Annotated in this window: 230 protein-coding genes, 4 tRNA genes and 1 other RNA gene (1 of these 235 cut by a window edge); 130 read left to right on the forward strand and 105 right to left on the reverse strand. The window is 57.4% G+C overall.

Going from position 1 to position 223,746, the window contains the following annotated elements:
• Positions 1-13 precede the first annotated feature (13 nt).
• The 12 genes from AC2TEL_RS01955 to AC2TEL_RS02010 form a co-directional block, all read right to left on the reverse strand.
• The gene (locus AC2TEL_RS01955; RefSeq protein WP_480839325.1) at positions 14-277 is read right to left on the reverse strand and encodes a hypothetical protein; all 264 of its coding nucleotides are present in this window, start codon (positions 275-277) and stop codon (positions 14-16) included.
• Positions 234-1,757 (reverse strand): cytochrome D1 domain-containing protein, encoded by a 1,524-nt coding sequence (locus AC2TEL_RS01960; protein WP_480901586.1) that lies wholly within the window; start codon positions 1,755-1,757, stop codon positions 234-236. The genes AC2TEL_RS01955 and AC2TEL_RS01960 overlap by 44 nt, the downstream gene beginning before the upstream one ends.
• A 76-nt stretch (positions 1,758-1,833) precedes the next feature.
• Entirely contained in the window at positions 1,834-3,048 is a 1,215-nt protein-coding gene (nirJ, locus tag AC2TEL_RS01965) for a heme d1 biosynthesis radical SAM protein NirJ (protein ID WP_480839329.1), read from the reverse strand.
• 4 nt (positions 3,049-3,052) lie between these two features.
• A complete protein-coding gene (gene ahbB / locus AC2TEL_RS01970; protein WP_480901588.1) occupies positions 3,053-3,535 on the reverse strand; it encodes a siroheme decarboxylase subunit beta in 483 nt (160 codons plus the stop codon).
• Positions 3,532-3,981 (reverse strand): Lrp/AsnC family transcriptional regulator, encoded by a 450-nt coding sequence (locus AC2TEL_RS01975; protein ID WP_480901589.1) that lies wholly within the window; start codon positions 3,979-3,981, stop codon positions 3,532-3,534. Before AC2TEL_RS01975 ends, ahbB (AC2TEL_RS01970) begins: the two co-directional genes overlap by 4 nt.
• Positions 3,978-4,967 (reverse strand): siroheme decarboxylase subunit beta, encoded by a 990-nt coding sequence (gene ahbB / locus AC2TEL_RS01980; protein WP_480901591.1) that lies wholly within the window; start codon positions 4,965-4,967, stop codon positions 3,978-3,980. Before ahbB (AC2TEL_RS01980) ends, AC2TEL_RS01975 begins: the two co-directional genes overlap by 4 nt.
• Before the next feature lie 4 nt (positions 4,968-4,971).
• Positions 4,972-6,117, reverse strand: coding sequence for a cytochrome D1 domain-containing protein (locus AC2TEL_RS01985; protein WP_480839337.1), 1,146 nt, complete (start codon positions 6,115-6,117; stop codon positions 4,972-4,974).
• Positions 6,114-6,446 carry a c-type cytochrome gene (locus AC2TEL_RS01990; protein WP_480839339.1) on the reverse strand — a complete coding sequence of 111 codons (333 nt, stop codon included), beginning with the start codon at positions 6,444-6,446 and terminating at the stop codon, positions 6,114-6,116. Before AC2TEL_RS01990 ends, AC2TEL_RS01985 begins: the two co-directional genes overlap by 4 nt.
• 10 nt (positions 6,447-6,456) lie before the next feature.
• Positions 6,457-7,218 carry a uroporphyrinogen-III C-methyltransferase gene (gene cobA, locus AC2TEL_RS01995; RefSeq protein WP_480901593.1) on the reverse strand — a complete coding sequence of 254 codons (762 nt, stop codon included), beginning with the start codon at positions 7,216-7,218 and terminating at the stop codon, positions 6,457-6,459.
• 200 nt (positions 7,219-7,418) lie between these two features.
• Positions 7,419-7,826, reverse strand: coding sequence for a cupredoxin domain-containing protein (locus AC2TEL_RS02000; RefSeq protein ID WP_480839343.1), 408 nt, complete (start codon positions 7,824-7,826; stop codon positions 7,419-7,421).
• A 57-nt stretch (positions 7,827-7,883) separates the two neighbouring features.
• The gene (locus tag AC2TEL_RS02005) at positions 7,884-9,671 is read right to left on the reverse strand and encodes a NapC/NirT family cytochrome c (protein WP_480839345.1); all 1,788 of its coding nucleotides are present in this window, start codon (positions 9,669-9,671) and stop codon (positions 7,884-7,886) included.
• Between the two features lie 124 nt (positions 9,672-9,795).
• A complete protein-coding gene (locus AC2TEL_RS02010) occupies positions 9,796-11,472 on the reverse strand; it encodes a cytochrome D1 domain-containing protein (RefSeq protein WP_480901594.1) in 1,677 nt (558 codons plus the stop codon).
• 245 nt (positions 11,473-11,717) lie between these two features.
• Here AC2TEL_RS02010 and AC2TEL_RS02015 point away from each other — a divergent pair, with 245 nt between their 5' ends.
• Positions 11,718-12,911, forward strand: a complete 1,194-nt coding sequence (locus tag AC2TEL_RS02015; protein ID WP_480901595.1) for an NnrS family protein — start codon at positions 11,718-11,720, stop codon at positions 12,909-12,911.
• Positions 12,912-12,923: 12 nt separating this feature from the next.
• Here AC2TEL_RS02015 and AC2TEL_RS02020 read toward each other — a convergent pair whose 3' ends face one another.
• Positions 12,924-13,973: a Hint domain-containing protein gene (locus tag AC2TEL_RS02020; protein ID WP_480839351.1), complete on the reverse strand. Its 1,050-nt coding sequence runs from the start codon at positions 13,971-13,973 to the stop codon at positions 12,924-12,926.
• Positions 13,974-14,304: 331 nt separating this feature from the next.
• On the opposite strand from AC2TEL_RS02020, the gene AC2TEL_RS02025 reads away from it, so the two are divergent.
• From AC2TEL_RS02025 to AC2TEL_RS02050, 6 genes are all read left to right on the forward strand, one after another.
• A complete protein-coding gene (locus tag AC2TEL_RS02025) occupies positions 14,305-14,754 on the forward strand; it encodes a c-type cytochrome (RefSeq protein WP_480839353.1) in 450 nt (149 codons plus the stop codon).
• A 16-nt stretch (positions 14,755-14,770) separates the two neighbouring features.
• Positions 14,771-16,138 (forward strand): cbb3-type cytochrome c oxidase subunit I, encoded by a 1,368-nt coding sequence (locus tag AC2TEL_RS02030; RefSeq protein ID WP_480861856.1) that lies wholly within the window; start codon positions 14,771-14,773, stop codon positions 16,136-16,138.
• 5 nt (positions 16,139-16,143) lie between these two features.
• Positions 16,144-16,953 (forward strand): AAA family ATPase, encoded by an 810-nt coding sequence (locus AC2TEL_RS02035; RefSeq protein ID WP_480839357.1) that lies wholly within the window; start codon positions 16,144-16,146, stop codon positions 16,951-16,953.
• 9 nt (positions 16,954-16,962) lie between these two features.
• A complete protein-coding gene (locus AC2TEL_RS02040) occupies positions 16,963-18,885 on the forward strand; it encodes a nitric oxide reductase activation protein NorD (protein WP_480901596.1) in 1,923 nt (640 codons plus the stop codon).
• A complete protein-coding gene (locus AC2TEL_RS02045; protein ID WP_480839361.1) occupies positions 18,882-19,430 on the forward strand; it encodes a cytochrome c oxidase subunit 3 in 549 nt (182 codons plus the stop codon). The genes AC2TEL_RS02040 and AC2TEL_RS02045 overlap by 4 nt, the downstream gene beginning before the upstream one ends.
• A gap of 95 nt (positions 19,431-19,525) precedes the next feature.
• A complete protein-coding gene (locus AC2TEL_RS02050) occupies positions 19,526-19,723 on the forward strand; it encodes a nitric oxide reductase F protein (RefSeq protein ID WP_480839363.1) in 198 nt (65 codons plus the stop codon).
• A 56-nt stretch (positions 19,724-19,779) separates the two neighbouring features.
• Here the strand turns inward: AC2TEL_RS02050 and hemA are convergent, their stop codons facing one another.
• Entirely contained in the window at positions 19,780-21,003 is a 1,224-nt protein-coding gene (hemA, locus tag AC2TEL_RS02055) for a 5-aminolevulinate synthase (protein WP_480839365.1), read from the reverse strand.
• Between the two features lie 181 nt (positions 21,004-21,184).
• Between hemA and AC2TEL_RS02060 the strand changes: the two genes are divergently transcribed.
• From AC2TEL_RS02060 to AC2TEL_RS02070, 3 genes are all read left to right on the forward strand, one after another.
• Entirely contained in the window at positions 21,185-21,877 is a 693-nt protein-coding gene (locus tag AC2TEL_RS02060) for a Crp/Fnr family transcriptional regulator (protein ID WP_480901597.1), read from the forward strand.
• Positions 21,878-22,100: 223 nt separating this feature from the next.
• Complete coding sequence (locus tag AC2TEL_RS02065; protein ID WP_480839369.1) at positions 22,101-22,469, forward strand: group I truncated hemoglobin; 369 nt, start codon at positions 22,101-22,103, stop codon at positions 22,467-22,469.
• Positions 22,466-23,524 carry an adenylate/guanylate cyclase domain-containing protein gene (locus AC2TEL_RS02070; RefSeq protein ID WP_480839371.1) on the forward strand — a complete coding sequence of 353 codons (1,059 nt, stop codon included), beginning with the start codon at positions 22,466-22,468 and terminating at the stop codon, positions 23,522-23,524. Before AC2TEL_RS02065 ends, AC2TEL_RS02070 begins: the two co-directional genes overlap by 4 nt.
• A gap of 6 nt (positions 23,525-23,530) precedes the next feature.
• On the opposite strand, the gene AC2TEL_RS02075 is transcribed toward AC2TEL_RS02070, so the two are convergent.
• From AC2TEL_RS02075 to guaA, 10 genes are all read right to left on the reverse strand, one after another.
• Positions 23,531-24,145, reverse strand: a complete 615-nt coding sequence (locus tag AC2TEL_RS02075) for a TetR/AcrR family transcriptional regulator (RefSeq protein WP_480839373.1) — start codon at positions 24,143-24,145, stop codon at positions 23,531-23,533.
• A 135-nt stretch (positions 24,146-24,280) separates the two neighbouring features.
• Entirely contained in the window at positions 24,281-25,312 is a 1,032-nt protein-coding gene (locus AC2TEL_RS02080) for a sterol desaturase family protein (RefSeq protein WP_480839375.1), read from the reverse strand.
• A gap of 125 nt (positions 25,313-25,437) precedes the next feature.
• Positions 25,438-26,307 carry a polyphosphate kinase 2 gene (ppk2, locus tag AC2TEL_RS02085; protein WP_480901598.1) on the reverse strand — a complete coding sequence of 290 codons (870 nt, stop codon included), beginning with the start codon at positions 26,305-26,307 and terminating at the stop codon, positions 25,438-25,440.
• Between the two features lie 48 nt (positions 26,308-26,355).
• Complete coding sequence (locus tag AC2TEL_RS02090) at positions 26,356-27,309, reverse strand: alpha/beta fold hydrolase (protein ID WP_480901600.1); 954 nt, start codon at positions 27,307-27,309, stop codon at positions 26,356-26,358.
• Positions 27,299-28,216: a homoserine O-acetyltransferase MetA gene (gene metA, locus AC2TEL_RS02095; RefSeq protein WP_480839381.1), complete on the reverse strand. Its 918-nt coding sequence runs from the start codon at positions 28,214-28,216 to the stop codon at positions 27,299-27,301. Before metA ends, AC2TEL_RS02090 begins: the two co-directional genes overlap by 11 nt.
• A gap of 38 nt (positions 28,217-28,254) precedes the next feature.
• Entirely contained in the window at positions 28,255-29,127 is an 873-nt protein-coding gene (locus AC2TEL_RS02100; protein ID WP_480839383.1) for an ATPase, read from the reverse strand.
• Positions 29,128-29,176: 49 nt separating this feature from the next.
• Positions 29,177-30,073, reverse strand: coding sequence for a DMT family transporter (locus AC2TEL_RS02105; RefSeq protein ID WP_480840214.1), 897 nt, complete (start codon positions 30,071-30,073; stop codon positions 29,177-29,179).
• Positions 30,074-30,173: 100 nt separating this feature from the next.
• Entirely contained in the window at positions 30,174-31,340 is a 1,167-nt protein-coding gene (locus AC2TEL_RS02110; RefSeq protein ID WP_480839385.1) for an OmpP1/FadL family transporter, read from the reverse strand.
• Between the two features lie 122 nt (positions 31,341-31,462).
• A complete protein-coding gene (locus AC2TEL_RS02115; protein WP_480901601.1) occupies positions 31,463-32,368 on the reverse strand; it encodes a DMT family transporter in 906 nt (301 codons plus the stop codon).
• Positions 32,369-32,465: 97 nt separating this feature from the next.
• Positions 32,466-34,025 carry a glutamine-hydrolyzing GMP synthase gene (gene guaA / locus AC2TEL_RS02120; RefSeq protein WP_480901602.1) on the reverse strand — a complete coding sequence of 520 codons (1,560 nt, stop codon included), beginning with the start codon at positions 34,023-34,025 and terminating at the stop codon, positions 32,466-32,468.
• A gap of 92 nt (positions 34,026-34,117) precedes the next feature.
• Here guaA and AC2TEL_RS02125 point away from each other — a divergent pair, with 92 nt between their 5' ends.
• Both AC2TEL_RS02125 and AC2TEL_RS02130 read left to right on the forward strand, forming a co-directional pair.
• Positions 34,118-34,558: a GNAT family N-acetyltransferase gene (locus AC2TEL_RS02125; protein WP_480839391.1), complete on the forward strand. Its 441-nt coding sequence runs from the start codon at positions 34,118-34,120 to the stop codon at positions 34,556-34,558.
• 126 nt (positions 34,559-34,684) lie between these two features.
• Positions 34,685-36,229, forward strand: a complete 1,545-nt coding sequence (locus AC2TEL_RS02130; protein WP_480839393.1) for a trimethylamine methyltransferase family protein — start codon at positions 34,685-34,687, stop codon at positions 36,227-36,229.
• On the opposite strand, the gene AC2TEL_RS02135 is transcribed toward AC2TEL_RS02130, so the two are convergent.
• A complete protein-coding gene (locus AC2TEL_RS02135; protein WP_480840216.1) occupies positions 36,230-36,517 on the reverse strand; it encodes a DUF6477 family protein in 288 nt (95 codons plus the stop codon).
• A gap of 252 nt (positions 36,518-36,769) precedes the next feature.
• Here AC2TEL_RS02135 and AC2TEL_RS02140 point away from each other — a divergent pair, with 252 nt between their 5' ends.
• The gene (locus AC2TEL_RS02140; protein WP_480901603.1) at positions 36,770-37,891 is read left to right on the forward strand and encodes a DUF6456 domain-containing protein; all 1,122 of its coding nucleotides are present in this window, start codon (positions 36,770-36,772) and stop codon (positions 37,889-37,891) included.
• Positions 37,892-37,950: 59 nt separating this feature from the next.
• Complete coding sequence (locus AC2TEL_RS02145) at positions 37,951-38,874, forward strand: LysR substrate-binding domain-containing protein (protein ID WP_480901605.1); 924 nt, start codon at positions 37,951-37,953, stop codon at positions 38,872-38,874.
• Positions 38,875-38,924: 50 nt separating this feature from the next.
• Here the strand turns inward: AC2TEL_RS02145 and AC2TEL_RS02150 are convergent, their stop codons facing one another.
• On the reverse strand, positions 38,925-39,473 hold the full coding sequence (locus AC2TEL_RS02150) for a redoxin family protein (RefSeq protein ID WP_480901606.1): 549 nt from the start codon (positions 39,471-39,473) through the stop codon (positions 38,925-38,927).
• Between the two features lie 251 nt (positions 39,474-39,724).
• Here AC2TEL_RS02150 and lipA point away from each other — a divergent pair, with 251 nt between their 5' ends.
• Positions 39,725-40,675: a lipoyl synthase gene (gene lipA, locus AC2TEL_RS02155; RefSeq protein WP_480839400.1), complete on the forward strand. Its 951-nt coding sequence runs from the start codon at positions 39,725-39,727 to the stop codon at positions 40,673-40,675.
• Positions 40,672-41,823, forward strand: coding sequence for an amidohydrolase (locus AC2TEL_RS02160; RefSeq protein ID WP_480901608.1), 1,152 nt, complete (start codon positions 40,672-40,674; stop codon positions 41,821-41,823). The genes lipA and AC2TEL_RS02160 overlap by 4 nt, the downstream gene beginning before the upstream one ends.
• On the opposite strand, the gene AC2TEL_RS02165 is transcribed toward AC2TEL_RS02160, so the two are convergent.
• Positions 41,813-41,986, reverse strand: a complete 174-nt coding sequence (locus AC2TEL_RS02165) for a hypothetical protein (RefSeq protein WP_480839404.1) — start codon at positions 41,984-41,986, stop codon at positions 41,813-41,815. The two genes, AC2TEL_RS02160 and AC2TEL_RS02165, sit on opposite strands and share 11 nt — an antisense overlap.
• A gap of 5 nt (positions 41,987-41,991) precedes the next feature.
• The gene (gene hpt / locus AC2TEL_RS02170; RefSeq protein WP_480839406.1) at positions 41,992-42,534 is read right to left on the reverse strand and encodes a hypoxanthine phosphoribosyltransferase; all 543 of its coding nucleotides are present in this window, start codon (positions 42,532-42,534) and stop codon (positions 41,992-41,994) included.
• 73 nt (positions 42,535-42,607) lie between these two features.
• On the opposite strand from hpt, the gene AC2TEL_RS02175 reads away from it, so the two are divergent.
• Both AC2TEL_RS02175 and AC2TEL_RS02180 read left to right on the forward strand, forming a co-directional pair.
• A complete protein-coding gene (locus tag AC2TEL_RS02175; RefSeq protein WP_480839408.1) occupies positions 42,608-43,051 on the forward strand; it encodes a type II toxin-antitoxin system RatA family toxin in 444 nt (147 codons plus the stop codon).
• Positions 43,052-43,089: 38 nt separating this feature from the next.
• Positions 43,090-44,385, forward strand: coding sequence for an MmgE/PrpD family protein (locus AC2TEL_RS02180; RefSeq protein WP_480901610.1), 1,296 nt, complete (start codon positions 43,090-43,092; stop codon positions 44,383-44,385).
• Here the strand turns inward: AC2TEL_RS02180 and pyrC are convergent.
• The gene (gene pyrC / locus AC2TEL_RS02185) at positions 44,382-45,419 is read right to left on the reverse strand and encodes a dihydroorotase (protein WP_480839412.1); all 1,038 of its coding nucleotides are present in this window, start codon (positions 45,417-45,419) and stop codon (positions 44,382-44,384) included. The genes AC2TEL_RS02180 and pyrC overlap by 4 nt on opposite strands.
• Positions 45,420-45,572: 153 nt before the next feature.
• Here pyrC and AC2TEL_RS02190 point away from each other — a divergent pair, with 153 nt between their 5' ends.
• Both AC2TEL_RS02190 and AC2TEL_RS02195 read left to right on the forward strand, forming a co-directional pair.
• Positions 45,573-46,481: an AAA family ATPase gene (locus AC2TEL_RS02190; protein WP_480901611.1), complete on the forward strand. Its 909-nt coding sequence runs from the start codon at positions 45,573-45,575 to the stop codon at positions 46,479-46,481.
• Between the two features lie 58 nt (positions 46,482-46,539).
• A complete protein-coding gene (locus AC2TEL_RS02195; RefSeq protein WP_480901613.1) occupies positions 46,540-47,796 on the forward strand; it encodes a vWA domain-containing protein in 1,257 nt (418 codons plus the stop codon).
• A gap of 3 nt (positions 47,797-47,799) precedes the next feature.
• Here the strand turns inward: AC2TEL_RS02195 and AC2TEL_RS02200 are convergent, their stop codons facing one another.
• Positions 47,800-48,300 carry a hypothetical protein gene (locus AC2TEL_RS02200; protein ID WP_480901614.1) on the reverse strand — a complete coding sequence of 167 codons (501 nt, stop codon included), beginning with the start codon at positions 48,298-48,300 and terminating at the stop codon, positions 47,800-47,802.
• Positions 48,301-48,506: 206 nt separating this feature from the next.
• Here AC2TEL_RS02200 and AC2TEL_RS02205 point away from each other — a divergent pair, with 206 nt between their 5' ends.
• The 5 genes from AC2TEL_RS02205 to AC2TEL_RS02225 all read left to right on the forward strand — a co-directional run bounded on the left by AC2TEL_RS02205 (position 48,507) and on the right by AC2TEL_RS02225 (position 54,440).
• Positions 48,507-49,475: an XdhC family protein gene (locus AC2TEL_RS02205; RefSeq protein WP_480839420.1), complete on the forward strand. Its 969-nt coding sequence runs from the start codon at positions 48,507-48,509 to the stop codon at positions 49,473-49,475.
• Positions 49,472-50,473, forward strand: coding sequence for a molybdopterin-binding protein (locus AC2TEL_RS02210; RefSeq protein ID WP_480901615.1), 1,002 nt, complete (start codon positions 49,472-49,474; stop codon positions 50,471-50,473). The genes AC2TEL_RS02205 and AC2TEL_RS02210 overlap by 4 nt, the downstream gene beginning before the upstream one ends.
• A gap of 153 nt (positions 50,474-50,626) precedes the next feature.
• On the forward strand, positions 50,627-51,112 hold the full coding sequence (locus AC2TEL_RS02215) for a (2Fe-2S)-binding protein (protein WP_480839424.1): 486 nt from the start codon (positions 50,627-50,629) through the stop codon (positions 51,110-51,112).
• Between the two features lie 80 nt (positions 51,113-51,192).
• Positions 51,193-53,553, forward strand: coding sequence for a xanthine dehydrogenase family protein molybdopterin-binding subunit (locus AC2TEL_RS02220; RefSeq protein ID WP_480901616.1), 2,361 nt, complete (start codon positions 51,193-51,195; stop codon positions 53,551-53,553).
• Between the two features lie 95 nt (positions 53,554-53,648).
• Positions 53,649-54,440 carry an FAD binding domain-containing protein gene (locus AC2TEL_RS02225; RefSeq protein WP_480901617.1) on the forward strand — a complete coding sequence of 264 codons (792 nt, stop codon included), beginning with the start codon at positions 53,649-53,651 and terminating at the stop codon, positions 54,438-54,440.
• Positions 54,441-54,486: 46 nt separating this feature from the next.
• Here AC2TEL_RS02225 and AC2TEL_RS02230 read toward each other — a convergent pair whose 3' ends face one another.
• Positions 54,487-55,386, reverse strand: a complete 900-nt coding sequence (locus AC2TEL_RS02230; protein WP_480901618.1) for a MurR/RpiR family transcriptional regulator — start codon at positions 55,384-55,386, stop codon at positions 54,487-54,489.
• A 64-nt stretch (positions 55,387-55,450) separates the two neighbouring features.
• Here AC2TEL_RS02230 and AC2TEL_RS02235 point away from each other — a divergent pair, with 64 nt between their 5' ends.
• Positions 55,451-56,248 carry a beta-keto acid cleavage family enzyme gene (locus tag AC2TEL_RS02235; protein ID WP_480901620.1) on the forward strand — a complete coding sequence of 266 codons (798 nt, stop codon included), beginning with the start codon at positions 55,451-55,453 and terminating at the stop codon, positions 56,246-56,248.
• Entirely contained in the window at positions 56,245-57,567 is a 1,323-nt protein-coding gene (locus AC2TEL_RS02240) for an aspartate aminotransferase family protein (protein ID WP_480901621.1), read from the forward strand. The genes AC2TEL_RS02235 and AC2TEL_RS02240 overlap by 4 nt, the downstream gene beginning before the upstream one ends.
• Before the next feature lie 15 nt (positions 57,568-57,582).
• Here the strand turns inward: AC2TEL_RS02240 and AC2TEL_RS02245 are convergent, their stop codons facing one another.
• From AC2TEL_RS02245 to AC2TEL_RS02275, 7 genes are all read right to left on the reverse strand, one after another.
• Positions 57,583-58,692, reverse strand: a complete 1,110-nt coding sequence (locus tag AC2TEL_RS02245) for an aromatic ring-hydroxylating oxygenase subunit alpha (RefSeq protein WP_480901622.1) — start codon at positions 58,690-58,692, stop codon at positions 57,583-57,585.
• A gap of 240 nt (positions 58,693-58,932) precedes the next feature.
• Positions 58,933-59,523: a translation initiation factor IF-3 gene (gene infC / locus AC2TEL_RS02250; RefSeq protein WP_480840218.1), complete on the reverse strand. Its 591-nt coding sequence runs from the start codon at positions 59,521-59,523 to the stop codon at positions 58,933-58,935.
• A gap of 115 nt (positions 59,524-59,638) precedes the next feature.
• On the reverse strand, positions 59,639-60,472 hold the full coding sequence (locus AC2TEL_RS02255; RefSeq protein ID WP_480901623.1) for a ferredoxin--NADP reductase: 834 nt from the start codon (positions 60,470-60,472) through the stop codon (positions 59,639-59,641).
• A 108-nt stretch (positions 60,473-60,580) separates the two neighbouring features.
• Positions 60,581-60,988 carry a DUF934 domain-containing protein gene (locus AC2TEL_RS02260; protein WP_480901624.1) on the reverse strand — a complete coding sequence of 136 codons (408 nt, stop codon included), beginning with the start codon at positions 60,986-60,988 and terminating at the stop codon, positions 60,581-60,583.
• A complete protein-coding gene (locus AC2TEL_RS02265) occupies positions 60,985-61,746 on the reverse strand; it encodes a phosphoadenylyl-sulfate reductase (RefSeq protein WP_480901625.1) in 762 nt (253 codons plus the stop codon). Before AC2TEL_RS02265 ends, AC2TEL_RS02260 begins: the two co-directional genes overlap by 4 nt.
• Positions 61,736-63,400, reverse strand: coding sequence for a nitrite/sulfite reductase (locus AC2TEL_RS02270; protein WP_480901626.1), 1,665 nt, complete (start codon positions 63,398-63,400; stop codon positions 61,736-61,738). The genes AC2TEL_RS02265 and AC2TEL_RS02270 overlap by 11 nt, the downstream gene beginning before the upstream one ends.
• A 65-nt stretch (positions 63,401-63,465) precedes the next feature.
• Positions 63,466-63,780 carry a DUF2849 domain-containing protein gene (locus AC2TEL_RS02275; protein ID WP_480839444.1) on the reverse strand — a complete coding sequence of 105 codons (315 nt, stop codon included), beginning with the start codon at positions 63,778-63,780 and terminating at the stop codon, positions 63,466-63,468.
• A 274-nt stretch (positions 63,781-64,054) separates the two neighbouring features.
• On the opposite strand from AC2TEL_RS02275, the gene AC2TEL_RS02280 reads away from it, so the two are divergent.
• Positions 64,055-64,534 carry an Lrp/AsnC family transcriptional regulator gene (locus AC2TEL_RS02280; RefSeq protein ID WP_480901627.1) on the forward strand — a complete coding sequence of 160 codons (480 nt, stop codon included), beginning with the start codon at positions 64,055-64,057 and terminating at the stop codon, positions 64,532-64,534.
• Between the two features lie 155 nt (positions 64,535-64,689).
• Here AC2TEL_RS02280 and AC2TEL_RS02285 read toward each other — a convergent pair whose 3' ends face one another.
• Positions 64,690-65,871, reverse strand: a complete 1,182-nt coding sequence (locus AC2TEL_RS02285) for a cytochrome P450 (protein WP_480839448.1) — start codon at positions 65,869-65,871, stop codon at positions 64,690-64,692.
• A 46-nt stretch (positions 65,872-65,917) separates the two neighbouring features.
• Here AC2TEL_RS02285 and AC2TEL_RS02290 point away from each other — a divergent pair, with 46 nt between their 5' ends.
• The 7 genes from AC2TEL_RS02290 (at position 65,918) to AC2TEL_RS02320 (ending at position 73,458) form a co-directional block, all read left to right on the forward strand.
• Positions 65,918-67,684 (forward strand): sensor histidine kinase, encoded by a 1,767-nt coding sequence (locus AC2TEL_RS02290; RefSeq protein WP_480901628.1) that lies wholly within the window; start codon positions 65,918-65,920, stop codon positions 67,682-67,684.
• Positions 67,681-68,910: a sigma-54-dependent transcriptional regulator gene (locus tag AC2TEL_RS02295; RefSeq protein ID WP_480839452.1), complete on the forward strand. Its 1,230-nt coding sequence runs from the start codon at positions 67,681-67,683 to the stop codon at positions 68,908-68,910. Before AC2TEL_RS02290 ends, AC2TEL_RS02295 begins: the two co-directional genes overlap by 4 nt.
• Before the next feature lie 365 nt (positions 68,911-69,275).
• Positions 69,276-70,277, forward strand: coding sequence for a DctP family TRAP transporter solute-binding subunit (locus AC2TEL_RS02300; protein WP_480839454.1), 1,002 nt, complete (start codon positions 69,276-69,278; stop codon positions 70,275-70,277).
• A 116-nt stretch (positions 70,278-70,393) separates the two neighbouring features.
• On the forward strand, positions 70,394-71,071 hold the full coding sequence (locus tag AC2TEL_RS02305; RefSeq protein WP_480901630.1) for a TRAP transporter small permease: 678 nt from the start codon (positions 70,394-70,396) through the stop codon (positions 71,069-71,071).
• The gene (locus AC2TEL_RS02310) at positions 71,071-72,447 is read left to right on the forward strand and encodes a TRAP transporter large permease (protein ID WP_480839458.1); all 1,377 of its coding nucleotides are present in this window, start codon (positions 71,071-71,073) and stop codon (positions 72,445-72,447) included. The genes AC2TEL_RS02305 and AC2TEL_RS02310 overlap by 1 nt, the downstream gene beginning before the upstream one ends.
• Positions 72,448-72,607: 160 nt before the next feature.
• Positions 72,608-72,919: a DMT family transporter gene (locus AC2TEL_RS02315; RefSeq protein ID WP_480839460.1), complete on the forward strand. Its 312-nt coding sequence runs from the start codon at positions 72,608-72,610 to the stop codon at positions 72,917-72,919.
• Positions 72,920-73,011: 92 nt separating this feature from the next.
• Positions 73,012-73,458, forward strand: coding sequence for a nucleoside deaminase (locus AC2TEL_RS02320; RefSeq protein WP_480901631.1), 447 nt, complete (start codon positions 73,012-73,014; stop codon positions 73,456-73,458).
• A 9-nt stretch (positions 73,459-73,467) separates the two neighbouring features.
• On the opposite strand, the gene tpiA is transcribed toward AC2TEL_RS02320, so the two are convergent.
• The gene (tpiA, locus tag AC2TEL_RS02325; protein WP_480901632.1) at positions 73,468-74,217 is read right to left on the reverse strand and encodes a triose-phosphate isomerase; all 750 of its coding nucleotides are present in this window, start codon (positions 74,215-74,217) and stop codon (positions 73,468-73,470) included.
• 127 nt (positions 74,218-74,344) lie between these two features.
• The gene (locus AC2TEL_RS02330) at positions 74,345-74,710 is read right to left on the reverse strand and encodes a HesB/IscA family protein (RefSeq protein WP_480839466.1); all 366 of its coding nucleotides are present in this window, start codon (positions 74,708-74,710) and stop codon (positions 74,345-74,347) included.
• A gap of 205 nt (positions 74,711-74,915) precedes the next feature.
• Here AC2TEL_RS02330 and AC2TEL_RS02335 point away from each other — a divergent pair, with 205 nt between their 5' ends.
• Positions 74,916-75,251: a hypothetical protein gene (locus AC2TEL_RS02335; RefSeq protein ID WP_480861853.1), complete on the forward strand. Its 336-nt coding sequence runs from the start codon at positions 74,916-74,918 to the stop codon at positions 75,249-75,251.
• A 236-nt stretch (positions 75,252-75,487) separates the two neighbouring features.
• Here AC2TEL_RS02335 and AC2TEL_RS02340 read toward each other — a convergent pair whose 3' ends face one another.
• The 3 genes from AC2TEL_RS02340 to AC2TEL_RS02350 all read right to left on the reverse strand — a co-directional run bounded on the left by AC2TEL_RS02340 (position 75,488) and on the right by AC2TEL_RS02350 (position 77,114).
• Positions 75,488-75,850 carry an SUF system Fe-S cluster assembly protein gene (locus tag AC2TEL_RS02340; protein ID WP_480839470.1) on the reverse strand — a complete coding sequence of 121 codons (363 nt, stop codon included), beginning with the start codon at positions 75,848-75,850 and terminating at the stop codon, positions 75,488-75,490.
• A gap of 95 nt (positions 75,851-75,945) precedes the next feature.
• Positions 75,946-76,224 carry an NfeD family protein gene (locus AC2TEL_RS02345; protein WP_480839473.1) on the reverse strand — a complete coding sequence of 93 codons (279 nt, stop codon included), beginning with the start codon at positions 76,222-76,224 and terminating at the stop codon, positions 75,946-75,948.
• On the reverse strand, positions 76,224-77,114 hold the full coding sequence (locus AC2TEL_RS02350) for an SPFH domain-containing protein (RefSeq protein ID WP_480839475.1): 891 nt from the start codon (positions 77,112-77,114) through the stop codon (positions 76,224-76,226). Before AC2TEL_RS02350 ends, AC2TEL_RS02345 begins: the two co-directional genes overlap by 1 nt.
• A 175-nt stretch (positions 77,115-77,289) precedes the next feature.
• Between AC2TEL_RS02350 and AC2TEL_RS02355 the strand changes: the two genes are divergently transcribed.
• The 3 genes from AC2TEL_RS02355 (at position 77,290) to lon (ending at position 82,006) form a co-directional block, all read left to right on the forward strand.
• The gene (locus tag AC2TEL_RS02355; RefSeq protein WP_480901634.1) at positions 77,290-78,201 is read left to right on the forward strand and encodes a nucleoside hydrolase; all 912 of its coding nucleotides are present in this window, start codon (positions 77,290-77,292) and stop codon (positions 78,199-78,201) included.
• A gap of 65 nt (positions 78,202-78,266) precedes the next feature.
• Positions 78,267-79,397: a tRNA guanosine(34) transglycosylase Tgt gene (gene tgt / locus AC2TEL_RS02360; protein WP_480839479.1), complete on the forward strand. Its 1,131-nt coding sequence runs from the start codon at positions 78,267-78,269 to the stop codon at positions 79,395-79,397.
• Positions 79,398-79,597: 200 nt separating this feature from the next.
• Positions 79,598-82,006, forward strand: a complete 2,409-nt coding sequence (lon, locus tag AC2TEL_RS02365) for an endopeptidase La (protein WP_480839481.1) — start codon at positions 79,598-79,600, stop codon at positions 82,004-82,006.
• A 46-nt stretch (positions 82,007-82,052) separates the two neighbouring features.
• Here lon and AC2TEL_RS02370 read toward each other — a convergent pair whose 3' ends face one another.
• Together AC2TEL_RS02370 and AC2TEL_RS02375 are read right to left on the reverse strand one after the other, a co-directional pair.
• Positions 82,053-83,639: an APC family permease gene (locus tag AC2TEL_RS02370; protein WP_480901635.1), complete on the reverse strand. Its 1,587-nt coding sequence runs from the start codon at positions 83,637-83,639 to the stop codon at positions 82,053-82,055.
• 127 nt (positions 83,640-83,766) lie between these two features.
• Positions 83,767-83,841 (reverse strand) — tRNA-Val (locus AC2TEL_RS02375).
• Positions 83,842-84,040: 199 nt separating this feature from the next.
• On the opposite strand from AC2TEL_RS02375, the gene AC2TEL_RS02380 reads away from it, so the two are divergent.
• The 3 genes from AC2TEL_RS02380 to AC2TEL_RS02390 all read left to right on the forward strand — a co-directional run bounded on the left by AC2TEL_RS02380 (position 84,041) and on the right by AC2TEL_RS02390 (position 84,507).
• Positions 84,041-84,117 (forward strand) — tRNA-Asp (locus tag AC2TEL_RS02380).
• A gap of 51 nt (positions 84,118-84,168) precedes the next feature.
• Positions 84,169-84,245 (forward strand) — tRNA-Asp (locus AC2TEL_RS02385).
• Between the two features lie 112 nt (positions 84,246-84,357).
• The gene (locus AC2TEL_RS02390; RefSeq protein ID WP_480901636.1) at positions 84,358-84,507 is read left to right on the forward strand and encodes a hypothetical protein; all 150 of its coding nucleotides are present in this window, start codon (positions 84,358-84,360) and stop codon (positions 84,505-84,507) included.
• On the opposite strand, the gene AC2TEL_RS02395 is transcribed toward AC2TEL_RS02390, so the two are convergent.
• Entirely contained in the window at positions 84,490-84,690 is a 201-nt protein-coding gene (locus AC2TEL_RS02395) for a hypothetical protein (RefSeq protein ID WP_480901637.1), read from the reverse strand. The genes AC2TEL_RS02390 and AC2TEL_RS02395 overlap by 18 nt on opposite strands.
• A 256-nt stretch (positions 84,691-84,946) precedes the next feature.
• On the opposite strand from AC2TEL_RS02395, the gene uvrA reads away from it, so the two are divergent.
• On the forward strand, positions 84,947-87,805 hold the full coding sequence (uvrA, locus tag AC2TEL_RS02400) for an excinuclease ABC subunit UvrA (RefSeq protein WP_480901639.1): 2,859 nt from the start codon (positions 84,947-84,949) through the stop codon (positions 87,803-87,805).
• Between the two features lie 6 nt (positions 87,806-87,811).
• Here uvrA and AC2TEL_RS02405 read toward each other — a convergent pair whose 3' ends face one another.
• The 5 genes from AC2TEL_RS02405 to AC2TEL_RS02425 all read right to left on the reverse strand — a co-directional run bounded on the left by AC2TEL_RS02405 (position 87,812) and on the right by AC2TEL_RS02425 (position 92,695).
• Complete coding sequence (locus AC2TEL_RS02405; RefSeq protein WP_480839491.1) at positions 87,812-88,195, reverse strand: hypothetical protein; 384 nt, start codon at positions 88,193-88,195, stop codon at positions 87,812-87,814.
• Between the two features lie 107 nt (positions 88,196-88,302).
• Positions 88,303-89,175: a 3-hydroxyisobutyrate dehydrogenase gene (mmsB, locus tag AC2TEL_RS02410; RefSeq protein ID WP_480861852.1), complete on the reverse strand. Its 873-nt coding sequence runs from the start codon at positions 89,173-89,175 to the stop codon at positions 88,303-88,305.
• A 3-nt stretch (positions 89,176-89,178) separates the two neighbouring features.
• Entirely contained in the window at positions 89,179-90,219 is a 1,041-nt protein-coding gene (locus AC2TEL_RS02415; protein WP_480901640.1) for an enoyl-CoA hydratase/isomerase family protein, read from the reverse strand.
• 7 nt (positions 90,220-90,226) lie between these two features.
• Positions 90,227-91,369: an acyl-CoA dehydrogenase family protein gene (locus tag AC2TEL_RS02420; RefSeq protein WP_480901642.1), complete on the reverse strand. Its 1,143-nt coding sequence runs from the start codon at positions 91,367-91,369 to the stop codon at positions 90,227-90,229.
• Between the two features lie 210 nt (positions 91,370-91,579).
• The gene (locus tag AC2TEL_RS02425; protein WP_480901643.1) at positions 91,580-92,695 is read right to left on the reverse strand and encodes a carboxylate-amine ligase; all 1,116 of its coding nucleotides are present in this window, start codon (positions 92,693-92,695) and stop codon (positions 91,580-91,582) included.
• A 132-nt stretch (positions 92,696-92,827) separates the two neighbouring features.
• Here AC2TEL_RS02425 and AC2TEL_RS02430 point away from each other — a divergent pair, with 132 nt between their 5' ends.
• Together AC2TEL_RS02430 and AC2TEL_RS02435 are read left to right on the forward strand one after the other, a co-directional pair.
• Positions 92,828-93,679, forward strand: a complete 852-nt coding sequence (locus tag AC2TEL_RS02430) for a class I SAM-dependent methyltransferase (protein WP_480901645.1) — start codon at positions 92,828-92,830, stop codon at positions 93,677-93,679.
• 71 nt (positions 93,680-93,750) lie between these two features.
• Positions 93,751-94,227, forward strand: a complete 477-nt coding sequence (locus AC2TEL_RS02435; protein WP_480839503.1) for a fasciclin domain-containing protein — start codon at positions 93,751-93,753, stop codon at positions 94,225-94,227.
• A gap of 64 nt (positions 94,228-94,291) precedes the next feature.
• Here AC2TEL_RS02435 and AC2TEL_RS02440 read toward each other — a convergent pair whose 3' ends face one another.
• The gene (locus AC2TEL_RS02440; protein ID WP_480840222.1) at positions 94,292-94,855 is read right to left on the reverse strand and encodes a L,D-transpeptidase; all 564 of its coding nucleotides are present in this window, start codon (positions 94,853-94,855) and stop codon (positions 94,292-94,294) included.
• Positions 94,856-95,060: 205 nt separating this feature from the next.
• Complete coding sequence (locus AC2TEL_RS02445) at positions 95,061-96,560, reverse strand: CoA-acylating methylmalonate-semialdehyde dehydrogenase (RefSeq protein ID WP_480839504.1); 1,500 nt, start codon at positions 96,558-96,560, stop codon at positions 95,061-95,063.
• A gap of 103 nt (positions 96,561-96,663) precedes the next feature.
• On the opposite strand from AC2TEL_RS02445, the gene AC2TEL_RS02450 reads away from it, so the two are divergent.
• The 3 genes from AC2TEL_RS02450 to coaD all read left to right on the forward strand — a co-directional run bounded on the left by AC2TEL_RS02450 (position 96,664) and on the right by coaD (position 98,641).
• Complete coding sequence (locus AC2TEL_RS02450) at positions 96,664-97,566, forward strand: LysR family transcriptional regulator (RefSeq protein ID WP_480901646.1); 903 nt, start codon at positions 96,664-96,666, stop codon at positions 97,564-97,566.
• A gap of 60 nt (positions 97,567-97,626) precedes the next feature.
• Positions 97,627-98,064 carry a CBS domain-containing protein gene (locus AC2TEL_RS02455; protein WP_480839508.1) on the forward strand — a complete coding sequence of 146 codons (438 nt, stop codon included), beginning with the start codon at positions 97,627-97,629 and terminating at the stop codon, positions 98,062-98,064.
• An 85-nt stretch (positions 98,065-98,149) separates the two neighbouring features.
• Positions 98,150-98,641, forward strand: a complete 492-nt coding sequence (coaD, locus tag AC2TEL_RS02460; protein ID WP_480839510.1) for a pantetheine-phosphate adenylyltransferase — start codon at positions 98,150-98,152, stop codon at positions 98,639-98,641.
• On the opposite strand, the gene gap (AC2TEL_RS02465) is transcribed toward coaD, so the two are convergent.
• From gap (AC2TEL_RS02465) to gap (AC2TEL_RS02475), 3 genes are all read right to left on the reverse strand, one after another.
• On the reverse strand, positions 98,633-99,637 hold the full coding sequence (gene gap / locus AC2TEL_RS02465; protein WP_480839512.1) for a type I glyceraldehyde-3-phosphate dehydrogenase: 1,005 nt from the start codon (positions 99,635-99,637) through the stop codon (positions 98,633-98,635). The genes coaD and gap (AC2TEL_RS02465) overlap by 9 nt on opposite strands.
• An 80-nt stretch (positions 99,638-99,717) precedes the next feature.
• Positions 99,718-99,861 carry a hypothetical protein gene (locus AC2TEL_RS02470; RefSeq protein ID WP_480839514.1) on the reverse strand — a complete coding sequence of 48 codons (144 nt, stop codon included), beginning with the start codon at positions 99,859-99,861 and terminating at the stop codon, positions 99,718-99,720.
• A gap of 71 nt (positions 99,862-99,932) precedes the next feature.
• A complete protein-coding gene (gap, locus tag AC2TEL_RS02475) occupies positions 99,933-100,934 on the reverse strand; it encodes a type I glyceraldehyde-3-phosphate dehydrogenase (protein WP_480839516.1) in 1,002 nt (333 codons plus the stop codon).
• Between the two features lie 179 nt (positions 100,935-101,113).
• On the opposite strand from gap (AC2TEL_RS02475), the gene AC2TEL_RS02480 reads away from it, so the two are divergent.
• Entirely contained in the window at positions 101,114-102,085 is a 972-nt protein-coding gene (locus AC2TEL_RS02480) for a DUF808 domain-containing protein (protein WP_480901647.1), read from the forward strand.
• 57 nt (positions 102,086-102,142) lie between these two features.
• Here AC2TEL_RS02480 and tkt read toward each other — a convergent pair whose 3' ends face one another.
• Entirely contained in the window at positions 102,143-104,164 is a 2,022-nt protein-coding gene (gene tkt, locus AC2TEL_RS02485; RefSeq protein WP_480901648.1) for a transketolase, read from the reverse strand.
• A 236-nt stretch (positions 104,165-104,400) separates the two neighbouring features.
• On the opposite strand from tkt, the gene AC2TEL_RS02490 reads away from it, so the two are divergent.
• From AC2TEL_RS02490 to AC2TEL_RS02500, 3 genes are read left to right on the forward strand one after another with little or no spacing between them, the layout of a single operon-like run.
• Positions 104,401-105,147 (forward strand): hypothetical protein, encoded by a 747-nt coding sequence (locus AC2TEL_RS02490; RefSeq protein WP_480861849.1) that lies wholly within the window; start codon positions 104,401-104,403, stop codon positions 105,145-105,147.
• Positions 105,147-105,542: a cell division protein ZapA gene (locus tag AC2TEL_RS02495; protein WP_480861848.1), complete on the forward strand. Its 396-nt coding sequence runs from the start codon at positions 105,147-105,149 to the stop codon at positions 105,540-105,542. The genes AC2TEL_RS02490 and AC2TEL_RS02495 overlap by 1 nt, the downstream gene beginning before the upstream one ends.
• Positions 105,539-105,889, forward strand: a complete 351-nt coding sequence (locus AC2TEL_RS02500) for an MliC family protein (RefSeq protein ID WP_480861847.1) — start codon at positions 105,539-105,541, stop codon at positions 105,887-105,889. The genes AC2TEL_RS02495 and AC2TEL_RS02500 overlap by 4 nt, the downstream gene beginning before the upstream one ends.
• Positions 105,890-105,897: 8 nt before the next feature.
• Here the strand turns inward: AC2TEL_RS02500 and grxD are convergent, their stop codons facing one another.
• The 7 genes from grxD to AC2TEL_RS02535 all read right to left on the reverse strand — a co-directional run bounded on the left by grxD (position 105,898) and on the right by AC2TEL_RS02535 (position 113,776).
• Entirely contained in the window at positions 105,898-106,260 is a 363-nt protein-coding gene (gene grxD, locus AC2TEL_RS02505; RefSeq protein WP_480839527.1) for a Grx4 family monothiol glutaredoxin, read from the reverse strand.
• A complete protein-coding gene (locus AC2TEL_RS02510; RefSeq protein WP_480861846.1) occupies positions 106,247-106,534 on the reverse strand; it encodes a hypothetical protein in 288 nt (95 codons plus the stop codon). Before AC2TEL_RS02510 ends, grxD begins: the two co-directional genes overlap by 14 nt.
• Positions 106,531-106,767 carry a BolA/IbaG family iron-sulfur metabolism protein gene (locus AC2TEL_RS02515; RefSeq protein WP_152457878.1) on the reverse strand — a complete coding sequence of 79 codons (237 nt, stop codon included), beginning with the start codon at positions 106,765-106,767 and terminating at the stop codon, positions 106,531-106,533. The genes AC2TEL_RS02510 and AC2TEL_RS02515 overlap by 4 nt, the downstream gene beginning before the upstream one ends.
• A 141-nt stretch (positions 106,768-106,908) precedes the next feature.
• Entirely contained in the window at positions 106,909-109,068 is a 2,160-nt protein-coding gene (gene purL, locus AC2TEL_RS02520; RefSeq protein ID WP_480901649.1) for a phosphoribosylformylglycinamidine synthase subunit PurL, read from the reverse strand.
• Between the two features lie 88 nt (positions 109,069-109,156).
• A complete protein-coding gene (locus AC2TEL_RS02525; RefSeq protein ID WP_480839533.1) occupies positions 109,157-110,191 on the reverse strand; it encodes a BamA/TamA family outer membrane protein in 1,035 nt (344 codons plus the stop codon).
• A gap of 150 nt (positions 110,192-110,341) precedes the next feature.
• Positions 110,342-112,588, reverse strand: a complete 2,247-nt coding sequence (locus tag AC2TEL_RS02530) for a mechanosensitive ion channel family protein (protein WP_480839535.1) — start codon at positions 112,586-112,588, stop codon at positions 110,342-110,344.
• A 279-nt stretch (positions 112,589-112,867) separates the two neighbouring features.
• Positions 112,868-113,776, reverse strand: a complete 909-nt coding sequence (locus AC2TEL_RS02535) for a LysR family transcriptional regulator (protein WP_480839537.1) — start codon at positions 113,774-113,776, stop codon at positions 112,868-112,870.
• Between the two features lie 169 nt (positions 113,777-113,945).
• Between AC2TEL_RS02535 and AC2TEL_RS02540 the strand changes: the two genes are divergently transcribed.
• The 10 genes from AC2TEL_RS02540 (at position 113,946) to AC2TEL_RS02585 (ending at position 125,386) form a co-directional block, all read left to right on the forward strand.
• A complete protein-coding gene (locus AC2TEL_RS02540; RefSeq protein WP_480901650.1) occupies positions 113,946-117,365 on the forward strand; it encodes an indolepyruvate ferredoxin oxidoreductase family protein in 3,420 nt (1,139 codons plus the stop codon).
• Positions 117,366-117,443: 78 nt separating this feature from the next.
• Complete coding sequence (locus AC2TEL_RS02545; protein WP_480901652.1) at positions 117,444-118,322, forward strand: lysophospholipid acyltransferase family protein; 879 nt, start codon at positions 117,444-117,446, stop codon at positions 118,320-118,322.
• 8 nt (positions 118,323-118,330) lie between these two features.
• Positions 118,331-119,140 (forward strand): glutamate racemase, encoded by an 810-nt coding sequence (gene murI / locus AC2TEL_RS02550; RefSeq protein WP_480839542.1) that lies wholly within the window; start codon positions 118,331-118,333, stop codon positions 119,138-119,140.
• 94 nt (positions 119,141-119,234) lie between these two features.
• Entirely contained in the window at positions 119,235-120,263 is a 1,029-nt protein-coding gene (gene argC / locus AC2TEL_RS02555) for an N-acetyl-gamma-glutamyl-phosphate reductase (RefSeq protein ID WP_480901653.1), read from the forward strand.
• A gap of 7 nt (positions 120,264-120,270) precedes the next feature.
• On the forward strand, positions 120,271-120,717 hold the full coding sequence (gene ccmE / locus AC2TEL_RS02560) for a cytochrome c maturation protein CcmE (protein WP_480839546.1): 447 nt from the start codon (positions 120,271-120,273) through the stop codon (positions 120,715-120,717).
• A 146-nt stretch (positions 120,718-120,863) separates the two neighbouring features.
• Complete coding sequence (locus AC2TEL_RS02565; RefSeq protein ID WP_480901654.1) at positions 120,864-121,475, forward strand: holin-associated N-acetylmuramidase; 612 nt, start codon at positions 120,864-120,866, stop codon at positions 121,473-121,475.
• Complete coding sequence (locus AC2TEL_RS02570) at positions 121,466-122,044, forward strand: holin family protein (protein WP_480901656.1); 579 nt, start codon at positions 121,466-121,468, stop codon at positions 122,042-122,044. Before AC2TEL_RS02565 ends, AC2TEL_RS02570 begins: the two co-directional genes overlap by 10 nt.
• Positions 122,045-122,119: 75 nt before the next feature.
• The gene (locus AC2TEL_RS02575; RefSeq protein WP_480901657.1) at positions 122,120-124,084 is read left to right on the forward strand and encodes a heme lyase CcmF/NrfE family subunit; all 1,965 of its coding nucleotides are present in this window, start codon (positions 122,120-122,122) and stop codon (positions 124,082-124,084) included.
• Entirely contained in the window at positions 124,081-124,536 is a 456-nt protein-coding gene (locus AC2TEL_RS02580; protein WP_480839553.1) for a cytochrome c-type biogenesis protein, read from the forward strand. The genes AC2TEL_RS02575 and AC2TEL_RS02580 overlap by 4 nt, the downstream gene beginning before the upstream one ends.
• A gap of 73 nt (positions 124,537-124,609) precedes the next feature.
• A complete protein-coding gene (locus AC2TEL_RS02585) occupies positions 124,610-125,386 on the forward strand; it encodes an enoyl-CoA hydratase-related protein (protein ID WP_480901658.1) in 777 nt (258 codons plus the stop codon).
• A 9-nt stretch (positions 125,387-125,395) separates the two neighbouring features.
• On the opposite strand, the gene bmt is transcribed toward AC2TEL_RS02585, so the two are convergent.
• The gene (gene bmt, locus AC2TEL_RS02590; RefSeq protein ID WP_480901659.1) at positions 125,396-126,412 is read right to left on the reverse strand and encodes a betaine--homocysteine S-methyltransferase; all 1,017 of its coding nucleotides are present in this window, start codon (positions 126,410-126,412) and stop codon (positions 125,396-125,398) included.
• 123 nt (positions 126,413-126,535) lie between these two features.
• Entirely contained in the window at positions 126,536-126,856 is a 321-nt protein-coding gene (locus AC2TEL_RS02595) for a DUF1476 domain-containing protein (RefSeq protein WP_480839559.1), read from the reverse strand.
• Positions 126,857-127,043: 187 nt separating this feature from the next.
• Here AC2TEL_RS02595 and purC point away from each other — a divergent pair, with 187 nt between their 5' ends.
• From purC to AC2TEL_RS02635, 8 genes are all read left to right on the forward strand, one after another.
• Positions 127,044-127,799 carry a phosphoribosylaminoimidazolesuccinocarboxamide synthase gene (gene purC / locus AC2TEL_RS02600; protein WP_480839561.1) on the forward strand — a complete coding sequence of 252 codons (756 nt, stop codon included), beginning with the start codon at positions 127,044-127,046 and terminating at the stop codon, positions 127,797-127,799.
• A gap of 151 nt (positions 127,800-127,950) precedes the next feature.
• Positions 127,951-128,619, forward strand: a complete 669-nt coding sequence (locus AC2TEL_RS02605; protein ID WP_480901661.1) for a MarC family protein — start codon at positions 127,951-127,953, stop codon at positions 128,617-128,619.
• Positions 128,620-128,740: 121 nt separating this feature from the next.
• Positions 128,741-128,971 carry a phosphoribosylformylglycinamidine synthase subunit PurS gene (gene purS / locus AC2TEL_RS02610; protein WP_480839565.1) on the forward strand — a complete coding sequence of 77 codons (231 nt, stop codon included), beginning with the start codon at positions 128,741-128,743 and terminating at the stop codon, positions 128,969-128,971.
• 4 nt (positions 128,972-128,975) lie between these two features.
• Complete coding sequence (locus AC2TEL_RS02615) at positions 128,976-130,019, forward strand: zinc-dependent alcohol dehydrogenase family protein (protein ID WP_480861844.1); 1,044 nt, start codon at positions 128,976-128,978, stop codon at positions 130,017-130,019.
• Positions 130,020-130,030: 11 nt separating this feature from the next.
• The gene (purQ, locus tag AC2TEL_RS02620; RefSeq protein WP_480839569.1) at positions 130,031-130,699 is read left to right on the forward strand and encodes a phosphoribosylformylglycinamidine synthase subunit PurQ; all 669 of its coding nucleotides are present in this window, start codon (positions 130,031-130,033) and stop codon (positions 130,697-130,699) included.
• A 36-nt stretch (positions 130,700-130,735) separates the two neighbouring features.
• Positions 130,736-132,514, forward strand: coding sequence for a sensor histidine kinase (locus AC2TEL_RS02625; protein WP_480901662.1), 1,779 nt, complete (start codon positions 130,736-130,738; stop codon positions 132,512-132,514).
• 12 nt (positions 132,515-132,526) lie between these two features.
• Positions 132,527-133,861: a sigma-54-dependent transcriptional regulator gene (locus tag AC2TEL_RS02630; protein ID WP_480839573.1), complete on the forward strand. Its 1,335-nt coding sequence runs from the start codon at positions 132,527-132,529 to the stop codon at positions 133,859-133,861.
• A gap of 510 nt (positions 133,862-134,371) precedes the next feature.
• Complete coding sequence (locus AC2TEL_RS02635; RefSeq protein WP_480901663.1) at positions 134,372-137,221, forward strand: ribonuclease E/G; 2,850 nt, start codon at positions 134,372-134,374, stop codon at positions 137,219-137,221.
• A 50-nt stretch (positions 137,222-137,271) separates the two neighbouring features.
• Here AC2TEL_RS02635 and AC2TEL_RS02640 read toward each other — a convergent pair whose 3' ends face one another.
• Positions 137,272-137,502, reverse strand: a complete 231-nt coding sequence (locus AC2TEL_RS02640; protein ID WP_480901665.1) for a sulfurtransferase TusA family protein — start codon at positions 137,500-137,502, stop codon at positions 137,272-137,274.
• A 106-nt stretch (positions 137,503-137,608) separates the two neighbouring features.
• On the opposite strand from AC2TEL_RS02640, the gene AC2TEL_RS02645 reads away from it, so the two are divergent.
• The 4 genes from AC2TEL_RS02645 (at position 137,609) to AC2TEL_RS02660 (ending at position 141,959) form a co-directional block, all read left to right on the forward strand.
• Positions 137,609-138,361: a cytochrome c biogenesis CcdA family protein gene (locus AC2TEL_RS02645; protein WP_480839577.1), complete on the forward strand. Its 753-nt coding sequence runs from the start codon at positions 137,609-137,611 to the stop codon at positions 138,359-138,361.
• Between the two features lie 88 nt (positions 138,362-138,449).
• Positions 138,450-139,658 (forward strand): hypothetical protein, encoded by a 1,209-nt coding sequence (locus tag AC2TEL_RS02650; RefSeq protein WP_480901666.1) that lies wholly within the window; start codon positions 138,450-138,452, stop codon positions 139,656-139,658.
• A complete protein-coding gene (locus AC2TEL_RS02655) occupies positions 139,655-141,004 on the forward strand; it encodes a cytochrome P450 (protein WP_480901668.1) in 1,350 nt (449 codons plus the stop codon). The genes AC2TEL_RS02650 and AC2TEL_RS02655 overlap by 4 nt, the downstream gene beginning before the upstream one ends.
• Positions 141,005-141,077: 73 nt before the next feature.
• Positions 141,078-141,959: a fructose bisphosphate aldolase gene (locus AC2TEL_RS02660; RefSeq protein WP_480901670.1), complete on the forward strand. Its 882-nt coding sequence runs from the start codon at positions 141,078-141,080 to the stop codon at positions 141,957-141,959.
• A 3-nt stretch (positions 141,960-141,962) separates the two neighbouring features.
• Here the strand turns inward: AC2TEL_RS02660 and AC2TEL_RS02665 are convergent, their stop codons facing one another.
• The 4 genes from AC2TEL_RS02665 to fumC are packed head-to-tail and all read right to left on the reverse strand — an operon-like array spanning position 141,963 to position 144,412.
• Positions 141,963-142,565 (reverse strand): DNA-3-methyladenine glycosylase I, encoded by a 603-nt coding sequence (locus tag AC2TEL_RS02665; protein WP_480901671.1) that lies wholly within the window; start codon positions 142,563-142,565, stop codon positions 141,963-141,965.
• A gap of 58 nt (positions 142,566-142,623) precedes the next feature.
• Positions 142,624-142,845: a ribbon-helix-helix domain-containing protein gene (locus tag AC2TEL_RS02670; protein ID WP_480839587.1), complete on the reverse strand. Its 222-nt coding sequence runs from the start codon at positions 142,843-142,845 to the stop codon at positions 142,624-142,626.
• Positions 142,842-143,018, reverse strand: a complete 177-nt coding sequence (locus AC2TEL_RS02675) for a DUF4169 family protein (protein ID WP_480901673.1) — start codon at positions 143,016-143,018, stop codon at positions 142,842-142,844. The genes AC2TEL_RS02670 and AC2TEL_RS02675 overlap by 4 nt, the downstream gene beginning before the upstream one ends.
• Positions 143,018-144,412, reverse strand: coding sequence for a class II fumarate hydratase (fumC, locus tag AC2TEL_RS02680; protein WP_480901675.1), 1,395 nt, complete (start codon positions 144,410-144,412; stop codon positions 143,018-143,020). The genes AC2TEL_RS02675 and fumC overlap by 1 nt, the downstream gene beginning before the upstream one ends.
• A gap of 204 nt (positions 144,413-144,616) precedes the next feature.
• On the opposite strand from fumC, the gene AC2TEL_RS02685 reads away from it, so the two are divergent.
• Entirely contained in the window at positions 144,617-145,180 is a 564-nt protein-coding gene (locus tag AC2TEL_RS02685; protein ID WP_480901677.1) for a hypothetical protein, read from the forward strand.
• A gap of 28 nt (positions 145,181-145,208) precedes the next feature.
• On the opposite strand, the gene AC2TEL_RS02690 is transcribed toward AC2TEL_RS02685, so the two are convergent.
• The 9 genes from AC2TEL_RS02690 to AC2TEL_RS02730 form a co-directional block, all read right to left on the reverse strand.
• The gene (locus AC2TEL_RS02690) at positions 145,209-145,676 is read right to left on the reverse strand and encodes an SspB family protein (protein ID WP_480839595.1); all 468 of its coding nucleotides are present in this window, start codon (positions 145,674-145,676) and stop codon (positions 145,209-145,211) included.
• 76 nt (positions 145,677-145,752) lie between these two features.
• On the reverse strand, positions 145,753-147,003 hold the full coding sequence (gene chrA / locus AC2TEL_RS02695; protein WP_480901680.1) for a chromate efflux transporter: 1,251 nt from the start codon (positions 147,001-147,003) through the stop codon (positions 145,753-145,755).
• Complete coding sequence (locus AC2TEL_RS02700) at positions 147,000-147,815, reverse strand: chromate resistance protein ChrB domain-containing protein (RefSeq protein WP_480901683.1); 816 nt, start codon at positions 147,813-147,815, stop codon at positions 147,000-147,002. The genes chrA and AC2TEL_RS02700 overlap by 4 nt, the downstream gene beginning before the upstream one ends.
• Before the next feature lie 132 nt (positions 147,816-147,947).
• Positions 147,948-148,379: an ester cyclase gene (locus AC2TEL_RS02705; RefSeq protein ID WP_480839601.1), complete on the reverse strand. Its 432-nt coding sequence runs from the start codon at positions 148,377-148,379 to the stop codon at positions 147,948-147,950.
• A gap of 98 nt (positions 148,380-148,477) precedes the next feature.
• Positions 148,478-148,825, reverse strand: a transfer-messenger RNA (tmRNA) gene (ssrA, locus tag AC2TEL_RS02710).
• 36 nt (positions 148,826-148,861) lie between these two features.
• Entirely contained in the window at positions 148,862-149,224 is a 363-nt protein-coding gene (locus tag AC2TEL_RS02715; protein ID WP_480901685.1) for a DUF4345 family protein, read from the reverse strand.
• A 61-nt stretch (positions 149,225-149,285) separates the two neighbouring features.
• Positions 149,286-149,936, reverse strand: coding sequence for a hypothetical protein (locus AC2TEL_RS02720; protein ID WP_480839605.1), 651 nt, complete (start codon positions 149,934-149,936; stop codon positions 149,286-149,288).
• A gap of 13 nt (positions 149,937-149,949) precedes the next feature.
• Positions 149,950-151,350, reverse strand: coding sequence for a selenium-binding protein SBP56-related protein (locus AC2TEL_RS02725; protein WP_480861840.1), 1,401 nt, complete (start codon positions 151,348-151,350; stop codon positions 149,950-149,952).
• A gap of 129 nt (positions 151,351-151,479) precedes the next feature.
• Complete coding sequence (locus AC2TEL_RS02730) at positions 151,480-152,211, reverse strand: FadR/GntR family transcriptional regulator (protein ID WP_480839609.1); 732 nt, start codon at positions 152,209-152,211, stop codon at positions 151,480-151,482.
• 70 nt (positions 152,212-152,281) lie between these two features.
• Here AC2TEL_RS02730 and AC2TEL_RS02735 point away from each other — a divergent pair, with 70 nt between their 5' ends.
• From AC2TEL_RS02735 to AC2TEL_RS02820, 18 genes are all read left to right on the forward strand, one after another.
• Positions 152,282-153,091: a DUF2182 domain-containing protein gene (locus AC2TEL_RS02735; RefSeq protein WP_480901687.1), complete on the forward strand. Its 810-nt coding sequence runs from the start codon at positions 152,282-152,284 to the stop codon at positions 153,089-153,091.
• Positions 153,092-153,095: 4 nt separating this feature from the next.
• The gene (locus AC2TEL_RS02740) at positions 153,096-153,800 is read left to right on the forward strand and encodes a DUF1326 domain-containing protein (RefSeq protein ID WP_480901689.1); all 705 of its coding nucleotides are present in this window, start codon (positions 153,096-153,098) and stop codon (positions 153,798-153,800) included.
• Positions 153,797-154,306 (forward strand): DinB family protein, encoded by a 510-nt coding sequence (locus AC2TEL_RS02745; protein WP_480901691.1) that lies wholly within the window; start codon positions 153,797-153,799, stop codon positions 154,304-154,306. Before AC2TEL_RS02740 ends, AC2TEL_RS02745 begins: the two co-directional genes overlap by 4 nt.
• 1 nt (position 154,307) lies before the next feature.
• Entirely contained in the window at positions 154,308-155,402 is a 1,095-nt protein-coding gene (locus tag AC2TEL_RS02750; RefSeq protein WP_480901694.1) for a dimethylsulfoniopropionate demethylase, read from the forward strand.
• 56 nt (positions 155,403-155,458) lie between these two features.
• Positions 155,459-156,454, forward strand: coding sequence for an acryloyl-CoA reductase (acuI, locus tag AC2TEL_RS02755; RefSeq protein ID WP_480839616.1), 996 nt, complete (start codon positions 155,459-155,461; stop codon positions 156,452-156,454).
• A 184-nt stretch (positions 156,455-156,638) separates the two neighbouring features.
• The gene (frr, locus tag AC2TEL_RS02760) at positions 156,639-157,202 is read left to right on the forward strand and encodes a ribosome recycling factor (protein WP_480839618.1); all 564 of its coding nucleotides are present in this window, start codon (positions 156,639-156,641) and stop codon (positions 157,200-157,202) included.
• 9 nt (positions 157,203-157,211) lie between these two features.
• Positions 157,212-157,943 carry an undecaprenyl pyrophosphate synthase gene (gene uppS / locus AC2TEL_RS02765; protein WP_480839620.1) on the forward strand — a complete coding sequence of 244 codons (732 nt, stop codon included), beginning with the start codon at positions 157,212-157,214 and terminating at the stop codon, positions 157,941-157,943.
• Entirely contained in the window at positions 157,940-158,722 is a 783-nt protein-coding gene (locus AC2TEL_RS02770) for a phosphatidate cytidylyltransferase (protein WP_480839622.1), read from the forward strand. Before uppS ends, AC2TEL_RS02770 begins: the two co-directional genes overlap by 4 nt.
• Positions 158,722-159,894: a 1-deoxy-D-xylulose-5-phosphate reductoisomerase gene (gene dxr / locus AC2TEL_RS02775; protein ID WP_480901697.1), complete on the forward strand. Its 1,173-nt coding sequence runs from the start codon at positions 158,722-158,724 to the stop codon at positions 159,892-159,894. Before AC2TEL_RS02770 ends, dxr begins: the two co-directional genes overlap by 1 nt.
• Positions 159,895-159,899: 5 nt before the next feature.
• Positions 159,900-161,252, forward strand: coding sequence for an RIP metalloprotease RseP (rseP, locus tag AC2TEL_RS02780; RefSeq protein ID WP_480839626.1), 1,353 nt, complete (start codon positions 159,900-159,902; stop codon positions 161,250-161,252).
• A gap of 76 nt (positions 161,253-161,328) precedes the next feature.
• The gene (locus tag AC2TEL_RS02785) at positions 161,329-161,472 is read left to right on the forward strand and encodes a hypothetical protein (protein ID WP_480839628.1); all 144 of its coding nucleotides are present in this window, start codon (positions 161,329-161,331) and stop codon (positions 161,470-161,472) included.
• A gap of 129 nt (positions 161,473-161,601) precedes the next feature.
• Positions 161,602-163,962 (forward strand): outer membrane protein assembly factor BamA, encoded by a 2,361-nt coding sequence (gene bamA, locus AC2TEL_RS02790; RefSeq protein ID WP_480901699.1) that lies wholly within the window; start codon positions 161,602-161,604, stop codon positions 163,960-163,962.
• A gap of 12 nt (positions 163,963-163,974) precedes the next feature.
• On the forward strand, positions 163,975-164,553 hold the full coding sequence (locus AC2TEL_RS02795) for an OmpH family outer membrane protein (RefSeq protein ID WP_480839632.1): 579 nt from the start codon (positions 163,975-163,977) through the stop codon (positions 164,551-164,553).
• Positions 164,554-164,625: 72 nt separating this feature from the next.
• The gene (fabZ, locus tag AC2TEL_RS02800) at positions 164,626-165,099 is read left to right on the forward strand and encodes a 3-hydroxyacyl-ACP dehydratase FabZ (RefSeq protein ID WP_480839634.1); all 474 of its coding nucleotides are present in this window, start codon (positions 164,626-164,628) and stop codon (positions 165,097-165,099) included.
• Positions 165,096-165,881 carry an acyl-ACP--UDP-N-acetylglucosamine O-acyltransferase gene (lpxA, locus tag AC2TEL_RS02805; RefSeq protein ID WP_480901700.1) on the forward strand — a complete coding sequence of 262 codons (786 nt, stop codon included), beginning with the start codon at positions 165,096-165,098 and terminating at the stop codon, positions 165,879-165,881. Before fabZ ends, lpxA begins: the two co-directional genes overlap by 4 nt.
• 4 nt (positions 165,882-165,885) lie before the next feature.
• Positions 165,886-166,680 carry an LpxI family protein gene (locus tag AC2TEL_RS02810; protein WP_480901703.1) on the forward strand — a complete coding sequence of 265 codons (795 nt, stop codon included), beginning with the start codon at positions 165,886-165,888 and terminating at the stop codon, positions 166,678-166,680.
• On the forward strand, positions 166,680-167,837 hold the full coding sequence (gene lpxB / locus AC2TEL_RS02815; RefSeq protein ID WP_480901705.1) for a lipid-A-disaccharide synthase: 1,158 nt from the start codon (positions 166,680-166,682) through the stop codon (positions 167,835-167,837). Before AC2TEL_RS02810 ends, lpxB begins: the two co-directional genes overlap by 1 nt.
• The gene (locus tag AC2TEL_RS02820) at positions 167,837-168,418 is read left to right on the forward strand and encodes a hypothetical protein (RefSeq protein ID WP_480839640.1); all 582 of its coding nucleotides are present in this window, start codon (positions 167,837-167,839) and stop codon (positions 168,416-168,418) included. The genes lpxB and AC2TEL_RS02820 overlap by 1 nt, the downstream gene beginning before the upstream one ends.
• Here the strand turns inward: AC2TEL_RS02820 and mnmA are convergent.
• Positions 168,415-169,560 (reverse strand): tRNA 2-thiouridine(34) synthase MnmA, encoded by a 1,146-nt coding sequence (gene mnmA, locus AC2TEL_RS02825; RefSeq protein WP_480901707.1) that lies wholly within the window; start codon positions 169,558-169,560, stop codon positions 168,415-168,417. The two genes, AC2TEL_RS02820 and mnmA, sit on opposite strands and share 4 nt — an antisense overlap.
• A 131-nt stretch (positions 169,561-169,691) precedes the next feature.
• On the opposite strand from mnmA, the gene sciP reads away from it, so the two are divergent.
• The 5 genes from sciP (at position 169,692) to AC2TEL_RS02850 (ending at position 175,486) form a co-directional block, all read left to right on the forward strand.
• The gene (gene sciP, locus AC2TEL_RS02830; RefSeq protein WP_480840228.1) at positions 169,692-169,985 is read left to right on the forward strand and encodes a CtrA inhibitor SciP; all 294 of its coding nucleotides are present in this window, start codon (positions 169,692-169,694) and stop codon (positions 169,983-169,985) included.
• Between the two features lie 84 nt (positions 169,986-170,069).
• Positions 170,070-170,786: a response regulator transcription factor CtrA gene (gene ctrA, locus AC2TEL_RS02835; protein WP_480901710.1), complete on the forward strand. Its 717-nt coding sequence runs from the start codon at positions 170,070-170,072 to the stop codon at positions 170,784-170,786.
• A gap of 125 nt (positions 170,787-170,911) precedes the next feature.
• On the forward strand, positions 170,912-173,164 hold the full coding sequence (gene ligA / locus AC2TEL_RS02840) for an NAD-dependent DNA ligase LigA (RefSeq protein WP_480901712.1): 2,253 nt from the start codon (positions 170,912-170,914) through the stop codon (positions 173,162-173,164).
• Positions 173,161-175,251 (forward strand): ATP-dependent DNA helicase RecG, encoded by a 2,091-nt coding sequence (gene recG, locus AC2TEL_RS02845; protein WP_480901714.1) that lies wholly within the window; start codon positions 173,161-173,163, stop codon positions 175,249-175,251. The genes ligA and recG overlap by 4 nt, the downstream gene beginning before the upstream one ends.
• Positions 175,252-175,363: 112 nt before the next feature.
• The gene (locus AC2TEL_RS02850; RefSeq protein WP_480901716.1) at positions 175,364-175,486 is read left to right on the forward strand and encodes a hypothetical protein; all 123 of its coding nucleotides are present in this window, start codon (positions 175,364-175,366) and stop codon (positions 175,484-175,486) included.
• Positions 175,487-175,670: 184 nt separating this feature from the next.
• On the opposite strand, the gene AC2TEL_RS02855 is transcribed toward AC2TEL_RS02850, so the two are convergent.
• Both AC2TEL_RS02855 and AC2TEL_RS02860 read right to left on the reverse strand, forming a co-directional pair.
• Positions 175,671-176,309 carry a MarC family protein gene (locus tag AC2TEL_RS02855; RefSeq protein WP_480839651.1) on the reverse strand — a complete coding sequence of 213 codons (639 nt, stop codon included), beginning with the start codon at positions 176,307-176,309 and terminating at the stop codon, positions 175,671-175,673.
• Between the two features lie 59 nt (positions 176,310-176,368).
• Positions 176,369-176,821 (reverse strand): iron-sulfur cluster assembly scaffold protein, encoded by a 453-nt coding sequence (locus tag AC2TEL_RS02860; RefSeq protein WP_480839653.1) that lies wholly within the window; start codon positions 176,819-176,821, stop codon positions 176,369-176,371.
• 48 nt (positions 176,822-176,869) lie between these two features.
• Between AC2TEL_RS02860 and hisI the strand changes: the two genes are divergently transcribed.
• Positions 176,870-177,259 carry a phosphoribosyl-AMP cyclohydrolase gene (gene hisI, locus AC2TEL_RS02865; RefSeq protein WP_480839655.1) on the forward strand — a complete coding sequence of 130 codons (390 nt, stop codon included), beginning with the start codon at positions 176,870-176,872 and terminating at the stop codon, positions 177,257-177,259.
• 46 nt (positions 177,260-177,305) lie between these two features.
• Here the strand turns inward: hisI and gluQRS are convergent, their stop codons facing one another.
• The 4 genes from gluQRS to AC2TEL_RS02885 form a co-directional block, all read right to left on the reverse strand.
• Positions 177,306-178,151, reverse strand: a complete 846-nt coding sequence (gene gluQRS, locus AC2TEL_RS02870; RefSeq protein ID WP_480901718.1) for a tRNA glutamyl-Q(34) synthetase GluQRS — start codon at positions 178,149-178,151, stop codon at positions 177,306-177,308.
• Positions 178,148-178,762, reverse strand: a complete 615-nt coding sequence (locus AC2TEL_RS02875) for a class I SAM-dependent DNA methyltransferase (protein WP_480901720.1) — start codon at positions 178,760-178,762, stop codon at positions 178,148-178,150. Before AC2TEL_RS02875 ends, gluQRS begins: the two co-directional genes overlap by 4 nt.
• A gap of 37 nt (positions 178,763-178,799) precedes the next feature.
• Positions 178,800-180,140 carry a methylenetetrahydrofolate--tRNA-(uracil(54)-C(5))-methyltransferase (FADH(2)-oxidizing) TrmFO gene (gene trmFO / locus AC2TEL_RS02880; RefSeq protein ID WP_480901722.1) on the reverse strand — a complete coding sequence of 447 codons (1,341 nt, stop codon included), beginning with the start codon at positions 180,138-180,140 and terminating at the stop codon, positions 178,800-178,802.
• A gap of 250 nt (positions 180,141-180,390) precedes the next feature.
• Positions 180,391-181,203 (reverse strand): enoyl-CoA hydratase, encoded by an 813-nt coding sequence (locus AC2TEL_RS02885; protein ID WP_480901724.1) that lies wholly within the window; start codon positions 181,201-181,203, stop codon positions 180,391-180,393.
• Positions 181,204-181,233: 30 nt separating this feature from the next.
• On the opposite strand from AC2TEL_RS02885, the gene AC2TEL_RS02890 reads away from it, so the two are divergent.
• A complete protein-coding gene (locus AC2TEL_RS02890; protein WP_480901727.1) occupies positions 181,234-181,677 on the forward strand; it encodes a PaaI family thioesterase in 444 nt (147 codons plus the stop codon).
• 62 nt (positions 181,678-181,739) lie between these two features.
• Here the strand turns inward: AC2TEL_RS02890 and AC2TEL_RS02895 are convergent, their stop codons facing one another.
• The gene (locus tag AC2TEL_RS02895) at positions 181,740-181,967 is read right to left on the reverse strand and encodes a DUF1127 domain-containing protein (RefSeq protein ID WP_480839668.1); all 228 of its coding nucleotides are present in this window, start codon (positions 181,965-181,967) and stop codon (positions 181,740-181,742) included.
• A 98-nt stretch (positions 181,968-182,065) separates the two neighbouring features.
• Here AC2TEL_RS02895 and AC2TEL_RS02900 point away from each other — a divergent pair, with 98 nt between their 5' ends.
• Positions 182,066-183,469: an aminotransferase-like domain-containing protein gene (locus tag AC2TEL_RS02900; protein WP_480861831.1), complete on the forward strand. Its 1,404-nt coding sequence runs from the start codon at positions 182,066-182,068 to the stop codon at positions 183,467-183,469.
• Here the strand turns inward: AC2TEL_RS02900 and AC2TEL_RS02905 are convergent.
• A complete protein-coding gene (locus tag AC2TEL_RS02905; RefSeq protein ID WP_480861830.1) occupies positions 183,459-183,839 on the reverse strand; it encodes a nuclear transport factor 2 family protein in 381 nt (126 codons plus the stop codon). The genes AC2TEL_RS02900 and AC2TEL_RS02905 overlap by 11 nt on opposite strands.
• 243 nt (positions 183,840-184,082) lie before the next feature.
• Between AC2TEL_RS02905 and rplM the strand changes: the two genes are divergently transcribed.
• On the forward strand, positions 184,083-184,541 hold the full coding sequence (gene rplM / locus AC2TEL_RS02910) for a 50S ribosomal protein L13 (RefSeq protein ID WP_039536983.1): 459 nt from the start codon (positions 184,083-184,085) through the stop codon (positions 184,539-184,541).
• A 6-nt stretch (positions 184,542-184,547) separates the two neighbouring features.
• Positions 184,548-185,033 carry a 30S ribosomal protein S9 gene (gene rpsI, locus AC2TEL_RS02915; RefSeq protein WP_424833688.1) on the forward strand — a complete coding sequence of 162 codons (486 nt, stop codon included), beginning with the start codon at positions 184,548-184,550 and terminating at the stop codon, positions 185,031-185,033.
• A gap of 70 nt (positions 185,034-185,103) precedes the next feature.
• Here the strand turns inward: rpsI and AC2TEL_RS02920 are convergent, their stop codons facing one another.
• From AC2TEL_RS02920 to AC2TEL_RS02955, 8 genes are all read right to left on the reverse strand, one after another.
• The gene (locus AC2TEL_RS02920) at positions 185,104-186,264 is read right to left on the reverse strand and encodes an ABC transporter substrate-binding protein (RefSeq protein ID WP_480901730.1); all 1,161 of its coding nucleotides are present in this window, start codon (positions 186,262-186,264) and stop codon (positions 185,104-185,106) included.
• A complete protein-coding gene (locus tag AC2TEL_RS02925; protein ID WP_480901732.1) occupies positions 186,261-188,180 on the reverse strand; it encodes an AMP-dependent synthetase/ligase in 1,920 nt (639 codons plus the stop codon). Before AC2TEL_RS02925 ends, AC2TEL_RS02920 begins: the two co-directional genes overlap by 4 nt.
• 5 nt (positions 188,181-188,185) lie before the next feature.
• Entirely contained in the window at positions 188,186-188,959 is a 774-nt protein-coding gene (locus AC2TEL_RS02930) for an ABC transporter ATP-binding protein (RefSeq protein WP_480901734.1), read from the reverse strand.
• A complete protein-coding gene (locus AC2TEL_RS02935) occupies positions 188,956-189,720 on the reverse strand; it encodes an ABC transporter ATP-binding protein (protein WP_480901736.1) in 765 nt (254 codons plus the stop codon). The genes AC2TEL_RS02930 and AC2TEL_RS02935 overlap by 4 nt, the downstream gene beginning before the upstream one ends.
• Positions 189,717-190,814: a branched-chain amino acid ABC transporter permease gene (locus AC2TEL_RS02940; RefSeq protein WP_480901738.1), complete on the reverse strand. Its 1,098-nt coding sequence runs from the start codon at positions 190,812-190,814 to the stop codon at positions 189,717-189,719. The genes AC2TEL_RS02935 and AC2TEL_RS02940 overlap by 4 nt, the downstream gene beginning before the upstream one ends.
• A 4-nt stretch (positions 190,815-190,818) precedes the next feature.
• Entirely contained in the window at positions 190,819-191,694 is an 876-nt protein-coding gene (locus tag AC2TEL_RS02945; RefSeq protein WP_480901740.1) for a branched-chain amino acid ABC transporter permease, read from the reverse strand.
• A 75-nt stretch (positions 191,695-191,769) separates the two neighbouring features.
• Entirely contained in the window at positions 191,770-192,798 is a 1,029-nt protein-coding gene (locus AC2TEL_RS02950; RefSeq protein WP_480901742.1) for an alcohol dehydrogenase catalytic domain-containing protein, read from the reverse strand.
• Between the two features lie 183 nt (positions 192,799-192,981).
• A complete protein-coding gene (locus tag AC2TEL_RS02955; protein WP_480901744.1) occupies positions 192,982-193,470 on the reverse strand; it encodes a hypothetical protein in 489 nt (162 codons plus the stop codon).
• Between the two features lie 341 nt (positions 193,471-193,811).
• Between AC2TEL_RS02955 and AC2TEL_RS02960 the strand changes: the two genes are divergently transcribed.
• The 9 genes from AC2TEL_RS02960 (at position 193,812) to AC2TEL_RS03000 (ending at position 200,895) form a co-directional block, all read left to right on the forward strand.
• The gene (locus AC2TEL_RS02960) at positions 193,812-194,423 is read left to right on the forward strand and encodes a TetR/AcrR family transcriptional regulator (protein ID WP_480901746.1); all 612 of its coding nucleotides are present in this window, start codon (positions 193,812-193,814) and stop codon (positions 194,421-194,423) included.
• On the forward strand, positions 194,420-194,683 hold the full coding sequence (locus AC2TEL_RS02965; protein WP_480839690.1) for a hypothetical protein: 264 nt from the start codon (positions 194,420-194,422) through the stop codon (positions 194,681-194,683). The genes AC2TEL_RS02960 and AC2TEL_RS02965 overlap by 4 nt, the downstream gene beginning before the upstream one ends.
• Positions 194,684-194,694: 11 nt before the next feature.
• Positions 194,695-195,852 carry an aromatic ring-hydroxylating oxygenase subunit alpha gene (locus AC2TEL_RS02970; RefSeq protein ID WP_480901749.1) on the forward strand — a complete coding sequence of 386 codons (1,158 nt, stop codon included), beginning with the start codon at positions 194,695-194,697 and terminating at the stop codon, positions 195,850-195,852.
• Positions 195,849-196,334, forward strand: coding sequence for a hypothetical protein (locus AC2TEL_RS02975; protein ID WP_480901751.1), 486 nt, complete (start codon positions 195,849-195,851; stop codon positions 196,332-196,334). Before AC2TEL_RS02970 ends, AC2TEL_RS02975 begins: the two co-directional genes overlap by 4 nt.
• A 7-nt stretch (positions 196,335-196,341) precedes the next feature.
• Positions 196,342-197,400 (forward strand): 2Fe-2S iron-sulfur cluster-binding protein, encoded by a 1,059-nt coding sequence (locus tag AC2TEL_RS02980; protein ID WP_480901754.1) that lies wholly within the window; start codon positions 196,342-196,344, stop codon positions 197,398-197,400.
• 134 nt (positions 197,401-197,534) lie between these two features.
• On the forward strand, positions 197,535-198,845 hold the full coding sequence (locus AC2TEL_RS02985) for a DUF3987 domain-containing protein (protein ID WP_480901757.1): 1,311 nt from the start codon (positions 197,535-197,537) through the stop codon (positions 198,843-198,845).
• Between the two features lie 199 nt (positions 198,846-199,044).
• Positions 199,045-199,437, forward strand: a complete 393-nt coding sequence (locus AC2TEL_RS02990) for a GFA family protein (protein WP_480901759.1) — start codon at positions 199,045-199,047, stop codon at positions 199,435-199,437.
• A gap of 167 nt (positions 199,438-199,604) precedes the next feature.
• Positions 199,605-200,147, forward strand: coding sequence for a hypothetical protein (locus tag AC2TEL_RS02995; protein ID WP_480901762.1), 543 nt, complete (start codon positions 199,605-199,607; stop codon positions 200,145-200,147).
• A gap of 529 nt (positions 200,148-200,676) precedes the next feature.
• On the forward strand, positions 200,677-200,895 hold the full coding sequence (locus AC2TEL_RS03000; protein WP_480901764.1) for a hypothetical protein: 219 nt from the start codon (positions 200,677-200,679) through the stop codon (positions 200,893-200,895).
• A 257-nt stretch (positions 200,896-201,152) separates the two neighbouring features.
• On the opposite strand, the gene AC2TEL_RS03005 is transcribed toward AC2TEL_RS03000, so the two are convergent.
• Positions 201,153-201,242 (reverse strand) — tRNA-Ser (locus AC2TEL_RS03005).
• A 123-nt stretch (positions 201,243-201,365) separates the two neighbouring features.
• Here AC2TEL_RS03005 and AC2TEL_RS03010 point away from each other — a divergent pair.
• The 9 genes from AC2TEL_RS03010 (at position 201,366) to AC2TEL_RS03050 (ending at position 208,376) form a co-directional block, all read left to right on the forward strand.
• A complete protein-coding gene (locus AC2TEL_RS03010; RefSeq protein WP_480901765.1) occupies positions 201,366-202,208 on the forward strand; it encodes a DUF2059 domain-containing protein in 843 nt (280 codons plus the stop codon).
• Positions 202,208-203,017, forward strand: coding sequence for a DUF2059 domain-containing protein (locus AC2TEL_RS03015; RefSeq protein ID WP_480901767.1), 810 nt, complete (start codon positions 202,208-202,210; stop codon positions 203,015-203,017). The genes AC2TEL_RS03010 and AC2TEL_RS03015 overlap by 1 nt, the downstream gene beginning before the upstream one ends.
• A 207-nt stretch (positions 203,018-203,224) precedes the next feature.
• Positions 203,225-203,833: a 50S ribosomal protein L21 gene (locus tag AC2TEL_RS03020; protein ID WP_480901770.1), complete on the forward strand. Its 609-nt coding sequence runs from the start codon at positions 203,225-203,227 to the stop codon at positions 203,831-203,833.
• Positions 203,834-203,844: 11 nt separating this feature from the next.
• Positions 203,845-204,114 (forward strand): 50S ribosomal protein L27, encoded by a 270-nt coding sequence (gene rpmA / locus AC2TEL_RS03025; RefSeq protein ID WP_010440093.1) that lies wholly within the window; start codon positions 203,845-203,847, stop codon positions 204,112-204,114.
• A 96-nt stretch (positions 204,115-204,210) separates the two neighbouring features.
• On the forward strand, positions 204,211-204,369 hold the full coding sequence (locus tag AC2TEL_RS03030) for a hypothetical protein (RefSeq protein WP_480901773.1): 159 nt from the start codon (positions 204,211-204,213) through the stop codon (positions 204,367-204,369).
• Entirely contained in the window at positions 204,366-204,902 is a 537-nt protein-coding gene (locus AC2TEL_RS03035; protein WP_480839706.1) for a GNAT family N-acetyltransferase, read from the forward strand. Before AC2TEL_RS03030 ends, AC2TEL_RS03035 begins: the two co-directional genes overlap by 4 nt.
• Positions 204,903-204,939: 37 nt before the next feature.
• Positions 204,940-205,974, forward strand: a complete 1,035-nt coding sequence (obgE, locus tag AC2TEL_RS03040; protein ID WP_480901776.1) for a GTPase ObgE — start codon at positions 204,940-204,942, stop codon at positions 205,972-205,974.
• The gene (gene proB / locus AC2TEL_RS03045; RefSeq protein WP_480901778.1) at positions 205,962-207,068 is read left to right on the forward strand and encodes a glutamate 5-kinase; all 1,107 of its coding nucleotides are present in this window, start codon (positions 205,962-205,964) and stop codon (positions 207,066-207,068) included. The genes obgE and proB overlap by 13 nt, the downstream gene beginning before the upstream one ends.
• 45 nt (positions 207,069-207,113) lie before the next feature.
• On the forward strand, positions 207,114-208,376 hold the full coding sequence (locus AC2TEL_RS03050) for a glutamate-5-semialdehyde dehydrogenase (protein ID WP_480901781.1): 1,263 nt from the start codon (positions 207,114-207,116) through the stop codon (positions 208,374-208,376).
• Here AC2TEL_RS03050 and AC2TEL_RS03055 read toward each other — a convergent pair.
• Positions 208,373-208,969 (reverse strand): histidine phosphotransferase family protein, encoded by a 597-nt coding sequence (locus AC2TEL_RS03055; RefSeq protein ID WP_480839714.1) that lies wholly within the window; start codon positions 208,967-208,969, stop codon positions 208,373-208,375. The two genes, AC2TEL_RS03050 and AC2TEL_RS03055, sit on opposite strands and share 4 nt — an antisense overlap.
• 42 nt (positions 208,970-209,011) lie before the next feature.
• Here AC2TEL_RS03055 and AC2TEL_RS03060 point away from each other — a divergent pair, with 42 nt between their 5' ends.
• The 5 genes from AC2TEL_RS03060 (at position 209,012) to tsf (ending at position 212,809) form a co-directional block, all read left to right on the forward strand.
• Positions 209,012-209,194, forward strand: coding sequence for a DUF3553 domain-containing protein (locus tag AC2TEL_RS03060; protein WP_480839716.1), 183 nt, complete (start codon positions 209,012-209,014; stop codon positions 209,192-209,194).
• A 106-nt stretch (positions 209,195-209,300) separates the two neighbouring features.
• On the forward strand, positions 209,301-210,056 hold the full coding sequence (olsB, locus tag AC2TEL_RS03065; protein ID WP_480901783.1) for an L-ornithine N(alpha)-acyltransferase: 756 nt from the start codon (positions 209,301-209,303) through the stop codon (positions 210,054-210,056).
• Positions 210,043-210,897: a lyso-ornithine lipid O-acyltransferase gene (gene olsA, locus AC2TEL_RS03070; RefSeq protein ID WP_480901785.1), complete on the forward strand. Its 855-nt coding sequence runs from the start codon at positions 210,043-210,045 to the stop codon at positions 210,895-210,897. Before olsB ends, olsA begins: the two co-directional genes overlap by 14 nt.
• Before the next feature lie 167 nt (positions 210,898-211,064).
• Complete coding sequence (rpsB, locus tag AC2TEL_RS03075) at positions 211,065-211,856, forward strand: 30S ribosomal protein S2 (RefSeq protein ID WP_480839721.1); 792 nt, start codon at positions 211,065-211,067, stop codon at positions 211,854-211,856.
• Positions 211,857-211,933: 77 nt separating this feature from the next.
• Positions 211,934-212,809 carry a translation elongation factor Ts gene (gene tsf, locus AC2TEL_RS03080; RefSeq protein WP_480839722.1) on the forward strand — a complete coding sequence of 292 codons (876 nt, stop codon included), beginning with the start codon at positions 211,934-211,936 and terminating at the stop codon, positions 212,807-212,809.
• 374 nt (positions 212,810-213,183) lie between these two features.
• On the opposite strand, the gene AC2TEL_RS03085 is transcribed toward tsf, so the two are convergent.
• A complete protein-coding gene (locus AC2TEL_RS03085) occupies positions 213,184-213,939 on the reverse strand; it encodes an autoinducer binding domain-containing protein (RefSeq protein WP_480839724.1) in 756 nt (251 codons plus the stop codon).
• Positions 213,936-214,385, reverse strand: a complete 450-nt coding sequence (gene aroQ, locus AC2TEL_RS03090) for a type II 3-dehydroquinate dehydratase (RefSeq protein WP_480839725.1) — start codon at positions 214,383-214,385, stop codon at positions 213,936-213,938. Before aroQ ends, AC2TEL_RS03085 begins: the two co-directional genes overlap by 4 nt.
• Positions 214,386-214,792: 407 nt before the next feature.
• On the opposite strand from aroQ, the gene AC2TEL_RS03095 reads away from it, so the two are divergent.
• Both AC2TEL_RS03095 and AC2TEL_RS03100 read left to right on the forward strand, forming a co-directional pair.
• Positions 214,793-215,611 (forward strand): SDR family NAD(P)-dependent oxidoreductase, encoded by an 819-nt coding sequence (locus AC2TEL_RS03095; protein ID WP_480839727.1) that lies wholly within the window; start codon positions 214,793-214,795, stop codon positions 215,609-215,611.
• 42 nt (positions 215,612-215,653) lie between these two features.
• Complete coding sequence (locus AC2TEL_RS03100) at positions 215,654-216,682, forward strand: phosphotransferase family protein (protein WP_480901786.1); 1,029 nt, start codon at positions 215,654-215,656, stop codon at positions 216,680-216,682.
• Here the strand turns inward: AC2TEL_RS03100 and AC2TEL_RS03105 are convergent.
• Positions 216,679-217,284 carry a DsbA family protein gene (locus tag AC2TEL_RS03105; protein WP_480901788.1) on the reverse strand — a complete coding sequence of 202 codons (606 nt, stop codon included), beginning with the start codon at positions 217,282-217,284 and terminating at the stop codon, positions 216,679-216,681. The genes AC2TEL_RS03100 and AC2TEL_RS03105 overlap by 4 nt on opposite strands.
• A 167-nt stretch (positions 217,285-217,451) precedes the next feature.
• Here AC2TEL_RS03105 and AC2TEL_RS03110 point away from each other — a divergent pair, with 167 nt between their 5' ends.
• Both AC2TEL_RS03110 and AC2TEL_RS03115 read left to right on the forward strand, forming a co-directional pair.
• Positions 217,452-218,669, forward strand: coding sequence for a serine hydrolase domain-containing protein (locus AC2TEL_RS03110; RefSeq protein WP_480901790.1), 1,218 nt, complete (start codon positions 217,452-217,454; stop codon positions 218,667-218,669).
• A 49-nt stretch (positions 218,670-218,718) separates the two neighbouring features.
• The gene (locus tag AC2TEL_RS03115; protein WP_480901793.1) at positions 218,719-219,582 is read left to right on the forward strand and encodes an acyl-CoA thioesterase; all 864 of its coding nucleotides are present in this window, start codon (positions 218,719-218,721) and stop codon (positions 219,580-219,582) included.
• Positions 219,583-219,775: 193 nt separating this feature from the next.
• On the opposite strand, the gene AC2TEL_RS03120 is transcribed toward AC2TEL_RS03115, so the two are convergent.
• Positions 219,776-222,235: a CoA transferase gene (locus AC2TEL_RS03120; RefSeq protein ID WP_480901796.1), complete on the reverse strand. Its 2,460-nt coding sequence runs from the start codon at positions 222,233-222,235 to the stop codon at positions 219,776-219,778.
• A gap of 320 nt (positions 222,236-222,555) precedes the next feature.
• Positions 222,556-223,746, reverse strand: the 3' portion of a protein-coding gene (locus tag AC2TEL_RS03125; protein WP_480839738.1) for an acyl-CoA dehydrogenase. 39 nt of this gene lie beyond the right edge of the window; 1,191 of the gene's 1,230 nt are visible here — the last part of the coding sequence; the start codon falls outside the window, past its right edge — the gene reads right to left on this strand; its stop codon occupies positions 222,556-222,558.

A 223,746-nucleotide genomic window follows, 5' to 3' on the forward strand; every position in this document is an offset into this window, starting at 1 on the left:
GAAAAATTGCCACCTATCCGTCGGCTTCATCCATCAGGCCGCGCACCCAGCGCCCGGCCAGCCAGGACGCGGGCACACCCAATGGAATCGACCAAAGAATTGCAGGGACAGGCCCAATTGCACCGAACCCCGCACTGTGCAGGATCAACCCTGCCAGAAACAGGTTGATGGCCACGGTCAAAGCCGTGGCCGGATAAAGCAAAATGGCCAGTTTCCAGACCGGCCATTTATCGTCAGTGACTGGTGCCTTCCGAGAAGGTGATCTTGTTCCAGACATTGTATTTCCCCGAAGGTTTGCGCATGGGCAGGCGTCGAACCTCTTCCAGCGTCTGCGCATCATAGACGATTACCGCGCCGTCATCTTCCCAGATCGACACAAGCGCGTGGCTGCCATCCTTGGTGAACTCCACATGGGCCACGGTCTTGCCGGGAGCGGGGCGCAGAGTCTTCACGATTTCAAGGCTTTGCTTGTCGATCACGTGCATGACATCCTTGTTCGGACCGAAGAATACATCGGCCCAGACGTAAGGTGAATTCTCATGACTGCGCATGAAGAATCCGGGGCCTTCGGTTTTGATCCGCTTGACGGTTTCCCAGGTTTCCATATCGATCACCGACACGGTGCCATCGGTCAGGTGCGGCGTGGCCATCACTGTGGTATCGCCGTGCTGCCACGTGATGCCCGAGCCCAGATGCGGCATGCCGGGCAGGTCCAGATCGGCTACTTTCTGACCGATCACAAGATCAATCACCTGACCGCCTTTTCCGTCGCGGGATGCGCCCATGACATACTCGTAGCTCTGATCGAAAAAGAAATCGTCCAGATAGTCGGGCGTTGTGATCTTGCGCACGGGGAAAGGGTCAGGGTTCTTGAACTGGCCTTCGATGCGGAAGTCGTGACCGATGCCGAATTGAGGCGGGTTGGCGCCATAGAACACTTCCCAGATTTCGGGGACGTCTTTCAGAGCCAGTACGAAGCTTTCGCGCGGCGGGGCCTGGTAAACGGCCGAAACGCGGCTGGGGTTTCCCTTTTTGCTCTTTACCTCGATGACTTTGGCAACCGAAAGGTCCTCGGTCGACAGCAAGGTCAGACTGTTAGGTAGATAATTTGCCACAGCCACCCATTTGCCGTCCCCCGACATCGCAATGTTGCGGCTGTTCAGGCCCGCGCGCACGCGGCCCACCTGTTTCAACGCCCAGATATCATACTTCTGCACCCAACCATCTCGGGACATGATGAAGACATAGCGGCCGTCGGGGCTGAACTTGGGTCCCCCGTGCACGGCAAAGGGCGTCTCGAACCGATCCAGGACTTCGAACGTGTCACCGTCCAACACGCTGACATGGTGATCACCGGTCTCGACCGCCAGCGTGATGTTCATCGGGTCACGGTCCCAAACCGGCGCATCCACGGGCACGTAGTCTTCGTCCAGAGTACGGCTGGCCGTGATATCCGCTTCACCCCATTCAGGATCGGTTTCCAGCGGCGATTTCAGCCATCCTGCCAGCTCCTCGATCTGCAGGGCGTCCAACTCGTGTGAAAAGGCAGGCATCTGGGTCGCCGCGCGCCCCTCGGCGATCACGGCGGCAACGCGCGGGCCGCGCATCCGTTTCAGCGTTTCGGGGATCAGCGCCGGCCCAACTCCACCAAGACGGTTCTCACCATGGCACGAGGCACAATGCTCAGCATAATCCGACGGCGCATCCGCCCAGGCCGCTCCCACGGTCAGAAGCGAACACAGGACCCCGATCTTCATCTTTTCAAAAATACTCCCGCCGGAGGCTCCCGCATTTGCCGTTGGGACACAGGCTGATGTACTCGATAACGCGGTCTCAAAAGAACTGATGGGCCGGATCATGACGTTTCCCCCGGAACGGTGTGACCTGCAGGCGTTCGCCCGCGTCGTCCACGCCGATTTCTTCGTTTGACAGGTAACAGGCCGGGTCTTCGGCCCAGGGATCGCCCGTCAGTTGCAACGCCCGGATTCGGGTATTGCCACCGCAGACATCCTTCAATTGACAGGCGCCGCAACGCCCCTTGAGCGGGCGGGGTCGTGTTCGCAGCATGGCCAGCATCGGGTCGTCGCTGGTCCAAAGCTCTGAGAATGCTTTGGTTTTTACGTTGCCAACGGTGTAATCGGACCAATAAGTGTCAGGGTGAACCCGACCCAGATTATCGATATTCGCCACACCCAAACCGCTGGAGTTTCCGCCCCAAGCGGCCAGATGTTCCCGGACATGCGCTTCTTTTTCGGCATCGAAATGAGCACGAACCCAGTTCAGGAAATAACCCGCATCGGCATCGTTGTTGCCGGTCACGATGTCCAGTGGCCGCCCGCCCGAAGCAGCCTCCCACGCGCGTTCCAGCAGCAGGTCCAGCCCCTTGCGGGTACGCAGGTGTTCGGCATCCTCGCCACGGTTCTTGTCACCTCGACCGGCGTAAACCAGATGGGACAGGTAGAACTTGTCGACCCCCTCATCGTCACACAGTTGCAGCAGATCGGGCAGATGATGTTGCGTGCCTTCGGTCAGACAGAACCGCAAGCCAACTTTGATCCCGCGCTTTTTGCATTCGCGCACTCCGCGCAGCGCGTCGGCAAAGGCGCCTTCGACGCCCCGGAACCAGTCATTGGTTGCTCCGATCCCATCGAGCGAAATGCCGACATAGCTGAACCCGACGTCGGCAATCATATCGGCGGATTCGTCGTAAATCCGCGTGCCGTTGGTCGACAGCGCCAGCATCGGCACCAGCTCACGAGCGCGTTTGGCGATGTCGAAGAAATCGAACCGGTCCAGCGGCTCCCCACCCGAGAGGATCAGGGCCGGGACGCGAAACTGGCCCAGATCCTCAAGGGTTACCATGGCTTGCTCGTGACTGAGCTCGCCCGGGAACGCGACATCCGCCGAAACGGTGTAGCAATGGCGGCATTTCAGATTGCAGCGCCGCGTCAGGTTCCAGATCACCACTGGTTTCACTGGTCCGGGGCGGCGTTTGCGCACCGGGGTCGGATTGACCAGTTGGTGCATGTATTCGGTCAGGCGGAACATGTTCTCAGCCTTTCGCTTTCAGGCGCAGCCCTGTCTTTTTCAGGATGCGCGTGGAATAGAGGATGTCCTTTGCGCGACACGCGCTGCCCAGGATATCGGCGATTTGCGCCCGCTTTATTTCAACCTCATCCCGGTCGGTGCCATGGACCATGGCAAACAGGTTGTAGGGCCAGTCGGGTAGGGCGCGGGGCCGTTCATAGCAATGTGTCACAAAGGGCAGGGCACCGATCTGCGCCCCCAGTTCGGTGATGCGGTCGTCATCGACATCCCAAACTGTCATCCCGTTCGACGTCATACCCAGCTTGTAATGGTTTGGCGCTGCGGCGATGCGACGGATCACTCCACGCGCCTTGAGTGCTGACAGGCGATCAAGAAGAATGTCTTCTTCCAGGCCCAGCGTTTCGGCCACCTTCGCATAGGGGGCAGGGGTCAGGGGCAGCCCGCTCTGCAGCGCTTCGATGATCTGTCTGTCTGTCGTGTCGATCATGCCGCCACCCGGAAGCCGATAAAAAACTCTTGCAGTTTGGGGAAACGAAGAACTTGAATTCCCGTCTCCAGTTCGATGGCATCGGCGGTGGCCTCGATCCCTTCGGGGGTTTCGGTGGCCAGAACGAACCACATGTTCAGCCGATGCGTGCGTTCATAATTATGTGCGACCTCGGGGTGCGCATTGACTTTGGTCAGGACGGCTTCGAATTTGTCCGCCGGAACGGCCATCGCGCATAGGCAGAACGCCCCACCCATGGCCGCGGCGTCAAAGAAGGGGCCGAAGCGGGTTATCACGCGGTCCTCTTTCATTCGTTCCAGACGCGCCAGCAGATCGCTTTCCGAAATCTTCAATTCCTGTGCCACATTGGCGTAGGGATGGGGCGTCAGAGGCAGGTCATCCTGCAATCGGTTCAGAATGGCGCGGTCGGTTGCATCCAGTGTCATGCCGCCACCTCCTTGGGTTTGATCAGCGCACCGGTTTGCTTGAAACAGCGGGTCGAGAACAACACTTTGTGTTGTGCCCCGGCCAGTTCCGGAAGGGCTATTGCGCCTGACAGGACATCGCCGGCCTCAGAGCGCGAGCGGGCATGGATCATTGAGTATAGCCGGTAGGGCCAGATGCCCTCTACCGGTCTGCGCTCATAGCACAGGGTTACGCCCGGATGCGCGGACAGGGCAGGGCCCGCCTGATCAATCTGATCCTGCGGCAAATCCCAGACAACCATTGCATTGGCCGACCAGCCCAGCGCGCGGTGGCGAACGATAACACCCAGACGAGAGATAATGCCCGCATCGTGCAGCACACGAATACGCTCCATTACGCCATTCGGATCGCGCCGCAGAGATCGGGCCAGCGCAGCATACGGATCGGCCACAAGCGGCAAACCGGAGCTCAAAGCCTGAAGCAGATCCCGATCACCGTCCTGCATGACGGAACGGTTGATCTTGCGCGCGGTTGGAACGCGGTGAGAGCCGCCGGACATGCGGAACCCCAGATCCACGTTGAACGGGCGCACCAGCCGCAGATCGAGAACGCGCAACCCGGTTCGCTCCGAAATACGGGCCAGTGTGTCGTCCACATGAGTGCGATCCGGCCCCGTCGCCACGAACCAGAGGTTCCAATCATCTTCACGCTGATAGTTGTGGTTCACCCCCGGCTCGGAGTCGATCAGGGCCGCTATCTCCTCAATGCGTTCTTCCGGCGCGGCGACAGCGGCGAGCGTGCTGGCAGAAACGGCACCAGGTGCGATTGTGGCCCCGACACGTGTAATCCGTCCCGCCGCACGCATCCGGGCGAGCCGGTCAACCACTTCGTGTTCACTGAGGCTCAGTTTGTCGGCCAAAACCTGAAACGGGAACTCAACGATGGGAAAATCGCGTTGGAATTCGTCCAGCAAGCTACGATCGATCGGATCGGTAATGTGACACATTGTTTCAAAGCCCTGTCCTGTGCGCGCGGGCGGTGAAGAAAATGCCCGAGGGGCTGTCCGCTTCGATTTCGCGCAGCTTTTCAAATGTTTGCGTGTCGTAGACCATAACTTTGTTGGCATCGCGCACGCTCAGCCAAACCTCGTGCCCGCGTGGCGTGAATTCCATGTGCAGCACGGCTGGACCGGGTTTGAATTCGTGAATGATTTCCTTGCTGACGCTGTCGATCACTTGAATCGTGTCGTTCAGGGGGTGGGCAAAATTTACCCAAACCTGCCGCCCGTCGGGGCGCGCCATGGCAAAAACCGGCTGGCCATGGGTCTTGGTACGCCCCGTTTCGGTCAGTGTTTCGGCATCGACCCAGAGAACTTCGTGATGGCCCACCGCAGGGAGGACAAATTCCCGCCCGGTCAAAGCCCAGCCCTCCAGATGAGGCATCTTATAGACCGGCATTTCTTCCTGCCCGCGTCCATAATCCGGCAATACGCGAATGGGTTCGGGTCTATCCGACCACAGATCGAGGGCGGTCAGACCATCCTCGCCAAACAAGCCGGTGATATAGGTGCGGCCATTTGCGGTGATCAGCGCGTCATAAGGGTTTTTGCCCATGTCGGGGATCTTGGTGATTTCGGGCGCGCCATTAGAGAAATCGGCAATCCAGGTCTCGCCCGTATCCCACATGGTGAAGACGAACCGGCGTCCGGGCGCGTCGACCAGACCGATTGTTTTGCTGTCGGTGGGGATATCGGCGACCATCTCCAGCGTGTCCGCGTCGAACACGCGTACGCCGCCCGGCTCATAGTTCGAAACAGCCACAAGCGTGCCGTCATCCGAGATTGCACCGCCGATGGCGTTGCCTGCCTGCACGACCCGGTTCACGATCTGCCGTGTGACGATATCCACCTTGGTCAGCCCGCCATCGCGCCCGAAGACATACGCAAAGCGTTGATCCGGAGAATAAACCAGCGAGGCGTGAGACAGATCACCCAAACCTTCGATCCGCGCCAGCGCAGCACGGTCGGATTGATCCACCAGCAGGACCGAACCCTTGGCGCGTTCGATCACCAGCCCGAGATCGCCGGTGGCCATCGGTTCGGCCTGTGCAGTTGTCATCATCAGAGTGGCCACGAGGCCAAGGACGAGATGTTTCATTGTGCCTCCGGTTCCAGAAGGTAACGGGCGATCCATTCGGCCTCTTCTTCGCTGATCAGGGGCCGCCAGGGGGGCATTGCGGTGTCAGGGATTCCGTCAAGGATGACGCCGGTCAGAACGTCAGCGTCATAGTGCTCCAGGGTTTTGGATCGCAGATCGGGGCCAAGGCCGCCTTTCAGAGAAAGCCCGTGGCACGAACCGCAATCCTGATGAACAAGCCGTTTCAGCGCGTTGGGGTCGATGACATCCGCCGCCAGCGCCGAAGTGGCCACAAGAACGGCGGTTGTAAGAACGGCGCGCGCAGTCCAGCCCGTGTGTCCGTTTGTCATTCGAGCAACGCTAGCCATGGGCCTGCTCCAGCAAATCGGCCACCGGCCGTTCGGCGTAAAGCGATACAACTTTACCGATGATGAACAGCGTGGGGGCTTTCAGTTCGGCGTCGCGCACGTCTGTTGCCAGCTGATCCAACCGGGACACAAGACGACGTTCATCCGGTGTTGTGGCTTTCCCAACGGCCAGAACGGGGGTCGAACCGGGCAGGTTCTCGGTCATTAGTCCCATGGCGATCTGGCCGATATTGGCGACGCCCATGTAAACAACAAGTGTCGAGTCCGGATCCGCCAGCCGTTTCCAGTCTAGATCCAGAACCCTGTCCGCCTGCCGGTGGCCGGTAACATATTGAACCGAAGTCGCCAGTCCACGATGGGTCAGGGGCACGCCGGTGGAACAGGACGCACCTTGAGCCGCGGTAATGCCGGGGGCGTATTCAACTGAGACGCCGTGGGCGGAAAGGTAGGCAGCCTCTTCCGAGCCGCGGCCAAAGATCATCGGGTCTCCGCCTTTCAGCCGCGCGACGGTGTGACCGTTCCTTGCCTCTTCCAGCAGGATTTCGTTGATCCGGTCCTGCGGAACTGTGTGGCACTTGGGGGCCTTTCCGACGGGGATCAATCGCGCGCCTTCGGCATGCATGGCAAGGATGTCGTCCGAGACCAGACGGTCATAGACCACCACATCAGCCTCTTGCAGCATTCGCATCGCACGAAGGGTCATCAGCTCTGGGTCACCCGGACCGGCTCCGATCAGAAAAACCTTACCGCTCATGTGCAAACTCGCTTGTTCTGAATGTCTTCGGAACCCGGGTTTCCCGCGCGAATCCACTGTGATTACGGGACGTTGCTGGGTGAGCCGGGCGTGTCATGAAGGCAGACTGACGCAATCGCAAAGAAACCTCCTTGACATAAGTTAAGGAGCGCGGGAATTGCTCCTGCGCTCCTTTCTTCTGCCTGTATGTCAGCCTCGGCTCAGGGTTCGACGGTGATCATTCCGATCATGTTCTGTGTCTCCCAGTGCGGCCCGCAGAGGTATTCCTGAGGGCCCGGAGAGAGGAAGGTGAAATCAACCGTTTCCTCGGGGAATAGCCGGTCGCTTTCGGGTTCACTGCCGTCTTTCAGCAGCACGCTGTGACTGGTGCGCTTGTCGACGTTGACCCAGCGCACTGTCGTGCCTGCCTTGACCGTCAGTTCGCGTGGGCAAAAATTGTATTTGTACATCAGCACCACTTCGGCGTCGTCAACAGCCTCGGAAGGCTGGCCGAACATCTCGACATAGCGTTCTTCGGCTTCGGCACAGAGTTCGGCGTTGTCTTCGTCGGCCGCCAGCGCCGGTGACGCCAAAAGCAGAAGTGCAGGAAGAAGGCGGTGGGTCTTCATGGTCCATGTCTCCTTTCTGAAAATGGGCAGGGGCCGGTTCACCCGGCCCCCAATCCGTTACTGTTTCACCACATTGATATTCGCGGTGTCGTCGTCCAGCGCAAGGCTGGTATTCAGCGTCACGTGGTGGAACCGCGCGGCGGAGAAGTCGTCGTGGATGGCAAAGCCGACCGTGTAGGTCTGACCGGGCTCCAGCGGGACATCCCCCGGCGCACCGGAATTCAGCGGACGGGTAAAGACCACGGTCCACATTCCACCGGACAGATCGGCCGAGGCGGCAATCTCACCATCGTTGACCACGCGTTGTTCCAGTAGATAGCCGTTGCTCGCACTGCCGTCCGCATAGACACGCATCAGGTCAAGGTAAGTGCCATCAGCCAGATATTGCTCGATCTGCTCGGCGGCCTGCAGCTTGTCCCATCCACCCATCGGCTTGCCGCGGCGACCTTTGGTGTCGATCTCGGTGCGGCTTTCACTGATGTACTTGGTCACCGTGTCCTGCGCGGTCATGCGGCCTGTGAAATCACCGTTGGCGGCAATCGCATCGGCGCCCGGATCAAATGGCATGTAGGTGTTATCCGCGTGGCACGAGGCCCAGCAGCCCACCTGATCACCCATCTCGATGCCGGTGCCCGTGATCATCATGGCGACCTTGATCTGGTTGTCGGGGTCCATTTTGCCGCCGTCGACAAACGGGGCGGGGTTGTGGCCCGCATCCGGCCATTGCAGTCGGATATACAGGTTTTCGTCGTCATGTGCCGCCTGAACCGTTGCGTCGATCACGCCGCGCTTGCCGGGGATCGGGGTCGGTTCCAGATCGCCACCTGCAACGATCTTGTTGCCGATGGTGTCCAGTTCCTTGGCGTGGCAGGTGGTGCATTGGTCACCGCCTTTGGTCAGCGGACGCGCCCCGCCGTGGAATTTGCCGTTCTGCACCCATTCAAACGAGGCCTGGCCAGGGTAGAACAGTTTCAGATCAGCGCTGGCCACTGCGTTCCAGTCGATATTGCCGCCGACATCGCCGCCTCCGCCACCAGCGGGGGCTGCGGCCTCATCACCTGCTGCGTTCGCACGCTCTTCGGCGAGGGCGGATTCAACAGCTGATGCAATTTGCGCCTGCACGGCTTCTTGCTGAGCCTTCTTGGCTGCTTTTTCAGCTTCGGCTTCGGCGGCTTCCTTGGCTTCGATCTTCTCGAGGCTGGCAAGGTATTCCGGCGGTATCTGACGGATGAAGGCCGGGTTCGGCGCCTCAAGCTCTTCCAGATATTCTTCGTCGGCCCGGTCGCGGGCATCCGAGTGCGCAATCCCTTTGTGACAGTCAATGCAGGTTTGACCAATCGTCATCGCGTTCAGGTGCTGCTGACGCGCGCGGGGTTTCTGGAACTCGGGCATCATCGACTCGAAATCGTGGCAGTTGCGGCATTCGCGCGAGTCGGTGGCCTTCATCCGCTCCCATTCATTCATCGCCAGATGCACACGCTTGGCTTCGAACTTCTCGCGGGTGTTGATGGAGCCGACCATCTTGCCATAGAGCTCTCTGGACGCCTTGATCTTGCGGATCATCTTGTGGGTCCAGTCCTTGGGCACGTGACAGTCGGAACAGACCGCGCCCACACCGGATCGGTTCACATCGTGGATCGTGCCGGTGTATTCCTCATAGACAAAATCACGCATCTCGTGGCACGAGACGCAGAATTCCTTGGTGTTGGTGGCTTCCATGGCGGTATTGAACCCGCCCCAGAAGATGATGCCGGCGGCAAATGCCACGGCGATGCCGGCCACGGGCATTCCCCACAGGAAATACCGGCGCCAGATTGGTGGTTTTTTATCCGGTTCGGAGGTCATATCCGGGCTCCGTTATGGCTGTCTTGACTGGCGCGGCGTGTCAGGCCGGCGCGTTTGGCTGAAAGGGCAAACGAGGAAAGGGCGGGCGAGGGGCCCGCCCTTTCCGGTGTTGGTTGCAAACCCGTCAGGTGACGTGGTTCGACCGGTTGTAGACGTTGAACTTGCCGGTCGGAGCAAACAGGCCCTTCACGCGGCCGATCTCTTCCAGCGTCTTGGCGTCGAAGATCACGATTTCACCGTTCGGCTCTTTCGAGGTCGAGCGGTTCCACTTGGAAACCCAAACCTCGGAACCGTCCTGGTTGAACTCGAAGTGGACGGCGACATTGCCTTCCTCTTCGGTGATCTGGATCGTTTTCACGATCTCACCGGTTGCCTTGTCGATGACCTGCACCGATTGCTGAATCTCAGGCTCAGGGTGCTTGGTCTGGTCGGCCCAGATGTAGTCGGATTCCGGGTGGGTCCGAATGAACAGGCCGGGACCATCGGTTTCGACCTCATAGCAGGTTTTCCATGCCTGATCCGGGTGACCTTCGGGGTCGTTGCCCCAGACGGTCACGGTGCCTTCACCCAGGTGGGTGGTTCCGGCAACCGGGCCGCAATTCGGGTCAACCCAGTTGGCGCCCGGGCCGGGGTGCGGCAGTGGCGCCGTGTCGATCATGGCTTCCAGCTTGTGGGTCTGGGTGTCCACGACGACCATCTTGTTCGACGCGTTTGCGGCGATCTGGAAGAAACGACCGGTTGGATCAAAGAACCCGTCATGCAGGAACTTGGCGCTGTCGATCTTGTCGATACGCAGGTTATCCAGGTCGGTATAGTCGACTTGCCACAGCTGACCCAATTCCTTCACAGCGACGATCCAGGTCGGTTCGTTCGGGGTGGTGTAGATGGCAGCCACGCGGCTTTCTTCCACGTAATCACCGTCCACGTTCACACCGCGGGTCGAGACGACCTTTTTCGGTTCCATGGTTTCAGCGTCAACAATGGCGAAGTGCGGAGGCCAGTAACCGCCACCGATCACGTATTTACCATCACCAGACACAGCCACGTCACGGGCGTCATAAGCAATCTTGACCTCGGCCACGAGCATGTTCTCGGGGTTCTGCCACAGGTCGATCTTGGTCATCTTGCCGTCGCGGCCCATGGTGTACCAGAAGCGACCCGGGTTTTCCGGCTCTTCCAGCTTGTGGTGTTCCGATGCTTTCAGAACGTGCACCGCGTAACCGGTTGGAATGTGCGCCAGCACCTCTTTGGTGTCGCCGTCGATCACGGCCACCTTGCCCACGTCACGTTCGATGACCACGAAGAAGTTTTCCCAGTTGCGGCCATGCAGCGGCTCGGTCGGGTAATCTTCGGGTTCGACATAAACCTTGCGGGTCGCCATCATCTGTTCAAGCGACATCTCCGGCGGCTTGGGCGGCTCCATCTGAATATAGGTCGCCATATCGCGGATTTCTTCTTCGGACATTACGTCCGAGAAGTTGTTCATCCCGCCTTCGGTCCCCCAGGCGATGATCTTTTCAAGCCGTTCCTGACCCAATTTCAGGGTTCCGGATTCGGTCACGGTACCATCGGCGTTCTTCGTTTCGACCATCGGCTCAAGGCTTTTACCGGTGGCACCTTTGCGCAAGACGCCGTGGCAGCCAGCGCAGCGTTCAAAGTATAGTTGTTTAGAAGACTCAAAGGCTTCCTTGCTGAGGGTTGGCTCTTCGGCGAATGTTGGCGCAGCGACGCTGCCCAGCAACATCGCCAAACCGACCCCAAAGGCGCGGCCAGTTTTATTGTAGCTGATTCCAAGTGACATGATCACTCTCCATATGCGTGGTGAGGCAGGTTGGAGAGTGGGACATCACAGAGTTGTCATCCTTGACCAAAGTCAACGGGAGGGTCGCAAACCGGTCGTCAGGTCGGGATTTTCGCGAAAAAAGGACGCTCTAAAACTTGTGTTTTCAGTTCATATTTTCCGCACGGCCTTGATTTTTGTTAAGGGGTGCGACGCCTTCCCCCACTAGACCTAGGAGAAACGCATTGAGGCCAAGGAGAGCAGGCATGTCGGCAACGATCGCACGTGTAATGGGCGAAGGCTTTCGGGTGTTTTTTCTGTCGGCGGGGCTTTATGGCCTGTTCGCGGGCGGGGCTTGGGGCGTGTGGTTGGTCACCCAGGCCGGAGCGCTTCCGGTTGAGGATCCGACCTATTCCATGTCTCCCCCCATGTGGCACGCGCATGAAATGATTTTCGGGTATGCCACCGCGGCGCTGGGTGGCTTCTTCCTGACCGCTGTCCCAAATTGGACCGGAGCACCCGACGCGCGAGCACGCTTTGTTACCATAGCGGCTGGGATTTGGTTGGCCGGGCGGGTCGCCATGTGGTTTTCGGGCTCTTTGTCGCCGACACTGGTTGCCGTGATCGATTTGGCGTTCGTGCCAATTCTTGCGGCAAAAATAGCGTCTCAGCTGATCCGCCGACCCAAACCGCAGAACATGATCTTTCTGCTGCTGCTTCTCTATATCTGGGTTGCGAATCTTTTAACCCACCTGGAGTGGATTGGTGCGACCGGAGATACGCTCCAGACCGGTCTTCGCGCAGGTTTGCTGACATTATGCTCGATGATTGCCATTCTTGGCGGACGGATCACTCCTGCCTTTACCCGCAACGCGATGAAACGTGCAGGAGAACCAGAAGCAGCCTGGCCGGTTTCTGTCGCGGCCTTGGATAAGGTCGGAATGATCGTCGCGCTGTTGACGCCGCTCGCTGTTCTTTTGTTGGGCGTTGGCCTTTTGTCCGGTGCGCTGGCGCTGGGTCTGGGCATTCTTCAGATAGTGCGCATGACCGGCTGGCGGTCTGGCTGGGCCGTTCGCCAGCCCATCCTGATCGCGCTGCACCTTGGCCTCGGGATGCTGGCTTTGGGATTGATCCTGTGGGGGTTTGCAGTGCTGGGTTACGGAAATGAGATCGCGGCCCTTCACGTTCTGGGCATAGGATGCGTAGGGGGCATGACACTTGCGGTCATGAGCCGTGCAGCCCTGGGACACTCGGGCCGCCCGCTGGTTGCGCCGCCGATGATGGCGCTGGCTTATGGGTTGATGGCGGTGGCGGCGATCATCAGATGGCTGGGGACAGGGCTGAGCGACGGATATCTGACCGCAATGCTGGTTGCGGATGGTTCATGGGTATGTGCCGTCGCTTTGTATCTGATCGCCATGTGGCCCGCGCTTACGGAACCACGCGTGGCGAATGCGTAGACATGTTTCCGGTCAAAGGTGTTCGATCAGGGAACGGCTGTTCTTGATATGACGGCGAACCAAGTTGCGGACCTGCCGACCCTTGGCTGGAATCGGGCGCGCCGACGCTGGTGCAAACCCCGGAGTTCCCAGAGTCGGAAACAATTCCAATATCTCAGCGCGCGCTGAGGCCTGCACTGATTTGAGAGCCTCGGTTCCGGTGTACAGGCTTTCTGACGGCGCGCCCTCAGCGAAGATGATTTCATGCTGTTCGAACAGCATATGGTAGTACTCGACCGCCTCGGAAGTGCCATCAATGGATATACCTGGAATACCGACCAAAGCATGCGCGGCTACAAGAATTTCGCTGGCGTCAAACATGCGAATGGCGATGGCCGACCGAACCAGCATCCGGTGTTGCGGTGAAACCAGCAGGTCGCGTTTGGGCAGGGCGCTGCCCAAGGCTCCTGCATTTATCCGGATCGGACGCAATTTGGGCTTCGCTGTCAACTCGTTGGCCCCCAACTGTCGGGCGCCAATCCAGCGAATGCGTTGCGGCCCGCGGTCCAGAGTCAGAACTTCGTCTCCGGCCGAAAGTGTCTCGATGGCGCGCGGGCCATTGGGTGTCTCGATCAGCGTTCCCCGCGTGAAACATGGCACCACGGTGTTAACAGGAATGTCCGGTCCATTGTCGGTCAGAGCACCAATCGTCAGCGTCGTATTGAGCGGTGGTACAGCCCCGATGAACCCAAGGAAAAAACCCTGTTCAGCGGAGGGAAAATCAAAATCACCATCGCCGTTTTGGTCCCAGTCCATCACGCCGATTTCGTAGTTGTTCACGCCATCGTTGACCTGAATGGTATAATCCCAGGCGAACGCATTCCCCAGGTAGGTCTGCGTTGGGTCATTGGGATCCTCGTTCGAGATATTGTCGCCGTCGATAATCGTTGCATCGGCACCATCCGTGATCGTGATCTGACTGTATGCCGTGATCTGGAACGTAGTGCCTGGCTGATAAAGCTGCGCCTGACTGTTTGTCATGGTTGAGTCAGAGCGGAACGCGCCGTATATCTTGATTGCCATCTTTAACCTAACTACTTGGACCGCCTGCGATTCTGCGTGTTCGCGCAAACGACGACAGCCTAATCACTCAAATGGTTTAGTGCCGGGTGAAAAACTGGTTTTCAAGGCTTAATCTGGGCAACTTTTGGGTAATGCGATGCGGTCACATGGCGCCGGTTTCTGGACCGTTGGCCTGCATGGTGCAGCAGACCTGCAAAAATCCGTTTCTGCCAACTGCGAAGCCGATCCCCTTAAAGTATATTCACCGGCTGGTCTTGACTTTCGTTAAGGCGACACCATGCGCGGATCGCCATTGTGCTTCTACTAGCTAATCGGCGCAAAGGAGAGCGCGATGCGAGAAGTCATGACAAAGAGCATGGCTCGCAACATCTTTTATGGCGGGTCACTGTTCTTCATTCTCATCTTTTTGGCCCTATCGGCCCATTCCCACTTGTATATCGTCAATTCCGAGAATGCGGCGAAACTTGATGAAAGCGTGGTGCGGGGTAAGCACGTTTGGGAAAAACACGCCTGCATTAACTGTCACTCGATTCTGGGCGAGGGCGCCTATTTCGCCCCCGAAGTCGGCAATGTGATGACCCGCTGGGGCGTCCTTGACGATCCGGAATCAGCCTTTGAGGCCCTCAAGGGCTGGATGGAGGCGCAACCCACCGGCATTCCCGGTCGTCGGCAGATGCCCAATTTCAACCTCAGCGACGAAGAGATCCGTGATCTGGCGAACTTCCTGATCTGGACGGACAACATCGACGCTCAGGGCTGGCCGCCCAACGAGGCAGGCTGAGAAGGGGAACGGAGCAATGAAATACGAATCCCAAAAAATCGCCTACGCCTACTTTGCAGTGGCCATGGCGCTGTTTGCGATCCAGGTGATCGGCGGCCTGCTGGCCGGTCTGATCTATGTATCGCCTAACTTCCTGAGCGAGCTTCTGCCGTTTAACATCGTGCGGATGCTGCACACCAACTCACTGATCGTCTGGCTGATCCTGGGCTTCTTCGGTGCGGCCTACTTCCTGATCCCGGAAGAGACCGAACGGGAAATCCACTCGACCAAGCTGGCCTATCTGCAGCTGATCATCCTTGTGGTCGGTACCCTCGGCGTTGTTGTGACCTATGTGTTCAACCTGTTCGAAGGCAACTGGCTGCTGGGCAAAGAGGGACGCGAGTTCCTTGAGCAGCCCAAATGGGTCAAGGCAGGCATCGTGGTTGCTGCACTGATCTTCCTCTACAACATCTCGATGACGGTGCTGAAAGGCAAGAAGACCGCGATTTCGAACATTTTGCTGTTGGGCCTCTGGGGTCTGGCGCTGCTGTTCCTGTTCGCCTTCTACAACCCGGGTAACCTGAGCCTCGACAAGCAATACTGGTGGTATGTTGTCCACCTGTGGGTCGAAGGCGTATGGGAACTGATCATGGCCTCGATCCTGGCCTACCTGATGCTGAAGCTTACTGGTGTTGACCGCGAGATCGTTGAGAAATGGCTCTATGTCATCGTCGCTGCCGCTCTGTTCTCGGGCATTCTGGGCACCGGTCACCACTACTACTGGATCGGTACGCCCGCGTATTGGCAGTGGATTGGTTCGATCTTCTCGAGCCTCGAGGTTATCCCGTTCTTCGCGATGATGGCCTTTGCCTTTGTCATGGTCTGGAAAGGCCGTCGTGATCACCCGAACAAGGCCGCTCTGCTGTGGTCTCTGGGCTGTGCGACACTTGCCTTCTTCGGTGCCGGTGTCTGGGGCTTCCTGCATACGCTGCACGGGGTGAACTACTATACGCACGGTACGCAGATTACGGCTGCCCACGGTCACTTGGCCTTCTACGGCGCCTATGTCTGCCTCAACCTGGCGATCTTCACCTACGCAATGCCTATCCTGAAGAACCGCGACCCCTATAATCAGGTTCTAAACATGGGTAGCTTCTGGCTGATGACCAGCGGCATGGTCTTCATGACCTTCGTGCTGACTTTCGCCGGAACCGTTCAAACGCACATGCAACGCGTTGTGGGCGACTACTTCATGGACGTGCAGGATCAAATCGCCATCTTCTACTGGATGCGCCTTGGTGCGGGTCTCGTAGTAGTCCTTGGTGCGCTGTTGTTCATTTACTCGATCTGGGTGCCCCGGAAAGAGATCATTGAACCCGGCGCGGCCGACACCCCTGCGGAGTGATGAAAATGGACGGCTCCATGGAACTGAAGACGGGGGCGGCTGACGCCCCCTTCTACCTGGCGCAAAGTGATGAATGCGATGTATTCACCGCCGCCTACAACAATAGCTTGCCGGTCCTGCTGAAAGGCCCGACAGGTTGTGGCAAAACCCGCTTTGTGGCGCATATGGCTGCGAAGCTGGGGCGCCCGCTATACACCGTGGCTTGCCACGATGACCTCGCCGCTGCCGACCTGATCGGGCGATATCTGCTGAAGGGTGGCGAAACCGTCTGGGTCGATGGCCCGCTGACCCGTGCGGTGCGCGAAGGTGCAATCTGTTATCTCGACGAGGTCGTCGAAGCCCGTAAGGACGTGACCGTCGTGCTGCACCCGCTAACTGACGACCGGCGCATCCTGCCGATCGATCGGACGGGAGAAGAGCTTGAGGCCGCGCCGGGCTTTATGCTGGTGGCGTCCTACAACCCCGGCTACCAGAATATTCTGAAAACCCTGAAACCCTCGACCAGGCAACGCTTTATCTCGCTGGAATTCGATTTCCCGTCGCCCGAGATGGAGGCAGAAGTCGTCGCACAGGAAAGCGGTCTGGCGCTGGAGCGCTGCAAGCCGTTGGTGCGCCTTGCAGGCAAGCTGCGTGGTCTTAAGGGTCAGGATCTAGAAGAAGGCGTTTCCACCCGCCTGGTCGTCTATGCCGCCACGCTGATCGCGCAGGGCATGTCCACCGACCGCGCCATTCTTGCCGCTATGATCGAACCTCTGACCGATGACGAGGACATCAAACGCGGGCTCCTCGATCTTGTCACGGCTGTCTTTGGGTGAGGCCGGCCGATGGTCAAGATCGACTTTGAGCCATGGGAACCCGAAGAAACGATCGGGAAACTGTGGCACACCCTTGCCAGCCGCCTCGATGCACCTGAGGTGCATGTTGGAGCCGCGGTCGACCTCTCTGAGGTCGCGGGGCGGCTGGCAGTCCTCTTCCGGGGACTTGGGGGTAGCCCGGGCGTCGAGTTACGCCCGGTCTCGCCCGAACTATCCCACCACCGTCTGAGCTGGCGCCGCCGCCTGGCAACCGAGGCCGAACTGATGCCGCGTGCCTCGTTCGACGGAGAGGTTCTGCGCCTGCCGGATCGGTTGGCTGTTTTCCCAGCGCGCGAAGCAAACGGTGCGCTTTATGTCTGGCTGGCCGCTGCTGCTGCCCATGCCGGAACCCGAATTGACGAAGGTGATCCGCTGCGTGCCGACCTGCGCGCTCTGATCGCCGCGCAGAACATGGTCGAGGCGACGTTGGACAGCGCTCCTGGACTGCGCCCGCTTTATACCGAGCTCTGCAAGGGAATTCTGCATTACCGCGACATCCCCGACCTGCCACCCGTTGAGGCAGCGGTCGAAGAGCTCGTCCGCCACATGCTGGGCGACACGGCCCCCTTGTCACCAAAAGCCGAGCGTTTCCTGGCGCTTGACGACGACCTCACAGCCCCGCGTGGCTATCAGCATTTCCGTCCCGTTCCACTGTGGCCGGAATTGCGCGCCGTTGGATTCTCCGAACATAACGAGGTCGAGAACCCAGATACCGAAGGCCCACCCGAAGAGTCGGGGGAGAAGACTCACCGCGCGCGCCGCCGCAAATCGGATCAGGCGTCCCGCAGCGACAGCTTCATCCTGCATAAGTTCGAAGCGATCCTCAGCTGGGCCGAGTTTCTGAACATCAACCGGCGCATCGACGATGATGATCCCGACAATGCAAAGAAAGCAGCCGACGATCAGGAAGAGATCGGCCTTGGCCAGATCTCCAAGGCGCCACCAACCAAGCTGAAGCTGCATCTGGATCTTGCGCCCGAGGACGTGAATCGCGAGCGTCTGTCGGGCCGAATCCTCTATCCCGAATGGGACGTACGCACGGGGCGGTACTTGCCCGACCACGTCAATGTCCTGCTGTCGGATGCCGATATTCGCAAAGATGCCGCCGAGTTCGGCAAGGATCCTGCCACCGCCCGCCGCATCCGCGCCGTCAAACGCCAGTTCGAAGCGCTGCGCCCAGGCCGGGTCATGACCCGTGGCCATCTGGACGGCGACCAGCTGGATATCGAGGCAGCTGTCCGGTCCCAGGTCGATCGCTGCGCCAATGGCGAAGGCACCGAGCGCATCTGGATGCAATCCAGACCCGAAGCCCGAGATCTGGCGGTTTCGATTCTGTTGGACGTCAGTCGCTCAACTGAGAGCGCCGTCACGGGCCGCGCCGTCATCGACATAGAACGCGAAGCGCTGGCTGCGCTCGCTTGGGGCCTGAACGCCTGTGGCGACGATTTTGCAATTCACGCTTTCAGTTCGCTGAAGCGTCAGCGTGTCTATGTTCAGCGTTGCAAACGCTTTGACGAGCCGATGGGTACCATCGTCGAACAACGCATCGCTTCACTGCGTCCCGGGCATTACACCCGCCTCGGCGCCGCAATCCGCCATTGCTCAGCCGATCTGGCGGCGCAGTCGCGAAAACGCCGCCTGCTGCTGGTGATCACCGACGGCAAGCCCAACGATCTTGACCATTATGAAGGTCGCCACGGGATCGAGGACACCTGCATGGCCGTGCGCGAAGCCCGCCGCGCCGGGCAATCGGTCTTTGGCGTCACGATCGACAAAACCGGCAAAAGCTGGTTCCCACGCATGTTCGGGCAGGGCGGATTTGCCGTCATCCCCGACCCGCACCGCCTGACCATGGCGCTGCCTCAGATTTACCGTCAACTGGTCGGGGCATGAGTGACACCACACTGATCGACGAATTGCCCGGCGAGTTGCTGATGTGGGTTCTGATCGTCAGCGAACTGCTGGTCTTCGGCGCGGGCCTGATTGCCTTCATGGGCGTGCGGCTGACCGACCCGGCAGGATTCGCAGAAGCGCAATCTCACCTGTATCGCACCGGTGCGGCGCTCAACACTGCTGTGCTGGTGACTTCCGGTTTTCTGGCCGCCAAGGCGCTTGCCTGGCGGCGTGCAGCGCACCGCCGCATTGCCCGTTCTGCTTTGATTGGCGCTGCACTATTGGGTGTGGTCTTTCTGGTCGTCAAAGGTGTGGAATACGCGGGCAAGGCGGGGCAGGGCATTACTTACGAAACTCACCCGTTCTTTCTGTTCTATTATTTGCTCACGGGATTTCATGCGGCCCACGTTCTGGCAGGTGTCTTTATTCTGCTGTTGGTCGCCTGGCGCGACGATCCCCGCAATATCGAGGCTGGAGCTCAGTTCTGGCATATGGTGGACCTGGTCTGGATCATGCTGTTTCCCGTGATCTACCTGTTGGGGTGAGAAAGATGCAGACAGCTTCATCTTTTTCCAAATACTCCCGCCGGAGGCGTCCGGACTCTCTTACACTCGCCTGGCTTGGGTTGCTCGCACTCAGCGTGGCGTCCGCATTGCTGACGTTGCTGCCGGTGCCGGACGCAATCGTCGGAGGCGGTATCCTGCTTCTTGCGACGATCAAGTCGCGCATGATCCTTGCACGCTATCTGGACCTTGCCCACAGCCCGGCATGGCTTCGAGGCTTTACTATGGTGCTAACCGGTTTCTCACTACTGATCTTTGGCCTTTACCTGATTTGAAAAGGAAAAAAGCCGCTCGGATGAGCGGCAGTTTTCCAAGCGAAGGGACGCTTTGGTTATTGGGCGGCCATCGGCATCCGTGCGATCTGACACCTTTGCCACAAGGCCGACAGAGCGCCGACAAGATGGTCGATATCCTCATCCGTATGCACGGGCGACGGCGTGATCCGCAGACGCTCGGTGCCTTTGGGAACTGTGGGATAGTTGATCGGCTGGATGTAGATGCCAAACTCTTCCAGCAGCGTGTCCGAGATGAATTTGCATTTCACCGGATCGCCCACCATCACCGGGATGATATGGCTGGGGTTCGGCAAGTGCGGAATGCCTTCGGCATCCAACCGGGCACGGACCTGAGCGACGCGGGCTTTTTGCAGATCGCGTTCTTCGGCCGACTGTTTCAAATGCCGGATGGATGCTGCCGCACCAGCGGCAATCGCCGGGGGCAGGGCAGTGGTAAAGATGAACCCACTGGCAAAGCTTCGCACAAAATCGCAAAGCGCGGCCGAGGCGGCAATATAGCCACCGACCACGCCAAACGCTTTGCCCAAGGTGCCTTCGATGACTGTCAGACGATCCATCAGGCCTTCGCGTTCGGCGATGCCGCCTCCGCGGGGACCATAGAGGCCAACAGCGTGGACCTCATCCAGATAGGTCATTGCGCCGTATTTGTCGGCCAGATCGCAGATCTCCTTGATCGGGGCGATGTCCCCATCCATCGAGTAGACCGATTCAAATGCAATCATCTTGGGCGCGTCGGGGTCCGCTGCGGCCAGCTTCGCCTCAAGGTCTTCCAGATCGTTGTGCTTCCAAATCACCTTATGCGCCCGTGAGTGGCGGATGCCTTCGATCATCGAGGCATGGTTCAGCGCATCAGAGAAGACGATCAGACCGGGAATTTTCGATGCCAGCGTCCCCAACGCGGCCCAGTTCGATACATATCCCGAGGTGAAAAGAAGCGCAGCCTCTTTTCCATGCAGATCGGCCAGTTCCGCTTCCAGCAACACATGGTCATGAGTCGTCCCCGAGATATTGCGCGTGCCGCCAGCGCCCGCACCGCAGCGATCCAGTGCGTCATGCATGGCATTGATCACCGATGGGTGCTGACCCATGCCCAGATAGTCATTGGAACACCATATCCGCACGTCGCGCTGTATTTCCCCATCGGTCTGGCGCGCATTCGGGAACGCACCGCAACGGCGTTGCAGGTCGATGAAAACGCGGTAATTTCCCTCGTCGCGCAGGTCATTCAGGCTCTGGGTGAAATAACGCTCGTAGTCCATCTTGCTTGCTCCCCGGAATACTGGCTTTGAAGGGGAGGTTAGGCCCGTGGCGACGCAAGCGACATGACAATTGTCAAGTTTGACGCAGGAAAAGACTGGTGCAGCGGTTTCGGGTTTGGCATAGCCAGACTACAATGATGTACCGTCCAGACTATCGGACAGGGAAAAAAGGGGATGCTTCGTGGCGCACGAAGTTCAAAAAGCGATTGCGCGGCAGTCACTACTTCTAAAGAGTTTACCTGAGCAACATGTCGATACGCTGCTCAGCCACGCGATCTGGCGGCAATACGATCGGGGCGAGACGATCTTTTTGCAGGAAGAAGAGGCCAAAGCCGTTCACGTGGTGTTGGCCGGTTGGGTCAAGCTGTTTCGCATGTCGCCGACAGGGGCCGAAGCTGTCGTCAGTGTATTCACCAAGGGAGAAAGTTTTGGTGAGGCCGTAGCGCTGCGAAACGTGCCTTACCCGGTGTCCGCCGAGGCGGTCTCGCCCTGCGAAGTGATGCACATACCCAGCCCGGTTCTGCTGTCGCTAATGCGGGAGGATCCGGAAATCGGTGTATCGATTCTGGCCTCAACCTTTACGCATCTGCATTCACTTGTCGCGCAGTTGGAACAACTCAAGGCGCAGACCGGTGCGCAACGGGTGGCTGAGTTTCTGCTCAGTCTTTGCGAGATCGACGCCGGCGGTTGTGACGTGGAATTGCCCTACGACAAGATGCTGATCGCAGGGCGACTGGGCATGAAGCCGGAAAGCCTGAGCCGTGCATTCTCTCGTCTGAAATCCGTGGGGGTAAAAATCAACCGAAACCACGCGGTCATCTCGGACGTTGAGGACTTGCGGGACTATGCTGAGAGTGACCCGTCAGAGAAGTAACTGCTGGCGCAGAGTAGTTTTGAGATCGCTTCGAAATCCTTAAATCAGTTCAATTGATGTCTGGTTCGAATCCAGTGCTGGAACATCTGGAATACTGCCGCGTCACGACTCCCGGACCGGGCGGCGTGCCAGTTTGCGGACATAACTGCGCATAAAAGTTAACAAAGCTTTCATTTTGATATATTGTTGCAGTGTTAACGCCAACTATCCTGGTTTTTTTGTTGTGAGTCAGACTATTTACGATAAATACGGCGGGTTCAAAACCATCAGCCGCATCGTGATGTCATTCTATGATTTGGCATTGGATTCCGAACAGATTGGCGACCATTTCGATGACATCGACATGCCGCGTCTGATCGATCACCAGACAAAATTCGTGTCTTCGCTTGTCGGTGGCCCGGCTTCGTTCAGCGATGACCGGATCGAGGCTGTTCATCGTCACCTGAACATCACGCATGAAGATTTCGACGAAATGGGCGCTTTGCTTACCGAGGCCCTGTCCCAGCATGGTATGGCAGACGCAGACATCGAAATCGTGATGGAGGCGATTGAATCGAAGCGCTCCATTATCGTTGCCCGGACCGCCGCATGAACATTCATGCCATCAACGAGCACCTGCTTCGTGCAATCGGTGTTGGCGTTGCTGTCCTGCGGGCATCGGACATGAGCTTTATTTTTCACAACGGTCCTTTTGCCGAATGGTTCGGGACACCGGAACCCGGCCAGACTTTGTTGGATATTCTTCCCGGGCTTGACCTCAAAGAGTTGGAGGATGTCAAGCAGTCCGGTCTTCGGTATTCGGCGGAATTGCAGATCAAGCCGAAACGCCGCACATTGATTTTTGCAACCACAGTGTCTCTGGCGAACGGGGTCGAAGAACAGCTTTTGGTCGTCGAATGCCAGAATATTACACGCATTCGCGAACTGGAGAGCATGATCGACAGTTATTCGACCATGGTGGAGCGAAACACGCGCGAGCTGGAACGCGAAAAGGAAAGGGTCGAGCGCCTGCTGCTGAACCTGATGCCGCGCGCCGTTTATGAAGAATTCAAAACATTCGGAGTGGTTACACCCCAGCTTTATGAAAATGTATCGGTGGTCATGTTGGATTTTGTCGGCTTCACTGATTTTACGGCCAAGACTGACCCAACCGTAACTCTGAGCGAGCTGAACGACATCTTCACCGCTTTTGATCGCATCGTGGAGCAATTCGGCTGCGAGCGGATCAAAACCATCGGGGATGCTTATCTGGCCGTTTCTGGCATGCCGGATGAAACGCCAGACCACGCCACGGCGGTAGCCCATTGCGCCGTACGATTCCTGCGGTATCTGGAGCGGCGCAACGAAAGCCACCCGCACAAGTGGCAGGCCCGGATCGGGCTTGGAACGGGTGCAGCAGTCGGCTCGGTCGTCGGGATCCAGAAATATGTTTATGACGTGTTTGGCCCGGCAGTGAACATCGCATCGCGCCTTCAGGTTTTCGCCAATCCGATGCACATTGTAGCGCCGGAAGAGATGAAATACGCCCTGATTGACGAATTCCAGATTACCGATCTGGGTCCGGTCGACATCAAGGGCATGGGGCAGATGGACTTGATCAATGTTACGTCCCGGCTGAGCACGCCGCAGAAAACCCGGATGTTCTAAATCCCTTTAGTCATCTTGGGGCAGCAGACCTAACCCTCTGAGGTATATTCCGATTCCGGATTCCAGCAGTTCCTCGGGCGGAAAGGGGGACGAAGCGCCTGTGTTGCGGGCAAATAGTTCGACAACACCGTGGCTCATGGCCCAGATATGCGCGCTGAACATCGAGGCCGGCGGGCGTTTCTCCGGAGGAATGTGCTGCGACAGGTCCGCGGCAGCTTTCTCCAGAACGCTTTTGGCGCGGTTCGCGGCGATGGCCAGTTCCGGTGTCCGATTGATCGAAATGCCGCTTTCGAACATTGCTATGTAGTGGCCGGGATGCTTGCGGGCAAAGGCCAGGTAGGCGCGCCCTGTGGCCTCGAAAGCGGCAAGTGCCGATGGCTGACCCTTGTCATAGGCAAACTGCATCAGGTCCGCGAACATTTCGAACCCTTGGCGGGCGGCCTCGGCAATGAGATCCTCGCGACCTTCAAAGTGGCGATAAACGGCAGCGGGTGTGACGCCTGCAGTCTTGGCGGCCTCGGAAAGGGTAAAGCCAGTCGGGCCCTTCGCTTCGATCAGCGACAGGGCGGCCTCGATCAAGGCTTGTCTAAGGTTTCCATGGTGATACCCGCGTTTCGTCATCCGAGGTTTTGGCGCCTTTGCAGTGGAGAACATCGAAACAGTAGAGATAGAGTATCATGGTAAGTTCGTCCAACGATTGTGTGATTGGACGCAGGTATTGAAGAACAATATCCCTTTCTGTCCAATGCAGTGATTTCACCCGGCTTCAGTGGTTTCCGCCTGCGGTTCTTCAATTCCGGAGGACGGTTCATCTGGCGAGCTGACGAACGCGCTAATCCGATCTTTCTTGAACAAGGCGTATGCGTTCTTGAAGGGGCGGAGGTACAGCGCAACAGGGTCGTTCCACGTTCCGTCTTCTCCATTTCCAAGTCCGTATTCGACGTTCTCATTGGACTTCGGCGAGTAGAGAGTACCAGCACTCCAATCCCAGAAAGCGAAGATGAAACCCATGTTCTTGTCCCAATGCCTTCGGGCCTTGGAATGGTGAATCTGATGTTGTGCAGGGCTGACCAAAATGTGTTGCAACCAATTGGGATACTGCAGCCAGACGTGACTGTGGCGCAAGTTAAATGCGGCCAGGAAGAATACGAAAAGGAAAATATTTAGATCAAAGATCTGGACAAATCGCGCTCCGGTACCGAAAAACTGATCCAAAAGAGCAATCGTTACGCCGACTCCAAAAGCGCCGATCATGGATCCAATTGCTTCTTCAAATGGGTGCATTCGCGCTGCTGTCAACGGGGTCATGACCTCGGCGGAATGATGGACCTTGTGAAACTCCCAAAGGAATGGAACCCTGTGGAATAGGTAGTGCGCAACCCACAAAGCACCATCAAAGGCCAGAACCATACTAACTGTGTAAACAGCCGTGACACCCCACGATGTCTCGTCAGGGCCTGCAGGTGCAGGGCCAATGATGCCGTCGACTGTGTGGTACCAGAAGGGTGCCTGAATCAGGATTGATGCGTAAATGGCTGCGATTAAAGATTTATTGACGAAAAACATGACATAGTCCGCCTTGGCGGATTTATGCGTTAATACATCCCAGGGCAGTAACCAGTCGAGCAGTCCTTTGATGCCCTTTTTGCGGGTGTGTTCCCGGCTGCGAAAAAACACGAAAACTGCTGCAATCAATGCAGTGCCCATATAGAAAACTGACAAGCGCTGATTGGGGTCAAAGAAGATCTCTATTGGGTGCCGGAGCACCGCCAAAACGTCCTCAGTCATTTAAAACCTGCTTCCGCTCTCTAGTATTTTTGCTGAAATTATCAGACGAGCTAGGCAGCAAAAGGGCGACAATATGGCAACGTCTCACGGCTAACTCGCTTCCAGGGCGTGAACTGTAAGTTCTTTCAAGTCTCCCAGATGTCTGGCCCGCCACAAATATTCGGGTCGGGTGCTCCTACGACCTCGGCGTCTTTTGCGTCGTAGTCCAGGGCGCTGAGAACCGTTCGTATTGCTGCCAATCGTGCCCGTTTCTTGTCGTCCGAGCGGACAATGGTCCACGGGCAACGTTCGGAATGCGATCGTGTCAGGGTTTCGGCAATCGATTGAGTGTACTCGTCCCACTTGTCCAGACCGGCCACGTCAATGGGGCTGAGTTTCCATTGTTTCAACGGGTCGGTTTCGCGCGCCAGAAAGCGGTTCAGTTGTTCCGCGCGCCCGACATTCAGCCAGAATTTGAAGAGGTGGATGCCGTCATTGACGAAGCCGGTTTCAAGCGGCAGGACCTGGCGAAAGAACCGCTCGCGCTCGTCAGGCTCACAGAAGCCAAAGACATTCTCGACCACGCCACGATTGTACCAGCTACGGTCAAAGAAGACGATTTCCCCGGCCGACGGGAAGTGCGAGATATAGCGCTGGAAGTACCACTGGCTGCGTTCCGCGTCCGAGGGTTTGCTGAGTGCAACGTTGCGGGCGCCGCGCGGGTTCAGGTTTTCGCGGAAACGTTTGATTGTCCCGCCCTTGCCGGCCGCGTCGCGACCTTCAAAGACGATGGCAACACGCTGGTCGGTCGCCTTGACCCAGGATTGCATCTTGACCAGCTCGACCTGAAGTGCCTCCATCTGGTTGCCGTAGTCTTTGCCCTTCATCCTTTCAGAGTAAGGGTAGGTCGGGTTCAGGATGTCGTCCTTTTTCGCGTCCTCAATGGCCTTGCGAATGTCATCCGGGGCACCTTTGCGAAAGTATTTTTCGATAGAGCCTTTTTCTGATCGGGTCATGAACGCCTCGCCACAAAATCCATAACTTACTATGGATTACGGATGGGGTTAACGCAAACCCGCGCGCTTTGCGGCGCGATCTATTGCGGCGGCGACTTCGGGGGCGGCAACGACCTGCGGCATATGACCGATACCGTCCAGTTCAATCAGTTCGGCGCCCGGAATCTGTTCGATCAGACGTTCGGAATGCCAGTCGAGCCCCACCGTCGTGTCCGCGGTTCCGTGAACGATTTCTGTTGGAACAGAAATCTCTCCGTATCGTGGCTGCAGTTCGGTGATTTCGTTCAGCAGATTGGCGCGCTGTTTCGCATTGGCATGCATGGATGCCCGGCGCATGGTCAGGCCGGGGCCAAAGTGCTCGGCGTAACCTTCGGGTGCTGTTTGCGGAGCAAAAACATCATCCAAAGCCTGCGTCACGAACCAGTCTGGAACGAAGGCCGCGACCAAGGGCAGGGCCAGCGCATTCCCTACTGAGGTCGCTCCAATTGTGTTGAAAGCGTCCAGCGGGGTTTCCCAAGGGATAGCGGCAGGGGCGATTAGAACAAGCGCAGAGATGTTTTCGGGCCGTGTCACTGCCCACGCGAGCGAGACCGAGCCACCATAGCTCTGCCCGGCAACGATGGGTTTTTCCGCGCCCAGTTTCGCGGCTGCCTTCTGCAAGATTTCCGCTTGTTCAATAATGGTTTCGCCGTCAGGGTTAAAGCTATCAGTGTAACCGAGGCCGGGTCGGTCGAACGCGATCACCCGATAGTTTTTGGCCAGAATAGGCGCCAGCGCAAATGTCATGTCGCGTGTGTTTCCGCTTGACCCGTGGATCAGAACCACATCCGGGCCTTCGCCCATCACCACGGCATGAACAGCAATCCCGCCTATGTCGACAAACTGACCTTCCGGAGGAAAAAATTGCTCGGCCACGGCTTCCCTCTGATTGACGCGCCAAGCCGTGGCTGCAGCCAGCGCCAACAGAATAAGGCAGAGGGATATCAGGATCTTAGCGGCCAATCTTGCTCATTTCAAATGGGGTTGTCTGGTAGATCTCATTGATCCAGTTGCCATAAAGCAGGTGGGCATGGCTGCGCCATCTGTTCTGCGGCGTCTGGCTTGGGTCGTCGTCCGGATAGTAGTTCAGCGGCACGTTTATGGGCGTCCCATTGGTCACGTCGCGATCGTATTCCTGTTTCAGAGTGTCGCTGTCATATTCGAAATGGTTGAAGATATAGAGCGCCCGATGGCCTGGATCTTCAACCAGACACGGCCCGACCTCATCGCTGCCCAGCAAGGTTTTCAGGCCTGGTGCCGCGTTGATTTCATCTTGTTTCATCTCGGTCCAACGGCTGACGGGAATGACGCAATCGTCTGAGAACCCGCGCAGAAACGGGGAGGCCTGATCAAGGTTTTTGTGACGGAAACAGCCGAAAGCCTTTGCATCCAGCATGTGTTTTCGGACGCCATGAAAATGGTTGATCATCGCCATGCCGCCCCAGCACACGCCAAAGGTGGAATGCACGTTGGTCTGTGTCCACTCGAACACTTCGGTGATTTCGTCCCAATACGTGACATCGGGAAATTCCAGATGCTCGATGGGCGCGCCGGTTATGATCAGACCGTCGAATTTCTGGTCCTTTACGTCCTGAAAAGGATGATAGAACTCGGCCATATGCTCGGCGGCGGTATTCTTGGTCTGATGTTCTGTCATGCGGATCAGTGACAATTCGATCTGCAGCGGCGTTGCGCCAATCAGACGCGCAAACTGATTTTCTGTCTGAATCTTCTTGGGCATCAGATTCAACAGTCCGATCCGAAGGGGGCGAATATCCTGACGCGCGGCCTGATCTTCGGCCATGACCATAACGCCCTCTTGGGTCAGGACGTCAAAGGCGGGCAGGTCGGATGGGATCTTGATCGGCATGGTGTCACGCTGTTGAAGCTGCGAATGAATTCTGGAACTTAGGTCGGGTTGGCCTGCGCCTCAAGGGCGCCTTCGATCAACTCATCGAAATCAGCGGCGTCGCGGACTTTGCCGATGTCGTCGGCGGTTACCGTGATGCCCCAGTTCGTTGCCATGGCCTCGTAGCGGGGCTGTCGATGCGCCAGAGCGCGCGAATAAGTCCAGCGGATGAAGGCATCGGGGTCGACCTTGTCAGCCGCGCAATCGTTGAGCGACAGGTATTCGTCCCAGACCTGTGTCAGGAATTCTGGCTGATAAGACATTGGTTTGGGGGCTTTGTCGAACCGGCGGATCAGTTCGGCAGTATGCGCATCGTCCCCCTTGATCCAGACCATCAGGGTATGCCGCGACAATTCCGAAAGAACCTGATCCTTTGGGTCGTTTGGGTCCACCCACTCGCAAATCGATCCACCGGTGTCGCAAATGAAATTGGGATACTGGTACAGTTTCCGCGCGCGATCGATGAAATACTTGGTATCCAGTAATGCATGGATTTCGGCCAGCCGGAACTGTTCCTGGCGCCGCCGATACTCGGAAATCTCCAACCCACCCAATTCCGGATTGCCGGGCTTACCCAGATAGGCAGCAACGGGTGTCAGGTTCTCAAATGAGATATTCGAGCCGATATATATTGAATCCGACAACAGCAGATCGCGCAGAAAGGGGACTTTCATAGCTTCGGCTTTGGCGTTGTCGGTGATGTACTCGCCCATGTACCGGGTGCCGATCCGGTAATCGATCGAGTAATGGAACCACCCGCCCGCGTCTCGCAGCTGGTTCGAGACATAGGATTTGCCTAACCCGGACATGCCGAAGAACAGCACTTTTTTGCGTGCAGCATTGCGCCAATCCTGAGCTGAGGCGTAGATCATGTTCCGCTGTCCCTTGTTTTGCCCTAGCTAAAACGGGCGGTCGGCGGCGTCAATCTCGTCTGCCGGATCGGCTGAGGATTATTAGCCCGCTGGCCAGGACCGCGAAGCCCAAATAGGCGTTCGGCGGCAGGGCTTCGTCTCGCACGAACGCCCCCAACAGGATGGCGACTGGCGGTATGATCAAGGTGACAAGCATCAGGTTGCCGCTGCCGGCTTGCGCCAGAACCCTGTAGTACAGCAGATATGCGCCGGCCGTGGCGATGATGGCGTAATACCCAATTGCTCCCCAAGTTTGCCACGGCAGGGATAGGCTTGGAATGCCGTCTAGGGCCAATGTTATTGGTAACATCAACAGGGTCGATGCAGTCAGCATTCCCGCAGCAGCAATCTGTGGTGGCAGATGGCTCAGGTTGAAGCGCGCCCAGACAGCGGCCATCGCGTAGGACAGCGTACCGCCCAGGATAGCCAGTTGGGCAAGGCTGCCGGGGCTGAACTGGGTGAAGTTAGTCAGGCCAATCGCGATTGATACGCCCAGAAAGCCAAGGATGACGCCGATAAATCGCATACCACTGAGCCGTTCATCGCGAAAGAAAACGGAAGCCAGCAGCACACCGAATATCGCTGTCGCCGCATTGAGGATCGAGGTCAGGCCGACCTCGACATAAAGCTGGCCCCAGGCCATCAGCGAAAATGGAATGACATTGTTCAGCAACCCCATGACCAGAAATGCACCCCAGACTCGCGGCTCACGGGGAATGGATTGTCTCTGCCAAGCAATGACAAACCAAAGCACAAGGCTGGCCCAAAACACGCGATGCAGGACAGATGTCATGACCGGAATGGTGTCCAGCGCGATGCGAATGGAAAGAAATGAGGCGCCCCAGATCACTCCGAGCAATACAAGCTCGGACCAGGCGCGGAGTGTGAGTGACTTCTGTGGTTCCATCCCTTGGTTTTTCATCCCCGTCCAGCAATAGCGACCCGTATCTTGCGAAAAAAAAGCCCCGCCGCAGAGGCGAGGCTTTGTCATGATGATTTCGCTTGGATCAGCCCAGATCGTAGGTGATCTGGAACCCGACGCTCCACGCGCTGTTGCCGGTGAAGGTTGCTCGGGCGTTGGGGCCAGCGCCATTGGCTGTTGCGTCTCCGATGTCGGTATAGCGGATGCCACCCGAAATCTTAGCGTTTTCAAGCGAGTAAGTTCCACCGACACCGATGCTCCAGAACCCGTCTGTCGGGCCCAGGTTGGACACCGGATTACCTTCGGACGATTCATAGCCCAATGTGACTGCGCCCGAAAACTCCTCTGAGAAGCTGTAGCCCAAACCCAGCGAATAGGTGAAGGTCGCATCCTGGTAGTCTACGAGGTTCGAAGTCGGCGGGTAGTTCGGCGGGTTGTATACAAGTTGCGGCCAGTCGACCCAGCGAACCGAACCAAACAAAAGGGTCCTGGGCGCAACACCGGTTTGAAAGTCCAGGTTGATGGACTGCGGTGTTTCAATTTCGCTTGTTGTGTTGAACGTCGCGACCGTCCCCGGTGGAATTGGCGGAACAGGTGGCGGGTTCAGTGACTCGGTCTGTGACAGGTCATGAGTGATTTTCGAATTGTACGTCAAGGCCACTCGAGCAGCGATCTCGGGCTTTTCCCATGCAATACCGACAACATATCCGAAATCAATTTCGGCGTCCGTATCGACTTCGTAACCGGCGGCAATTGGTACGGCCACATTGGCCTTCACCCGCTGTGCGCGCACCCCGCCAATGGCGCTGAATCCGCCGTCAAACTTGTAACGCAGCAATGCGGTGATTGCGTCCGTGTCGGCCTTTGCGCGCAGCACATCCGAACGACCGCCCGGAATCGGGTTGATCGACAGCGGATAGTTGGCCGCATAGTCGATGTCGGCGCCAAACGGTTGATCGTAGATCAATGCGAAATCCAGCGTTTCGTTCAGCGCTCTTTTGTAAGCCAGATGTGGCGTGAAAAAGTCGTTGGTGACGTTGCCGGATGAGACCGGCTGTCCGAAACTTGGGCCCGGTGTCAAATTCGGCATCGTGCCGCTGACGCTGGGATTGGTATAGCCAAGTCGAAACTGTACTACCGACCCTTCTTCGAACAGGATGTTTACACCCTGACCGCTTCGATCGAGACCGCCTGCCTGTACTGCTGTCGCCCCTACGCAAATTGCGCACGCTTGAAAAAGCGTTCTTTTCATTAGGTCCTCCCTACACTGTCCGTTCATTTGCCTATGCGCAAAGCTTCAGCGCACATCCCCGGCTCATGAGATTGGCTGATACAACATTAGACATAAAGAAATCGTCAACTGGTAACCGAACGTTACTCTGGGACGGAGGGACGAGAGGGTGTTGCGGAATTGTTACGGTTCTCGGACCAGACATTCAGGAATATCCCGGTGAAAATTACCGCCGCGCCAAGCAGTGTCCACTGGTCCAGCGGTTCGTGATAGAGCACCATTCCCACAATGGCGATGGTTGGCAGACGCGCGAAATCGAATGGAACAACAACTGTTGCCGGCGCAATCGCAAGCGCATTTGTAATACAAAAATGCGCCAGCAACCCTGCGAGCCCGACCAAAAGTAGAAACGGTGCGGTTTGCAGCGAAGGCAGCGTTAACCGCCCGTCGAAACCGGCTGCAACTAAACCGAAAAACGCCTGCATGAGCGTCAGCCAGAACATGATGCATCCGATGCTGGCAGTTCGGGTCAGAGATTTGGTCGAGATATTTGTAAGCGCAAAGAATATGGCTGAGGCTCCAGCGCTGATGACGCCGATACTCAATGGTTCTGCCCCGGGCCGGGCCACAATCAGAATGCCTGCGAACCCAATCAGCGCGGCTGTCACGCGGGTCGCGGTCAATCGCTCGCGCAGAAGCAATGGCGACAGAAGAATGACCCAGATCGGGTTTGTAAATTCCAGCGCGAAAACCTGCGCAAGCGGGGCGACACTAACGGCGTAAAACCAAAGGTTCTGTCCGGTGAAATGCAGACCGTTCCGGATTGCGTGCAGGCCCAGCCGATCGGTGGTAACGTGATGCCATTTCTTGGTGGCTGTCAGCACCAACGCCACGATCACCAGGCCGACAATACTGCGATAGAGCATGATCTCGAAGGTGTCATGCGTAACGCTCAGTTCACGCCCTGCCACGGCCATGGAAGAGAATGAGGCGATTGCACCTGTCATCCAAAGTGCGGCCTTGCCGATCTGGGCCTTGGGGCTGTCCAAGAGCTGCTCCTTGAAGTTCAGGGGTTAAGCTATCGGTTTGATACAGTTCTGGCCGGCAAGATAAAATGAAAAAGCCGGGTCAGTGCCCGGCTTTTGGTCATTCCCACTCGATTGTTCCCGGAGGTTTCGAGGTGATGTCATAGGTGCATCGGTTGATGCCCTTGACCTCGTTGATGATCCGCGTGGCGGTTTCGCCGAGGAATTCGTGGCTGAAGGGATAGTAATCCGCCGTCATCCCGTCGACCGAGGTCACGGCGCGCATCGCGCAAGCATAATCATATGTCCGGCCGTCGCCCATTACGCCCACTGTGCGCACCGGCAAAATCGCGACAAATGCCTGCCAGATTTCATCGTAAAGGCCGTGCTTGCGAATCTGATCGATATAGACAGCGTCCGCTTCGCGCAGGATATCCAGTTTCTCGCGGGTGATCTCACCAGGGCAGCGGATGGCCAGACCGGGCCCGGGGAAGGGGTGGCGGCCAATAAAGCTTTGCGGCAGGCCGAGTTCACGGCCAAGGGCGCGAACCTCGTCTTTGAACAATTCCCGCAGGGGTTCGACCAGTTTCAGGCCCATCTTTTCGGGCAGGCCGCCGACATTATGGTGCGATTTGATCGTAACCGACGGTCCGCCCGAGAACGACACGGATTCGATCACGTCGGGATACAGTGTTCCCTGAGCCAGAAACTCGGCGCCTTCAATGGTGTCTGCGTGTTTCTGGAACACGTCGATAAACAGCTTGCCGATGATCTTGCGCTTGGTCTCGGGGTCGGACTGGCCTTCCAGCTCGCCCAGAAACAGCTCGCTTTCATCCGCGTGGATCAGCTGGATGTTGTAGTTGTCGCGGAACATGCCAACGACTTCAGCAGCCTCGTTCTTGCGCAGCAGGCCATGGTCGACAAAAACGCAGGTCAGCTGATCGCCTATGGCCTCGTGGATCAGCATTGCCGCGACCGAGCTGTCGACACCACCCGAAAGGCCACAGATTACTTTTTTGTCGCCAACCTGCTCGCGGATCTTCCGGATCATCTCGTCGCGGTAGGCGCCCATGGTCCAGTCGCCCTTGAAACCGGCCAGTTTCACGAAGTTTTCGTAAAGTTTCGCGCCCTTCGGGGTGTGGTGCACTTCGGGATGGAACTGAACGGCGTAGAAATGACGCGCCGGGTCGGCGGTGATGGCATAGGGCGCGTTGGGAGATGTGCCATAAACCTGAAAGCCCGGAGCGATTTCGCTGACATGATCGCCGTGGCTCATCCAGACCTGTTCGTCGCCATCGGCAAACCAATCATCGAGGATATCCAGTGACCCGTTCGGTGTGACAAAGGCGCGGCCGAACTCGGCCGTGCCATGGCCGCTTTCGACTTTGCCGCCCAGTTGGTGCATCATCACCTGCTGGCCATAACAGATGCCGAGGATCGGCACGCCATAGTCGAAGATTTCCTGTGGTGCACGGGGCGAGCCCTCACGCGTGACGCTATCCGGCCCGCCCGAGAAGATCACCGCTTTGGGTGCCATTTCTCGCACGAAATCCATCGTGACATTCTGATAAGGGTGAATCTCGCAATAGACATTCAACTCGCGCAAGCGACGCGCGATAAGCTGCGTAACCTGGCTACCGAAGTCGATGATCAGAAGGCGGTCATGGGTGTCTTGGGTCATGCTTGGCTATTAGGTCGCATGTCTTGCTTGTGCAAGCGCAATGACGTCAATTAAACCCCTGAGTTCTGTACCGGTAAGCGAGAAGGGGCGAAATGACACAGATAATGCCGCGAAGTGCCACTTTGGCCGATGTCGATGCAGTCCGCGACTGTATTGCAAGTGCTTACGCCCGGTCGATGAGTGATATACCCGACCTGCCTGACGTCACCAGCGGGATTGACGAAGAAATCAGAACCCGCAGCGTATTTGTGATCGAAGAAGACGCGCAAGTCCTGGGCGTGATCGTATTTGGCGAAGTGCCCGGTGCTATGATGATAAACAACCTGGCCGTCAGCCCGGATGCACAGGGCCGGGGTATTGGCCGGCTTCTTTTGAACGTGGCCGAATCTGCCGCGCAGGAAGCTGGCCAGTCCCGTCTCAGGCTTAGCACCCACCGGCTGATGGATGGCACCCGTTCCATGTATCGCCACTTGGGCTGGCAAGAACTTGAAACTCGGGGAAACAAGGTTCTGATGGAAAAACCCGTGCACTGAATTAAGCGCTTTCAGCGCGCGGTGCGGATGTCGCTTTTCCCCCGATAGCGCCGTAAACTACCTTCGGCGGCGAAAGCTGTTCATGTAACAAAATATCCAAAGGAACCAGACAAACCGGATTTACTCATGGCAGAGGCAAACACCCGGCGCAGAGCTCGGGGCGGCGGTGGCGCCGCTCGTCGGGCAGAGCGCACAGCGGTTGTCATCGAAACCGCAAAATACATCGAACGCAATATTCCGAATTTCGAAGTCCTCAATGAAGAGGCCTTGGAAATCATCGAACACAACGCGGAAACGGTGTTGGAGGAAGTTGGCGTCAACTTCGTCGACAACCCCGCCGCGTTGGAACGCTGGCGCAATGCAGGCGCGGATGTCGATGGTGAGCGTGTTCGCATTCCGCGCGGGTTGGCTCGTGAGTTGATCAAAACGGCACCCAGCCAGTTTACTCAGCACGCCCGCAATCCGGAAAAATCCGTGGTTGTCGGTGGGCGCAACATGGTGCTGGCCCCGGTCTATGGTCCTCCGTTTGTGCGCGACGCCAATGGTGGTCGGCGTTATGCGACAATGGACGACTTCAACAAGTTCGTGAAGCTGGCTTACATGTCCAAATGGCTGCACCATTCGGGCGGCACCGTATGCGAGCCGACCGACGTGCCGGTGAACAAGCGTCACCTGGACATGCTGATGTCGCATATCACGCTGTCGGACAAGCCGTTCATGGGCTCGGTCACCGACCCCAGCCGCGCGCAGGATTCAGTTGAGATGTGCGAGATTCTGTTCGGCAAAGAGTTCGTGCAGGAAAACACGGTGATGACTTCGCTGACCAACATCAACTCGCCGATGACTTTCGACGACGTGATGATGGGCTCGCTGGAGGTCTATGCCCAGAACAACCAGGCTTGCATCATTTCGCCCTTCATCGTTGGTGGCGCAATGGCACCGGTATCGGTCGCAGGGACACTGACGCAGGTTCTGGCCGAGGTTCTGGCCGGTGTATCCTATAGCCAGATCGTCCGTCCAGGCGCGCCAGCGATTTTCGGTGCCTTCGTGTCGTCGATCGACATGAACTCTGGCGCACCGACATTCGGCACGCCGGAAGCTTCGTTGGTGACTTACGGGGCCGGTCAACTGGCCCGTCGCCTTGGCCTGCCGTATCGTTCTGCGGGGTCGTTCTGCGGATCGAAACTGCCTGACGCGCAGGCGGCCTATGAAACGGCGAATTCGCTGAACATGGGTCTGATGGCGGGTGTGAACTTCATGCTGCATTCCTGCGGCTGGCTCGAAGGTGGTCTGGTTGCCGATTTCGAGAAGTTCGTCATGGATGCCGACCAGTTGGGTGTGCTGCACGGTTTGGCCAAAGGCGTTGCGTATGACGAAAACGCGCAGGCCATGGACGCAATCCGCGAAGTTGGGCCGGGTGGTCACTATCTCGGATGTGCCCACACGCAGGCCAACTTCAAGGAAGCCTTCTGGAAAACGGAAGTGCTGGACTACAAGCCCTTCGAGACATGGGAAGAAGAGGGTGGCCGCGATACAAGGACGCTGGCCTCGGCTCGGGTCGAACACCTGCTGGCCAACTATCAGCAGCCACAGCTCGACCCGTCGATCAAAGAAGCACTGGATGCCTACGTGGCCGAGAAGAAAGCGTCCATGCCGGACGCCTTTTCCTGATCATCCGTAAAGCGAGGCGCGGCTGGCCTGAAACAGTTGCGCCTCGCCAATCAGAGCGATCATCAAATCCAGATGACGAACCAGAGAATAGGCTGCGTCATCCTCTTGCCGTTGTTGATTGACCTCCCGCTCCAGCTCCATCAGCCGCATCAGAGCGGCGCCTGAACCGGGCAGAGACCCATATCCCAAGATCCGCTGCAAGTGCCGTTCGCGGTCATAATCCTGTGCGCCGAACTTGGCGGCGCGCGTCAGCAGGCGGGGGCGACGGAGTGTGGTGATCATGCTCATCAGGTCCTGCACGTGAACGTTCCTTTCATGCCAGTCAGTCGCTGATGTTGTGGCACAACCTAAGCGGGTGTTGCTTTGTGAGCCTTCGTGCCGAACGATGGTTTCACGAGTGTTTATCTTTTTGAATCAATTCTGCTTCGTGTCGTCTGTGGTTAACGAACGAGTAACAAAAGCGACTCTAGTTAGAATTGGTTAACTAAGAATCCGACGACGAACATTGGCAGTTTGTTTTGTCGACGAGGGCATGAAACTATGGAAAACAGTTTGGCATCCACCGTTCCCGCATGGGTTCCCGAAGGGGCGCAACGATATCTCGCCCACACGGAATCGGGCCGGTCGATACGCGATATTGCACGGTCGGCGGGGTGCCATGCTTCGACCATATTGCGCCAGATCCGCAGAATTGAAATGCGCCGGGACGACCCATTGGTGGATGCAGCCCTGCAGGCATTGGCCGAGACGCATTTTCAGCCTCAGGACGTACAAACTCAGACGTTGTTCCCGATGCTCAACGCGGATGACGTCCAAAACCCGTTGGCTGCAAGGGATGAAGAATTCCACCGAGAAGCGCTGCGCGTGCTGCGGCGTCTTTGTGAAACCGGCGCGGTTCTGGCTGTGGCCGAAGATATGGACAAGGCGGTTGTTGTTCGCGACAACGGCGAGAACGGAGCCACAAAGACTGCGGTCGTTGAAGGCAAGATTGCCCAGGCCTTGGCTTTGAAGGACTGGATTTCCTGTGACAATCCCGGCCGAATTTCACGGTACAGAATTTCGACGTCAGGGCGCGCGGCGCTAGGCCATTTGATTGCAGAGTCCGAAAATCGGGCGCGGACGCAGAACGAGTTTGGCATGGCAGAGGCGCAGACACCCTTCCAGGCGCCTGGCATTCGACTGGATTCTCGTACGACGCAACTGAAACGACCGGCTCGCGCGCGATACAGCGCGGCTGAAAGCCCCTTGATTGCATTGTCCCGGCGGCGTGACCGGGACGGAAAGCCCTTTCTGGACGAAACCCTCGTCAGCGCCGGGGAGCGCCTGCGCGAAGACTTCGAACTGGCTCAGATTGGTCCACAGGTTGCCCAGAACTGGGATCGCTTCCTGACAGGGGGCGGCCGTGGAGATGTTCAGACGTCAACACCTTTGGCACAAGGGTCATCTGCCGCGCGAGACCGTGTTGCCAAGGCTTTGGCGGAACTGGGTCCGGGTTTGAGCGATGTCGCCCTGCGGTGTTGCTGCTATCTTGAGGGGCTGGAACTGGCTGAAAAACGGATGGGGTGGTCTGCGCGATCCGGAAAGATCGTGCTACGCATCGCGTTGCAGCGGCTCAAGCGTCATTATGAGGATCTGACCGAGCGGGATCGCATGATCGGTTAAAATTCAGCCGGGTCATTTGGGGAACTTGCGAAAAGGGCCGCAAGTGATAATCAGGGGTTATGAACTTCACCCTTCGGCAGCTACAATATTTCCGCGCCGTTGCCGAACAACGTAATTTCGGCCGCGCGGCACAGGCATGTCACGTATCTCAGCCCGCATTGTCTGTGCAGATCAAGACGCTGGAAGAGACGATCGGCGGCCCATTGTTCGAACGTCAGGCCCGCGACATCCTGCTGACACCGTTGGGCCGCGATGTATTGGATCGTGCAAACCAAGTGTTGGATTCGGCGGACCGGCTGGACAGGTTTGCGCGTGATCACTCGGGCGGACATCGGTCCCTGTCTCTCGGTATCATTCCAACTGTGGCGCCGTACCTGCTGCCCGGCGTTCTGGCGGGATTGCGTTCCAGCGATGTTTCCCTGCGCGTTCAGATCCTTGAATCCAGAACCGAACGCTTGTTGTCCCAACTCCGTTCGGGTGAGATCGATGCGGCGGTTCTGGCCTTGCCGGCCGGCGGAGAGGGGCTGGTCGAAGAACCGTTGTTTCAGGACAGATTCCTTCTGGCCGGCAGCCAGTCCCGCCTGAACCGTCTGACCGTCAGCCCCGAGGCGCTGCGCCCGGTGGACTTGCGAACCGCTCAGTTGATGTTGCTTGAAGATGGTCACTGCCTGACGGATCAGGCCCTTGAAGTCTGTGGTCAAGACCGGAACAGCAGTCAGATAAACATGGGTGCTTCCTCGTTGGCAACTTTGTCGAGGTTGGTCGCCGAAGGGTTTGGCCTGACGCTGATGCCTGAACTGGCGGCTCGGGCCGAGTCCGAGGCTGTGCCCGGTCTCAGGTTACTGCGCTTCGGTCAGCCTCAACCGGCCAGAACGATCGGATTGGTGCGCCGGTCATCCACGGAAAGGGAAGACTGGTTTGGGAAACTGGTGCAGGTGATGCGAGTGGTCGGCGAGGAGATTGTCAAAAAAACCCGCGCGTAAAGAAAAAGGCCCGCCGTGGGCGGGCCTCAACGCAGCGTCGGGAACGCGGATCAGGCCAAAGCCGGCTCGCGTGCTTCGTCCAGATGCTTCATCAGGTTTTCGGGCGAGGACACGCCATAGGGGTCTTCCGGGCAGTTGTCCATCAGGCCGGGCTCTTCGAACCACGCCTCGACCACGCCGTCATTGACGATGGCCGCATAACGCCACGAGCGCATGCCGAAGCCCAGATTGTCCTTGTCGACCAGCATGCCCATTTTGCGGGTGAACTCGCCCGAACCGTCCGGGATGACCTTGACGTTCTTAAGGCCCTGATCCTGCGCCCACTTGTTCATGACAAAGCTGTCATTGACCGACATGCAGTAAATGTCGTCGATGCCTTTTGCAGCGAAATCAGCAAAGCCATTTTCGAATCCGGGCAATTGGTAGGTCGAGCATGTGGGAGTGAAGGCACCCGGCAGAGAGAACAGGATCACGCGCTTGCCCGCGAAGTAGTCGGCGGTTGTCTTGTCTTCCCAACGGAACGGGTTGGGTCCTTCGATTGCGTCATCGCGAACGCGCGTGTGAAAGGTCACGTCAGGCAGTTTGGTACCGGATTTCATGTTCAACCTCTTGTGAATCGGTGCGTTTCGATGTCGATTTATAAGGATTCTAAATTCGCTTCAACGCCAGATGTGCTGCAAACGCGAATAATTCTATATTATGGAATTCCCACGGGAATACGAGAATTTTGACCCATGATGCTGCGATTGCAAAGCCGTTATGCATAGCAGCCATGCAGTGCTGGTCTGGCGATACAGGGCGGTCTATGTTAGGGACAAAGCAAATTGACCCGAAGTCAGGAAAACCGCCCGTGCGTGATCTGAAAATTCCCGAGCAACGTCATCCTGAAAAGGCGCACCGGCCTGACAATGATCAGCCGAAAAAACCGAAGTGGATTCGTGTCAAGGCACCCGGTGGCAAGGGTTACGCGGATACGCACAAGATCATGCGTGAAAACGGTCTGGTCACGGTCTGCGAAGAGGCCGGATGTCCGAATGTCGGCGAATGTTGGAGCCAGGGTCACGCCACCATGATGATCATGGGCGAGATTTGTACCCGCGGCTGTACCTTCTGCAACATCGCGACCGGCCGCCCCGACGCGCTGGACGCGTTCGAACCGGGCCGGGTTGCTCATGCCGTCGAAAAGCTGGGTCTGAACCATGTAGTGATTACCTCGGTAGACCGCGACGATCTTGAGGATGGCGGCGCCGAACACTTTGCCCAGACCATCCGGGCCGTGCGGCATCGCTCGCCCAAAACGACTATCGAGATTCTGACACCTGATTTCCTGAAATGCGATCCGTCTGTTCTCGAAACAGTGGTCGAAGCAAAACCGGACGTGTTCAACCACAACCTCGAAACCGTGCCGGGTCTATATCCGCAGGTGCGCCCCGGCGCGCGGTATTTCCATTCGCTACGACTGTTGCAGCGTGTGAAGGAGATGGATCCGTCGATGTTCACCAAATCCGGTATTATGGTCGGACTGGGCGAGGAAGAACAAGAGGTCCGGCAAGTGATGGATGACATGCGCGCCGCAGACATCGATTTTCTGACCATCGGTCAGTATTTGCAGCCGACACCAAAGCACCACCGAGTTGACCGCTTTGTCACGCCCGAGGAATTCGCGGCGTATGAAAAGGCGGCTTTCGGCAAAGGGTTCCTGATGGTTTCGGCGACGCCGCTGACCCGGTCATCGTATCATGCGGGCGATGACTTTGCCCGTTTGCGCGACGCGCGGCAGCAAAAGCTGAACCAGGCGTGAGCCCCGAGCTTCAGGACTGGCTGACCGAAATACGCCACGAACTACATGAAGTGCCCGAGGTGTCCGGCGATGAGCGGGGCACTGCTGCCAGTATCGCCAACCTGTTGCAGACCTGTTCCCCTGACAAGGTTCTGACCGGCATTGGTGGTCACGGCGTCGCGGCCGTTTATGACAGTGGCCAACCGGGCCCGACGGTCGGCATTCGATGTGAACTGGACGGCCTGCCAATTCAGGAAATCACTGACGCGCCCTACGCCTCGCGCTATCCGGGCAAGGCGCATCTGTGTGGCCATGACGGGCATATGGCCATGGTTTTGGGGGTGGCGTTTAAACTGGGGGAAACGCGGCCAGCAAGCGGTCGCGTCGTTTTGATCTATCAACCGGCAGAGGAAACCGGGCAGGGCGCTGCTGCTTTCCGCGCGGATTCCCAGTTCGCGCGGCTCGCACCGGACTACGTATTCTCGCTGCACAACCTGCCTGGCCTGGAACTGGGGAAGGTCGAGCTGTGCGAAGGTCCGGCAAACTGTGCCTCGCGCGGTATGAAAATCGTGCTGACTGGAAAAACCTCCCATGCAGCAGCTCCGCAGGATGGGGTGTCGCCGGCTGGGGCGTTGGCCACGCTTATTCCTGCGTTGTCTGATCTGGGGCAGGGTGGTGCGCTGGATCAATCCTTTGCCCTGACCACCGTGACACATGCTGATTTGGGCGCTGCGACATTCGGCGTTGCACCCGGACAGGCCGAATTGTGGGTTACGCTGCGAACCGTCTCGGATCGGCGCATGACCGATCTGGTCGATTCAGCCGAGGCCCTGGTAGAGCAGGTCGCCACAACCGAAGGGTTGACCGTTGCCGTCACGTACGAGGACGTTTTCGAAGCTTGTGCAAACGATGCAGAAGCAACTCAGATTCTGTCGGACGTATGCAAGGCGCAAAACGTGCCGATCCGGTCAACTTTCGAGCCACAACGCTTTTCCGAGGATTTTGGTCAGTTCGCCAAGGGCGCCAAGTGCGCGATGTTCTGGCTTGGGGCAGGTCGGGATCATCCGCAACTGCACAATCCTGATTATGACTTTCCAGATGCACTGATCCCGATAGGCAGTGAAATTTTCCTTGCAGCAATCGACAAGGTTCTGGGTTTCAAGGTCTGAGCTTGCCGGGCTGACTTCCTGCCCAATCCGGCCACCAGCCCATGTATTCGATCCCAAATACCAGCAGGCAGATCAGGATCACGGCAAGAACCATCTTCACCCGCCGATCCGAAGGCGGGTTGCGCGCCCATTTCGACATGCGAAGAAAGTGACGCAGGCTCATCGGCGTCAGTCCTCTACAAACCGTACCTTGCCAATGAACGGCAAGTTGCGGTTCCGTTGCGCATAGTCGATGCCATATCCGACGACAAATTCGTCCGGGATCTCGAATCCGATCCAGTCAGAGCGAAAATCGACCTCACGACGGCTGGGTTTGTCCAGCAGGGCGATCGACTTCAACCGCTTGGGTTTGCGGCTTTGCAGCAGCTTTGTCACGTGATTCAGCGTGTGACCGGTGTCGACGATATCCTCGACCACCAGCACATCCCGGCCTTCAATTGCGCCGCGTAAGTCTTTGAGAATACGCACTTCCCGACTGCTCTCCATCGAGTCGCCATAAGAGGATGCCTCGAGGAAATCCACCTCGATCGGCAGGTCCAGTTCCCGCACCAGATCAGCGATAAACACGAAACTGCCCCGCAATAGGCCAACGACCACAAGCTTGTCTGTACCGCCGAATTCTGCCGTGATCTCGCGACACAGTTCTTCAATTCGCGCCGCGATGGCCTTGGCCGAGATCATCTCATCTATCACATATGCGCGGTCGCTCATTTCTGCCCCCTTGATCTTTGGCGCGCAACATACGACATGACGCGCCATTGTCACCTGTAAATACCCGGTAGCCATGCCCACCCATTCCGAAACCCGTTCCCTGCCATACACCGCCAAGCAGATGTACGATCTGGTCGCCGATGTGGCCAAATACCCGGAATTCCTGCCTTGGTGCGCCGCTGCCCGTATCCGCCGTACCTATGCCGTTGGCGACGGGCAGGTTCTGGAGGCCGATTTGGTCATCTCTTTCAAGGTCTTCCGGGAACGATTTGGCAGCCGCGTGACATTGTTTGAAGCCCAAAAGAAGATCGATACAGAATACCTTGACGGGCCGTTCAAGTTTATGCGCTCCGATTGGCAATTCGAAGACACCGATCACGGGTGCAACGTGTCCTTCCATGTGGATTTCGAGTTCAAGAACGCGGTGTTACAGGGCATTATTGGTGTTGTGTTCAACGAAGCTATGCACCGCATTGTACGCGCATTCGAGCAGCGCGCGGCAGAGTTGTACGGCTAAGGCTTTACGGCCACGACGCGCGCGCTAGACTGCGCGCCATGACTGGCCTGACATCTAAACTCGCTGAATTCGCCGCCGGACCCGTTTCCACAACTTTGCAGACGCGTGTTGTCACGTCGTTATCTGCTTTGGACTGGCTGGCAGTTGGATGTGCGGGCGCCGGAGAACCCGTGTCACGGATCATACGAGACATGATTCTGGCCGAGGGAGGTTCGGCGCAGGCCAGGCTGTTTGGCGGCGGCGCTGCGCCGTTGCGGGCCGCTGCTCTGGTCAATGGAACCATTTCCCACGCGCTTGATTACGACGACACGCATTTCGCCCATATCGGCCATCCGTCTGTCGCCATTTTCCCAGCCGCGCTTGCCGTGGCTGCCTGGGAAGACAAGCCGATTGTTGAATTGCTCGAGGCCGCTTTGGTCGGGATGGAGTTATCGATTCGCATGGGTCTCTGGCTGGGACGCGGACACTATCAGGCCGGGTTTCACCAGACGGCCACGGCCGGAGCCTTTGGCGCGGCGGTTGCGGCTGGGCGCATCATGGGGTTTGATACCGCGCAGATGCGGCAAGTGATGGGTTTGACAGCCACTCGTGCGGCTGGGCAAAAGGCACAATTCGGTACTATGGGCAAACCCTACAATGCCGGGCTTGCGGCTTCGAGCGGGATCGAGGCTGCTTTGCTGATCAGTGGCGGGTTCGAACCGAATGCGGACGCCATCGAAGGCCCTTTTGGGTTTGGCGCGACGCATCTGGGTGCAGAGGATACCGGCAGTGCCCTCGACGGTCTGGGCGACGAGTGGTTGTTCGAATCCGTCAGCCACAAGTTTCACGCTTGCTGTCATGGCCTGCACGCCGCGCTGGAGGCCGCGCGGGATTTGGATATCGCCGAGCCGGAAGTGGCTGAAATAAAGGTCAAAACGCATCCTCGCTGGATGAGTGTGTGCAATCAGTTGGACCCGACGACGGGGCTGGGCGCGAAATTCTCGTACCGCACCGTAATCGCGATGCTGGCGTTGGGCTACGACACAGCTCTGCCCGACAGTTACTCGGATGATGTCTGCGCGAACCCGCGCTTGCAGTCGCTGCGAGACAGGATAACCGTCGAAGAAGATGGAAGCCTGTCCGAAACTCAGGCGCACGTGTCGCTGTTGCGTCGTGACGGTGCGCGGCGCGAAGTCACGCATGATTTGCTTGCGCCAATGTCCCTGGCCGACCGCGAGGATCGGGTTCGGGAAAAAGCCTTGAAGCTGATCGGAGCTGACGGGGCCGATGCCGTCTGGTCAATGCTGCGTACTGGGGGGCGCGCAGCGGAATTGGCCGACAGGATGGGCAGCTAGACCACGCGCCAGTGCAACGGAAAGCCAGGATCGAATACCGTGACAGGCCCGTCGCCAGTGTCGATCTTGGTCGGGTACTCGACCGGTTCGCCCTTGGTCAGTGTGATCGTCTCTTCGTTTACCGGCAGTCCATAGAATCCGGGACCGTTTAGTGAGGTAAATCCTTCCAGCTTGTCCATCGCGCCCTCACGCTCGAACATCTCGGCCACCAGCGACATGGTGTTGGTCGCGGTAAAGCAGCCAGCGCAGCCACAGGCCATTTCCTTGTTCGCATCCGTATGCGGCGCGCTGTCAGTTCCCAGGAAATAGCGCGCGTCGCCCGAGGTTGCGGCTGTCAGCAGCGCCAGCCTGTGTTCTTCGCGCTTGGCGACCGGCAGGCAGTAGTAATGCGGCTTGATCCCGCCAACGAGGATGTGGTTGCGGTTGATGATCAGATGGTGTGCGGTGATCGTCGCACCCAGATCGGCGTCGTTGGCTTTGACGTAATCGACGCCGTTTGACGTGGTGATATGCTCCATGACCACACGCAAGCCGGGTGTGGCCTTGCGGATCGGGTCCAGAACGCGGTCGATGAACACGGCCTCGCGGTCAAAGATGTCGATCTCGGCATCGGTGACCTCGCCATGCACGCAAAGGGGCAGGCCGATCTCCGCCATCTTTTCCAGAACCGGGCGCACCTTGTCGAAATCGCGCACACCCGAAGCCGAGTTGGTCGTCGCCCCGGCTGGGTAGAGCTTTACCGCCTTGACCAGACCGCTTGCGTGGGCCGCTGCGACATCTTCAGCGTCGGAATCTTCGGTCAGATACAGGGTCATCAAAGGCTCGAACGTCATGCCATCAGGCAGGGCGGCGATGATGCGGTCACGATACGCGGCGGCCTGATCGCCTCGGACAACAGGTGGAACGAGGTTCGGCATGATGATCGCGCGGGCAAAGTGGCGCGCGGTTTCAGGCAGGACGGCCTGCAACATCGCGCCATCGCGCAGATGCAGATGCCAGTCGTCGGGGCGGCGGATCGTGAGGGTATCGGTCATGCGATCCCGCTAGCACAACCGCCCTGACGGTGAAAGGCCCTCAATCGGGGAAAGACCCTTGCCAAGGCCGGGGATCGTCGTAAATCCGCCAAAGATCATGGTCTTGACGCGCGCCCGTTGCCATGACCTGTTGTGGCGAGGGAGAGATTGAACATGACGCAACCGAATTCCATTGATGCCGTTCAGCAAATGCTCGGGGCCCAGGGTTATGTCTGCGGCCGGGCGCTGGCCACGGTTGTGTTTCTGTCACTGAAATTGGGCCGCCCTCTATTTCTTGAAGGTGAGGCAGGTGTGGGCAAGACGGAAATTGCCAAAGCCCTCGCTGCAGGGTTGAGGCGGCGTCTTATCCGGTTGCAATGCTATGAAGGCCTGGATGCGTCTTCGGCGGTGTATGAATGGAACTTTCCGGCGCAAATGGTGGCCATCCGCACTGCCGAAGCCTCGGGCGGGGCTGACCGAGGTGCTTTGCAGACCGAGCTCTTTTCAGACAACTACCTGATCGAGCGTCCGCTGCTGCAAGCCATGCGTCCGGATGGAAACGGTGCCCCCGTGCTGTTGATCGACGAACTGGACCGGACCGACGAACCCTTCGAGGCCTTCCTTCTCGAGGCGCTCAGCGATTTTCAGGTCACTATCCCCGAACTCGGCACCGTAAAGGCACCTGAACCTCCCGTCGTGATCGTCACCTCGAACCGCACGCGCGAAGTGCACGATGCCTTGAAGCGGCGCTGCCTGTATCACTGGGTCGACTATCCCGATTTCGACCGGGAAATCGAAATTCTGCACGCCCGCGCGCCCGAGGCCGCCGAGGCACTTAGCCGGGAAGTCGTGGCCTTTGTTCAACGCCTGCGAACCGAAGACCTGTTCAAGAAACCGGGTGTCGCCGAGACGATCGACTGGGCTAAATGCCTGTTGGCGCTGGATGTCATCAATCTAAGCCCCGAGGTGATCGGCGACACGCTGGGCGCAATTCTGAAGTACCAGGACGATATCCAGAAATTGCAGGGATCCGAGGCGAAACGAATCCTCGATCAGGCCAAGGCCGATCTCGAACCTGCGTGATGCTTCATCTTTTCCCAAATACTCCGGGGGTATGGGGGCAGCGCCCCCATGAATTCTGATGTCCGAACAGCTTCCGATGGATATCCCCGACAACCCCCGGCTGGTGCAAAACATCACACATTTCGCGCGAGCGCTGCGAAAGGCGGGGCTGCCTATCGGTACGGGTCGCGTAGTCGACGCCATCCGCGCCGTTCAGGCTGCGGGTTTCACCGAAAAGCGCGATTTCTACTGGACACTTCACGCCTGCTTCGTGAGCCGACCGGAACATCGCACTGTCTTTGGGCAGGTCTTCCGTCTCTACTGGCGAGATCCGCGCTATCTGGAACACATGATGTCCATGATGTTGCCCGCCATTCGGGGCGTGCAGGAAGAGCGCAAAGCGGACGCAGCAGAAAAACGAGCGGCAGAAGCACTGCTGGACGGGGTCGAGCGCGATCTGCCGGAAGCGGTCGGGCAGGAAGCAGAAAGCGAAATCGAAATCGACGCGACACAGACCGCGTCCTCTGAGGAACGCCTGCGCAGCCTCGATTTCGAACAGATGAGCACGTCCGAGATTGCTCAGGCCAAACGGGTGCTCGCGCGTTTGACCCTTCCCGTGAAACCCATCGAGTCGCGCCGGGGACAGGCCAGCCATCTGGGTCATCGTATCGACCGGGCCCGAACCCTGCGTGCCGCCATGCGTCAAGGCGGAGAATTGCGGGACATCGCCCGTCTTCAACCCAAGCCACGCTGGCCCAATCTGGTGGCGCTCTGCGATATTTCAGGGTCGATGAGCCAGTACAGTCGGATCATTCTGCACTTTCTGCACACGGTCTCGAACGCAAAAGGGGCTGGCTGGGCCAGGGTGCATGCTTTTACCTTTGGCACCCGTCTGACCAATATCACGCGTCATCTGCATCAACGGGACGTTGATGCCGCCCTGGCTGCGGCAGGTTCAGAAGCGCAAGACTGGGAAGGCGGTACGCGGATCGGCGAGTGCCTGCACCAGTTCAATCGCGACTGGTCAAGGCGTGTCATGGGGCAGGGAGCGGTGGTGCTTCTGATCACCGATGGGCTGGAACGTGGCGATCCGAACTTGCTTGAAAAAGAGATCGAGCGCCTGCACCTGTCGTCGCGGCGCCTGATCTGGTTGAACCCGCTGCTGCGATGGGACGGGTTTGCGCCCAAGGCCCAAGGTGTGGCGACCATGTTGCCTCATGTCGACAGCTTCCGGGCCGGGCATTCAATTGCGTCGCTCGAGGATCTGGCCGCTGTAATCTCTCGAACCGACGATCAGGGGCAGAAAGCGCGGCTGATGGCCACGCTTTCCGATTAACTGTTATGACAACTGCTCTTCGTTGCACTTGCGGGCCATTTCCATGGCCTTGTACGTGCCGGTCAGATCAACGGTAAACGCGAACTCTTTTTCGGGGAACACGATCATGACTTTCTTCTTGGCGATGTCGTCAGCGAACTGGGGATCGTCCGACAGGACATAGCCGCCCGAGTAACCCTTGGTAATATTCCCCTTCATTCCAGTGGCTTCGCCGACATAGATGTTGTCACCCAATAGGATGGCGACGGCTTCCTTTTCACCGCGTTTGATATCGGTCTTGGCTTTGGTGAAAACGCCCACATAGCCGACGCCGCGATCTTCCGTCAGCCCCATCTGGACGACGTTTTCGGCATCATCTACCGCTTCGATCAGGCAGGATTTCTTGTCCTGATCAATAAAGACTTTCCAACCCTCAACCTCTCCATACTTCAGAAATGTGTCAGCCCAACCAGCTGTCGCAGCCAGCAAGCCGACGGCGGTTCCCAGTGTAAGAATGCGTTTCAACTCTTTGTCTCCTGTGTGAAATGTGCAGGGGCGCATCAGGGTCCGGCCCCGATGTGTCTGCACGCTAGAACCTGTCGGAAGGACAATCAACAATTTGCGAATATGATCGGAAAATCGGCTTGTTAGCGCCGGAAATTGAACGCTCATCATGCTTTTCATTATGCCAAAGCTCCCTATGTTGGAACGGGAACTGACCGGAGGTCGCCATGGAACGATTCGACAACAGCCCGGAAACCGCCCTGAACTGGTATCGCGCCGGCAAAGGTGCGGCCCTTGCAACGGTTGTCGAGACATGGGGCAGCGCTCCGCGTCGCGTTGGATCGCAGTTGGTGATCGGCGCAGACGGGCGGATCGAGGGGTCGGTCTCTGGCGGTTGCGTTGAAGGCGCCGTGATTGTCGAAGCGTTGGAAGCCATAGAAGAGGGCGAGGCGCGCCTGCTGGAATTCGGGGTCAGTGACGAAGATGCATTTGCCGTAGGACTGGCCTGTGGCGGTACGATCAGAGTTCTGGTCGAACCGATCGGTTCCGTGTTGCCCGAGGCGATGTTGGCCGATCTGGTATCGGCCCGGACCAATCGTGAACCGCTGGCATACGAAGTCAATGTCGAGACGGGTCATCGCGCATTGCGCCGCAACGCATATGCCGAGCGGTTGAGGATGGACCGATCCGGGTTCGAACCGGACGGCCAGACATTTGTCGCTGTGCACAATCCGCCCTTGCGGTTGATTGTGGTCGGCGCGGTTCACATCGCGCAAGCCCTTGTACCCATGGCGCGGATTGCTGGGTATGATCCGTCGATAGTCGACCCACGTGAAGCTTTTGCCTCAAGCGCCCGTTTTCCGGGGGAAAAGATACTGACCGACTGGCCGGACGAGGCGGTGGCAAAGCTGGGACTGGATGCCCGCACGGCGCTTGTTTTGCTGACCCATGATCCGAAACTGGACGATCCGGCACTGGAGGCCGCATTGCAGGCCGGAGTGTTTTACATCGGCGCTTTGGGTTCGACCCGTACTCACGCCAAACGGGTTGATCGCATGACGCAGGCCGGTTTCACAGCCGATCAGATCGCCAGGATACACGGTCCCATTGGTCTGGACATTGGTGCAGCCGACCCTGCCGAGATCGCCGTGGCCATTCTGGCGCAGATGACAGCCGTTCTTCGGGGCAAGGCGTGAAGTTCGGCCCTGTTCCGGTGTCTGATGCCGCTGGCGCCATTCTGGCGCATTCGGTCAAGGCAGGGGATCGCAAACTGCGCAAGGGGATTACGCTGACCCCTCAGCACGTCACGCTATTGCAGGAGGCGGGTCAAACAGACGTGACCGTTGCCCGGCTGGAGCCCGGAGATTGCCACGAGAATGATGCCGCGCGAATGCTGGCAGAGGCGCTTGTGCCGGACCCGAAACAAGCGAACCTGCGGGCGACCGAGGCCTTTACCGGGCGTGTAAATTTGCTGGCAGAGGGACCGGGTATTGCCGTGCTGGATACGCAAGCACTGGAACGGTTCAATCTGGTCAATCCGATGATCACGGTTGCCACCGTCCCTCAGTATCAGCAGATGAACAGCGGCGGCATGGTGGCCACGATCAAGGTCATCTCGTACGCTGTACCCGGTGCAGACGTTTTGCACGCTGCCCGGCTGGCACAAGGGGCCATTCGTATGGCTGTTCCGGTGCACAGAACGGCGGGCCTGATCGTGACGGATATTCCGGGCGGTCCATCCAACGAAAAAGGCATCGCATCGATCCGGGGGCGGGTCGAGGCGCTTGGTATGGAACTCACAGATTTGGAGATCGTTCCACATACCTTGAACGCACTTTCGACTGCCGTATCGCAAGTCGGCGGAGAGGTCGTGATGATCCTGACCGGCTCGGCAACGTCTGACGAGAACGACGTGGCGCCCGGTGCCGTCCGGGCAGCCGGGGGCATCGTCGACCGGTTCGGTATGCCCGTCGATCCCGGTAACCTGTTGTTTTTGGGGGCTTTGGATGATCGTCCTGTTATTGGGTTGCCGGGGTGTGCGCGCTCTCCAGCGCTGAACGGGGCTGACTGGGTGCTGTCCCGGGTGGCGTGTGGGATCGAAACAACGGGCGCGGACATTGCCGCAATGGGGGTTGGCGGATTGCTCAAGGAAATCCCGACCAGACCGCAACCACGCGGGGCCAGGCACAAGTGACGTAACGGCATTTTTGCCCTTTTACACCCATGCCTCATCATTATTGGATTGCAGTGCGAAGCTGCGGAAAATTCGGGAAAAATTTTAGTTCTCAAACGAAAACTCCCGTGTTTAACTCGGGCCCAAGGAAAAACACAAAATTGGGAGGATCTCATGACACAGGTCTCAATGACCGTGAACGGAAAATCCGTGAGCGGTGATGTCGAAGGCCGGACATTGCTGTCTAGCTTTCTGCGTGATCACCTGTCGCTGACCGGCACACATGTGGGCTGTGACACTGCGCAATGTGGCGCCTGCGTGGTGCATGTGAACGGTGAGGCCGTGAAATCGTGCAATATGCTTGCGCTTGAGGCAGAAGGTGCAGAGGTTGGCACGATTGAAGGTCAGGCGAATGCCGACGGCTCTCTGAACGTCATCCAGCAGGCATTTCAGGATCATCACGGCCTGCAATGCGGTTTCTGTACGCCGGGCATGGTGATGAGCGCGGCGGCGCTGCTCAAGGACAACCCGCGGCCGACCGAGGCCGAGATCCGCAAGTATCTTGAGGGCAACCTGTGCCGTTGCACCGGCTACCACAACATCGTCAAGGCGATCATGGCCGCATCCGGTCAGGACGTGAGCCGCATCGCTGCCGAATGATGCCACTGCGGGCGTGAGGAATACGCCCGTGGACAAGTGAGGGTGCGCAGTCGCACCCGTTTATGGGAGGAGAACAAGCAATGCCCAAAGACAGTGGCATCGGAGCCAGTTCCAAGCGGCGCGAGGACGTACGCTTTCTAACCGGAGCGGGCAATTACACCGACGACATTAACGTACGTGGTCAGGCTTACGTACATTTCCTGCGGTCCGACATAGCGCATGGTCGGATCAAATCCGTAGACACTTCGGCAGCCGAGGGTATGCCCGGCGTGGTCAAGGTATTCACCGGCAAGGATTTCGAAGGCGTGGGTGGGATGCCCTGCGGCTGGGAAGTGACCGACAAGCACGGCGCGCCGATGCAGGAGCCGCCGCACCCGATTCTGGCGCAAGGCAAGGTCCGCCATGTGGGTGACCCGATTGCTGCCGTTGTCGCCGACAGTCTGGAGCAAGCCCATGACGCGGCTGAAGCGATCGACGTGGATATCGAAGAACTGACACCGGTTCTTGATATGAAAGCGGCCGCGCAGGACGGCGCGACACTGGTTCATGACGATCTGAAGAACAACATCTGTTATGACTGGCAGCTGGGCGAGGCTGATGACGCAAAGGTCAATGAGGTCTTTGCCAATGCAGCCCATGTGACCACTTTGGATCTTGTTAACAACCGCCTGGTCGCCAACCCGATGGAGCCGCGGGTCGCCGTGGCCGAGCACAACCGCGGCACGGATGAGTATACGCTCTACACCACGTCACAGAATCCGCATGTGATACGCCTGCTGATGTGCGCCTTTGTTCTGGGCTTGCCCGAGCACAAGGTGCGTGTGGTGGCCCCGGATGTGGGCGGTGGCTTTGGCACCAAGATCTTCCACTATGCCGAAGAGGCATTCTGTACCTTCGCCGCCAAGGCCTGCAACCGTCCGGTCAAATGGACCGCCAGCCGGTCCGAGGCGTTCATGTCGGATGCGCAGGGTCGCGACCATGTCAGCAGAATTGAGCTGGCGTTGGATTCCGATAATAACTTCATAGGGTTGCGCACCGATACTTATGCAAACCTGGGCGCGTATCTTTCGACCTTCTCCAGCTCGGTTCCGACCTGGCTGCACGGAACTTTGATGGCGGGCAATTACAAGACGCCGGTCATTCAGGTGAATGTGAAAGCGATGTTCACCAATACGGTGCCGGTGGACGCCTATCGCGGCGCGGGCCGCCCCGAGGCGACGTTCCAGTTGGAGCGTGTGATTGACAAGGCCGCGCGCGAACTGGGTGTCGATCCGATTGCGCTGCGCCGTCAGAACTTCATCACCGAGTTCCCGTATGACACACCTGTGGCGCTGACCTACGACACCGGCAACTATCACGGTACGATGGACAAGCTCGAGGCCGCTGCCGACATTGCTGGCTTTGCCGCGCGGCGTGCGGCAAGCGAGGCCAACGGCAAGCTGCGCGGTCTTGGCATCAACTGCTATATCGAGGCTTGCGGTATCGCGCCCTCGAACATCGTGGGTATGCTGGGGGCTCGCGCGGGTCTTTATGATGCGGCAACGGTGCGGGTGAACGCCACGGGCTCGATCAGCGTGATGGTGGGTGCGCACAGCCATGGGCAAGGGCACGAGACCGCCTTCCCGCAGGTTGTGGCCGACATGATCGGCATCGATGAATCGATGGTCGAGATTGTGCATGGTGACACCTCGAAGATCCCGTTCGGTATGGGCACCTATGGCTCTCGCTCACTGGCCGTTTGTGGCTCGGCCATGGTCAAGGCGACCGAGAAGGTGATCGAGAAGGCCAAACGGATCGCGGCGCATCTGTTGGAAGCTTCCGAGGCGGACATAGAGCTGAAGGATGGCCAGTTCACTGTCGCGGGCACTGATAAATCGGTGGCTTGGGGCGATGTGACCCTGACGGCCTACGTGCCGCACAACTATCCGCTGGAAGTGGAACCCGGCCTGGAGGAGACCGCATTCTACGACCCGGCCAACTTCACCTTTCCGGCAGGTGCGTATGCCTGTGAGGTCGAGGTCGACCCTGAAACCGGACAGGTAAGCATCGAGGCTTTCACCGCTGCGGATGACTTTGGCAACATCGTCAACCCGATGATCGTGGACGGTCAGGTCCATGGCGGCATCGGTCAGGGGATTGGGCAGGCGCTGCTGGAAAACTGCGCCTATGACGAAAACGGTCAGCTGTTGAGCGCATCCTTCATGGATTACGCGATGCCGCGTGCGGACGATGTGCCGTTCTATGGTGTCGACCATTCCAGCCAGACACCCTGCACGCACAACCCGTTGGGCGTGAAGGGCTGTGGTGAGGCCGGTGCGATTGGCTCTCCGCCTGCCGTGGTCAATGCGGTGCTGGATGCGCTGAATTCGGCCGGCAAGGCAGTGGATCATATCGACATGCCGGTGAGCCCGTCGCGCGTCTGGGCAGCGATGCATGGTTGAGTGGAGAGGGCGGACCGGGGGCCAGCCCCCGGACCCCCGGGATATTTTTAGCCAGATGAAGGGCGGATCCGCGTCTTTCGGAAAGGATAAGCGAAATGTACAGTTTCGAGTTTGAGAAACCCTCGACCATCGCCGACGCGGTTGCCGCGTTGGGGGCAGAGGATGCGCAGGTATTGGGCGGCGGACAGACTCTGATCCCGACGCTGAAGCAGCGCCTGGCAGCGCCGCCAAAGCTGGTGTCGGTGAGTGGAATTGCCGAGATGCAGGGCGTTTGCATTGAGGATGATGGCTCGGTCGCCATTGGCGGGGCCACGACCCATGCCACTGTGGCAGCTGAGGCAGCCAGCAGTTATCCCGCGCTGGCGGCTCTGGCCGGGCAGATCGGCGACCCTGCGGTTCGCAATCGCGGCACAATTGGCGGTTCGGTTGCCAACAACGATCCCGCCGCCTGTTATCCGGCAGGCGTTTTGGGGTCTGGTGCAACGGTCATCACCAACGCGCGTCAAATCGCAGCGGACGACTTCTTTCAGGGCATGTTCACAACTGCTCTGGACGAGGGTGAGGTCATAACCTCGGTCCGCTTTCCGGTGCCCCAGGCGGCCAACTACCAGAAATTTCTGCAACCGGCTTCGCGATTTGCGCTGGTCGGTGTGTTTCTGGCCCGGTTCGCCGACGGGGTCCGTGTGGCCGTTACCGGCGCCAGTGAGGACGGTGTCTTTCGCTGGAGCGAGGCCGAGGAAGCGCTGAACAAGGAGTTCCGCACAGATGCATTGATGGATCTCAGGGTCAATCCGATGAACATGATTGCCGATCTCCATGGCAGCAAGGAATACCGGGCGCATCTTGTGGGTGTCATGACCAGGCGAGCGGTGGAAGCCTGCCTGTAAGCCGTAAAAATCAATGGAAGGACCGTGACATAAATCGCGGTCTTTTCTATTTTTTTCGCAGCTTGGGCAGGGTCGATGGCCGCCAGTAGGCACCGGTATCTTCCCGAACCTTCTGGTATTGATCGACCCGCTGGCGTGCTGCGTCACCCCCCTCAGAAAAGAGATGCCCAAGCAGGCATTCCAAAACGGCCATCGCGCCCGAGAAGCTTGAGAATTGGTGCAAGGTTCGCGTGCTGACGGGCAACGTGACATCTGGCGCAACACCCGGTGCGATTACGTCACTGTCCGACAAAAGGACAATGCGCAGTCCGCGCTCGCGGGCAAAGCGCATGGCCTGGATCGTATCGGCGGAGTATGGTTGTACGGTTATGGCAAACAGGCAGTCTTCTACGCTACTCTCGATCAGATCATCGATAGCCGACCCCATGTGGCGCGGCACCAATTGAAAACCGGGATGCGCCATGCGACCTGCGTAATGGAAATAGTAGGCCAAGGCATAGCTGGCACGTGTCGCCGTTACAAAGCACCGCTGGGCCGAGACCATGTGTTTGACTGCAAGTTCGGCCAAGCGAGGGTCCATCAAGCGCAGGGAACGCGAAACAACGTTCAGTTCATTCCGGGCAAACCCGGCTTGTGCAGCGCTGAAGGCATCGCCTTTGCTCATCCTTTCCAGCCAATCGTGACCCATCCTGTCTTCGCGATCGGTCACTAGGGTTTGGCGGAAGGGGCGCCGGAATTCCTCGAAGCTGTCATATCCCAAGCGTTGCGCAAGGCGGATCAGAACGTTTGAACTGACGCCGATCCGTTCGGCGGTTGTGCGGATCGGGTTCAGGCCGAAATCAGCCGAGTGGTCGATGACGTATTTGGCTGCTAGCTGCATCTGTTTTGGCAAAACCTCAATATCGCGGCGCAGTCGGTTGATCAGATGAGACGATGAGTGTTGCATGAGAGAATAAAAACAAATGTTTCCAAGAAATGGAATTGAAAACATCCAGCCGCAGGTTAGGTCGATGTCAAACGTCACAGGTGGAGCCAGGTCAGACGACATGAAAACCGGAACAGCGTTTCCTTACATACTGGTCGCGCCGAACGGAGCGCGGCGCGGGCATGCGGATCACGCAGCCCTTCCCGTCGCAACGGACGAAATTGTCAAAACCGCCAAGGCTTGCCATACCGCCGGAGCTGACGGGGTGCATTTGCACATTCGGGACAAGGACGGGCAGCATACGCTGGACGCCGGACAATACCGGGAGACGATTGCCGAATTGCAGCAGGTCGTGCCACAGATGGACGTTCAGATCACGACAGAATCAGCGGGCCAATTCGGCGTTCAGGCGCAATATGATTGCCTTTGCGGCGTTCAGCCCAACTGGGCCTCGATATCGGTACGAGAAATCGCGCGTGACCCCGACCTGTCCGCGCAGGTTTATGCAGTGTGCAGGGATCAGGGCATACGTGTGCAGCACATTCTGTACGATGCCGCTGACGCGGAATTGTTGACGCGCTGGCAAGTTGAAGGTGTTGTTCACCCAGACCAGTCTGATCGGCTGCTGGTTTTGGGGCGCTACACGACAGGCCAACAGTCCAAACCTGAAGATCTGGATGTGTTTCCCGACTATCAATCCCCGTGGATGGTTTGTGCTTTTGGCGCACAGGAACACGCGTGCCTCGCCAAAGCCGCGCTGCGCGGAGGAGACGTCCGCGTTGGCTTTGAGAACAGTCTGGCTGGCCGCGATGGTGCGCCGTGGGCAGATAATGCCGCCTCGGTTGCGGCGCTTGTGGAATTGCTGAAAGGGACGTTGAAATGAGTCATGTCTTTCCCCGCCATACCAAATCTGTCCTGCCTGTCGCGGCAGGAGGGGATGGTTGTTACCTGATTGATGCTCAGGGCAAACGATATCTGGACTGTGGCGACGCTGCTGTGTCCTGCCTGGGCCATTCCAACCCGGCAGTGATCAAGGCGGTTCAGGATCAGGTCGGACAAATTGCATTTGCGCATACGGGGTTCATGACTTCGGAACCGGCCGAGGCGCTGGCCGATCTGTTGATTGAACACGCGCCGGGCGACCTGGACCGGGTTTACTTCGTTTCCGGCGGGTCCGAGGCAACCGAGGCTGCGATCAAGCTGGCCCGGCAATACTTCCTTGAGATCGGTCAGCCGAAGCGGCGCCATGTAATTGCCCGCCGACAGAGTTATCACGGCAATACTTTGGGTGCCCTATCGGCTGGTGGCAACGCATGGCGGCGGGCGCAGTTTGCTCCGATGCTGATCGAGATGACCCACATTGCGCCCTGCTACGAATATGCGGAAAAGCCTGCGGGCGAGAGCAGCTATGACTATGGTCAGCGTGTCGCCAACGAGTTGGAGGTCGAAATCCTTCGACTTGGCTCCGACTCAGTTATGGCGTTCATGGCCGAACCGGTGGTGGGCGCCACGCTGGGTGCGGTTCCGGCTATGGAAGGGTATTTCAAACGCATCCGAGAAATCTGTGACAAATACGGGGTGCTTCTGATCCTGGACGAAGTTATGTGCGGAATGGGTCGGACAGGGCATTTGTTTGCCTGCGACTACGACGGTATAGCGCCAGATATTCTGTGCATCGCCAAAGGGCTGGGTGCCGGTTATCAACCGATTGGCGCGATGTTGTGCACCAGGCAGATTTACGATGCGATCCGGGATGGTTCCGGCTTTTTTCAGCACGGCCATACCTATATCGGGCACCCGGTGGCGACGGCTGCCGCACTCGCTGTTGTGCAGGAGCTGACAACGCGTGGCTTGCCTGCGCGCGCCGCTACTATGGGTGAAAAATTGCAGTCCGCTCTGGAAAGCGCTTTTGGCCAACACCCGAATATCGGTGACATTCGGGGCCGGGGTTTGTTCCGAGGGCTGGAATTGGTCGCTGACCGCGAAACCCGTACCCCGTTTGACCCCGCCTTGGGTATTGCAGGGAAGATAAAGAAAGCCGCTGTTGCCGAAGGTCTGATCTGTTATCCGATGTCCGGGACACGGGATGGCAGGTACGGGGATCACATCCTGCTTGCCCCTCCATTCATCATTGAAGAAGCGCAGATCGAAGAGCTGGTCTCAAAACTGACCAAGGCAATCGAGGTGTCACTGCCGGAGTGATCCTGGGGATAACGATCAGGGGGCGGTTATCTCCATCGCCCTCTGGTACAGCGCATTGAATGCCATGATCGGGTGTTCCGACTGAGACGAACAGGCGTCGTCAACCACCAGGGCGCCATACCCCAACGCACCGCTTTCCAACCCGCGTTGGACCGAGTCCACGATCGGGCCGTCTTCGGCGAAGGTCGTAGTGCGGTGCTGTAGAATAATTTCGTGTTCCACCGCATTTGGTTCGGCCTCGGGCAGCCACCAGTCGACCTCGATCTTGGTTTTGTTCACGCTGAGCGGCTTCCAGCGATAGGTGTTCACGATACCGCCGGGATAGACCTGCAACGCGAACAAAGGAAAAAACCACCAGGTCAGAAATTTGTCTGTACGCGCCTCGGGATCAGCAACATAGCTGTATGACTTCTGAGAGTCCGGTCGGGCAGGGCTGGCATGGCGGATACCATAGTCAAAGCCGCGCGTTTGGTATTGATCGGGGTCGACGACGCCGGTCGTCAAAGTCTTATGGACTACGGCACAGTGGTAGCATTCGTTGAAATTTTCGGCGACGACCTTCCAGTTCGCACGCGCCAGGCGTTCGGTACGGTCTGCCCGCTTGTATCTGGGCAGATTGGGCGCGTATTCGGAAATTTCATTCAACGCACATTTGGCCAGATCGGCCAGCGCGCGCGCGTTTGGATCGAGGTTTACCAGAACCAACCCGAAGAACACCTCGACCCGGACGGTGCGGAGTTTGTATTGGTTCTTGTCGAACCCCGGAAACGCCGATGCGTTCGGAGCCGCGCGCAGTTGGCCGGTCGTATCATAGGTCCAGGCATGGTAGGGGCAGGTCATTTTCTTGGCACAGCCTTTGCCGGTCAACAACTCGTGGCCGCGATGAACGCAGACATTGTAGAAGGCGCGTATGACGTCGTCCTGCCCGCGGATCACGATGACCGAGATGCCGCTGATATCTTCGACTACATAATCGCCGGTATTCGGAAGATCGGTTACATGGCCGACCAGCTGCCACGAAAGACGGAAGATCAGCTCGTGTTCTTGTGCGAAATTGGCCTCATCACAATAGGCCCGCGCCGGAAGCGATTGATACACGCCGCCAGAAAATGACATCTCACCCATTGCGGTCTCCTGTTTCAGGTTGCACGAGTTTGAAGCAAAAGCAGATCAGCGTCTTTCCGCTTTGCGCCAGCGCGTCGTCGAAATCAGAGCGTCTGAATTCGACATGCCGTCGCTTTCAGGCATCCTGCATCTGGTGACTGAACCAAGGGGATGCAAATCGCGGGTATTGAAATCTTGGTGAACAAAAAAACCCTGCCAGAGCATCTCTGACAGGGTTTGAATTTGGGGAATAGTTCGGCCTTACTTTTGCGGCAGCGGGCCGATCATCATGACCATCTGGCGGCCTTCCATCTTCGGCATATTCTCGACCTTGCCGATTTCCTGAACGTCTTCGGCCACCCGTTCCAGCAGTTCACGACCCAGATTTTGGTGGGCCATCTCGCGGCCACGAAACCGCAGGGTGACTTTCACTTTGTCGCCCTTTTCAAGAAACTTGACGACGTTCTTCATTTTGACGTCATAGTCATGCGTGTCGGTGTTGGGCCGGAACTTGACCTCTTTCACCTCGATGACTTTTTGTTTCTTGCGCGCTTCGCTTTCGCGTTTTTGTTGTTCGTACTTGTATTTGCCAAAGTCCATGATCTTGCAGACGGGCGGGTTCGCGTTCGGCGAAATCTCGACCAGATCGAGACCGGCATCTGCGGCAAGTTGCATGGCTTTGGCAGGATGAACCACCCCGACGTTTTCACCTTCGGCGCCGATCAGGCGAATTTCGGGGGCACGGATCTTTTCATTGACGCGCGGGCCGGTATCTCTCTGAGGCGGCGCGTTGTGAGGTCTGCGGGCTATGGGTTCATTCCTTTGATGGTTGAAGAATTTCGAGCCCGGAATTTAGACCGCCACGCACGGCGTTTCAAGCGGCATAAGCGAGAGCCTGCACGAAAATCTTGGGTTTTGTCAGGAGTTTTTGCCGACCGGGCCTTCGGAGGCCCGGCCAAAAACCGGATCAGCCGACAAAGGCTTTTTCGATCACGAACTCTTTGGGTTCGGAATTTGCACCTTCGCGCAGGCCGAATTCTTCGAGGATCGCCTTGATGTCGTGGTTGAAGGCAAGGCTGCCGCAGACCATTGCGCGATCTGTTTCCGGCTTGATGCCACCTTCGATTCCCAGATCGGCAAAGACGGTGCCGTCTTTCAGCAGATTGGTGATCCGGCCCATCTTGGAGCTCTCTTCCCGGGTTGTGGTCGGGTAATAGCGGATCTTGTCAGCGAACCCTTCTCCGATCAGTTCGGCCAGCAGTTCGTCCTGACGGATGTTTTCGATCAACTGGCGGCCATATTCCAGCTCGGCCACGTCGCGGCAGGTGTGCGTGATTATGACCTCGTCATAATCCTCATAGGTCTGCGGTTCACGCAACAGCGAGGCGAAGGGGGCAAATCCGGTGCCGGTGGCAAAGAACCAGATGCGCTTTCCGGGCAGCAGCGCGTCATGGACCAGCGTACCGACGGGTTTGGGGCGCAGGATGATCTGATCACCGGGCTGGATATGCTGCAGTTTCGAGGTCAGTGGACCGTCCTGCACCTTGATCGAATAAAACTCCAGCTCTTCATCCCAGGACGGCGAGGCGATGGAATAGGCACGCAGCAGCGGCTTGCCGTTGTCACCCAGCAGGCCGATCATCACGAACTCGCCCGAACGGAACCGCAGCGACGCCGGGCGCGACACCTTGAACGAGAACAGGCGGTTGGTCCAGTGCTTGACCTCGGTCACAGTCTGGGCGTCGGGCAGAACGGGGGCCTTCACGGCGGTGGCTTCGGTCACGGATTTCATCTCTGTCATCGTTTCACTATCGGTCTGCTTAACCGACATCTCCGTTTAATCTTTGATCCAAGTCAGGAAAAGGGGACAGATTGCCCCCTTGGTGTTGCAAACAGGCTTTGCGCGGTCCTAACCGCGCAGGCGGGCCTGATAGTTGTTATCCTGCCAATTGGCACGGGCCAGCCACTGATCCTCGGGCTGACGGTCGGCCAGGCTGTGGTCGATTTCGACCTCGTCAAATCCGCTGCGGCGCGCCATGGCATATTGGTCGGCCAGAACATGGCCCTTGGCACGCAGACGGCCGGAATAGCCTTTCAGGCGCAGCGTGCGCGCGATTGTAAAGCCGCGCCCATCTGCGAAAGATGGAAAATCGACCCTGACCATTCTTGCACCGCCTAAACGGTCAAACAGTTCGTCCGGGTCCGTGTCCGAGGTTACGTCCAATGCAACCACGTCATTCGCCGCGTCTTCCAAGGTGACAAAACCATCGGTCCAGTCATCGGGGGCGAAGCCTTCATCCGTTACGATTACGTTCATGTTCTCTCTCCGGCGCGCACCATCTTGCCGTCGACAAAATGAATACCGCATTCTTCCTTGTTCTGGTCACGCCAGCGCCCGGCGCGTGGGTCTTCGCCCTCTTTGACCGGTGATGTGCAGGGCGCACAACCGATCGAGGGGTATCCTTTAGCCACCAGCGGATGCCGGGGCAGGTTGTTTTCGTCCATATAGGCGCGCACGTCCTCGGGCGCCCAATGGGCCAGCGGGTTGACCTTGATTCTGCCGGTGCCATCCTCGACCTCGAAGAAATCGAGCGCTGCGCGCGTACCGGACTGGAACCGTTTGCGTCCGGTAATCCAGCCATCGAAGCCCATCAACGCTTTTTGCAGCGGGAAGGTCTTGCGCAGGTTGCAGCACGCATCCGCATCACGCAGGCGCAACGCGCCATATGGATCCTCGCGTTGAATGTCCTCATCCTCGGCCCGAATGATGCGAACATTGATCAGGCCCAAACGCTCGCTGACCTCCTGCTGGTACTCAAGCGTTTCGGTGAACAGCATCTGAGTGTCAACAAACAGCACCGGCGTCGCCTTGTTCACAACCGCAGCCATATGCAGCAGCACGACGGATTCCGCGCCAAAGCTGGAGACCAAGGCAAGCTCGTCGATCTCCTCGATGGCGCCATGCATCACGTCATGCGCGCTGTGATGCCGGAACCGGGCGTTCAGCTCCTGAACCCGTTCGGTCAGTTCGCGTCTTTCCCGGCCCAGTTCCGTCTGGATCAGGTCAAGCGGCATTGGCACGCGCCTCGGGGTAGAGAGCAGCCTTGAACGGCGCCATGCCAACCCGGCGGTATGTATCGAGGAAGGTCTCCTCGGCGCTTTCCCTTTGTTCCAAATACGTTTCCACGATGCGCTCGACCGCTGGCACGATCTCGTCATAGGCAAAGCCCGGACCGGTGCGGTCACCGATGGCGGCCGTTTCGGTGCCGTCGCCACCCAGAGTGATCTGGTAGTTTTCGACGCCCGCGCGATCCAGGCCCAGGATGCCGATATGACCAACATGGTGGTGACCACATGCGTTGATGCAGCCCGAGATCTTGATCTTCAGGTGACCGATATCGTGCTCCAGCTTCAGCTCGTCAAAACGGGTCGCGATCTGCTGGGCAACCGGGATCGAACGAGCCGTGGCCAGCGCGCAGTAATCCATGCCGGGGCAAGCGATGATGTCGCTGATCAGGCCGATATTGGCGGTCGCCAATTCATGTTCCTTCAGCTTCGCATGGATCGCGGGCAGGTCCGACTTGTGGACATGCGGCAGGATCACGTTCTGCTCATGGCTGATACGCAGCTCGTCATAGGCGAACTTTTCAGCCAGATCGGCCATCACGCGCATCTGTTCCGCAGTCGCATCACCCGGTGTCTGGCCGTGTTTCTTGATCGAGATCGTGACGATTGCGTGGTCCGCGTTCTTGTGCGGTGCGATGTTGGTATCGACCCACGAGCGGAAGACCGGATCGTTGGTGTAGGCGCTTTCGAATGATGCAACCGAACCCTCACGGAAGGACGGAGGCGCAAAGTGGCCCTTGATCTCTTCCAGCAGGTTCATGTCGGCACCTTTGAACTGCGGGCGAACCTGCAGGAAGCGCTCGTTCACCTTGGCACGGATGGTGTCGATACCATTCTCGTGCACGGTGATCTTGATGCGCGCTTTGTACTTGTTGTCGCGGCGGCCGATCTGGTTCCACACGGACACAGTGGCTTCCAGATACGCCAGCAGGTCGTCAAAGGCGACGAATTCGGACAGTTCCTTGCCGATCATCGGTGTACGGCCCAGGCCGCCACCCACAATAACGCGGGCGCCCAGAACGCCGTCACGCTCGACCAGTTGCAGGCCGATGTCATGCGCCTTGATCACGGCGCGGTCATTTTCCGAGCCGGTGATGGCGATCTTGAACTTGCGCGGCATGAACTGGAATTCGGGATGGTCGGTCGACCACTGGCGCAGCAGTTCGGCATAGGGGCGCGGGTCGGCGACCTCATCCGCGGCAGCACCGGCGAAATGGTCGGCTGTCACGTTTCGGATGGTGTTGCCCGAGGTCTGGATGGCGTGCATGCCAACCTCAGCCAGCGCGTCCAGCATGTCTGGCACGTCGTTCAATTTCGGCCAGTTGTACTGGATGTTCTGGCGCGTGGTGAAGTGGCCATAGCCCTTGTCCCACTTCTCGGCCAACAAGGCCAGTTGGCGCATCTGCGCGCTGGACAGCGTGCCATAGGGGATGGCGACCCGCAACATGTAGGCGTGCAACTGCAGGTATAGACCATTCATCAGGCGCAGGGGTTTGAATTCATCCTCGGTCAGCGAGCCGTCAATACGGCGCTCGACCTGCGCGCGGAACTGCGCGTTACGTTCTGCCAAAAATGCTGTGTCGAACTCGGAGTAGCGATACATGATTAGCTGTCCTTAGTTGCAGCCCCGAACCTAGGGGCCTTGAAGGGGAGAAAGAGGGCCAGAGGTCAGGCCCGGGGCTGCGGGGAAGTTTCCTGTTTGCCGTGGGCATAGTTGGACGGACCAGTCCGGCGGAAGTCTTCCCGGAAATGCGTGGGCTCGGGGCCATTGTCGCCGGCGACAGCGTCGGCCAGATAGGCACCGACGATCTTGTTCGCCTGACGCTCGGCATCCAGCAAGCGAACCTGTGCGTGGGCTTCGTCGGTGATCAGCTCGGCCTCGGACAGCTCGCGCGACCAGCGATCGTCTTCGGTCAGGTAGATAACGTCGCCTTCCAACAGGTCGTTGGCTGTAACCACTTTGGGCGTAAATGCGCGGGCCATCAGGCGTGCTCCTTCTTCAACTCAATGACAACCGACCCCGGCGTGGGCTTTCTGTTCGCGGCATCGCAAAACAGACCGGTAGAGCCGAAATAGGCGAGGCAGTTTCGCGAACGTTTCAGAATGGGCGGCATCTGTTTGCACCGGGGTTGTTTGACTTAACCGGCAATATAGGAAATATTCCCGGTTCAGCGCTATATTGCGAAGCAAATAAGAACGCATGTTCTGATTGGCGGTAATTCGGGAACATCAGTTCCAAATTGAGGGAAATATTGGGATGACAGTGCGAATAGACGAAACAGATCGGAAAATTCTGGCCGAGCTGCAACGCGACGCCAGTCAATCCCTGGACGAAATAGCGGCGAGGGTTGGGAGTTCCAAGACACCGGTCTGGAATCGCATCCGCAAGCTCAAGGGTGCCGGAGTCATAGGACAGCAGACTGTTCTACTGGATGCCGAAGCGCTGGGATTCGAGGCGACATTCTTTGTACTGATCCGAACTTCGGAACACGAAGCGGAGTGGCAGCGAAAGTTTCTCAAAGCGTTGCGTGACCAACCGGAAGTGCAGGAAGCGCATAGGTTAGCAGGGGATATCGACTATATCCTGAAAGTTCGTGTGAAGAACGCGCGCGCCTACGATTCCTTCTATCAGACGCTGATCTCGGAAGTACGCGTACACAACGTGACCGCCTTGTTGTCGATGGAGGAGATCAAATCGACAACGATGTTGCCGCTGAACGCGCTGAAGGAAGGGTGAGCGCGGTTGATGGGGGCTTTGCCCCCGCCGCCCGTGACGGGCGGCTCCCCCAGGATATTTTTGGCCAGATGAACGTGGGATCCGGAATTATTGCGGCGACAGCGCATGAGCTCCGAAGCTTTTGGCGATCATTCGCAAGATTTTTTGGGCAGGTGTCAGGTTTTGACCATTAGTTTCGTTAAGCCGTGAAAGTGGTAGCTGTCTGCGTAGACCGGGTCGCCCGCCAGCCGCAGGTTCGGGCATCGTTCAAAAAGGATCGATAGCCCAATTCGCATTTCCAGGCGGGCGAGGGGGGCGCCGACGCAGAAATGTACACCTCCGCCAAAGCTTGAGTTTGTCACGATGTCCCGCCCCGGATCGAACGCGTTTGGGTTGTCCCAGACCGCGGGATCACGGTTCGCGGCGCCAAGCAGCAGCGCGATCTTGTCGCCTCGGGCAAAATGATGACCGAACAGGGTCATATCTTCGTAGGCGAAACGTTGGAACAAATGCAGAGGCGGGTCGTAGCGCAGTATTTCTTCGATTGTACTGTCGATGGCATCCGGCTTCAGAACATCACGTGAAGAGTGGGTCTCCAGCAGGGTTTTCACGCCATTGCCCAAGGAATGGACAGTCGCTTCGTGACCGGCATTCAGCAGCAATACGCAGGTTGAGATCAGCTCTTCTTTAGAAAGTTTTTCTCCGTCTTCCTCTGCCGCGATCAATCGCGTAATCAGGTCGTCGCGTGGGTCAGATCGGCGCTGCCGGATGTATTCTGTCAGGAACACGGTAAACGCCTGGGAGGCTTGTGCGGCCTCATCTTCGATCTGGCGGTTTCGGCCAGCCTGATACATTGCCACCATGGCGTGGGACCACCGTAACAAATCAGGCGCTTTTTCCTCTGGAACACCCAGCAAGCGGCAGATGGTGACGACCGGGATCGGCGTGCAATACGTTTCCAGCAGGTCGAAGGGTTCGTCGGGGAAATCGTCTATCAAGGCGTGGCACAGGCTTTCGATCGTGGGAGCAAGTGCCGAGATTGCGCGTGATGTGAACGCGCGTAGCACCAATGCGCGCAAGCGGGTGTGCCGGGGCGGTTCGGCTTCGAGCAGTGAATGCGCTTCGATGGCGAGCCAGGGCGCAAGGTGCTTCGGTTCGTCGGAACCCATTTCAACTGGGCGCTCGGTTCCAAATCGACGATCCCGAAAAATGTCCTGAACCGCCTTGTGGGATACGGCGGCGGGCATGCCGTAATCCTCCCAGAACACGAGATCCCCGGCCTTACGAGCGGTGTCATAAAACGGGTAGGGGTTTTGCACGAAATCAGGTTCGGTGGGGGATTGGAATAACGTCTTCATAGGCGGCAGACTTGCCATGAGGCGCGCTGAATGCAAGACCCTAGGTATGCAAAGAATTTGGGTCATTGTCGGTTTTCTGTTCGCGGTCGGTCTGCTGTCGGCTGCAGTCTGGACCTATGGGTATCGGCAAGCGTTGTCGCAGCTGAGCGAAAAGGCTGAGGCGGATCTGGAGCTTGCTTCGGACCGGCTTAGCTCGCAATTGCAGGTTTATCAGGAGCTGGCCGTGTTGATGGCCGAGCATCCTGATCTGGCGGGTCTGGGTGATCGGACCAACATATCTCGCGCACAAGCCCTGCTGTTGGAGGTTGCTGACAAGACCGCCGCGGTTGATGTTCTGTTTGCCGACCGGGATGGTCGTGTCCTTGCTGCGGCTCAGGGTGTCTTGAATGGCAATGTCTCGGATCACCCCGCCTTCAAGCGGGCTTTGCAGGGGTCTTTGGGCAGTTCCCACGGAGTTTTACCTACGGCCACAGACCAGAACTACACTTGGGTTCCACCGGGGACGGCAAACCGGATTTATTCATACGCCGCGCCGGCCTTTGGTCCGGATGGGCAGGTTATCGGTGCCCTCATGGTAATCGCCGATGTCGAAGACGTCGAAAGAACTTGGCGCGGCAGTACCGAGGCGGTTTTCTTTGTGGATCATTCAGGCCTTGTATTCATTTCCAACCGGTCGGATCTTTTGTTCTGGCAACGAGAGCCGGGGCAGATCGGTGTGTCGCCGCCGGGGGTGGATCTGGTTTTCTCATCCGTGCGTGTCGGCACGCACGAGTTGTGGCGTTTGGGATGGGGCCCATACCTGCCACGCACTGCTTTGCATCTGGCACGCGAGTTGCCAGTCATCGGCATGACCGGGGAAGTTCTGATGGATGTTGCCCCGGCGCGCCGCCTGGCTGCTTTGCAAGCTGCCGCAGTCGCTGCGATCTGTTTGGCGTTCGGGGCATTTCTGTTTCTGGCAACCGAGCGCCGGAGGACGTTGGCGGAGGCCAATGCCGTGCTAGAAAGCCGAGTACAACAACGCACGCGGGCCCTGACCGCTGCCAACACTGCTTTGCGGCGCGAAGTGGCCGAACGGGAAGAGGCGGAAGCGGCGCTGAAACAGGCTCAGGCCGATCTAGTTCAGGCTGGCAAGCTGAGCGCCCTGGGCCAGATGTCGGCAGGGATCAGTCACGAGTTGAATCAGCCGCTCATGGCGATTCAGCAATTTGCCGAAAACGGTGCAGCGTTTCTGGAAAGGGGAAAGGACGACAAAGCCGGTGAGAACCTTGGGCGAATTTCGGACATGGCGGCGCGCATGGCGCGGATCATCAAAAACCTGCGGGCATTTGCACGCAATGAAAGCGAACCCATGGGCAAGGTCGATCTGGTGCAGGTCATCAATACGGCTGTCGAACTGACCGAGGCGCGCCTGCGGGCCGATGGCGTTTCCTTGGATTGGAGGCCGTCCGGTGAACCGGTTTTCGCCTGGGGCGGCGAGGTGCGTCTGGTGCAGGTTTTCGTCAACCTGATCAACAACGCCGCTGATGCAATGAGCAATCAGGATGAACGTCATATTCAAATCGTGATCGAGACCGCCGAACGGTTGGCAGTTACTGTGCGGGACATCGGACCGGGTATCGAAGATCCCGAGAAACTGTTTGAACCCTTCTATTCGACAAAGGCCGTGGGTTCATCCGAGGGGATGGGCCTGGGCTTGTCGATTTCTTACGGTCTTGTGCAAAGTTTTGGTGGCAATATCCGTGGCGTCAACGCAGACAAAGGTGCGATCTTCACGGTCGAACTTGAGTATTTCAAAGAGGGCAAGGCCGCATGATCCGTAAGGTTTTATTGGTCGATGACGATGCCGCCGTGCGAGAGGCGCTGGCCCAGACTTTGGAACTGGCCGATTACGAACCGGTGACGGCAGGGTCTTTTGTCGCGGCCAAGGACCATATCCGCAAGGACTTTGCCGGTGTTGTCGTTTCGGATATCCGAATGCCGGGGCGCGATGGATTTCATCTTTTGTCCTATGCCCGCGACACCGATCCCGAACTGCCGGTTGTCCTATTGACCGGTGAGGGCGACATCCCGATGGCGGTTCAGGCCATGGGGCAGGGCGCATTCGACTTTCTGGAAAAACCCTGCGCGGCTGGCGATCTGCTGGCGGTGCTCGAACGTGCCTTTGAAGCACGTTCGCAAGTGCTGGAGCACCGTGCTCTGAAGCATGAAATGGAGAGAGGAGATCCGGCAGCGCGCATGCTTTTTGGTCGTTCGCAACAGGCCGAAGCGCTACGGGAACGGGTTCGGGCGGTGGCTCCGACGCGGGCCGAAGTCCTGGTCACGGGACCTGCCGGCAGCGGCATTTCGAAAGTTGCCGAGGTGGTGCATCTGATGTCGCCTGGCGGGCAGGGTCCGTTTGTCAAACGTACCGCGTCCGGGCTGACACCTGACGATCTGATACAGGGGTGCGAGGATGCAACGGGTGGGTCCCTGTTCCTCGATGAGGTATCGGCATTGTCCGATGCCACCCAGTACGCTGCATTGGAAGTGATCGAGAAGGGAAGCGGTGCGCGTATTATTGCTGGCACGACAGCCGATCTTTCAGATCTTTCCGCTGGCGGAAAATTCAATGCCGATCTGTTTTACCGGCTGGATGTCATGCGTGTGCGGATACCGGCTCTGTCCGAGCGGCCTGAGGATATTCCCGTGATCTTCCGTCACTATGTTGCGCAGGCGGCAGAGCAGGCAGGAATCGTCGAGCCGGAAATCACATCAGACCATTTGGCCTCGCTCATGGCGCAGGACTGGCCGGGGAATGCGCGGTCATTGATGTCCGCGGCCATGCGATTTGTTTTGGGGATGCCCGAAGAGGTGGCGAAGGCGGCCGATCTGGGGCTGAACGAACAGATGGCACGCGTGGAGCGGTCACTGTTGATCGCTGCCTTGGGACGGCACAATGGCAAGGCCTCTGATGCGGCCAAGGCCCTGAAATTGCCGCGCAAAACATTCTATGACAAACTTTCGCGCTATCAGATACGTCCGGAGGACTATCGCAGATAGCGCGCTCCCGCCGGCATTGACTGCATTGCATGCAGCTCGTGCCGTTGGGCCGGGCAGCCCGCGAACGCGGGCTGCGGTCGGTGCCGGATGCGAGGCAGGTGTGATTCGATTAAGCGAATCATGACTGTGCGGTTTTCCGCACAACTGACGAAAGTGGTGTGCGGATTTTCGCACGCGCTAGGATCGGATTCGCGGTCGGTTCACAGTCTAAACCTGTAAGGTATTGATAACAATCTGTAAAAAACTGGCGATGCAATACTTAAACAAATCGTTGAGAGCCAATCCCTGATTCGCTTCACTTTGCACAATGATCGCTGACGAGGCGTTCAGCAGAGATTTCACAGAAGTCTGGGAGGAAAAGACATATGAAATTCCTGACAACAGCCGCCACTGCGCTTGCCCTGTCTGTCACCGCCACCGCTGGGTTCGCCGCCTGCGAAGAAGGTGAGATTGTGGTGAAGTTCGCACATGTGACCAACACCGATAAACATCCCAAGGGCATTGCTGCATCATTGCTTGAACAGCGCGTCAATGACGAGATGCAGGGCGTGATGTGCATGGAGGTCTATCCGAACTCCACGCTTTATAACGACGACAAGGTGCTCGAAGCGATGCTGCAGGGTGACGTGCAGCTGGCCGCACCTTCGCTTTCCAAATTCGAGAAATTCACCAAGCAGTTCCGCCTGTTCGACCTGCCGTTCATGTTCAAGAACATCGACGCAGTCGACGCCTTCCAGGCCTCGGCCGAAGGTCAGGCGATGAAGGACAGCATGCAGCGCCGTGGCCTGCAGGGGCTGGCCTTCTGGCACAACGGTATGAAGCAGATGTCGGCGAACAAGCCGCTGGTTGATCCGTCGGATGCCGATGGTCTGAAATTCCGCGTGCAGTCCTCGGACGTGCTGGTCGCGCAGATGGAAGCCATTGGCGGCAGCCCGCAGAAGATGGCCTTTTCGGAAGTTTACGGCGCGCTGCAACAAGGCGTTGTGGACGGACAGGAAAACACCTGGTCGAACATCTACGGCAAGAAGTTCTTTGAGGTGCAGGACGGCATCACCGAGACCAACCACGGTATCATCGACTATCTGGTTGTGACCTCGGTTGATTGGCTGGACAGCCTGGATCCGGAAGTGCGCGATCAATTCTTGACGATTCTCGCCGAAGTCACCGAGACGCGTAACAAGGAAGCCTTTGCCGTGAACGAAGCGGCCAAAGCCTCGATCACCGATGCCGGTGGCATCATCCGCGAGTTGAACCCCGAGCAGCGTCAGGCTTGGGTCGATGCCATGAAACCGGTCTGGGACAAGTTCGCCGGTGATGTGGGGCAGGACAAGATCGACGCCGCACAGGCCATTAACGCCGGATTCTGATCCGGGCACAGGCCGCGCGTCCGGGGACTGGGGAGTTTGGGACGCGCAGGCCAGGGCGGGCCACGATTTGGCCCGCCGGTTTTACTCTCATCAAATAACAATGCGGGGACAGAGAGATGTCTGGTGCGAAATCCGGCCAGGGCGGGCTGGTCGACCATATCGAAGAGACGATGATCGCGCTTCTGTTGGGGTTGATGACGGTTGTCACCTTCGCCAACGTGATCGCGCGGTTTGTGTTTAATTCCAACATCCTGTGGGCACTTGAACTGACGGTATTCACGTTTGGCTGGTTGGTTCTGTTGGGGGCATCCTATGCGGTCAAAAAACATGCTCATCTGGGGGTCGACGCGATCCTGAACATGCTGGCCCCGGCACCGCGCCGGATATTGGCGCTGATCTCGGTAGCCTGTTGTCTGGTGTTTTCGCTGCTGTTGCTGAAAGGGTCCTACGACTATTGGGCTGTCTTCGCCGACTTGCCGCCGACGTCGGGCCGTTGGTTCCCGACCGGGTTCGATGCCGGTGCACGCAGCCAAAGTTTCTATGAGGTCGACGATATCCCAATGGTCGCACCGCTGCGCTTTCTGGAAAACCTGATCAACTACGGCGAGGGCTACGAGAAATTGCCCAAAGTGGTGCCCTATCTGGTTCTGCCGGTGTCGATGCTGCTGCTGGTGATCCGTTTTGCTCAGGTCGGGGTGCAGATCTGGCGCGGTGAAACCGACCGGCTTGTCGCCAGCCACGAAGTCGAGGACGAGATCGAAGAGGTCCGGGCTCAGCAAGGAGAGCATGACTGATGGACGTAGTACTTCTTTTCTCGATGGTCATCGGCCTGCTTCTGATCGGAGTTCCGATTGCGGTTTCGCTGGGCCTAAGTTCGACCTTGTTCCTGCTGATCTATTCCGACAGTTCGCTGGCCTCGGTCGCGGGCACATTGTTCGAGGCGTTCGAGGGGCATTTTACTCTGTTGGCGATCCCGTTTTTCATTCTGGCGTCGTCCTTCATGACAACGGGCGGTGTCGCACGGCGGATCATCCGGTTCTCGATTGCTTGCGTTGGGCATTTGCCCGGCGGTCTGGCAATTGCGGGCGTGTTTGCCTGTATGCTGTTTGCAGCTCTGTCCGGATCGTCCCCGGCCACCGTGGTTGCCATCGGTTCCATCGTCATCGCCGGGATGCGTCAAGTCGGGTATTCCAAGGAATTCGCCGCCGGTGTGATCTGTAACGCCGGTACGCTCGGCATCCTGATCCCGCCGTCGATCGTGATGGTGGTCTACGCGGCGGCTGTCGAGGTATCCGTCGGGCGCATGTTCCTGGCAGGCGTCATTCCGGGCCTGTTGGCCGGTCTGATGCTGATGGTCACGATCTATGTGATGGCCAAGGTCAAGGACCTGCCCAAAGGCGACTGGAAGGGCTGGGCCGAAATATTCACATCGGCGCGCGAGGCCGGCTGGGGCCTTTTCCTGATCGTGATCATTCTGGGTGGCATTTATGGCGGTATCTTTACACCAACCGAAGCCGCCGCTGTGGCCGCTGTCTACGCGTTCCTCATTGCCAGCTTTGTCTACAAGGACATGGGGCCTCTCAGCACCGAAGAAGGCACGCCGAACCTGCCCCTGCTGAAAAAGCCATACGCGCTGGTGACGGCGTTCTTCCACCCGGATACCAAGCATACGCTGTTCGAGGCCGGCAAGCTGACAGTGACATTGTTGTTCGTCATCGCCAACGCGCTGATCCTGAAACACGTGCTGACGGACGAGCAGGTGCCTCAACACATCGCCAGCGCCATGCTGTCCGCAGGTCTTGGTCCGGTGACCTTCCTGATCGTGGTCAACGTGATCCTTCTGATCGGTGGACAGTTCATGGAGCCCTCGGGCTTGCTGGTCATTGTTGCACCGCTGGTGTTCCCGATTGCGATCGAACTGGGTATCGACCCGATCCATTTGGGGATCATCATGGTGGTGAACATGGAGATCGGTATGATCACGCCGCCGGTCGGGCTGAACCTGTTCGTGACCTCAGGTGTAGCCGGGATGCCGATGATGAGCGTGGTGAAGGCGGCATTGCCGTTTCTTGCAGTCCTGTTTGTCTTCCTGATCATGGTAACTTACATCCCATGGATTTCGACCTTCCTGCCCAATACTTTCATGGGGCCGGAGATCGTGACCAACTAGGCATTGTCAAAGTGTCGAAAGCCGGGCGGTGTTGTCCGCCCGGTTTTTTCTGCCTACCCCTCTTGAAACGGGATGCCGAGTTCCCAGATGAGGTGTGAGGACGACCTCTCCGTACTGGATCATCATTCGGGACGACCCGAACAGGATACGAGGTCACCTCATGGCATGGATCATGCTACTTGTTGCCGGAATACTTGAAGTTGTCTGGGCGGGTGCGATGAAGCAATCCGTCGGCTTCACGCGTTTTTGGCCCACTGCGATCATGGGAATATCGATGATCGGCTCGTTCGGATTGCTTGCCTTGGCGATGAAGGATCTGCCGCTGAGCACTGCCTACACAATCTGGGTTGGAATCGGTGCAGTCGGCGCCTTCGTGGTCGGCGTTACGATGATGGGCGAGGCACTGACTGCCACCCGCATATTGGCGGCGCTTCTGATAACGGCCGGGATCGTCACCATGAAATTGGCCTAAAGCGCCGCGCCGCACGCCAGCCTGACGTTGACGCCTTATCGGGCAATCGTCAGGCTGGCGGCAGAAAACTATCCAACAAAGGGCATCCCGAAATGTTGAGTGACACAGACGCGCGCCTGTTGCGCATTGCCTATGATGAGGCCAAGGCAGGCTTTGACGAGGGTGGTTGCCCTATCGGATCGGTGTTGGCCCGGAATGGCGAAGTGGTTGCGCAAGGCCGAAATCAACGCGTGCAGCAAGGCGATCCGATTGCGCATGGTGAAATGGATGCATTGCGCAGGGCAGGGCGGCAAAAGACATATCGGGATACGGTGCTTTATACTTCTCTGTCACCCTGCATGATGTGCGCGGGAACGATCGTTCAGTTCGGCATCCCACGCGTTGTCATCGGCGACACTCGGAATTTTGGCGGTAACGAAGAGTTTCTGCGCCAGCGCGGGGTTGAGGTCATACTGGCGGAAGACCCCGACTGCATTGCGCTGATGCAGCGGTTCATTGCGGAAAAGCCCGAATTGTGGGCCGAAGATATCGCGGAATGAAGGCGACTGTCATGCGCCTTCCAGCGCGTTGACGATGCCCGAGAAGTCCTTCGCCTTCAGACTTGCCCCACCTACCAGCGCGCCATCCACATTCGAAACGCCAAAGATTTCGGCTGCATTATCCGGCTTGACCGAGCCGCCATACAGAAGGCGAACCGAACGGCCCACGCCTTCACCAAAGCGGCGTTCCAGGCGCGTGCGGATGAAGTCGTGAACCTCGCCGATTTGTTCCAGTGTCGGAACCTTACCGGTTCCGATGGCCCAGATCGGCTCGTAGGCAACGACAAGGTTTTCTCCTGTCGATTGATCCGGGATCGAACCTGACAACTGCCCACCGATGATATCGAGCGTATTTGCCGCTTCGCGTTGTTCCAGACTTTCGCCAACGCAGATAATGGCTGTAAGACCAGCGTCCATCGCTGCACGGGCCTTGGCACGAACGTCCTCGTTCGTTTCGGCGTGATCTTCGCGCCGTTCCGAGTGGCCGAGAACAACCGCAGTCGCGCCCGCATCCATCAGCATTTCGGCGCTCAGATCACCGGTATGGGCCCCCGACACCGCCGAATGGCAGTTCTGCCCACCTACTGTGACGCCTGAACCGTTTGCCGCCTGAGCCGCGCGATGCAACAGTGTTGCCGGTGGGCAAATCAATACGTCGATTGATGGATCGGGATACATGTCGGCAAGGGCCGTGATTTCCGTTAGTGAGGCCCCGGTTCCGTTCATTTTCCAGTTTCCAGCCGCCATTTTGCGCCGCATCTGGTATCCCTCTCTGCCTGAAGTGTTTTCAACCCGATACCATCGTCAGTCACGCCTGACAATTCCGGTTGCCCGGGCGCAATGCCTCACCGGTTTCAGAAGGCAGATAAAGGATCGGAAATGGGGGTTATCGCTGCACCGACAGCGTCTCGTCAAACTTGATGGACTCACCGCATCCGCAGGCGTCGACCACGTTGGGGTTGCGGAATTTAAAGCCTGACTCAAGCAGGGACACTTCGTAGTCGATTTCGGTGCCGAACAGAAACATCTGCGCCATGGGTGCGATCATTACGCGCGCGCCATCCTGTTCAACGACCTCGTCGTTGGGATCAGCCTCGTCGACATAGTCCATGGTGTATTCCATACCGGCGCAACCGCCTTTCTTGACGCCGATGCGCAGGCCGGCATGGCCGCCCGAAGTCATCAGGCGCACAATCTGCTCTGCAGCCTTGGGCGTCATGGTTACGGCTTGTTTGCCGGGGATACCAAACATGGTGTGCTCCGTTCTCGCGTCTTGCCTCTAATTTAAGCCCGAGAGGCGTCAGGCTCAAGGGATTGCGGGTATTGCTTTTTCGATTGGCTCCAAGCCTCGCTTATTTGGGCGGCGGGTTCCGGGTTGCCACAAGACCATTGGTGCCCTTAGCGTGTCAGGCATGGCAGTCAGCCAAGGTAATGTATTTCAAGAAAGGCGGTATTACATGGCTATCCAATCACTCAGAAAGCCCTCGCGGCGCATGGTGTCAGGTCTGACCTGCATTTTTCTGGGCGCGTTCGCACATACCGCATTGGCCGAAACCGAGCGGCATCCGGTCAATTGTTCCACCGCCGAAGGCGATCTTCGCGCAATTGCTGCCGAAAAGAAACATGCCCAGACGCAGCAGGCAGAAAGTGTATTTGCCGTTACGCCCGCCGGAGCGCTGCTGGGCCTTGTGACGGGGACGGAAAACAAGCGCCTTGAGATGCTGTCAGGGGATTACATCAAGCAGCTGGATGACCGAGCGGCCGAGATCAAGTCAACCTGCGGTGTGAAATAACCGTTGAAAGGAAAAGGACCGCTCTCGGGCAAGAGCGGTCCAAGATTTGGGCCAGAGTTTGGGGACGGGAAACAGGAATTCGGCCCAGTTGCCCGACGCATAAGCTGTGGTGCGAAATGTGCTTGGCGTCTACGCGCCGAATGTTTCCCGCATCTTTGTGACGATTGCCCAACGAAACGGTAACAGGCAAATTACCGTTTCATGACAAAAGCTTGTTTTCTGTGGATAAACCCAGATTACATGAAGCCGAGTTCCAAGCGGGCCTCATCCGACATCATTTCCATGCCCCAAGGGGGCTCCCATGTCAGTTCGACGTCCACTTCTTTGACACCTGCGACCGGTTCGATCGCTTCGACGATCCAACCCGGCATGTCTCCGGCCACGGGGCAACCGGGGGCGGTCAGCGTCATGATGACTTTGACGGCGTTCTCATTGTTGATGTCAATCGTGTAAATCAGGCCAAGATCATAGATATTGACAGGGATTTCAGGGTCAAAAACCGTCCTGCAGGCTTCCACTACGGGTTCGTAGAGGGGATGCTCGATGGTTGAAGGCGCAATCAGCGGGCTGCCTTCAAACTGTTCGCTGGGGTGGGTCATTGATGCCTCGGGTCTGTTACCTGACGAATTATATAGGGAAAGTACGTGGCAGCGTCCAGAGGTGCAGTGGCGCCCGTATTGGGCGCCGACGCAGATTACTCATTTATGTCGTGATTAAAGGTCTTTACTTGTCCTTGGGGCAGGGCAAACATCCGGCGCAGTATCAACCACGCAACCAAAGACAGAACCGCGAAGATCAGCAACAGGACCGGAAGGCTGGGCGTGAGGCCAGGGATCAGAAGAAGGATCCCCGTGATCGCGGCCCCAATCGCAAAGCCCAAAAAGATGAAACCGGGCAGCGCGACCTCGACAATGGCAAGTACCAGAGCGCCGGCCAGCCAGATCCACCAGGTCAACCAGAAGGGATCAGCCATCACTTGCCTCCTTTCAGCATGTTGAAGGCGTTGCCAAAGGCCTCAAGCGCGTTGGCGGGGACAACAATAGTCTGCGAGCCAGTCCCGTTGCCAAGCGCATTCAGCGCTTCGACCTGTTTCAACGCGACCTGATATTGCGCCGCCTCGATACCGTTGTCCTGAATGGCCTTGGCGACGACACCTGTAGCATAGGCTTCGGCCTCGGCCTGAATGCGGCGTGCCTTCGCGGTCTGCTCGGCCGCGTAAAGTTCGGCATCAGCCTGCAGTTCGACTGCGCGTTTCTGACCCTCGGCCTCGGTGACCTGGGCCCGGCGGGCGCGCTCTGCGTTCAGCTGTTGCAGCATGGCGTCGCGGGTGGCCTGGTCCAGGTTCACGTCAAGAATCTCGGCACGGGTCACTTCGATCCCCCAATCGTCCACAGCGGTTTCGACGCTTTCCTGAATGCGCGTGATCAGCTGGGCGCGGTTGGACTGAACCTCATCCAGGTCCATCTTGCCGATCTCTGCCCGCACGATACCAGCTACCGTTGTAGCGATCGCACCGTCGACGTCACGGATACGATACACCGTCTTTTCCGGTTCCAGAATACGGTAAAACACCGAGGTGTCGATCTGTACCAGCACGTTGTCCTTGGTGATCGCGTCCTGCGTTGCATTCGGCAATTGGCGTTCAAGTATGGATATCTTGTGGCGCGCAACATCCAGAAATGGAACGATAAAGTTGATTCCCGGACCAAGCACCGAGTGCAGGCGCCCGAACCGCTCGACCACGTATTTTTCGGACTGTGGAACAATCTTGATGCCCTTCAGGATGACGAGCACGATAAAGGCCGCAGCCAACAGGTAAATAATGTTCGACGTGAGCAGTCCGATAATCTGGTCTTCGGTCATGTCTGTCCTCATTTATTGTGTACATTGGTATACATTTGGGGATTGAGTCGCCCGTTTTCAACTCTGGTATGGATTGAGCGGGCCCTGTTACAAAACGGTGAAAGTGATAATTAAAGCCAGAAATTCTATCCTGTGGCTGCTTTGCATCCCGAGATGATTGCGCTATCGGGGGCGGATGAAGCTGATAATTGACACTGACCCCGGCATCGACGACGCGATGGCGATTGCCTATGCCGCAGCCGCGCCCGAAATCGACCTGATTGGTCTGACGACCGTATTTGGCAATACTCACGTTCACCAGTCCAGCCGTAATGCGCGGTTTTTGCTGGATAAATTGGGGATTTCCATTCCAGTTGCACAAGGCGCGGCGTTCCCATTGGGTGCCGACCGCCACGCGCCTTCCGAGCATGTACATGGGCCCGAAGGCTTTGGCGATCTGACCGAGATTCCTCAAATCGGCGAGAACCACCCCCTGTCCGCCGCCGAGTTTCTGGTTGAAATGGCAAGAATGCACCGCGGGGAGCTGGTCGTTTGCGCAGTCGGGCCATTGACCAACATTGCGGATGCAATGCGTCTGGACGCTGAATTCGCTCAGAATCTGAAGAATCTGGTGATTATGGGTGGGGCCGTGTTCTGCCCTGGAAATATCACCGAACACGCTGAGGCGAATATCTATCACGATGCCGAGGCGGCTGATGAGGTCCTTGCAGCCCAGGCTCGGACCGTTCTGGTTGGCTTGGATGTTACATTAAAAACCCTCTATGAGCCGGCAGATTTTGAAGTCTTGGCGGAACGCTCGGCAGATATGGGTGGGTTCCTGCGAGACATTTCCCGATTCTACCTGAAGTTCTACAAGGATGTCGGCGGCCTCGAAGGGTGCGGGCTGCACGATTCAACGGCTGTGATTGCCTGCACTCACGCGACAATGTTCGAGATGGTGGAAACCGGATTGCGTGTGACGACAGATGGCCCCGCGCTTGGGGCGACCCGAACTGATCCGTCACGCCCACCGGTTTTGGTGTGTCGCGATGTCGATGGGGCAGGGGTTGTGAGCCTGTTTACCGAGCGGGTTTCCTCGCTGCCCTGACGGGTTGCAATGCCGAGGCAGATCGGGCAAATCCTGCCCGGTTCCGCGACCCCTGAGGCATCAAGATGACCGACCGTTTCTCCTTTGATCTGAAAGCCACCGACGGCAAGGCCCGCACTGGCGTTATTCACACGCCGCGCGGCGAGGTACGCACTCCTGCCTTCATGCCAGTCGGCACGGCGGCGACGGTCAAAGCCATGATGCCCGAAAGCGTGCGCGCGACCGGGGCGGACATCCTGTTGGGCAATACCTATCACCTGATGTTGCGCCCCACGGCAGAGCGGATCGATCGCCTCGGCGGGCTTCACAAGTTTATGAATTGGGAGCGCCCTATTCTGACCGACTCCGGCGGTTTTCAGGTCATGTCACTGGCGGGTCTGCGCAAACTGACGGAAAAAGGCGTAACGTTCAAATCTCACATCGACGGGTCCAAGCACGAGCTGACGCCGGAGCGGTCGATGGAGATCCAGCGCTTGTTAGGGTCGGACATTGTGATGTGCTTTGACGAATGCCCGGCGTTGCCGGCAGACCGTGACCGAATTGCCGAGTCGATGCGCCTGTCGATGCGTTGGGCCGACCGGTCCCGCGAAGCGTTCGGCGACCGGCCCGGCCACGCGCTGTTTGGCATCATGCAAGGCGGTCTGGAACAGGACCTGCGCGAGGAAAGCGCCGAAGCCCTGAAGAACATCGGCTTTGAAGGCTACGCTGTTGGCGGTCTTGCGGTGGGAGAAGGGCAGGAGGCGATGTTCTCCTGCCTCGACTATGCCCCGGACTTTTTGCCGGAGGACAAACCGCGCTATCTTATGGGGGTAGGCAAACCGGATGATATTGTTGGCGCTGTTGCACGCGGGATCGACATGATGGATTGCGTTTTGCCGTCGCGTTCGGGGCGCACAGGGCAGGTTTTCACTCGGTTTGGTGTGGTCAACATCAAGAACGCCCGCCACGCCGACGACCCGCGCCCACTGGATGAGGCGTGTAGCTGCCCGGCCTGCTCGCACTACTCCCGCGCCTATCTGCATCATGTGTTTCGTGCAAACGAAATGATCTCGGGCATGCTGCTGACCTGGCACAACCTGCACTATTTCCAGGAAATCATGCAGGGCATGCGCGATGCGATCGCCGCAGGTACTTTCGAGGCGTGGCAAGCCGGCTTTCATGCGCGGCGTGCGCAGGGAGACATTGAGCCTCTTTGACAAGCGGTAATACGAATTTCCGCAGATATGTACCTTAGCGCCTTGCAGTCGGCTGAACCTCGGGTCATTCTTGAAAGTGTAATCGGCGGCAAGGTTGAAAATCGGCAAAAACGCCCCACCTGTACCGTCCAAGACAGGAGATGGCCAAAGGTTGCCTGAATCAGGGACCAGCGCCATCTTGCCAACAATAAGGATAGAGCATGCAAGAGCCTCTGAATTCCTCATACCCCGTCCTGCCGCTGCGCGATATCGTGGTTTTTCCGCATATGATCGTGCCGCTGTTCGTGGGCCGTGACAAATCGGTCCGCGCGCTGGAAGAGGTGATGCAGGATGACAAGCAAATTCTGTTGTCCAGTCAGATCGACCCCAGCGTCGACGACCCGGAAATCGACGGTATCTATCGAACCGGCGTTCTGGCCAATGTGCTGCAGTTGCTGAAATTGCCCGATGGCACCGTCAAGGTGCTGGTCGAAGGGCAGGCACGGGTCAAGATCACGGAATTTCTTGAAAACGAAGAGTTTTTCGAAGCTCGGGCAGAATACCTGACCGAGATCCCCGGCGATGTCACAACGACCGAGGCGTTGCTGCGTACTGTCGCGGATGAATTCGAGCGTTACGCGAAAGTGCGCAAGAACATCCCGGAAGAGGCTCTGACCGCCGTTGGTGAGACTGCCGAGCCTGCCAAGCTTGCGGACCTTGTGTCTGGTCATCTGGGCATTGAGGTCGAGCAAAAGCAGGAACTGCTGGAAACCCTCAGTGTCAGCGAGCGGCTTGAAAAGGTCTATGGCCTGATGCAGGGCGAAATGTCGGTTCTGCAGGTCGAGAAAAAGATCAAGACACGCGTCAAATCCCAGATGGAGAAGACGCAGCGCGAATACTATCTGAATGAGCAGATGAAGGCCATTCAGAAGGAACTTGGCGACGGCGAGGACGGCAGCAACGAAGTGGCCGAACTGGAAGCCAAGATCGCCGAGACCAAGCTGTCGAAAGAGGCGCGCGAAAAGGCGGAAGGCGAGCTGAAGAAGCTCAAGAACATGTCGCCGATGTCGGCCGAAGCCACCGTGGTGCGCAACTATCTGGACTGGATCCTGTCGCTTCCGTGGGGCACGAAATCCCGCGTTAAGAAGGACCTGGGCCGTGCGCAGGAAATATTGGACGACGATCACTATGGACTTGAAAAGGTCAAGGAACGGATCGTCGAATATCTGGCGGTTCAGCAGCGTTCGAAAAAGCTGAAAGGCCCGATCCTGTGCCTTGTGGGCCCTCCGGGTGTGGGTAAAACCTCGCTGGGTAAGTCGGTTGCCAAAGCCACGGGGCGCGAGTTCATCCGCATCTCGCTGGGTGGCGTTCGTGACGAATCCGAGATTCGCGGCCACCGCCGGACCTATATCGGTTCGATGCCCGGTAAGATCATCCAGGCGTTGAAGAAGGCGAAAACCACGAACCCGCTCATCTTGCTCGACGAGATCGACAAGATGGGGCAGGACTTCCGTGGTGACCCGGCCTCGGCAATGCTCGAGGTGTTGGACCCGGAACAGAACAACACGTTCATGGATCACTATCTAGAAGTCGAATACGACCTGTCGAACGTGATGTTCCTGACCACGTCCAACAGCTATAACATGCCTGGGCCTCTGCTCGACCGGATGGAGATCATCCCTCTGGCCGGTTACACCGAAGATGAAAAGCGCGAGATAGCCAAGCAGCATCTTATCGGCAAACAGATCAAGAACCACGGGCTGAAAACCAAGGAGTTTGAGCTGACGGATGAGGCGCTGCAAAAGATCATCCGCACTTATACCCGCGAAGCAGGTGTGCGGAACCTCGAGCGTGAAATCGCCAAGGTTGCCCGGAAATCGCTGACCAAGATCATCAAGAAAGAGGCGGAAACCGTGACGGTGACGCCTGAAAACCTTGATGAGTTCCTGGGCGTGCCGAAATTCCGTTACGGATTGGCTGAACAGGATGATCAGGTCGGTGTTGTCACCGGTCTGGCCTGGACCTCGGTTGGGGGCGACTTGCTGCATATTGAGGCGCTGAAACTGCCCGGAAAGGGGCGGATGAAGACCACCGGCAAGCTGGGTGACGTGATGAAGGAATCCATCGATGCGGCTTCGTCTTACGTGCGGTCTATCTCACCGCAGATTGGTGTGAAGCCTCCGCAGTTCGACAAGCTGGATATCCACGTGCATGTCCCCGATGGCGCCACGCCGAAGGACGGTCCGTCGGCGGGTCTGGCCATGGTCACATCGATTGTGTCTGTGCTGACGGGTATTCCGGTTCGCAAGGATATCGCGATGACCGGCGAAGTCTCTCTGCGTGGCAACGCGATGCCGATTGGTGGCCTTAAGGAGAAACTTTTGGCCGCGCTGCGCGGCGGGATCAAAACAGTTCTGATCCCCGAAGAGAACGAAAAGGATCTGGCGGATATTCCTGACAACGTGAAAGACGGTTTGGACATCATTCCAGTCAAGCACGTTTCGGAAGTTCTTGAACAAGCCCTGATCCACAAGCCCGAACCGGTTGAATGGGATGAAGCTGCGGAAGAGGCTGCGGCAGCTGCCGCAAAGTCCAGCGACGGCGCAGGCCAGTCCGCGACAGCGCACTAAGGCATCTTATTGCGAATAGAAAGGCGAGGGTTTTACCTCGCCTTTTTTACAGTCCGATAATGGGTTTCGCCGGATCCAATACCTCTTCCTCTTCGATGTATTTTTGGAACTTTTTGTCGGCAAGTGCGGACCGAATGGCTAGTGCAAAAATCACCGCGGAAAAGAGGATGCAAAGTACGATATCCCATCCGAACGGAATCTGTTTTAACGCGCCTTCGCCAAACTGACCGAGATACGAGATCAGGCCAATTCCGCCGAAATACGGCATCAGCCACAGTGCTTCGGTCACGTCCATATCGTCAAGGCGGCCGTGAAACCGGATCAGCAGCAACGCCATCCCGACAAGTAACGCGATACCAAGCCGCCACACCGTGTCCCAGCCGCTCCAATACACGACGAGTGTTGCGATGGCGAACGCGGACACTCCGACCAATTTGACGGCAGGCACGCGGATTGAACGTGGGCGGTCGGGTAAAAGGTCGCGCAAGCAGACCACCGCAATTGGTCCAACCGCAAAGGAAAGGACGATTGCAGCGCCATTGAGGGCAATGACAGTGGTGAATGGAACGGTAAGCAGGAACAGGATTCCAATCAGAAAATTCAACGCCAATGCCCAGAGCGGTACGCCGAATGACGACAGCATCTGAAGACGACGCGGCAGAAATCCGTTCTGAGACAGCGCCAGTGCGATACGGGCATTTGAGCCGGTAGCAACCAATCCATTGCCGAAGGGGCCAATGACAGAACCCACATTTAGCAAACTGAGAAACCACAGGATTCCGACTGACATGATGATGCCGTCGAGTGGACCTTGCCCGCCAAAACTCAAATTGGCCCACCCGTTGCTGATCAATTTTGGATCAAGGGCGCCGATGAAGGCAACCTGAAGGCCCAGGTAAATGGCGGCGCACAGGATTATGGAAAGGACCAAGGCCGCAGGGATTGCGAACTTTGGATTCCGAACCTCGCCGGCCATGTCGACCACGTGGCGAAAGCCTATGAAGGAAAAGATGACCCCTCCGGTGGAAACGGCGGCCATGATGCCTTGCAGCCCGTAAGGCGCAAACCCGTCTGGTTGAACAAAGTTCTGCGCGTCAAAACGGCTTGCGATCAGTAGAACGGACAGGATGACAGGTATGGCGATTTTGGCCCAGGTCAGGACCGAATTTACCTGAGCAAAGAACTTTACGCCCAAGGCATTAACGGCGACGAAGACCAACATAAAAAACAACGCGACGGCAGTACCGGCCCCGGTCAGATCGCCAGTGTTAGCCGCATGCAGCCAGGGCGCGTAGGGTGCGAGGTATTTCAGCATGGCCTCGACCTCGATCGGGGCCGTTGTGTTGTATCCGATCCAAGCGGTCCAACCCATTGCCATGGCAACGATGTTCCCATGAGAAAACTGAGGTACGCGGGCAATCCCGCCCGGAATCGGCAACATGGCAGAGATTTCGGCGAAAGTGATCGCCAGAATGAACATTGCGACTGCGCCGATGATCCAGGAAACTGTCGCCGCAGGACCGGCATGCTGTACTGCCAACAGTGGCCCGAACAACCAGCCCGATCCAATTATGCCGCCGACGGAAATGAACGTAAGGCCGACCAGGCCAATATCCCGTTTCAATTTGGCCATGCGCAACCCCGTCCACCAGCGCCGGTTGATCACACGGCTGATGCCGGAACGATACGCGGCAGTATTGCTGGCTGGCAAGCCCTGTAAATTCAAGCCTTTAGCACGCGCCGGTCTACATTTGTGGGAATGGTGGGTGATAAGAGATTTGAACTCCTGACATCTTCGATGTGAACGAAGCGCTCTACCACTGAGCTAATCACCCGTAGCGACGGCTCTTACAGCGCTTTTCCACCGTCGACAAGTGGGGGGCCGCAATAATTGAAAGGCAGTTGGCGAGGGCGACGAAATTATTCAGCCGGAAACAAAAACCGGTACTGTTCGAAAAAACTTCAAAACGCCGCTTGACGCTGCCCGACCGTAGCCATAATACACCCCAACGTTCAGCAACGAACGGGCAGCGGGCGGTTGTAGCTCAGTTGGTTAGAGTACCGGCCTGTCACGCCGGGGGTCGCGGGTTCGAGCCCCGTCAACCGCGCCATCGCTGTCAGCCTTTGATCCGGGTCAATGGATCGCACATAGACCCTAATGCGCGGTTGTAGCTCAGTTGGTTAGAGTACCGGCCTGTCACGCCGGGGGTCGCGGGTTCGAGCCCCGTCAACCGCGCCATTTCCCTTCACGACGATTGCAAAGCATGGCACAGACAATCATCGCCTGGTCGATGTTTTTGGAATCGTTTGCCATCGTAAAGCCGAAAAACTTAGTAGTCCCGAGGTGACATGTGGCCAGTTTGAATCGCGTGGTAATCGCCCGTCACAGCCGCCGGTGGATTCGCGAGCTTCAGCCCGACACGCTGGATGTGGCCGAGATTTCAGGCAGTTGGGGCAAGCAGTTCGGTTTTCGCAGCTACAGCTCATTCTGGCACGCGTAGCATGACATATGCAGTGGGCCGGTTCTGGACGAGCAGGGACAGGTTCGACAGTTCGACCTGATCCTTGCCAATCAGGTCTGGGAACATCTTGACCGGCCATTCGAGGCCACGCTCAACTTTCTCGAAATGCTTTGGTCTGGTGGGTATTTCTGGCTGGCGGTCCCGTTTTTCGTCCCGTTTCATGCGGCGCCAAATGGTTTTTCACGCTGGTCGGCCAGAGGCCTCGTGAACCTGCTGACGGAATGCGGCTTTGACCCGATCGGAACAGTTTGGAAAACGACCCTGATTTTCCCATTTGCGCGTGGGTTATAGCCCGCAATTCACCGGACTGAGCCATAGGTGCGAGAAAAACCGCCCGTTCACACTTTGTTCTAATTTTTCTGTTGGAGACTCAGAGCGGCTCGCCTATTTCTAGGACACTGTCATTTTGGGGGCCGCGATGGCTGAACTGAAGAATATCGAGGTACGCGGTGCGCGCGAGCACAACCTCAAAAGCATCGACGTGGATATCCCGCGCGATCAGCTGGTGGTGATCACCGGATTGTCGGGATCGGGCAAGTCCTCGTTGGCCTTCGACACCATCTATGCCGAAGGGCAAAGGCGGTATGTCGAAAGCCTGTCAGCCTATGCGCGGCAGTTTCTGGACATGATGGAAAAGCCGGATGTCGACCACATCAGTGGCCTGTCTCCTGCGATTTCGATCGAACAGAAAACAACCTCCAAGAACCCCCGTTCAACCGTGGGGACGGTTACCGAGATCTACGACTATCTGCGCTTGCTGTTTGCCCGTGCCGGCACGCCATATAGCCCTGCAACCGGGCAGCCAATCGAGGCTCAGCAGGTGCAGGACATGGTCGACCGGATCATGACGATGGAGGAAGGAACGCGTGGCTATCTTCTGGCCCCCATCGTACGTGATCGGAAGGGGGAGTACAGAAAAGAGTTTCTGGAACTGCGCAAGCAGGGCTTTCAGCGTGTGAAAGTGGATGGCGAGTTCTACGAATTGGACGAACCGCCGACGCTCGACAAGAAGTTCCGCCACGATATTGATGTGGTTGTTGATCGGCTCGTGGTTCGTGAAGGCATGGAAACTCGTTTGGCGGACAGCCTGCGAACCGCTCTGGATTTGGCAGACGGGATTGCCGTTCTCGAAACTGCGCCACGTGAAGGCGACCCTGAACGGATCACCTTCAGCGAGAATTTTGCCTGTCCCGTCAGTGGCTTCACGATCCCCGAGATCGAACCGCGCCTGTTTTCGTTCAATGCGCCTTTCGGAGCGTGCCCGGCCTGTGACGGTCTGGGGGTTGAGCTGTTTTTCGACGAACGGCTGGTGGTGCCGGATCAGACGCTGAAACTCTATGACGGAGCTCTGGCGCCGTGGCGTAAGGGGAAATCGCCTTATTTCCTGCAAACGATCGAGGCAATTGCCCGGCACTACGAGTTCGACAAGAACACGCCCTGGAAAGACCTTCCTGCAAAGGTACAGCAGGTGTTTTTGCGCGGATCAGGCGATGAGGAAATTCAGTTCCGCTATGACGAAGGTGGGCGTGTTTATCAGGTCACGCGAAGCTTTGAAGGTGTCATCCCGAACATGGAACGCCGCTATCGCGAGACCGACAGCGCCTGGATTCGCGAAGAGTTTGAACGCTACCAAAACAACCGTCCCTGCGGCACGTGTCATGGTTACCGACTTCGGGCCGAAGCTCTGGCGGTCAAGATTGCAGGTCTGCATGTTGGGCAGGTGGTCGAAATGTCGATCCGCGAGGCATTGGCCTGGATCGAGGACGCACCGAACCATCTGAGCGCCCAGAAGAACGAGATAGCACGTGCCATTCTGAAGGAGATTCGTGAGCGGTTGGGTTTCCTGAATAATGTTGGTTTGGAATATCTTACACTGTCTCGTTCAAGTGGTACGCTCTCGGGCGGCGAAAGCCAGCGTATCCGACTCGCCAGTCAGATCGGGTCGGGCCTGACCGGTGTTCTGTATGTTCTGGACGAGCCGTCGATTGGTTTGCATCAACGGGACAATGACCGGCTGTTGGGTACGCTCAAGAACCTCCGGGATCAAGGCAACACAGTCATCGTGGTCGAGCATGACGAGGAAGCCATCCGAGCCGCGGATTATGTCTTCGACATCGGCCCCGGCGCAGGGGTACACGGTGGGCAGGTCGTCAGCCACGGCACACCGGATCACATTGCGGGTGATGCGGCCTCGATCACCGGGCAGTATCTTTCGGGGACGCGGGAAATCCCTGTGCCGACCGAGCGGCGTAACGGTAAGAAGCAGAAAGTCACGGTGGTTAAAGCCACGGGCAACAACCTGAAGAACGTGACGGCCGATTTTCCCCTGGGTAAGTTTGTCTGTGTGACCGGAGTGTCCGGGGGCGGCAAATCGACTTTGACGATCGAAACCCTGTTCAAGACAGCGTCGATGCGCCTGAACGGCGCGCGGCAGACGCCTGCACCATGTGAGACTATCAAGGGGTTGGAGCATCTGGACAAGGTCATCGACATCGACCAGCGCCCCATCGGGCGGACTCCGCGTTCGAATCCAGCGACTTACACCGGGGCCTTCACCCCGATCCGCGACTGGTTTGCCGGGCTGCCCGAGGCCAAGGCGCGCGGATACAAACCCGGTCGTTTCAGCTTTAATGTCAAAGGCGGACGGTGCGAGGCGTGTCAGGGCGATGGCGTGATCAAGATCGAGATGCACTTTCTGCCCGACGTTTACGTCACTTGCGAAACCTGCAAGGGCGCGCGGTACAATCGCGAGACGCTCGAGATCAAGTTCAAGGGTAAGTCCATCGCGGATGTCCTTGATATGACTGTGGAAGATGCGCAGGAGTTCTTTAAGGCGGTGCCGTCAATCCGCGACAAGATGGACGCACTGGCGCGCGTTGGACTGGGGTACATCAAGGTCGGGCAGCAGGCGACGACCCTGTCGGGTGGCGAAGCGCAGCGGGTAAAGCTGTCGAAGGAGCTCAGCAAACGTTCGACGGGCCGGACATTGTATATTCTGGATGAACCGACCACGGGTTTGCATTTCGAAGACGTTCGCAAGCTGTTGGAAGTGTTGCATGAGCTGGTCGATCAGGGAAATTCGGTTGTCGTGATCGAGCACAATCTGGACGTGGTAAAAACCGCCGACTGGATCATCGATATCGGTCCCGAAGGCGGGGACGGAGGCGGTCAGATTGTGGCGGAAGGCACGCCAGAGGATGTGTCGGGTTGCGACCGCAGCCACACGGGGCGGTATCTCAAGCCGATGTTGAACCCGGAACGCGTGGCTGCCGAATAGGTCGGGTCAATAAAGGATGTCGGCCACTGCGCCGATCAGATTCAGCACTTTTCGCGTTTCCGGGTCCACACGGTAAACATAGTCACCGGCGCGAATATAGTTGCCGCCGCGGTTCAGACCGTAGCGGTACGGATCGTTGATCCAGGCATAGTCACTGTCAATCCGGTCCCCGACCCGGTAGCGGTTCTTCACCTGACCGGGGGGAACACAAGGTACCGCTTTTTTCGCCAGTCCCGGCGGGCAATGACCGCTCTTCCCGGCGCTCGGCGTGATGCGATGGACTTCGAACGAATCCTTGGATTTGCCTTTTCCCTTGCCATTTCCCGCCATCGCAGGAACGGACCCGAGGGCCACGGCGGCCATCACGGCAATGCTCAGAACTGATTTCATCGACACACTCCAACTTCGCTGCGCACGGTCGGTTACCACAATTAAGTGGCCGAAAGGTGGTTTTACCAGTCTGTGCGCATGGCTTGTGCGGGTTCCCGCCGTCGACCTTAGGACCGGCCGCGTTTCTCAAACCGGGGAAGCATGGCGCTAAAGTCTCGGCCCGAACCGCCTTCCTGTTCGACAAATTGCTCGTAAAGCTGAGTGGCCACCTGACCCATCGGTGTGTCGGCATTGGCGCTGTCGGCAGCTTGCTGGCTCAGACGCAGGTCCTTCAGCATCAGTTCCGCGGCGAATCCCGGGATGTAGTCGTTGTCGGCCGGGCTTTCAGGCCCAACGCCAGGGGCAGGACAATAGGCGTTCATTGTCCAGCTGTAGCCAGACGATGTGCTTACAACATCGAACATCTTCTGCCGATCCAGTCCAAGCTTGTCTGCCAGAGCAAAGGCTTCGCAAGTGGCGATCATTGTGACGCCAAGGATCATGTTGTTGCAGATCTTTGCGGCCTGGCCAGCGCCAGCTTCCCCGCAATGAACCGCTTTCTGTCCCATAATCTCGAACAAGGGCGCGGCTTTGGCGAAGGCTGCATCAGAGCCGCCGGCCATGAAGGTCAGCGTTCCGGCCGCCGCTCCACCGATCCCGCCAGAGACCGGGGCATCGACGGCAAGCAAACCAGCGGCGGCGGCTTGCTTGGCAACGGCGCGTGCGCTGTCGACATCCACGGTTGAACAGTCGACCAACGCCGAACCAGCTTCCATTGCGGGGACAACTTCGTTGGCAACGGCACGCAGAATCTGGCCATTTGGCAGCATGGTGATGACGACTTCGGCGCCGGCTGCGGTTTCAGCGCCCGATGCGGCCATCGAAACGCCTTCCACAGCAACGTCGGCCATGTCAAAGCCTGTGACCTCATGTCCGGCGCGCGCAAGGTTGGCCGCCATCGGAGCACCCATGTTGCCCAGACCAATGAATCCGATTTTCATCCCTTACTCCTCTGCAAAACTCAGCGCATCCGCCCCAAGCGGTTGCAGCATCTTCGAAACCGCCACGGCCGGTACGTTCATGTCAGAATATTGCCATTTCGGGTTTCGATCCTTGTCGATGATCTGAGCACGGATGCCTTCCAGGAAATCCCCGTGCTCCATCGCGCGATAGGTAAAGCGATATTCCATTTCCAACGCTTTGCGCATAGTCAGGCTTGCGCCGCGCAGCCTGTGCAGCATTTCCACCGCACAGGCCATGGAAAGAGGTGAATTGCGCTGCATAACTGTCAGATTCTTAGCCGCAAATTCTGTTTCGCCGTTGCGCAGGGCGTTCAGGATATCTCCAAGAGTTTCGCCATCGAAACATGCGTTTATCAGCGTTTGCTGGTCAGCCAGTGGGCTTTCCGGAGGTGTCTGCGCATGTTCCTGTACCAACTCGGTGCGGCCCGATGCCTCGAGCAGTTCGATCAGTTCCGGCCAAATCTTCTGTGGGACGTAATGATCGGCAAAGCCGGTATAGATTGCATCTCCGGGTCCCATGCGATGGCCGGTAATGCCCAAATACTCGCCCGACCGACCCGGCGCCAGTGCCAGCATGAGCGTGCCGCCCACATCCGGAACCAGACCGATTGAACATTCCGGCATTGAGATTTTCGAGCTTTCTCCGACAACCCGATGGCTACCGTGGCACCCGATGCCCACACCACCTCCCATCGTGAACCCTTGCAAGAAACTGATCACGGGCTTTGGGTATTCGAAGATCAGGGCGTTCAGGCGATATTCGTCCCGCCAGAAATTACGGCCATAAGAAAAATCTCCCTTGGTGCCCGTGTCATAAAGCTCGGCAATATCGCCGCCTGCGCAAAACGCTTTGTCGCCCTCGGCGTCGAAAATGATCAGATCGACCGCATCATCTTCGCGCCAGTTGCGAAGGGCGGTGTCGATGGCCATGCACATGTCATAGCTGAGCGCATTCAAGGCCTGCGGTCGGGTCAAGGTGATACGCCCGGCGCGGCCAGTGGTGCGGATGTAGATATCGGGCATCGAAACCTCAGCGATTGGACAGCATCTGGCGCGCGACGATCACGCGCATGATCTCGTTCGTACCTTCCAATATCTGATGCACGCGCAAGTCACGCACAAGCTTTTCGATGCCATAGTCCGCCAGATACCCATATCCGCCGTGCAGTTGCAGGCATTGGTCGACAACTTTGGAACCGGTCTCGGTCACGAATTTCTTGGCCATCGCGCAGAACTTGGTCGCGTCGGGCGTTCCCTGATCCAGTTTCCACGCAGCCTGGCGCAGGAAAGTTCGGGCGGCCTGCATCTCGATCTCCATATCCGCCAGACGGAATTGCAGCGCCTGAAACTGGTCGATGGATTGCCCGAAGGCCTTTCGTTCGGACATATATTGAAGCGTCATGTCCAGCCCGGCCTGCGCGGCACCCAGCGAGCAGGAGGCGATGTTCAGACGCCCGCCGTCCAGACCCATCATTGCGTATTTGAACCCGTCCCCTTCGGTTCCGACGAGGTTGCCAGAGGGAATTTTGCAATCGTCAAACTGAACCTGCGCCGTTGGCTGGCTTTTCCAGCCCATTTTCTGTTCCAGCGCTCCAAAGCTAAGGCCGGGCGTGCCGTCCTCGACATAGACCGTGGAAATGCCTTTGGGTCCGTCTTCACCAGTCCGTACCATGCAGACATAGGCGTCCGAATATCCGCCGCCCGAGATAAAGGCTTTGGTTCCATTCAGGGTGTAGCCTTCGTTCGTGCGTTCTGCGCGCGTTTTAAGCGCCGCCGCATCCGAGCCGGAGCCAGGTTCGGTCAGGCAATAGCTGAGCACCGTCTTCAGGCTCAGAACATCCGGCATGATGCGGGACTTCAGCTCGTCGCTGGCAAAGCTGTCGAGCATCTTGGCGCACATGTTGTGGATCGACAGGAAGGCGGCGACCGACGGGCAAGCCATCGAAAGTGCTTCGAAAACCAACGTCGCATCCAGCCGGGTCAGATCCGATCCGCCGCTGTCTTCCGAGACGTAGAGCCCGCCGAACCCCAACTCTCCGATTTGCGGCCAGAGTGTTTTGGGGATGGTGCCGTCCGCTTCCCACTGGCGCGCGTGCGGGGCAATGTTTTCTTGCCCGAACGCGTAAGCCATGTCGAAAATAGCGGTCTGTTCCTCGGTCAGCGCGAAATCCATGGCGGGCCTTCTTTTGTTGTCTGCAGAATTGAACAAGCGTTTTATTCTTCAATCCTTACAGAAATTTTGCAGCTGTAGCAAACGTTGCAGGCAGCGATGGACCAAAGATTTTCAGGTGGATTGCGCCGCTGAAATGGGCCGAACGCGGAGCACTGAACGCAATGTGACAATCGGTAAACGTTTCGGGCAACAACGCGGAAAGAGTTATGTTTATAGGTCTTCGTGGAATTCTTCGATCAAATGGCGAACAACCGCTTTTCCAGGGTCTTCGCCGCGCGCCGTCGCCTCGGCGTAAACACGACGCTGACGTGTGGCCGACGTGCCATTCTCGGCAATCTGACGCAAGCGCGCCAATTCGGTCATTGTGCCCAGCGCCTCGGTATCCTCGGCAAGCATCCCCATCAGTTCGCCGATCAGTTCGGCCATCGGTTTGATCGAGCGATCTCCGAAGTCGATCAGACCTTCGCCAACGCCGTATCTTTGAGCGCGCCAGCGGTTTTCTCCGATCAGGAACCTGTCATATTGGCGCCAGCGTAAGTTGCGGTCTTTCAGACGGCACAACATCCGGGTCAACGCCTGAGTCATCGCGGCCAGCGACAAGGTATGTTCCAGTCGGGGCTGCACGTCCATGATGCGGGTTTCCAGCGTCGGGAACCGATGAGAGGGGCGCAGATCCCACCAGATTTTCGTTGTGTCCTCGATTACGCCCAGCTCGACCAGCACGCCGGTGGTGCGCTCATACTCAGTCCAACTGCTGAAAACAGGGGGCAAACCAGTACGAGGCAGGTTGTCGAAAACGGTCAGGCGATAGGATGACAATCCCGTGTCTTCCCCATTCCAGTAGGGGGAGGAGGTCGACAGTGCCAATAGGTGCGGCAGAAAATACGAAAGCTGAGGCATCAGATCGGCGCGCAAGGCAGGGTCACCGACCCCGACATGCACGTGCATGCCGCAGATCAGCATCCGACGCGCTACGCCCCCAAGGGCATGTTGCAACTCGTCATAACGTTCCTTGCGGGTGTGATGCTGGTCCTTCCAGTTGGCAAAGGGATGGCAGGACACGGCGATCGGAGAAAGATTGTAGTCCGCCGCGCGTTTGGCCACGCACGAACGCAGGCGTTTCAGATCTTCTCGGGCCGATTTGATGGTTGTATGAGGGCGCGTCCCCACTTCGATTTGGCACTGCAGAAACTCTGGGCTGACCTGTCCCTCGAAATCGGCCTGGCAGGCTTCCATCAGGGCCGCGGGGGCTTCGGCCAGTTGCAGGCTGTCGCGATCAACCAGCAAATACTCCTCTTCGATCCCCAGCGTGAATTCCTGCTGCATGGCGGTCCTCGTTGCTTCATTCGGATCAGTGAATACGGAATTTTCCATTTTGCCAAGGGTTTGACGCGCTGCAGCTTGCGAAGGCCGTGCAAGCAACGGTAAGGAACAGGCGCAACGAAAGTGGAGCCGCTCGTGAAACCAAGGAAATTTCCCAAGATCAACGCCGCCCTTAATGAGTTGGGGGTGAAGCTGGTCGACAAAGTCACCGAGCAGGAAGAACGCGCGCGGCTTGAAGCATTCGAACAGGCAGGGGGGCTGACTCGTCCGGCTTATGCTTTGTCTCCGGGGATGGAAGAGTTCGATATCACTCAGCTAGTGAAAGAGTTCAGCCGGCATTCGGCGGCCCTTGATGCGTTGAAAGATCCGTCCCGCAATCAAACAGGGTTTCGGCTTGGCAACGGTTACTATGACAGCCCGGATGCCGATGCGCTGTACCTGATGATCCGCAGGTTTCAGCCCAGGCGTGTGATCGAGGTGGGGTGTGGCAACTCGACCCGCGTTACCCGGCAAGCGATCATCGATGGCGGGCTGGATACGACCATAACTGCCATTGACCCTTATCCGCGCGCAGATATCGCTCATGTTGTCGATCAGTTCGAGCAGAAAAGGTTGGAAGAAGTCGATCCCGCGCTTTTTGATCAGCTAGAGGCCGGAGACATCCTGTTCATCGATTCCAGCCATGTCGTGCGTATGAGCAATGATGTGGCGCATCTGTTCTGCCGCATCATTCCGGCGCTGAAACCGGGCGTCGTGATACATGTGCACGATGTTTTTCTGCCTTACGAATACCCCAAGCGTTTTTTCTATGACTGCCCGGGATGGGGCGAACAGTATTTGTTACACGCGTTGCTGCAATCCGGCGCGTTTACAATGCTCTGGCCGGGGTACTACCTGCAACAGGCGCGACCTGACGCGGTAGAAGCCCTGCCGTTTCTGAAGGATGGTCGGGCGCAGAGCATCTGGATCCAGTTCAAAGAAAAATGATCTCAAAGTGATCCGGCCGGAGAAAAGGCCCGTAACCCTTTCCATAACAAGCTGGAGAGGAGATAACAGCCATGTTCCGCCGCACTTTCATGGGCGCTGCCGCCGCATTTGCACTTGCCCTGCCTGTCAAAGCACAGGCCGCGGATATCGTCGACACCGCCGTTTCTGCCGGATCGTTCAACACTCTGGTCGCTGCGGTACAGGCCGCCGGCCTGGTGGACACGCTCAAGGGCGACGGCCCGTTCACTGTTTTTGCGCCGACGGATGAGGCCTTTGCAGCTCTGCCCGAAGGCACGGTGGAATCGCTGCTGCTGCCAGAAAACAAGGACCAACTGGTTTCGATTTTGACCTATCATGTCGTGCCCGCCAAGGTGATGTCCGGAGACATTGCCGGGAAACGCGCCAAGGTGCTGACTGTGCAGGGCGACCGTCTGAGCGTGAATGCCCGAAACGGTGTCAAAGTAAACGGAGCCGAGGTTGTTCAGGCCGATATCGAGGCCAGCAACGGTGTCATCCACGTTATCGACGCGGTGATCATTCCGGAATAGCTCACCCGATAAACAGCAAAGCCCCGGTCTCGGCGACCGGGGCTTTTGTCTCTGGAGATTGGGCTTAGACCAGCCGGACCTGCGTACCGATCTGAACCAGCGGATACAATTCTTCGACATGCTGGTTATAAAGCCCGATGCAGCCAGACGAGCTCTGCCGTCCGATCTTGCGTGTATCGTGGGTCCCGTGCACCAGATAGGCCGGCCATGACAGATACATGGCCCGTGTGCCCAACGGGTTGCCCGGATCGCCACCTTCCATGCGAACCGGCAACGACGGATCTCGTTCCCGCATCGAAGCCGTCGGCGTCCAGCTTGGGTTTTCGGCCTTGCGGACGACTTCTGTATAGCCGCGCTTGGTTAGTTCTTCGCTCATCGGGACGGAACTGGGATACAGTTTGTATGCACCGTCCGGCCCCCAATAGTGAACGGCGCGGCTGGTGATGTCGGCCAACAGGCATCCGACACCCAATTCGTCAAAGTGATCCTGCCAGTTCTGTTGCGAGAACGAAGATACGTTGCGGCGCACCGGAAGCTGAGTGCTGATGGCTTCTTCGTCCTGCGGAAAAGCATCCACGCTTTGTGCCCGTACAAGGGCAGGGGTCACCAGCAGGGACGCGGCCCCCATCAGGGCAGAACGGCGGGTCAAACGGGATTGGGACAAGGCTGCCTCCGGGAAAATGATCTGCTCGGGTTTTGAATTGCCGGTAAAGTATTGTTGTCTTCTTGTGATTTCCAGTGGTCGCGCTCTGAATTTGTTGTGAGTTGCCCACTTGCAAAAGAAAAACGGCCCAAAGCGGGCCGTTTTCCTGAATTGGCATGGCTTCGGTGGCTCAGTCCATGGCTTTGAAGTTGAACTCGCCGCCTTCCTTGATACCCGACGGCCAGCGCGCGGTCACGGTTTTGGTACGGGTATAGAACTTGAAGCTGTCAGGGCCGTGCTGGTTCAGGTCACCGAACATGGATTTCTTCCAGCCGCCGAATGTGTGATAGGCCAGCGGCACCGGGATCGGAACGTTGATGCCGACCATGCCGATGTTCACACGGCTTGCAAAGTCGCGCGCGGTGTCGCCGTCACGTGTAAAGATCGCGGTGCCGTTGCCATATTCGTGATCCATCGCCAGCTTCAGCGCTTCTTCGTAGGAGCCTGCGCGAACGGTTGACAGAACCGGTCCAAAGATTTCCTGTTTGTAGATGTCCATGTCGGGCGTTACGTGGTCAAACAGGTGCGGGCCAACGAAAAAGCCGTCCTCATAGCCCTGCAGGCTGAAATCGCGGTTGTCGACAACCAGTTTCGCGCCCTGTTCCACGCCAGAGTTGATCAGGCCGAGGATGCGTTCCTTGGCGGCGCCGGTTACAACTGGCCCCATATCGACGTCATCGCCTGCGGTATAGGGACCGACTTTCAGCTTTTCGACCCGTGGGATCAATTTTTCGATCAGCGCGTCTGCGGTCTCTTCTCCGACGGGAACTGCGACCGAGATCGCCATGCAGCGTTCGCCCGCCGCACCAAAACCGGCACCGACCAGTGCATCAGCCGCCTGATCCAGATCCGCGTCGGGCATGACGATCATGTGGTTCTTGGCACCACCGAAGCACTGCGCGCGTTTGCCGTTGGCGGTTGCGCGGCTGTAGATGTACTGCGCGATCGGGGTCGAGCCCACAAAGCTGACGCCCTGGATGATCTCGCTGTCGAGAATGGTGTCCACGGCCTCTTTGTCGCCGTTCACAACTTGGAACACGCCCTTGGGCAGACCGGCCTCGACGAACAGTTCGGCCAGCATGAGCGGCACCGAGGGGTCGCGCTCGGACGGTTTCAGTACCACGGCGTTACCGCAGGCCAAAGCCGGACCGACGTGCCACAGTGGCATCATGGCAGGGAAGTTGAACGGCATGATCGAGCCGACAACACCCAGTGGCTGGCGCATCGAATACATATCGATACCGGGGCCTGCGCTGTCAGTGAATTCACCTTTCAGCATCTGCGGTGCACCGATGCAGTATTCGATCACTTCCAGACCACGCTGCAGGTCGCCCTTGGCGTCGGGGATGGTTTTGCCGTGCTCGCGGCTCAACGCCTCGGCCAGCTTATCCATGTCGCGGTTCATCAGGTGAACCATCGCCATCATCACACGCGCACGTTTCTGCGGGTTGGTTGCGCCCCATGCGACCTGAGCAGCAGCAGCGTGTTCGATGGCAGCAGTGGTTTCAGCGGCACTGGCCATCGGGCATTTGTACTGCACTTCGCCGGTGGCCGGGTTGAAAACATCGTCGAAACGGCCTGATGCGCCAGGCACGTTCTCGCCGTTGATGAAGTGGGTCAGATCTTGCATTGCAAACTCCTCCGGTAAATTTGCGCGCAGAATAGGCTTGCAGAAATCTCGCGAACAGAGGCAATGTCTCAAAAGAGCTTTGCAAAAATGCAAAAGGAAACGGATGAACCCGAACTGGGATGATATGAGGGTCTTTCTGGCCGTTGCACGCGAGGAAAGCCTGTCGGCGGCGGGTCGGGTTCTCAAGATCGATCCGGCCACGGTTGGGCGCAGGGTTGCCAGGTTGGAAGCGGCAGTGGATGCGATTCTGTTTACGAAATCGCAGCAGGGATACTTACTGACCGAGGCCGGTGAACGCCTCATGGATCATGGGCTACAGGCCGAAGAAGCCATGCGTGCCGCAGCCGGGGTTGTTTCAGTGCCGACGAAATCCCTCAGCGGTCAGATCAGAATTGGCGCACCCGATGGGTCTGCGAATTACTTGCTGCCGCAAGTCTGCGCCCGGATCAGCGATTCGAACCCTGATTTGGACATCCAAATTCTCGCCCTGCCGCGCATCATCAACCTGTCCCGGCGCGAAGCCGATATGGCCATCACGGTCAGCGCACCCACTGCCGGCAAACTGCTGGTGCAAAAGATAATAGATTATCGCCTGCATATGGTTGCAACCCAGGACTATCTGAATCGTCACGATGAAATCCGATCGATGGCCGATCTGCGAGGGCACCGGATGATTGGTTACATTCCGGACATGATCTTCGATCGCGAGCTGGATTATCTCAACGACATTGGGGTTGACCGTGTCGCGCTTGCATCAAACTCGGTTTCTGTTCAGCTGCGGCAGGTTTCGCTGGGCACCGGCGTTTGTGTTGCCCACGACTTTACGCTGCCGTTTCACCCCGGCTTGAAGAAAATCCTGACGGATCAGGTCAGTCTGACCCGCAGTTTTTATCTGGTGCGCCACCAGGGCGATCAGCGCAACGAACGGTTGAACCGATTTGCCGACGCATTGAAGCACGGTATCCGTGACGAAGTTGCGCGGCTGGAAGGTCAAGCAGGTGCTTGACAGGGTCTGACATTCCGGCAACGCTTTGGAAAACGTGAAGTTATTTCGGAGGTGTTGCAAATGCTGGTTCAGGGCATTCTCAAGTCAAAGGCCACTCATGAGGTTGTGACTGTAGAGCCTGCTGCGACGGTGTCCGAGGCGGCGAAAATCCTGGCTGAAAAGCGGATTGGTACGGTCATTGTGTCAGAAGACGGCGGCCAGACGGCGGCCGGTATTCTGTCAGAGCGAGACATCGTTCGCGAGCTGGCCGCCAGCGGCAGCGGATGCCTCGACAAGCCGGTCAGCGCTTATATGACGCGGGAACTGGTGACCGCCAGCCGTCAGGATACGGTTCAGGATATCATGACGCAGATGACCGAAGGCCGCTTTCGCCATATGCCGGTTCTGGAAGACGGAAAGCTTGTTGGCATCGTGACGCTGGGTGACGTTGTAAAGGCGCAACTGTCGGAATTGGCGATGGAAAAAGATGCGCTTGAAGGCATGATTATGGGTCACTGATGGCCCGCAGGCCAGTTCGGGCCTCTTGCACCTGCGGCAAAGTTATGTTTGCTTGCGCAGAAATAATGTTGCGCAGGAGAGCCTGATGCGGGTTGGATTGTATCCCGGAACCTTTGATCCAATCACCATGGGTCATATTGACATCATCCGGCGCGCTTCGGCGCTGGTCGATAAGCTGGTGATTGGAGTGGCGATCAACCGCGACAAAGGTCCTCTGTTCTCGCTGGAAGAACGCGTTGCCATGATTGAGGCGGAATGCGCGTATCTGACCGAACAGACAGGAACCGAGATCGTGGCGCATCCGTTCGAGAATCTGCTGATCGATTGCGCCCGCGATGTCGGCGCGCAGATCATCGTGCGAGGTTTGCGGGCTGTGGCGGATTTTGAGTACGAGTTCCAGATGGTCGGAATGAACCGGGCGCTGGATGACTCGATTGAAACCGTGTTCCTGATGGCCGAGGCGCGGCATCAGGCCATTGCTTCCAAGCTGGTCAAAGAGATTGCGCGACTGAACGGTGATGTTTCGAAATTCGTCACGCCCCGTGTCAACGAGGCTTTGAGGCAGCGTTTAGGATAGGTCACCCATCGCTGCGGCGGTATCCAGCATCCGGTTTGAGAAACCCCATTCATTATCATACCACGCCAACACTCGGACCAGAGTACCATCGGTGACCTTGGTTTCTGCCAGTGACACGGTTGAGCTGTGCGAGTCGTGGTTGAAATCAACCGAGATTAACGGCCGCGTTTCGGTGGCCAGAACGCCAGAGGTGTTGGCAGCTGCCTTGATGAACAGCGTGTTGACCTCTTCTTCGGTCGTGGGGCGCGAAACCTCGGCGACCAGATCGACCACTGACACATTTGGCGTTGGCACGCGAATGGCCTGACCTGTCAGTTTTCCCGCCAATTGCGGCAGCACCAGACCGACTGCCGATGCGGCCCCGGTGGTTGTTGGGATCATCGACAATGCTGCCGCGCGGGACAGGTAGGGGTCTTTGCCTGCAGCATCATGTACGGGCTGGCTTGCCGTATAAGCATGAACAGTTGTCATATTGCCGTGCCTGATACCCAGACCGGCATCCAAAACAGCGGCAACCGGAGCCAGGCAGTTTGTTGTGCAGGACGCGTTTGAAACCACCAGATCGGCTGACGTCAACTCGCGGTCGTTTACGCCAAACACAACGGTTTTGACGGGATCGCTGCCACGGGCCGGAGCAGAAATCAGGACCTTCTTCGCGCCATTGGCAAAGTGACGAGACGCGGCCTCAAGCGTTCGGAACACACCGGTGCATTCCAGAACCACATCCACATCTGACCAGTCCAGCGCCTCGGGATCGCGTTCGCTGCTCAGGCGGATCGGGCCTGAACCGACGTCCAGACCAGCTTGGGACAGGGTTACCGGGTTGGTATATCGCCCGTGAACGCTGTCGAATTCGAACAGATGGGCATTCATCTCGGGCTTGGCCAGATCGTTGATCGCGATGATTTCGACATCGGTGCGACCGGTTTCCATCGCGGCCCGCAGGACACCGCGCCCGATCCTTCCAAATCCGTTTATTGCCAGTTTGATTGTCATAATGCGCTCCGCCAAAATACGGTTCAAAATGGTTAGCGCTAACAACCTGATGCAGGTCAAAAAGTCAAGAAAAACCTATGTTACCGCCAGAAAGCGAGCCAATCCAAAAAGTCGTAGAGTTTCTTGCTGAGGAACAACAAATGTTCGGTGCCATAGAAGGCAGCATCCAGCATCAGCCCGCCAAGAATGAGAATCCCGAGCCAGATGGCGATTTGATTGGTCATGGCCGTCCCGAACATAAATGCCCGCCCAGATAACCTGAGCGGGCATTAGGGTACAAGCGAAGTCCGAAGGCTCAGTTAAGGCGGCCCATGGCGACGGCCACGTCTGCCATGCGGACCGAAAAACCCCATTCATTGTCATACCAGGCCAGAACACGCACCATGCGATCATCGACGACGCGGGTCTGGTCAGGTGCGAAGATCGAGCTTTCTTCGGTGTGGTTGAAATCGGTCGAAACCAGCGGTGCAGGCTCAAAACCCAGAACCCGCTGCATCGAACCTTTTGCGGCTTCTTCGACGATGGCGTTGACTTCTTCGACAGTCACATCGCGCGATGCCCGGAACGTCAGATCCACAGCCGAGACATTCGGGGTCGGCACACGGATGGCAGACCCGTCCAGTCGGCCTTTGAGGTTGGGCAGAACCTCTCCCAGAGCTTTTGCGGCACCTGTCGAAGTGGGTATCATCGACATCGCAGCAGCGCGGGCGCGATACAGATCACTGTGACGGCGGTCCAGCGTCGGCTGATCGCCGGTATAGGCGTGGATGGTTGTCATGATGCCGTGTTCGATGCCGATACCTTCGTCCAGCACCTTCGCCAGCGGCGCCAGGCAGTTGGTGGTGCACGAGCCGTTCGAAATCATATTATCGTTGGCGGTCAAAGTGTTGTGGTTCACGCCGAACACGATCGTCTTGTCGACATTTTTGCCGGGCGCCGACAGCAGCACCTTCTGCGCGCCACGCTCCAGGTGAGTTTTCGCCTTCAGGCCGTCGTTGAATTTGCCGGTGCATTCCAGAACGACATCGCAGCCTTCCCAGTCCAACTCGTTCATGTCGTAGGTCGAGAACATCTGCATCGGGCCGCGGCCCAGATCCATGGTGTTGCCGTTGATGGAAACGTCGCGTGGGAAACGGCCATGAATGCTGTCATATTTCAAGAGATGCGCCGAGGTCTCAAGCGGTCCGGTCGCATTGACCTTGATTACTTCGATGTCGTTACGGGCCGATGCCGCGATGTGCGACAGGGTACAGCGGCCGATCCGGCCAAAACCATTGATACCGACCTTGATGGTCATCTGACGTCTCCAAATGCGCTTGCTTCGCAGGCCATATAGCCGTGAATATGGAATCTCAAAAGGGCAAAAATGGCATATTTTTAAGGTGATAGCGCAAACTTCGACCGATTGCGCTAACGCTTGCGCTAAGGGTTGGATCAGGTAGTGTCGGCATCGGCAGTGAAACGAGAGGATGCGCGATGAGTGGTCTTTTGGCCCTGTTGGACGATGTGGCAGGCATAGCAAAGGTCGCGGCAGCGTCAGTAGATGATGTCGTTGCAGCGGCCGGGAAAGCCGGGGCCAAAACGGCAGGGGTGATCATTGACGATGCCGCGGTCACGCCGAAATACGTCCAAGGGTTTGCTCCGGCGCGCGAGTTGCCGATCATCTGGCGCATCGCGCGCGGGTCGATGTTCAACAAGGTCATTCTGCTGCTGCCTGTGGCGCTGTTGCTGGCGAACTTCGCGCCGTGGCTGATAACGCCCTTGCTGATGATCGGCGGGTCATACCTGTGTTTCGAGGGCGCCGAGAAGATTTTTCACGTGCTGTTCCCGCATGGCAGCCACGTGATCGAAGAAGATATGAACGTGCGTGATCCGGGTCATCTGGAGGAGCAGAAGATCAAAGGGGCGATTAAGACCGATTTCATACTGTCGGCCGAAATCATGACCATCGCTCTTTCTGCAATCGAGGCGCCGAATGTCTGGATGCAGGCGGCGACGCTGGCGGTTGTGGGGATCGGTGTCACGGTGGCCGTCTATGGCTCGGTCGCGTTGATCGTCAAAATGGATGATGTCGGGCTTTATCTGGCAAAGAACGCGCTGACGTCGGTCGGGCGCGGGTTGGGTCGCGGGCTGGTCAAGGCGATGCCAAAGGTCATGAAAACCCTGTCAGTCGTGGGCACGGCGGCGATGCTGTGGGTCGGCGGCTCGATCATGATCCATGGGCTCGAGGTGCTGGGCTTTGGCTGGCTGGGGCACCACATACACGATTGGGCTTATGCGGCCGGTCATGCCGTGTCCGATCAATGGGCCGGCGCGGTGGAGTGGATGAGCAAGGCTGCGATGGACGGAGTGTTCGGACTGGCTTGGGGGTTCGTTCTGATCCCCTTGGCGACCAAGGTCATCGCGCCGCTGTGGCCCAAAAAGGCAGAGCAGACAGCCGACCATTGAGGCCCAAAGGAAAAGGGCGGCACGATGGCCGCCCTTTGATTGCGTGGATCGGCTGGATCAGCCCAGCAATTCCTTGACCTTGGCAACCGTTGCCTCGGCGGTGATGCCGAAATGCTTGTACAGTTCGCCGGCGGGAGCGGATGCGCCAAAGCCCGTCATTCCGATAAAGCCGGCCTTGGCCTCGCGGCCACGCTCGCCCAGCAGCCAGCGGTCCCAGCCGCCGGCGCGGACGGCCGCCTCGATGCCGACGCGGACGGGGCCGGCGGGCAGGACCTTCTTGCGATAGGCTTCGTCCTGCTCGGCGAACAGCTCCATGCAGGGCATCGAAACGACGCGGGTGCCGATCCCTTCGGCCTCGAGCATCGCCTTGGCTTCCATGGCCAGCGACACCTCGGACCCGGTGGCGATCAAGATCGCCTGACGCTTGCCCTCGGCCTCGGCCAGAACATAGGCGCCTTGGGCGGTCAGATTCTTTGCCTTGTGCTGGGTGCGCACGGTCGGCACGCCCTGACGGGTCAGCGACAGAACCGAGGGGCTGTCCTTGAAAGTCAACGCCAGTTCCCAGGCTTCGGCGGTTTCAATCGTATCGGCAGGGCGGAACACGTAAGTGTTTGGTGTCGCGCGCGAGATGGCAAGGTGTTCGACCGGCTGGTGCGTCGGGCCGTCTTCGCCCAGACCAATCGAGTCGTGGGTCATCACAAAGACAGTGGGCACTTTCATCAGCGCTGCGAGGCGCATCGAGGGGCGAGCATAGTCGGTGAATGCCATGAACGTTCCGCCATAGGGGCGGATGCCGCCGTGCAATGCCATGCCGTTCATTGCAGCGGCCATGCCGTGTTCACGGATGCCATAATGGATATAGCGGCCCTTGCGGTTTTCCGGCAGGAACACACCCATATCTGCCGATTTGGTGTTGTTCGACCCAGTCAGGTCAGCCGAGCCGCCGACCGTTTCGGTCATGATCGGATTCACGACGTTCAGAACTTTTTCCGAAGAGGCACGGGTCGCCAGTTTCGGTTGGTCTTCCGACATCTGCTTTTTGAACGCGCGAATGGCTCCGGCCAGCTTCTTGGGGGCTTCGAACGAATAAGCCCGGTTGAATTCGGCCTGCTTGCGCTCGGAAAGCTGTGCGAAACGCTCTTCCCAAGCCGCGCGCTCGGCGGCGCCACGGGCGCCAATTGCCTCCCATGCGGATTTGATGTTGGCCGGGATCTCGAACGCGTCATGCGGCCAGCCATAGCCTTCCTTGGCCGCTTTCAACTGATCCAGATCGGTCAGTGCGCCATGGCCTTTCGAGGTGCCCTGTGCTGCGTGGCCCAGAGCGATATGGCTTTCACAGGCGATCATGGTCGGCTTGTTCGATTTTTTGGCCTGTGTGATGGCGGCATCAATTGCTTTGGGATCATGACCGTCAATTTCAATCACGTGCCAACCCGAAGCTGCAAAGCGGCGCACCTGATCGGTGCGGTCCGCCATATCAACGGTTCCGTCGATGGTGATGTTGTTGTTGTCCCAGAAGACGATAAGCTTGCTCAGCTCATGACGGCCCGCCAGCGTGATCGCCTCCTGGCTGACGCCTTCCATCAGACACCCGTCGCCGGCGATCACATAGGTATAGTGGTCAACGACTTTCTTGCCGTAATGCGCACGCTGGATTTCTTCGGCCATGGCGAAACCCACAGCGTTCGAAATGCCCTGACCGAGAGGGCCGGTCGTGGTCTCGATCCCCTCGACCAGGAAGTTCTCGGGGTGACCTGCGGTTTTGGCGCCAAGCTGGCGGAAGTTCTTGATTTCTTCCAGCGTTACATCCGCATGCCCGGTCAGATACAGCAGCGAGTAAACCAGCATCGAACCATGACCCGCCGACAGAATGAACCGGTCGCGGTCGGGCCAGTTCGGGGCCGAGGCATCGAATTTCAGGTGCTTTTCGAACAGCACGGTCGCCACATCGGCCATGCCCATCGGCATGCCGGAGTGGCCGGAATTGGCGGCGGCGACGGCGTCGAGGGTCAGGATGCGGATGGCCGCAGCTTTGTCCCAGTGTTCGGGGTTGGCATTGCGCAGCGCAGTCAGGTCCACGGGCGTTGTTCCTTTGGATTACAAGCAGATTGCGCGCTCAATACCATCCACCCCTCAAAGTGCAAGCGGAACTGGCCGACGCTGCGGCCACTCGCTTCAAGAGTGTGCTCCAAGTGGTTGAAAGCAAAGAGTGGGTATTTTCCGCAACATTCCGTTAGACTAAGCCCAGAGAGCTGCCGCCCATGATTCGGGCCGACGCGCAGCAATACGAACCTTGGTAAAGAGGTGACAGGGGCATGAGCCAGATCGAGGAATTACAGCGACGTATTATCACCGCGATGGAGCGGATCGGATCCGGGGTTGAAGCTTTGAAAGACGCTGCCCCGGCGGAAGCTTCTGCAGAACAGGATTTGCGCGCCGCCTTGGAAGAGGAACGCGTCGCCAATGCGCAATTGGAAGAGCGGATCAAGTCCCTGAAAACGCGCCACGATCAGGAAATAGATAATCTTCGCGCCGAGGTGGAAAAGGCGCAATCTGAACCGGAAGAAGATCCGGAAAATGGAAAGCTGCGCGAGCAACTGGCCGAGGTAACATCGAAACTGGCGTTGGTCGAAGCTGCGCGCGCTGAACTGGCAGATGCAAAAGCGGCGCTGGATAACAGCGAAGAGGTAGACGCACTGAAGGCTGAAAACGCTCAGTTGCGCGCGGAATTGGCGGACAGCGAGCGCGTGGCGGAACTGAGTGCTGAGCTGGAAATGCTACGAGCCGAGCGCAGCAGCCATGGGGCGGCAATGTCCCGCCTGGACGACGATCTGCAGCGCATGCGCAAGGCAAACGAACAACTGCGTGCGTCGGTTGACGAACTTAGGGCGGCGACACAGGACGGCGTACCGGATGCCGAGTTGTTGAATCGCGCAACGGTGGCCGAGCTTGAGGCGACACGTGCCGCGCAGGCCACGGATGCGGCCGAAGCGCACGCGGTTCTTGCCCGACTGGAACCGCTGTTGTCGCGCGCCAAACTGGCAGAAGGAGAGGTTGAATAATGCCCGAGGTCACTATTCATATCGGTGGGCGCGGCTTTGACGTCTCGTGCCAGGACGGGGAAGAGGTATTTCTGCTGGCAGCCGCCAAGATGCTGGATGAGGAGGCGCAGGTTCTGTCCGACCAGATCGGACGCATGCCTGAATCAAGGATGCTGCTGATGGCTGGGTTGATGCTGGCCGACAAGTCCGCAGCAACAGAGGACAAAATCAAATCGCTGGAAGCCAAGCTGGCGCAAACAGAGGCCGAGTTGCAAACTCTGCGCGATGCACCCAGACCCGAGCCCGAGCGGATCGAAGTCGCGGTTGTGCCTCCGTCGGTTACGGACACTTTGGCCGAAATGGCAGCCCGCGCCGAAGCGCTTGCGGCGGTTGTCGAGGAGAAAGCCAGCAAATGAAAGTGTTGAGTCTTTCGCTTTGCAGTGCTGTTCTTTCGGTCGTGGCCACAGCAGGGCTGGCCGAGATCGATATTCTGTCGGTGACGTTCACCTGTGAAAACAACACACTTGTGCCAGTGTCGTATTTCAACGCCTCCGATGGATCAGGCGCTGCGGCGATGCTGATAGACGAGACACTTGTGGCGATGCGGCAGGCCCCGAGCGGGTCTGGCATTCGTTACGAGTCTGTTGGGGCAGAAGGTACGTATACACTCCGTTCCAAGGGCTGGGAGGCGACGATATCCTACCAGGCTGTTGGTGCAACAGCCCCTGAACGGGTCTTGTTCAAGGACTGTTCGAGTCGTTAATCGACCACTTACGCGTTTGCTTCGCGGATTTTGTCGGCCGCTTCCTTGTTGTAGCCAACACCGTTTTCGTCAAAAAGCGTGTCCAGCTCGCCCGAGAGTGTCATTTCGGTGATGATATCGCAGCCGCCGACAAATTCGCCTTTGACATAAAGCTGAGGAACGGTGGGCCAGTCGGAATAGTCCTTGATACCCTGGCGAACTTCTTCATCGGCCAGTACGTTAACGTCGGTGAATTCCACGCCCATATAATTCAGAACGCCGGCCACGCGTGAAGAAAACCCGCATTGCGGCATTTCCTTGGTGCCTTTCATGTACAGCACCACATCGTTGGCTTTGACGGTTTCGTCGATCTGGGTCTTAACGTCGCTCATCTTGCTTGTCCTCTTCACCCGCATCCGGGGCAATCGTTTCAGTCTGTGACGGGTCGGGTGCCCATCCTTCTTCCTCTAGTCGCCGATGTTCGGCTTTGGCCAGCTCCAGCGGATCCAGCCCGTATCTTTCGATGCCGCCCACCTTGCTGAGTTTGTCCGGGTCGGGGCGCATGTCGGCAATGTTGCGTTTGCGGTTCCGCTTCACATAGGCTTCGATCACTGCTGCGGCCGCGATCAAAACCGCAACCGTAATTATTACGTTTATCAGTGTCACTCAGGCACTTTCGTGGTCAACGCCAGCGCGTGCAATTCGCCATCCGGGCCGTCCATCTTGCCTTTCAGGGCCGCGTAAACAGCGCGTTGCTGCTGCACCCGGTTCTTACCGCGAAAGCTCTCATCCACAACCATGGCCGACATGTGCACGCCGTCGTTGCCGCCGACCTGGATTTCCGCATCAGGGAAGGCTTCGCGCAGCAGGTGTTCGATTTCGTGGGCGCTCATCGGCATGTAGGTTTACTCCTGAAGGTCTTTCTCAAGATGTAGAGCGATGCAGGAGCCCGTGCAAGGGCTTGCTGCGCTCTCAGAAACGGCAAATCCTGCACCGCAGTATGGACGCAGGATTCTGTGTTTGGCTAACGGATCAGACGCTCAGGCGACGGCCTCGGCAAAGCTTGAGCGGAAGATTGCGGTCAACTCATCAAGCGACGCCTCGGATGCCCCGATCTTGACACTGTCGCCGGTGAAACGGCCCACTGAGACCAGCGGAACACCCGCCTGACCGGCGGTGATCATCAACGCCTCGGCCTGATCGAAGTTGCAGGCGACCAGATAGCGGGCCTGATCTTCACCGAACAGGAATTCGGTCGATGCGTCATCAAGATGAACGCCAATCCCGGCCGCTTCAGCCAGCTCAAACGCGGCGAGTACGAGACCGCCATCACCCAGATCGGTACAGGCCTTGATCATCTCGCGGTTGGCGCGGATGAAGTCGCCGTTGCGCTTTTCAGCGTCCAGATCAACATGCGGCGCGTCACCGTCTTCGCGGTTGAAGACCTCGGCCAGCAATGCCGACTGGCCCAGATGGCCATTGGTCTCGCCGATCACCAGCGCGACGTGTCCTTCGCGTACCTCGTTGCCAATGATCTTGTCCGCATGCTGAAGCAGGCCAACCGCGCCAATGGTTGGGGTCGGCAGGATCGCCTGGCCGTCGGTCTCGTTGTACAGGGAAACGTTGCCTGACACGATCGGCATGTCCAGTGCGCCAACGGCGGCGCCGATGCCCTGAATCGCGCCGACGAACTGGCCCATGATCTCGGGTTTTTCGGGGTTGCCGAAGTTCAGATTGTCGGTGGTGGCAAGGGGTTTTGCCCCGACGGCAGTCAGGTTTCGATAAGCCTCGGCCACGGCCTGCTTGCCGCCTTCGACCGGGTTGGCGCGCACATAGCGTGGAGTCACGTCAGAGGTGAAGGCCAGAACCTTGTCTGTGCCGTGCACACGAACCATGCCGGCACCCAGACCGGGCGTGCGGGCAGTGTCGGCCATGACCATTGTGTCATATTGCTCATAGACCCATTGCTTGCCTGCGTAGTTGGGCGATGAGAGCAGGGCGCGCAGCCCGTCGATCGGATCGATCTGAGGGACTTCGGCCAGTTCCTCGGCCTGCGGTGTTGGAACCCATGGGCGGTCGTATTCAGGTGCGGTGGAGGACAACTTGGACAGGACGAGGTCGGCTTTGACCTCGCCATTGTGCATGATCAAAAAACGGTCTTCGGCAATTGTTTCACCAACGATGGCAAAGTCCAGATCCCATTTTTCGAACACGGCACGGGCCTCGGCCTCAAGCTGGGGTTTGAGAACCATCAGCATGCGCTCCTGAGATTCCGACAGCATCATCTCATAGGCAGTCATATTCTCTTCGCGTTGCGGCACGTTCTCCAGATCAAGCCGGACGCCAAGACCGCCCTTGTCGCCCATTTCCACGGCGGAACAGGTCAGGCCAGCCGCGCCCATGTCCTGAATCGAGATCACGGCACCGGTTCGCATCAGTTCTAGCGTCGCCTCCATCAGGCGCTTTTCGGTGAAGGGGTCCCCGACCTGAACGGTGGGGCGCTTTTCTTCGATGGTGTCGTCGAACTCGGCCGATGCCATGGTCGCGCCACCCACGCCGTCACGACCGGTTTTGGCCCCAAGGTAGACGACCGGCATACCAACGCCCGAGGCAGCAGAGTAGAAAATCTTGTCGCTGTCAGCCAGACCAGCCGCGAACGCGTTCACCAGGCAGTTGCCGTTATAGGCGGGGTGGAAGCGAACTTCACCGCCCACGCACGGCACACCGAAGCAGTTGCCGTAACCGCCTATACCTTCGACCACGCCATTGACCAGTTGTCGGGTCTTGTGGTGGCTGGGCTCACCAAAGGACAGTGCGTTCATCGATGCAATAGGACGTGCACCCATGGTGAAAACGTCGCGCAGGATGCCGCCGACCCCGGTCGCCGCACCTTGATAGGGTTCGATATACGACGGGTGGTTGTGGCTTTCCATCTTGAACACCACAGCCTGACCGTCGCCGATATCTACAACGCCCGCGTTTTCACCCGGTCCGCAAATAACCTGAGGCCCAGAGGTGGGCAGGGTACGCAGCCATTTCTTGGAAGACTTGTACGAGCAGTGCTCGTTCCACATCGCCGAGAAAATGCCGAGTTCGGTGAATGTCGGCTCGCGCCCGATGATCTCGAGGATCATATCGTATTCGTCGGGCTTCAGCCCGTGTGCGGCAATAAGATCCGGGGTGATGGCGGGCTCTTGCATCGTCTGTCCTGTGTCCAAGGTGGCCGAGATTGCGCGCCTTTTAGGGCAAGGGCGCGCCGGTGGGAAGGGTCAAGACCGCGCAGGGGTGTCAGAAGCGCTGACCGACATAGATATACAACTGATCTTCGCCCAGATTGTTGTGTGCCCAATCGACCGAGAAATCGACCGGGAACTTCTTCGAGACACGGTAACGGGCACCCAGACCATATGCCGTATGCGTTCCGCCGGCGGACAGGTTCGAGAAACTGTCACCGGTCTGACCAACACCACCAAAGGCGACCGCGCCCAAACGGCTCGTGAATTGATGGCGGTACTCGGCCTGGAATGAGATCAGCCTGAAGTCAAGAAACTGCGTGACGGGAAAACCGCGAAATGCGTCCGTGCCGCCAAGCGAGCACTGGTCGAAGAAAGGCGTTTCCTGCGATGCCCCGCAAACGGAAACCCGCGCAGCGGCAACGCCTTTGGGGAAGGGGTTGAAGTAATGCGTGTAGTTCACAAAGGCTTTTGAATAGTCGCCTGTTACCCCCTCTAGCGTATGGCTGTATGCCAATTCGACCTCAAGGTTCGATCCGGTAGTCGGATAGATCGTGTCGTCGCGACGATCCCAGGACCCAACCAGTGTCGGTGTCACGATCTCCATATTCAGGAACTGATCAAATGGTGGCGGAATGGGCGGCAGACCAATCCCGTCTAGGCTTACGGATGTGTCCAGGTAGCGAACGGCAAGGCCTGCGGAAATCTGCGGTGTGAATCCATAGGACAGTTCTATGCGCCCCAGGGTGCCATCCTGAGTCACGGGCAACTGGCCGACCGATGTGAACAGGTCGTAGTTGATATTAGCCTTGGCGTATAGCGACTCGATCAGCCAGCGATTGCTATCGAACGCAAAGTTGGCCGCACCGCCGTAGGCCGTGCTTCCGTTGCTGGACCTAAGAGCGGCGACGCCGAAAAGGGACGGTTTGGAGTCTTCATCAAGTTGATAAAGGTACCCGGCGCCCAGCGTCAGGCCGGATCCGATTGTGGGGTCGGAAAAAGGTATTGGCACGGCAATGAAAGAGCCGTTTCGAAAGCCAATTGCCTCTTTCTTTTGGGCTTCGTCAAAGGGATCGACATTGGTTTCCACAGTGACGGAGCCGGCAAAGGCTAGTTTCGCGGAAATACCGACAACTGAGATAGCGGTTACGAATACAGAAAGTCTCACGACCAAACTCTCTCAGCTTTGCGAACTGGAACCGGGCAGAACCCGGCTCCAGCTGTTGGATAGGGCTTAAGCTTACCCTTGTTCCTTGTTAACCTCGGCGCTGGCTGCGGCGCCGATTGCGGCCTTTTGCTCATCGCTAATGTTTTCAGCCTCTTCCAGACCCGGGATCGCAACCCGCACTTCACGGCGGGCGAAGTCAATACCGTTCTCCTTGAAGGCGGCCTTGACGCGGTTGAAGATCTCCTTGCGCAAGGTGAATTGCTTGCCCGGTTTGGCCATGAACTTGCCCCGGATGATCATGCCAACATCGTCAAAGTCGAATACACCCTGAGATTTGAAGGGCTGCAGGAAGCCATCCTTGTGGGTTTCATCTTCCATCATCTCGGCGCCGATCTTCTTGAAGATCTTCTTGACCTTGTTGGGGTCGGTGTCGAAAGGCACGGTGAATTTCAGCTTCATGATGACCCAGTCGCGGCTGTAGTTTGTCAGCTTCTGAATCTCACCATATGGTATGGTGTGCACCGGTCCACGGTGGTGGCGCAGCTGCATCGAGCGGATGGAAATCTTTTCGACCGTCCCGGTGGTGCCGCCAACGTCGACATATTCACCGACGCGGAAGGCATCGTCGATCAGGAAGAACACCCCACCAACGACATCCGCCACCAGTTTCTGCGCCCCGAAACCAATCGCCAGACCAAGTACACCCGCACCGGCCAGCAGCGGCGTGATATTGATACCCAATGCGCTGAGCGCCAACAGACCGAAGATGACAGAGATCGTGATCTGTGCGGTAACCCGCATCAGTGGCAGTACGGTTGCCAGGCGCGAGCCGCCGGCTCCTCCGCCTTCGCCACCTGCCTCTTCGTCCAACTCTTCGGCCGCAGTCTGCTCCTTGGCAAGACGGCGGTTGATCCACAGGGAAACAACTTCGTTCAAGATGTAGCCAACGGCAACGATCAGAAGGAACTCGATCACCGCCCCGCCAACTTCGGCGCTGACACCGGCCGAGGCGACGTGACGAAGGTCCAGATGCCAGGCCCGCGCGATCATGAAGACAACGATCAAACCCGCTATGACGCGACCGATCCTGATGTAGCTGCGCTTGGTTGATTTATACGCGCGTTCGGCCAGCGGACCTTCACCGGACATCGGCGGCTGAAGATGGCGCACCAGACCGCGTATCAGAGTGTCCAGCGCCGGTGCGATCAGCAGCCAGAACATGGTGGTGAAATGCGGTCCGTTGACCAGCAATGCGATGATTGCCGGGTCACGCTGCGCAACCAGGAATTCGACCAGCAGCCATATCACTGCGGACACGCCGATGGCGAAATAGGGATAATATTGGGCGACCTCTTCGTCGAATTTCGTGTGATCGGGATCGGTGCCCAACATCATCTGAGACAGGCCTTCACGCGCAGTCCAGGCGATGACACCAATATAGATGTGAATCGCGGCGTTCAGCCAGAAACCGATACGCGTTTCCCCGCCGGTAATGCCATTCAGCCCATTGAACCTGAGGATGAACATCGTGAACCCGATCAGGATCAGTAGGCCGATCAGGTTTCGGTGCAGATACTTCGCCCAATGGTTGTCTACATTGACCAGCCGGAAATGCGGTTGATTGGGTGCCAGAATAAACCGGGAAACGGCGGCGCCCAGACGAGGGATCCAGATCAGGAAGAACACAAACGGCGCGGCATATACGATTTGTTCAGGTGTCAGCACGGCCCGTCCAAGCGCACGGATGACGACATAGAACACGACCAGGCCTGCGATTTCATTGCAGAAACGGCGGAACAGATATCGAACCGCGCCCCACAAATCGGCGTCTTCGCCTTCACCAGCTTTTGCATGCCACCTGCGAGTGAAGAGACCAAATAGCTTTTCAGCAACAAAACCGGCAATTAACACGCTCAAGGTAAGGCCCATGAGGACAAACACGCCCGCTGAGCCGAATGTGTCCGTGAAATTGCTGAACGCCGTTATCTGAGCGGTGACAATATTTGGCAACGTGGTCAGGACGTGAGTCCAGGACGAGACCATTTCAGCCCAGATCTCGTTGATCTCGGTCAGCGGATCCTCATGATCTTCCTTGGCTGCCGCCTGTTCCTTTGCGACAGCATCCAGACGCTCAAGCAGGATGGCGCGGACCTGATCGTCGGACATCCGGGCAACCAGATCATCAACCTGCTCAGGCGTCAGATCCTCGGGTATGGAAACAGTAGCGGGTGCTGAGGCGCCATTGTCCTGCGCGTGAAGTGGCCCTGAAATCAACAGCACTGAAAGCAGCGCTATCAGCAAGCGAAAGGGATGGAACATTGATTTTGCCCTCGATCACAAAAAATTTGATTGTTTTTCCGGATCATACGGGCAGGCATCAATTTTTCCCAGAAGTTTCAACGGGGCGATGATGCGAAAGAGCAAAAAACCAAAAAAAAGGCCGAGCACTAAGCTCGGCCGTAGTCCAACAGGGAGGTATGAAGATGATGAGCGTTTCAGCATCACCGCCTTCGAGAGGTCATTTAGGGATCACTTTGTGTGCGATCAAGGAATTTTACACGTTAATCAGGTCAATTCCGCTATGCCCGTAATGCATAGCTAGAGTTTTCCCATCTGCCTCAACTGCTTACGGTGGGCTATGATTTCGTCCTGAACGAAATCCCGAAACGCGGCAACGCGTTTGGAATGGCGCAATTCCTCGGGATAGGCGAGGTAAACCGGAACGTCCGCGCTCTCCGTATCGGACAAAACGGGCACCAGGTCGGGGAAATCTTCGGTCACGTAATCCGGAAGCACGCCGAGACCGAGATCGTGCAATACGCCCTGAAGAACACCGAAGTAATTGTTCACCGTCAGCAGTGAACTGGGCTCATACGTCATCAAACGTCGCACCAAGGCGGCGCTCGCGCCAACCTGGGGTGCAGCCGGGGTCTGACAGATCAGCCGGTGTTTCGAGATGTCTTCAAGCTTTTCCAGAGGTGCATTGTGGGAATCCAGGTAGCTGCGCGTGGCATAAAGCAACATCTGCACCGTCATCAGGCGTTTGCGGACGAGGTCGGCCTGGCTGGGTTCTTTCATGCGGATGGCCACGTCGGCCTCGCGCATGGGCAGGTCCAATACCCGCTCCTCGAGCATCAGATCGATGTTGAGGTCTGGATATTGCTCATAAAGCTTGGGCAGGCGCGGGGCCAGCCACAGGGTGCCAAAGCCGAAAGTCGTTGTGACGCGAAGAACTCCAAATACCTCATCCTCGCTGTCGCGTATGCGGGCGGCGGCAGTATCCAGGCGTTTGGACATGGCCGAGGTGGCATCAAATAGAAGTTCGCCCTGTTCTGTCAGAATCAGGCCGCGCGCGTGGCGGTGAAACAGGGTGGCATTCAGTGATTCTTCCAACGCGCGAATCTGACGGCTCACGGCGGATTGAGACAGATTAAGCTTGTCTCCGGCATGCGTGAGGCTGCCGGCGTCCGCTACCGCGTGAAATATTCTGAGCTTGTCCCAATCCATCTTCGCAACTTTCGTTATCCTGTCGCAGCCCTATATGAAACACGTAACAAATTCCACATTCAAACGGTGAAATCGTTACAGTTAAGGGGAAAATTGCTATACAGGTCAGAAATTATGACCTAAAATGCGTGGAAATGAAGCACACTAATCCGACGAGGGGAGACGTCAGATGAGTCAGCCAAAAATCTCGCTCAATGACCGGTTCGATCTGACCAAAAGTCCTGTTCTGCTGAACGGGACGCAGGCATTGGTGCGATTGATGCTGATGCAGAAAACCCGCGACACCAATGCCGGGTTGAACACCGCCGGTCTGGTCACCGGATATCGCGGGTCACCGCTGGGCGCAGTGGACCTGCAGATGACGCGGGCGCAGAAGCAACTGGCCGAGAACGACGTGACCTTTCAGTACGGGTTGAACGAAGACCTGGCGGCGACAGCGCTTTGGGGAAGCCAGCAGGCAGGGTTGCGGGGCGACGGCAAGTTCGATGGTGTATTTGGCCTGTGGTACGGCAAAGGTCCGGGTGTTGACCGGTCAGGTGACGTCATGCGCCACGCCAACATGGCAGGAACGGCGAAACACGGTGGCGTTCTGATGGCCATGGGGGATGACCATACCGGTGAAAGCTCAACCGTGCTGCATCAGTCGGAATGGTCGCTGGTGGACATGTATATGCCGGTCGTCAGCCCGGCGGGTGTGCAGGAAATCCTCGACTACGGTATCTATGGCTTCGCGCTCAGCCGGTTTGCCGGTGTCTGGGTCGGCCTGAAGACGATGAAGGACACGATCGAGGTAACATCCGTGGTCGATGGCAGCCCCGACCGGATGGAAATCGCAACTCCACAGTTCGACATGCCGGAAGGTGGGTTGAATATCCGTCTCGGAGATACCCCGCATCTGCAGGAAGCGCGCGTGATCGATTACAAGCGATTTGCGGCAGAGACGTTCTCTCACGCCAACAAGATGGACAAGCGCGTCTGGGGAAAACCCGGCGCCAAGATTGGTATTGCTGCGGCAGGCAAGAACTGGCTGGATCTCGTTCATGCCATGTCGCTGCTAAACATCGATGCGAACGAGGCCGAACGCCTGGGCCTCACCACCTACAAGATCGGCCAGACTTTTCCGTTGGATATGAAGGGGTTCCACGACTGGGCTGAAGGGCTGGACCTGATCATCATCGTCGAGGAAAAGCGAAAACTGATCGAGGTTCAGGTCAAGGAAACGATCTTTGACGACCGCCGCGGCCGCCGCGTTTATGGTTGGTACAAAGGTGGTGCGGGGACGTTGCACCGGGAAGAGCTGTTCCCGACACGCGGCGCTCTGGATCCCATCATGATCGCCGAAAAGCTGGGCGAAATTCTGATTGAAGAGGGGCGCGATACCGAAGGCCTGCGGGCTGGTCTGGCCAAGCTCTCGGACGCGCGCCGTGCGGATAATGCGCAGGAAATCGCGGCCCGCCTGCCGTATTTCTGTTCCGGTTGCCCGCATAACAGTTCGACAAAACTGCCTGACGGCAGCCGGGCTTATGCCGGGATCGGGTGCCACTACATGGTGCAGTGGATGGACCGTGAGACGACCGGGTTTACCCAGATGGGTGGCGAAGGGGCGAATTGGATCGGAGAGGCGCCATTCTCGACCACCAAACACGTGTTCCAGAACCTTGGCGACGGAACGTACAACCATTCGGGCGTGCAGGCGATCCGGGCTGCGCTGTCCTCTGGCACGAATATCACCTTCAAGATTTTGTTCAATGATGCCGTCGCCATGACGGGCGGGCAGGAAAACGAAGGTGACCTGACCGCAGAACGTATCGTTGCCGAAGTCACTGCGATGGGTGTCAAGCATGTGGCCGTTGTCTATGACGAAAAGGAAGATGTGAACTTCAAGGCGTTGCCGGCAGGAGTGGAAACTCACGAACGTGCCGAATTGATGCGCGTTCAGGAAAAATACCGTGATATCGAGGGTGTATCGGTCATTGTTTATGTCCAGACCTGCGCGGCCGAGAAACGCAGGCGGCGCAAGCGCGGGTCTTTCCCGGATCCGGACAAGCGCGTTTTCATCAACACGGATGTTTGCGAAGGGTGTGGTGATTGCGGCATTCAGTCGAACTGTGTTTCGATTGTTCCGAAAGAGACCGAACTTGGCCGCAAACGTGCGATCGACCAGTCGAGCTGCAACAAGGATTTTTCCTGCCTGAACGGCTTTTGCCCGTCGTTTGTCACACTTGAAGGGGCGAAAATCCGGAAAGAAGCCACAACCGAAATCGACCTGCCGGATCTGCCAGAACCGGATTTGCCGCAGATTAGCGGCACACACAACGTAGTGATCACGGGCGTCGGCGGCACGGGTGTCGTCACGATTGGTGCGGTTCTGGCTCAGGCGGCGCAGATCGATGGTAAGGGCGCGGGAATGATGGAGATGGCGGGCCTCGCGCAAAAAGGCGGCGCGGTTCATATCCATTGTCGTCTTGCTGATCGTCCTGAGGATATCAGCGCCATCCGGGTGGCGACCGGAGAGGCGCATGCCTTGATCGGAGGCGACCTGGTGGTGTCCGCCGGGGCAAAAACGTTGGGTCTTACGCAGACGGGACAGACGGGCGCGGTCGTCAACAGTCATGAGATCATAACGGGCGACTTCACGCGCGACACCGATTTCCGGATTCCGGCTGATCAGCTCGAACTGGCATTGCGCGCCCGCCTGAAGGAAGGCGTCGACCTGTTTGATGCCACGGATCTGGCTCGTGCTGTGATGGGAGATTCCATTTATTCGAACATGATGGTCTTCGGTGCCGCCTGGCAACGTGGATTGCTTCCGATCCGCCACGAAGCGATCCTGCAGGCCATTGAACTGAACGGTGCGGCTGTCGAGCGCAACAAACGCGCGTTTGCGATCGGTCGCTGGGCCGTTCTGTTCCCAGAGGAGGTGGCGAAGGTCCTCAAGCCCAATGTGACTGAAATGCCGAAAACGCTGGACCAGATGATTGATTTCCGCGCGGATCACCTGCGCAGCTATCAGGGTCCACGTCTGGCGAAACGGTATCGCAAGATGCTTGAGGGCATCGAAGACACAGAAATCAAAGAGGCCGTCGCGAAGGGCTACCATAAACTGCTGTCCTATAAGGATGAATACGAGGTCGCGCGACTGCTGCTGGACAGCCGCAGCAAGGCCGCAGCCGAGTTTGACGGCGATTTCAAGATGACCTTCCACCTTGCGCCGCCGGCGCTGGGTGGCAATGCAAGCGGCGAGCGTCCGCGCAAACGCGCATTCGGGGAATGGTTTCAGGGCCCACTGAAGATTTTGGCGCGGCTGAAATTCCTGCGCGGCACGCCATTCGACCCGTTCGGCTACAGCACAGAACGCAAGATGGAGCGGTCACTGATCCGGCAATACGAAAGGGATATGAAACAGGTATTGCCGAAAGTGACGATGGGAACGCGCGATGCAGTTGCAGCTTTGGCTCGTTTGCCACTGGATATCCGCGGGTTCGGTCCTGTTCTGAGGGAAAACGAAGCGAAAGCAGCCAAACGACGCGAGGAACTTCTGGCAGTAATCAGTGCCGACGGATCGCAGGTAAAGTCTGCGGCAGAGTGAAGCTTCACAAGGTTGTCACGTTACTTGGGCAAAATTGTTACCTAATTAATAATACAGGCCCTGTTAGCGGAGTATCCAATGCCTTCGTCCCGTCATGTCGCTCGTGACATTTCCTATGCTTATTCCGCTGAAACCAAAGGCGGGCGCATGATGATCAAGCTGATGGAAAACACCACCGGACGTTTGCGCCTGATCAAGCGGGCAGATGGGTACGAGCGGGAAGTTTCGAACGGCCGCGATTTCTGGTCGGTGATGGTCGAGCGGTACGGGTTGTCTTTGGATGTCGTCGGCGGGTCCTTGTCGAATGTTCCGGAAGCCGGACCGTTGATCCTGATCGCCAATCACCCCTATGGCATTCTGGATGGGTTGATGATGGGGCACATTTTGTCCCAAACCCGCGGCGATTTCCGAATTCTGGCGCATCGCGTGTTCCGCAAGGCAGAGGACCTGAACAGGATCATTCTGCCGATCTCATTCGATGAAACGAAAGAAGCGATGAGGCTGAACCTCGAAACTCGAAAAACCGCATTGAATTACTTGGGCGACGGCGGGGCGATCGGAATTTTCCCGGGCGGTACGGTTAGCACGGCAGTCAAGCCGTTTGCGCACCCCATGGACCCGGGCTGGCGCGGTTTCACCGCCCGCATGGTGGCCAAGTCGAATGCGACGGTTGTGCCTGTTTTCTTTGACGGTCACACCTCGCGTTTGTTCCAGATCGCCAGCCATTTACACTATACGCTGCGGATGGGTTTGCTGATCAAAGAGTTCAAGAAACGCGTTGATACCCCCGTCAAAGTTGTTGTTGGCGAACCGATTGGGCGCGATGTTTTGGACCCATTGGCAAAGGATACGCGCAAGATGATGGATTTCTTGCGCAAAGCCACGTATGAGCTGTCCCCGAAGCCGTTGAAGTCTTATGACTACGGCTATGAATTCGAGGAACGGCATCGCGCCTGAAGGGGCAAATGGCAGTAGGTATCTTTGATTCCGGGTTGGGTGGGCTGACCGTCCTGAACGCCGCGCAGCAACGTCTGTCGGACGTTGATTTCCTGTATTATGCGGACAACGCGCACGCGCCCTATGGCGTGCGGGATGCCGAGGATATCTATCAACTGACACGCCGTGCCGTGCATGATCTGTGGTCACGCGGGTGCAATCTGGTGATTCTGGCCTGCAACACAGCCAGCGCCGCCGCCCTGCGCCGAATGCAGGAGGAAGGCGTGCCCGAAGGCAAGCGGGTTCTGGGCGTGTTCGTACCGCTGATTGAGGCGCTGACCGAACGGCAATGGGGCGACAATTCGCCCCCGCGCGAGGTCGAAGTGCAGCATGTGGCGCTGTTTGCCACTCCAGCGACTGTATCCAGTCGCGCGTTTCAGCGTGAACTGGCCTTCCGCGCCATCGGTGTGGATGTCGAAGCACAGGCTTGCGGCGGTGTCGTCGATGCCATCGAAGATGGAGACATGATCCTGGCCGAAGCGTTGGTGCGCAGCCATGTCGACGCGCTGAAGCGCAAGATGCCCGACCCCCAGGCCGCGATTCTCGGCTGTACGCATTACCCGTTGATGGCGGAGACCTTTCAGCAGGCACTTGGCGCTGATGTAAAAGTCTACAGCCAGGGTGATCTGGTTGCCGAAAGCTTGGCCGATTACCTGCAACGCCATCCCAACATGACGGGCGAGGGCGAAGGCGGGTTTCTGACAACCGGGAAACCGGCCTTCGTCAGTGATCGTGCAACCCAGTTCCTCCGACGACAAATCACCTTTGCGGCTGCCTGACCTAAGTCAAGGACGGTCTCTTACCAAATCATTAGTTCGATGACCGTCGCATCGGCGGTCGTAAGATGTGGCATATAAGTGAAAGAGGTCTCGCATGACCCACAAAATCGCAATTCTGGGCGCATCCGGTTATACCGGCGCCGAACTGGTGCGGCTGATCGCCGAGCATCCGAATATGGAAATCACAGCGCTCGCCGCCGAGCGCAAGGCGGGCCAGCCCATGGCGCAGGTCTTTCCGCATCTGAGGCACATGGATTTGCCGGAACTGTGCAAAATCTCCGAGATCGACTTTTCGCAGGTTGATCTGTGCTTCTGCGCTTTGCCGCACAAAACCAGTCAGGAAGTCATCCGCGAATTGCCGAAGACGTTGAAGATTATCGATCTTTCAGCAGACTTCCGGCTGAGCGACCCAGAAGAATACGAAAAGTGGTACGGCAATCCGCATTCCGCCGTCGCCCATCAGGAAGAGGCCGTTTATGGCCTGACCGAGTTTTACCGGGATGAGATCCGGTCTGCGCGCCTTGTGGCCGGAACAGGTTGCAATGCGGCGACGGGGCAATATGTTCTGCGGCCGCTGATTTCGGCGGGCGTGATTGATCTGGAGGACATCATCCTTGATCTGAAATGCGCTGTATCCGGTGCCGGGCGGGCGCTGAAGGAAAATCTGCTGCATGCCGAACTGAGCGAAGGTTGCAATGCTTATGCCATTGGTGGAACGCATAGACATCTTGGCGAGTTCGATCAGGAATTTTCGAAACTCGCCGGGCGGACCGTGCACGTGCAGTTCACGCCACACCTGATTCCGGCCAATCGGGGCATTCTGGCGACCACCTATGTAAAGGGCGATCCGCATAGCGTCTTTGAGACGCTGTGTTCCGCCTATGAAACCGAACCGTTCATTCAGGTACTGCCGTTTGGCGAAACCCCTTCGACCCATCATGTGCGGGGCTCGAACTACTGTCATATCGGCGTGGCTGAAGACCGGATTGAACGCCGCGCGATTGTCGTAGCGGCCTTGGATAACCTGACAAAAGGTAGCAGCGGGCAAGCCTTGCAGAACGCAAACCTGATGTTAGGTGAAGCTGAAACGGCGGGCCTGATGATGGCCCCTCTGTTCCCGTGAGGAAACTATGAAAACGCTCAAGAAACGTCGTCGTGTACAAGTGATTTTGCTGGCCGTGGTGGCTTTGGTGCTTGCGACGGGGTTGATCGGGTATGCGATGCGGGATGGCATCAACTTCTTCCGTTCACCCAGCCAGGTGATTGCCGAGCCACCGAAACCGACTGAAGTGTTCCGCATTGGCGGTCTGGTCGAAGAAGGTTCGATCATTCGCGGGCAGGGTGAAACGGTACGTTTTGTCGTAACCGACGGGGGCGAAAGTGTGCCTGTGGCCTTTACCGGTGTATTGCCCGACCTGTTTTCTGAAAATCAGGGTATGGTCGGTACCGGAAGTTACGTGAATGGTGTCTTTGAAGCCACTGAAATTCTGGCAAAACATGACGAAACTTACATGCCAAAAGAAGTCGTGGACGCGCTGAAAGAGCAGGGCGTCTACAAAGAGGCGGGCGATAGCTGATCGGAGGCTGTTTTCTTCCTCAATCTGAGGCGAACTGGGTCTGAAGAACAGGGCGTTGCATTCACATGGTGCGCAACGCCCTTTCCTGTTTCTCAGGTTTAACGTTTTTCCCTGACCGTTTCCGCAACGTGTCAAAGGGGGAACGCATGCAGACAGTTCGGCAGATTGCCATGGGCATAGTAGCGCGAGAGGGCGGCTATGTGGATGACCCGGACGATCCCGGAGGCCCCACCAAGTTCGGTGTCACCATTCACACCATGCGCCGGCTCGGATTGGATGTGACGGGCGATGGACGGATCACTCGCGCCGATGTTCAGTCATTGAGCAAGGATCAGGCCATCGAAGTATTTCTGGAACACTACTTTGAAAAACCGCGCATTGCATTGTTGCCCGAGGAATTGTGGGCATCGCTGTTCGATATGTATGTCAACGCAGGAGCGCAGGCGGTGCGAATCCTGCAGCGCTTGCTGCGTGACATGGAATTTGAGGTCGTTGTTGATGGCGTGATCGGTCAGCAGACGGCTGCTGCCGCTCATGCTGCAGCAATGCCTGATCCAGTTGTTCTGCGGGACGCCTACGGGGTCGCGCGTCGGAACTATTATTTCAAGCTGGCCGATCATCATTCGTCGTTGCGCAAGTATGCGCGTACGCGCACAGGCAATAAAGGAGGATGGATTCGACGCGCAGAAGAGTTCTTGTCCGCCTCGTACCACCTGACCACCAAAGAATTTCAGCAAAGGGTCGCAGCATGGGTTTGATCGCGGGGATTTTGGGCATGCTGTTTGGAACAGGCCGGAACGTGGTGCGCGAGACGGCCGAAGTCTTTCGCGAAAACACCGATGCGGGGGCTCAACGCGCCGTTGCGTTGCGTGGGCAGGCGATGCAGCAGTTCGGGGCCGAATTTCAAGGCGGTGCGAAGGGACGATACGACAGGTTCATGGATGGGCTGAACCGTCTGCCACGACCGGCTCTGGCATTGGGAACGTTGGCCTTGTTCGTGGCAGCGATGATCGATCCGCTGTGGTTTGCGGCGCGAATGCAAGGGATCGCGCTGGTTCCTGAACCTTTGTGGTGGTTGCTGGGCGTGATTGTGTCCTTCTATTTCGGAGCTCGGCATCAGGCCAAGGTGCAGGATTTCCAGCGTGAAATCGGCGCGACAATGCTGCGCGCCCCGACCGTGATGGCCAACCTTGAGGCATTGCGGAAGATGCGCAGCGACAGCCCCGGCGTTGCAGACCCGGGGACGGATGCGGAGTTGGCTCAAGGGATTTCTCGACCGGACGAGAATCGCGCTTTGGAAGATTGGCGTCGTTTGCAAAAGGCATAAGGCGCGACACTATGTGCCCCGCGAAATGGCGAATGTGAATGGCACTTGTCGGGGCGCAGCAGTATAAACGGCCCCATGATTACCGAGCTTGGCCACTTCGCCCTTATTCTTGCCTTTCTGGTCGCAATTGTTCAGACCGTGGTGCCCCTGGTTGGGGCCGCCAATCGCTGGACCGGGTGGATGGCATTTGCCGAACCGGCAGCCATCGCCCAGTTTCTTCTGACGACGTTTTCGTTTGGCGCTTTGGTCTGGGCGTTCGCTGCCTCTGACTTTTCGCTGCGGATTGTCGTTGAAAACAGCCACTCGGCGAAACCGATGATATACAAGATCAGCGGCACCTGGGGGAACCACGAGGGTTCCATGCTGTTGTGGGTGCTGATCGTGACGATTTTCGGGGCCATGGCAGCCTTTTTTGGCGGCGGGCTGCCTCCGACGCTGAAAGCACGTGTTCTGGCGGTTCAGGCCGCTATCGGAGTCGCGTTCTTTGCCTTTATCCTGTTCACTTCGAACCCTTTTGACCGTCTTCCGGTGCCGCCATTCGATGGGCGAGATTTGAACCCGCTGTTGCAAGACCCCGGATTGGCTTTCCATCCACCGTTTCTGTATCTGGGCTACGTCGGTCTGAGCATGGCTTTCAGCTTTGCCATCGCGGCGCTGATCGAAGGTCGTGTTGATGCAGCCTGGGGTCGTTGGGTGCGGCCATGGACGCTTGCTGCATGGGTCTTCCTGACAATCGGAATCGCATTGGGGTCGTGGTGGGCCTATTATGAGCTTGGCTGGGGCGGTTTCTGGTTCTGGGATCCGGTCGAGAACGCATCCTTCATGCCTTGGCTGCTGGCGGCCGCGCTTCTGCATTCGGCCATTGTCGTAGAGAAGCGGGAAGCCTTGAAAAGCTGGACAATTCTGCTTGCAATCATTGCATTCGGGTTCTCGCTGATCGGGACGTTCATCGTGCGCTCTGGCTTGCTGACATCCGTACATGCCTTCGCCAACGACCCCGAGCGCGGTGTATTTATCCTGTTTATTCTGGTGATCTTCGTCGGCGGTGCGTTGACCCTGTTTGCGGCCCGCGCGCAGGCGATGGAGGCCAAGGGTGTCTTTGGTATGGTCAGCCGCGAAAGCGCGCTGGTACTGAACAACATCCTTTTGGCGGTCAGCTGCTTTGTCGTGTTCTTCGGCACCATGTGGCCCATGGTGGCCGAGATGGCATTTGACCGTAAACTCTCGGTCGGTGCGCCGTTTTTCAATGCCGCGTTCACACCGTTCATGATTGCCCTGGGGATCGCGTTGCCGCTTGGGTCCATGCTGCCTTGGAAGCGGGGCAAGCTGCGTCGGGTGGCGTGGTCGCTGCGCTATGCGTTCGTGTTGGCTGTGGCTTTGGCCATTCTTGTCTGGGTCATGCAAACAGGGCGAAGTGCGCTGGGTCCGGTGGGGCTTTTCCTGGGGGCCTGGATCACGTTTGGCGCCATCGTGGATCTCTGGAGCCGTACCGGCCGCAAAGGCAGCGTGGCCCGTCTGTTCCGGCTGCCGCGGGCCGATTGGGGCAAAGCGGCGGCCCATACCGGGCTGGGTGTCACCATGTTCGCCATTGCCGGTCTCACCGCCTGGGAAGTCGAGGACATTCGCGTCGCACAGCAGGGTCAGCCCTATGAAGTCGGACAGTTCACGTTGACTTTGCAGAACGTGCGCCGGGTTCAGGGGCCGAACTACTTCTCGACCATGGCGGATGTTGTGGTTGAAAAGAACGGACGTCAAATCACAACATTGCATCCGGAAAAACGCGATTACCCGGTCGCCCGGATGCCGACCACCGAAGCGGCAATCGATTATCGGTTCCTGCGAGACGTCTACGTGGTGATCGGGGATCAGCAAGCCGATGGTGGATGGGTCATGCGAACCTATATCAAGCCACTGGCCAACTGGATCTGGGGCGGTTGTATCCTGATGTCGCTGGGCGGTGTGCTCAGCCTTTCGGACCGTCGTTTCCGTGTTGCCGCCGGTGCCCGCAAGACCCCGCAATCAGGAGTACCTGCGGAATGAAGCGTCTCGTCCTGATCCTGATGCTGCTGGCCACACCTCTGATGGCGGTGCAGCCTGATGAAGTTCTGGACGACCCGGCGCTTGAGGCGCGGGCGCGGGATATCAGCACCGGGCTGCGCTGCCTTGTCTGCCGAAATGAAAGCATCGACGAAAGCAATGCAGAGCTGGCGCGTGACTTGCGCATTCTGTTGCGCGAACGACTTGTGGCCGGGGACACCGATCAGGAAGCGGTGGACTTCATCGTCGATCGTTACGGTGAGTATGTGCTGCTGAAACCCACCACAACCGGGGCCAACCTGATGTTGTGGCTTGCCGGGCCGATCATGCTGTTGATCGCGGCGGCCATGGGGTGGAGCTTTCTGCGCAAGCGCGCAAAGCACCAGACGGCTGAAAAGACCGATACGCTAAGCGAAGAGGAAAAGGAACGTCTGCGTCAAATTCTGGAAGACTGACGCGCGGTTCACCTTTCCCTTCTTTCACAATTGCGTCAGGGTTCCCCAAACGCTGCGCAGGTGAGGATTTTTCATGGAATACGAAGCTGTCCATCTCGACATCACGGATGGTTTGGCGGTTTTGACGCTGAATCGGGCAGACAAGATGAACGCGCTGACAACGCAGATGCGCGCCGAGATCACCCACGCGATGAAACATGCTGCCCGCCACGCGCGCGCCGTGGTTCTGACAGGTTCGGGAAAGGCGTTCTGCTCGGGTCAGGATCTTGGTGATGCATCGAGCACCGGCAAGATCGATCTTGAGCGAGCGTTGCGCGATGAATACGAACCGATGCTGGAATCTGTCTATGACTGTCCGGTTCCAACGATTGCCGCGGTCAATGGTCCTGCGGCAGGGGCAGGGGCCAACCTTGCCCTGTGCGCCGATGTTGTGATCGCAACTGAGAGTGCGTATTTCCTGCAGGCCTTTGCGAGGATCGGTCTTCTGCCGGATGCCGGAGGTACGTGGTTCATGCCGCGTCAGATGGGTTTTGCCAAAGCCATGGGTGCGGCCCTGTTCGCCGACAAGATCAGTGCCCGACAGGCCGACGACTGGGGTTTGATCTGGGAAGCGGTTTCGGACGACGCGTTTGATGCCCACTGGCGCAAGCGCGCCGCCTATCTTGCAAAGGGTCCCACGGCAGGCTTTGCCGCGATCAAGCAGGCGATCCGGGGCACTTATGAAAAAACCCTGCCGCAGCAGCTAGCGACCGAGGCTCATTTACAGGGTGAATGTGGTCGGACCCGGGACTTTGCCGAAGGTGTCGTGGCCTTTCTGGAAAAACGCCCCCCGGTCTTCGAGGGGCGCTGATCGCAGTGATTACGCTCGACGGCGGCGGCGCGACCGGCGTTCCGGCGCGGCGGTATCCCCTTCGGTGCCGTCCGAGGCGGATGAGAACGGGCCCAGCGCCGCGGTGATCTGATCCAGCGTCGGGCGCTCTGCGCGCGGTTGAGTATCCAGCGCCTCGCGCATTTTACGCAGGTGGTCGGGCATCGTTCCGCAGCACCCACCAATGATCGTTGCGCCAGCGTCGCGCGCCATGGCGGCATACTGACCCATCAGTTCCGGCGTGCCGTCATAGTGGATATGGCCGTCCACATATTTTGGGATACCGGCGTTGCCCTTGGAAATCAGCGGTCGTTCGGTCCCCTGAGCGGCGAAGCCCAGGACCGTGCGCAGGATGTCCGACGCACCAGTGCCGCAATTTGCGCCGAATGCAATCGGCGGGTTGGGCAATGTTTCGACCATCTGTGCCAGATCGGCCGACGTCACGCCCATCATGGTGCGTCCGGCTGTGTCAAAACTCATGGTGCCGCACCAGGGCATGTCGGCCAGGGCAAAGGCTTCGGCTGCGGCACGGAACTCTTCCGGTGCGCTGATGGTTTCAACCCACAAGACATCGACCCCACCGTCTTTCAGTGCCTCAGCCTGTTCGTGGAACATCTCGACGGCGTCGGCATGCGTCAGACTGCCGACGGGTTCCATAATTTCACCGGTCGGCCCGACCGACCCCGCAACGACAACGGGGCGCCCGGCCTTGTCCGCAACTTCGCGGCCCAGTTCTGCGCCGATGCGGTTCAGCTCACCCACGCGGTTATGCGCATCATGCAGTTTCAGCCGCGCGGCGGTGCCACCGAAAGTATTGGTCAGAAACAGATCACTGCCCGCGTCCACAGACCCCTGATACAAGGCCCGGATCTTGTCGGAAGCGTCCACGTTCCATAGTTCCGGCGCGTCGCCGGATTGCAGACCCATATTGAACAGATTTGTTCCGGTTGCCCCATCCGCCAGAAGGGCGTCATTGGTTTCCAGAAGCTTGCTGAGTGCATTTGTCATTGGGGTATTCCAATTTTTGGCCCAAAGGGCCGATAAAAAATTTAGACGCTCCGTGTCCCACGACCGGAGCGTCAAATCAAACTCATAATTCTCATGAAGATCATGAGACTTGCGGCACGCGCCTCAGATTTCGGCCTCTGACATGACCTGCTCTTTTGCTTCAACCAGCAATTCTGCCATTTTTTCACGAATTTTCGCTTCGTCAGCCAAGTCGCCAAGATAACCTTTCACCGCTTCCACAACGTCGTCTTCGCTGACATTCTGCAGGTCGGTGTGTACCAGTTCCTGACCATATGCCCGGGCTTGTTCCACAGTCTCGCCCTTCAGTGTCGAGGCCCACACGGCCATAAACCGGTTGCGGCGCATCCGGGCGATGAACTGCATCTTTTCGTCATGCGCGAACTTGTTTTCAAACGCGGCTTCACGTTCGTCAAATGTGGTCATTGGTTGGGGACCTCTTGGGTTTCATCTTCTTTCCTCATGATATGACTATACGGGCGCGCGGGCGCAAGGTATTTGCGCTGCGTCAAACCCTCTCGGGCCGCCAAACTTGCGGGTTGGCGGGCCTTGCACTATGAGGGCGCCAACGCGAAGGGACTCATTCCCTCGCCACGGACTGGAAAGGTCGCTCATGTCGCGTCGCAAGAAAATCTACGAAGGCAAGGCCAAGATTCTGTATGAAGGTCCCGAACCGGGTACAATCGTTCAGTATTTCAAGGATGACGCCACCGCGTTCAACGCCGAGAAAAAGGACGTCATCGACGGCAAGGGCGTGCTGAACAACCGTCTCAGCGAGTTCTTCATGACAGGTCTGACCCAGATCGGCGTTCCGAACCACTTTATCCGCCGTCTTAACATGCGCGAGCAACTGGTCCGCAATTGCGAGATCGTACCGCTGGAAATCATCGTTCGCAATTACGCGGCCGGTTCGATGTCGAAACGTCTGGGCATCGCCGAGGGCACGCAGCTGCCGCGCCCGATTGTGGAATACTGCTACAAGGATGACGCTCTCGGTGATCCGCTGGTCACTGAAGAACACATCGCGGCATTTGGCTGGGCCAGCCAGCAGGATATGGATGACATTCTCAGCCTGGCGCTTCGCGTGAACGATTTCATGAGTGGTGTGATGCTGGCTGTTGGCATTCGGCTAGTCGATTTCAAAATCGAGATTGGCCGCGTTTTCGAGGGCGACTATCAGCGCCTGATCGTCGCCGATGAGATCAGCCCCGACAGCTGCCGTCTTTGGGACATCGAGACCGGGCAGAAACTGGACAAAGACGTGTTCCGCCGGGATTTGGGTAACTTGACGGATGCCTATTCGGAAGTGGCCCGGCGCCTCGGCGTTTTGCCGAAAAGCAACGTGACCAAGCCGACGCTGATCAACTGATCAGAACGTGTTTGCTAAACTGTTCTGAAGTGCTGCGTCGATAGATGCAGCACTTTTTTGCATTCCGTTTAAGTATTTGACAGTTTTAACCGTCATGCAGCATGCTCGGCGCTGATATCTGACCCGGTTTGCCAACAAGGTGATATTCGGTATGGGCGAATTATTCGATCACGCAGTTTTCCTGAAATTTCTCGCTGCTGTGCTGGCCATATTCAATCCGCTCTACAACATTCCGATCTTTCTCAGTATGACCCACCACTGCTCGAAGCGGGAACGGCGTCGTGTTGCCCTAATCGTGATGGTTTCGGTGACCGTGATTGCCTTGATCGCAGTTTTGATTGGTGAAGAAGTGCTGGCGATTTTCGGTATCGATGTGCCCTCGTTCCGGATTGCAGGTGGTATCATTATTTTCGGAATCGGCATGGCAATGCTGAACGCCGAGGATCGCCCCCCGGGGGATCAGGCCGCCTTGGCGGACGGGCAGGAGCGCAAGCTGAACTTTGCGGTGGTTCCGTTGGCCATTCCGCTTACCATCGGTCCGGGGACCATCGCGATTACGATTGTCTTCTCGCATCAGTTGTCGGACGGCGCGGAGATCGTGACACTGGGCTCGGCTGTCTTGATTGCCTGCGCGATTGTCGGAATGGGGTTGTTGTTCGCGGATCAGATTTCGCGGTTGCTGGGCGATACAATGATCAATGTTCTGACCAGGATCATGGCCATTCTGCTGGTGGCGGTTGCTGTCGAGATGGTGCTGACCGGAACATTCAATGCCATCGACAAACACTATCCGGGGCTGTCCTCGACGATCGGAGGGTAGAGGGACCTCCTGCGGTCATCCGTCCTGCCGAAGAAGGGTTGTCCAATGATCGCAAGCAGGGTATCCCGCGCGCAACGTAAAAAGGCCCTGGTCGTCGGGTCTGCAGGTTGGAGTTGCGAATATGAAAGCACGGGTGCATGTGATGCTCAAGAACGGGGTTCTGGACCCGCAGGGTGAAGCCGTTCGTCACGCGTTGGGCGCCATGGGCTTCGATCAGGTGGAGGGCGTCCGTCAGGGCAAGGTCATCGATCTGGAACTGGCCGAAGGCTCGACCGAGGCCGACGTGACAGCAATGTGCGAGAAGCTGTTGGCCAACACGGTCATCGAACGTTACGAAATCGAACTGGTCTGAATTGATGCGCGCGGCACGTCTGGTCGGGTATCGTCAGCCGCTAGAGGTGACGACTGTTCCCGATCCCGAACCCACCGAGGACGGCGTTGTCGTCCGGGTTCTGGCGTGCGGTGTGTGCCGGTCGGACTGGCACGCGTGGTCGGGTTCGGACCCGGATGTCAATCTGCCCATAACCCCCGGACACGAATATTGTGGCGAGGTGGTCGCGGCCGGCAAACAGGTGAAACGCTGGCGGGTCGGGGACCGGGTGATCGCACCTTTCATCCTGGCCTGCGGGCGATGCCCGGATTGTGCGCAGGGCCATCAAACCACCTGTGCTGACCAGATCGTGCCGGGTTTCACCTGCGACGGTGCCTTTGCCGAGTTCATTTCCGTTGCCCACGCGGATGCAAACCTAACGGCGCTGCCGGACAATCTTGCCCCCGAGGTTGCTGCGGCACTGGGATGCCGGGTGACCACAGCCTGGCAAGCTCTGGTTGGCCGGGCGCAGTTGCAGGGCGGGGAATGGCTTGCCGTCTTTGGCGGTGGCGGCGTTGGCATCTCGACCCTTCTGCTGGGCAAGGCTCTGGGCGCGCGCGTAGTCGTGGTCGATATTGTTGATGACAAGCTGGCCTATGCCAAAAACCTTGGTGCCGATGCGGTGATCAACGCGGCCACCTGCGACGCGCCGCAAGCTGTCAGGGATTTGACTGGCGGTGGTGCGCATGTGGCAATCGAAGCCCTCGGCATCGAGGCCACCACGGTGTCCGCCATGCGGTCCTTGCGCAAAATGGGCCGTATGGTGCAGATCGGTATGCCTGCGGGCGACCATGCCGCAATGTCACTGCCGATGGATCTTCTGTATTCCGGGCAGCTTTCCGTCTATGGAACGCGCGGTATGCCCAGTTGGCGCTATCCGTCGCTGTTGTCACTGATTGCAGGCGGCGGTGTGGAGCTGAGCCCACTGGTGACCCGCAAAATAACACTGAACCAGGTAAGCGATGAGCTTGCCGCCTTTGACAATCCGGCGCCTCCGGGCGTCGCGGTCGTCACTGACTTTATCTCGTAGGAGGGTCCGCCATGCGCGCAGCCGTCATCGTTTTCCCCGGGTCCAACTGTGACCGAGACCTCGCAGTCGCCTTTGAACAGGCTGGATTTCAGGTCGATATGGTCTGGCACAAGGACGCCGCGCTGCCCGAGGGGATCGACATCGTGGGTGTGCCCGGTGGGTTTTCCTATGGCGATTATCTGCGCTGCGGGGCGATTGCGGCGCAGTCTCCTATTTGCAGGGCGGTGGCGAAACACACCGAGCGCGGGGGATATGCGGTTGGCATTTGCAACGGTTTTCAGGTTTTGACCGAGACCGGAATTCTGCCCGGCGCGTTGCTGCGAAATGCCGGTCTGAAGTACATCTGCCGCACCGTGGGGCTGCGGGTGGAAACCAGCGACAGCGCTTTCACGGAAGGTTACAATGCAGGCGATGTCATCGGCATCCCGATCGCGCATCATGACGGCAACTACTTTGCAGATGATGAAACGCTTGCCGAACTGAAGGGCGAAGACCGGATCGCGTTCACCTACGCCGAAAACCCGAACGGTTCGCGCGACGATATTGCTGGAATTCTATCTCACAACCGGCGCGTGTTGGGGATGATGCCTCACCCCGAACGTGCGGCGGATTCGGGCCACGGAGGCACCGACGGGACGGCGCTCTTCCGCGCATTGGCGGGCGTGCTGGCGCCAGTGTGACTTGAGGTCATCGGCTCGGGCGCGTAGCGTCTTGGCATGAATTCGGAAGTTCAACCAGACCGGCCCGGGTTTTTCGCCCGGTTCCGCGCCGCGCCGCTGGGGTGGCCGCTGCGTCTGACCATCATATTGTTGCTGGTTGCGACAGTGGCAACAGTGTGGATCACGAACAGCCTTCTGACCAGCCGCTTTACAGAGTCGACACGCAACCGGGCCGAGGTGCGGCTCGCCCTGTACTCCGGCAACTTGCTGAGCGAACTGCGCCGAAACGCGATTGTGCCGCAGCTGCTTGCGCGCGATCCGACGCTGATTTCAGCGTTGCAATCCAGTGACTTCTCGCTTTCGACGCAGCGGTTGATTTCCTTTGTGGAAGAAATCGGCGCCGCCTCACTGGTGTTGCTGGATCGGGACGGCCGCACTGTGGCTGCAACGGATCGCAATCGTCTGGGCGAGGGACACCGAAGCAGCCCGTACTTCATTGACGCGATCCGATCGAATGCGACCATCTTTTCCGTCATTCCGCGCGAGTCCGGTGGTTACAGTTTTGTCTATTCCAGACGCATCGAGGGTGGCTCGGACATTCTCGGTGTCATTGTTGTCGAAGTTGATCTTCAGAAGTTCGAACGTGCATGGGCTGGGATCTCGGATGCCGTGATGGTGACCGACAGCACCGGAGCCATCATTCTGGCGACCGAACCGCAATGGCGTGGTCTGGACGAGCAGGCCGCGATGCTGCGTCAGCCACCGGACGGTGCCATCCAGCGCGCCATTCGGGCCACGACCGACTGGACGGCGTTGCCGCCTGATGCCTACCTGCAAGGCGAGGCGGTGATGCGGATGGAAACACGCATACCGTTTCGTGGATGGCAAATGACGTCATTCACGACCTATTCCTCGATTCGGGAGAAAGTGAACAGCGTTCTGGCGCTCGAGATCATGGGCTTTGCGATTCTTCTGGCGCTGGCCTTCTATGCGCTAAGCCGTCGCGCCACGTTGCGGATGACATTGTTCCAACGAGAGTCGGCGGAGCTTCGCGCATTGAACGCGAGGTTGCAGCGGGAAATTGCTGAGCGGGAACGGGTTGAAAAGACGCTGGAAGTTGCCGAGCAAACGCTTGCGCAGAGCTCGAAGCTGGCGGCGTTGGGAGAGATGTCGGCAGCGGTAAGTCACGAGCTGAACCAACCGCTGGCGGCAATGAAAACCTATCTGGCCGGTGCCCGATTGCTGCTGCGTCGGGAACGTTCGGAAGAGGCTCTGGCCAGCTTTGGCCGTATTGACGGGCTGATCGAACGGATGGGCGCGATCACGCGGCAACTCAAGTCCTATGCGCGCAAGGGGGCGGATGCGTTTTCCCCTGTAAACCTTGGCGAAGCGTTGGCGTCGGCGGTATCTATGATGGAACCGCAATTGCGACAGCGCCATGTGAAGATCACGCAAATTCTGCCCGAGGAGCCCGTCGTGGTGATGGGGGATCGGATGCGGATCGAACAGGTTATGGTAAACCTCTTGCGAAACGCGTTGGATGCCACCAAATCAGTGGCAGAGCCGGATGTCGAGATCATCCTGGCAGCGGGCGACTCGGCCGTGTTGACCGTGCGCGACAACGGTCACGGAATCGAGGACATCGAGAACCTGTTCGAGCCGTTCTATACTACCAAGCAGCCAGGCGACGGTGTCGGTCTGGGGCTTGCCATCTCGTCCGGGATCGTGAACGACCACGGTGGACGGCTGACCGCGCGAAACGCCCAACACGGCGGCGCGGTGTTCGAGATGCAACTGCCGATACTGGGAAGCGACGGCCTTGAGGCCGCGGAATAACGAGGAATGAATATGGCACAGGCCATGAAAATTGCCATTGTGGATGACGAACAGGACATGCGCCAGTCGATCAGCCAGTGGCTGGCGCTGTCTGGATATGACACGGAAACCTTTGCCAGTGCCGAGGATGCACTGAAGGTTCTGGGGCCGGACTATCCGGGGATCGTGATCTCGGACATCAAGATGCCGGGGATGGACGGCATTCAGTTGCTGAAGAAACTGATGGGGGCGGACAGCACCCTGCCGGTCATCATGATCACAGGTCATGGCGACGTGCCGATGGCGGTCGAGGCAATGCGCGTCGGAGCCTTTGATTTTCTGGAAAAGCCCTTCAATCCGGACCGCATGTCGGAGCTGGCCAAACGGGCCAGCAACGTGCGCCGCCTGACACTGGACAATCGCGCCCTGCGTCGCGAGCTGTCTGGCGGCACCCAAATCATGAACAAACTGATCGGGGCCAGCCCGGTTATGGAGCGCCTGCGCGAGGACATACTGGATCTTGGGCAGGCGGACGGTCACGTGCTGATCGACGGGGAGACGGGCACCGGCAAGACCCTCGTTGCGCATGCGTTGCATGCCGTCGGCAGCCGGGCGGGCAAGAAATTCGTATTGGTTTCTTGTGCCGCACTGGAAGAGGACGCGCTGTCCAAACGGCTATTCGGTCCGATGATGCCCGAAGACACGCAGCTACCTGCCATCGAGGAAGCGCGCGGCGGAACGCTGGTACTGGAGGATGTCGAGGCACTCAGCGACACCTTGCAGGCCCGTCTGCTGAGCGTGATGAACGAGCAAGGTACGCCCGCTGAAACCCGTATCGTTGCAATTTCCAACCTGCAGGAAGCCGGCAAGACCAGCGAAGACGTGCTGCGACCGGATTTGTTCTACCGACTGGCAGCTCTGCGCATCACCATGCCGCCACTGCGCCAGCGCGGTGAGGACATTCTGACGCTGTTCACCCGCCTGAGCGAGCAGTTTGCCGAGGAATATGGCTGCGATTCCCCTCAGGTCAGCGCACAGGAAGCCGCACAGTTGCTGCAAGCCCCGTGGCCGGGGAATGTACGCCAACTGATCAACATTGCTGAACGCGCCGTGCTGCAGTCGCGTCGCGGGTCGGGCACAATCGCCTCGCTTCTGATGTCGGATCACGAAGAGATGCAGCCGGTGATGACAACTGAAGGTAAACCTCTGAAAGAATACGTAGAGGCGTTCGAGCGGATGTTGATCGACAACACTATGCGACGGCACAAGGGCTCGATTGCTTCGGTGATGGATGAGTTGTGCCTGCCACGCCGGACGCTGAACGAGAAAATGGCCAAATACGGGCTGCAGCGGTCGGATTATTTGTAACGTACGGAGGGGGCCAGCCCCCTCTTGGCCTTTCAGGCCAATTCACCCCCGGGATATTTATGGCCAGATGAAGTGATCCTGGGTGCCGTTGCACCGCGCAATGCAGTTTGCCCATTGTCTTTTCCACAGGACTGCTTTTATTGTGGCTCAACGGGCCGGGCAAAATTAAGCCTGCAAGTCCCGTCTTTTTGAGTTTCGCTGCTGTGCTGCTGCTGAGGATCAATCCCACGCTGCGCGGCAGACCGATTGTGCCCCACACGCGGGGCAGCAGAGCACCTGAGCCCGGAAGTTCCGGGCGAAAGGATATAATGGGCAGGCAGCGGCCAACCGCGCCTGTCGGAGAAGAACCGCGATGACGCGCGCGCAACGATTGAGAGACCGGGCAGGGGGCCACAGCGCCAGACCCTGCCGCGCGCCGTCCGATATCGCCCTGACAAGACACCACCCCAAATGCGCCTGTCCGCCAGGACGGGTAAGGACAACGCGTTTGGCGCGGTGCACCAAGGACACATGGCTAAGAAAATGCTTATCGATGCCACCCACGCGGAGGAAACCCGCGTCGTGGTGGTCGACGGAAACAAGGTTGAGGAATTTGACTTTGAATCCGAAAACAAACGCCAGCTTGCTGGCAACATCTATCTGGCAAAAGTAACTCGGGTCGAGCCGTCTCTGCAGGCGGCGTTTGTGGATTACGGCGGGAACCGGCATGGGTTCCTTGCGTTTTCGGAGATCCATCCGGACTATTATCAGATCCCCGTTGCCGACCGTGAAGCGTTGATGGAGGAAGAGCGCGCCTATGCCGAGGCCTTGAAGGCACGGGATGAGGCCGAGGACTCCAAGCCGAAAAAGCGCCGCTCGCGTTCGCGCAGTAAGGCCGAGGACGTCAAGACCGACGACCCGGTTGAAACGATGGACGTTTCGACCGAACCGAATGGTATGGAAACCATCGATCTGGATGAAGGTGACGAGGCTGATGTCCCCGTGCCGGAAGGCACGTCGCCCATGGAAATGGTGGCCGAGACACCGGTGGAAGAACCGGTTGATGAAGCGGTCGCACAACCTGCAGAGGTCGAGGCGGAAGCTGCGGAATCTGCGTCTGACGAACAGGCGGAGACAGATGCCGAAGCGGGCACAGAGCTGCCCGACAACGAAATCGCGGTTGCTTCTGACGAGGTGGATTCGGACGTTTCGGATGTTGAACCGGCTGACGAAAAACCAGAGGCTGAAACTGACTCGGATGCGGAACAGGACGATCCCGATGATAATGGCGACGTAAAAGAAGAAGCCAAGGCCACGGACGCTGCATCCAAGGATGACACAATCGAGTCCGTCGCTGATGAAGACGACAGCGAGGACATTCGTCCTCCGCGTAAGCCGCGCCCGCGTCGGTACAAAATTCAGGAAGTCATCAAGGTCCGTCAGGTTCTGCTGGTGCAGGTCGTCAAGGAAGAACGCGGCAACAAGGGTGCCGCCCTGACCACGTATCTGTCGCTGGCTGGTCGCTACTGCGTTCTGATGCCGAACACCGCCCGCGGTGGCGGGATCAGCCGCAAGATTACCAATGCGGCTGACCGCAAGAAACTGAAAGAGATCGCGTCTGAAATCGATGTCCCGACTGGCGCAGGGCTGATCGTGCGCACCGCAGGCGCCAAACGAACCAAATCCGAGATCAAGCGCGACTATGAGTATTTGCAGCGTTTGTGGGAGCAAATCCGGGAACTGACCCTGCAATCCATTGCGCCGGCAAAAATCTACGAAGAAGGCGACCTGATCAAACGGTCGATCCGCGATCTTTATAATCGCGATATCGATGAGGTTCTGGTCGAAGGCGAAGGCGGCTACCGCATTGCCAAGGACTTCATGAAAATGATCATGCCGTCCCACGCCAAGAACGTGAAACGGTACGAGGACGCGCTGCCTTTGTTCGCGCGCTATCAGGTCGAAAGCTATCTGGCCGGGATGTTCAACCCGACCGTTCAGCTTAAGTCCGGTGGCTACATCGTGATCGGGGTGACCGAAGCGCTTGTGGCAATCGACGTGAACTCGGGTCGGGCGACCAAGGAAGGCTCGATCGAGGAAACCGCGCTGAAGACCAACCTGGAGGCCGCCGAGGAAGTGGCGCGTCAGCTGCGTCTTCGGGACCTCGCCGGTTTGATCGTGATCGATTTCATCGATATGGACGAGCGCAAGAACAACTCGGCCGTTGAAAAGCGCCTGAAAGACAAGCTGAAGACCGACCGCGCACGCATTCAGGTTGGTCGGATTTCCGGTTTTGGCCTGCTCGAAATGAGCCGACAGCGTCTGCGCCCCGGCATGATCGAGGCCACGACGCAGCCGTGCCCGGCATGTCACGGTACCGGCTTGATTCGGTCGGACGACAATATGGCGTTGTCGATCCTGCGTCAGATCGAAGAGGAGGGCACCCGTCGCCGTTCGCGCGAGGTGCTGGTGCGTTGCCCTGTCGGCATCGCCAACTTCCTGATGAACCAGAAGCGTGAACATATTGCCCAGATCGAAGGCCGTTATGGTCTTTCGGTTCGGATCGAAGGAGATGTGCATCTGGTCAGTCCCGATTTCTCGATGGAGAAATTCAAGACGGCCAGCCGGATCGTGCCTGAGGCGTCTGCGCCTGTCGTGTCCGTGGACGCGTCGCTGATGGATCTGGTGGATTCTTCGGATGAGGAAGAGGAAGAAACCGTTCAACCCGAAGAGGAATCCAAACCCAAGCGCAAACGCCGTCGTCGCCGCCGCAAAAAGACCTCTGGCAATGCAGATGCGCCCGAATCCGCTGATGGGGAGGGCGTAGAAGCGTCGGAGGGCGGTGAGGCGGTAGTTGCCGAAGGTGATGTGACTGCGCCCGAAAGCGACGAAACCGCGGAGACGGCTGAAGACGCTGAGAAGGCGGCGAAGCCCAAGAAGCGCCGTGCGCCTCGTCGCCGCAAAAAGGCTGTTGAGGACGCAGTCGAGAGTGAGTCCTCTGTAGATGATACTCTGGCGGTAGACGCGGCTGACACGGATGCTGAGGCGGAAGCGCCGGTCGAGGTGGCTCAGTCACCCGAGGTTGACGCAGGTACATCGGAGGCCGAAGAACCGGCACCAGAAGCCGTTTCTGAAGTTGACCCTGAAGTGCAAGACCAGGAAACTGCGGTGGAGGTTGAAGCCGAAGTGGTCGAAGAAGCGGTTGATGCGCCATCGGAGCCGGAGGTGGCAGAGGCCGCCGAAGAAGACGAAATCGCTGAGCCAGCCCCTGAGGCGCCTGAAGCCGAGACAGTCGAACCGGTTCTGGAATCCGTCGCGGAGGAACCTGAGCCTGCGCCCTCTAAGCCGAAACGGCGCGGCTGGTGGTCGATCGGTCAATAAGACAGGGCGGGCCTTTGTGTCCGCCTTTTTCTTTTTGGCGGCTTTGCGCTCTATGATTTCCGGATGACGTAAACCTGGTGGTTGTCTTCAGATTCCTGCGCGATCAGGGTGTGACCCGTTTCGGCACAGAAATGCGGAACGTCTACTATGGCCGCCGGATCATCGGCCAGCACTCGAAGGACCGCCCCTGATGGCAAGGATTTCAGCCGCTTTCGGGCTTTCAGGACGGGCAGGGGGCACAAAAGGCCCAATGCATCCAGTGTTTCGGTTACTTCGGTCATGAGAACCGGGATATGTCCAACTTGCGATACTGTCCAGCAGGCAACCACGAGGATGTGACCGAATGGCCCCGTGACGCGGCGCGTGTGATAACATATGTGCTGAGACATGTTCGGAATTGATATCATCGACGCAGGGCTATTGCCCGCCATGTTCATCGCCATGCTGGGCGGTTTGATCAGCTTTCTGTCGCCCTGCGTATTGCCCATCGTACCGCCGTATCTGGCGTATATGAGTGGCGTCACGATCAATGAAATGCAGGATCAGGCGAGGGCACGACGCAAGGCGACGCTGTCCGCATTGTTCTTCGTATTGGGGCTGTCGACTGTGTTTCTTCTGCTGGGTTTCACGGCATCGGCATTTGGGGCATTTGTGCTGCAGAATCAGGTGCTGTTTGCCAAGATATCCGGCGCAGTCGTCATCGTGTTTGGCCTGCATTTTCTGAATGTCTTCCGCATTCCGTTGCTGGATCGCGAGGCGCGGGTCGAAACAGGAGATTCCGGAGGCTCAGTCTTTGGGGCCTATATTCTGGGCCTGGCCTTCGCCTTTGGTTGGACTCCCTGCATCGGCCCGCAACTGGGCGCAATCCTTTCGCTTGCAGCGTCTGAGGCATCGGTCGCGCGCGGCACGCTATTGCTGGGGGTCTATGCGGCAGGTCTCGGCATTCCGTTCCTGCTGGCGGCGATGTTCCTGAACCGCTCGATGGCGGTGATGAACCGGATTAAACCCCACATGGGCACGATCGAAAAGGTGATGGGCGGCTTGCTGTTATTTGTTGGCATCATGCTGATTACCGGATTGTTTACCGAGTTCAGCTGGTGGCTGCTTGAAACATTCCCGGCATTGGCAACTTTGGGTTAACCCTCTGAGCTTTTAGCCGAACGTATCGTCGACAAGGTCTTACCTTGGTCCACACGCTGCGCTAATCTGCGCGGCAAAGGGCAAGGGCATGAGCAGTCAATCTCCGCAACACGTGGTGCGCCGCCGCCGGGTATTCTACATCCCCGGTTATGACCCGATTCACCCCCGCCGTTATCGTGAATTGTATCGGAAGGAGGGGCAGGACCAGGCCGAGATTTCTGGATATGAGATTGCGGTCTGCGCCAAGTCCGGCGACGGCCCCTACGGTTGGCACGTCACATCGGTTCAGGACGGGGTGACGGTGCAAGCGGATATTGAGGTTCTGGTCTGGTCGGATATCGTCCGCGAAAGCATGGCCCGTTCGATCCCGGCGACCTACTGGCAACTGGCCCAGACAGCGTGGATCTATATTTCAACCGGCACGCTTTGGCGCCTGATGCAATTGCGCAAGGGGCCGGTCATCGCTGCGCTATACCCGGTTGGTATGCTGCTGTTGCAACTTGCTGTGGCGTTGTTGGCGGCCTGGGGGATAGCCGCAGTCCTTGTTCCGACTATCGGGGCAGTTGCATGGTTACCGGCAGTGGTTCTGGCCTATGCCTTGATGCGTTGGTTTCGGCGGATCGACAACCGGCTGTTCGCCTATTATCTGATGCATGACTACGCGCATTCGGCACGGCTTCGCGGTGAGGTTGCGCCGGACCTGCAGTCCCGGTTGGACCAGTTCACAACCCTGATCGAACAGGCTATGAAGACAGATGTGGATGAGGTTCTGATCGTAGGCCACAGTTCCGGCGCGCATCTGGGTGTTATGGTACTAGCCGACCTGATACGCCGTCGGAACGGGGCGGGGCCGGTTTTGTCTTTTCTGACTTTGGGGCAGGTGGTGCCTATGGTCTCGTTCCTACCCAATGCGAACCAACTGCGCACAGATTTGCGGTTTCTTTCCACGTGTTCGGACTTGTCCTGGGTGGATGTGTCAGCACCCGGTGATGGATGCGCTTTTGCATTGTGCGATCCCGTAGCGGTTAGCGGCGTGGCCGGGTCCGACAAGCGTTGGCCTCTGGTTCTTTCTGCCGCGTTTACGAAAACCCTGACAGCAGAACGCTGGCGCGTTTTGCGTTGGCGGTTTTTCAGATTGCATTTTCAGTACCTCTGCGCTTTCGACAATCCCGGAGATTATGATTACTTCCGCATCACCGCCGGGCCTGTGACGTTACGGCGGAGGTTTGCCAACCGTGCGCCTTCGGCGTCGCGGATCGAGCGTCCGGTTTCGAAATACACGTCGGTGCGCCCGTGAGACCGCCAAAACCTCAGGCCCGCCCGGATCAGGTATCGCTCTGGCGCTATCTGAGGTTGTTTCGTCAGGACATGCTGTCAGCGCAGCCTCAACGCCTGTATCGCGCGTGGATGGCCGAATTTCGGACCCCATTCTTTCGATCCTACATGATCAATCAACCTGAACTGATTGACACGGTTCTCAAGAAAAGGCCGGATGATTTTCCCAAATCCGGCCGGATCAGCGAAGGGTTGCGGCCATTGCTGGGAAATTCCGTGTTCCTGACCAATGGCGATACCTGGAAACGTCAACGCCGGATCATCGATCCGGCATTCGAAGGCGGTCGATTGAAGGACACGTTTCCCGCCATGCTGGCTGCCGCGCAGGCCTGCGTGAACCGGTTGCAGTCACGGGCCGGAACTGCCGTGGAATGCGAAGAGGTCACCAGCCATGTCGCTGCAGATGTGATCTTTCGGACCCTGTTCTCGGTTCCCATCGAACATGAGACCGCGGCAGAGGTTTTCGAGAAGTTCCGCGCCTATCAAAGGGCGCAGCCGCTGTTGAACCTTGCAGCTTTTGTTCCCTTGCCGCGTTGGATACCCCGGTTCCATTCTCGCCGGACCCGCAGAAATGCTGGCGAAATAAGAACACTCATTGCCCGTCTGACCGCAGAGCGCGCGGCACAGATCGCCGCCGGATGCGCACCTGATGACCTGGCAACCAAGATCATGACGACACCGGATCCGCAAACCGGACGCTGTTTCGAAACCAGCGAGATGGTGGATCAGGTCGCGATTTTCTTTCTGGCGGGCCATGAAACCAGCGCTTCGGCGCTGGCATGGGCTCTTTACCTGCTCGCAAGCTACCCGGACTGGCAGGAGAAAGTGGCCGAGGAGGCCAGGGCGCTGGACGATCCATCCTTCTCGGTGATGTCCAAACTCCGTCTCAGCCGGGACGTATTTCGCGAGGCGTTGCGGCTGTATCCACCGGTCCCCATGATGGTGCGCGAGGCAACCTGTCCGGAACACTTCCGCGGTCGCAATATCGCTAAAGGATCGCAAATCGTTCTCAGCCCGTGGCATTTGCACCGGCATGAGCGTCTCTGGGATATGCCGGATGAATTCGACCCGACCCGCTGGAACACCGAAAACGGGAAGGCATGTCAGCGAAATGCCTTTGTCCCGTTCTCGGCCGGACCGCGTGTGTGTACCGGCGCGGGGTTCGCGATGGTTGAGGGGCCGTTGATCCTGTCCATGCTGCTGCGACACTACCGTCTGGAAACAATCGAGGGGGAAACACCGGTTCCGGTTGCACATCTGACGGTCAGGTCCAAAGAAGGCATCCGCCTGCGTCTGGTTCAGCGCTAACAACCTACCATTGTCCACCCCCTTGCTGTATGCGGTTGAAAAAAGCGGAATCAATATTGAACGGGAAAGAGTTATGTCCAAGGCAGAACAGCGCGCGCAAATGACCGAAGGTGCGGGATTCATTGCAGCACTGGATCAAAGTGGCGGTTCAACGCCCAAGGCGCTGGCGCTGTATGGCGTCCAAGCGTCGGATTACAGCTCGGACGAAGAGATGTTCGGCGAAATCCAGAAAATGCGCGCGCGGATCATCCTGGCCGACGATTTCACCAAGGAAAAAGTGATCGGCGCCATCCTGTTCGAACGCACATTGGGCGAAGATATCGATGGTCGCAAAGTGGCGGATTACCTGTGGTCGGTCAAAGGCATCGTACCTTTTCTTAAGATCGACAAAGGTTTGGAGGACACTGCCAACGGTGTTCAGATGATGAAGCCGATCCCTGGCTTGGCCGATACTCTTGCGAAGGCCAACGGTGTCTTCGGTACCAAGGAACGATCTGTAATTCACGAGGCGAATGCCGAAGGTATCGCGGCCGTTGTTGCACAACAGTTTGACGTTGCCCGTGTCGTAACCGACGCCGGCATGGTCCCGATCGTCGAGCCCGAGGTGAACATTCACTCGGAGACCAAAGCCCAGGCCGAAGACATCCTGAAATCTGAGTTGCTAAAAAACCTCGACCAACTGGACGAGGGGCAGGAGGTTATGCTGAAGCTGACCCTTCCCAGTCAGGCGAACTTGTACGACGAGGTCGCCGATCATCCGCGCGTGGTGCGTGTCGTGGCTCTGTCTGGAGGCTATTCCACGGATGAGGCCTGCGATCTTTTGGGTCAGAACGGCAAGATGATCGCATCCTTTTCGCGTGCGTTGACAGAAGGGTTGTCGAAACAGCAATCCGATGCGGAGTTCAATTCCGCTCTGGGCAGCAATATCGATAAGATTTTTCGCGCCTCGGTCTGAGATTCAGCCGGGTTTCGTGAAAGAGCGGCGCAATTGCGCCGCTTTTTTTCGACCAATGCATCCCTCGGCGTGGTCGTTGATCAGCCCCATGGCCTGCATGAATGCAAATATCGTCGTTGGGCCAACAAATTTCCAACCACGTTTCTTGAGGTCCTTTGACATCGCCACCGACTCGGGTGAGGTCGACGCCGTTTGCGGAGCTGCCGATGTTTGGGGTTCATAATTCCAAACATAAGCTGCCAGCGATCCCTCTGCCGCGATCAGCTCCTGCACGCGGCGGGCGTTATTGATCACTGCCTCGATTTTCCCCCGATGACGAATGATGCCCTTGTCTTGCAAAAGACGGTCGACATCCGTTTCGGAAAAGTCGGCCATCGCGTTGAAATCAAATCCACAAAAGGCATGTCGGAAATTCTCGCGTTTATTGAGTATTGTGCGCCAGCTCAAACCGGACTGAAAGCTTTCCAGGCACAGTTTTTCAAACAATCGCTGATCGTCGGCAATCGGATAGCCCCATTCATTGTCGTGGTAGTCGAAGAATTCGGGCGCCGACTGACACCATGAGCAACGTGGTTGACCGTCAGGACCTGGTATTGTCTGGCTCATTGTGTACCCTTTTTGTTCTCTGCAACACTATCCAAACTTTTGTGGGGCTGGCAAGGAGTCAGTTTTGATCGCGATACCAGTTCAAAACAAACACGCGAATGGCAGAGGCAAGCCCGGTCTCGGGATCGCGCGAAACATCAATTTCAGACGCCAAAACGTTGATTGGAAGCATTTTTTCACGTGCTATGTCGCGGAATGCCTGCCAGAACTCATCCTCCAGTGATACCGAAGTTCGGTGTCCTTTGAGGGTCAGAGAGCGCTTGATGGGTCGGCCGCTCATTCCTCGACCTCGTGGTTGTCCAGGTCACGTTGTTGTTTTTCCTGACGAAGCCACAGGGCTTCTTTCTCGGAATTCGAACGTCCGAATTTCACGGCGTTCTGATCCGCACGGGCCTTTTTCTCGGCCCGTGCCTTCTCCTTGCGATACCGGTTCAGGTTAACCGGTTTGCCCATCAGCTTTTGGGGCCGATCATGTGCTCGGGGCGAACGACGGCGTCAAAGGTCTCTTCATCCACAAAACCCAAAGCAATTGCCTCCTCTTTGAGAGTTGTGCCGTTCTTATGCGCGGTTTTGGCGACCTTGGTGGCGTTGTCGTACCCAATGGTCGGTGCCAGAGCGGTCACTAGCATTAAGGATTCCTTCATCAGCTTGTCGATGCGCGGCTCGTTGGCTTTGATGCCCATCAGCATCCGCTCGGTAAAGCTGTCGGTGGCGTCGCCCAGCAGTTGGATCGATTGCAGCAGGTTATATGCCATCATCGGATTGTAGACGTTCAGTTGGAAATGGCCCTGCGATCCGGCGAATTTGATCGCGGCGTCATTTCCCATCACATGGGCTGCAACCTGCGTCAGAGCCTCGGCCTGCGTCGGGTTCACCTTACCGGGCATGATTGACGAACCGGGTTCGTTTTCCGGCAGGATCAACTCGCCCAGACCAGAACGAGGACCGGATCCCAATAGCCTGATATCGTTCGCTATTTTGTAGCAGGAACCTGCAATGGTCGCCAGTGCGCCGGACAGGAAGACCATTGCATCATGGGCCGCGAGGGCTTCGAATTTGTTGGGTGCGGTGACAAACGGCAGGCCGGTAATCTCAGCCATGTTCGCTGCAACGGCTTCATCCCAACCGTGATGGGTGTTCAGGCCGGTGCCTACCGCAGTACCGCCTTGCGCCAGCTCGTAAATTCCCGGCATCGAAGCCTCGACCCGCGCAATGCCCTGACGGATCTGATGCGCATAGCCGCCGAACTCCTGCTCCAGCGTCAGAGGGGTCGCATCTTGGGTATGCGTGCGGCCAATCTTTATGATGCCTTCAAATTCCTCGGCTTTCTGTTCCAGCGCCGAAGCAAATTTCTCCAATCCCGGCAACAGGACGTCCCGCACACTCATCGCGGTGGCGATATGCATGGCGGTCGGGAACGTGTCGTTCGACGACTGCCCCATGTTGCAGTGATCGTTCGGGTGCACCGGATCCTTCGAGCCGATCTCGCCACCCAGAATTTCGATGGCGCGGTTTGCAATCACCTCGTTCGAGTTCATGTTCGACTGAGTGCCGGACCCGGTTTGCCACACGACCAGAGGGAAGTTGTCGTCGAATTTGCCCTCGATGACCTCACCTGCGGCCTGAATGATCGCATCGGCGATCTTACCGTCCAGTTTACCGATGGCCTTGTTTTCCATGGCACAGGCTTTTTTGATCACGCCCAGCGCGCGAATGATCGCCACGGGCTGTTTTTCCCAGCCAATCGGAAAGTTCATGATCGAACGCTGAGTTTGTGCGCCCCAATACTTGTCGGCAGGGACCTCAAGAGGGCCAAAACTGTCGGATTCGGTGCGGGTCTGAGACATCTGTCACTCCGTCTGGTATGCAGTTGTATGCCGTTTAGCCTCAGCTGTGACGCGACGCAATCGGCCAGTTGCGCGCACCATAAACTTATGTGTCTCAGAGGTATAGACAGCGTGTTGGCGCAAATAATTGACGTTAGCGAAAACAGTGCCATTGTGCCTGATCGGGCTAAAGTTAATATACATGTAACCGCGACGGAGGTTGTAATGCGCGCATCACTTACCGGTAGACCGATGCACTTCATCTTTGGTGCGCTGGCAGCTTCTATCTGGCTTGCTGCGCTGACCTTGCAGGCTGCTGCTGCCGATATCGACGCCTTCGTTGGCGACTATGTCGGTTCGGCCAACGTTGTGGATGCAGACGGAACCGAAACTCCACGAGATATGAGTGTGTCGATTCACAAAACCAAGGGTGGTTTCAACGTCAGTTGGACAACGACGACGTACAAGCTGGACGGGCGCGTCAAGGAAGAGAAGTTCTCGGTGGATTTTCAGGCCTCCGCACGGCCAGATGTATTTTCGGCCGCGATGAAACGCAACGTATTTGGGCACGAGGTTCCCTTGGACCCGATGAAAGGCGAGCCATTTGTCTGGGGGCGGATCGAGGGCGAAACCCTGACTGTTTTTTCCCTGTTTATCGATGAAAACGGCGGGTACGAATTGCAGCAATACGACCGCACACTGGCCGAGGGCGGGTTGGATCTGTCTTTTTCCCGGTTCCGAAACGGTATGAAATCGCGCTCGGTCGAGACATTCTTGGAAAAAGAGTAAACCCCGCTCAGGGCGGGGTTTGATGGGACTACTTGCGGAAACTGTCCAGCGACACGACGTCGGCGTCGTGGTGGGGCTCGGCCTCTTCAACTTCGACGACTTCGACCGTTTCTTCGGGAATGTGCTCGATCTCGTCCTCGTCCTCGGGGCTTTCAAAGCGCAGGCCGAATTCGACGGACGGATCCACAAAAGTCTTGATTGCCAGATACGGAATATACAATGGCTCGGGCGCGTCGCCGAAGTTCAGTGTGATCGAGAAACCGTCGTCACCAACCTCGAGGTTTTCGAACCAATGTTGCATGACGATCGTCATTTCCTCGGGGTACCGCTGACGCAGCCAATCCGCCAGTTCGACGCCGTCCTGTCTGGTGTCGAAGGTGATAAAGAAATGGTGGGCGCCGGGCAGGCCATCTTTCGACACACCAGTCAGAACGGTCTTGATCAGACCGCGCATCGCTGTGTGCATCAAATTCCCGTAGTCGATGTCTTGCGACATTGTTAATCCTCGAAAGTGGTTAATCTCAGCATAAGGGATTCCAACGGAAACGAAAGGCCGGGATGAGGGGTATTGGTCACAAAACCTGCGTAAACATGCCGGCCAGCATCATCGTCGTCAGCGTCGCTGCTAAACCGGATTTCAGTCGGAAAATCAACAGCCCGGCGGCAATTGTCAAAGCTAGGGCAGGGAAGTCCAATGTAGATAGATCGGGCAGGGGCAGTGATACCGGCCCCCAGACCCAACTGGAGACCTGTTTGAAAAGCACGTTGAGCCCGAACCACACCGAAAGGTTGAGAATCACGCCCACGACCGCCGCCGTGATTCCCCGCAGGGCGGAACTCAGACGGGGGCGGGATGCGATTCTGTCCAAGTATGGCGCAGCGAGGAAAATCCACAGGAAACAGGGCACAAATGTTGCCCAAAGTGCGACCAGCCCAGCAGCCAGTGCGAGGGCAGGACCACCGGCGAGTTGTCCGCTGAGCATTGCCACGAACTGGGTTACCAGAATGAGGGGCCCGGGTGTGGTTTCCGCCAATCCCAAGGCGTCGATCATCTGATCGGTGCTGATCCAATGATAGGTTTCAACCACGGTTTGCGTCATGTAGGCAAGAACAGCGTAGGCACCGCCGAAGGTGACCACGGCGAGTTTGGCGAAGAACCACCCGAGATCGCTCAGCAGCTCTTGCCCGCCCAGATCCAGAGCAATCAATGGGGCCAGCCATAGGGTAAGCCAGAGGGCTGCAGTTCTGCCCGGTCGTGCCAAAGCGGGTGATGGAGTGTTGGCTGCAACCGCTTGTTCTTGAGATGTCGCAAATCCCCAAGCTGCGGCGATCAGAATGATCAGCGGAAAGGGCAGGTTCAGTGCAAATATGGCCAGAAACGCCAATCCGGCAATCACACGGGGCTCGGTCCCAACCAGTGCTTTACGGGACAGGTTGAGCAATGCCTGAACCACGATCACGATTACCGTGGCTTTAACGCCCAAGAAAGCCGCCTGAACCAGCGGAAGGTCTCCGTAAGCTGCGTAAAAACCCACCAGAATGGCGATTACCAAGGCTCCGGGCAGCACGAACAAACCGCCGGCAATCAACCCCCCGACAACGCCGCGCAAACGCCATCCGGCATAGGTTGCCAATTGCATCGCCTCGGGTCCCGGCAGCAACATGCAGAGTGACAGCGCCCGTAAATACGTCTGTTCATCCAGCCATGTCCTGCGTTCTACCAATTCCTGATGCATCAATGAGATCTGCGCCGCAGGTCCACCAAAAGACAGCAGGCCGATGCGGCCGAAGACTTTGAACAATTCCTGCGCAGACGGACTCATGATCCATGGCCCACTGGCCAGTCGTGGCTTTCCTCGAAACCATCACGCGCCCAACGAAAAAGCGCGTCATACAGATGCATTCCTGCCTCCAGTTGCGCATGATCGTCGCGATATAGGCGTGACAGCCCGACGGAAATGGCCAGCAACCCGGCGGCCTCGGGCGCAAGTTGGTGACGATTGGTGTCTGCGGCGCGAATAACAGTCGCCATCCGGCCCAATGCGGGAGATCGTAGCCCAAATTCTTCGAGCATTGTGTCAAAGGTGCAGGCCTCGCCACGATGACTCCAGAACGACCCTTCGGTATCGAAAGGGGTTGCTCCGAAGTGCTCAACAACGCCCGGTATTTCTGCTGGTGCGACAAAGAGGAATCGCGCGTGCCGGTCGACAAATCTGCGGATCAGCCAGGGACAGGCAACCCGGTCGATTTTCGGGCGGTGTCGTGTGACCCATAATGTGCCGCCATTCACCGCGGGGGGCACAGTAGTCATGAGTATGAGTGGCGCGTCCGGCTGATCGGACCAGGCGTGAATGCCGCCTTCCAGGTATTCCGCCTGGTGCCCCAGACTGCGAAGCCAGGAAACGACGCCCTGGCTGAGCTTTTTGCCTTTCTGGCAAACTATCACGCAGGGGTTCTCATCAATCAGTTCGCGGATACCGTCAATATCGTTGTGTGGCAGACGTATTGAACAGGGAATGACCCTTGGGTCTTCGTCAAAGTCGGGATCGGTGCGGATATCGACCAGCACAGGCGCGTGCGGTGTGCCTATCAACCGGGCCAGTTGTCGGGTGGTAATTGCATTTGGGGCAGCCATAGCATGTTTCCTCCGTCAATTCGGATACATGCGAAACTTGGGCTGCCGCCTCACGGGGTGTTCGCAAGCTGACCCCTTGCGTTCCTGCTAGCGTGGAAGAGTGCAGTGGGTCAAGATTGCACTGAGACCGCGTCAGGCCCAATCCAGCCGCTGCCCGGTCATGCAGACCGGCAGAGTATCCTGCGGGAATTGCCCCAACTGCTCGAAGAGAGATATGAAATCAAACTGATTATACGCCTCGACCATCTTGTCGCCCTTGAAACGCGCCATGACCTGACCCGTAACTTCAAGCGGGGCGCCATTGTCAGCCCGAAATGTGCGGACGTGCAGAATGCCCGACACCCAGTCGCCGTTTTCGATAACTTTAGGCAATTCCACAGAAATATCGCCCAGCACGTGCCGGAACGCCATCACAAGATCGCGAAAATCATCCGCGCCGACCTGCATTTCCGGAATCAGACCTTCTGCCATCGTGTCGGGGGCAAAAAACTGATCAATCGCATCCGTGTTTCCCTTTTCCCAGACCTCGGAATACCACGCGCGCAACCTATCGGATTTCGTCATCTCTGTTCTCCTGTCAGTCTGCAGGAAGATGGCGCAGAGAAATGAACAAACTCTGAATTTCAGGTGAGATGTCAGAAATATGCAGACATATTGGGGAAAATGCAGGTTTCTGTTGCCAGGTACCTGCGGACCCCGCCTTACGCGGCTAGGCGAAAGGGCTTAAGTTTCGGTCTTGTTACTGCTTACGCAGCAACTGCAACCGGAGCACGATTGTCGTTTGCAATTGTACTAGTTTCGCCGATAACGGTGGCAGACAGCCGAGACAAAGCTAACCCCTTTAGACGTTCGTCGATCCTGTTTCGGCCCCATGATCCCCAAACGAAGGATGGTTGGTGGAGCCGCCGGGTACCGCCCCCGGGTCCGATCCGCTTATTACGAGCGCGTTTATGTCCATAGTCCCGAAGGACATTCCCTATATAGGCGAGCGGGAGGTCAGATGCAAATCCAGAGTGTAGTGAAATGATCGTTTTCAAATCAGGGCTTTATGCTGACTTGTTCATGTTTGCGAGAATAAGCCAGGCCGCCAGAACCAATTCGATTCCACCAAAAATCAATGCTTTGGTCAGCGGCGGGTTATCCAAGGCGATGGACACAAATCTTCCCAGCGCGGCACCCGCATAGACAACGCCCAGCATCATGTAAGCCATTGGATTGTTCAGCCACAAGACTGCAAGGCCCGTGATGACAAACAACCCTCCAACCGATGCACGCATCTCGCTTAGCCCCATGGTGCTGTTGGTTGGGGTCAAGTCCAGCGAGGCAGCGGTCCACGCCGGGGCCAGGAACCCAAATAGGCCAAATCCAATCGTCAATATTGCGGCTATCACGTTAAGTGTTGCTATCATGAAAACCTGTCCTCGCGTTCCGTCCGGCTAAGCTAGCGCATTGTTGTCTGAGGAAAAGCGTCTAAAGAGCTGACCACAGTCCTAAAACTCCGACCAATATCAAACTCAGTGCCCAAACCAATTCGAGATTGAACCAAGTCCTGGACAGAAATTGCAATCCCAGCCAGCGGTAAACCGCAAAGGCCAGAAAACCGCCACCGACTATCATTGCCGCGGTATGAATGGCAGCGACAGCAAGCACCAAAAAACCGTTCGTCGTCATGATCTGCGACACTGCACGATGACCCGCATCCAGTTCATCCAGTCCGCACAGTCCCAGATAGATCGGAACCAGCATCAGCGCCGCCCCGTGTGCCAGTGCCACAAGGAAAGACCACAGGGCGAGCTTGCTGGGAGGAACCCGAGAGAGCATCCGGGGATGGCGTCGTGTCATGGCAATATAAATGCCCATCGCGATGACGATCAGCGCTGCGCCAATTCGGATTTCGCGCTGGTATTCCACAAGCGCAGCCATCATGGCAAAGGGCAGTAAAACCCCAAGCATGGCGATGAAATGACCGCTGGCCAAAGCTGCCAGCGCACGCCAGAGCGCGGACTGTTTCTGCTCCATTAACGCTGCAGACACGGCCAACGGCCATCCCATTCCGGGATTCAGGCCGTGATAGACGCCACTCAGAACAACGGCCAGCCAGAGGCCGGCCGTTGATGTCATCAAGATTTCCAACTCAGACGGAGGGGTAGCAGAAGCTGTCCGTCGAACAGTCGCCGCCCTCTAGCCGGATTTGGTGGCTGCGATACCCTTTTGGGAAATCGACCCAGAATTTCGGATCCAGCGTCAGCCCTCCGTCATCACCCACGTCGGCCTTGACCATGGCCGCGCCGCGATCACCGGGGTAGAACTGATCGTCCCACGTGGAATAGAGCGAATTGGTCCAGTACACGCGTTTGCCGTCCCGGCTGATTTCCACCATCTGCGGGCCGTAACCAAAGTCCTTGCCGTTTGGATGTTTGGTCTTTTTCACGATACCGCCGATTTCGACCACACCGGTCAGCTTGGGATTCATCGGGTCCGACACATCATACTGGTGCATCTCGCCGGTTCCCCAGCAGGAAACATAAAGATACTTGTCATCCAGGCTGAGATCGATATCGGTGACCAGAGGTGGAACGGCCGAGAAGCCTTTGAGCAGATCAGGCAAGTCGTCCGGATCAGCCGGTTGCGGGTCAATCGTGATCGTCTTTTTGGCTTCGAAAGTGCCATCATCATTGCGCCACCAAGTAAAGATCGCGCCCTGCAGGTTGGTCGTATCCACAACTACGCCGCAGAATCCGTGCTGTTTTACAGGGTCGTGCGCAGGACGGATCTCCAGTGCCATCTGATGGTTTTCCCCCAGATCGATGGTCTGAATATTGGAGCGGCTGCGCAGGTTCCAGAAGTGGATGCGATGACCGTACTTATTGGACAGCAAATCCTCGGCCACGATTCCGTTTTCGAATTGCGGCGGAAGCGCCCATTCCGAACTGACCATGTAATCGCGCGGCAGGTTCCACCAGAAATCATAATGCTTGTCCTGTACTCCACGCTCGATCTCGTACCGGCCTATGATTTCGAAGCTCTCGCAATCCATGATGAAAATTCCCGGTGGGCCATCGGTACCATCCTTGCCACCGCCGCCCAGAGTGCTCACATAGATTCCTTCGGGGCCGCAATGAATGGTGTGGGGGCGGGAATATCCTGTCTTTGCAAAGACTTCCTCGGGTTCGATAATCTTGTGCAGCTTGGCTTCCAGTGGGTTTTTGACGTCGACGACATAAATCCGGCTGGACCGTATACCCGGAATGATCAGGTAACGACGCTCCAGAAAGGCATGACCGCTGAGCGGCGACAGGGACGATGAACAGGCGTTCCAGCCGAAGTGGTGAAACTCGTCACCTTTCTCGGGCATGATCACCTGATGGACGATTTTGCCGTAATCGTCCGATGTCGGATCGACGTTAACAACTGCCAATCCGTCCGGTTGAGAAAAGTCTGGGCTTAGCATCAGCGTGAAGGCCAGTGTTTCGGTCGGGCCCTCCATTGCCAGTTTTGCTGATGGGTAAAAGGTTGGGTCCGGTCTTTGGTTCATAACGTCCTCCCGTAAGTAATTGATATTCAATTCGTATTGAGAGTTCCGATCTTGTTGCCGGATGCTATGCTGCCTGCCCGATTTTCCTTTTCGCCGTTGCTTTACGTCAAGACATATTCTGATGTTTGCCTAGGCGGGTTTTCTTCGTTTCTCGGCAACGTCTCGCGCCAACTGACGTGTGTAGGATTCCAGTTCGACCAGAGCCGCGTCCACCGTTGCTGCGTCCCGGGCATCCAGTGCGTCAGCGATTTTACTGTGCAACGCGATGATTTCCTCGCGCGAGCGTGCCGTGAATGTGATCATGTTCATCAGCGGCTGCATTGCCTCGACCGCCCCGGCCAGTTGATAGGACAACACTGGATTGCCCGCGCCGTCCACCAATGCCCGGTGAAACGCCACATCTGACGCGCAAAAAGCCTCATCCGTCAGTCCCGGTTGAGATTGTCGGAATATCTCGGCCCGCATCGAAGCAAGCTGGTCCGGCGTACGACGCTCGGCTGCCAGAGGGGCGCAGGCACGTTCCAGCGCATAGCGCGCCTCGCATGCGGTATCAAAGCTGACAGCGTTCATCGACAGCAACAGGGTCGACGTTGTGATTTGCTGCGAATATGCGTCCTGAAAGCTCAGCCGATTGACAAATGCGCCCCCGGTTGCGCCGCGCTGCGTGCGGATCAGAGACTGGGCGGCAAGCCTTTTTAAGGCTTCCCGGACCGTTGGTCGCGACACTTGAAACTGATCGGCCAACTCTGACTCGGAAGGCAGACGCTCATCGACAATCAATTGACCCGAGATGATCGCATCCCGGATCGCCTGTGCGATTTGGGCGGACAGGTCGGTGCGGTTCTGCGGGTCGAGTCTCATTTTGTCGGATACCAGAGTGCATTTTTATTTGTCTGACATTTAAAAGTCTGACATTTGAAAAGCAAGGGCGATGAGTCGGGAGGAACAGGTGAGTCGCACAATATTCCGCAATGGGCTTTGGCTGGGCTTCTACGTCGCGATCCTGTGGTCGTGGTGGATGATGGTCTCGATGAGCCGGAACATGGATCTGGACTGGATCGGTCGGCCGGGTCCGATGGGGCAGGCCATGGCGGCGATGGACCCGCGGATGGACATGTACATGCCCATGGCGGAATTCGGCCCTCTGTTCTGGATGTGGGCGATCATGATGGCGGCGATGATGCTGCCGACGCTGGTGCCGACGCTGCGCAGTTATGATGACCTGATCCGCAGCGCCAATGGTACGCGGGCAGGGTGGTTGGGTGTTCTGCTGGGATATTTCGCTGTCTGGGTGGGATTTGCGGCCCTTATCGCCGGCTTGCAGCTGGCGCTGCTTTTTGGTGGCGCTGTTGACATGCTTGGGATCGCCAAGTCGCCGACGCTTGCAGCAGCATTAATGATCGCAGTCGGAACGTTTCAGTTCAGCCGCACTAAGGAGGTGTGTCACGGCGTGTGCCATGCCCCGATGACCTATTTTCTGGGCCACTGGCAAACAGGGTTTTCGGGCGGTCTGCGTATGGGCCTCGGCCTGGGTGCATTCTGTGTCGGTTGCTGTTGGGGCTTTATGGCGCTTGGCTTTGTGGGCGGAGTCATGAGCCTTTTGTGGATGGGATTGGCGACCCTGTTCATGGTCTTGGAAAAACTTCCCCAGATCGGTCACATTGTGACGCGACCACTGGGGTTTGCTTTGATCGCGGGCGGTGTCGGCCTGTTTGTTTACCCCTTTATATACGGAGGATAACCTGATGGCAAAAAACAAAAAACAGGATGCGGACAGATTGCCCATCAGTCAACGGATCGACAGCCGCATGCCCAATCCCAAACGGCGCGAAATGAGTCCGACAGACTGGGCGATCAAAGGTGAACTGATCCTGAACTGTTCCTGCGATGTCTTTTGCCCCTGCGTTGTGTCCCTGGGCGCTCACCCGCCGACCGAGGGGCATTGCCACGCCTGGATGGGGGTCATCATCGACGAAGGCCATTACGAGGGCGAGGACTTGTCGGGCCTGAATGTTGGACTTCTGGTCGATATCCCCGGTCGCATGGGGGAAGGTCAGTGGAAGGTGGCGGCCTATGTCGATGAGCGCGCCAGCGGCAAAGCCTATAACGGACTGCTGCAAATCTTCAGCGGCCAGGCTGGGGGGACAACTGGTTTGTTTACTATGCTGGTCAGCGAGATCATCGGTGCCGAACGGGCTCCGGTTCAGATCGAGCGCGACGGTAACAAGCGCCGGATAGTGATCGGTCGGAAGATTCAGGGCGAAATCGAAATGCTGGCGGGCAAAGACCCCGAGCATCCGGTGATGGTTTCCAACTCGAAATACTGGATGGGGCCGGACATCATCGTCGCTCGGGGAATCAAATCAAAGGTCCGCGACTATGGCCGGGTGTGGGACTTTGGCGGTAAGTCGGCTGAAATCTGCCCCATCGACTGGCATGGGCCAAAATGATGATCACCGGCGCATATGCTCGGGAAATGGCGCGTTATGGTCGCTGGCAAAACAACCAGTTGGCGGGTTTTCTTCAAGCTCTCGCAGCGGCCGAGCTAACACGGGATCGCGGTGCCTTTTTCGGATCGATCATGGGCACGGCCAACCATTTGCTCTGGGGCGATTGGATCTGGATTTCCCGCTTTGACAAAGGCGAAGAACCCGGTGGTGGTATCCCGGAAAGTGTTTCGATCTGCGCGGACCTGGCGGAGTGGCTGCCTTTGCGCGTGAAGATCGACGCCCGTATTGCCGCATGGGCCGATACGCTGGGGGATGATCCGTTAACGGGACCTTTCACGTGGTATTCGGCTGCAAAAGAGGCTGATGTTACAAAACCTTACGCGCAATGCGTCATGCATATGTTCAATCATCAGACGCACCATCGCGGCCAATTGCATCAAATGTTGACCGAAACGGGTTCCAAAGCTCCGGTCAGCGATCTGGTTTTTCTGCCTGAGGGTTATTGAGATGGCAGTCATCACTCCCAATCGTCGCGTACGCAAGACACCGTTCACGCCCGGCGTGGAAGCGGCCGGTGTCGGTGGGTACACGGTCTACAACCATATGCTGCTGCCGACGTTCTTCGAAAGCGTCGAGGCGGATGCAGCACATCTGAAAGCACACGTGCAGGTCTGGGACGTCGCTTGTGAGCGACAGGTGCAGATCAAGGGTCCTGATGCGCTGCGCCTGATGCGCATGCTCAGCCCGCGAGATATGGATCGAATGCAGGCAGATCAGTGCTACTATGTGCCGATTGTCGATCACAATGGCGGCATGTTGAATGACCCGGTGGCGATCAAACTGGCGGATGACCACTATTGGTTGTCCGTTGCCGACGGAGACTTGTGGCAGTTTGCCCTTGGTCTTGCTATCGCGCTGAACCTGAATGTTGAAATCACCGAGCCCGATGTCTCGCCTTTGGCAGTTCAGGGGCCGAAGGCAGATGAACTGATGGCGCGCGTTTTCGGTGAACAGGTGAGGGACATAAAATTCTTCCGGTACAAGCGGCTGGCGTTTGAAGACACGCAGTTCGTTGTCGCCAGATCCGGTTGGTCGAAACAGGGCGGTTTCGAGATTTATGTCGAAGGTCATGACTACGGCATGCCGCTGTGGGATTGTCTCTTTGCCAACGGGCAGGACCTGAAAGTGCGGGCCGGATGTCCGAACAGTATCGAGCGCATTGAAAGCGGGTTGCTCAGTTTCGGTTCCGATATGACGCGGGGAAACACGCCGTATGAATGTGGATTGGCCCGGTTTTGCAATTCTCCACTGGATTTCATTGGAAAGGCCGCTTTGGCAGACCAGGCGGAAAACGGGCCGCCGCGGATGATCCGCCCGATTGTGATCGAAGGAGAGATCGGCCCATGCACCCAATCCTGGCCCCTATTGGCTGATGGTCAGCAGGTCGGTCAGATCGCTTCGGCCGTGTTCTCACCGGAGTTTGAGGTCAACGTTGCTATTGGCATGGTCGACCGGGCGCATTGGGCCGCCGGGTCGCGGGTCGAGGTGCTGACGGAACACGGGATGCGATGGGCCGTGGTTCAGGAAAAGTTCTGGCGCTGACGCAAACAGATTTGGGATAATGGCCCGATGCCGGGTCGACCGAAGGAGACGACATGATGTTTAATGCACTACTTGTTGAAAAAGATGAAGAAAGCGGCCTTGCAAGTGCGACGGTCAAGCAGGTTTCTCTGGATGATCTGCCGTCCGGTGAAGTGACGATTGCCGTTGAATATTCCACGGTCAACTACAAGGATGGCCTTTGCATGTCGCCCAAGGGCGGTGGGCTGGTGCGAAGCTACCCTCATATACCGGGCGTTGACTATGCCGGTACGGTCGAATCCTCGTCAGATGACCGTTACAAGGCAGGTGACAAGGTTGTTTTGACCGGATGGCGCGTGGGTGAGGCTCACTGGGGCGGGTATTCACAAAAAGCGAATGCACGCGCTGACTGGCTGGTGCCTTTGCCCGATGGGCTGGATACCCGACACGCGATGGCGGTCGGCACCGCCGGGTTCACGGCCATGCTTGCGGTCATGGCGCTGGAGGATCACGGGTTGGAGCCCGGCCATGGGCCGGTATTGGTTACCGGTGCGGCCGGGGGCGTTGGCTCGGTCGCGACGGCCATTTTGGCCAACCTGGGATACGAAGTTGCGGCGGTGACAGGCCGGCCTGAGACGGCAGATTACCTGAAATCTCTGGGTGCAACGACCATTGTGCCTCGGGATGAGTTGAACGAAACCACCAAGCGCCCTTTGGAAAGCGAAACATGGGCGGGATGCATCGATGCCGTCGGAGGCGCCATGCTGGCGCGCATTCTGGGGCAAATGAAATACGGTTGCTCGGTTGCTGCGGTAGGTCTGGCCGGCGGGGCCGCCCTGCCTGCTTCGGTGATCCCGTTCCTGCTGCGTGGCGTCAATCTTCTGGGAATCGACAGCGTGATGCAGCCCTATGACAACCGGGTTCGCGCCTGGAAACGCATTGCCACCGATCTGCCGATGGACAAGCTGGATGCCATGGTGCAACCGGCCACTCTGACCGACTTACCGAAGCTTGGCGCTGACATTTTGCAGGGTCAGGTGAAAGGGCGCGTCGTCGTGGACGTCAACAGTTGAGCAGCCTATTCCGTGAAAACCAGCCGTTCCCCGGAGTGGCCGGTTTTCGATTTCAGCGGTTTTTGCATCTGCAGTGGAAACAACTCTGGTCAATGACACAATTCCTGCTCATGATTGCTATACATCCCATTTGTGATGGCTTATGACCCATCCCAATAGCACCTGAAGACGGGGAGTGAGCAGAATGTCTGACGATTTCGTACTGGACACCGATGATCTGAAACGCCGCATGGACGGCGCGATGGCCAATCTCAGAACCGAATTTGCGTCACTTCGGACCGGGCGCGCGTCGGCATCGATGCTGGAACCGGTCATGGTTGACGCTTACGGCTCGATGACTCCGATCAATCAGGTCGGCACTGTCAACGTGCCCGAGCCCCGCATGGTTACTGTAAATGTCTGGGACAAATCCTTGGTCGGCAAGGTGGAAAAGGCGATCCGGGAAAGCGGGTTGGGCATCAACCCGCAGCTAAACGGCACGATTATTATGTTGCCGATCCCCGAGCTGAACGAGGAGCGCCGCCGCGAGCTGGGCAAAGTTGCCGGTCAGTACGCAGAAAGCGCACGTGTTTCGATCCGCAACGTACGGCGCGATGGCATGGATCAGATCAAGAAAGCCAAGGCGGACGGTATGTCCGAGGACGATCAGAAACTGTGGGAGGCGGAAGTACAGGATCTGACAGACGAAATGATCAAAGCGGTCGATGACGCGCTTGAGACCAAACAAGCCGAGATCATGCAGGTCTGACCCCCGGATATGCTCAAGGACCCTCATAATTCGTCGGCCGTCGGCCCCACACATGTGGCGATCATCATGGATGGGAACGGCCGATGGGCGCAGGCGCGGGGACGGCCCCGGTTGTTCGGCCACCACGCAGGCGCACGGCGCGTGCGTGAGGTGGTTGAAGCCTGCCCGGGCCTTGGGATCAAATATCTGACGGTTTTTGCCTTTTCGACCGAGAACTGGAAGCGGACCCAGGCCGAGGTGGCCGGGCTGATGAGCCTGTTTCGCCGCTACATCACCAAAGAGGCGCAGACGCTGAAGGAAAACGGTATTCGCGTCCGGTTCATTGGCGACCGTGTGCGATTGGATTCCAAGCTGACCGGGCTGATGGATGCGCTTGAGCGGGAAACGCAGGACAATGATCTTGTACACCTGACGGTTGCTCTGAACTATGGCGGGCGGGACGAAGTTGCGCGGGCCACAAAACGTCTTGCGCGCGATGTGGCCGAAGGTCGGTTGCGTCCAGAGGATGTTGATGAGGAAACCTTGCCGAAATATCTGGATACGCGCGTCCTGCCGGACCCGGATCTAGTGATCCGCACAAGCGGAGAGGCGCGCATTTCCAATTTTCTGCTCTGGCAGTCGGCATATTCGGAATACGAATTCATCGATACCCTGTGGCCGGATTTCACTGCAGCCGAACTGGAACGGCTGTGTCGCAATTTCGGGGCCCGCGAACGACGGTTCGGGGCTGTTCTCGCATGAGCGATGGCCGATGGTCTGATCTGACGACCAGGGTCTTGTCTGCAGCGGTTCTGGTGGTAATCGGCGCAGTTGAGGTTTGGCTGGGCGGTCTGTGGTTCGAGGCGTTCATAGCGGCCGCGTGTGGCCTGATGACCTGGGAACTTGTGCGGATGATCGAGCCGGATCGGTTCGGAGTTGCCATCCAGTTGGGGATACTGACTGGTGTCGCCGTGGTTCTGAGCTATCACCTTCCACCGCTTTACAAATTGCCGTTTCTTCTGGCTCCTGCGCTTGTTGGGGCGGGGCAGATCAAACGCGCGAAAGGCATATATGTACTGTTTGCGTTCTGGATCGCGGCGGCCGGTCTGGGCTTTATCTCGATCCGCGAGAACATGGGCTTTGGCTGGATGGTCTGGTTGATCCTCGTCGTGGTCGCGACAGATGTGGCGGGCTATTTCGTTGGCAAAGCGATCGGCGGGCCGAAATTCTGGCCTCGGGTCAGTCCCAAGAAAACGTGGTCGGGGACAGCAGGTGGCTGGGTGGCCGCTGCAATCGTTGGCGCCGTGTTTGCAAGTCAGACGGGTTTTGGCCTTCTGTTTGTCGGCATCTCGGTTCTTGCGTCGATGGCCAGCCAGGCTGGCGATATTGTCGAAAGCGCGACAAAGCGGAAATTTGGCGTGAAGGACAGCTCGAACCTGATCCCCGGTCACGGCGGTTTTCTGGACCGCTTTGATGGTATGATGGGGGCATCGCTGTTTGTACTACTCGCAGGGTTGTTTTATGCGCCCGGAGGAATGTGATGCGTAGAGTGTCGATTTTGGGTGCGACCGGATCAATTGGGCAAAACACGATCGATCTGATTTCACGTGATCCGGAATCCTATGATGTTGTGGCCCTGACCGGTGGCGGGAACATCGCGCAATTAGCCGAGGACGCGCAGCGGCTTGGCGCAGGTCTGGCGGTGACTGCTTTCGGAGATCGGCTGGACGATTTGCGCCGCGCGTTGGCCGGAACGGGGATTGAAGCGGCTGCCGGGCAGGCGGCCTTGACCGAGGCCGCATCGCGCCCGACAGATTGGGTCATGTCCGCTATTGTCGGCGCAGCGGGATTGGCGCCGGGCATTGCCGCGCTTGAACAGGGCGCGACTTTGGCTTTGGCCAACAAGGAAACTTTGGTTTGCGCTGGTCCACTGGTACTTGAGACCGCCCGCAAACACGGCGCGCGCCTGTTGCCAGTGGACAGCGAGCATTCCGCTGTCTTTCAGGCATTGGTGGGCGAGGACATAGGCACGGTTGAACGCATCATCATTACCGCCAGCGGTGGTGCTTTTCGTGATTGGCCGCTGCACGATCTTGCAAATGCAACGGTTGAGCAAGCCTCCAGTCATCCGAACTGGAACATGGGGCAGCGTATCACGATTGATAGCGCCTCTATGTTTAACAAGGCACTGGAAGTCATAGAAACCAGAGAATTTTTCAGGATTCAACCTGAGAGGATCGAGGTGCTGGTTCACCCCGAATCCATTGTTCACGCTCTGGTCGGTTTCCGTGATGGCGCCATCATGAGCCATCTTGGAACGCCCGACATGCGCCATGCTATTGGCTACGCGCTACATTGGCCCGAGCGTCAGGAATTGCCGGTTCCGCGACTGGATCTGGCCGAACTGGGGCAGTTGCGGTTTTTCGCCCCGGATGAAGCCCGCTATCCCGCCCTTCGCCTTGCGAAAGACGTGATGGACCGGGGCGGATTATCCGGAGCGGTGTTCAACGCGGCCAAGGAAAGGGCTCTGGATCATTTCATTGCCCGCCGTGTGGGATTTCTGGACATGGCTGACATGGTGTCGTCCGTTCTCGACCGGTTCGACGCCGCGGATGGCCTTATTGACGCCGCTTTGACCCTTGATAACGTGCAGCAAACGGACCATCTGGCACGTAAGTGGATCGATGAAGCCGTACTTGAACGAGCAGGATAAGACTTTTGGACATATTCTCTTTTATCCCTCAATTTGGTGGCTTGCTGTATACCGTGCTGGCCTTTGTGGTGGCGTTGTCTGTGATCGTCGCCGTGCACGAATACGGCCACTACATCGTGGGTCGCTGGTCAGGTATCCATGCCGAGGTGTTTTCGATCGGTTTCGGTCCCGTACTCTGGAGCCGCGTCGACAAACGCGGCACCCGATGGCAGGTGGCGTTGTTGCCGCTTGGTGGTTATGTCAAATTTCTGGGTGATGCCAACGCTGCATCCGGGAAAGACGATGCTGCAATGGACGAAATTTCCGAGCAAAACCCGGAAGAGCTTCGACATACCATGCACGGGGCGCCCCTGTGGGCCCGTACTGCAACCGTCGCGGCCGGACCTGTGTTCAATTTCGCAATGTCCGTCCTCGTCTTTGGCCTGATCTTCTGGTCACAGGGCGTGTCGCGAGAGCCATTGACCGTTGGTTCGCTGCATCCTCTTCCGGGGACGGTTCAGGGCCTTCAGGAAGGGGACGAGATCGTAGCCATTGCCGGCATCACGACCCCTGATTTCGATGATCAGAGCACGTGGTCCGAGTTCACTAGTGAATTGCCCGTCGAACCAGTCCTCGACTATACGGTTATCCGTAATGGGCAGACCCTGGATGTGGCCGCGCCATGGCTGTTTCCGCCTTTGATTCAACAGGTTGCGCCGCGCAGTGCGGCGATGGACATTCAATTGCAGGCGGGCGATGTCATCACCGCGATTGATGGCGACCCGATATTTGCATTTGGACAGCTCAAGGAACATGTCGAAAGCTCGGATGGGCGGCCGCTGCTGTTAAATGTCTGGCGGGACGGGGCCGAACTCGAGTTCGCTCTGGCTCCGAGAAGGACGGATGAACCGCAAGCGGAAGGTGGGTTCGTAACGCATTGGCGCATTGGCATTGTCGGTGGAATGATGCTGGAACCAGAGACGGTTCCCGCCGGGGTTTGGGACTCGTTGACCGGCGGAGTACGTCAGACGGTCCGCATTATCGAGGGATCGCTTTCCGGCATATGGCATATGATCACCGGCGCGATCAGCACCTGCAACATATCCGGTCCCATTGGTATCGCCGAAACGTCAGGCGCGATGGCCAGCCAGGGCGCGCAAAACTTCGTCTTTTTCATCGCTGTTCTGTCGACGGCCGTCGGATTGCTCAACCTGTTCCCGATCCCGGCGCTGGATGGCGGGCATCTGGTGTTTTATGCTTATGAAGCGGTGACGGGAAAGCCGCCCAGCGACAAAGCGCTTCGGGTGCTGATGGGGATTGGAATAACTCTCATACTTTCGCTGATGCTGTTTTCGGTCAGCAACGACCTGTTCTGCTAAATTATGGCGCTGCCTGCACGGTTGGGACGCAAAAATGCCTCATTTTGCGGTTACTGTTTCAACTGAAGTCAGACCAATGGATCGTGTCGAAATGACCAAGGCGTTGCAAAAATCATACCGGAGTTTCAGTTTCCTGTTCATGCTGAACTGGGACACGCTGCTGAGCTTTGGTGTAACCGCGTTGGCGCTGGCTGCTGGTGCGTATCTCGCAGGTCTTTGATTCTTCCCAAATTGTCAGTTTGATGCCCGCACAAATCAATGTGCGCATGTGCCGTTTCGTCTTTTGACAAGACAGGTCATTCCCGCTACTCAACTGCTAAAGTCTGAAAATTCTGGGTAGAAAAATAAAATGGCGGACAGCAGAGGCACGGGCACATTCTGCGGCTTGAAATTGTCGCAAGGCAAGATTTTGTGGCGAGCACTAACGTTTCTTTTTCTCTTTGTAGCGCTGAGTTTACTGACTTTGCCGCAAGCGGCTCAGGCGCAAACCTACACGATCACGAACTTCGAAGTTGAGGGAAATCGCCGGATCGAAACCTCGACCATCATCGCGCGAACGGGAATCGAAGCGGGTCAGACGGTGACGGCTGGGCAGCTAAACGACGCTTTTCAGCGTTTGCTTGACAGTGGCGTTTTTGAGACAGTTGAGTTGACCCCGCGCGGCAGCACACTGGTCATCGAAGTTGAGGAATACCCCACAATCAACCAGATTAGCATCGAAGGGAATCGCCGCATCAAAGACGATATCCTTCTGGAAGCGATATCGTCCCAGCCCAGACGTGTCTTTACCCCGCAAATGGCCGAAGCAGACGCCGATCTGATTGCCGAAGTGTATTCTGCGCAGGGTCGAATCGCTGCCACTGTTATTCCGCGTATCATCCGCCGCAGCGATAATCGGGTCGATCTGGTATTTGAAGTGGCTGAAGGCACAACCATCGAGATCGAGCGCGTCAGCTTTGTCGGCAACCGTGCTTTTTCCGATCGACGTCTGCGCCGCGTACTGGAAACCAAGCAGGCCAATTTTCTGCGCACTTTCCTGCGCGGCGACACATTTATCGCGGATAGGATCGAGTTCGATAAACAGGTTCTGCGCGATTTCTATCTGTCGCGCGGGTACGCAGATTTCCGCGTCAACAGTGCGAATGTGGAACTGACCCGTGAACGGGACGCTTTCTTTCTGGTCATCAATGTCACCGAGGGGCAGCAGTTCAAGTTCGGGCAGATTTCGACTGTCAGCGAGATTCCAGGTGTCGACGCGGCAGCCTATCAGGACGCGCTTAAGATCAAACCGGGTGTAGTCTATTCGCCTACGCTGATCGAAAACTCGATTGCGCGTCAGGAACGTCTGGGCATCAAGCAGGGTGTCGACTTCCTGCGCGTCGAGCCCCGCGTCACTCGCAATGAACGCAATCTTACATTGGATGTGCAGTTTGTTCTGACAAAAGGGCCTCGGATCTTCGTCGAACGTATCGATATCGAGGGCAACACCACAACTCTGGACCAGGTGATCCGCCGCCAGTTTGACACGGTCGAAGGTGATCCGTTCAATCCGCGCGAAATTCGCCAGAGCGCGGAACGCATCCGGGCGCTCGGGTTCTTTTCAGTCGCCGACGTCGAAACCCGCGAAGGCTCTACCCCCAGCCAGGTGATCGTGGACGTGGATGTAGAAGAACAGCCGACAGGCTCGCTTAGCTTGGGCGGCAGCTACTCTGTGTCCGATGGTTTCGGGATTGCAATCGGTCTGAACGAGTCCAACTTCCTGGGTCGCGGTCAGAACCTTGGCGTTACGCTGTCGACTGCCCAGGATGCCGAGGAATACACGATCAACTTTAGTGAACCCTATCTTCTGGGACGAAGGCTGCGGTTCGATTTGGGAACCGGTTTGGCATCCACCAATTCCAGCTTTGCGACGTTCGACACAAAAACCGTGTTCTTCAATCCACAGCTAAGTTACGCCATCGGTGAATTGTCTTCGCTTCGATTGCGGTATGGGTGGAACCGCAGCGAAATGACCCAGCAAAGCGGTCAGACCAGCGGAGCGGTGATCGCTTCGGAAATTGCACAGGGTAAGCAGACTGCCAGCTCAATTGGTCTTTCCTACGTCTATGATAGCCGATTGGGTGGACTGAACCCTAATGCGGGTGTGCTTCTTGAGGCGAATATCGATGCCGCCGGATTGGGTGGCGACAGTGAGTACATCAAGACGACGGCCCGCGCGATCGCACAGCAGAGAGTGCTGAACGAAGAGGTGGTTTTGCGCGCCACGCTCGAGCTTGGGGCCCTGAATTGGACCGGGAACAACTTCAGCCGTACTCTTGACCGCTTTGTTCTGGGCCCAAGTACGTTCCGCGGCTTTGAACCTGCCGGTCTCGGTCCGCGCGATTTGTCGAACGGTCAGGATGACGCTATCGGTGGCAACTACTACTGGGTTGCCCGGTTCGAGTCCGATTTCCCGCTGGGTCTGCCCGAAGAGCTTGGTTTGCGTGGTGGTGTGTTCTATGACGTCGGCAACCTTTACAACATCGACAATGTCAACACGGCTGGAGCCAATATCGTTGGTGCGAACGGATCCATCCGTCACGTGATCGGAGTGTCGGTTCTGTGGACTACGCCGTTTGGGCCCTTGCGGTTCAACTTCTCACAACCTTTGAAAAAAGAAAGCTTTGACAAAGAGCAGAACTTCGACCTGACCATTCAAGCTCAGTTCTAAGGACGTATGTTCATGAGTTTGCTAAAGAAATTGCAGGGCCCGATCTGGGCCCTGTGTGCTTTTCTTGCGATGGTGGCAGCCGGCGGGGGCAGCGCGCAGCAATTGGGTGTGCCGCAGTCCGGCGTTTTGACGATTTCGGGTGAACGGCTTTTTTCCGGATCTGCCTTTGGACAGCGTGTGTTTCGCGAAATCGAAGTGGAAAGCGCGGAATTGGCTGAGGAAAACGAGCGTATCATCGAGGCACTCAGCAAGGAAGAACGGGAACTGACAGAAAAGCGGGCTGAACTGACGGCTGAAGAGTTTCGCCCTCTGGCAGAAGCCTTTGACGAAAAGGTTCAGAAGCACCGCGAAAGCCAACGTGCAAAACTTGATGCCTTGGCCAGACGCAGCGAAGAGGCGCGCAACACCTTTGTCGAGATGGCACAGCCGGTATTGATCGAGCTGATGCGTGAAACCGGCGCCTCGATCATTATCGAACGGTCCAGCGTATTCCTGAGTTCGGACGCGTCTGACATCACCGACGCCGCAATTACACGGATCAATGCCGCGATCGGTGACGGGAGCGCGCTTGAAAACGGGCGCAGCGAATAGCTCCGCTTGCCCTTGCGGACTGGTATTGCTAACCACGCGGAACAGAAAAATTCAGAACGGGACATCTGCACCATGACCACGGAAACCAAGAGTGCCGACATTCAGTTGATTCAGCGCATTCTACCGCATCGTTACCCGTTTCTCCTGGTTGACAAAGTTGTGGATATCGAAGGGTATCAGTCTGCGGTTGGTATCAAGAACGTCACCATGAACGAGCCGCATTTTCAGGGGCATTTCCCGGGTACTCCGATCATGCCGGGTGTGACCATTGTCGAGGCAATGGCGCAGACCGCAGGTGTCATGCTGGGCGTCGGCATGGATGTCATCGACAGCGAGTTGCTGATCTACTTCATGAACATCGACAAGTGCAAATTCCGTCGCAAGGTCATTCCGGGCGATGTCCTTGAGATGCACGTCGAAACGGTGCGCGGCAAAAAAGGCGGCAAGATCTTCAAATTCAGCGGTCGCGCAACCGTCGATGGCGAGGTTGCGGCCGAGGCCGAATTCTCGGCCTATGTAGACTGGGACATGGAAAAGACGACATGAGCGAAATCCATCCCAGCGCAATAATTGAAGACGGCGTGCAGATTGGTCAGGACTGTAAGATCGGCCCGTTCTGCTACGTTGGTGCGCAGGTGCGTCTTGGGGACCGGGTGGAGCTGAAATCGCATGTCGTGGTGACCGGCGATACATCGATTGGCGATGACAGCGTGGTCTTTAACTTCTCGGTTATCGGTGAGATTCCGCAGGATCTGAAGTTTGGCGGCGAAAATACCCGTCTTGAGATCGGCAAGCGCAACCGTATTCGTGAACACGTAACGGTGAATACCGGAACTGAGGGCGGCGGCGGCGTAACCCGGATCGGAGATGACTGTCTTCTGATGGCCGGCGTTCACGTGGCGCATGACGTGCAGATCGGTAACCGTGTCATCATGGTCAACCATGCCGGTGCAGCTGGGCATTGCATCATTGAGGATGACGTGATCGTCGGTGGCATCTCGGGCCTGCACCAGTGGGTGCGGGTCGGACAGGGCGCCATCATCGGGGCTCTGACTATGGTCGCCAAGGATGTGATCCCATATGGTCTCGTTCAGGCGCCTCGCGGCGAACTTGATGGGCTGAATCTGGTCGGGCTCAAGCGACGGGGTGTGACACGGGCCGACATCTCGGCCTTGCGCGCAGCGTTCCGAGAGCTGTCCGAAGGTGAGGGAACTTTCATGGATCGTGCGCAGCGTCTGGGCGAGGACGCCGAGAGCGAGTATGTGCGCCGGATTGTCGAATTTGTGACCGGCGACACCGATCGTTCTTTCCTGACACCGGGGAAATGACTTCATGCTGGCGCTGATCGCAGGCACGGGCGCTTTGCCGGATGAAATAGTTTCCGTTTTGCCCGAGCGCCCGCTGATCTGTGCATTGGAAGGGTTCGAACCCGACCACCTGAAGGCCGAGCTGGTCTTTCCTCTTGAACGACTCGGCAGTTTCATTGCCGAGTTGAAGTCGCGCGGTGTAGCGCAGATTTGCATGGCAGGGGCAGTGCGTCGACCGGTTGTCGATCCCGCGCGTATTGATTCCGCAACGATGCCTCTGGTTCCAATCCTGCAAAAGGCGATCATGTCCGGGGACGACGGTGCCCTGCGTGCCGTCATCGGGATATTCGAGGACGCGGGCCTGGATGTTCGCGCCGCCCATCAGATTGCACCCGAACTTTTACCACCTTTGGGCTGCCTGACCGAGGCCCAACCGTCTGACGCAGATTTGGCAGACGCCGACCGTGCTGCCGGTGTACTGCGCGCAATGGGCGCTGCGGATGTCGGTCAGGCCTGCGTTGTCCTGAAAGGGCAGGCGCTGGCCATCGAGAGTATTTTCGGCACGGCCTGGATGTTGCAATCCCTGACCCAGCGACCGGACGCAGGGGGCGGCGTATTGTTCAAGGGGCCCAAACCTGATCAGGATCGGCGCGCGGATTTGCCGGCGATAGGGCCCGATACCGTGTCGGGTGCCGTGGCCGCAGGGCTGTCCGGGATCGTCATCGAAAAGGGCGGAGTTCTAGTCCTGCAGCGGGGTCGCGTCATCGAGGAATGTGATCGGCTGGGCCTGTTCCTGACCGTTCGCGAGCGGGCTGTCTGATGCGCGTTTTTCTGGTCGCCGGAGAACCCTCGGGCGACCGGTTGGGCGGTGCGTTGATGGAGGGCTTGAAGGCTCTCGTCCCGGATGTTGAGTTCGACGGCGTAGGTGGTCCCTTGATGCAGGCGCAAGGGCTGCAAAGCAGGTTCCCAATGGCCGAGCTCAGTGTCATGGGCTTGGTCGAGGTTCTGCCGAAGTTCTTTCATCTCAAACGCCGGATCTCCGAGACAGCTCAGGCCGTGCTGGATACCCAACCTGATGTCCTGATCACGATTGACAGCCCGGACTTTTCGCTGCGCGTCGCCAAGCTGGTCAAGGCCGCCAGCGCTATCCGCACTGTCCACTATGTCGCGCCCTCGGTCTGGGCTTGGCGACCTGGAAGGGCGGACAAGATGGCAAAGGTCATCGATCACGTTCTGGCCCTGCTGCCATTTGAACCGCCCTATATGGAACGCGCCGGTATGGAGTGTGACTTTGTGGGACACCCGGTCGTGAACGAACCCATCGCCACGGCTAAGGATATCTCGGCGTTTCGTTCCGCCCATGATCTCGGCGATGCTCCGCTGCTTCTCGCTCTTCCTGGATCGCGCCGGGGAGAGGTCGACCGCCTTGCGCCGGTCTTCGGGCAGGCGCTGTCCCTGTTCCTGAGGGATCGCCCGACGACGCGCGTCGTCGTACCGGCGGTCTCTCATATGGTTGAAACGGTATCGGAACACACGAAAAACTGGCCGGGCAAACCTGTGGTCGTCGACCCGCGATCCCTGCCTTCGGATCAGGCTCAGGCACAAAAACGCGCGGCTTTTGCCGCAGCGGACCTGTCATTGGCAGCGTCAGGGACCGTTTCACTGGAGCTGGCGGCGCAAGCGACTCCGATGTTGATTGCCTATAACCTGAACTGGTTGACGCACCAGATTGCGAAGCGGATGGTCAAGCTGGACACAGTTACACTGGTCAATCTGGTGTCCGAGACCCGCGCGGTGCCGGAATGTCTGCTGAATGACTGCCAGCCCGACAAAATCGCTGCGGCCCTGACGCGGGTCGCCGCCAACCCTGACGACCAGCGCGAAGCCATGGCCCTGACGATGGAACGATTGGGACGCGGAGGAGAGGCGCCGGGTTTGCGCGCCGCCCGCGCGGTTCTGGAACGGATGGGTACGTGATGCTGGATCATGTGGTCTTTGCCGCTTCGGCGTTCATGGCGCAGGTACTGACGAACCTCGACAATCTGGCAGCTCTGTTGGCGCTGATGATGGTTTCCGGTCCGCAGCGTGCGGTCCTCGGGTTCTTGCTGGCGCAGATCATCGTGATCTATGCAGCTCTGTTGCTGGCCTTGGGGGTCGAGGATGTGGTGCCGCAATGGGCCGGATATCTTGGAGTGATCCCGCTGACACTCGGGGTGATCGGCGTGATCCGACAATTTTGGGGCCAACGGTCCGAGGAAGCCCCGCGCGTGTCCGCAAGCGCATCGATGCTCATGACCATGATGCTGTTTATCAGCCTGTCGATGGACACGTTCGCCGTTTTGGCTCCACTGCTGGCGGATTCGGTTCCCAGCTTTCGGGCGGCCGGGGTGATTGGCGCGACATTGGCGGCGTTCGGATTGGCGCTTTTGGGCTTGATGGGCGCACGGGCCAGCTTCATGACCGGTGTGTTGGCGCAAAGACTGGAACGTCTCGTGCCTTTTGTCATGATCTGCGCCGGGCTTTATATCCTCAGCAATTCGTGGACTGACGCGGTTTAATACCCGCGCCAGATCCAGCCGCCGCCAAAGATGCGGCTGCCTTCATTCGCATAGAAAACGCAGGCCTGCCCCGGCGAAATGCCTTCTTCGGGTGTCAGCAGTTCGACCTCGGCCGTGGTGTCCGACGAAGGCCGGATGATCGCCTCGCGCGGCGGGCGGGTCGAGCGGACCTTGACAGACAAATGCCATTCATCGCGCGAAGTGAAGGGTTCGTCGCCCAGCCAGTTGATCTCACGCACCGGAACGATGCGCGTGGCCAGCATTTCTTTTGGCCCAACGACAACTTGCTTTGTGTCGACGTCCAGCTTGACCACATAAAGCGGGTCGCTGAGGCCGCCGATGCCCAAACCTCGGCGCTGGCCGATCGTGTAATGGATGACGCCGTTGTGTTGCGCCAAAACGCGGCCATCGGCGTGGACGATCTCACCCGGTTCCGCCGCACCGGGGCGCAGTTTCTCGATCACGCTGGCATAGTTGCCATTGGGTACGAAGCAGATGTCCTGACTGTCGGGTTTGTCCGCCACGGCCAGACCGTATTGCGCGGCCATCTCGCGCGTTGCGTCCTTGGACGGCAGGTGGCCCAGTGGAAAGCGCAGGAATTCCAGCTGCTCCGGTGTCGTCGAGAACAGAAAATATGACTGATCGCGATTGGCATCCTCTGCACTGTGCAGCTCTGGCCCATTCGGGCCCATCTTGCGCTGGATGTAGTGACCGGTTGCCATGCAGTCGGCCTCAAGGTCCTTGGCGGTCTCAAGCAGATCCTTGAACTTCACGCGTTCATTGCAGCGAATACACGGAACAGGGGTCGCGCCTGCAAGGTAGCTGTCGGCGAATTCGTCAATCACCGCGTCCTTGAAGATATTTTCATAGTCCAGAACGTAATGCGGGAAGCCGCGCTCTTCGGCGACCCGTCGCGCGTCGTGGATATCGATCCCGGCACAGCACGCACCTTTCTTGGCCAAGGCCGCGCCGTGGTCATAAAGCTGCAACGTCACACCCACCACGTCATAGCCTTGATCCGCCAGGTGGGCCGCAACGACCGAACTGTCCACGCCGCCGGACATGGCAACCACCACCCGCGTTTCCGAGGGCGGTTTGGCAAAGCCAAGCGAGTTCAGCGGTGTCTCGGTATCAAGGGCCATTTGGCGGTTCCAGTCCGGGTTAAGAAAGACCGGCAGAATATAGGAAAATTCTACACACTCTCAAGGGGCGGTTTCACTCTGTTTTAAGTAGGCTGGTGCCAGCTTTGATGCAGCAGGAAAAGGGTAACAAGATGTATTTGCACAAAGTGGAAGGGCCAAGGTCGATCACGCTGCCGGATGGATCGATCATGACGCGCGCAGATCTGCCCCCGGCGGATACGCGCAGATGGGTCGCATCGCGCAAGATCCTGGTGGTGCGGGGCGTGCTTTACGGGCTGATATCCCTGTCGGATGCGAAGAAACAATACGGTATCAGCGACGAAGAATTCAACACATGGGTATCGATGGTTGCCGAACACGGCGTCGATGCGTTGAAAGTGACCGCACTAAAAAAATATCGACAACCTAAAGGGGAAAGTGAATAAATGATTCAACGGTAACGTCGGATTAACCATTTTTGTTCAGGCTCGATTTTAATTGGAAAGATTGAACTGAATTGGAGCAGTGAAATGCGAATACTTCTTGTCGAGGATGATCCGACAACGTCCAAAAGCATCGAGTTGATGCTGACACATGCGAACCTGAACGTATATGCGACGGACCTGGGCGAAGAAGGCATAGATCTTGCGAAGCTCTACGACTATGATCTGATACTGCTGGATCTGAATCTGCCGGACATGAACGGGCATGAGGTTCTGCGCCAACTGCGAATTGCTCGGGTCGAAACACCGATCCTGATCCTGTCCGGCGCGGACGATACAGAAAGCAAGATCAAGGGTTTTGGGTTTGGGGCGGACGATTATCTGACCAAACCGTTCCACCGAGAGGAGCTGGTTGCGCGTATCCACGCGATCATCCGGCGGTCCAAAGGACACTCGCAATCCATCATCCAAACCGGCCGTGTCGCAGTGAATCTTGATGCCAAGACGGTCGAGGTCGAAGGCAAGACAGTTCATCTGACCGGTAAGGAATACCAGATGCTTGAACTCCTGAGCCTGCGCAAGGGAACGACGCTGACCAAAGAGATGTTCCTGAACCACCTCTACGGCGGGATGGACGAGCCGGAACTGAAAATCATCGATGTGTTCATCTGCAAGCTGCGCAAGAAGCTCAGCAATGCAACTGGCGGCGATAATTACATCGAAACGGTTTGGGGCCGCGGGTATGTCCTGCGCGATCCTCAGGCAAGTAGTGTCGACGAAACCCGCATGGCGGTCGGCGCCTGACTACAATCACTGACTGCCGTCTCTGGTCCAGGGCGGCAAGCTCACTCACGGCTCAGCACAGTACTGGACCTAGCCATGGCCTCGCCCTATCACTGGGGTCCAAGAATACGTGACAGGGCGAGGCCATGAGCGAATCCATTCCGGTATCAGAGCTGACCGAAGACGCGGCGCGCGCCGAATTGGAGCGGCTCGCCACTGAGATCAACAGGGCCAACCGACTGTATCACGCGGAAGATGCGCCCGAGATATCGGACGCGGATTACGATGCTCTGAAACGTCGGAACGTGGCGATCGAAGAACGTTTTCCGCATCTCAAACATTCGGACAGCCCGACTGAGCAGGTTGGTGCGCGCGCCGCAGAAGGGTTTTCCAAGGTCACGCATGCCGTTCGCATGATGTCCCTGGGCAATGCGTTCGACGAGTCGGATGTGGCTGATTTTGATCGCTCTGTTCGCAAGTATCTCGGTCTGTCTGACGATACGTCTCTGTCATATACGGCCGAGCCGAAGATCGACGGCCTTTCGCTGTCTCTTAGGTACGAGAATGGCAAACTGGTTCAGGCCTCAACGCGTGGCGACGGCGAAGTTGGTGAAAACGTAACCGCCAATGCGCTGACCGTGTCGGACATTCCTCACCAGATCGACAGCGCGCCTGACGTGCTAGAGGTGCGCGGTGAGGTTTATATGTCTCACGCCGATTTCGATGCGCTCAACGCGCGGCAGAACGAAACGGGCGGCAAAACCTTCGCCAATCCCAGAAATGCGGCGGCCGGTTCATTGCGGCAACTGGACGCGTCGATCACGCGTTCGCGCCCGTTGCGGTTCTTTGCCTATGCCTGGGGGGAGCTGTCCGAGCCCTTGGCAAATACACAAATGGAGGCGATTAAACGACTGAAAGCACTGGGTTTTCAGGTCAACGACTTGACGCACCTGTGTGGCACAACTCAGCAAATGCTGGATCATTACCGCCAGATCGAAGCGCAACGCGCGACCCTTGGTTATGACATCGATGGTGTCGTCTATAAGGTCAACGAGCTGGGCCTTCAGTCCCGGCTTGGGTTTCGGTCGACAACGCCCCGCTGGGCCATTGCGCATAAGTTCCCGGCCGAATTAGCCTGGACCCGGCTTGAATCGATCGACATTCAGGTGGGGCGCACCGGCGCGCTGAGCCCGGTGGCCAGATTGCACCCTGTGACGGTTGGCGGTGTGGTTGTTTCGAATGCCACCTTGCACAATGAAGATTACATCGCGGGTCGCGACGCCAAAGGCGGAGTGATCCGGGAAGGCAAGGACATACGCGTTGGCGACTGGGTGCAGGTCTACCGGGCTGGGGATGTGATCCCCAAGATCTCGGATGTAGACCTGAGCAAGAGGCCGGATGACGCCCAGCCCTATGATTTTCCCGAAACATGCCCTGAATGCGGCAGCGATGCCATTCGCGAAGATGGTGATGCGGTACGTCGATGCACTGGTGGGCTAATCTGTCCGGCGCAGGCTGTGGAAAAGCTGAAACACTTCGTCTCTCGCAAGGCCTTTGATATCGAAGGCCTTGGCGCAAAACAGATCGAGATGTTCTATGACGATCCGGACCTGCCCATAAAAGTGCCCGCCGATATCTTCACATTGCAAGCGCGGGATGCCCGGAACCTTTCACGGCTGAAGAACCGGGATGGTTGGGGTGAAACCTCGGCCAGTAACCTGTTCGCCGCAATCGATGAAAAACGGACAATCCCATTTGCGCGCCTTTTGTTTGCCCTCGGCATTCGGCATGTTGGGGAGGTCGGCGCGCGCGATCTGGCGCTTTATTATCGTGACTGGGACGCCATGGCGCAGGCCATCGATACCGCTCGTCCTGCTGCGTTGGCGTATCGAAACGCCGATGAGGCGGAAGAGGCCGAAAGGATTGCGGCGTCGACCGAAAACCGCCGGGCGCGGGTCAAAGAGGTTCGTGATGCGGCAACAATGGCGCTGAACGTACCGGCGGCGGCGTCCAGCGCCTGGTCGGATCTAACCGGAATTGACGGAATTGGCGCGACGCTCGGTCTGTCACTGTCCGACGCCTTTTCCAATGAGGATGAGCGGAAGGCCTTTGACGATCTTCGCGCTCATTTAACGATTGTGGCTCCGGACGCACCGGCGACGGACAGCCCTGTCGTCGGCAAGACTGTTGTCTTTACAGGTACTTTGGAAAAAATGACCCGAGCCGAGGCCAAAGCCCGAGCCGAGGCCTTGGGCGCCAAAGTGTCCGGTTCGGTGAGCCAAAAGACCGACCTGCTGGTTGCCGGGCCGGGCGCGGGGTCGAAGGCCAAGAAAGCGGCCGAACTGGGGATTGAAACCCTGGATGAAGACGGCTGGTTGCAGCTTATCGGGGACGCATGACGGGCCGCCCCGAGAAACTGTTCCCGCTTTTTGCCGGGCTGGAAACGCTTGAAGGGGTGGGCCCCAAGACTGCGCAGAACATGGCGCAACTGGGAATCGAGACCCCGCGTGACGTACTCTTCTCGCTGCCATATGCGGTGGTGGACAGACGTCGGCGCGACACGATCAAAGGGGCCGACTTGCCCTCGACGATAACGGTTGAGGTTACGGTGGGCGCGCATCGCCCCGCCCGAAATCGCAGTGGGGCCTACCGTATCCATGTCGAGGACAGCCAGACCGAATTCCAGCTCGTGTTCTTTCATGCCCGAGGCGACTATCTGAAGAAGATCCTGCCCCAGGGCGCGCGCCGGGTCGTGTCGGGCAAGCTAGAGCTTTTCGATGGCTTGGCGCAGATGGTGCATCCGGATCACATCGTACCGCCTGAAGAGGCAGGCGAGTTGCCGGAATTCGAACCCGTATATCACCTGACGCAAGGGGTAACCCAGAAAACAGCGTACAAAGCGGCGCAAAGCGCTTTGGCCCGAGCCCCTGAACTGGCGGAATGGGCAGACCCGGCGCAGGTCGACAGAGCGGGCTGGCTCGATTGGAATTCGGCCATGCAAGCCGCGCACCATCCAAAAGGCGCGGACGATGTGGCCCTATTCGCGCCCGCGCGCGAGCGGCTGGCCTATGACGAGTTGTTTGCACATCAGCTGACGCTTGCGCTGGCGCGCCAACGCGAGCGAAAGGCGTGTGGCATTGTCAGTGTCGGCAGCGGAAAGCTGCAGTCGAAAGTTTTGACCAGCCTCCCGTATCGTCCAACTGGGGCGCAGACTCGGGCAATTGACGAAATCTCGGCCGATATGGCGTCCGAGGCCCGGATGAACCGTCTGTTGCAGGGAGATGTGGGCGCAGGCAAGACACTTGTGGCATTTCTTGCGCTTTTGATTGCGGTAGAGGCCGGAGGGCAGGGTGTCATGATGGCGCCTACGGAAATCCTGGCCCGACAGCATCTTGAAGGGTTACGCCCATTGGCGGAAGAGGCCGGCGTAGTTTTGGAGATTCTGACCGGACGCGACAAAGGCGCCGAGCGGCGGGCGAAACTGGCGGCGCTCAAGAAGGGTGATATCCATATACTGGTGGGAACTCATGCCGTGTTTCAGGGGGATGTGGACTTCCACGATCTGCGTCTGGCCATTGTCGATGAGCAGCACAGGTTTGGTGTGCGCCAGCGCATGGAACTGTCCGAAAAAGGGCAGGCCGCGGACGTTCTGGTCATGACCGCAACACCGATCCCGCGTAGCCTCGCGCTGGCTCAATATGGCGACATGGATGTCTCAGTCCTGGATGAAAAACCGCCCGGTCGCAAACCGATCAAAACGGCAATCGTCAGCACGCAGCGGATGGACGAGGTCGTGGCCCACCTCCGGCGGGCGATTGAGGACGGCAAACAGTGTTACTGGGTTTGCCCTTTGGTGGACGAATCGGAAGTGTCGGACCTGACAGCCGCGGAAGAGCGGTTCAAGCGACTGCGTGCATTGCTGGGCGAAAGTGTTGTCGGGCTGGTTCATGGACAGATGCCACCGGCTGAAAAGGACGCGGCCATGGCGGCGTTTCAGACCGGGCTGACGAAGGTTCTTGTGGCAACCACGGTCATCGAGGTTGGGGTGAACGTTCCGAACGCGACAATCATGGTCATTGAGAGGGCCGAAATTTTTGGTCTTGCGCAACTTCACCAGTTGCGGGGCCGCGTCGGGCGCGGCGAGGATGCCTCGACTTGTCTGTTGATGTATCAGGCGCCACTCAGCGACGGAGGTCGAAAGCGGTTGGAGGTATTGCGCGAAACCGAGGATGGTTTTCGCATCGCCGAAACTGACCTTCAGATGCGGGGGGCCGGTGATCTGATTGGTACGGCCCAGTCTGGTCTTCCAAGGTTTCGTATCGCTGATCTGGAACGTCAGGCCGGGTTGATGGCAGTGGCACAATCTGACGCGCGGGCTTTGTTGGCCGGTGATCCCAAACTGACTTCCGAACGGGGGCAGGCAGCACGAGTGCTGTTGTGGTTGATGAAACAGGATCAGGCGATCCGTTTGATTTCAGTGGGTTAGTCAATTTGTTCCCGTAAGTTCACAAATGTTCTCAAAAAGTTCTTTACCGACTCAAGAAAATATGAGAACAAAAGGTCAACAAAGGATTAATGCTCTGACCGGAGGTGAAACCATGCTGACCCAGATCAAGATCGCTTTCAGCCGTTCGCAGGCCACGCTTTTGCAGGATGCAGCGGGTGTCGCGTCCTTGGTGGTTATGCTGATGGTTGCCCTGCACCTTCCGATTGGTTTCTGACCCTTTCTGCCTGCGATCTCGTGCCGGTAAGCCCGCGTTGTCATCCCCATTTCAGTCAAGGGTGACCTGCCTGTCCCAAATCCCTTGTAGGGGCCTGCCTCGGCCCCACGCGGAAACCCGGACCCCACGCGAGACACGCATGACCTGCCGCCGCCCTTTCGCCCGGAAGGAGCGGCGGTTTTTTTTACAGTTGACCGGTTTTCATGATTGCAAGCATGGCAGACAAAACCGAATTCACTGCCACCGATGCCAGAATCATGCCCATTATCCGACTGATTATTGCGGCTCCGGAATGGCCGATCCAGCGAATGATCGGCTCTGCCAGCAGCATTAGAACAAAGGCAATAGCAAGCACCGAAAGCATCACCAGCGCAGTGATGCCCTGATCGGCAGCACTGAAACGGTTGTTGTCGGTCAGAATGACGATTGCCAGCATCGCACCGGGCGAGGCCAACGACGGCACGGCCAGCGGAAAGATCGCCGGGTTGGTCTTGTGCATCTTGTCTTCAAGGTCTTCCTCAGCCTGACGCTGTTCGATGTCCTGTTTGCTTTCACCAAAGATCATGGTCAGGGCAAAGAGGAACAGAATGATCCCACCGGCCACCTGGAAGGAATTGAGGCCGATATCCAATGCTTCAATCAGCAATTGCCCGAAGACCAGAAAGAACATCAACACACCGGCACTGACCAAAGAGGCCAGCAGTGCGGTTTTTCGCCGTGCCGACGCTTCGATACCAGCTGTGACTGCAATGAATACGGGGATCGTTCCAATCGGGTCTATGACAACCCAGAGCGTCACGAAATGCTCTAGCAGATTGTTCAAACCGGTCCCTCCCTCAAAATTGTCATGAGACTAGACGGGTTTGCCGGGAAACACCACGTTTACGCGCAATTGGCCTGTTCAGCCTGCTCCATCGCCTCGGAAGTGGCCTCAAGTGCCAGCAGGATCGACGCATGGCGATTCTTGTACTCGCGTGCGGGCATCAGAACCTCCAGCCCGTCGAAAGGAGCATCCGGGGCAGGGCCGCCTTTTTTCAGCATGGCGGACAACTGGTCTCGGGCCGTTTCCACCTGAGCACGCGTGGTGCCAATTACTGCATTGCCTACGACCGAAGCCGACGCCTGACCCAGTGCACAAGCTTTGACGTCCTGTCCGAACTCGGAAATGTGACCGTCTTGGACTTTCACGTCGACAGTGACTGTCGATCCACACAACGGGGCACGCTTTTTCACTGTTGCATCAGGGTTATCCAGCCGCTCCAGATGCGGAATATCCGCCGCAAGCGCCAGAATGCGCCCGGAATAAAGCTTGATCAGGTCAGTTTCGCCGGACATGGCTTTCCCTCGTTGACTGTTCCTCATACATAGTGGCCACGCTCTGGGATGCAAAAGGTTTTTGCCATGTCGCACACTGTCTCGTTCGACCCGTCGACGCTCAAATTCAACGAAGCGGGGCTGATACCTGCGATCGCGCAGGATGAAAGTTCAGGCGAGGTTCTGATGATGGCCTGGATGAACGCGCAAGCCGTTGATCGGACACTGACATCGGGGCGCGTGACCTATTGGTCGCGATCCCGTCAGGCGTTTTGGGTGAAGGGCGAAAGTTCGGGCCACGTGCAGGAGCTTGTCGACTTTCGGGTCGATTGTGACCGGGATTGCCTATTGGTTGTGGTTCGGCAAACGGGCCCGGCCTGCCATACAAACCGGCGCAGTTGCTTCTACACTGCCATAAGGGACGGGGTCGAGGTGGAATTGATGTCACCCATGGGGTGAGATTTGCGCCAGCAGGCTTCGCCGGTGCGCTCATCATTGACGGGTGTCAGAGCTCCACCATGGCCTTGATATCCGCGGGCGAGGCACCCTCGGCGCGATATTTGGCGATTGCGCGGGCGTCATCCCGTTTGGCGAGGCGCTTGCCGGATGGGTCCCGGATCAGACGGTGGTGGTGATAGACTGGTGTAGGCAAGCCGAGCAGGGTCTGAAGCAGGACGTGTATTTGTGTTGCATTAAACAGGTCTTCGCCGCGAACGACATGGGTGATCTTCTGATCGGCATCATCGACGACCACGGACAGATGGTAGGAACTGCCCATGTTGCGGCGCACCAGAATAAAATCGCCAACAGACCGCAACAGGCACCCTGGATCCAGCAAATGATGTCCAAGGTGCATCGTGCCGGTCTCTTGAAAAATCCTTAAATCAAGGGTTTCCAGCGCTTTCTTGACGTTCAGGCGCAGGACATCATTTGGCCCCGCATCGGACATGAGGCGATGTCGGCACGTTCCGGGATAAATGCGCCCGTCCGGGCCAAACTGCGGAACGCCTTCCTGAGGCGCACCGGCGGCTGCTTCAATGTCCGCGCGGTTGCAACTGCAGGGATAAACGAGCTCCTTCGCAATCAGTATGTCCAATGCGGCACGATATTGTTGCAGCCGATCCGATTGCCGCATGACGGGCTGCTGCCAAACCAGCCCTAACCAATTTAGATCATCATATATCTGATCTTCCCAATGCTGACGCGAACGAGATTGATCAATATCTTCGATCCGCAGCAGAAACTGGCCGCTGCGGGCCGCTGCCATGTCAAATGCCAACAACGCGGAATAGGCGTGCCCCAAATGCAATGGTCCCGTGGGTGATGGTGCGAAACGTGTAATGAATGTCACGCTTTTTCAACAATATATACGTCGGACTTCATGTCCATACCTGGCAAGTGTGGGCCATACTCGCGAAACAGAAGGCGAGCAGCACCCATATCCAACCAGTCGTTGAGACGAACGGAATAGGCCGGCTCGGCCAGCGCGTGGTCGTTCAATGAAAACACAAGAAGACCATTCCGTGGCAGCGCCTTCATCAGCAGATCAAAGGTTTCGGGTGGTGCCGCACCTGTTCCGATCACGCCGATCGCTGTGATTATCGAATATTCGTTCTGTTCCAACGGGTTCGGATCGGAAATCTCGAATCCCGACAAGGTGCGATAGACGCCCTTTGCCGCCGCAACTTCCAACATCTCAGGCGACGGGTCCTTGCCATCGATTACGCGAAAACCAACCTTGTTCAGGGCCACACCGGACAGGCCCGTTCCGCAACCGTAGTCCAGAATCGGAATCTCCGGTTCCGGTCGCTTGGACCAAAGGGCCTCGGCAGCTCGGGTCGGGGTGATATAGCCGTTTTCCGCGACTTCGTCGTCATAGGACGCTGCCCATTTCTGATAGTGCTTCTGAGTGTCTTCAGCGCTATCCAGATTGTAGGTGTTGTTCAGAAACTTTTCGCTCATTCAGCCATGTTAGGCGCAGCCGCGGGGCTGCGTCCAGTCAGCAATTCGTCAGCCATTCGGTCCATGCGGCTTTGGCGCGATCAGTGTAGGCTTTGTAACGATCCTTTCGGCCGCGCCGCCCGCCTTTCAGACCATCAACTGGGCGAAACAGGCCGAAATTCACGTTCATCGGCTGGAATGTCTTGGCCTCGGCCCCGCCGGTAATGTGGTGAATCAATGCACCCATCGCGCTATCCTGCGGAACTTCGGGCAGGGAACGATCCAGCATTTCTGCTGCTGCCATCCGACCGGCCAGCAATCCCATTGCCGCGCTTTCGACGTAGCCCTCTACACCGGTGATCTGGCCGGCGAAACGAATGTTGGGCCGGGATTTCAACCGCATTTGTGCGTCCAGCAGGGTCGGAGAGTTGATGAATGTGTTGCGGTGTATCCCGCCCAGACGCGCAAAGCTGGCGCTTTCAAGGCCGGGAATCATACGAAAAACATCGGTTTGCGCGCCGTATTTCATCTTGGTCTGGAAGCCCACGATATTGAACAGCGTTCCCAGAGCGTTGTCCCGACGCAATTGCACCACAGCATAGGGTTTCAAATCGGGTTGATGCGGGTTGGTCAGTCCGACCGGCTTCATAGGACCGTGACGCAGCGTTTCGCGTCCGCGTTCGGCCATAACCTCGATTGGCAAACAGCCGTCGAAATAGCCCGCAGTTTCACCGTCGTGAAACTCCGTTTTTTCGGCGGCCAGCAATGCATCGATGAACGCTTCGTACTGATCGCGATCCATCGGGCAGTTCAGATAGGCAGTGCGTTCTTCTTCGGTCTCGCCCTTGTCATAACGGGATTGCATCCAGGCTTGGCTCATGTCGATGCTGTCTGCGTAAACGATCGGGGCAATAGCATCGAAGAAGGCCAGTGCCTCGGCTCCCGTCTCGGAACGGATCGCAGCACCCAGATCCGGCGAGGTCAATGGACCCGTGGCGAAGATCCAGTTGCCAGCCTCAGGCAGTGTCGTCACCTCTTCCGCTGTCACGGAAACGCGGGGGTGGGCCTGCAGTTTGGCGGTAACGGTTTCGGCGAACGGATCCCGATCCACCGCCAGCGCGCCACCGGCGGGCAAGCGGTGCGCATCCGCTGTGGTCATGATCAGCCCGTTTGCCGCCCGCATTTCCCAATGCAGCAACCCAACAGCATTCTGTTCATCATCGTCGGAACGGAATGAGTTCGAGCACACCATCTCGGCCAGGTTGCCGGTCTGATGCGCAAAAGTGCCAACTTTGGGCCGCATTTCATGGATGACGACATCCACACCCATTTCAGCAGCCTGCCAGGCGGCTTCGGACCCGGCCATGCCGCCGCCAACGATATGCAATCTCTGTGTCATGAGCAGCCAAATAGGGCAGAGCGCAGCCATACGCAACGCGCGTTTCAACGGTGTTTTTTCGGGAAGTCTTGGGGTCGCCGCTGCGGGAATGTCAACGCCGGTGAGAGAAACCAGCTTGGAGGGACCTTCCGCCCACGGCGACCCAAAAGCACAATTCAGGCCTTAGCCTTGACCCACCATTGCCACAGTGTCGCCCTTTTGAAAAGTGAAAAAATGCGAACAGTGGCTAAATTTATCTGGAATATTTGCGTTACTGCTGCCAATTTGGCGGTCTTTTTTCGATAAATGCGGAAATTCCTTCTTCGGTGTCCCGGTGCAGCATATTCTGCGCCATTACTTCGGCGGTATAGGCATATGCCTCGTCCAGTGGCATTTGCAGCTGCTGATAAAACGCCTGTTTTCCAATTTTGACGGCTGCGCCGAGTTTCTTCGACAACTGCTCTGCCAGTGCGATAGTTTCCTGTTCAAGCAGCGCTTCGGGAACGACCCGATTGATCAAGCCCAGTTCCTGGGCGCGCTCTGCAGAAATAAAGTCGCCCGTGGTCAGCATCTCGAATGCCTGTTTGCGCGGGATATTTCTGCTGAGCGCCACCATCGGCGTCGAGCAGAACAGCCCGATATTCACGCCGTTCACGCCAAATCGCGTTCCTTCAGCGGCTACGGCCAGATCGCAAGTGGCCACCAGTTGGCAACCGGCGGCTGTGGCGATGCCATGGGTCCGGGCGATGACGGGTTGGGGCAGGGCCTGAATCGACATCATCATCCGTGCGCAACGCGCGAACAAGTCTTGAAAATATGCCTTTCCACCATCTTCGGCCTGTCGGCCCTGTGTCATCTGTTTCAGGTCGTGGCCCGCGCAAAACGCCTTGCCTGCGCCAGACAGCACCACAACCCGAATCGAGCGGTCATTTCGCAAGGCATCCAGTTTGGTTTGGAGTGCTGCCAACAACTCGTCACTCAGGGCATTTAGCCGCTCTGGGGCGTTCATGGTCAGGTGCGCAATTGCGCCCGTGTCGTTACGTTCCAGAATTGCCATCTTGCCCTCCCGCTGAGTGTCGGCCAACTGTAGGGCGGCAAGGCAGGGAGGGAAAGTATGTCATTGGCGATGAACAAAGAAGAATTGACCGAATATCTCGCTCAGGTCTTTCCTCAGGTTCACAAGGATTTCGTCGTCGAAGATTTGAACGAAGACACGATCACCATGCGCCTCGTTGTCGAAGACCGCCACCTGCGCCCTGGGGGCACAGTGTCCGGCCCGTCCATGTTCGGGCTGGCGGATGTCAGCGTCTATGCGATGGTGCTTGCCCGTAAGGGACGGCAATCGTTGGCCGTTACGACAAGCTGCTCGATGGATTTCCTGCGAAAACCTCAAGGTGCCGCGGATATGATTGCTGAATGCCGGCTGCTGAAGCTAGGGCGAAGCCTTGCGGTCGGAGATGTCCTGATGTTCTCGGAAGGCTCGGACAAGCCGGTGGCGCGGGCAAGCATGACCTATTCGATCCCACCCGAAGGCTCGGCAGCGGCTGCCTTTGGATAAAAAAGGCCGGGGCAAGCCCCGGCCCAGGAAGAGGTCCCAAAAAAAATGGGACTGGGGATTACTTACTCCATCCAAAAATAGCGTTTGGATTCATCTCGCGCCTGATAGCTTGTTAAACCAACATCGCGGAGCAGCCTGTCATCCAGGCGACCGAGATTGACGCGGCTGCGACGGCGTTGTTCCCATTTTGTGACCGTCGCCGCAAACCGCACGGCCAGCGCGGCGATCAGCGGCAGTCGGGGACTGTCGTTCAGCACCAAAAGGGCGGGGTTGTGCATTGAGCGTGTCATCTGGGTATCCTTTCAAATTGTATTGACACAAAGAATAAATGTTCGGTACATGTATTTGATACATTCAGGATTGTGTCAAAATCAAAGGAAGAATTGTAATGGATACAATTTGGCCCGAGGCGCTCCCCAAAGCAAAGGGGCCAAAGTATACGCTGGTTGCGGATGCGATCCGAAAAGCGATTGAAAACAAAACACTGGAGGTCGGAACAAAACTGCCTCCGGTGCGGGAGCTTGCGTATAGATTACAAATCACGCCAGGGACGGTTGCACGGGCTTATACGATCCTGACTGATGAGGGTTTGCTACAAGCCGAAGTCGGACGTGGTACATTCGTAGCGCCGCCGCGATCGCCGATCCTGGACGATGTCTGGTCACGGCAATTGCACCTTCGGGACGACAAATATGACGCCAATGTCAGTCTGTTCAGCCCGCGCCTGCCGGATGTAGGGCAGGTGACACTGATCCGGGAATGCTTGTCCAATATCGCCAAGGGCGATCCGCGTATGTTCATGAATTATCCCACACGGGATGCTTACCAGCCTGTAAGGCAGGCTGTGGTGGACTGGTTGTCGGACCTGCCGCTCGGCGCTTTGAACGCGGACGACATTGTGTTGACTCATGGCGGGCAAAGCGGCCTGTGCGTCGTGTTCCAGACGGTTCTGACCGGCCCTAAACCCGTCGTTCTGGTTGAAGACCTGTCATATGCCGGGTTCCGCAGGGCCGGGGAATTGATGCGCGCCGAGGTGATGGGCGTGAAACTGGATAAATGGGGGATCAACCCGGAAGCGCTGGACCACGTTTTACGCCACACACACGCTCAGGCCATCTGTGTGTCACCGGAAGTGCAAAACCCGACCGGGGGGCATTCGCCACTTGAACGCCGCAAAGAAGTGATCGAAATCGCTCGCCGCCATGACCTTCAGATCATCGAAGACGACTGCTATCGGATGGGAGAGGCCCGCGCCCCAAGCTATCGCGCGCTGGCGCCAGAGCGGGGCTGGCATGTGTCATCGATTTCCAAAACCCTGACTCCAGCCTTGCGGGTCGGTTTTGCGGTTGCGCCAAAAGAACGAAGTGGAGACCTGCGCAGGTCCGCAGAATACGGGTATTTTGGCCTGGCGCAGCCTCTGGCAGAACTGACCCGAATACTGCTGACGGATCCCCGGTCACGTCAACTCGCCCGGGATGTTCGTTCGAAAATGAGCGAATACGTAAGGGTGGCCGTGAATGCGCTAGGTGGGTTTGATCTGAATTGGGATGCAGACATACCTTTTGTCTGGCTCAACCTACCATCCGGGTGGCGATCAGCTGCCTTCAGCCGGGCAGCAGAGCGTGAGGGGATTCAGCTACGTTCGGCCGATGAGTTCGCGCTAAGGGATGGAAGGGCGCCAAATGCCGTTCGCATCGCCATGAACGGACACGTGACGCTGGACCAGTTCGAGGATGCGATGCTGCGGCTACGTGCGTTGCTGGACAATCCGCCGGAACAGATCAGCGTTTGACGCTTTCCCCCAGTGGGACGGGGTCGCCAAAAAAGCCAGCCAGATAGGCAATCTTGCCGCTGACATCAAGTCGAACAAAATCATGGCCGGCCACATATACATTTCCATCCGGCCCAACCATGTGCCACGTGAAATGGATCACATCGTGATGGTTGGTTGGGTTGCTGGTAATCTCGACAGTTCCATCAGAGTTTTTTAAAACCTTGCCAATATGAGCGGACAGCGCCTCACGCCCACTGACATCTGCAGTCGGATCTACATAGCGACCGTTTTCCGCAAAACAGTACGTCAGCAGATCAAGCCGTTTCCCTTCGTCGGTTTCTTGCCACGCGGCTTCGTAGTTGTTGATTGTTTGTTGTAGATTTTGCATGGCGGGACTCCAAATCTGACTAAAAGAATAGTGTGATTTAAGAAGCTGAGAAATTTTGGTGCTTCACAATGTTGCAAAAAATTGGGGTAAAATAATACCTATTTAGTAAGCCATTGAAAAGCAGCGATTAAATACGCTCTGTTGTTCTTGACGTGATTATCGACTGTCTCTAAATACCCATCCATCGAATTCGGACCGCTCCGACTTGGGGCGGTCTTTCACATCAAACAGGACTATCCTGCCATGAAAACCTTTTCTGCAACACCTGCAGACATCGACAAGAAATGGATCCTGATCGACGCCGAGGGCGTTGTTCTGGGCCGTCTTGCCTCGATCGTCGCCATGCGCCTGCGTGGCAAGCACAAAGCGTCGTTCACCCCGAACATGGACATGGGCGACAACGTCATCGTGATCAACGCTGACAAAATCCAGATGACCGGCAAGAAGCGTGAAGAGAACTTCTACTGGCACACTGGCCACCCGGGCGGCATCAAGTCGCGCACCAAACAGCAGATCCTGGAAGGTGCTCACCCCGAGCGCGTCGTGACCCAGGCGGTCAAGCGCATGCTGCCGGGCAACCGTCTGGCGCGCCAGCAAATGACCAACCTGCGCGTTTACGCCGGTGCCGAGCACCCGCATGAAGCCCAGGCCCCCGAAGTTCTGGACGTCAAGTCCATGAACAAGAAAAACACCCGGAGCTAATGACCGATGGCTGATCAGATCAATACTCTCGAAGAGCTGAGCGCCGTCGCAGGCGTTGAAACCGTGGCCGAAGAAGTCATCGTGCGTGAACCCGTACGTGACGAGCTGGGCCGTTCCTACGCTACAGGCAAGCGTAAAGACGCAGTTGCCCGCGTTTGGATCAAGCCGGGTTCCGGCAAAGTCACCGTGAATGGCAAAGACCAGGACACTTATTTTGCACGCCCCGTTCTGCAGCTGATCCTGCGCCAACCGTTCCAGGTTGCCGGTGTGGAAGGTGAGTTCGACGTTGTCGCAACCGTCAAAGGCGGTGGCCTGACCGGTCAGGCCGGTGCGGTCAAGCACGGCATCTCGAAAGCGCTGCAGCTGTACGATCCCTCGCTGCGTGGTGCCCTGAAAGCTGCTGGCTTCCTGACCCGCGACAGCCGCGTTGTTGAACGTAAGAAATACGGTAAGCGCAAAGCGCGTCGTTCGTTCCAGTTCTCGAAGCGTTAATTCGCTGCCGAGTGCGCAAATTCAAAGGGCTCGCATTTGCGAGCCCTTTTATGTTGCCTAAAGCCTCGGCTTATTCTTCGTAAACCAGCTTCCAGGCGCCGTTTTCCACGACATTGACATAAACGGAATCCGCGCCTTGGTGATCATCCGGGCCAAAGGTCATGTGGTTGCCCACCAGATCATCCTGGTAATCCAGCGTTTCCATTGCGGCGATAAAGCTTTCGTGGGTCAGGTCGGGTCCCGCCGCCTCAAGTGCTTTGACCATCAGTTCCGCGGCTGAGTACCCAAGCATTGCAAAACCGACCGGGTCTTCGCCGGTGGCCGCCTTGTATTCTTCTATAAAGGCCGCAGGTGCAGGCTCATCAGCACGTGCCCAGAGATCCTGCCACGACGCAGCCGCGTAAAGCCCATCCGTCACACCGCCGGGCACCTGGGCGACAACCGTCAGAAAACTGGCCGAGGTCCCGAGGAACTGCATATCCTCAAGCCCCATCTTCTTGGCAGTACCTACAACCGTGATCACCTGACGCACCCCAAGCGCCATCGTGACAATATCGCATCCTTCTTCTTTGAGCTTGCTCAGCGATCCAACGAAATCGGTTTCGTCCGGTTTGTGAGTGGTTTCCGCGACGAACTTGATCCCGGCTTCTTCGGCGCCGGCCTGGCTACCCTCCAGGATTTCTTCACCAAAGTCCGTTGGCAGGTACATGGTGCAGACGGATTGCGACTCGAATTGCTCGGCCAGGTATTTTACGCCGACACGGCTTTGGTCGTAGTAGGTCGAGAATGAGGTAAACTTGTTGTTCATCGGTTCTTGCAGCATTTGCCGCGCGGCGGTCAGGGGGGCAACGTTTGGAATGCCCTTGGGATCCAGCAACTTGAACCCGGCCAGGTTCATCGGCGTACCCAGCGACTGCAGCATGGCAAACACCTTGTCGCGGTTCAGCAGCTTATTATAGCCCTGCATCGCGCGTGGCATCTGGTAACCGTTATCCTCCACCACATAGCGAATGGTACGACCATGAACGCCGCCATTGGCGTTGACCCGATCGAACACCACATTCGCGCCCTTGGTCGCCGGAACGCCAACAGCTGCGAATATGCCGCTCAGATCATTGACCGATCCAATGACGATTTCGTCGTCGGTAACGCCTTGGGTGTCAGCCAAAGTCAATGAGGCCGTAGCGGTCAATGCCGTCGCGGCAGCCAGTCCTGCGATGAAATTCTTCATATCTCTCCTCCCTGTGGGCCAAGCCCTGTCTCATGGTACATATCTTCGATCAAATGTGAGTGTTTCTTTTCCACCAGATTACGTTTCAACTTCATGGTTGCGGTCAGCTCGTCATCATCCGCCGTCAGCAAGACATCGATCAGGCGGAAGTCCTTGATCTGTTCCACCCGTGCGAAGTCCTGGTTTACAAACGCAATTTCGGTGCCAATCAGCGCATTGACGTCCGAGGCGGCGCAAAGCGACGCGAAGTCTGAAAAGGGTATCTTTTGTTCCTGTGCAAATTTCTCGACGTTTTCCTGGTCGATCATGATCAGAGCCGTCAGGAATTTGCGCCGGTCGCCAATGACAACGGCGTCCGAGATGTAGGGGCTGAACTTCATTCGGCTTTCGATTTCGGCCGGGGTGATGTTCTTGCCGCCAGCGGTGATGATGATGTCCTTCAACCGGCCGGTGATGGTGACAAAGCCTTCGTCGTCTATGCGCCCCATGTCACCGGTGCACAGCCATCCGTCGGCCGTGAAGGTTTCCGCTGTTTTTGCGTTGTCGCGCCAATAGCCCTGAAATACGTTCAACCCTTTGATCTGGATTTCCCCGTCATCCGAGATCCGAATGTCACTGCCGGGCACAGGTCGTCCGATCGTGCCAACTTTGTTGATCTTGGGCGTATTGAGCGATGCGATACCCGAGGTTTCGGTCATTCCAAACCCTTCCACCAGCGGAACGCCGATGGCCCAATACCATTTCAGCAACTCTGGTGAGATGGGGGCGGCACCGGACCCGCCGCGCCGCAGCCTGTCCATTCCCAACATGCGCCGCAGATTGCGAAGTACCATCTGATCCCAAAACCAGTATCGGGCCGCTGTGATCAGCGGAACCGGTTGTCCACGCAGGATGCGGTCTGCCCGCTGCAGTCCCGCCGCGATGGCCCGTTGAAAGGCGAAACGCCCTGTCGATGTCGCCTCTTTCTCCATGAACTGAACGTGGGAATAGATCTTCTCCCAGACCCGCGGCACAGCCGTGAAAGTATCGGGAGAGAGCTCTTGAAGATTTGCAAAGACCGTTTCTGGGCTTTCGGCGAAATTGACGGTGCATTTCGAGGCGAGCGGGAAGTAAACCGAGACGTCTCGTTCCAGAATGTGGCAGAGCGGCAGAAAGCATAGCTGCTCATCTGTCTCGAAAGCGGGCAGAGCGTGCGCGCCGGCCTCGATGGCCGCCATGATGTTTTCATTGCTCAGCATCGCGCCCTTGGGTTTGCCCGTGGTGCCCGACGTATAAACCAATAAGGCCGTGTCCTGCGGTGTGGTCAGGGCTATCTCGGCCTCGAAGGCCCCGGGCTCTTCAGCCTCCGCCTGCCGGCCGAGCGCGTAGAGATCATCGATCAACATGCAGCGGGGGTGATCCAGGTTATGCAGACCTTCGTCTTCGAGGATAATGACTTTAAGAAGGTCCGGTAACGCGTTTTCGACGGTTAGAAATTTGTCCAACTGCTCTTCGTCTTCGACAATCAGGAACCGGCTGTCGCTGTCGGTGACGATATATTGTACCTGACTTGCTGCATCTGTGGTGTAGATGCCTGACGCAATACCGCCGACGCCCTGTATACCCATGTCGAACCAGGCCCATTCCTTGCGATCTTCCGACAGAATCGAGACGACCTCACCACGCCGCAATCCAAGTTTGCGCAAGGCAAGACCGATCCATTTGGCGTGCCGCCAGTAGTCGGTCCAGGAATAGGATTTCCAGATGCCGAGGTCTTTTTCGCGATGCGCTGTTCGGTCGCCCAATTCCGCGCAACGTTTCTGAAACAACTCGCTGATCGTGATGCAGCCATCCACCCGTAACGGGCGTTGGCCCGGTGTGGCGTTGAACCGGACGCCGTTGATCATCGTCTGCGGAGGTAGGGGGCTGGCATCCATCGGCGCTACCTCCACGTTTTTTTCCGCTTCCAGCGGCGGTTTTCGCGGCTGCCAACTTCTTGGACGCCAAGGTAGAAGTTCCGGATGTCTTCGGCCTGCATCAACATATCTGCCGCGCCGTTCATCACAATTCGACCAACCTCCATGACATAGCCATGATCGGCAAGTTCCAGCGCTGCATTGGCGTTTTGTTCGACAAGCATCATAGTCATGTTCTGCTCGGCATTCAGCCGCTTCAGGATGCCGAAAATCTCCTGCACCAGCAACGGCGACAAGCCCAGCGAGGGCTCATCCAATAACATGACTTTCGGGCTGGCCATCAGACCGCGCCCGATTGCAAGCATCTGCTGCTGCCCGCCGGACAGGGTTCCGGCCTCCTGATTGCGGCGCTCTTTCAGGGCGGGAAAGTACGTGAAGACCAGATCGCGGTCCCGTTCCACCTGCGCCTTATCGGTCAAAGTATATGCCCCGAGGCTGAGGTTTTCGTCCACTGTCAGCAGTGGAAAGACTTCGCGGCCTTCGGGAACATGTACGATACCGTCGCGCACGATCTTGTGCGGCTCGGCCCCCTGAATGTCACGCCCTTCGAACGTGATTGTTCCTTTTTCCGGGTCCATCACGCCGGATATCGTTTTCATCAGCGTTGTCTTACCCGCCCCGTTGGCGCCAAGGATCGAAACGATCTGACCCTGATGCACATCCAATGACACGCCGCGGATCGCCATTATCGGGCCGTAGAAGCTTTCGATATTTCGGATTTTCAGGATGGGGTCGGTCATGACGCTTTCCCCAGATAGGCCTCGACCACAGCGGGGTGCGACTGGACTTCGGCCGGGGTTCCAAGCGCCAGCATCGCCCCGTCCGCCATGGCCAGAACCCGGTCGGACACGGCTGAGACCAGACCCATGTCGTGTTCGACCATCAGAACCGTGATTCCGATCTGCCGCCGGATATCATCAATCCACCAGCGCAGATCTGTGGTTTCCTCGACGGAAAGGCCTGAGGCCGGCTCATCCAGCAGCAACAGTTTGGGCTCGGTCGCCAGCGCGCGCGCCACTTCAACCACTTTGCGCACGCCATAGGGCAGGCCCGAGATCATTTTGTCGCGAAACGCCTGCAGGTCGAGAAAGTCGATGATCTCCTCTACTTTTTCGCGGTTCTCAAGCTCCTGCCGGCGTGCGGAGCGAGTAAACAGAATGTCTGAGAACAGGTTGGTTTTCCGATGCCGGTGACGCCCGACCAGCAGATTTTGCAGCACGGTGGCGTGTTCGAACAGTTCGATATTCTGAAATGTCCGGGCCACGCCGAAAGCCGCGACGCCCGAGGGCTTGACCCGCAGCAGATCGTGATCGTCAAATGTAATCGAGCCCGCGTCAGGGTCGTAGAACCGTGAGATCAGATTGAATACGGTCGATTTGCCTGCACCATTGGGGCCGACGATGGCAAAGACTTCACCCGGTTCGACGGCAAAGGACAGATCGTTCACCGCAGTCAGGCCACCGAATTTCAGAGTGACGTTTTTGAATTCCAGCAGGCTCATCTCAGCCGCTCCGTCCTGAGGTAGCTCTTTTGCCGTTTGAACATGTCTTTGCGGTAGAACGGGAACAGCTCGAACCACGTGCGGATTTTCAGCCAGCGGCCATAAATGCCCATGGGTTCGAACAGGATAAAGGCAATCAGGATCATGCCAAATATGCCGAATTCCAATCCAGGTATGGCGACGGTGTTACCTCCGAAAATGGCGCCGACATATTCCTTTGCGATCGACAGAAACTGCGGCAGGAACCCGATCACAACGGCGCCGAGAAAGGCGCCGTGGATCGATCCCAATCCCCCGATAACGATCATCATCAGCAATTGAATTGAGATCAGAACGCTGAAGGTTTCGTTGTTGAAAGCCCCTGCATAAAGGCCCATCAAGGCTCCGGCCCAGCCGGTTACGGCACAGGACAAAGCAAATGAGATTGCTTTTGTCCGGGCGAGATCAACCCCCATGGCCTGCGCCGAAACCTCGGAATCGCGAATTGCGATAAAGCTGCGGCCCAAGGGGGTTCTGAGGAGATTGACATAGCCCAACGTCACCAGAACGGTGACGCTTAGAACCAGCCAGAAAAACTGATCAGGCGTGGCCCAGCGATCGACCAGTACGCCAAAAATCTCGACGCCACCCAAATACTTACCGGCGACTCCTCCGGTAATCGGTTCGGCCAGTACGATGATGTCGTCCATCAATATCGATAGTGCCAGCGTAAAAATGGCGAGGTATATTCCGTGCAGGCGCAAAGCGGGAATCGCAACTGTGACACCAGCAAGTCCAGTCAAAACTCCGGCAGTCGGGAAGGCGACCAGAAACGGGACACCGGCCTCGATCAGGACCACGTTGGCGTAACACCCAAAGGCCAGAAAGGCTGCGTGGCCCAGGCTGGCCTGACCGGTGTGCCCGGTCAGGATCATCAGGCCCAATCCAGCGATGGCCCAGATCAGGACGTTGGTCAGTTCTCCCAGATAGAATTCGTCCAGCCACCACGGGGCTGCTGTGACGACGGCCAGCAGGATCAGATAGAGGATTAGTTGATACCGATCGTTCCAGGGGCGAATATCCTGCATGTAGTCGGTTTTGAAAACGATCCGCATGCGCCTAGACCTTTTTGATCCGAACCTGACTGAACAGCCCGTGCGGGCGAAATATCAGAACGGCAAACAGCAATGCATAGGGGGCAATCTGGCTGTAGCCGGCAGCGATATAGCGGCTCGCGAACGGTTCGATCACACCGACGATCAGCCCGCCGGCCAGGGCACCGGGCAGGCTGCCGAATCCGCCGATAACCGCTGCGGCAAAGGCCTTGATGCCCAGCAGGCCCGTTGTGGGATCCACCGAGCCCTTGGCGGCAAACAGAATTCCGGCAATCCCCGCGACAACACCTGCAAGGGCCCAGATAAAGCCCTGAACCTGTTTGACCGGAATGCCCATGTAATAGGCGGCCAGTTGGTTCTGCGACGCGCCCTGCATGGCCAGCCCCAACTTCGTCCTGCTGAAAAACAGGTACAAAACCCACGTCAAAACCACTGTAACGACAATGACGGCGACGTCCTCAAGCCCCAGCACCAGCCCTCCGAACCGAACGTCTTTCCCTGCCAGAGGGTTCTGCAGGGTTTGCGGCTCATGCCCCCAGATCAAACCAGCCACAAACCGGATGACAAACCCCAGAGCGATCGTCAGAATGACCACTGCGGTTTGGCTTTCACCAAACAGGCGGCGAATGATCAGACGGTCGACCAGGTAGCCGAGCGCGCCCATGATCCCCAGCGAAATCGGTAAGGCCAACCAAAAGGGCAGGCCCATATACTCGGTGTTTGTCAGGCCGATGGTGACAAAGGCCCCCAGCATCATGAAATCGCCCTGCGCGAAGTTCACCGCCTCGGTCGCCTTGTAGATCAGCACAAAGCCGAGCGCGATCAGGCCATAGACGCATCCGTTGGCCAGACCGCTGATCAGCAGCTGCGCGTTATCCAAACTCTCCCTCCCTGTGCCGGTATGTCCGGCGTCGTTGGTGCCCCGGTCTCCTCTGATTGCCGGGGCGTGAATCTACTATGGCGTGATAATCACCTTTCCGTCACTCTTTTTCAGCGCGTTCGCGAGATTTGGCACAACGTCCCGCAGGGAAAGCCGCTCTGATACATCGGTTTTCCAGCGCCCATCGGCAAAGCGGGCCTGCACTTCGGTCACTACCCGCATCTGATCCGCGGGCGGCGTAGACATCATCCATTTCGTCAGCCAGAAGCCTTCAATCCGCTTGTCCATGAAAATCAGCTGCCCCATCTGTGTCAGACGCGGCAGTTCGGCGCTCAGCTTGCCATAGCAAATCCACCTCGCACCGTTTGGCATGGCGCAGAACACTTGTTCCGAAATCTGATCGGCGACAGCATCAAGAAAAACACGTGGTTCCAGGCCGGCCGAAACATCTGCAAATTGCTGAACAGCATCAGCCTGCGTCGTATCGAGAACTACGGCGGCGCCAATGTCCATCAGAGCGTCGGCAGCCTCGGCCCGACGTACCAACGCGATCGGTTTCAGCCCCAAATCGCGACCCAGACTGCACATCAGTTTGCCCAATTGACTGGTTGCAGCCGAGACGACAAAAGCGTCCCCGTCGCCACGGGCGATATCAATCATCGCCATCGCGGTCAGAGGGTTGACGATCTGCGCTGCTCCGTCATCATCCGAAATGTCAGGGCGCAGTGGGATACACATCTGGGCCTGCGTGACGACAAATTCTGCCCAGGCCCCCGAACCAGCCGCCACGACGGCAACGCGCTGGCCCTGCAAAGCCTCTGCACCCTTGCCGGTTGTGACCACGTCTCCGCACCCCTCGAATCCGGCCGGAGCGCCTTTGATCCGGGGCTGACCATATTCGCCTTTGATGAAATGGATGTCCGAAGGATTCACGGATGCCGCGCGCAGCCGGATCAGGACCTGCCCGGGCCCCGGAGTAGGTAAGGGCAATTCGGCCGTTTCCAACCAATCCTTGGCGTCATCAATGGTCGGTCCAGTTGCCGTACCTGAGTACCCATCGTGTTTCTGAATGACGGCAAACATGGACGAGGGCAGGTCGGGCATTTGTTTTTCCTTTGTGGATCGGTTGATCAGGCCCACCGGTCCCGCAAGTATCGATGAAAGGACAGTGGGCGGCGAACTGAAACGTGGACTAAAGGCGAGCCAACCAAATGGGTCGGTCAGCGTCAATCGCCTGCCGCCGTGACCTGACGGAACAGGCCGACCAAAAGGGTCGGCCCGCTTTTATTACTGCTGCGTCAACAGGGTGCGCAGTTTCTGGATTTCTGCAGCGATGGTCTCGGGCGAGGCTTTTATCGTGTCTAGGATCGCGATGGCCTGCGTTTTTACTTCCTGCGTCAGCGCGCTGTCCCGAACCGATGCGACCATAGCGTCATAGTCGAACTGCTGGGCCGTCAATTTGCCTTCCTGCAGCCAGGAGTTGAACAATTCCTGCCCCTGAGCGGTCAGTGCGGCAACCTGCTCTCCGGCCTCGGCCGCAGCATCGTTGGCCTGATCGGTCAGCGAAGACGCGGCTTCGGCGGCCTGTTCCGTAACTGTATTTGCAGCGTCACTTGCCGCCTCCTGTACCGCTGACGCGGCCTCGCCAACCGCATCCGACGCATCCTCGGCTGCGGATTGTAGCTGTTCGGCTGGCGTGGGTTCGGGTTGTGTCATGTAGTAATATGCACCGGCGCCAATGGCGGCGATGACAATGATAAGCAATAAACGGGACATAGGTATCTCCTTTGAAAGATCTTCCGCCCAGATGGGTAAAAACTACCTGATTGCAAAGGGGAAAACCGGAGCAATCTTTGCAGAATCCGGGTTTGAGCCACTGCGTGCTGATCCGGCTGATTCATGCAGGCAGATTCACGCCGTCCACATCTTTTCCGCTTGTCATCTGCGTGGATCGATGCGGAAGCGAGGCCATCACTTGGGTGGCTTTTGTATGAACCCGTGGCGGTTTGTCGATAAGGCTTGCTGTCAACGGCGAAGAAATGATGAGGTTTCTTAGATGGGATCAGGAAATTAATTGTCAGTGTTGACAATTAATCTGGAATGGTTATTTGTCATTGATGACAATATTCGAGACAACCATGCCGCGACCCAGCCTCAAAGACCAACGGACAAAGGAAATTCTGGACGCATATCTGACCTGCGTCGCCCAGTTCGGCCTTGAAGGAGCAACGCAGGAGCGCATCGCCGCCGAAGCCGGTGTGAAACGTCCGCTTCTCCGCCACTACCTTGGCAACAAAGACGAAATGATCCAGGCCCTGACCAACCTCGTCGTTGAGGAATTTGCGGCCGCGACTGACGCCATGGAGGCAGCCTTCCAACAGGTCTCTCACGCAAATGAGCTGGTCGAGTTGCTGTTTGACAAGAACTCCGGATCCGACCCGAGGCTGATGCTTGCATGGCAGGCATTGACGACTTCGGTGGGAGATCACCCGGCCATGCGTTCTGCCCTTTTGGGGAGCCTGGAACGTTTTCTGGACATGATCGAGATCACGTTTCAACGGGTTTCACCGGATGCCGGTCAAGCGCTTGTGCGCGCCGTTACGCAGGGCATTGCCGCTTCGTACATCAATCTCGACGCTTTGACGCCGCTAGCTCCGCCCTGCGCCTGGCGAGAAGAGGTGAAACAGGCAGCTTTGATCCTTGCAGAAAGCCTGGAGGCCACGAAATGACCACTCCGCGAATTCTCAACTACGTTGCTTTTCCGATCCTACTGGTTGCGGCTCTGCTGGGCCTTTATTGGGTTTGGGGTTTGCTGTTTCTTTGGTGGGTGGTTCCGTCACTTATGGCTGGCCAAACCCTGTTGGTCTTCGAAGTCAACAGGGATGAAGACCCCATCCTGTTTTGGGCTGTCGTCATCCTTTGGGCATTAATCGGGGTATTGATGATCGTCGCTTCAATCCTTCCGCAATATGCCCCCTTGCTTGTCTGAGGACCTGTTTCATGAAAACCATGTACCACCTGCTTCCAGCCGAGGCCTATACCTCGCAAGCCTGGTTCGATCGCGAACAGCTTTTGATTTTTTCACGCTCATGGCGCTATGCGGGACTGACCGAGGACGTGTCCGAACCAGGTAGCTATATCTCGGTGCAGGCGGGTTTGAACAACATTTTCATCGTCAAGGGCCGTGACCATCGCCTGCGCGCATTCCACAATATTTGCCGCCATCGCGGCACGCAGTTGATCCGTGCCGTCGGCAAAGCTCAAAAAGCGCTGACATGTCCCTATCATGACTGGACCTACGATCTGGAAGGCAACCTTATTTCGGTGCCAGATGAAACCCGTGAATATCCAAACGGAATTGATAAGTCCTGCCTTGGCCTGAAACCGGCGGCCGTGGATGTCTGGCGCGGCATGCTGTTTGTGCACCCTGATCCGAATGCGCCGACGCTTGCCGAATGGTTCGGGGATGTCGATCCGCTGCTGGGACCCCATAAACCCGAGGAACTGGTGGAATTCCCGGATGCGCGCAAGAGCTATGAAATCAAGGCCAACTGGAAGATCGTGGTTGAGAATTACATCGACGTCTATCACCTGAGCCATCTGCACTCCAACACACTGCACATGTATGACCACGCCAAGGCTGAATATGGCTGGAAGGGACCTCATTACCACTTTTGGGAGCCACCTTCGCCGGATTACGTCAAAGATCTGGAAAGGAACCTGCCCACCCCGCGCGTCATCCCCGAACCGCATTTCGGCACGTGGGTACCCATGCTGTTTCCCGGTATCGGGATTGGCGCAAGCGAAGACAGTTGGAACATCTTCATTGTCACACCGCTTGGGCCGGACCTGACTCGTGTCGAGAATCGAACCAAACTTGCGAATGCTTCGGACTGGGAATTCACCAAACAAGGCTGGAGCAGCTCGCAATTCTGGAAGGGCTTCGGGGGTCCAAAATACGACGAACATGACGCCACTGGTGAAGACGACCCGATGGCATCCGGCGATTTTACCGCCGAGGATATCTATGCCTGTGAACAGCAACAAAAATCCCTGACCAGCCCGTATCTGGAGATCGGTCCTGCCGCGATCGGTGAAAGCCCGATCACTGGCCATCAGCGGGCCATACTCGAATTCATGAAGGCGCAGGAAACGTGAATCGTATTTCCGCGACGGCATTGGGCGCAACTCTTGCCGCAGGGTTGTCTTACGCTGCTCCAGCGGACTTGCCCGAAGATTTGGTTGAACGTTACTTTTCGACCATGAAGATGACCGGGAGCATGGTCAATTTGGTCGACTGGCATCCCGGTGCGCGTCATACCATCACAATCAAATATGGCCGGGGGCAAGCGGATGATGCTTTCGGTTACGCTATTTCCGATTGGAAAAGCTTGCCGATTTGGAGCCAGGAACCTTCGCATAAAGAGGCGACGGAGGGGTATGTCGAAACGGCACGAAACGGGCCGGTAATCTCGTCAGAAACAGTCGACAACGGCACCTTGGTCACGGCTGTTTCCCGGATCGACTATGATTGGCAGGGGGTTTCCGGCCAAGCCAGCCAGATGGACCAGTTCCTCGTCGTGACATGGCTCGGCACTCCGAAAATCAAATCACTGGAAACAACTATGGATTATCGCTGAGGCTCTGATGACACGAAACTTTCATACTCTGGCCGTGTCCGAGATCACCCCCGAAATCAGCGGTGCGGCGACCAGCGTAGCTTTCGACATCCCATCTGACCTGCGCGATGTATTCACATGGAAGGCAGGTCAGCATGTGACAGTACGATTTACACTTCAGGGCAATGAAGAACGTCGCAGCTATACCATATCCAATCCACCCGGCGCTGCCTTGCGGATCACGGTGAAACGAATAAAGGGTGGCAAGGTGTCCAACTATATTGGCGACAGCCTTCGCGTTGGCGACCTTATCGATGTCATGCCACCGTTCGGGAATTTCGCCCTGACACCCGGAGCCACCAAGCGCCGAACGCACTATTTCTTTGCTGCTGGCAGCGGGATCACTCCGCATTTTGCAATGATTAAGGCGGTGTTAAGCGACGAACCTCACTCCGTGGCTCATTTGGTCTACGGAAACGCGGGGGCAAAGAGCATACTGTTTTCTGAAGACTTCGAAACATTGGTCTCATCCCATCCCGAACGTCTCACGGTGCGCCACGTACTGTCAGCACCTTCGATTTGGAGCTGGTTTACCCCGTGGAAGTCAGGCCGCATCGACGCATCCGCCATACAGGAAGCAATTGCTGAAACCCCACCTGTCGCGCAGGATGCGCACTATTGGATCTGCGGCCCCGGTACAATGAACAGTGACGTGAAAGCGGCGCTCATGTCGCTGGACGTACCGGCCAACCGCATTCACATGGAAAGCTTCGGTGGCACTGTTATCAATGAATCACAGCCCTATGGTGTCGCCGCCACCGCACGGGTGTCGCTGGATGGCGCCACCCATAGCGTGCCCGTCAACGCCGGAGAGACACTGCTAGCCGCGTCCCTGAAAGCCGGTCTGCGACCGCCATATAGTTGCCAGTCCGGGGTTTGCGGAGCCTGCAAAGCGAGCCTGACAAAAGGCAAAGTACACATGGCTGCCCGTATGGCGCTGGAAGACAAAGACATCGCCAACGACGAAATACTGACGTGCCAGAGTTTCCCTCTGAACAGCGAAGTAGCTTTTGCCGTCAAACGTTAGTGGAAAGTCTGGCATCCTGTTGCCGACCCAGCACCTGTGAACACCAACACTCTGGTGGTGGCATAGTCTTGGTTCGAAGGGCAGTTTTCAATACCTAAGCGCAAGCCGCTGCTTTTTACTGTTGCTTTAGGCGAATGGACCAACTCCTTCGACTTGCGTGCTGGCAGTCAAGCTGGGTCTCGCCTTGGGCGGGATGGTCGGAACCACCGATCCTGTGGACGATGGCGATTGGCCTGCCGTCTAGTGGCAAATCTCCTGGTTTGGACGCTGTGCTGACGCCGCTGCGCAAGGCCGAGCGTGAACTTCGCAAGACATCCGAAAGCGAGCTGGCCCAATGGCGCGAAGCGGCAGAGATCGCCAAGATTGCCGAAAGCACTTGGAAAGAAGCGACTAAGGCAGCACTCAAGGACGGTTCGACACCGCCGGAGCGGCCAGAGGCGGCCAATCCTGGTCAGGAACCGTTCTTGCCGCGTCTCTGTGTGGCGGACGGCACTGTGGAGCGCCTGGCTGTGATCTTGGAAAAACAGGCCCGTGGGACACTGGCGGCAAGGGACGAACTGGCGGGTTGGTTGCAAGGCATGACCCGCTATTCCGGCGGCGGGTCGGATCGCCCCTTCTGGCTCGAAGCCTATGGCGGACGCGCCTATACGGTCGAACGCATGGGACGTGATCCCGTATACATAGATCGGCTCTCCATTGGCGTTATGGGTGGTATCCAGCCCGACAAGCTGAACGGGTTGCTGATCAATTCTGATGACGACGGTCTTTTGGCAAGGTTTATGCCGATCTGGCCTGACCCCGTGCCGATCCAGCGCCCACAATCCATACCCGACGATGCGTTCATAGAGCGTGCGTTAAGCAGGCTCCTGTCCCTACGTATGGTAACGGACGAATACGACGTCACGCGGCCCTGGCTCATTCCGTTTACGGAAGAGGCCCGCGACCGTCTCGATACGTTACGTAGCCATATAAGGGGATTGGAGGCCCAGGCGGACGGGCTGCTGCTCTCGTATATAGGGAAGCTCCCCGGCATGGCTATTCGCCTTGCCCTGGTGCTGTCTTACCTGGATTGGGCAATTGGCATCAACGAAGAAGCGCACCAGGTCAGCGCGGAAGACTTCGACCGGGCCGCAATGTTCGTCACGTCTTATGCGCTTCCAATGGCACAGCGCGCCTATGCCAGCGCGTCACTGTCCAAAACGGAACGCGCCGCGCGGCGGCTGGTGACTGTTATCCGGGAGCAAGGCTGGGAGCGTTTTACATCCCGTGAGGTCTTGCGCCTGGATCGGTCGGGGTTGGGGACTGCAAGTGAATTAAACCAGGCTCTCAAGATATTGGAAGAAGGCGATATTATCCGACTGGTAGAGCAACCCTCAAATCCGACAGGTGGGCGGCGCTCGCGCCTCTACATCGTCAATCCAGCGATCCACCAAACGGGCGCATGACCAGCCCAATGACAAAACCGACAAAACTGACAGAACCTCAAGGCAGACGGGTTTTGTCGGTTGTGTCGGTTTTGTCAGGGAGGTTTTACAGGACAGGCGGAATGCAAACCTTTGCCTCTAGCGCTATGAACACGAACTTTGCGGACAAAGCTGACTTTAGCGACATCCTGCGTTAGCGTCGGGTCACGGAGGAGAAGAATTGTCACAACGGGTCACTGGAGGATGCAAGTGCGGTCTCGTGCGATACGAAGGCAAACGCCTCGATGCGCCTATGTTTCGTTGCCACTGTCGAGATTGCCAGCAGCTTACCGGCGCGGGTCATTCGGAGATGCTACCGCTTGCCATCGGTGAATTCTCGATCAGCGACAGCGTGAATTCATACGAAATGCTAGGAGGTTCGGGCCAACCGACTTTCAGTGGTTTCTGTCCAAATTGCGGGTCACAACTTACGAGGAACAGCAGTCGGATGAGTGATCGGATATACGTCCACGCGGCATCGCTTGACGATCCAAGCCACTATCGCCCGGAAAAATCCATCTATGCCGCTTCAGCTCAAAGCTGGGATAAAGGCGCCATTATTGAGAGCGAATAAGGGCTCACACCGGTCATCCGACGCATTGTGTTAGGCTAGCGGCCTTTCCCGACCTGACTAACGGCGGCAATGCGGGACTTAGCTGTCGTTGAATAGCTTCGAGCCAGACTTTTTTATTTACGCCATAAACCCAGTAAGCAAAAGTAACTTTGAATGCAGGATGGCCATTGAAACTTCTTACTCACTTGATGGCTATCGCCACAATTTTGTTTGCACAGACAAGCTTTGCAGAAGGCACTCGCTTTGGTCGCCTTGACGGGTCATACCTCATCGCCAACCTTGAAAAAGAGGGAATCTGGTCTGCCGAGTTCAATGAAGCATTTATCAAGTACACCTGCTTAGAATGCGCTTCTCCGGTCACAGCTATCTTGGAAGCCATCACGCCTTATAGGTTTGAACACTATGGAAGTTTGAGCGAAAGGTATCTTTCGGAACGTAAGATATTTTGTGCAGAATTAGTGGTAAGCGGCACCGGTCGATGCCTGAAGACAAGTTCAACACGTATGCGCGGAGGCGCTTTATCAGGATTTGTCTCTGAGAAAGACATTGCAAGTCGGCGGGAGATCGAAATCGTGTTCTTTTACCATGAAAGAGAGTTTGGCCCTGAATTAATCCGAACCAAGATATTGCTCGAAGATGGAGCAATCTTACCAATTGATGCCTTAGAAATGTTTCGAGCGCATATGGCAAAACTTACGGTGTTCTGGTGAAGGAACAGTTTGCGTAGCTTGTAAGTTTGGGCTCGGAGCCGACATCCGATCCTGTCACTCAAGCAGTTGACGGACAACTTGGCGACCAGTGTCGGTAAAGTGCCGTAAGCGGCCTAATGCACCCGCATCAGCCAAATTACGCAGCGAAGGCGGCTTTGGGCTGCCACCAGACTATGCCCACCGCAAAGAATGGCAGCAGTGAGCCCATTGCGTCGGATGCGCCGCTGGTTATGTATGTTCGTAGTCGGGAAAGCAAAAAAGCCATATGAAGAAATTCTTACTCATCTTGTTTTGTTCAGTCGGAATATTGATAACTCTACCTATAGTACTGGCTATAGTTTGGTGGAGTTGGAGTCATTTTGTTCAAAGCCCGCGATTTGCTTCTACGTATTTTGAGGGCTTGCTAGATATCGAAGACGTAGTTGAAAGCCGCCGGTGGCATTGGGGCAGTCACCCTTGGGCTGACAACGTATTTGGTTGTTCCTATGCAATTGCAAATATTTCAAGGAACGCTTCATTAACCCCACCAATGAACTGGCAGGCCGATTGGGTCGAAACGCCGGTGGCCATTCCTGATGGTCGCCACGATATCCTTGGAGCGTGCACCTATCTTTGGCCAGAAGAGCTTACCGCTCGACTAATCCAAGTGCATGAACAACCCGGTTCATATTATTCCTTCAACTCAGAGACCTTGTTGCTTTATTCACCCCGAGAAGGAATCGCCGCAAGAATACGCTTCGGTGATTGAGCCGTCATTGGAACAAGCGTAACAAATGGCGGCTTTGTCCGCATTGCCGCCGTTGGTGGCGATTAATTTACACCTGCAGCTAAGGTCTGCTTGGTGGCCTTCGTGGAAAACCTTGCGGTAAAGACCAGCAATCGCGGTCTGGTACCCTTGCCCAACATGAATTCTTGTCTGCATTTTTTTTGGGGGGGGTTAATTGGGGGATAAAAATTATTCTTTGCGAATTTATTACTTAATATCAAGAGTTTAATATGTATTTGTGGCGGAGAGACAGGGATTCGAACCCTGGGTGGGCTTGCACCCACAACGGTTTTCGAGACCGCCCCGTTCGACCACTCCGGCACCTCTCCGCGGGGGTCTGTGAGGGGGGGATTTAGTGAGGAACGTGCAGGGGTGCAAGCAGAAAATTCCTCAATTCACCGACACCGGCATTTTCCATTGCCAGCGGGCATAAAACCCCTAGGCTTTGTTTCATGACCTACCATCTGCGCCAAATTGTTTTCCCGCTTCTGTTCGCAACGTTTGCCATGTGCATTGCAGCGGCTCCGTCTATGGCTGCCAATCGAGACCGGATCGAAGCCTTTTTGACCACCACCGGATTTGATGTCGCGCTGGAAAGCATTGCGTTTGCGTCCGCCTCGGCCCCTCAGATGCTGGGGATAGATCCGGATGGATTCGGGTCGGACTGGGCGAGGCTGACAGAAGAAGTATTCGATACGGAACAAATGCACGAAACCGCCGTATCGATTCTGGAACAGACGCTGAGCGATGAAGCGCTCAATCACGCGGTCGACTTTTATGCGTCGGATCTGGGGCAACGGCTGGTCGAGGCCGAGAATGCAGCGCACATGGATGAGGATGACGATGCCAAGCAAGCTGAAGGCCAGAAAATAGTCTCTAGCCTGATCAAGGAAGGCTCTTCGCGGGTTGAAAGCCTGAAGCGGATGAATCGCGCGGTTGACGCCAGTGGCACATCGCTGCGGGCACTGCAGGAAATTCAAGTGCGCTTTCTGCTGGCAGCCAGTGCTTCGGGCGTCATCGAACTGCAGCTAAACGGCGACGAGCTGCGCGAGATGTTGCGCGCGAATGAGGGTGATATGCGCCGGTCCTTGCAATTGTCCGCGCTTGCAGGGGCGGCTTATACCTATCAGGACTTTTCTGACGACGATGTGGATGCGTATGTCGAGGCTCTGGAACAACCCCTTATGCAAGAGGTCTATGAACTGCTGAACGCCATTCAGTACGAGATCATGGCAATGCGGTTCGAAGTTCTCGCGTCACGCATGGCCGAGCTGAGGCCGGCTCAGGACATCTGATGCGGCAGTTGATCGCTTTCACCATTGCTTTGACAGTTTGGGTGGGCCCGCTGCAAGCCAACGAGTATGTTGGCCGTCTGACGCGCGCGTTGCATTTGGATGATGTCGTGGGAATTCTCAGCCAGGAAGGGATGGTTCAGGGGCGTGAACTGGATGAGGCTCTGCTGGACGGGCAGGGTGGGGCTTTCTTCCTTTCGCAGGTTGAGGATCTGTATGATCCCAAGTGGATGAAGGAAAAGATTGAGCAGGCTTTTGCCGCATCCATGACAGACACTCAGATGGAACAGGCTGCCATCTTCTTTGAAAGTGACCTTGGGCAAACGATCATCTCATTGGAAAACTCGGCGCGCCGTGCATTTGCGGACGAGGCAGTCGAAGAAGTTGCGCGCACTGCCTATCGGAAGGTCGACAGGGACTCTGTGAATTATCGGCTGGTCGACGAGTATATTCAGGTCAACGACCTGATCGAACAGAATGTTCAGAATTCGCTCAGCTCCGACTATAATTTCTATCGTGGAGTTTCGGCTGGCCAAGGTAGCCCAGCGGACGAAAGCACCCTGTTGGCCGAGTTGTTGGCACAACAAGACGACACCAAGGCGGAGACAGAAAAGTGGGTGTATTCCTTTTTGCTATTGGCCTATCAACCACTGACCTCAGCACAGATGCGAGAGAATATCGCCTTCTCACGAACCGAGGCGGGCAAGGCTTTGAACCTCGCCATTTTTGAAGGTTTTGACGACATGTACGATACGATCTCGTTCGAACTCGGAAAGGCCGTGGCGCAGGCGCTGAATGCATCCGACCTTTGACCCGGGTTTTGGGTTGACTTTTACAAGCAAACTCAGGATAAGCGCGCATCCCGGCCGGAATCTCCGCGCCGGGTCTCGTTATTATTTGACCTGAGGGGTTCGCTCCGGGGTCGTCACACAGCCCGAAAAGGGCGCGCTGTTCGAGGTGGCCTAGGCCAAAACACCCAAACGGGGACCACAGAACGCGGTTAGACAAAGGAAAGACGCATGTTTGCGGTCCTCAAGACTGGCGGCAAGCAGTACAAGGTTCAGGCGGGCGATATGCTCCGTGTTGAAAAACTGGCTGCCGACGCAGGTGAAAAAGTACAATTCAACGATGTTCTGATGCTGGGCGGCGACGCTCCGGTTGTTGGCGCACCTTTCGTTGAAGGCGCAGGCGTTCAGGCCGAAGTGATCGAACAGGTCAAAGGTGACAAGGTCATCAAGTTCGTCAAGCGCCGTCGTAAGCACAGCTCGAAGCGTACCGTTGGCCATCGTCAGAAACTGACACTGGTCAAGATCACCGACATCCTGTCGTCGGGCGCTGACAAGTCGGGCATCAAAGCTGCAACCGGTTCGGCTCCGGCTGGCGAAGCTGCTCCGGCAGCAAAGCCTGCCAAGAAAGCTGAAGCCAAAGCGGAGGCACCTGCTGCTGCCGCTGACGATCTGACCAAGCTGAACGGTGTCGGCCCCGCCGCCGCCAAAAAGCTGGCAGAAGCCGGTATCGAGAGCTTTGCCGCTCTGGCTGCCTTGTCGGACGAGCAGATTGCTGCTATCGAAACGGTCAAAGTGAAACCCGAATGGGTTGAGCAGGCCAAAGAGCTGGCCAAAGGCTAAGGAGAGAGAGAATGGCACATAAGAAAGCTGGCGGTTCCTCCCGTAACGGTCGCGACTCAGCGGGTCGTCGCCTTGGCGTGAAACTCTATGGTGGTCAAGCGGCCATCGCAGGCAACATCATCGTACGTCAGCGCGGCACCAAGTTCTGGCCGGGCGAAGGCGTCGGCATGGGCAAGGATCACACCATCTTTGCAACTGTTGATGGCGCCGTGAAGTTCCACAAGGGACTCAAAAACCGCACCTTTATTTCGGTCCTGCCAGTGGCGGAGGCCGCAGAGTAAGCCGAAACCCAGAAGGTTTAAGAAAAATTCATGGGGGACCGGCAGAAAATGCCGGTCCCCTTTCTCGTTTTAACGCAGTTTTGATCGAAAGCTCCGATGACTGACGCAGCAAGCAATATTCCGACCTTTACGCAAGGCAGGGTTGAGCACGCGGTTGAAGATCGCCTGGGGCGAAAATATCTGATGTGGGCGTTAATTGGTTTTGTTTTTGTATCCGCATTTTTTGAGTTGTTCGGAGGAGGACCGCACTCATGAAACTTGAGACGATAATAAACCAGCCGGTGATTGAAACCGAGCGGTTCGATCTGCGCCCGTTGCGCCGGTCGGATATGGGTCTCATTGAACACTATGCAGGCGACGAGCGCGTGGCGCGCATGACAACAAGTATTGCCCATCCGCTGCCGCCCGGATCTGTTGAAGCTTTTGTTACGCGTTCGATGGCCGAAGATCGGGACGAAGATGTCTGGGTCATGGATGCCACCAAGGACAGCGGACCGGAGCTGATAGGAGTGATCTCGCTGAAGCGATTGGATCGCAACCAGTCCGAGGTCGGTTACTGGGTTGCTCCGGTTTATTGGAATACGGGTGTTGCGTCATTGGCCGTCGAGGCGCTGGTGAACGCCAACCCGCTGGAAAACGCCACGATGTTCGCCAGCGTGTTTCAGGACAACCCGGCCTCGGCCCGGGTGCTGACCCATTGCGGGTTCCAGTATCTGGGTGATGCAGAAAGCTATTCCGTGGCGCGCGATGCGAATGTGCCCACCTGGACTTACAGTAAAAAACTCTGACTTGTGGCCGATGGGGCCTTTGCAGTAGGGGACACACATGAAATTTCTCGATCTTGCAAAGGTCTACATCCGGTCCGGGGCCGGAGGTGGCGGCTGCGTCAGCTTCCGACGCGAAAAATACATCGAATACGGCGGTCCCGATGGCGGGGACGGTGGTAAGGGCGGTTCGGTCTGGGCCGAAGTGGTCGACGGGCTGAACACTCTGATCGACTTCCGCTATCAACAGCACTTCTTTGCCAAGAACGGCCAGCCTGGTCGCGGTCAGCAACGCACCGGCAAGGATGGCGACGACATCATTCTGCGCGTCCCTGTCGGCACCGAGATTCTCGATGAGGACGAAGAGACCGTCATTTGCGATCTGACGCAGGTGGGTGAGCGGTTCTTGCTGGCCAAGGGCGGCAATGGCGGCTTTGGCAACCTGCATTTCAAATCCGCCACCAACCAGGCGCCGCGCCGCGCCAATCCGGGGCAGGCCGGGATTGACCGCACCATCTGGCTGCGGCTGAAGCTGATTGCGGATGTCGGCCTGCTGGGCATGCCAAACGCCGGGAAGTCGACCTTTCTGGCGGCAACTTCGAACGCACGACCAAAGATTGCTGATTATCCGTTTACGACCCTGCATCCTAATCTGGGCGTTGTCGGTGTTGATAACGTCGAATTTGTGGTGGCCGACATTCCCGGTCTGATCGAAGGCGCGCACGAGGGCCGTGGTATCGGAGACCGCTTTCTGGGCCATGTAGAGCGTTGCGCGGTTCTGCTGCATCTGGTCGACGGGACATCACAGACGGTCGCCGAAGACTATCGGACGATCATACATGAGCTTGAAGCCTATGGTGGTGAACTGGCCGAAAAACCCCGGATCACGGTCCTGAACAAGTCTGACGCTTTGGATGAAGAAGAACTGCAACTTGCCAGGTCCGAGCTTGAAGACGCCGTTGGCGGCCCGGTCATGACCATGTCCGGTGTCGCGCATCAGGGTGTAACCGAGGTTCTTCGTGCTCTACGTACCCAAATTGATGAAAACCGCCTGCGGCAAAAACCCACTGAGGAGGCCCAGCCTTGGCAACCCTGACTGCCGCCAAACGCCTGGTTGTCAAAATCGGGTCTGCGTTGCTGGTGGACCGCGAGACGGGTTTGTTGCGTTCTGAGTGGTTGCACTCTCTGGCCCAAGACGTTGCCTGGCTCAAAGGGGAGGGCGCAGATGTCATTCTGGTATCTTCGGGGTCCATTGCATTGGGGCGTGGTGTCCTTGGCCTGACTGGGACAAGTTTGCCACTTGAACAATCTCAAGCCGCTGCCGCAGTCGGTCAGATTAAACTTGCACGGGCCTACGAAGAGGCTTTGGCGCCGCACGACATCAAGACAGCGCAGGTTCTCGTAACGCTAGAAGACAGTGCGGACCGCCGCCGTTATCTGAACTCACGCGCCACGCTGGAAACGCTGTTGGGTATGGGTGTTGTTCCGATTGTTAATGAAAACGATACAGTTGCCACGGATGAGATCCGATATGGAGACAATGATCGTCTGGCGGCACAGATCGCGGTGACGGTTGGGGCCGATCAGTTGATCCTGTTGTCCGATGTGGATGGTTTTTATTCCGGCAATCCCAGCGAGGACCCCTCCGCTACGCGCTATGACGTGATCGAACACATCACGCCCGAGATCGAAGCGATGGCAGGTGATGCCGGGTCGGGGCTGTCAAAAGGTGGGATGAAGACCAAATTGCTGGCTGGCAAGATGGCAGTCGCTGCGGGTTGCGACATGGCGATTACTGAAGGTTCACCGTTGAACCCGCTGAAAACGCTGGAAGACGGTGCCAATTGCACCTGGTTCACCGCAACGCTCGACCCACATGCTGCCCGCAAGCGTTGGATTTCCGCAATGAAACCGCGCGGAGAGATCACGGTGGATGAGGGCGCCGCGCGCGCGCTTGCAAACGGCAAGAGCCTGCTGCCCGCCGGTGTCGTCGCCGTAAGTGGTGATTTCGGGCGCGGTGATCCGGTTGCGGTTCAAGACCCAAGCGCGCGGCGTCTGGCGCAAGGCCTCAGCCGCTATACAGCGCAAGAGGCTGACGCCATCAAAGGGCGCAAATCCTCGGAAATCGAGGCGACGCTGGGTTATCCTGGCAGGGCCGCTTTGATCCATCGCGACGATCTGGCTGTGTAAACACGCAAGCCGAAATACAAATTGCCGACCAGAAAGGCACAAGACATGAAGGATTTCGATAACATCCCCGCCCTGATGGCCGACCTTGGAAAACGCGCCAAAGCCGCGTCGAAGGAACTGGCATTTGCCAATGCCGAGCGCAAACACGCCGCTCTGATAGCGGCAGCGGACGCCGTTTGGAAGAACCGCGCCCAGATCATCGAGGCCAATCAGAAGGATCTTGAATTTGGCCGCGACAAGGGTTTGAGCCCGGCGATGATGGATCGTTTGATGCTGGACGACGCTCGCATTCAAGGCATGGTCGATGGCTTGCGTACAGTAGCCGACCAAGCGGATCCTGTTGGCGAAGTGCTGGCCGAATGGGACATGCCGTCGGGGCTGAACATTCAGCGCGTTCGCACACCTCTGGGTGTAATCGGAGTCATCTATGAGAGCCGCCCCAATGTTACGGCTGATGCGGGCGCGCTCTGTTTGAAGTCGGGCAACGCGGTCATCCTGCGCGGCGGGTCCGAGAGTTTTCATTCATCGACCGCCATTCACGCTTGTCTCGTCGAAGGATTGAAGGCTGCAAACCTTCCGGAAGATGCAATTCAATTGGTGCCGACACGCGACCGGGCAGCGGTTCAGGAATTGTTGACGATGACAGATTACGTGGACGTCATTGTTCCGCGCGGCGGTAAAGGTCTTGTCGGTCTTGTCCAGCGTGAGGCACGAGTGCCGGTTTTTGCGCATCTCGAGGGAATCGTGCACATCTACGTCGACAAATCCGCCGACCCTCAGAAAACGCTGGATGTGGTTCTGAACGCCAAAACCCGCCGGACCGGAATTTGCGGCGCGGCCGAATGCCTGCTGATTCACAGAGACATCGCAGACAGTTTGGGGCGTGACCTGATTGCGGCGCTACTGGCTGCCGGGGTTGAGGTTCACGCTGAGGGACCGCTGGCGGGTGACGGAACCATTGCGGCAACCGATGCGGATTGGGGCAAGGAGTTTCTAGACAGCATCATCGCGGCGAAACCGGTCGCGGACGTTGATGAAGCGATTGACCACATCCGGCGGTATGGCTCGAACCATACCGACTGTATCATGGCAGAAGACGGGCAGGCCGCAGCCCGGTTCTTTGAACGGCTGGACAGCGCGATCCTGATGCACAATGCGTCCACGCAATTCGCGGATGGTGGTGAGTTTGGAATGGGTGCCGAAATTGGAATTGCCACCGGCAAGATGCACGCGCGGGGACCGGTTAGCGCGGCTCAGTTAACCAGCTTCAAATATCTGGTGCGCGGGAACGGGACCACACGCAGCTAAAACCGAATGGCGACTCGCGTTGTGGCGGTCTCAACCGCCACGCGCCGCCCCATTGCGGTCGCAGTTTCTGGCAACAGGGCGAACTGCACTTGCGCGGGCGTCACCTTGACCGGGTGGTGTTTGCCGGTCAGACCTTTCCACAGCCCTGCGTCAACCTTCATGGTGTCCGCCGAGCCGCTGACGAGCCAGGTGTCTCCGGTAACGGTAATCTCGACCTCCCCGCCCATTGGCATGGCGCTTTCACAGCACAGTAAAGCAAGGAATGCCAGTTTGACCTGATTACGCGGCATCGGCTCGGTCACGTGCCAACGCACGCGGACCCGGCTGGCCTGTTCGATGTCTTTCAGCAGGTTGTTCACCTCGGCACGTCCCAGCGGTTGATCACTGGCGGCACCGAAGGCCACGCGGAAGAACCTGATCTTGGCGCCCGCGCTGCCGACACTGCCCGAGATCAGCTCCATCTCGGGGCCTTGTGACGCGCCAACCATCTCCAACAGCTCCAACCCGTTGGTAATTGCCCCGATCGGGCTGATCAGATCATGGCAGATCCGGGAACCGATCAACTCGGCCAGGTTGACGTTCGTGTCGCCCATGCGTACCTCCTGCTGCATCTGCCGCCGGACCGGAGCCACGACATGACAGACCTAAATGCCATTCTTGCACCGGGCATGTATGTCCGCCACCCGGATTTCCCCGAATGGGGTATCGGACAGGTGCAGTCCAACATAGGCGGCAAGATCACCGTGAACTTTCGCGAGCAGGGGAAAGTGGTAATCGATGGGACACGCATAGCCCTGATGCCTGTCTTTGATCCGTGAAACTGGTTTAGAAAAGGTTAACAACCTTGACCAGAGTGCACTTGTTGCCTTGCCCCCGACATCTGCGGTATCAGCGCAAAGATTGAACAACGGATAGACCCCTTTGATGCCGGATACTGGCCTTTCTTTTGCAGTCAAACTGGTCGAGACCCAGGCCGAGTTGCGCGCTGCACAGCGGCTGCGATACGACGTCTTCGTTCGGGAGCTCGGCGGCGGCGGAGAAATGGTTGACCATGATGCCGGGTTGGAACAGGACCGGTTCGATCCCTATTTCGACCATATGCTGGCAATTGACGATTCAACTGGCGAAGTTGTGGGCGTTTACAGGCTGTTACCGGGTGAACGTGCAGCAGAACTGGGGCAATTTTATTCCGAGGATGAATATGACCTGACCGTTCTAAAACAGAGCGGACGCAAACTGCTTGAACTCGGCCGCTCTTGTTTGCATCCCGACTATCGAGGCGGCACAGCGATGTACCACCTCTGGAACGGCCTGGCTCGGTACGTCACAGAACGAGGGATAGAGGTGCTGTTTGGCGTTGCCAGCTTTCATGGAACAGACGTGCGGGAACTGGCGCAACCTTTGTCGATGCTGCACCACAACCATCTGGCACCGCCTGAACTTCGGGTTAAAGCGCAACCTGACGTGTTCCAATCGATGAACCTTGTGGCTGCCGACGCGCTGGATCGACGCGCCGCAATGGTTCAAGTGCCCTCTCTGATCAAGGCATATCTGCGGCTGGGCGGGTTTGTGGGCGAGGGGGCTTTTATCGACCACGCTTTTAACACAACCGATGTGTGTCTGATCCTGGATACGACCCGGATGAACGAGCGGCAGCGTCGCATCTATGGCGGAGCTTGAGACGGTGAGCGAGACTTCTTGGCAAAGCGAGGACGCACCAGAACCGGTAGAGCTGGGTGTTTTCGGTTGGGTTTTGGCGGTTCTGCGCGGGCTGCCGCTGGCTGTGCTGGTCTTCGGCGGGTTGTTCGTCCTGCTGGCCATCCGTCTGATCGAGCAACCGTTCTTTGGAATGCGCCGTCCCGTCTCGTCTTTCATCCCGCAATTCGTCTGTCGCAACGCGTTCCGAATCCTCGGCATCGGGTTCCGGACGTCAGGAGAATTGATGCGCGAACGCGGAGCGGTGGTTGCCAACCACACGTCCTGGCTGGATATCTTTGCGCTGAATGCCCGCAAAAGAGTTTACTTCGTTTCCAAGGCCGAGGTTGCGAAATGGCCAGGGATCGGCTGGCTGGCCCGCGCAACGGGCACCGTGTTCATCGAGCGTGACCGCAAAAAAGCGCGAGAGCAGACGCAGATTTTTGAGAACCGTCTGAAAGCGGGACACAAGCTGTTGTTCTTTCCTGAAGGAACTTCGACAGACGGGTTACGGGTTTTGCCCTTCAAAACAACACTTTTCGCGGCGTTCTTCGCAGATGAGCTGCAAGATTTCATGTACGTGCAGCCGGTTTCGGTCATTTTCCATGCCCCCAAGGGGCAACCCGAAAGGTTCTATGGCTGGTGGGGCGATATGGACTTCGGGCCCCATCTGCTCAAGACATTGGGGGCACGCAGGCAGGGTTCGGTCGAGTTGATTTATCACTCTCCGGCCCGGGTCAGCGATTTTCCAGATCGCAAGGCACTCGCTGCGCATTGCGAAGAGGCGGTCCGGCACGCCCACGCGTTGGCTCGGCTCGAAAAATAAGGGCGATTGGCACTTGCGCTGCGTTCAATCCTGCCTTATACGCGCGCCATTCAAACCCGCAGGCGGGGTTTGGGCTTTTTGAGGGAGACATCCTCATCAAGACCGCCGGTTGGAGCATCCGCTTCTTTCACCCCCGCTCAGGCGTAAACCGGAAAAGGAAACATAGCATGGCTCTTCCCGAGTTCACCATGCGTCAGCTGCTGGAAGCTGGCGTTCACTTTGGTCACCAGACACAGCGTTGGAATCCCCGCATGGGCCCGTTCATCTACGGCTCGCGCAATGGCATCCACATCATGGACCTGACCCAGACCGTTCCGATGCTGGATCAGGCGCTGCAGGCCGTTCGTGACACCGTTGCAAAAGGTGGCCGCGTTCTGTTCGTTGGTACCAAGCGTCAGGCCGCTGGCCCGATCGCGGAAGCGGCTGAAAAATCGGCTCAGTACTACATGAACCACCGCTGGCTGGGCGGCACGCTGACCAACTGGAAAACCGTTTCCCAGTCGATCAACCGTCTGAACCAGATCGACGAAGCGATGGAATCGGGTGCTGAAGGCCTGACCAAGAAAGAGCGTCTGGGCATGGAGCGTGACCAGGGCAAACTGCAGGCGTCGCTGGGCGGTATCCGCGAAATGGGCGGCGTTCCGGACCTGCTGTTCGTCATCGACGTCAAGAAAGAAGCACTGGCCATCGCCGAAGCCAACAAGCTGGGTATCCCGGTTGTGGCTGTTGTCGACACCAACTGCTCGCCCGATGGTGTTGACTACATCATCCCCGGCAACGACGACGCAGCCCGCGCGATCTCGCTATACTGCGACCTGGCCGCACGTGCCGCTCTGGACGGTATGACCGCTCAGCTGGGTGCTGCAGGTGTTGACCTGGGTGAATTCGAAGAAGCTCCGGTTGAAGAAGCCGTTGCGGAAGAAGCGCCCGCAGAAGCAGAAACACCTGCCGAAGCGTAAGCTGCCCGTCACGTAAATGACATATGGGGCAGGGTATGACCTGCCCCAATTCCGTTTGAATTGAGGAGAGCCAAAAGATGGCAATCACAGCAGCAATGGTTAAAGAACTGCGCGACCAGACCGGCGCAGGCATGATGGACGCGAAAAAAGCGCTGACCGAAACCGAAGGCAACATGGACGAAGCCGTTGATTGGCTGCGCACCAAAGGTCTGGCCAAAGCGGCCAAGAAATCGGGCCGTACCGCAGCAGAAGGTCTGGTAGCAGTCCACGTCGATGGCGGCAACGGCGTTGCTGTTGAAGTGAACTCGGAAACCGACTTCGTTGCGAAAAACGCCGAGTTCCAGGAAATGGTTGGCAAGATCGCATATGCGGCCGAAGGCGTTGACAATGTCGAGGCTCTGCTGGCTGCTGATCTGGGTGGCAAGTCCGTTGCTGACACCCTGACCGACAAGATCGCCACTATCGGCGAGAACATGTCGGTGCGCCGTATGGCCAAACTGTCGGGCGACACAGTTGTGTCCTACGTCCACAATGCGGCAACCAATGGCATGGGTAAAATCGGTGTTCTGGTTGCTCTGTCCGGTGGCGATGAAGCCATCGGCAAGCAGATTGCGATGCACATTGCCGCTGTGAACCCGGCTGCTCTGTCCGAAGCGGACATGGATCCGGCAGTTGTCGAGAAGGAAAAGCAGGTTCAAATGGACATCGCCCGCGAATCCGGCAAGCCGGAGCAGGTGATCGAAAAGATGATCGAAGGCCGCATGAAGAAATTCGTCGCCGAATCGACTCTGCTGAACCAGCAATTCGTTGTGAACCCCGATCTGACCGTAGAAGCGGCGGCCAAGGAAGCCGGCGCAACCATCACCGGCTTCATCCGTCTGGAAGTTGGCGAAGGCATCGTGGTCGAGAAAGAAGACTTCGCTGCCGAAGTTGCCAAAGCCGCTCAGGGCTAAGGCATGTCGCGGCCCGTTCGCCGGGCCGCACATTTCGAACCAAAGCAACCGGTTACGCAATGCGTAGCCGGTTTTTTTACGACAAAACGGCGATCGAAAACTGGACGAGCTGTGTGGAGATAGATTGAGGGGCCCCGCATGATGGGGATGGTCGAGGCCCCCCAAAATTTCCGACCCAGGTACGTGGACGAATAGACGCCCCTGAGACAGAGCGACCGGAGAGCTCTGATATAGCAAAGATCCGATCAAATGTTCCCTGGCTAAAGCCACCACTCACGGAACAGTATCACTCTGCAATTTTAAGCGCGGATAAGGAAGTAATGTTTTCCTTACCTAAGGTAAGCTGACGCATTTTTGCGTCAGTTTTGTGGTCATTACACTTCCATGACAAACATCTGGTTTTGCAGTGACGCCTTGAGAACGGCCTGCGCGGTCGTTTCAACACACAGTGCCTCGCGCGCCAGGCGCAGATGCTTTTCAACTGTGGCTGATGTCAGCCCCATCAGCAGTGCGATGTCCTGTGTCGTCTTGCCATCGCCAACCCATTGCAACGCTTCACGCTGGCGCTTGGTCAACGCCCGGTTCGGCGCGTTATAGGGCAGGGTGAGGATCTTGAGATGCGCCATGTTGTTCATCAGCAGGATGTCATCGCCATGCTCATCCCAGACAGCATCTATTTCGTCCTGTGACATGTCCCCGTAATGCGCCATCGAAATCGCGCCCTTCGACCTTAGCGAGACCGAAGTGAAGCTGACCGTGAAGCCGACAGTTGCGCCCTTGGACTTGTTGAACTCGTAGACCTGCCGCTCCTCTGGGGTCATGGTGCCGCTGGACATTGCTTCCTGAATCATGCGCCAACTGGCAGCACCTTCGTTGGCCAACGCCCATTTGAGCATGGGTGCGTGGAAATACAGACCTGACCGCAGGAACCCGTCCAGATACTCTTTGCAGTGGTTGGTCAAAATCACGAAATCTTCGGGATCGCCCAAGGACGTCTCGGTTCTGTACTGCGTGTAGCCGTACAGCAGCCGATCAAATCCGTACTTTGCCATTTGACGGCAATGCGCATCCCAAAGCTCTTCCAGCGTCTTGGCGTAGCTTAGAAAGTTGAGATACTCGTTCAGGTTCATTCCGAGCTCTCCTGTCCGAGATGCGCGGCCAGCGCATCCAATGCCAGAACATAACTTTTGGCGCCAAATCCACAGATTTGTCCGATGGCAACCGGCGCGACAAAGGACTTGTGGCGGAACTCTTCGCGCGCGTGGATATTGGAAAGGTGCACTTCGACCACTGGAACTTGCGTCGAGGAAATCGCGTCCATCATTGCAACCGACGTGTGTGTGAAAGCACCGGCATTCAGTACGATCCCATCCTGCTTTCCGCGCGCTTCATGGATTGCGTCGATCAGCGCCCCTTCATGGTTGGATTGGAGATGTGTGATGTGCTGTCCCAACGTGTCACCGTGAGATCTGCACAGGTCTTCTATCATTTCGAGGGTCGTATGGCCGTATACTTCTGGTTGTCGAGTCCCCAGAAGGTTCAGATTCGGGCCATTCAGAACCAGGATGTTTTTCATTTCTTACTGTCCCCATGTCCTATTTTCATAAACCCGATTTCAAGGAGCGTCCAGCCACCTCTGCCCTCATGAGGCGAACCGTGATTCTTTATGCTGGCGTGATATGAATGGTAAGGATGTAAATTTGGTCACATATCGGTTCCCGGCGAAACAACTTTTCCGTGAACAGATCGACGATTCCGCTTGAAGGTTACCAATTCGAAACACTGAACTTGCCCGCAAACCGACCCGGAACTCCAGGTAAAACATTTCTCGGCTGACGTGCAGTAAATTGGTATTTGCGCTTCTTTCTCTTGCTTAGATAGATCTGATTGCGTTGGATTAGTGTCAAATGCCACCGACGTGGCGGAACATCCTTGCATTTTCAGGCCGCGGCAGGTGGCCGCCAGCCAAATTAGGGAATTCACATGACCCCGGAAGTTTTGTTTTCGCTTCAAGGAAAAACCGCGCTGGTGACAGGAGGGGCGACAGGAATTGGCCGAATGGCGGCCGAAGCCTTCGTGCGTTCCGGGGCCAGAGTTCTGATAGCCTCGCGCAAGGGAGACGCCTGCCAATCTGTAGCGGCCGAGTTGAACGCACTAGACGCGCCCGGTTCGGCCGAAGGCTTTGCGGGCGATATCGGAAGCGAGGCCGGAATTGATGCCCTTGTGGCCGAAGTGAATACTCGCGCACAAAGCCTTGATATTCTTATGAACAATGCTGGTGTTTCCTGGGGCGCGCCCATGGGACAGTTTCCTTACCATGCATGGGAAAAGGTGATGTCGGTAAACGTGGCGGGCATCTTTGATTTGACCCAGAAACTATTACCGCTGTTGATGAAGGCGGCATCGGATGAAGATCCGGCGCGGGTGGTAAATGTGGCCTCGGTCATGGGCGAGGCCCCCATGGGAGACGGCGCTTACAGCTACTCTGCCTCGAAAGCGGCTGTGATACATCTGACGAAAATCATGGCCAAGGAGTTTGCACCATACCGACTGACGGTTAACGCCATCGCACCGGGACCGTTTGTCTCGCGAATGACTGCATTCGCGACCGAAGATTTGGACAAGAGGGAAAAGGTTGGCAAGGCCGTCCCGCTCGGTCGCGTCGGGCGAGAGGATGACATTGGCGGGTGCATGCTGTTCCTGTGCGGGCGCGGCGGCAGCTATGTTACCGGTGCTGTCATCCCGGTATCCGGCGGGATCAATGTCCAAAGCGGTGGCAATATTTTCGCCGACGCCCTTTGAATTGGCCGTTGAATTTAGACGGATCCAAACCCGAGATAGCTCATGCCGACGTCTGAAAATACGCTAGATCTGAACGCAATAGACACCTACTTTAAAGCGCACCTGGTGAATTACGAAGGCCCGGTTACAGCCACCAAGTTCGCCGTCGGGCAATCCAACCCGACCTATCTGCTGCAGACGCCAACCAAAAACTATGTCCTGCGCCGCAAACCTCCGGGTGTTTTGCTGAAGTCCGCGCACGCTGTCGATCGTGAATACCGGGTGCAAAGCGCGCTGGCTGGCAGCAAGGTCCCGGTGCCGGCCATGTATCTTCTTTGCGAGGACGAAAGCGTTATTGGAACGATGTTTTACGTGATGCAACATCTGCCGGGACGCAGCTTTCAGGACCCTACGATGCAAGGCGAAGATAACGAAACGCGGGCAGGGGTCCTGGATGAGATGAACCGAGTTCTGGCCGAGTTGCACCAGGTCGATATCGACAACGTCGGCTTGTCCGACTATGGGCCGCCGGGGAATTACTTCGAACGCCAGATTGCGCGATGGACGAAGCAATACCACGCTTCGGAAACAGCTGTGATCGCCGAAATGGACGCGTTGATCGCAGCGCTGGAATCGTCAATACCGGCAGATGACGGCCAAAGAACACTGGTGCATGGTGATTTCCGCATCGACAACCTGATGTTCGAACAGAATGGAACACACTGTATCGGCGTTCTGGATTGGGAATTGTCCACAATCGGCCACCCTTACGCTGATCTGGCGGCTGTTATCATGCAGTGGCAAATGCCCCCCGGATCAGAAGGCCGCGGTTTGGCTGGGGTTGATCGCGGCAGTCTTGGGTTGCCTTCAGATCAACGCTTTGTCGCGGATTACTGTGCGCGAAGGGGGCTCGACGGGATCGACAATTTTGGGTTCTATCTGGCCTTCAACTTTTTTCGAATGGCCGGAATATTGCAAGGGGTCTACAAGCGCGCACTCGACGGCAACGCGTCAGACCCTGAACGAGCCCGCGCTTTTGGCGCCTACGTTCCGCAGTTTGCAAAACACGGGCTTGCCGCACTGGACGGCTAACTCGAATGTGAGAGTTCCAATTCGAGATTCCCAAGGCTGTTTTTCCCAAAAAACATCTCGGGACCGGCGAACATCGTGGGCACGCCAAAAACGCCATTTCTAACTGCCGTTTTTGTCTGATCTTTCAGTTGTTGCTTGATGTGTGCATCACCCAGTGCATCGCGAATTTTGCGAGTGGGCAAATCGCTTTCCTGAACGACATCCATCAAGACATTCAGGTCGTCGACCTTTTGGCCGTGAACCCAGATTGCGTCAAATACAGCGTCAATGTATCTGCGTTCCCACGGTTTTCCATGGGCATAGACAGCACCTCGCATTGCAAACTTGGTGTTCAGTGGAAAATGTGGGCTCATGTGGAAACTGATGCCGCGACGCCGGGCAAAGCGGTGGAGGTCATGCGTCAGATAGGCAGATTTCTGGCGAATATCGGAAAAGGCTTGAAATGGGCTTTGATTGTTTGTGGCCTTGAAAACGGTACTGAGCAGAACCGGTTGAAAGTCCAGCGATACATTCAGGGTTTTCGCCAGATCAGGCAAAACTTTATAGGCCAGATAAGCATTGGGACTGCAGAAGTCATACATAAATACAATGTTTTGCGCCATGTTTCTTCCTCGGTCAGGTAAATGCAGAGCCGAATCCACTCAATCTTTAGTTTAGCAGTCCATGGCGCGTCGATTCAGAGCTTTCCGTCAGAGGACGCGGTTTTTCGCTGTCGTTTACAAACACGTCGCGGCACTATCGGCGAAAAACATCACAGCGGAGCGAACACATGGGGTTTGACCCAACAGCACTGACGCATATTCGCAACTGGATGCACCGATATGTCGAGCAACGCAAATACGCGGGAAGTTCCCTTTTGGTGAAGCAAAACGGGCAGGAAGTATTTTTTAACAGCTGCGGCTGCCGCGACGTTGAAAACAACCTGCCATTTCAACGAAACACGCTTGCCAGGATCTATTCCATGACAAAACCTGTCACTTCGGTCGCTCTGATGATGCTGGCGGAACGCGGGCTGGTCCACTTGGATGCGCCCGTGTCCGAATTCATTCCTGAATTTCAATCCATGCAAGCGCTGGTTCCCGAAGCGACGCGCCTGGATCAAACTGAAAATGCGCCCACGCCAACCATGCATCAATTGCTGACACATACAAGCGGCCTCAGTTATCCGTTCAATCCCGGTCTTCTTCCGCAGGAAATGGACGCGTTGGATCTGATTTTTTCACCAGACCAAGGGCCATTGGCCGACCGGGTTAAAGTGCTGTCAGCCCTGCCGCTGGCGTTCCAGCCCGGCACGCGCTGGGAGTATTCGGTGGGCATCGATGTCATAGGCCGCGTGATTGAGGTTGTGACAGGACGGTCACTTGATCAGTTCTTTGCAGAGCTCATCTTCGAGCCACTACAAATGCAGGAAACCGGGTTTTCTTTGTCGTCAGGGGCAGGGGACAGGTTTGCCTCGCTCTATACTCCGCTGGAAGGCGATGCCATGGCCTTGAACGCGGCGAAACAGGGTGGCGATACGTTACGGCTTGTCGACGCCGCCGGAGGTTCTCCGTTCGAACGCACGACCACGTTTTCCGGTGGAGGAGGATTGGTGAGTACGATCGATGACTACAGCCGGTTCGCTGAGATGTTGCGCAACAATGGAACCGAAAACGGTGTTCGTCTGCTGGGGGCCAAGACCGTAGAATATATGATGCGCAATCACTTACCGGGCGACATTGCCTCAATGGGACCACAGAGTTTTGCGGAACAGCCGATGCAAGGAACCGGGTTTGGAATCGGCGGGTCTGTTGTCCTGAATCCGGGTCGACTGGGCGCGCCGTCTTCTGTTGGAGACTTCGCCTGGGGCGGCATGGCCTCAACCTTTTTCTGGATCGACCGGGTCAATGATCTGACAACCGTCTTTTTTACGCAGCTGTCACCCTCCAGCTCATACCCGTCGCGGGCCGAGCTCCGCTCGCTTGTTCTCGGTGCATTGGTTGAATGATGTGCGCGTCGTTGATACCTGAAACCGGCCTGACACCGGAGACGATTTGATGACCGAAGCCGAACGTATCCTGCTGGACCTGCTGAACATTGAGCGGCTGGAAGTAGACCTGTTTCGTGGAACCGGTTCAGGTGGTGAAACGCCCACAAGGATATTTGGAGGGCAGGTGGTCGCACAGGCCCTTGCAGCCGCCTACAGGACGGTCGAAGATCGTTTGTGCCATTCCTTGCACGCGTATTTCATCCGACCGGGTGATCCGGAAATACCCGTTATTTATCAGGTTGATAGAGCGCGAGACGGAGGTTCTTTTACAACCAGACGTGTCGTCGCCATTCAACATGGAAAGCAGATATTGAACATGTCCGCTTCATTCCACGTTCAGGACGATGGTTGGGACCATCAGCATCCGATGCCAGAGGTTTCGGCGCCGGAATACCATCCGTCGCGCGATGAGTTGCGTCAAAAGTATCTGGATCGGGTTCCTGACAAACTGCGGTCGGAACTGTTGCGCGAACGTCCGATCGAAGTTCGTGAAATTGAGCCTCTGGACGTTTTCAGGCCAGAAAAAACGGATGATCGTAACAGCCTCTGGTTTCGGATGGCCGCGGCAGATGAGGCCGATACAGTGACGCAGCATCTTCTTTTGGCCTATGCCTCGGACATGAGCTTGTTGAGCTCTGGCATGCGTCCGCACGGTCTTAGCTGGTTTTCCGGCGAAATAAACGGCGCCAGCCTGGATCATGCCATCTGGTTCCATGGGCCCGTGCAGTTTCAGAACTGGCATCTCTATACCATGGAGTCGCCGTGGACCGGGCGCGGTCGAAGCTTCAACCGTGGTTCGATCTACACTCAGGATGGTACGTTGGTCGCATCCGTCGCGCAGGAAGGTTTGTTGCGACCGTCGCGAAAGTGAGATCAAGTGGCTTTGCTAAATGGCAGATAACATGAGAAAAAACGGACTGATTGTGCTAGAATATTAGTTTCAGTGACGAATACGGTGTAGGCAGCCGCACTGCACAATTACCATAATACCGATTACACGAATTATAGATCTGTTAAACGAGAGCACCATTCTGCCCCTTCACCACGTGTCGATGCCGTCCACTTTACTCTGGCAGGTATTTCTCAGACCAGCTTGTGGCGGCCGCGCCGCGACCGATCATTTGCTGAATTTGCGCTTCGTCGTAGCCGATCCTCTTCAGAATGTCCGTCGTATGCGCTCCATATTTGGGCATCGGGCTCGGAATTGTGATCCGGCCGCTGGTCGGACGAACAGCATTGGGCGCGACCAGATCGCACCAACGACCCATTGGATGCTGATCGTGGCGAATGACCCGGAATGTGTCCTTCGCAATGTCGATGTCTCCGGCGCTTTCAAGCTGCAAGGCTCGGTCACGCGTTTCGTGAAGCGAAGCCAACGGAACCACGGTGTTTGAATCGCCGAAGACCCGTTGCCAGTGGGACAGCGGCTTCTGCCGAAACCGATCCGCCAGTGCGCCGTGAAGATCTTCTGTGGTCAAATCGGCGAGATCGGCGAGTTCCGAAACAGCGGCCAAAGCCGCCGGCCCGTCCGCCGGCGCGGCAAAGAACATCCACTGATCCGCAGCCTCGTAACAATGATAGAACGGCCCCCATCCCAAAGCGTCGCGCCCCGAGGGTTCGCCAAACGGTTCACGACCTTCGTAGTCATACATGAACTGCGCCTGAATAAGGTTGCCTGCACCCGCCAGAGACGCCCGAGCAACACCACCCTTCCCCGTTTTCCGCAGTCGCAAGAGCGCTCCGCCAAGCGCAACGCAGGCGCAGAATCCGGTCAGCACGTCAATCGTTCCAAAATGCGCGTGCTCTTCCGGGGTTTCCATTCCGCCCCCGAACCGGACCATCACGCCGGTCGCGGCTTGCGCCAGATCGTCATAACCAAGGTGGTCCGATTTCGGCCCGCGCTTTGGCCCACCGAAAGCATCCAGTTGAACAAGGATGAGTTTCGGGTTAATCGCCGCCAAGCGATCCGGTGACAGGCCGAGTTTGTCGCGCTGTTCGTCCGTTCCGTTCAATGTTATGACGTCGGCCTCGGCGATCAGTTTGGCCAATGCCGCCTGCCCTTCGTCGCTGCGCAGATTCAGAAGAATGCTTTCCTTGCCGCGTTGTGCGTGAATCCCAAATACAATTGTGTTCCACGGATCCACCGAAGGCTCGACCGGCTGTACAAGCGTGACATTTGCCCCAAAGCGCGCCAGCGTCGATCCAATGGTCGGGCCCGCGATCACGTTGGTCAGGTCCAGCACTTTCACTCCGTCCAGCCAGCCGCTTTTTCCTGAAACATTTCCGCTGCGCGGCGCATCCGCCAATACCGCTTTCAAATCAGCAGATTGTGGCCCGGTTTTTTCAGTCGCACCCTCGTCGCTTGCCAGCCATGCGACATTGCCCATCTGGCGCATTTTGCCGTGGCGCTCATCCTCGACCCGCAGCACCAGACCCGAGGCCAGCGCATGAGGATCAGACAACCACTCTTGTGTAAACCGCTGCGCGGTAGCCGGTGCTTTGGCCGTTCCGAACAGCTCTTCCCATTCATGCGACGGTCGGGTCAGAAAAGCGTCCTTCATGGCCGATGAAACGCGCGCCCGGTCGGACGCACCGACCGGGTAGTTTCGCATTGACCATTCCGCGGGCCAGTCTTTGGTATCCAGATAGGCCGAGAAATCCGGCAGTTCATCCGCCAGCTCCTTAAGGCCCAGCGTTTCCAGCACCCGCCGTGGATGTGTGGCAACCGAACCCGACACCACATAAAAGCCGCGCCCATCGGCACAGGTATAAGTGCGATAGAACGGATCAAGGAATTCAGACAATTCGTCGAATTTCAGGTTCAAAGGCAGACCTTCGGCCGCGCGCCGATCCAACTCCACCTCACGCGGAGACTTGTAACGCTCGGGGTAGTCTTCGATCTGCTCGCAATTGTAGATCAGCCCTTCAAGCAAAGCCGAGGCGAGCGGAACTTCGATATGGTCGCCTCCGTTTCGGTCGCGTGCGTTCAGGGCAAACAAGACTGACATGGCCCCGAAACTGGCACCGTAGGCCGAGGCCAATGTCAGCGGTGTGAAGGACGGGTTGATCCCCATCAACCGCCGGTTCAGTCCCATATCCGTGAATTGCCCGGTATAGGCGGCGATGACCGCCTCCCACGCAGGCAATCCGGCCAGCACGGGATCGGTCGAGGCAAAGCCGGGTAACGACAGATAGACCAGTTGATCATTTGCGGCGCGCAGAGTGCCGGGTCCCAAACCCAGACGATCCATGACGCCAGGGCGAAAATTCTCGATCACAACGTCAGAGCGTTTGGCCAGTTCGACCGCCGTTTGGCGCCCGGCTGAAGACTTGAGATCAAGCGTTAAAACTTTTTTGCCGCGCGAAATCATGTCGAAGGCAGGATCGTCAAAGGCCGGGCCATTGGGCGGATCGATACGGATGACCTCGGCCCCCATGTCTGCCAGCATCATGCCCACCAGAGGACCGGCCAGATAGTGACCGAAGTCGAGAACGCGGATGTGAGACAAGGGTCGTTCTGACATTTTGGACCTGCGCTAATTTATCCGAGTGGAGAGCAAAATTTGTGAAGCCTGAAACCAGAGATTCCATCGGGACACTGAAATAAATTTGATGGCCTCACAATCAAATTTTGAAAGAACGAATGACATGGCTAATTTTTGGAACGCTCAACGCGCGTTCAACTGCTCTCGCGCAACGAAGAAGCTTGGGGTCGGACACTGCAATGTCAAACACGCAGCATCCGACCAAGGCATCCTGACGGACACATGCGTCGCCAGGAAAGCAGACGGTAGGACCGCCTTGCCCTAAAAGCGCATCAGTTGGGTTACAACTTTGACCGGCCTCAATAAAAGGCCTGCAACCCGGTTTGCGCACGCCCCAGGATCAGAGCGTGCACATCGTGCGTGCCTTCGTAGGTGTTAACGGTTTCAAGGTTGATCATATGTCGGACGACCTGAAACTCTAACGAAATACCATTGCCGCCGTGCATGTCACGCGCCATCCGAGCGATTTCCAGCGCCTTGCCGCAATTGTTGCGTTTGACAATCGAAATCATCTCTGGCGCGGCCTCGGCTTGATCCATCAGTCGACCAACACGCAGGCTGGCCTGCAACCCCAAAGCGATCTCAGTCTGCATGTCCGCCAGCTTTTTCTGGTAGAGCTGCGTCTGCGCAAGCGGCCGGTTGAACTGCTTTCGGTCCAGACCGTACTGGCGTGCGGCATGCCAACAGCTTTCAGCAGCCCCCATGGTTCCCCAGCTGATTCCATAGCGGGCGCGGTTCAGACAACCAAACGGACCTTTGAGGCCCTGTACGTGGGGCAGCAAAGCGTCCTCGCCCACCTCGACACCGTCCAGAACGATCTCACCGGTGATCGAAGCGCGCAGGCTCAACTTGTTTTCGATCTTCGGGGCGCTCAGACCCTTGGTCCCTTTGTCTAAAACAAAGCCGCGGATTTTTCCGTCATGTGCGTCAGACTTGGCCCAGACGATGAAAACATCGGCAATCGGGGCATTCGAGATCCACATCTTGGTGCCCGTCAGGCGGTATCCGCCGTCGATTTTCTCGGCACGTGTTTTCATTCCGGCAGGATCTGAACCGGCGTCCGGTTCGGTCAGCCCAAAGCAACCGATCCATTCGCCGCTGGCAAGTTTCGGCAGGTATTTCCGGCGCTGTTCCTCGTTGCCGTATGCATAAATCGGGTACATGACCAGCGAGCTTTGGACAGACATCATCGAACGATAGCCGGAATCCACACGCTCAACCTCGCGTGCGACAAGGCCATACGCGACGTATCCGGCACCGATGCCTCCGTATTCTTCGGGCAATGTTGTACCCAGCAACCCCATCTCACCCATTTCGCGGAAGATTTCGGGGTCAGTTTCCTCGTTCTGAAACGCCTCGGTGACGCGGGGTTGCAGCTTCTCCTGTGCATAGCTGCGTGCGCTTTCCGCAATCAGTCGTTCGTCTTCTTCCAACTGATCGGTCAGGCGGAAGGGATCGTCCCACGCAAAGGCCCCCAAATCGGGTGCATC

It is taken from the genome of Ruegeria sp. HKCCD9138 (assembly GCF_057220975.1).

Coding starts and splice junctions, on each gene's coding strand:
- AC2TEL_RS01955 (WP_480839325.1), bottom strand. CDS start 277: ATGTCTGGAACAAGATCACCTTCTCGGAAGGCACCAGTCACTGACGAT.
- AC2TEL_RS01960 (WP_480901586.1), bottom strand. CDS start 1,757: ATGAAGATCGGGGTCCTGTGTTCGCTTCTGACCGTGGGAGCGGCCTGG.
- nirJ (WP_480839329.1), bottom strand. CDS start 3,048: ATGTTCCGCCTGACCGAATACATGCACCAACTGGTCAATCCGACCCCG.
- ahbB (WP_480901588.1), bottom strand. CDS start 3,535: ATGATCGACACGACAGACAGACAGATCATCGAAGCGCTGCAGAGCGGG.
- AC2TEL_RS01975 (WP_480901589.1), bottom strand. CDS start 3,981: ATGACACTGGATGCAACCGACCGCGCCATTCTGAACCGATTGCAGGAT.
- ahbB (WP_480901591.1), bottom strand. CDS start 4,967: ATGTGTCACATTACCGATCCGATCGATCGTAGCTTGCTGGACGAATTC.
- AC2TEL_RS01985 (WP_480839337.1), bottom strand. CDS start 6,117: ATGAAACATCTCGTCCTTGGCCTCGTGGCCACTCTGATGATGACAACT.
- AC2TEL_RS01990 (WP_480839339.1), bottom strand. CDS start 6,446: ATGACAAACGGACACACGGGCTGGACTGCGCGCGCCGTTCTTACAACC.
- cobA (WP_480901593.1), bottom strand. CDS start 7,218: ATGAGCGGTAAGGTTTTTCTGATCGGAGCCGGTCCGGGTGACCCAGAG.
- AC2TEL_RS02000 (WP_480839343.1), bottom strand. CDS start 7,826: ATGAAGACCCACCGCCTTCTTCCTGCACTTCTGCTTTTGGCGTCACCG.
- AC2TEL_RS02005 (WP_480839345.1), bottom strand. CDS start 9,671: ATGACCTCCGAACCGGATAAAAAACCACCAATCTGGCGCCGGTATTTC.
- AC2TEL_RS02010 (WP_480901594.1), bottom strand. CDS start 11,472: ATGTCACTTGGAATCAGCTACAATAAAACTGGCCGCGCCTTTGGGGTC.
- AC2TEL_RS02015 (WP_480901595.1), top strand. CDS start 11,718: ATGTCGGCAACGATCGCACGTGTAATGGGCGAAGGCTTTCGGGTGTTT.
- AC2TEL_RS02020 (WP_480839351.1), bottom strand. CDS start 13,973: ATGGCAATCAAGATATACGGCGCGTTCCGCTCTGACTCAACCATGACA.
- AC2TEL_RS02025 (WP_480839353.1), top strand. CDS start 14,305: ATGCGAGAAGTCATGACAAAGAGCATGGCTCGCAACATCTTTTATGGC.
- AC2TEL_RS02030 (WP_480861856.1), top strand. CDS start 14,771: ATGAAATACGAATCCCAAAAAATCGCCTACGCCTACTTTGCAGTGGCC.
- AC2TEL_RS02035 (WP_480839357.1), top strand. CDS start 16,144: ATGGACGGCTCCATGGAACTGAAGACGGGGGCGGCTGACGCCCCCTTC.
- AC2TEL_RS02040 (WP_480901596.1), top strand. CDS start 16,963: ATGGTCAAGATCGACTTTGAGCCATGGGAACCCGAAGAAACGATCGGG.
- AC2TEL_RS02045 (WP_480839361.1), top strand. CDS start 18,882: ATGAGTGACACCACACTGATCGACGAATTGCCCGGCGAGTTGCTGATG.
- hemA (WP_480839365.1), bottom strand. CDS start 21,003: ATGGACTACGAGCGTTATTTCACCCAGAGCCTGAATGACCTGCGCGAC.
- AC2TEL_RS02070 (WP_480839371.1), top strand. CDS start 22,466: ATGAACATTCATGCCATCAACGAGCACCTGCTTCGTGCAATCGGTGTT.
- AC2TEL_RS02075 (WP_480839373.1), bottom strand. CDS start 24,145: ATGACGAAACGCGGGTATCACCATGGAAACCTTAGACAAGCCTTGATC.
- AC2TEL_RS02080 (WP_480839375.1), bottom strand. CDS start 25,312: ATGACTGAGGACGTTTTGGCGGTGCTCCGGCACCCAATAGAGATCTTC.
- ppk2 (WP_480901598.1), bottom strand. CDS start 26,307: ATGACCCGATCAGAAAAAGGCTCTATCGAAAAATACTTTCGCAAAGGT.
- metA (WP_480839381.1), bottom strand. CDS start 28,216: ATGCCGATCAAGATCCCATCCGACCTGCCCGCCTTTGACGTCCTGACC.
- AC2TEL_RS02100 (WP_480839383.1), bottom strand. CDS start 29,127: ATGATCTACGCCTCAGCTCAGGATTGGCGCAATGCTGCACGCAAAAAA.
- AC2TEL_RS02105 (WP_480840214.1), bottom strand. CDS start 30,073: ATGGAACCACAGAAGTCACTCACACTCCGCGCCTGGTCCGAGCTTGTA.
- AC2TEL_RS02110 (WP_480839385.1), bottom strand. CDS start 31,340: ATGAAAAGAACGCTTTTTCAAGCGTGCGCAATTTGCGTAGGGGCGACA.
- guaA (WP_480901602.1), bottom strand. CDS start 34,025: ATGACCCAAGACACCCATGACCGCCTTCTGATCATCGACTTCGGTAGC.
- AC2TEL_RS02125 (WP_480839391.1), top strand. CDS start 34,118: ATGACACAGATAATGCCGCGAAGTGCCACTTTGGCCGATGTCGATGCA.
- AC2TEL_RS02130 (WP_480839393.1), top strand. CDS start 34,685: ATGGCAGAGGCAAACACCCGGCGCAGAGCTCGGGGCGGCGGTGGCGCC.
- AC2TEL_RS02135 (WP_480840216.1), bottom strand. CDS start 36,517: ATGAGCATGATCACCACACTCCGTCGCCCCCGCCTGCTGACGCGCGCC.
- AC2TEL_RS02140 (WP_480901603.1), top strand. CDS start 36,770: ATGGAAAACAGTTTGGCATCCACCGTTCCCGCATGGGTTCCCGAAGGG.
- AC2TEL_RS02145 (WP_480901605.1), top strand. CDS start 37,951: ATGAACTTCACCCTTCGGCAGCTACAATATTTCCGCGCCGTTGCCGAA.
- AC2TEL_RS02150 (WP_480901606.1), bottom strand. CDS start 39,473: ATGAAATCCGGTACCAAACTGCCTGACGTGACCTTTCACACGCGCGTT.
- AC2TEL_RS02165 (WP_480839404.1), bottom strand. CDS start 41,986: ATGAGCCTGCGTCACTTTCTTCGCATGTCGAAATGGGCGCGCAACCCG.
- hpt (WP_480839406.1), bottom strand. CDS start 42,534: ATGAGCGACCGCGCATATGTGATAGATGAGATGATCTCGGCCAAGGCC.
- AC2TEL_RS02175 (WP_480839408.1), top strand. CDS start 42,608: ATGCCCACCCATTCCGAAACCCGTTCCCTGCCATACACCGCCAAGCAG.
- AC2TEL_RS02180 (WP_480901610.1), top strand. CDS start 43,090: ATGACTGGCCTGACATCTAAACTCGCTGAATTCGCCGCCGGACCCGTT.
- pyrC (WP_480839412.1), bottom strand. CDS start 45,419: ATGACCGATACCCTCACGATCCGCCGCCCCGACGACTGGCATCTGCAT.
- AC2TEL_RS02190 (WP_480901611.1), top strand. CDS start 45,573: ATGACGCAACCGAATTCCATTGATGCCGTTCAGCAAATGCTCGGGGCC.
- AC2TEL_RS02195 (WP_480901613.1), top strand. CDS start 46,540: ATGTCCGAACAGCTTCCGATGGATATCCCCGACAACCCCCGGCTGGTG.
- AC2TEL_RS02205 (WP_480839420.1), top strand. CDS start 48,507: ATGGAACGATTCGACAACAGCCCGGAAACCGCCCTGAACTGGTATCGC.
- AC2TEL_RS02215 (WP_480839424.1), top strand. CDS start 50,627: ATGACACAGGTCTCAATGACCGTGAACGGAAAATCCGTGAGCGGTGAT.
- AC2TEL_RS02220 (WP_480901616.1), top strand. CDS start 51,193: ATGCCCAAAGACAGTGGCATCGGAGCCAGTTCCAAGCGGCGCGAGGAC.
- AC2TEL_RS02225 (WP_480901617.1), top strand. CDS start 53,649: ATGTACAGTTTCGAGTTTGAGAAACCCTCGACCATCGCCGACGCGGTT.
- AC2TEL_RS02230 (WP_480901618.1), bottom strand. CDS start 55,386: ATGCAACACTCATCGTCTCATCTGATCAACCGACTGCGCCGCGATATT.
- AC2TEL_RS02235 (WP_480901620.1), top strand. CDS start 55,451: ATGTCAAACGTCACAGGTGGAGCCAGGTCAGACGACATGAAAACCGGA.
- AC2TEL_RS02240 (WP_480901621.1), top strand. CDS start 56,245: ATGAGTCATGTCTTTCCCCGCCATACCAAATCTGTCCTGCCTGTCGCG.
- AC2TEL_RS02245 (WP_480901622.1), bottom strand. CDS start 58,692: ATGGGTGAGATGTCATTTTCTGGCGGCGTGTATCAATCGCTTCCGGCG.
- AC2TEL_RS02255 (WP_480901623.1), bottom strand. CDS start 60,472: ATGACAGAGATGAAATCCGTGACCGAAGCCACCGCCGTGAAGGCCCCC.
- AC2TEL_RS02260 (WP_480901624.1), bottom strand. CDS start 60,988: ATGAACGTAATCGTAACGGATGAAGGCTTCGCCCCCGATGACTGGACC.
- AC2TEL_RS02265 (WP_480901625.1), bottom strand. CDS start 61,746: ATGCCGCTTGACCTGATCCAGACGGAACTGGGCCGGGAAAGACGCGAA.
- AC2TEL_RS02270 (WP_480901626.1), bottom strand. CDS start 63,400: ATGTATCGCTACTCCGAGTTCGACACAGCATTTTTGGCAGAACGTAAC.
- AC2TEL_RS02275 (WP_480839444.1), bottom strand. CDS start 63,780: ATGGCCCGCGCATTTACGCCCAAAGTGGTTACAGCCAACGACCTGTTG.
- AC2TEL_RS02280 (WP_480901627.1), top strand. CDS start 64,055: ATGACAGTGCGAATAGACGAAACAGATCGGAAAATTCTGGCCGAGCTG.
- AC2TEL_RS02285 (WP_480839448.1), bottom strand. CDS start 65,871: ATGAAGACGTTATTCCAATCCCCCACCGAACCTGATTTCGTGCAAAAC.
- AC2TEL_RS02290 (WP_480901628.1), top strand. CDS start 65,918: ATGCAAAGAATTTGGGTCATTGTCGGTTTTCTGTTCGCGGTCGGTCTG.
- AC2TEL_RS02295 (WP_480839452.1), top strand. CDS start 67,681: ATGATCCGTAAGGTTTTATTGGTCGATGACGATGCCGCCGTGCGAGAG.
- AC2TEL_RS02300 (WP_480839454.1), top strand. CDS start 69,276: ATGAAATTCCTGACAACAGCCGCCACTGCGCTTGCCCTGTCTGTCACC.
- AC2TEL_RS02305 (WP_480901630.1), top strand. CDS start 70,394: ATGTCTGGTGCGAAATCCGGCCAGGGCGGGCTGGTCGACCATATCGAA.
- AC2TEL_RS02310 (WP_480839458.1), top strand. CDS start 71,071: ATGGACGTAGTACTTCTTTTCTCGATGGTCATCGGCCTGCTTCTGATC.
- AC2TEL_RS02315 (WP_480839460.1), top strand. CDS start 72,608: ATGGCATGGATCATGCTACTTGTTGCCGGAATACTTGAAGTTGTCTGG.
- AC2TEL_RS02320 (WP_480901631.1), top strand. CDS start 73,012: ATGTTGAGTGACACAGACGCGCGCCTGTTGCGCATTGCCTATGATGAG.
- tpiA (WP_480901632.1), bottom strand. CDS start 74,217: ATGCGGCGCAAAATGGCGGCTGGAAACTGGAAAATGAACGGAACCGGG.
- AC2TEL_RS02330 (WP_480839466.1), bottom strand. CDS start 74,710: ATGTTTGGTATCCCCGGCAAACAAGCCGTAACCATGACGCCCAAGGCT.
- AC2TEL_RS02335 (WP_480861853.1), top strand. CDS start 74,916: ATGGCTATCCAATCACTCAGAAAGCCCTCGCGGCGCATGGTGTCAGGT.
- AC2TEL_RS02340 (WP_480839470.1), bottom strand. CDS start 75,850: ATGACCCACCCCAGCGAACAGTTTGAAGGCAGCCCGCTGATTGCGCCT.
- AC2TEL_RS02345 (WP_480839473.1), bottom strand. CDS start 76,224: ATGGCTGATCCCTTCTGGTTGACCTGGTGGATCTGGCTGGCCGGCGCT.
- AC2TEL_RS02350 (WP_480839475.1), bottom strand. CDS start 77,114: ATGACCGAAGACCAGATTATCGGACTGCTCACGTCGAACATTATTTAC.
- AC2TEL_RS02355 (WP_480901634.1), top strand. CDS start 77,290: ATGAAGCTGATAATTGACACTGACCCCGGCATCGACGACGCGATGGCG.
- tgt (WP_480839479.1), top strand. CDS start 78,267: ATGACCGACCGTTTCTCCTTTGATCTGAAAGCCACCGACGGCAAGGCC.
- lon (WP_480839481.1), top strand. CDS start 79,598: ATGCAAGAGCCTCTGAATTCCTCATACCCCGTCCTGCCGCTGCGCGAT.
- AC2TEL_RS02370 (WP_480901635.1), bottom strand. CDS start 83,639: ATGGCCAAATTGAAACGGGATATTGGCCTGGTCGGCCTTACGTTCATT.
- AC2TEL_RS02395 (WP_480901637.1), bottom strand. CDS start 84,690: ATGAAACGGGACGAAAAACGGGACCGCCAGCCAGAAATACCCACCAGA.
- uvrA (WP_480901639.1), top strand. CDS start 84,947: ATGGCTGAACTGAAGAATATCGAGGTACGCGGTGCGCGCGAGCACAAC.
- AC2TEL_RS02405 (WP_480839491.1), bottom strand. CDS start 88,195: ATGAAATCAGTTCTGAGCATTGCCGTGATGGCCGCCGTGGCCCTCGGG.
- mmsB (WP_480861852.1), bottom strand. CDS start 89,175: ATGAAAATCGGATTCATTGGTCTGGGCAACATGGGTGCTCCGATGGCG.
- AC2TEL_RS02415 (WP_480901640.1), bottom strand. CDS start 90,219: ATGCCCGATATCTACATCCGCACCACTGGCCGCGCCGGGCGTATCACC.
- AC2TEL_RS02420 (WP_480901642.1), bottom strand. CDS start 91,369: ATGGATTTCGCGCTGACCGAGGAACAGACCGCTATTTTCGACATGGCT.
- AC2TEL_RS02425 (WP_480901643.1), bottom strand. CDS start 92,695: ATGCAGCAGGAATTCACGCTGGGGATCGAAGAGGAGTATTTGCTGGTT.
- AC2TEL_RS02435 (WP_480839503.1), top strand. CDS start 93,751: ATGTTCCGCCGCACTTTCATGGGCGCTGCCGCCGCATTTGCACTTGCC.
- AC2TEL_RS02440 (WP_480840222.1), bottom strand. CDS start 94,855: ATGGGGGCCGCGTCCCTGCTGGTGACCCCTGCCCTTGTACGGGCACAA.
- AC2TEL_RS02445 (WP_480839504.1), bottom strand. CDS start 96,560: ATGCAAGATCTGACCCACTTCATCAACGGCGAGAACGTGCCTGGCGCA.
- AC2TEL_RS02450 (WP_480901646.1), top strand. CDS start 96,664: ATGAACCCGAACTGGGATGATATGAGGGTCTTTCTGGCCGTTGCACGC.
- AC2TEL_RS02455 (WP_480839508.1), top strand. CDS start 97,627: ATGCTGGTTCAGGGCATTCTCAAGTCAAAGGCCACTCATGAGGTTGTG.
- coaD (WP_480839510.1), top strand. CDS start 98,150: ATGCGGGTTGGATTGTATCCCGGAACCTTTGATCCAATCACCATGGGT.
- gap (WP_480839512.1), bottom strand. CDS start 99,637: ATGACAATCAAACTGGCAATAAACGGATTTGGAAGGATCGGGCGCGGT.
- AC2TEL_RS02470 (WP_480839514.1), bottom strand. CDS start 99,861: ATGACCAATCAAATCGCCATCTGGCTCGGGATTCTCATTCTTGGCGGG.
- gap (WP_480839516.1), bottom strand. CDS start 100,934: ATGACCATCAAGGTCGGTATCAATGGTTTTGGCCGGATCGGCCGCTGT.
- AC2TEL_RS02480 (WP_480901647.1), top strand. CDS start 101,114: ATGAGTGGTCTTTTGGCCCTGTTGGACGATGTGGCAGGCATAGCAAAG.
- AC2TEL_RS02490 (WP_480861849.1), top strand. CDS start 104,401: ATGAGCCAGATCGAGGAATTACAGCGACGTATTATCACCGCGATGGAG.
- AC2TEL_RS02495 (WP_480861848.1), top strand. CDS start 105,147: ATGCCCGAGGTCACTATTCATATCGGTGGGCGCGGCTTTGACGTCTCG.
- AC2TEL_RS02500 (WP_480861847.1), top strand. CDS start 105,539: ATGAAAGTGTTGAGTCTTTCGCTTTGCAGTGCTGTTCTTTCGGTCGTG.
- grxD (WP_480839527.1), bottom strand. CDS start 106,260: ATGAGCGACGTTAAGACCCAGATCGACGAAACCGTCAAAGCCAACGAT.
- AC2TEL_RS02515 (WP_152457878.1), bottom strand. CDS start 106,767: ATGCCGATGAGCGCCCACGAAATCGAACACCTGCTGCGCGAAGCCTTC.
- purL (WP_480901649.1), bottom strand. CDS start 109,068: ATGCAAGAGCCCGCCATCACCCCGGATCTTATTGCCGCACACGGGCTG.
- AC2TEL_RS02530 (WP_480839535.1), bottom strand. CDS start 112,588: ATGTTCCATCCCTTTCGCTTGCTGATAGCGCTGCTTTCAGTGCTGTTG.
- AC2TEL_RS02535 (WP_480839537.1), bottom strand. CDS start 113,776: ATGGATTGGGACAAGCTCAGAATATTTCACGCGGTAGCGGACGCCGGC.
- AC2TEL_RS02540 (WP_480901650.1), top strand. CDS start 113,946: ATGAGTCAGCCAAAAATCTCGCTCAATGACCGGTTCGATCTGACCAAA.
- AC2TEL_RS02545 (WP_480901652.1), top strand. CDS start 117,444: ATGCCTTCGTCCCGTCATGTCGCTCGTGACATTTCCTATGCTTATTCC.
- murI (WP_480839542.1), top strand. CDS start 118,331: ATGGCAGTAGGTATCTTTGATTCCGGGTTGGGTGGGCTGACCGTCCTG.
- argC (WP_480901653.1), top strand. CDS start 119,235: ATGACCCACAAAATCGCAATTCTGGGCGCATCCGGTTATACCGGCGCC.
- ccmE (WP_480839546.1), top strand. CDS start 120,271: ATGAAAACGCTCAAGAAACGTCGTCGTGTACAAGTGATTTTGCTGGCC.
- AC2TEL_RS02565 (WP_480901654.1), top strand. CDS start 120,864: ATGCAGACAGTTCGGCAGATTGCCATGGGCATAGTAGCGCGAGAGGGC.
- AC2TEL_RS02570 (WP_480901656.1), top strand. CDS start 121,466: ATGGGTTTGATCGCGGGGATTTTGGGCATGCTGTTTGGAACAGGCCGG.
- AC2TEL_RS02575 (WP_480901657.1), top strand. CDS start 122,120: ATGATTACCGAGCTTGGCCACTTCGCCCTTATTCTTGCCTTTCTGGTC.
- AC2TEL_RS02580 (WP_480839553.1), top strand. CDS start 124,081: ATGAAGCGTCTCGTCCTGATCCTGATGCTGCTGGCCACACCTCTGATG.
- AC2TEL_RS02585 (WP_480901658.1), top strand. CDS start 124,610: ATGGAATACGAAGCTGTCCATCTCGACATCACGGATGGTTTGGCGGTT.
- bmt (WP_480901659.1), bottom strand. CDS start 126,412: ATGACAAATGCACTCAGCAAGCTTCTGGAAACCAATGACGCCCTTCTG.
- AC2TEL_RS02595 (WP_480839559.1), bottom strand. CDS start 126,856: ATGACCACATTTGACGAACGTGAAGCCGCGTTTGAAAACAAGTTCGCG.
- purC (WP_480839561.1), top strand. CDS start 127,044: ATGTCGCGTCGCAAGAAAATCTACGAAGGCAAGGCCAAGATTCTGTAT.
- AC2TEL_RS02605 (WP_480901661.1), top strand. CDS start 127,951: ATGGGCGAATTATTCGATCACGCAGTTTTCCTGAAATTTCTCGCTGCT.
- purS (WP_480839565.1), top strand. CDS start 128,741: ATGAAAGCACGGGTGCATGTGATGCTCAAGAACGGGGTTCTGGACCCG.
- AC2TEL_RS02615 (WP_480861844.1), top strand. CDS start 128,976: ATGCGCGCGGCACGTCTGGTCGGGTATCGTCAGCCGCTAGAGGTGACG.
- purQ (WP_480839569.1), top strand. CDS start 130,031: ATGCGCGCAGCCGTCATCGTTTTCCCCGGGTCCAACTGTGACCGAGAC.
- AC2TEL_RS02625 (WP_480901662.1), top strand. CDS start 130,736: ATGAATTCGGAAGTTCAACCAGACCGGCCCGGGTTTTTCGCCCGGTTC.
- AC2TEL_RS02630 (WP_480839573.1), top strand. CDS start 132,527: ATGGCACAGGCCATGAAAATTGCCATTGTGGATGACGAACAGGACATG.
- AC2TEL_RS02635 (WP_480901663.1), top strand. CDS start 134,372: ATGGCTAAGAAAATGCTTATCGATGCCACCCACGCGGAGGAAACCCGC.
- AC2TEL_RS02640 (WP_480901665.1), bottom strand. CDS start 137,502: ATGACCGAAGTAACCGAAACACTGGATGCATTGGGCCTTTTGTGCCCC.
- AC2TEL_RS02645 (WP_480839577.1), top strand. CDS start 137,609: ATGTTCGGAATTGATATCATCGACGCAGGGCTATTGCCCGCCATGTTC.
- AC2TEL_RS02650 (WP_480901666.1), top strand. CDS start 138,450: ATGAGCAGTCAATCTCCGCAACACGTGGTGCGCCGCCGCCGGGTATTC.
- AC2TEL_RS02660 (WP_480901670.1), top strand. CDS start 141,078: ATGTCCAAGGCAGAACAGCGCGCGCAAATGACCGAAGGTGCGGGATTC.
- AC2TEL_RS02665 (WP_480901671.1), bottom strand. CDS start 142,565: ATGAGCCAGACAATACCAGGTCCTGACGGTCAACCACGTTGCTCATGG.
- AC2TEL_RS02670 (WP_480839587.1), bottom strand. CDS start 142,845: ATGAGCGGCCGACCCATCAAGCGCTCTCTGACCCTCAAAGGACACCGA.
- AC2TEL_RS02675 (WP_480901673.1), bottom strand. CDS start 143,018: ATGGGCAAACCGGTTAACCTGAACCGGTATCGCAAGGAGAAGGCACGG.
- fumC (WP_480901675.1), bottom strand. CDS start 144,412: ATGTCTCAGACCCGCACCGAATCCGACAGTTTTGGCCCTCTTGAGGTC.
- AC2TEL_RS02685 (WP_480901677.1), top strand. CDS start 144,617: ATGCGCGCATCACTTACCGGTAGACCGATGCACTTCATCTTTGGTGCG.
- AC2TEL_RS02690 (WP_480839595.1), bottom strand. CDS start 145,676: ATGTCGCAAGACATCGACTACGGGAATTTGATGCACACAGCGATGCGC.
- chrA (WP_480901680.1), bottom strand. CDS start 147,003: ATGAGTCCGTCTGCGCAGGAATTGTTCAAAGTCTTCGGCCGCATCGGC.
- AC2TEL_RS02700 (WP_480901683.1), bottom strand. CDS start 147,815: ATGGCTGCCCCAAATGCAATTACCACCCGACAACTGGCCCGGTTGATA.
- AC2TEL_RS02705 (WP_480839601.1), bottom strand. CDS start 148,379: ATGACGAAATCCGATAGGTTGCGCGCGTGGTATTCCGAGGTCTGGGAA.
- AC2TEL_RS02715 (WP_480901685.1), bottom strand. CDS start 149,224: ATGATAGCAACACTTAACGTGATAGCCGCAATATTGACGATTGGATTT.
- AC2TEL_RS02720 (WP_480839605.1), bottom strand. CDS start 149,936: ATGACATCAACGGCCGGCCTCTGGCTGGCCGTTGTTCTGAGTGGCGTC.
- AC2TEL_RS02725 (WP_480861840.1), bottom strand. CDS start 151,350: ATGAACCAAAGACCGGACCCAACCTTTTACCCATCAGCAAAACTGGCA.
- AC2TEL_RS02730 (WP_480839609.1), bottom strand. CDS start 152,211: ATGAGACTCGACCCGCAGAACCGCACCGACCTGTCCGCCCAAATCGCA.
- AC2TEL_RS02735 (WP_480901687.1), top strand. CDS start 152,282: ATGAGTCGGGAGGAACAGGTGAGTCGCACAATATTCCGCAATGGGCTT.
- AC2TEL_RS02740 (WP_480901689.1), top strand. CDS start 153,096: ATGGCAAAAAACAAAAAACAGGATGCGGACAGATTGCCCATCAGTCAA.
- AC2TEL_RS02745 (WP_480901691.1), top strand. CDS start 153,797: ATGATGATCACCGGCGCATATGCTCGGGAAATGGCGCGTTATGGTCGC.
- AC2TEL_RS02750 (WP_480901694.1), top strand. CDS start 154,308: ATGGCAGTCATCACTCCCAATCGTCGCGTACGCAAGACACCGTTCACG.
- acuI (WP_480839616.1), top strand. CDS start 155,459: ATGTTTAATGCACTACTTGTTGAAAAAGATGAAGAAAGCGGCCTTGCA.
- frr (WP_480839618.1), top strand. CDS start 156,639: ATGTCTGACGATTTCGTACTGGACACCGATGATCTGAAACGCCGCATG.
- uppS (WP_480839620.1), top strand. CDS start 157,212: ATGCTCAAGGACCCTCATAATTCGTCGGCCGTCGGCCCCACACATGTG.
- AC2TEL_RS02770 (WP_480839622.1), top strand. CDS start 157,940: ATGAGCGATGGCCGATGGTCTGATCTGACGACCAGGGTCTTGTCTGCA.
- dxr (WP_480901697.1), top strand. CDS start 158,722: ATGCGTAGAGTGTCGATTTTGGGTGCGACCGGATCAATTGGGCAAAAC.
- AC2TEL_RS02785 (WP_480839628.1), top strand. CDS start 161,329: ATGGATCGTGTCGAAATGACCAAGGCGTTGCAAAAATCATACCGGAGT.
- bamA (WP_480901699.1), top strand. CDS start 161,602: ATGGCGGACAGCAGAGGCACGGGCACATTCTGCGGCTTGAAATTGTCG.
- AC2TEL_RS02795 (WP_480839632.1), top strand. CDS start 163,975: ATGAGTTTGCTAAAGAAATTGCAGGGCCCGATCTGGGCCCTGTGTGCT.
- fabZ (WP_480839634.1), top strand. CDS start 164,626: ATGACCACGGAAACCAAGAGTGCCGACATTCAGTTGATTCAGCGCATT.
- lpxA (WP_480901700.1), top strand. CDS start 165,096: ATGAGCGAAATCCATCCCAGCGCAATAATTGAAGACGGCGTGCAGATT.
- AC2TEL_RS02810 (WP_480901703.1), top strand. CDS start 165,886: ATGCTGGCGCTGATCGCAGGCACGGGCGCTTTGCCGGATGAAATAGTT.
- lpxB (WP_480901705.1), top strand. CDS start 166,680: ATGCGCGTTTTTCTGGTCGCCGGAGAACCCTCGGGCGACCGGTTGGGC.
- AC2TEL_RS02820 (WP_480839640.1), top strand. CDS start 167,837: ATGCTGGATCATGTGGTCTTTGCCGCTTCGGCGTTCATGGCGCAGGTA.
- mnmA (WP_480901707.1), bottom strand. CDS start 169,560: ATGGCCCTTGATACCGAGACACCGCTGAACTCGCTTGGCTTTGCCAAA.
- sciP (WP_480840228.1), top strand. CDS start 169,692: ATGTATTTGCACAAAGTGGAAGGGCCAAGGTCGATCACGCTGCCGGAT.
- ctrA (WP_480901710.1), top strand. CDS start 170,070: ATGCGAATACTTCTTGTCGAGGATGATCCGACAACGTCCAAAAGCATC.
- ligA (WP_480901712.1), top strand. CDS start 170,912: ATGAGCGAATCCATTCCGGTATCAGAGCTGACCGAAGACGCGGCGCGC.
- recG (WP_480901714.1), top strand. CDS start 173,161: ATGACGGGCCGCCCCGAGAAACTGTTCCCGCTTTTTGCCGGGCTGGAA.
- AC2TEL_RS02850 (WP_480901716.1), top strand. CDS start 175,364: ATGCTGACCCAGATCAAGATCGCTTTCAGCCGTTCGCAGGCCACGCTT.
- AC2TEL_RS02860 (WP_480839653.1), bottom strand. CDS start 176,821: ATGTCCGGCGAAACTGACCTGATCAAGCTTTATTCCGGGCGCATTCTG.
- hisI (WP_480839655.1), top strand. CDS start 176,870: ATGCAAAAGGTTTTTGCCATGTCGCACACTGTCTCGTTCGACCCGTCG.
- AC2TEL_RS02875 (WP_480901720.1), bottom strand. CDS start 178,762: ATGAGCGAAAAGTTTCTGAACAACACCTACAATCTGGATAGCGCTGAA.
- trmFO (WP_480901722.1), bottom strand. CDS start 180,140: ATGACACAGAGATTGCATATCGTTGGCGGCGGCATGGCCGGGTCCGAA.
- AC2TEL_RS02890 (WP_480901727.1), top strand. CDS start 181,234: ATGTCATTGGCGATGAACAAAGAAGAATTGACCGAATATCTCGCTCAG.
- AC2TEL_RS02895 (WP_480839668.1), bottom strand. CDS start 181,967: ATGACACGCTCAATGCACAACCCCGCCCTTTTGGTGCTGAACGACAGT.
- AC2TEL_RS02900 (WP_480861831.1), top strand. CDS start 182,066: ATGGATACAATTTGGCCCGAGGCGCTCCCCAAAGCAAAGGGGCCAAAG.
- AC2TEL_RS02905 (WP_480861830.1), bottom strand. CDS start 183,839: ATGCAAAATCTACAACAAACAATCAACAACTACGAAGCCGCGTGGCAA.
- rplM (WP_039536983.1), top strand. CDS start 184,083: ATGAAAACCTTTTCTGCAACACCTGCAGACATCGACAAGAAATGGATC.
- rpsI (WP_424833688.1), top strand. CDS start 184,548: ATGGCTGATCAGATCAATACTCTCGAAGAGCTGAGCGCCGTCGCAGGC.
- AC2TEL_RS02920 (WP_480901730.1), bottom strand. CDS start 186,264: ATGAAGAATTTCATCGCAGGACTGGCTGCCGCGACGGCATTGACCGCT.
- AC2TEL_RS02925 (WP_480901732.1), bottom strand. CDS start 188,180: ATGGATGCCAGCCCCCTACCTCCGCAGACGATGATCAACGGCGTCCGG.
- AC2TEL_RS02930 (WP_480901734.1), bottom strand. CDS start 188,959: ATGACCGACCCCATCCTGAAAATCCGAAATATCGAAAGCTTCTACGGC.
- AC2TEL_RS02935 (WP_480901736.1), bottom strand. CDS start 189,720: ATGAGCCTGCTGGAATTCAAAAACGTCACTCTGAAATTCGGTGGCCTG.
- AC2TEL_RS02940 (WP_480901738.1), bottom strand. CDS start 190,814: ATGCGGATCGTTTTCAAAACCGACTACATGCAGGATATTCGCCCCTGG.
- AC2TEL_RS02950 (WP_480901742.1), bottom strand. CDS start 192,798: ATGCCCGACCTGCCCTCGTCCATGTTTGCCGTCATTCAGAAACACGAT.
- AC2TEL_RS02955 (WP_480901744.1), bottom strand. CDS start 193,470: ATGTCCCGTTTATTGCTTATCATTGTCATCGCCGCCATTGGCGCCGGT.
- AC2TEL_RS02960 (WP_480901746.1), top strand. CDS start 193,812: ATGACAATATTCGAGACAACCATGCCGCGACCCAGCCTCAAAGACCAA.
- AC2TEL_RS02965 (WP_480839690.1), top strand. CDS start 194,420: ATGACCACTCCGCGAATTCTCAACTACGTTGCTTTTCCGATCCTACTG.
- AC2TEL_RS02970 (WP_480901749.1), top strand. CDS start 194,695: ATGAAAACCATGTACCACCTGCTTCCAGCCGAGGCCTATACCTCGCAA.
- AC2TEL_RS02980 (WP_480901754.1), top strand. CDS start 196,342: ATGACACGAAACTTTCATACTCTGGCCGTGTCCGAGATCACCCCCGAA.
- AC2TEL_RS02985 (WP_480901757.1), top strand. CDS start 197,535: ATGGACCAACTCCTTCGACTTGCGTGCTGGCAGTCAAGCTGGGTCTCG.
- AC2TEL_RS03000 (WP_480901764.1), top strand. CDS start 200,677: ATGAACTGGCAGGCCGATTGGGTCGAAACGCCGGTGGCCATTCCTGAT.
- AC2TEL_RS03010 (WP_480901765.1), top strand. CDS start 201,366: ATGACCTACCATCTGCGCCAAATTGTTTTCCCGCTTCTGTTCGCAACG.
- AC2TEL_RS03015 (WP_480901767.1), top strand. CDS start 202,208: ATGCGGCAGTTGATCGCTTTCACCATTGCTTTGACAGTTTGGGTGGGC.
- AC2TEL_RS03020 (WP_480901770.1), top strand. CDS start 203,225: ATGTTTGCGGTCCTCAAGACTGGCGGCAAGCAGTACAAGGTTCAGGCG.
- rpmA (WP_010440093.1), top strand. CDS start 203,845: ATGGCACATAAGAAAGCTGGCGGTTCCTCCCGTAACGGTCGCGACTCA.
- AC2TEL_RS03030 (WP_480901773.1), top strand. CDS start 204,211: ATGACTGACGCAGCAAGCAATATTCCGACCTTTACGCAAGGCAGGGTT.
- AC2TEL_RS03035 (WP_480839706.1), top strand. CDS start 204,366: ATGAAACTTGAGACGATAATAAACCAGCCGGTGATTGAAACCGAGCGG.
- obgE (WP_480901776.1), top strand. CDS start 204,940: ATGAAATTTCTCGATCTTGCAAAGGTCTACATCCGGTCCGGGGCCGGA.
- AC2TEL_RS03050 (WP_480901781.1), top strand. CDS start 207,114: ATGAAGGATTTCGATAACATCCCCGCCCTGATGGCCGACCTTGGAAAA.
- AC2TEL_RS03055 (WP_480839714.1), bottom strand. CDS start 208,969: ATGGGCGACACGAACGTCAACCTGGCCGAGTTGATCGGTTCCCGGATC.
- AC2TEL_RS03060 (WP_480839716.1), top strand. CDS start 209,012: ATGACAGACCTAAATGCCATTCTTGCACCGGGCATGTATGTCCGCCAC.
- olsB (WP_480901783.1), top strand. CDS start 209,301: ATGCCGGATACTGGCCTTTCTTTTGCAGTCAAACTGGTCGAGACCCAG.
- olsA (WP_480901785.1), top strand. CDS start 210,043: ATGGCGGAGCTTGAGACGGTGAGCGAGACTTCTTGGCAAAGCGAGGAC.
- rpsB (WP_480839721.1), top strand. CDS start 211,065: ATGGCTCTTCCCGAGTTCACCATGCGTCAGCTGCTGGAAGCTGGCGTT.
- tsf (WP_480839722.1), top strand. CDS start 211,934: ATGGCAATCACAGCAGCAATGGTTAAAGAACTGCGCGACCAGACCGGC.
- AC2TEL_RS03085 (WP_480839724.1), bottom strand. CDS start 213,939: ATGAACCTGAACGAGTATCTCAACTTTCTAAGCTACGCCAAGACGCTG.
- aroQ (WP_480839725.1), bottom strand. CDS start 214,385: ATGAAAAACATCCTGGTTCTGAATGGCCCGAATCTGAACCTTCTGGGG.
- AC2TEL_RS03095 (WP_480839727.1), top strand. CDS start 214,793: ATGACCCCGGAAGTTTTGTTTTCGCTTCAAGGAAAAACCGCGCTGGTG.
- AC2TEL_RS03100 (WP_480901786.1), top strand. CDS start 215,654: ATGCCGACGTCTGAAAATACGCTAGATCTGAACGCAATAGACACCTAC.
- AC2TEL_RS03105 (WP_480901788.1), bottom strand. CDS start 217,284: ATGGCGCAAAACATTGTATTTATGTATGACTTCTGCAGTCCCAATGCT.
- AC2TEL_RS03110 (WP_480901790.1), top strand. CDS start 217,452: ATGGGGTTTGACCCAACAGCACTGACGCATATTCGCAACTGGATGCAC.
- AC2TEL_RS03115 (WP_480901793.1), top strand. CDS start 218,719: ATGACCGAAGCCGAACGTATCCTGCTGGACCTGCTGAACATTGAGCGG.
- AC2TEL_RS03120 (WP_480901796.1), bottom strand. CDS start 222,235: ATGTCAGAACGACCCTTGTCTCACATCCGCGTTCTCGACTTCGGTCAC.